We start from the raw sequence: 228,926 nt of genomic DNA, 5'->3' as shown, positions 1-228,926 counted from the left end.
GCCGGCAACACCAACGACCTGCGGGGCAAGCTCCTGCGGATCAAGGTGAACGCCGACGGCACGTACTCGATCCCGGCCGGCAACCTCTTCGCCCCCGGCACCGCGAAGACCCGCCCCGAGATCTACGCGATGGGCTTCCGCAACCCGTTCCGGATCAGCGTCGACAAGGCCACCGGCGTCGTCTACGTCGGCGACTACGGGCCGGACGCCGGCAGCACCAACTCCAACCGGGGCCCCTCCGGCCAGGTCGAGTTCAACCGGGTCACCGGCCCCGGCAACTACGGCTGGCCGTACTGCACCGGCACCAACACCACCGCCGAGACCTACAACGAGTGGAACTTCGCCACCAACTCCACCGGCCCCAAGTTCAACTGCACCGGCGGGCCGACCAACAACTCGTTCCGCAACACCGGCCTGACCACCCTCCCGCCGGCCAAGCCGTCCTGGATCAAGTACGGCGGCGACTCCGGCAGCCCGCCCGCGTTCGGCAGCGGCTCCGAGTCGCCGGCGGCCGGCCCGGTCTACCGGTTCGACGCCAACAACCCCTCGGCGACGAAGTTCCCGCAGTCCTTCGACGGGCAGTTCTTCGCCACCGAGTTCGGCCGGGGCTGGATCAAGCCGATCCACCTCAACACCGACGGGTCGCCCGGCACCATCGACAGCTTCCCCTGGGTCGGCAAGCAGGTGATGGACTCCGCGTTCGGCCCCGACGGGGCGTACTACGTGCTCGACTACGGCACCGGCTACTACAACGGCGACGCCAACTCGGCGCTGTACCGCTTCGACTACGTCGGCGTCGGCAACCGTGCGCCGGTCGCCCGCGCCGGCGCCGACCGGACCTCCGGGCCGGCCCCGCTGACCGTGAACTTCTCCTCCGCCGGGTCCGCCGACCCGGAGGGCGGGGCGCTGACCTACTCGTGGGCGTTCGGCGACGGCACCACCTCCACGGCGGCCAACCCGACGAAGACGTACACCACGGACGGGTCGTACACCGCGACGCTGACCGTGCGCGACCCGCAGGGCGCGACCGGCTCCAGCAGCGTCACGGTCAACGTCGGCAACACCGCCCCGACGGTCACCATCACCGGGCCGGCCAACGGCAGCCTGTTCTCCTTCGGTGACACCGTGCCGTTCAGCATCACCGTCACCGACCCCGAGGACGGCAGCATCGACTGCACCAAGGTCAAGATGACCTACGTGCTCGGCCACGACCAGCACGGCCACCAGATCGCCTCGCAGAACGGCTGCTCCGGCAACATCACCATCCCCGTCGACGGCGAGCACGACGACGCGGCGAACATCTTCGCCGTCTTCGACGCCGAGTACACCGACGCCGGCGGCCTGACCACCCACACCCAGCACATCCTCCAGCCCCGGCACCGGCAGGCCGAGCACTTCAAGACCTCGTCCGGCATCAGCACCTACGACAAGACCACCGCCGAGGGCGGCAAGACCGTGGGCGACATCCAGAACGGAGAGTGGATCGCCTTCGAGCCGTACCGGATCGCGAACGTCACCTCCTTCACCGCCCGGGTCTCCTCGGCCGGCGCGGGCGGCACCCTCCAGGTCCGCACCGGCTCGGCGACCGGCACGGTGCTCGGCTCGGTGACCGTCCCGGTGACCGGGTCGTGGGAGACCTTCACCACCGTCACCGGGTCGATCTCCAACCCGCCGACCGGCACCACCACGCTCTACCTCACCTTCGCCGGTGGCTCCGGGACGCTGTACGACGTCGACGCGTTCACCCTGAACACCGGCACCGTGACGCCGCCGACCGGCACCGGGCGGATCGTCGGGTTGGCCGGCAAGTGCCTGGACGTGCGCAACGGCTCCTCGACCGACGGCACGCAGGTGCAGTTGTTCACCTGCAACGGCGCCGCCGGCCAGCAGTGGACGGTGGGCACGGACAGCACGCTGCGGTCGCTGGGCAAGTGCCTCGACGTCAACGGCGGCGCTACGGCCGACGGGACGAAGGTGCAGCTCTGGTCGTGCAACGGCGGCAACGCCCAGCGGTGGGCGGCGCAGTCCGACGGCTCGCTGCGCAACACGCCGTCGGGCAAGTGCCTGGACGTCTCCGGCAACAACTCCGCCGACGGCACGGTCGTGCACCTGTGGACCTGCAACGGCGGGGCCAACCAGAAGTGGACCCTGCCCTAAGGCACCTCTGCGGTCTCCCTGCGGTCCCCCGCTCCCGGGCGGGGGACCGCACCGCCACCACACCCAGGAGAACGACATGCGAAGACTCCTCCGTCCCCTCCTCGGCGCGGCCACCGCCGCCCTGGCCGTGCTCGCCTGCACCACCCCGGCCACCCCGGCGTCGGCCGCCGACGCCCCGTACGACGTGCTGGTCTTCTCCAAGACCGCCGGCTTCCGGCACGACTCCATCGCCGTGGGCACCCAGGCCATCCGTGACCTCGGCGCGGCCAACAGCTTCACCGTCACCGCCACCGAGGACGCCGCCCAGTTCACCACCGCCAACCTGGCCCGCTTCGAGGCGGTGATCTTCCTCAACACCACCGGCGACGTGCTCAACGACAGCCAGCAGGCGGCGTTCGAGTCGTACATCGGGGCCGGCGGTGGCTACGTCGGCGTGCACGCCGCGGCCGACACCGAATACAACTGGCCGTTCTACGGCAACCTCGTCGGCGCGTGGTTCGCCTCCCACCCGGCCATCCAGCAGGCCCGGGTGAAGGTGGAGGACCGGGCGCACGCCGCCACCGCGCACCTCGGCCAGACCTGGACCCGCACCGACGAGTGGTACGACTTCCGCACCAACGCCCGCTCCACCGCGCACGTGCTGGCGAGCCTCGACGAGTCGTCGTACTCGGGCGGGGCGATGGGCGGCGACCACCCGCACGCCTGGTGCAAGACCTACAACGGCGGCCGGTCCTTCTACACCGGCGGCGGCCACAGCCAGTCGTCGTACTCCGAGGCGGCGTTCCGCGCCCACCTGCTCGGCGGCATCCGGTACGCGGCCGGGCGCACGAAGGCCGACTGCCGGCCCGAGACCGGCTACACCGCCCTCTACAACGGCTCCACGACCGGCTGGAGCCAGGCGGGGCCGGGCGGCTTCACCAACACCGACGCCACCCTTAGCTCCTCCGGCGGCCTCGGCCTGTACTGGTACAGCGCGAAGCAGTTCACCAACTACTCGCTGAAGCTGGACTGGCGGATCCCGGGAGACGACAACTCCGGGGTCTTCGTCGGCTTCCCCGCCTCCACCGACCCGAACTCGGCGATGACCAACGGGTACGAGGTGCAGATCGACGCCACCGACTCCGACGACCGCACCACCGGCTCGATCTACGGGGTCAAGTCCGCCGACCTGGCCGCCCGCGACGCCGCGCTCAACCCGCCGGGGGAGTGGAACACCTACGAGCTGCTGGTCGAGGGGGAGCGGCTCCAGGTGCTGCTCAACGGCGTGAAGATCAACGACTTCACCAACACCGACCCGGCCCGATCGCTCGCCGGCTACGTCGGCGTACAGAACCACGGCACCGGCGACGACGTGTCGTTCCGCAACATCCGGATCAAGGAGTTGGGCGGCACCAACCCGCCGACCCGCACCGGGCGGATCGTCGGGTTGGCCGGCAAGTGCCTGGACGTGCGCAACGGCTCGTCGGCCGACGGCACCCAGATCCAGCTGTTCACCTGCAACGGCGCCGCCGGCCAGCAGTGGACGGTGGGCACGGACAGCACGCTGCGGTCGCTGGGCAAGTGCCTGGACGTCAACGGCGGCTCCTCGGCCGACGGGGCGAAGGTGCAGCTCTGGTCGTGCAACGGCGGCGGCGCCCAGCGGTGGGCGGCGCAGTCCGACGGGAGCCTGCGCAACACGCAGTCGGGCAAGTGCCTGGACGTCTCCGGCAACAACTCGGCCGACGGCGCGGTCGTGCACCAGTGGTCCTGCCACGGCGGGGCCAACCAGAAGTGGACCCTGCCCAGCTAGGCATGTAAGGAAGGGCCCCTTGTTAACGCGTTCTGTTGCACAGGGGGCCCTTCCTAACCGCCGCAGGCGGTCATAGAGTGAGCGGCGGCGACCGTACCCGGTTGCCGGTGACCCGGCGGGAGGCGCAACCCGCTGGGCCCAGGCGCCCCTTCGCGCCCACCGGCACCGGCCACCGGCCGCCACGCACCAGCCCGGCCCCGCCCGGTCACCCTCGCCCGGTCACGCACACGGAATCCCCCATCATCACCACAGGGGAGTAGGACTCATGGCGCGACCCATCACGCTCTTCACCGGCCAGTGGGCCGATCTTCCGTTCGACGAGGTCTGCCGACTCGCCTCCGAGTGGGGCTACGACGGGCTGGAGATCGCCTGCTGGGGCGACCACTTCGAGGTCGACAAGGCCCTCGCCGACGACTCGTACGTCGAGCGGAAGCTCGCGACCCTGGCGAAGCACAACCTGAAGGTCTTCACGATCTCCAACCACCTGGTCGGCCAGGCCGTCTGCGACCACCCGATCGACGAGCGGCACCAGGGCATCCTGCCCGCCCGGATCTGGGGCGACGGCGAGCCCGAAGGGGTACGCCAGCGGGCCGCCGAGGAGATCAAGGACACCGCGCGGGCGGCGGCGAAGCTGGGTGTGGACACCGTCGTCGGGTTCACCGGCTCGTCGGTCTGGCACACCCTGGCGATGTTCCCGCCGGTGCCGCCGGAGATGATCGAGCGCGGCTACCAGGACTTCGCCGACCGGTGGAACCCGATCCTCGACGTCTTCGACGAGGTGGGGGTGCGCTTCGCCCACGAGGTCCACCCCAGCGAGATCGCCTACGACTACTACACCACGAAGCGGACGCTGGAGGCGATCGGTCACCGGCCCGCGTTCGGGCTGAACTGGGACCCGTCGCACTTCGTGTGGCAGGAGCTGGACCCGGTGAACTTCATCTTCGACTTCGCCGACCGGATCTACCACGTCGACTGCAAGGACGCGAAGGTCCGCACCGGCGACGGCCGGCGCGGCCGGCTGGCGTCCCACCTGCCCTGGGCCGACCTGCGCCGGGGCTGGGACTTCGTCTCCACCGGGCACGGCGACGTGCCGTGGGAGGACTCCTTCCGGGCGCTGAACGCGATCGGCTACTCCGGCCCCATCTCCATCGAGTGGGAGGACGCCGGGATGGACCGCCTGGTGGGCGCGCCCGAGGCGTTGCAGTTCGTCCGGCGGCTCGCCTTCGACGCCCCGTCGGCGGCCTTCGACGCGGCGTTCAGCAGCAAGGACTGACGCTCGGCAGCGCCGAGGACTGAGCCGGCCGCGCCGGCCGGGCCCCTGGGTCCGGCCGGCCGCGCCGGTCAGGACGCGACGTGGATGGCGGAGCCAACCGAGCCGGTCACGCCGCGCCGAAGACGTCGTCGCTGGCCAGGCGGGCCGCGCCCACCACCCCGGCGGTGTCGTCCAGGTCGGACAGCACGATCGGCAGGTTGCCGGTGGCCAGCGGCGGCGACCGCCGGTAGACCACCGATCGGATCTCGGCGAGCATGGTCGGCCCGAGGCCCACGGCCGTCCCGCCGATGATCACGATGCCGGGGTTGACGAAGTTGACCAGGCCGACCAGTACGCGGCCGAGCCGCCGGGCCGCGTCGCGGACCAGCGCCTGCGCGGCGGGGTCGCCGGCCACCGTCGCCCGGCCCACGTCCGCGACGGTGAGCGTGCCGGCCTCGGCGAGCCGGGCGGCGAGCGCCGGCGACCGGCCGTCCTCGACCGCCGCGCGCGCCTCCCGGACCAGGGCCGCGTCCGAGCAGTACGCCTCCAGACAACCCGTCTCGCCGCACGCGCAGGTCGGGCCGTCGTCGCCCTGCCGCAGGTGCGCGATGCCACCCGCGCCGCTGGTGGCCCCCCGGTGCAGCGCGCCGCCGAGCACCAGGCCGCAGCCGATGGCGGTGCCCAGCTTGACGTAGAGGAAGTCGTCGAAGGCGCGGCCGGTGCCGGCGTGCTGCTCGCCGAGCGCCATCACGTTGGCGTCGTTGTCGACCAGCACCGGGCAGCCCAGCTCGGCGGCGAGCGCGTCGCGGACGCCGTACCCGTGCCAGCCGGGCAGGGCCGGCGGGGAGATCGGGGACCCCTCGCGGAACGCGACCGGGGCGGGCAGGGCCACCCCCACCCCGGTCAGCCCGCCCAGGCCGAGGTTCGCCCGGACCTTGCCGAGCAGTTCGAGCGTACGGGCGATGGTCGCCTCCGGGCCGAGGCGGACGTCGACGGGCTCGCGGCGTCGGGCCAGGACGGACAGCTCGCCGTCGGTGACCGCGACGTCGATCTGCCGGGGACCGATCGTGACCCCGGCGAAGCGGACCGAGCCGGCGACGCGCAGCAGCGACGAGCGGCGGCCGCCCCGGGACGCGGCCGGGCCGGCGGTCTCCACCAGGCCCAGGGCGACCAGGCGGTCGACCTCTGCGACGAGCCGGGCCCGGGTGAGCCCCGCGGCGTCGCCGAGCTCGACCCGGGAACGCGGGCCGTCGTCGCGGAGCAACCGCAGCAGCCGGGCCTGGTCGGCATTGTCCGGGCCGTCGTACGTCATGTCGTGACCACCTCCGTCCGGAATCCTCCCTCGTCGTCCCCCGGCCGCGCCCGTCGAGGGCGACAACGAGTGCCAGGTCACCCCGGACGCGGGGCGGGGCCGCACCCGGTCGTCCCGGACGCGGCCCCCCTCGGGGTCGGATCGGCTCAGCCGCGCAGGCCCGACATGTGCCGGTGGCTGGTCCCGGCGTACTGGAGTGACCTGCGGAGGTCGTCGGCTGAGCCGGGCCGACGACCCGACTGCGGCCGGCGACGGCAAGCGGCGGGCCGGCCACCCGGAGGTGACCGGCCCGCCGTGAGCCGTGAGTCAGACGGTGCTGCCGTTGGTGCCCGTGCCGGACGGCTTCGTCGGCCGGGCCGAGCCGCCCGTGGCCGACCCGGACGCGCCGGTGCCCGACGCGCCGCCCGCCTTCGCGCCGACCGTCGCCGGAGTGCCCGCGAACGGCTTGTCGGCGGCGGTCAGCTCGTGCTTGCCGCTGTCGCCGCTGCCGTTGCTGCTGCCGCTCAGCTTCTCGCCGAGCCGCGACTGGCTGAGCTTGTCCCTGCCCTCGCTGTAGAGCCGGTTGGCCTGGGCCTGCGCGACGCCGGCCGCCTCCTGGACGGTCGGGTGGTCGAGCACCTTGCGGCCCCGGACGACCAGCTCCTCGTACTTCTCCCGGCCGGCGCGGGCGCCCAGGACGAATCCCGCAGCCAGCCCGCCAAGAAACATGATCTTTCCGCGCATGGCGGCTCCTTCCGTGCCTGACGCGCCGTCGCCTCCCCGGGGCGGACCCCGCTGGCGACGAGCATTTCGCGCCTAGTCCTCTGTCGGCAGCTAACTACCCATCCTCCACCGCGCTCATGCCTGGTTGTGCCCGGATGACGAATTGTCCGCCTGCCGGGAGCTTCGGACCCCCCCACCGCCAGCGTGCCCCGCGTCGGAACCCCCTGGACCAAACCCCGGGTGAATCCTGTACTCTTGTGCCGTCGCCGGGGGTGCCGGAGAGATCCGATCCGGGCGACGAGCGATCCCCCGTAGCTCAATTGGCAGAGCAGCCGGCTGTTAACCGGCAGGTTTTTGGTTCGAGTCCAAACGGGGGAGCAGACAACGAGGAGGCCCGCCGGCCCAGCCGGCGGGCCTCCTCGTATGCGCTTGACGCAAGGAAGGGCCCCCTCTTAACGCCTGCGGTAGAGCGGGGTTCCCCGCTCACCCCGTGGACCCGGCAGGCGGGCGCGGAGCCCGCGCGCCGCGTCAGGGCCGGCCGGGCGGGGGTATCGGGGCCGTTTCGGCCCGCCTGGGCGCACCCGGCCGGCAGGATGGTCGATGTCGACTTAGACTCCCGCTGCGTCGATCGCTGCGTCGATTCAAGAGGTGGGTGGGTGGGATGGCCGGAAGACGGGGCGGCACCGCCACGCTTGTCGCTGCGCTGGTCGTCATCGGCTGGCTGGTCGTCGGCGGGGTCGCCGGGCCCTACGCCGGGAAGCTGGGGGACGTCTCCACCAACGACAACGCCTCCTTCCTGCCCGCCGACGCCGAGGCCACCCGGGCGCAGGACCTGACCGCCCAGTTCGCCGACCAGCAGACCACCCCTGCGCTCGTCGTCTACGCGCGGACCACCGGCATCACCGACGCCGACCGGCAGCGGGCCGCCGCCGACGCCGCCCGGTTCGCCCAGGTCCCCGGCGTCGTCACACCGATCCCGCCACCCGTGCCCAGCCAGGACGGCCAGGCCCTCCAGGTGGTCGTGCCCATCGACGAGGCCGAAGGGGAGCGGATCGGGCAGGTCGTCGACGAGCTGCGCGCCATCGCCGGCGCCGACCGGGGCGGCCTCACCGTGGACGTCGCCGGGCCCGCCGGGCTGCTCGCCGACCTCATCGAGGTCTTCGGCGCCATCGACGGGCCGCTGCTGCTGGTCACCCTCAGCGTGGTGCTGGTCATCCTGCTGGTCGTCTACCGCAGCCCGGTGCTGTGGGTCTTCCCGCTGCTCGCCGCCGGCACCTCGTACGCCCTCGCGGCCGTCTTCGTCTACCTCCTCGCCGACCACGACGTCGTCAAGCTCAACGGCCAGGCGCAGGGCATCCTCACCGTCCTCGTCTTCGGCGCGGGCACCGACTACGCGCTGCTGCTCATCGCCCGCTACCGGGAGGAACTGCACCGGCACGAGCGTCCCTGGGCCGCCATGCGGGCCGCCTGGCGGGGCGCCGCCCCCGCGATCGTCGCCTCCGGCGGCACCGTCATCCTCAGCCTGCTCTGCCTGCTGCTGTCCAGCCTCAACTCCAACCGGGCGCTCGGCCCGATCGCCGCCATCGGCATCGCCGCCACCCTGCTGGTCATGCTGACCTTCCTGCCCGCCCTGCTGGTGCTCGGCGGGCGTTGGGCGTTCTGGCCGCGCCGCCCCGCCGTCGACCAGGCCGACCCGCAGACCGAGCACGGCCTCTGGAGCCGCGTCGCCGGCTTCGTCGCCCGCCGCGCCCGGGTCGTCTGGCTCACCACCGCCGCCGTGCTGGCCCTGCTCACCATCGGCCTCACCCAGCTCGGCGTCACCACCCTCGGCCAGACCGACCTGTTCACCCAGCGCACCGACTCCGTCGCCGGCCAGGACGTGATCGCCGCCCACTACCCGGCCGGCACCGGCAGCCCGGCCACCATCTTCACCAACCAGGCCAGCGCCCAGCAGGTCGCCGAGGTGGCCCAGCGCGTGCCCGGCGTCGCCGCCGTCCGCCCCGTCACCCAGGGCAGCCAGGCCGGCCCGCCCGACCCGAACGCCCCGCCGAAGGTGGTCGACGGCCGCGTCGAGTTCGAGGCCACCCTCGCCGACCCGCCCGACAGCAACGGCGCGGAGCGCACCATCCGCGACCTGCGCGAGGCCGTGCACGGCGTGCCCGGCTCGGACTCCGTCGTCGGCGGGTTCACCGCGATCAACGTGGACACCTCCGACGCGTCCGCCCGCGACCGCAACGTGATCATCCCCGTGGTGCTCCTGGTGATCGCCGTCATCCTGGCCCTGCTGCTGCGCGCCCTGCTCGCCCCGCTGCTGCTCATCGCGACCGTGGTGCTGTCGTTCCTCGCCACCCTCGGGCTGTGCGCGCTGATCTTCCGCCACCTGCTCGACTACCCGGGCGTCGACCAGTCGTTCCCGCTGTTCGCGTTCGTCTTCCTCGTCGCCCTCGGCATCGACTACAACATCTTCCTGATGAGCCGCGTCCGCGAGGAGTCGGTGCACCGGGGCACCCGCCCCGGCGTCCTCGCCGGCCTCGCCGTCACCGGCGGCGTCATCACCTCCGCCGGCATCGTGCTCGCCGCGACGTTCTCCGCGCTCGCCGTGCTGCCGCTGGTCGTCCTCGTCGAGCTGGGCGTCGCCGTCGCCGTCGGGGTCCTGCTCGACACCATCGTCGTCCGGTCGCTGCTGGTGCCCGCCCTGTCGTACGACATCGGGGCCCGGATCTGGTGGCCCGGCCGGCTCGGCCGCACGGACCGGAAGGCGCGCCATGCCCGCTGAACACGACGTCGTCATCGTCGGCGGCGGCCTCGCCGGGCTCGCCGCCGCCCGCCGGCTGCACCGCGCCGGCGTGTCCTGGCGGCTGCTGGAGGCCGGCGACCGGCTCGGCGGCCGGGTCGCCACCGACACGGTCGACGGGTACCTGATCGACCGGGGCTTCCAGGTGCTCAACACCGCGTACCCCCGGCTCGGCACGCTGCTCGACCTGGCCACCCTCGACCTGGGCTGGTTCACCCCCGGGGTGCTGGTCCGGCGCGGCGCGACCGTCGCCCGGCTGGTCCACCCGCTGCGCGAGCCGGCCGGGGCGGCGGGCACCGCGCGGGCCGGCGTCGGCTCGCTGCGCGACCGGCTCCGGTTCGCGGCGCTCGCCGCCGGCTGCGCCACCCTGCCGCCCGGCCGCCTGCTCGACGCCCCCGAGACCACCGCCGAGGCGGCGCTGCGCCGCGCCGGCCTCTCCAGCGCGATCATCGAGGAACTGCTGCGGCCCTTCCTGTCCGGCGTGCTCGTCGACCGGGCGCTGGAGACCTCCAGCCACGTGCTCGCGATGGTGCTGCGCTCGTTCGCCCGGGGGCGCGTCGGCGTGCCGGCGCAGGGGATGGGGGCGCTGCCCCGGGCCATCGCCGCGCCGCTGCCCGCCGACCTGGTCGAGCTGCGCACGCCCGTCACCGGGGTCGACCCCCACCGGGTACGCACCCAGGCCGGCGAGCTGCGCTGCCGCGCCGTGCTCGTCGCCGTCGACCCGCCCACCGCCGGCACGCTGCTGCCGGCCCTCGACCGGGTACGCATGCACGCCTACACCACCTACTACCACGCCACGGACACCCCGCCCCTGGACGAGCCGATCCTGCTCGTCGACGGCGACCGCCGGGAACTCGTCGCCAACACCGTCGTGCTGAGCCAGGCCGCGCCCACGTACGCGCCCGCCGGGCGGCACCTCGTCGCCACCTCCGTCGTCGGCCCGTCCGCGCCGCCCGAGCCGGTCGTCCGCGCCGAGCTGGCCCGTCTCTACGGCCGCCCCACGGCGGACTGGGAGCACCTGACCACCGTCGACGTCCCCGCCGCGCTGCCCGCCGCACCGCCGCCGCAGGGGCGGCTGCGCAAACCGGTGGCGCTCGGCGGCGGCCTCTTCGTCGCCGGGGACCACCGTGACAGCCCGTCCATCCAGGGCGCGCTGGCCAGCGGCTGGCGGGCAGCCGGGGCGGTGTTGGCCGAGCTGCGCGCGCCGGGCTGAGGCCGTCGCGGACCGCTGCGTGCTGTTATCCTCGCGTTGCCCATCGTGCTGGATCATCGATCCGTCGCCGACAGGTGGGGCCGTTTCGTGCTGGCCGGTGTTCGCCGGGCGGGTTACGATCCGGCGCGGTTGCGGGGCGGTAGCTCAGCGGGTTAGAGCAGGGGACTCATAATCCCTCGGTCACGGGTTCGAGTCCCGTCCGCCCCACCAGCCAAAACTCCGCCAATTGATCTAGAGCCCTTGCGCTTCTGGGGGCACCGTGGGGCCACCGCCCAGAGCAATGGCGTCCGCGGGCATGTTGCAGACGCACAGAAGCCCGGGCAGAACGAGCCCGCCCCGGCCCGTGGGGTGCGCCGATCAGCTCCGGCGGTCGCGAACCCCTGTGCCGAGGTTGGGGACGGTTCTGCGGTCTGTACGCACCGCTCGCGGCGATGACTGGGAGTGGCTTCTTGAATATCATCCGCGTCGGCGTTTCTCGGTGCCAGTACGGTCGTTGTAGGCGCGTGGGCGATCGGCGGAAGAGCGAGCATCAGCGGGCGCTTTGGTTGACGTGGACCGAGCCTGAGGTTGTCCAGATCGTGCCCGTGTCGCGCTGGCAGGCGGGCTGTGTTGTCAGTTTTCAGGGCTGTTGATATGGCACGGAACCATCGGTTCTGGTCTGGTGGGTACGACACTGTGGCCAACTGTCGGACCGGCGACGGTTTGGTCCTGCGGGTTGCCGACTTCCGGCACGATGCGGGGATGGTCCGGTCGTTCCCGCCCGGCAATGTGTTGTTCCGACTGGCACCGGTCGCCGCGTCATGACCGGGGATGCCGGCATGGATGCGCGGCTGCACATCCAGAACCAGGCGGTAGTCGACGGTACGGTCGGCGTCCTGATACAGGTCGGCGTGCTCAACGGAGAGTTCGTTGTGCAGGCCCCGGCTCCGGTGGAGCCCTTGGAGAAGGCTGCGGACGTGCTTGCCCAGAGTGTCTTCGCGCAGTGGCGGGAGGAGGCGAACACATGGGACCTGGCGGACCCGGCACCGCTGAAGGTCAGCTGGGCACAACGGTGGGACGTCGCGGACCATCCAGAGAAGGTCGGTGCCGGCGGCTCCGGACGTATCGACGGTGTGGAAACCGTAGCCGGGGCGTTCCTCGCCGGTGAGCAACGACGACTGGTCATCCTCGGCGTTGCAGGTGCGGGCAAGACCACCCTCGCTGTCCTTCTCGCCCTGGAGTTGCTGACTCGCCGGCTCAAAGACGGTGAGCGGCACGGCGTACCTCTGGTGCTGCCGTTGTCCGACTGGGACGCCGAACGCCACCATTTCCGAACTTGGCTGACTCAGCGGGTCACCGCAGATTATCCGGGCCTGCCGGCGGTGGAGGGACGCCATCCGGCCGCGCGGCTGGTCAGCGATCGCCGGCTGATTCCGATCCTGGAAGGACTGGACGAGTTGCCGCCGCACCGTCGGCGAGCGGTCCTGAGCAGTCTCAACCACGCGCTCGCGCCCGGGGATCCGGTGGTGCTGACCTCACGCAGTGCCGAATACGAGGCACTCTCGTCGTCTGGGTACCTCGTTGGCTCGGCGGCAGTGGTCGAGGCGCTGCCGGTGGCCGCCGAAGTGGGTGTCGAGTATTTGCGTCTCGCTACCCCGCCGGGCCTGGCTCACCGCTGGGAGCCAGTTTTCGCCGAGCTGCGGCGTCACCCGGCGGGGCCGCTCGCCGAGGCGCTCTCCACCCCGCTGATGGTCTGGCTCGCCCGGCGTACGTACCGGAATCCGCCGGCCGACCCCGGCGAGCTGCTCGACACCCGGCGGCTGCCGGACCGGGCCGCGATCGAGGACCACCTGCTGGACCAGATCGTGCCGACGGTCTTCGCCCCCACTCCGCCTGGGCCCGACCGGATGCATGCGCCGGGACAGTGGAACCCCGAGCGTGCCCACCGCTGGCTCGCTTTCCTTGCCGGGTACCTCACTCGGCGGCAGACCGTCGAGCTGGCCTGGTGGCGACTGCACACCGCGGCTCTGCCCCGGGTGCTCGGGCTGCCCGTGCTGGTCGTGTTGGGCATCGGGCTGGGTGCGATTGTCAACACGGTGATCGGCTGGCACGCGAGCACTGCTTCCCGGAGCGGTGAACTGTTCCTCGACACGCTCGGACCAGTGAACGCCTTGTTCGGCGGAATCGTCTTCGGCAGGGCGGTGCAGATGGCTACCCTGCTCTGGTTCGGACACCGGTTGTGGCAGCCCCGGAGGCGCGCCAATCCGTTCCGGCTTGGCGCGGCGCTGCGTTCGGCGGGCCGGGGTGTATCGCTGCGTCGGGCGTTGGGCGCTGGGACCGTCGTGGTCGTGCCCAGCGTCCTGCTCTCCCTATGGGTGCTGGGCGATTCCATGCGAGATGTTTTCGTGCTCGTGGTGATCTTGGGGTATGCCGCGCCGGCGGTCTTGATGGTGGTCTTTGCCGCGCCCTCAGACGCTGTGGACGCGCCGAGTCCGGACGCGCTACTGCGTGCCGAGCGTAGGTCCGTCGGGTTGACCGTCGGGATCGTTGCCCCGCTGATCGGGCTCGGGCAGGCTGCCCCGGACTGGGTGAGCGGGATCGGTCACCGGGGCTGGCCCGAGGTCCTCACCGGATGGTTCGGGGCGGCGGCGATTCTCGCGCTGCTCAGCCCTTGGAGTCGCTGGCAACTGTCCCGGTGCACTCTGGCCCTGGCCGGGTGCCTGCCGTGGTCGCTGCCAGAGTTCCTCCGGGATGCGCACCGCAACGGGCTGCTCCGGCGCAGTGGCGGCAGCTACCGGTTCCGCAATCTCCGACTGCAACAGCGGCTCGCCGCGACCCGCGGCAGGCCAGTGGTACCGCACCAGCGGCCCGCGCCGAGTTCGCGCCACGGCTCGATGGAGTCGCCCGGTCCGACCGCCGCGCCCGTCGGGCGGCCGCAGGCTGGGACCATGGTGCCGTCGCTCTCTGCGAACCGCAACTTCCGGGTACACGAGACACCGGGGGACTTTCGTGCCCAAGGCCGTGCCCGCCGATTCGTCATCGCCCACTGGCGGGCGTTGCCGATGTTCATCGGTGGCTGGGTGCTCCTCAACACCCTGACCGGGCGCTGGACTGACCCGGTTGCCTGGACTTGGGTGTTCGTCCTGGTCGGCGTGTGGATCCTGATCACGCTGGTGAGCTATCTGCTGCCCGGGAAGTGGGTGGGGCTGCGGATCACCGCTGACTTCGTCGAAAGCACGATGGGCCGAAAGCAGTCCCACCACCGGTGGGATGACGTCGAACAGATTGCAATCCGAAGGATCTTCCGGCGCGGTGTCGACAGCGGGTACTACGGGCTGCACGTACGGCTGCATCCGGGGGCGCCGCCGCCGTCGTCGTACTTCGCCGGTGCCGACGGATGGTGGCTGGTGCTCCCGATGGCAGTCAACCAGGCGGTGCCACCGGACGTCGCCGCCGCGCTGGCTCGGTACGCGGGCCGTCGATGGCAGCCACCGATTCCGCCCGGCTAGATCCCGGTACGGCGATTGCCGGCTAAGAAGGGAAATTTTCGATGCTGGACCCAGAGTTGATCGGAGTCATCACCGCGGCGGTCACCGCCACCGCCGCAGGGATAGGCACCGAGGCCGGTCGCCAGGCATGGGAGTCACTGGGGCGGTTGGTCCGACGCGACACCTCCGGGGCAGGGAGTGTCGAACGGTGGACGGCCGTTCCGACCTGTCGCGACGAGGTGGTCATGCTGGTCCAGCGACTGTGCGAGTTGGCCGCCGGCCATCCGACGTTCGCAGCCGATCTCGCGGAATGGGCGCGTGCTGCGAACTTCCTGCCGGGTTCGGTTCCAGCGACGGTGATCAACGAGGTCTCCGGTGGGGCCCGGGTTGGCACGGTAATTCAGGCCCATACGGTGAACGGCAGCATTTCCCTCGCCCCGGATCCGAGGCAGCACGCCGACTCGTGATGGTCGCGGCCAGAATCGACCGCCGCCCGATCGCCGCAGCCGGTAGTCCAGACGTGTCGAGTTGAGGTTGCGCGGCAACCGGTGTCACTCCTGGCGCATCTTGACCTTCATGCTGACGTCAATGTCTAGGTTGAGCGGCATGACGACGGCATCTGACATGAAGGGCCGCTACGCCCTCACTACGGGCGGGTCGAGCGGCATTGGCGCAGCGATCGCCGACGAGCTCGCCGGTCACAAGGCCAACCTGGTGCTGGTGGCCCACGACGCCGAGCAGCTGGAGAAGACCGCCGCCGCGCTGCCTAAGCGACACGGCATCGCTGTGCTGAGCGTCGCACTCGCCCTCGACGAACCCGGCGCTCCCCGCCGTCTGGTGGAGATCGTGCGCAGGGCGGGTGCCGACGTGGAGATGCTGGTCAACAAAGCCGCGCGAGCATGCGGGCGATGGTGGCGGACAGCGCCCCCGCGAGGTTGCGGCAACTGGTGGACCTCAATGTCGGCGCCCTGACCGAGCTGACCGCCCTCATGGTTGCCGCCATGGTCCACCGCGGGCGCGGCGCGGTCGTCAACACCGCCAGCCCGGGGCCTACACGCCGGCACCCGTCCTGGCCGCCTACGCGGCGTCGAAGGCCTACGTCCTCTCGTTCACACAGGCGCTGTGGGCCGAGACCAGAACCAGTGGCGTCAGGGTGGTGGCGGTGAGCCCCGGGCAGACACGGACGCCCATGAATCCGCGGCCGGACCGGGGGAAGCGTCAGCCCGCCCAGGTTGCCCGCACAGTGCTGGCGGCCCTGGAGGGGACTGGGCCCGCCGTGGTCGACGGGGGCCGTAACAGGGTGACAACCGCCCCGGTTCGCATGGTGCCCCCACGTTTCATGGCCACTCTCGCGTTGCGGTGATGACGCGGAGCCGTTGAGCGGGCGCACGCCTGGTCCCGGTCCTTGACAAACGGATTCGTCGGCTAGATCGAGCCGGCGGGAGTGACCGGTCGCGGCCCCGTCAGGTCGCCCGGGGAGGCGATGCCGGAGAGGTAGCTGTCCAGCATCGCCCGCCGCTGCGCGATCAGTTGTTCCTGGCGGGCCAGCCGGTCGCGGACCTGCCGGACCTGTTCGTACAGCGCGGAGCAGTCGCCCGTCGGGTGTTGGCCGCTGGAGCACGGGAGGATCTTCCGGATGACCTCCGACGGTAGCCCGGCGCTGTAGAGATCCTGGATGAAGGCGACCCGGAGCACCGCCTGCTCGCCGTACTCGCGGTATCCGTTGCCGAGACGGACGGCGGGCAGTAAGCCCTGCTCCTCGTAGTAGCGCAGCGCCCGGGTGCTCACGCCGGTGGCCTTGGCGAGTTCGCCGATCCGCATCCGGGATCCTCCGTTCGACCTTTACATTGAAGTCAACGTTAATTCGAGCGTCGTCCCGTGAGCAACACGGGAGGCGGTCACCTTCATGGTGACCAGACCTCGACACGTGGCGGTCGCCGAGGTTCGCATCCTGCCGACGGAGCAGCGGTGACCGGCGTCGGCCACGCCCTGGCCTCCCTCGTGGCCTGGCGGGGGCGTCTTACATGTCGTGCGCTGGTGGTGTGGCTGTCTTGGGGGTCTGGGGCGTCCGCTGGTCGACACTCTCCGGGGTTCGAGCATCAGCAACCTCAAGGAGCTGCGGCCGAGGTCCGGCCGCGACGTCGCTATCCGGCTTCTGTTCGTCTTCGATCCATGGTCGCAGGCGGTGCTGTTGGTCGCCGGCAACAAGGCCGGAGACTGGACGCGGTGGTACGAGAACGCGATCCCGATCGCCGAGGTCGCCTACGAGGGTTGGCTAGCCTTCGAGAGGAAGACGGAGGGAGGGCTGATGGTCGACTTCCATGGCTGGGACGACATCCGCGCCGAATTGCACGACGGGGACGACGACGCGCTCGACGCCGAACGCGCTCGCACCGAGGCGTGGGTCAGCGCGTTCCACCTCGCCGAGGAGCGCAAGCGTCTCGGTCTCACCCAGCGGCAGGTGGCCGAGCTGATGGGAGTCACGCCCGGTCGAGTGAGCCAGATCGAAAACGGCGACCTGGACGCCAACGAGGTGGCGACCCTCAGCCGGTACGCACGAGCGCTCGGTGCCCGGATGCGGATCATCTTCGACTACGGCAGCGATCTCCGTCAGATCGCCTGATCCCCGCGAGCCTCAGCTGACATCCCCTACGATGAGGCGAGTCGTTCGCATTGGTGACATCTCCGGCCCACTGCACTCGGTTTCAGCATGGCGGGGAGCCGTGGTCATCGCGATGAGTAGTCGGATTGGTCATGATTCTGACCGGTCGCTAAAGTGGTCGACATGGAGACCATTCCGATCACGGAAGCCAAGGCTCGGATCGCTGAACTCGCCGACCGGGTCGCGCGGGAGCATGATCACTTCACGATCACCCGTAACGGCCGGGCCGACGTGATGCTGATCTCGGTGGCCGAGTACGAGTCGATGCGGGAGACGTTGGACCTGCTGTCCGACGACGAGACCCTCGCGGACCTGCGCCAGTCGCGGGAGGATTTCGCGGCCGGCGACACGTTCTCGGTGGACGAGGTTCGTGCCGAGCTGGAGCGGCGTCGAAGCAGGGCGGCCTAATGCCTCCAGGAGGCAGGCGGTCCGACGACCACATCGACGAACCGCTCAGCCCGTACACGGTGATGTTCTCCCGTCAGGCTCGCCGCAACCTGCACGAGGACCTGCCGCTGGAGGTGGCGGTCGCGGCGACGGAGACCATCCAGCGGGCGATCGCGGTCAGCCCGCACCGGGTGGGCAAGCCTCTCGACGAACCCTTCGACGGCTTCCACTCCGCCCGGCGTGGCACCTACCGGATCGTCTACCAGATCAACGAGGCGAAACGAGTCGTGGAGATCCACTCGATCCGCCACCGGCGCGACGCCTACCGTTGATAGGACCCCTTTAGGGGCGGGTCTGACCGAGCCGCCTCCGAGCCGCCTCCGTGCCCCTGGCGGCATGACTCCTCAGCTGGGCTGACGGCGCTGCGAGCTGCCTGAGTTTGGTGGCAGCGATCACCGGCGATCGTGGCGGTGTGGTTCGCATGGTGGTGCCTCCGCCCCACCCGAAACAGATACCCCGGTCCCTCGCCGACCGGCGGCTGTTGATGCCGTTCGGCCGCCGCGACGTTCCGCCGCGACCGGTGTTGCCGCCAGCGCGCCAATCGTTCGAGGCCGTCCGCCTGTCGAGCATCGGGGTGGGGCGCGAGCCGACGAGTCGCGCCCAGGCCGACAGCGGTGCGCCCATTCCCAGCAGGGTGTCCCGCGCAGGGCCGGCGCGCACGCATCCGATCCTGCGCGCCAGGTCGGCAATTCTGATCCACCAAAGACTGTAATTTCGTGACAAACAGTAACCCGGTCCGCTCCGGGTGTCAGGTTTGCAGCGTTCAGATGGTGATAGGCGGCTACCGATCTCGACGCCAATCGTTTTACTGTCTGTGAGCACGGCATTGCAAAGGGGGAGAGGGGTCTTGTGCCACTCGCGCCCACGCTCGGCGTTCACGGAAGTTTCCCGCATGGTCGATGTCGGGCCGATGCCGCACCAAACCTGGGCCGCGTAAGAATCCCAGGCTCGCCAATGCCATTTCGTTGTTGATGCAAGCGTGTCCCCGAAAGGCGGCCGTACTCCGTCCCGTGCTGTCGTCATGTCGTGTCGAACCGGCTGTTCCGTGCGCGGAAACAGCCCGTCTCCACCGTGCCTCATGGTGTGCCAAGACGTAATGGACAGCCCGCTTGGGTTGAGCGGCCGACAAGACCTGCGATGGAGAGAGCGTGGACATTTCCTATGACTGCGACACCGCTCTGGCGTCGGCCGCGCCGAGGGCCCGTGCCATCTCGGCCGCGCGTGCCCTCGCACGGATCGCGGCCTACCCGACACTGGTCGTCGCCATGGTCGTGGTCGGCGTGGCCGCGCTGCGGTACGGGTGGAACCTCGGCGCCGTCAACTTCGCCTTTCTGGTCGGTTCGCTCACCTACTTCGCGATCCTTGAGCGCCTGATCCCGTACGAACCGGCCTGGCATCCGAGCCTGCGTGAATGGCGCTGGTACGGGACCTACTTTCTGCTCACGGTGCTCGGCGGCGGGCTGGCCCAGTTGCCGATCATGGCGTTGGTCGGGGTGGTCGCCGTGCCCCAGGGGTGGCTCCCGCTGTGGGCGGAGCTGCCGTTCGCGGTGCTGCTCGGCTCGCTGGCCAGCTATGTCATGCACCGGCTCGGGCACACCAACGCGTGGCTGTGGCGACTCCACGGGGTGCACCACGTGCCGGACAAGGTCAACGTCGGCAACAACGGCGTCAACCACATCTTCGACATCGTGCTCGCCCAGGGCGCGGTGCAGTTGGCGCTCGCCTTCGCCGGATTCTCCGAGCCGGCCGTGTTCGCCATCGGCTTGTTCGTCATCGTCCAGGGTTACTTCATCCACGCCAACATCGATGTGCGCATCGGTTGGCTGAACCATGTTTTCAGCAGCCCTGAGCAGCACCGTCTCCATCACAGCACGGACCTCGCCGAGGCCGGCAATTTCGGCTCCGATCTTTCCATCTGGGATCAGCTATTCGGCACCTTCACGTGGCGTTCGGGCCGCCGTCCGGCCGCGGTCGGGCTGCACGATCCCAAATCGTTTCCACCGACCGGTGAAATCGTCGCCAGCCTGTTGCACCCGTGGCGCTCCCGAGCCGGCGCCCGAGGTGCGCGTGGCTGACACCCCGCATGCGTGTCTTCCGTTCGTCCCGTCCGCGACCCAGAAGGACTCGACAATGACGTATTCCCGTGCTGCCGGTGCGCAAGAGCAGAACTCGTCGGGCGCCGGCGACTCGGAAAAGATCGCCATCATCGGTATCGGGTGTCGTATGCCCGGTGGCGCATCGGACTATCGGACCTTCTGGCAGAACGTCCTCGCCGGCAAGGACTGCATTACCGAAACGCCCGCGGATCGCTACGATATCGCCACGCTCGGTAGCCGGGACCGGGCCAAGCCGGGGCGGCTGGTCGGCGGTCGGGGCGGCTACATCGACGGAATCGCCGAATTCGACCCGGCCTTCTTCGGCATCAGCCCACGCGAGGCCGAACACATGGATCCGCAGCAGCGCAAGCTGCTGGAGGTCAGCTGGGAGGCGCTGGAGGACGGTGGGCAGAAGCCGGCGGAGCTGGCCGGACGGAACGTCGGGGTGTTCGTCGGCGCGTTCACCCTGGACTACAAGATCCTCCAGTTCTCGGACCTGAGCTTCGAGACCCTGGCGGCGCACACGGCGACCGGAACCATGATGACCATGGTGTCGAACCGCATCTCGTACTGCTTCGACTTCCGGGGCCCGAGCATGTCGATCGACACCGCGTGCAGTTCCTCCCTGGTCGCCGTGCACCTGGCCCGGCAGAGCCTGTTGCGCGGCGAGATCGACCTTGCGCTCGCCGGCGGGACACTGCTGCACCTGACCCCGCAGTACACCATCGCCGAGACGAAAGGCGGATTCCTGTCCCCGCAGGGCCGCTCGCGCACCTTCGACGCGTCGGCCGACGGGTACGTCCGGGCCGAGGGCGTCGGGGCGGTCGCGTTGAAGCGGCTGTCGGACGCGCTACGGGACGGCGATCCGATCCACGCGGTGATCATCGGCAGCGGCGTCAACCAGGACGGCCGCACCAACGGCATCACCGTGCCGAGCGCCGACGCCCAGGTCACCCTCATCGAGCGGGTGTGTGCCGAGGCCGGGATCGCCCCCGGCAGCCTCCAGTACGTGGAGGCGCACGGCACCTCCACCCCGGTGGGCGACCCCATCGAGGCCAACGCGCTGGGCCGGGCGCTGGCGATCGGCCGCCGGCCCGGGGAGACCTGCTACGTCGGGTCGGTGAAGACCAACATCGGGCACACCGAGTCGGCCGCCGGCGTCGCTGGCCTGATCAAGACCGCGATGTCCGTCAAGCACCGCGTCATCGCCCCGCACATCAATCTCGATCAGGTCAACTCGGAGATCGACCTGGCCTCCCTGCCGTTCGAGATCCCCACCGCGCCCACACCGTGGCCGCGGCACCGGGGGCCGGCCCGCGCCGGGGTCAACTCCTTCGGCTTCGGCGGCACCAACGCGCACGTGCTGATCGAGGAGGCACCACAACGGCCGACCCCGGCCGCGCCCCCGGCCGGCGCACCGGCGTACACGATCCTTCCCCTGACCGCGCGCGACCCCGCCGCCCTCCCGGAGCTCGCCGCAAGCATCCGCGAGGAACTGGCCGGGGCCGGCGGACCCGACGCCGTCGCGCTTGCCGATCTCGGTTACACGCTGGCCCGCCGTCGCCAGCACCACGAGCACCGCCTGTCCGTCGTGTATCCCACGGCGGCGGACGCGAGCCGGGCCTCGGTGGACGAGGCGCTGGGCGCCTACCTGCGCGGCGAGCCGCACCCACACGTGCTCACCGGCCACCGGCACGACGCGGCCGAGCGCGGGCTGGTCTGGGTGTTCACCGGCATGGGCCCGCAGTGGTGGGCGATGGGCCGCCAGCTCTACGCCGACGAGCCGGTGTACCGGGAGGCGGTCGACCGCTGCGACCGGGAGATCCGGCGGATCACCGGCTGGTCGTTGACCGACGAGCTGAACGCCGACGAGGCCGACTCGCGCATGGCCGAGACCTGGCTCGCGCAGCCGGCCAACTTCGCGGTCCAGGTCGGCCTGGCGGCCCTGTGGCGCAGCTACGGCGTACGTCCCGACGCGATCGTGGGGCACAGCACCGGTGAGGTCGCCGCCTTCTTCGAGGCCGGCGTCTACTCCCTCGAAGAGGCGGTCAGGATCGTCGTGCACCGCAGCCGGTTGCAGCAGAAGCTCGTCGGGACCGGCACCATGCTCGCGGTCGGGCTGACCGAGGCCGAGGCCGGGCAGCGGAGCCGGCGCTACGGCGGCCGGGTCTCCGTGGCCGCGGTCAACAGCCCCGGCGCGGTGACCCTCGCCGGTGACGAGAGCGCCCTCGCAGAGCTGGCCGCCGAGCTCGCCGCGGAACAGACGTTCGCCAAGTTCGTCGCGGTGCGCGTGCCGTACCACAGCGCCGCCATGGACATGATCAAGGACGAGCTGCTCACCTCGCTCCACGGCCTCGCCCCGCGCCCGACCCGGGTGCCCGTCTACCTCACCGGGCAGGACGGGGTGGCCCGCGGCCCCGAACTCGACGCCGACTACTGGTGGCGCAACGTCCGCGACAGCGTGCGGTTCCGTGGCGCGGTCGACCGGCTCGCCGACGACGGGTACCGCCTCTTTCTCGAGATCGGCCCGCACCCGGTCCTCGGCTACTCCATCCAGGAGTGCCTCGCCGGCAGGGGCCTGCAAGGTCGCACCCTGCCGTCGATCCGGCGCGGGGAGGACGAGCCGGCGCGCATGCTCCTGTCCCTCGCCGCCCTGCACAACCTCGGCGTGGAGATCGCCTGGGACGTCCTGCACCCGGCCGGAACGCCGGTGCCGCTGCCCCGCTACCCCTTCCGGCGCGACCGATACTGGGCGGAGCCGCGCCCCGTCGCGCAGGTCAGGCTCGGGCAGCGGGACCATCCGCTGCTCGGCCGGCGGTTGGCCAGCGCCGAACCCACCTGGGAGGTGCGGCTCGACACCGAGGACCTGCCGTACCTCGACGACCATCGCATCCAGGGAAACGCGGTGTTCCCGGCGGCCGGCTACCTCGAGATGGCGGCGCAGGCGGTCCGCGCGCTCACCGACGGCGGCGCGGCGACGCTGGCCGGCATCGAACTGCGCAAGGCCCTGTTCCTGTCCGCCAGCGAGTCCCGGACCGTGCAGCTGTCGGTGGCCGCCAACTCCGGCGAGTTCACCGTGGCCTCGATCGTCGCCGGCTCGTCCGAGCCTGCCGTGCACGCCACCGGCGCCCTGCTCGCCGGCCAACCCCGCCGGCGCGTCTCCCGGCTGGCCGTCGACGCGGTGACGCAACGCCTGGCACACCACCTCGACGGCGCGCGGTGTTACGCGGACCTCGCCGCCCTCGGCTACCACTACGGCCCGGCCTTCCGGGGGATCGAGCAGGTGTGGATCGGCCCGGGCGAGGCTCTGGCGCGGATCCGACCCCCGGCCGTGCTCGACGGCTCCGCCGCCGGCCACCACGTCCACCCGGTGCTGCTCGACGCCTGCTTCCAGACCCTGCTGACCCCGCAACTGCTCGACGCCGAAGATCCGGGCGACGGGCACACCGGCATCCGGCTGCCGCTGTCGATCGCGGAGGTCCGCCTCGACCCGGTCGGCGACCAGGCGCTGTGGGCACACGCGACGATCGTGCGGCGCGACGCCGACGAGCTGATTGGCGACATCGCGGTCTACGCCGACGACGGCACCCCGCTGGGCCACGTCGGAGGCTTCCGCGCCGCGGACGTGGAGAAGGCCACCGCCGCCGTCGGCGTCGGCACGATCGACAGCTGGCTCGCCGAGCTCCGGTGGGTGCGGCGGGAGCCGCTGGCCGACCCCGAGCCGCGACCCGGGAGCACCGACCTGGCCGGCGACCGGTGGCTGGTCCTCGCCGACCGGGACGGTCTGGCCGAGGAACTGGCCGATCTGGTGGCGGCCCGCGGTGGCCACTGCCACCTGGTACGGCCGGGACCCGGCTACCACCTCGACCGCGAGGGTGCGGGCTCGACCGTGCGGCCGGGCCACGCCGACGACATGCACCGCCTCCTCACCGAGTTGCGCGCGGCCGGCTCCGGACCGTCGCACGACGTCGTGCACCTGTGGGGCCTGGACCTGCCGCCGCTGGACCACGTCGCCGCCGGTGAGGTCGCCGGGCACACCAGCCTCGGCGTCTACTCCCTGGTGGCGCTCGCCCGGGCGCTACAGGCCCAGGGGACCGACGGCCGGCTGCACGTCGTCGCCAGGGGCACGCAGGCGGTGCGGGACACGGACCCGGTGCGGCCGCTGGGCGCGCCCGCCTGGGGCGTCTGCCGGGTGCTGCGCCACCAGGAACTGCTCAACCACCCGGGCAAGCTGGTCGACCTCGACCCGGCCGGCGGCCGGGACCGGGCCGCCCGACGGGCGGAGGCGGCGGCCCTGCTCCGGGAACTGGCCGTCGCCGACGAGGACGAGATCGCCCTGCGCGGCGACGGCCGGTTCACCAGCCGGTTGCGCCCGGCCGACGAGCTGACCCGCCCGCTGCCACTGCGCCTGCGCGCCGACGGCGCCTACCTGGTGACCGGCGCGTTCGGCGCGCTGGGCCGGCTGCTGTGCCGCACCCTCGTACGCCGGGGTGCCCGCCGGCTCGTCCTCCTCGGGCGCAGCCCGGTCCCGCCCCGGCAGCGGTGGGGCGAGCCGGGCTGGGACGACGCGACCCGCGACCGCATCGCCTTCCTCATGGAGTTGGAGATGCTCGGCTGCCAACCGGTCCTGGCCCGGCTCGACGTCACCGACGAGACCGCGATCACCGGCTGGCTGGCCGACTACCGCGCCAGCCAGGCACCGCCGATCCGGGGCGTGTTCCACCTCGCCGGCCAGGTCCGCGACACGCTGCTCGCCGACACCGACCGGGCGGCGTTCGACACCGCGTACGCCCCGAAGGTGCTCGGCGCCTACCTGCTGCACCGCCACCTGAGCGACGAGCCGCTGGAGCACTTCGTGCTGTTCGCCTCGATCGCCTCGCTGCTCACCACCGCCGGGCAGAGCAACTACGCCGCCGGCAACGCCTTCCTGGACGCGCTGGCGCAGCACCGCCGCGCCAGCGGGCTGCCGGCGCTGAGCCTGGACTGGGGGCCGTGGGCCACCGGCATGATCACCGAGCTCGGCCTGGTCCACCACTACCGGCACAGCCGCGGCATGAGCTCGCTGTCGCCGGAGGCGGGGATGGCGGTGCTCGAACGGGTGATCGGGCAGGACCGGGCGCAGTTGCTGGTGGCCACCATCGTGGACTGGCCGACCTTCCTGGCCTGGTACCCCTCCGTGCCGCCGCTGGTGGCCGACCTCGCCGTGACGGCGGCGCAGCCGCCGGACGCCGACCGCGACAGCTTCCTGGACGCGTTCCGCGCCGCCGACGCCGACCGGCGGCGGCTGCTGCTCGGAGAGCGGTTCACCGCGGTGGTGGCGGCCGTGCTCAGGGTGCCCCCGGAGCGGGTGGCCCCTTCGGCCAACGTCACCGCCCTGGGCCTGGACTCGCTGCTCGCGATGGAGCTGCGCGCCCGCGTCGCCGCCGAGATGCACGTGTCGCTGCCGGTGGTGGCGCTGCTCAGCGGCGCGCCGCTGGCCGACCTGATCGAGCAGGCGTACGAGGGACTGGTCGACCTGCTCGCCGCGGACACCGCCACGGGCGGCGCCGACGTGGAGGTGCACACCGACGAGCAGTGCTATCCGTTGACCCAGAACCAGCAGGCGCTGTGGTTCCTCAAGCAGCTCAACCCCGACGGCTTCGCCTACAACATCGGTGGCGCGGTCGAGGTGCGGGTCGAACTGGACCCGGAGTTGATGTTCGAGGCCGTCCGGGTCCTCGTCGCGCGCCATCCCAGCCTGCGTGCGAACTTCCTGCTCGAACAGGGCCGGCCGGTGCAGCGGATCCACCCGCAGGGCCGGGCGGACGTCGCCCTGTTCGACGTGCGCGACCAGGCGTGGGCCGACACCTACCAGACGATCATCCAGGAGTACCGACGCCCGTACGACCTCGAACGCGACCCGTTGGTGCGCTTCCGGCTGTTCCGGCTCGGCCCGCAGCGGTGGGTCATCATGAAGGCCGTCCACCACATCGTCTCGGACGCCATCTCCACCTTCACCTTCATCGAGGAACTGCTCGCCGTCTACGAGGGGCTGCGTCAGGGCAGACCCGCGCAGCTCCCTCCGGTGCCCGCCCGCTACCTGGACTTCCTCAACTGGCAGAACCGGTTCCTCGGCAGCCCGCAGGCCCGCAGGTCGCTCGACTACTGGCGGGCGCACCTGCCGGCTGAGGTGCCGATCCTCAACCTGCCCACCGACAAGCCACGTCCGGTGGTGCAGACCAACAACGGCGCGTCGGAGTTCTTCACCCTGGACCCGGGCCTGACCGCACGGGTGCACGCGATGGCCCGCGACCACAACGCGACAGTGTTCATGGTGCTGCTGTGCGCCTACTACGTCCTGCTGCACCGCTACTGCGGGCAGGACGACGTCATCGTGGGCAGCCCGGTGACCGGGCGGACGGAGGAGGAGTTCGCCTCGACCTACGGATACTTCGTCAACCCGTTGCCGCTGCGCGCGGACCTGTCCGGCGACCCCTCGATCGCCGATCTGCTGGCCCAGGTGCGCACCACGGTGCTCAACGGGCTGGACAACCAGGAGTACCCGTTCGTGCTGCTGGTGGAGCAGCTGGGCCTGCAACACGACCCGAGCCGCTCGGCGGTCTTCCAGGTGATGTTCATCCTGCTCACCCACAAGGTGGCGACCGAGAAGTACGGCTACCGGCTGGAGTACATCGAGCTGCCGGAGGAGGAGGGGCAGTTCGACCTGACCCTGTCGGTCTACGAGGACGAGGCCGACCATCAGTTCCACTGCGTCCTCAAGTACAACACCGACCTGTTCCTGCCGGAGACGGTGCGACGGATCGCGCGGCACTACGTCCAGCTGCTCGACACGATGACCCGGTCGGCGGCCGAGCAGCCGGTCCGCCGGCTGGAACTGCTCGGCACGGACGAGCGCGAACTCCTGCTCGACGACTGGAGCGGCGCACGGCGGCAGGCCCCGAGCGACACCCCGGTCCACGAGCTGGTCTCCAGGGTCGCCGCGCAGCGGCCGGACGCCGTCGCCGTCGTGGCGCCGGCCGGCTCCGGCGGCGCGGCCGCCACCCGCCGGCTCGACTACGCCACCCTGGAACGGCGCTCGCAGCAGCTCGCCCACCGGCTGCGCCACCTCGGTGTGCGCGACGGCGCGGTGGTCGCGCTCTGCCTGGACAAGTCCCCGGAGCTGGTCGTCGCGGTGCTCGCGGTGCTCCGGGCCGGCGGCGCCTACCTGCCGCTCGACGCCGACTATCCGCAGGAGCGGCTGGCGTACATGCTGCGCAACGCCGGGGCCGCCCTGGTGCTCGCCGACGGCGCGGCCCGCGACAGCCTCACCGAGGCGTCCGGTGCGGCTGCCCGGGTGCTCGACCTGCACGCGTTGCTGCGGGAGGCCGAGAACGAGCCCGCCGCCGCCCCCGACGTGCGCGTCAGCCCGGACGACCCCGCCTACGTCATCTACACCTCCGGTTCGACCGGTCTGCCGAAGGCCGTCCAGGTCACCCACCGCAACCTCGCCGCGGTGTACGGCGGCTGGCGGCAGGAGTACCGCCTCGACGAGGTGCGGGTGCACCTGCAGATGGCCAGCTTCGCGTTCGACGTGTTCGCCGGCGACCTCGTCCGCGCCCTCTGCTCCGGTGGCACCCTGGTCCTGGTCACCCGTGACCTGTTGTTCAACACCGACCGGCTGTACCGCACGATGGTCGGCGAACGCGTCGACTGCGGCGAGTTCGTCCCCGCCGTCGCCCGGGGGCTGCTCAGCTACTGCGAGCGGGAGGGGCGCCGGCTGGAGTTCATGCGCCTGTTGATCGTCGGCTCGGACGTCTGGACGGTCGAGGAGTACCAGCGCCTGGGCGCACTCGGCGGCCCGCACACCCGCGTGATCAACTCGTACGGCCTGAGCGAGGCGACCATCGACAGCACCTACTTCGAGGGCCCGCTGGACACCCTCGACCCCGGCCACGTCGTGCCGATCGGGCGGCCGTTCCCGAACAGCGCCGTCTACCTGCTCGACGAGCAGGGCGAACCGGTGCCGCCCGGTGTGCCCGGCGAGCTGTGGGTCGGTGGCCACGGCGTGGCGACCGGCTATGTCGGCGACGCCGAGCAGACCGGGCAGCGCTTCGTCACCCGGACGTTGAGCCGCCGGCCGGGTGCCGCCCCGGTGCGCCTCTACCGCACCGGGGACCTGGCCCGCTGGGGCGCCGGCGGCGTCCTGCACCTGCTCGGCCGGGCCGACACCCAGGTCAAGGTACGCGGACACCGGGTCGAGACCGGTGAGGTCGAGTCCTGTCTCAAGGCGCTGCCCAGCGTGGCGGAGGCGGTGGTGGTGGTCCGCCCGGACGCCGCGGGCGAGCCCGTCCTCTGCGCGTACTGCGTGCCGGCCGAGGGCGCGGTGCTGGACCGGCGGGAGCTGCGCAGCCACCTCGCCGACCACCTGCCCACGTTCATGATCCCGGCACACCTGGACCAACTGACGGCACTGCCGCTGACCCCCAACGGTAAGGTCGACCAGGCGGCGCTCCCGCCGCCCGGGCCCGACCCCGAGCAGGGGCGGTACGACCCGCCGGTGACGCTGTACGAGACCCGGATGGCCGAACACTGGCGGGCGCTGCTCGGCCTCGACGAGGTCGGGCTCCAGCAGGACTTCTTCGCGGTCGGGGGAAGCTCCATCAAGCTCGTCGAGCTGATCTACGGCCTCCAGGTCGAGTTCAACGTCGAGATCCCGGTCAGCCGCCTCTTCCAGATCACCACCCTGCACGGCATGTCGAAGACGCTGGAGCTCATCGTCACCGGCCGCCTCGCCGGCGGGCGGCCGTACCTGACGTTCAACCCGGCGGACCGACCGACGCTGTTCTGCTTCCCGCCGGCCGGCGGGCACGGCCTGGTCTACCGGCAGTTCGTCAGGCACCTGCCCGAGTACCACGTCGTGGGGTTCAACCACGTTCCCGGCGACGACAAGGTCGTCCGGTACGCGGACCTGGTCGACGAACTACAGCCGGACGGGGCCTGCCGGCTGCTCGGCTACTCGCTCGGCGGGAACGTCGCCTTCGAGGTGGCGAAGGAGCTCGAACGCCGGGGCCGGACGGTGCGGCACGTGATAATCGTCGACTCCTACCGCATCGGCGCGGAGTTCGAGTTCGGCCCGGAGCAGTTCGCGGCGTTCGAGCGGGAACTCGCCGAGCACCTGCGCCGGCACACCGGCTCGGAGATCGTCGCCCGGGAAACCCGGGAACAGGCCCGCGAGTACATCGGGTTCTGCGCCCGTACCCCGAACCTGGGCACCGTTGCGGCGCCGGTGACGGTGATCAGCGACCAGCACCGGGTGGAGTTCTACGCGGCGGGTGCGCACGGCAGCTGGTCCGGCGCGTCGCGCAGCCGGGACGGGCTGCTCGCCGGGTTCGGCACGCACGCCGAGATGTTCGACCAGGAGTACGTCTCCCGCAACGCCGGCCTGGTCCGTGACGTCCTCGCCGGCACCGACCACACCGCGACCCGCAACCCATCGCTCGCCCCGGTGGACTGACCATGGAGGAGACACCGACTATGCCAGGACCGAGCACCGCCAGGGAAACGATGATCATCATCGGTGGTGGTCTGGGTGGTCTCTCCACCGGCTGCTACGCCCAGATGAACGGCTACCGCACGCGGACGTTCGAGATGCACGAGCTGCCGGGCGGCTGCTGCACCGCCTGGGACCAGGGCGAGTTCACCTTCGACTGGTGCGTGAGCTGGCTGCTCGGCAGCGGGCCGGGCAACGACATGCACCAGATCTGGCTCGAACTCGGCGCGCTCCAGGGGAAGGAGATGCGCGACTTCGAGACGTTCAACATCGTGCGCGGCCGGGACGGGCGGACCGTCTACTTCTATTCCGATCCCGACCGGTTGCAGGAGCACCTGCTGTGGCACTCGCCCGCCGACGCGCGCCTCATCCGCGACTTCTGCGCCGGAATCCGCACCTTCAAGAAACTGCTCAACGCCTACCCGTTCCTCAAGCCGGTCGGCCTGATGCGGCCGTGGGAACGGTGGCGGATGCTCGCCGCCTTCCTGCCGCACTTCAACACCATCCGGAAGTCGATCACGACGCTGATGACCGACTACTCCGCCAGGTTCAAGGATCCGCTGCTGCGGGAGGCATTCAACTTCATCCTGTACGAGCGGCATGCCAGCTTCCCGGTGCTGCCGTTCTACTTCCAGCTCGCGGCGCACGCCGGGCGCACCGCCGGCGTGCCGCAGGGGGGGTCGCTGGGGTTGGCCCGCTCGATCGAGCAGCGCTACCTGCGCCTCGGCGGCGAGATCACGTACAACGCGAAGGTCGACGAGGTGCTGGTCGAGGACGACCGCGCCGTCGGCGTCCGGCTCAGCGACGGCAGTGAGCACCGCGCCGACATCGTCGTCGCCGCCTGCGACGGTCACACGACGGTCACCAGGCTCCTCGGCGGCCGCTACCTCAACGAGACCTACCGGCGTCTCTACACCGAGACCATCGACGAGCCCGGCCAGGTCTACCCCGGGTACGTCAGCGCGTTCTTCGGCCTCAACCGGCCCTATCCGGACGCCGACCCGTGCACCACCCACCTGCTGACCCCGCAGGAGGCGACGGACCTGGTCGGCGTCGGCGAACACCCCAGCATCAACGTGCAGTTCCGCAGTCGGCACTATCCCGAGCTCTCCCCGGCGCAGACCTCGATCGTGTTCGTCACCTTCTTCTCCGACACCGACGTCTGGCGGCAACTGGTGGAAGGACCGGAACAGGCCAGCCGGGTGCGCAAGGGCGAACTGCTGCACACCCTGCGGGTGCGGCGGGGCCGGGCGTACTACGCCGCGAAGCGACAGGTGCGCAACGCCCTGCTCGGCCTGCTGGACCAGCGCTACCCGGGATTCGCCGACGCGGTCGTCGCCCACGACATCGCGACGCCGCTGACCCAGATCCGCTACACCGCCAACTACGCCGGCTCGATCGCCGGCTGGCAGCCGTTCGTCGACGGCGGCGAGACGATGGAGAAGGAACTGGAGAAGCACGGCCCGGTGCTGCCCGGGTTGGCCAACTTCTACCTGGCCGGCGTCTGGACCACGATCGGCGGCCTCATCCGGGCCGCCGCCAGCGGCCGGCATGTCGTGCAGTTCATCTGCCGCGACGACGGCCGGCCCTTCACGGCCCACGTCGACGACGCGGCGCCGCCGCCCACGCAGGTGGTGGTGCCCGTGCCGGCCAAGTCCTCGCCGGCCTCCGCGGCCGAGGGGCACCCGTCCGTCCTCACCCGGCAAGGAGCCTGAGTTGAAGTTCGAGAAGTGGGTCGTGCGCGAGCATGTCGACGGCGTCCCGGACGCCGGCCGGATCTACGAGAAGGTGATCGAGGAGGCGCCGGTCGCGCTGGGCGACGACGAGATGCTGTTCCAGACCCGGTACGTCTCCGTCGACCCGTACCTGCACGGGCTCGCGCTGGAGACGCCGGTCGGGCAGCACATGGTCGGCGACTCGATCATGGAGGTGGTCGAGGCCGGGCCGGACGCCCGTTTCCAGGTGGGCGACCTGGTCCAGGGCTACGGCGGCTGGCGCAGCCACGTCGTCGGCACCGGCGGCGAGGTGCTGTGGCAGGGGGAGACGTTCCCGATGGTGTTCCCCGCCTACCGCAAGTTGAATCCGCAGCACTACGACGATGTGCTGCCGGTGACGACGGCGCTGGGGATCATGGGAGGGCCCGGCGTGACCGCGTGGGGCACGCTGGCGCACTTCATGACGGTCCGCCCGGGTGACACGGTGGTGATCAGCGGTGCCTCGGGCGCCATCGGGACGCTGGTCGGGCAGCTCGCCAAGCGGCTCGGCGCCCGCGTGGTGGGCAGCACCGCGTCCGTGGAGAAGGTCCCGTTCCTCACCGAACTCGGCTTCGACGCCGTGGTCGAGTACCGGCACGGTGACGAGCCGGGACGGGTGCGGGAGAAGCTGGTCGAGGCAGCCCCGGACGGCGTCGACAAGTACTTCGACAACCTGGGCGGCACGATCACCGACATGGTCTTCACGATGCTGAACGTGCACAGCCAGGTGGCTGTCTGCTGGCAGTGGTCCACCCAGGTGGGCCGCGAGCAGACCGGGCTGCGCCTCCTGCCGATGATCATGTATCCCCGGACGACCATCCGCGGCATCTTCGCCCACGAGTGGTTCACCGAGGAGAACCTGTCGAGGATGCGCGACGAGCTCGGCGGCATGATCCGTCGCGGGGAGCTGACCTACCAGCAGACCGTCCACCACGGCTTCGACGAGATACCCAACGCCTACCACAGCCTCTACCACGACCGGGGAGGAAACCGGGGCAAGGTCCTGGTCGCCGTGTAGCGGCAGGAATGTCGTCGGTGCCCGGCTGAACTGCCCGAACGCCGCAGGCCACGGCGGATGCCGTGGCCCTGCCGCCGACTGCGTATCCGGAGTGGTGGACGCGTGGGTCAGTCCTGGCCGGGGCTGGCTACGGGCAGCCCTGCCTCCTTGGCGCATTCGAGCAGTCGCCGGTCGTAGGTGACGAAGGCGATGAGTGCCGTTCCGGACTCGTTGGTCAGAAGCTGGGCGGTGGCCAGATGGATGGCGTCGAGGCTGCGCAGGGTCGGCTCGCCGAACGCGGCCGCGGTTGCGCGGATCGTGCTGTCGATCTCCAGTCGGAAGAGCCGTCCGACTGCCGCCGGCACGCCGATCAAGGCTTGCGGCGCCGACCGGCGCAACGCTCGGGGCACTTCCACCTCGACGAGCGCGGAGGAGACCAACGGCGCATCGTCGTGAGCGTTGAGCCAGGAGACAAGGTCGGCACTGAAGGCCTCCTGCCGGACCAACTTGACGACGGCGGCGGAATCGAGGTAGATCACCAGCGCTCCTCGTCGCGCATCGCGGCGAGCGTGGCGGCTACGTCCACATCCTCGTCGCCGAGCTTCGGTGGAAGCGGAACAGGGCCGCCGCCGGTCGGGGCGACGGCCCGCCCCGCAGCCACCAGCCTGGCTAGCGTCGACCGGTCGTCACCAACTGGAACAAGCCGGGCGATCGGATGCCCGCGGTCGGTGATCTCGACGGTCTCGCCGCCGCTCACCCGGGCCAGCACCTGGCTCGTGTTCTGGTTCAGCTCCCGGACACCGATGCGCTCCATGGGCAAAGTGTAGAACGAGATGTTCTACCTTTCCAGCTCCTGGCGTCAGCAGGGCGGTCTCGTTCGGGCGCGCCGGGACGAGCTCGTCCATCACACCTTGAGGACGTCCACGTCGTACAGCGCTATCGATGCGTCGCGGGTGGCCAGCGTCAGACCCTCGGTGATCGCCTGCGCCACCAGCATGCGGTCGAAGGGGTCGCGGTGGTGGGGCGGCAGGCGGCCGGCGGCGATGGCGTGGGCATGGGTCACCGGGAGCTCACGGAAGCCCATCTCCCTTACCCGCTCGGCGAGGTCAGGCGGCCCGACGAGCTTTCCCGCGCCCTGCTTGATGGTGATCTCCCACAAGGTGACGGGGGAGAGAAAGATGTCTGGGTCGTGGCGAAGCTGGTCGAGGAAATCGACGCCGAGGGTCGCATCACCGGTGATGGCCCAGAGCACGACGTGCGTGTCCAGCAGCAGGGTCATGCGCCGATGCCGAAGCCGGCGGCGATCTCGGCGTTGGTCTGGGGGGAGTCCCAGTCGCCGGAGAGGTCCACCTGTCCGGCGAGGGAGCCGACCGCGGTGCGGTTGGCCCGTCGTACGAGCGGCACCACCTTCGCCACCGGGGTGCCGGCCCGGTCGATGATGATCTCTTCGCCGCGTTCCACCCGTTCGATGATGCGTGACAGGTGGGTCTTGGCATCATGCATGTTGTAGTGCACGGCTTCAGCCGACATCATTCGACCTCCTCGTTTAGCTAACAACTTAGTCGACTCGACCCGATGGCGTCACCGGTGCACCAGATGGGCTGCGCAAACTCGTCGGTAGCGGGTCGCCGGCCGTGGAACTCGACCACTGCCGACGTGTCCTGGTCAGCCCGTCGGCTGGCCCACCGACCCTTGCCCAGGCGGACGGACCGCTTCTCGAACTCCTCGCGAAGTAGCGGGTGCCCGGCCGGTGAGCCTCGGTTCCCGGGTGTCGGCCGGCACGACCAGCGGCGCGCCGGTGACCGGGTCGGGGACGACCTGGTTCGGCATCCCGAAGACCTCGGTGACGAGTCCGCTGCCGACCGTCGTGGCGGGCGGGCCCTCGGCCACGATCCGGCCGTCGCGCATCGCGACGAGGTGGGTGGCGTACCGGGCGGCGTGGTTGAGGTCGTGCAGCACGGCCACGACGGTGCGGCCCTGGGTGACCAGGCGGTGCAGCACGTTGAGCACGTCGATCTGGTGGGCGACGTCCAGGTAGGTGGTGGGCTCGTCGAGCAGCACGAGCGGCGTCTCCTGGGCCAGCACCATGGCGATCCAGGCGCGTTGCCGCTGCCCGCCGGAGAGCTCGTCGGCCCGGCGGTCGGCCAGGTCGGTCGTGCCGGTCGAGTCCAGGGCCGCTTCGACGGCCGCCTCGTCGGCCCGGGAGAAGCGGCGGAGCACCCGCTGGTGGGCGTAGCGGCCCCGACCGACCAGCTCCCGGACGGTGATCCCCTCGGGCGCGGTCATGGTCTGCGGCAGCAGCGCGAGCCGGCGGGCGCGTTCCTTCGCCGGCAGGGCGACCAGGTCCGAGCCGTCCAGCAGGACCCGGCCCGCGGCGGGGCGGAGCAGCCCGGACAGCGCCCGCAGGAGCGTCGACTTGCCGCACGCGTTCGGGCCGATGAGCACGGTGAACGAGCCGTCCGGCACCGCGAACGACAGCTCCTCGCTGACGATCCGCTGGTCGTAGCGGAGGGTGACGCGTTCCGCGCGGAGGCGGGCGTTCAGTTGGTCGACCATCGGTTCCTCCTGAACTCGTGGACGAGCAGCCAGAGCAGGTACGCGCCGCCGAGGGTGACCGTGACGACCCCCACCGGCACGGTCAGCGGGATCACGTGCTGGGCGACCAGGTCGGCGCCGAGCAGCAGCGCCGCCCCCACCCCGGCGGTGGCGGCGAGCGGCAGGCCCGGTGCCCGGACGAGCCGGCGGGCGATCTGCGGGGCGGCCAGGGCCACGAAGGAGATCGGGCCGGCGACGGTGGTGACGGCGCTGACCAGGACGACCGCGACCAGGACGAGGGCGGCGCGGTCCCGGTCGACCGCGACCCCGCTGGCGGCGGCGACGTCGTCGCCCAGTTCGAGCTGGGCCAGGGCCGCCGCCCACAGGGGGGTGACCGCCAGCAGCGCCAGGACCACCCCGGCGGCGGGCCAGACCACCTCGGCGGTGGCGGTGTTGAGGGAGCCGGCGCCCCAGGCGGCGGCGAAGAGCGCCGTCTCCAGGTCGGCGCGGAGCAGCAGCCAGGTGTTGGTGGCGGCGAGCATCGAGGAGACCCCGACCCCGACGACGATGAACCGGAACCCGGAGAGGCCGTCGCGGTAGGCGAGCAGGTAGATCGCCAGGGCGGCCAGCAGGCCACCGGCGAGCGAGCCGAGCATCAGCAGGTGCCAGCCGCCGCCGAGCAGCAGCAGGGCGATCAGCATGCCGCAGAACGAGCCGTTGGCCAGGCCGATGATGTCCGGGCTGGCCAACGGGTTGCGGGTGATGGTCTGGAAGATCGCGCCGGCGACGCCGAGCGCCGCGCCGAAGGCGATGGCGGCGGCGACGCGGGGCAGCCGCCACTCCAGCACGACGGTGCGGGCCAGCCCGCCGGTCCGGCCGCCGAGCACGCCGAGGACCTCGTCGAAGCGGAGCGGGAAGTCGCCCAGCCAGAGGCCGACGACCGCCAGCGCGGCGACGACGAGCGCGGCGACGGCGCAGACGGCGGCCTCGCGTACGCCGACGGCCACGTGGGCGCGGTCGGTGCCGAGCACCAGCCGGCGGCGGTCGGCGGCGCGGCGGACCGGCCGGCTCCCGGCGCTCACAGCGCGGTGGCCCGTCGCCGCCGGGCCAGCGCGATCAGCACCGGCGCGCCCACGAACGCGGTGACGATGCCGACCGGCATCTCGCTGGGCAGGACGGCGATCCGGCCGAGCACGTCGGCGAGCAGCACCAGGATCCCGCCGGCCAGCACGGATCCGGCGAGGATCCGGCGCTGGTCGGTGCCGACGCCCCAGCGCACCAGGTGCGGCACCACGAGCCCGACGAACGAGATGGGGCCGGCGACGGCGCTCGCCCCACCGGCGAGCAGGGTCACCGCGCCCAGCACGAGCAGCCGGGTCCGGACGAGGCTGACGCCCTGCGCGGCGGCCAGGTCGGGGCCGAGCGCGAGCGCGTTGAGGCTGCGCGCCGCGACCAGCGCCGCGACCAGCCCGGCCACGATCAGCGGCAGCACCGGCAGCACCACGGCGGTGTCGCGTTCGAGCAGGCTGCCGGCGTTCCAGCCGCGCATCCGGTCGAAGGTGTCGGGGTGGGTGAGGGTGACCGCGGTGGTCAGCCCGGACAGCACCGCGCCCGCCGCCACGCCGGTCACCAGCAGCCGGGTGGGGGTGGCCCGCAGGTCGGCGGCGCCGCCGACGGCGTACACGGCGAGGGCGACCAGGAGCGCGCCCAGCAGGGCGAGCCACATGTAGCCGGCCGGCGAGGTGACCCCGAAGAAGGCGATGCCCACGGCGACGAACGCCGCGGCTCCGGCGTTGACGCCGAGGATGCCCGGTTCGGCGAGCGCGTTGCGGGTGAACGCCTGCATCAGGGCGCCCGCGAGCCCGAGCGCGGCGCCGACCAGCAGCCCGGCCAGGGTGCGCGGCAGGCGCTGCCCCCAGACGACGTACTGCGCGGCGTCGGTGCCGGCGCCCCGCAGCGCCGCCCAGACGTCCGACGGGGGCACCGGGTTCGCGCCCACGAAGATCGACAACACCAACGACCCGAGGAGTACGGCGACCGCGCCGGCCAGCCACCGCCGGGTGGTACGGCGACGCGCGGCACGGCCGTGGACCGGCCGTGCCGCGCGGGCGGATGCGGTGGTGGTCAACTCGACGCGGCGAGGATGCGTTCGAGGTCGTCGAGGACGGCCTGCCCGCCGACCGTGCCGACCCCGGTGATCCAGAAGGACTGGTCGACCAGGTGCAGGCGGGGGAAGGCGGCGGCGTTGGTGTCGACCGAGGCCGGGATGGTGCTGCGGTCGTTGACGTCGACGGTGGTGACGAAGACGTGGTCGGCCTTGGCCTCCAGCACCCGCTCGGGGGAGATGTCGACCGAGATGGAGTTCTCCCAGTCGCGCTGGGGGGTCTTGAAGCCGACGCACTCCAGCGTGCTGCCGGCGAACGAGGTGGGCCCGTACAGCGTGAGGACGCCGTCGCGGGGGCGGATGAGCTGCGCGGTCTTCCCGGCGGTGCCGAACTTCTTGGCGATCTCCGCGCACCGCTGCTGGTAGCCGGTGAGCAGCTTGCCGGCGGAGTCCGCGCCGCCGAGCGCGGTGGCGGTGAACGTCACGTTGTCCTGCCACGGGTCGGCCTGGGACGCCATGAAGACGGTCGGGGCGACGTCGGTGAGCTGGTCGTAGAGGGCGGAGTGGCGGGACTCGGTGCCGATGATCAGGTCGGGCTTGAGGGCCGCGATCTTCTGCACGTTGGGTTCCTGGACGGTGCCGACGGTGGTGATGCCGGCGGCCTTGTCCCCGAGGTACTTGGGCACGCCCGCGGCCTCGTTGAGCACGGCCGCGCCGACCGGGGTGATCTCCAGGGCGATGGCGGTGTCGAGCTGCACCGGTTCGAGGACGACGACCCGGGTCGGCGTGGCCGGCACGTCGGTCTTGCCGCGCGCGTGCTCGACGCTTCTGGTGTCGCCGACGCTGCCCGCCGGGTCGGAGTCGGCGGAGCCGCAGGCGGCCACGACGAGCGCCGTCGCCGAGGCGACCGTGAGGGCGAGGAGACGTCGGCGGGCTGTTCGAGGGGGTGTCGAGCGCATGGTGCAGGTTCCCGTCTGGTGACTTACGGTGATGTCAAAGTGGCAGGATTAGGTTAGCGTAACCTAATCTGCGATCTCCTTGCGGGTGGGGCGGTCGTGCCAGTACCCCTGCGTGTGGACCCGCTCGGGGGCGATGTGCGCCTCCGTGAAGAGCCGGCGAAGGTGCGCGATCCTGCTACTCTCCGTAGCTGCCCAGGCGTAGAAGCGGCTGCCCGCCCCGGCCGCCGCCGCGCCGTGCTCGGCCAGCCAGTCGCCCACCATGGCGGCCAGCGCCGTCCCGCCCCGGGCCCCGTCGCGCAGCCGGACCTCGACCGAGTGGTCGGCGGTCACGTCGTCGAGGGTGGCGGCGTCCGCCGCCGTGCCGGCCTCCAGCAGGACGGTCGCCCGCACCCCCGGCCCGAGGCTGGGCAGGATGCCCCGCACTGCCGGGTACGCCGTCTCGTCCGCCGCGATCAGCACCCGCGTCGCCGGCCCCGGCTCCCACTGCACGCCGTAGCCGGGCTGACCGGCCCGGACGTGCGGACCCGACAGGATCAGCCGGTCGCCCGGCCGGGCCCCCGCCGCCCATGTGCTCGCCGGGCCGTGCGGCTGGTGCAGGTAGAAGTCGAGGTCCAGCTCGCGCGCCGCCGGTCGGGCCCGGTACGCGGTGTAGCTGCGCAGCCAGGGCCGCTCGCGGTCGGGCGTGGACCGCCACTCGCGTCGCCAGCCCTGCTCGGGCAGCCCCGCCCGCAGCCCGGCCGGGTAGTCGCCGCCGACCGGCAGCATGATCTTGATGCGTTGGTCGCGCTGGTGCGGGGCCATGTCCCGCAGCCGGTCGTCGCCGAGCGTGACGCGGACGAATCCGGGCGACAGTCGCCGGGTCGCCGTCACGGTCGTCTCGAACAGGACGTTGGGCGAGTTGCGGAAGGTCGACATGCCGGCAAAGGTTAGCCTAACCTGACCAGCGGCTCATCGGGCTGGTGCTGCTTGGCGCCGCGTCCGGCTCCCGGGTGCGCCGCCGGCCTCACCGACCGGTGCCCAACTCGGCGCGGGCAGGACGGTGGTCTCAGGCGTTCGTGGCCTGCCAGGGGTCGATGACTCCGATCCCCGTATCGGCGAAGTCCTTGATGTTGCGGGTGGCGAGGGCGGCGGCTCGGGCTCGGCAGATGGCGGCGATCTGGGCGTCGAACCCGTCGATCGGGCGGCCGAGCCTTTCCCTGCCGGCGACCACGTCGGCGTAGGCGCCGGCTGCCGCGAGGTCGAAGGGCAGCACCTGTCGAGGGAAGGCGGCGAAGATCTCGTTGGCGGCTTGGTGCAGCGATTCCCGACGCTGGCCCTCGGGCAGCCGGGCGATGCCGTAGCGGATCTCGGCGACAGTGACGACCGTGGTGTGGAGGCCGGCGCCTGAACTCTGTCGGAGCCAGGTGAGCACCGCCGGCGCGGGCTCGGCCCGCATCAGTTCGGAGACGACGCTGGTGTCGAGAACGATCATCATTCGGGCAGGCTCGCCGCGCGGGGTGAGGTGGAACGCGACGGCAACTCCAGGTCGACGCCGCCCAGCCGGGCGAAGCGCTCGGCGAGTGCGCTGAACAGGTCGGTCGCTGGTGTGTCCTCGGCGACGGCTGCGGTGAGGATGTCCCGGATCTCGGCTTCCATGGACTTGCCGTGCTGCGCGGCGCGGATGCGCAGCTTCTCCCGCACCGCGTCGTCGAGATCTCTGATGCTGAGGGCCGCCATTGCCTGTCCTTCGATCAGGGTTATGAGAGCAATGCTAGCACCCGAGGCCAACGCCGAGCACGGCGGCCGGGGCGTCTGCTTCAAGGACCCGGCGGGCCACGCCATCGAGCTGATCACCCGCCCCTACCTCTAGCCGGTTCTGCGGCCGGGCGGCCCGTCCGCCGTCCGGCCGCCGGCCCGGGTGACCGGCGCCCCGGGCCAGCCGGTGACCTGCTCGCCGTCAGCCCACGAGGCGGCGTTCCCAGGCCCAGGCGGCGATCTCCACCCGGTTGCGGGCGTCCAGCTTCGCCTGCACGCTGCCGAGGTGCGTCTTGACCGTGCCGACGGAGATGAACAGCTTCGCGGCGATCTCCGCGTTGGTCGCGCCCCGCGCCACCAGCCGCACCACGTCCAGCTCCCGGGGCGACAGACCCGCCGGGTCGGGGCTCGCCGGCGCCGGCGGACTGAGCTGCCGCAGCAGTCGTACGGTGATCGACGGGCTGATCAGGGCCTCGCCGGAGACGGCGGCCCGGACCGCCTCCACCAGCAGGGCGGGGCCGGAGTCCTTCAGCAGGAACCCGCACGCGCCGTTGCGCAGCGCCGCGTGCACGTACTCGTCCAGGTCGAAGGTGGTCACCACGACCACCCGCACCGGGTCGACGACGCCGGGGCCGGCGAGCCGGCGCAGGGCGTCCAGCCCGTTCAGCCTCGGCATGCGGATGTCCAGCAGCACGACGTCGGGGCGCAGCCGGCGGGCCAGCTCGACCGCCTCGACGCCGTCGGCCGCCTCGCCGGCCAGCTCCATGTCCGGCTGCGCGTCGATGATCATCCCGAACCCGGTGCGCACCATCGCCTGGTCGTCGGCCACCAGCACCCGGATCACCGGCCGCCCTCCCCGCCCGCGGGCCCCCGAGCCGCCGGGCCGGAAAGGCCCCGCCCGGCAGGCGACCCGCCGCCCAGCGGCAGCGTCGCGTCGACCAGCCATCCGCCGTCGACGCCGGGACCCGCCCGCAGCCGGCCACCGAGCGCGCCCACCCGCTCGGTCAGCCCGGTCAGCCCGAACCCCGGCCGGCCGCCGCGCTGCCCCCGCCCGTCGTCGGCCACCCGCACCGACAACCACTGCGGCGTACGGCTGACCAGCACGTCCACCCGCCGTGCCCCGGTGGCGTGCCGCCGGACGTTCGTCAGCGCCTCCATCACCACCCGGTAGGCCGACGTGGTCACCTCGACCGGCAGGTCGCCGAGCGGCCCGTCGGCGTGCAGGCGGGCCGGGACCGGGCCGGCCGCGGTGAACGCCGCGACCAGCTCCGCGAGGTCGGCCGCCCCGGCCAGGGGCGTCACCGGGGCGTCCGCCGGCCCGCCCTGGCCGCGCAGCATCCCGATCATGCGGCGCATCGCCGTCATGGCCTCCGCGCCGGCCCGCTCGATCTGCTCCAGCGCGGCGACGGCCCGCTGCGGGTCCCGCTCGGCGACGTAGCGCGCGCCCTGGGCCTGCACCACGATCCCGGTGACGTGGTGGGCGACGAAGTCGTGCAGGTCCCGGGCGAACTCGGCGCGCTGCTCGGCGCGTACCGTCGCGAGCTGGCGCTCCCGGGCGGTCTCCGTGAGCCGCAGGTACATGCCGGCGGCGGCGGCCCCGGCCGCGAGCAACGCGTAGGCCATGCCGATGATCAGGTGGTCGGCGTCGACCTCGGCGCGCAGCGGCAGCGCGGCGGCGGCGAGGCCGGTCGCGGCCACGGCGGCCAGGGCGGGCAGCGGGGCGGCCCGCCGGGCCAGCACGAAGACCACCCCGAGCAGCCCGACCGACTCGGCCAGCCCCCACAGGTGGGCCGATTCCCGCACCGGCACCCGGCCGTCCAGGCCGTGGGTGCCGCGCAGGGTGGCGTACGCCACCGTCGTCGCCAGCGACCAGGCCGCCACCGCGCCGCCGGCCGCCGCCAGCCGGCGGGAGCCCTGCCGGTGGGCGGGCAGCCACACCGCCGCGGTGGCGACCGCCAGCGCGACCTGCGCCAGCGCGGCCGGCACGGCCAGGGTGCCGTCGACGGGGAAGATCCGGCCGCCGACGACGTCGACGAGGCCGAGCAGCGCCATGCCGGCCAGGGCGGCGGCCTGGCCGGCCCGCCGCCACCCGCCGCTGAGGGTTCCGGTCATCGCATCCCACCGTAGCCACCCGGCCGGGCCGGCGGATCTGCCGAAAGTCGGAGCCGGCGGGCGCGGACCCGACTCCGGACGGATGCGCCGCCGGCCCCCGTGCCGGGAGGCTCGGCGGCGTCCCGGTGACCGGCACCGGAGGTGGAGGAGACATGACGACGCACCATCCCGACCCCACGGCGGCCGTCGCGGCGGTCGACCTGGTCAAGGTGTACGGCAGGGGAGCCACGGCGGTACGCGCCCTCGACGGCGTGACGGTGGGCTTCCGGCGCGCCGCGTTCACGGCGATCATGGGCCCGTCCGGCTCCGGCAAGTCCACCCTCATGCACTGCCTGGCGGGCCTCGACCCGGCCACCTCCGGGCAGGTGCTGCTCGGCGGCACCGACCTCGGCCAGCAGTCCGACCGGGTGCTGACCCGGGTCCGCCGGGAGCGCATCGGGTTCGTCTTCCAGTCGTTCAACCTGCTGCCCCAGCTCACCGCCGCGCAGAACGTCACCCTGCCGCTCGACCTCGCCGGGCGCGGCGTCGACCGGGAGTTCCTCGACCACGTGGTGGACGCGCTCGGCATCGGCGACCGGCTGGCGCACCGCCCCAGCGAGCTGTCCGGGGGCCAGCAGCAGCGGGTCGCCCTCGCCCGGGCCCTGGTGTCCCGCCCCGAGGTCGTCTTCGCCGACGAGCCGACGGGCAACCTCGACTCCCGCGCCGGCGCCGAGGTGCTCGGCCTGCTGCGCGACTGTGTGCGTACCCTCGGGCAGACCGTCGTCATGGTGACCCACGACCCGGTCGCCGCCGCGTACGCCGACCGGGTGGTGCTGCTCGCGGACGGCCGGGTCGCCGGCGACCTGGCCGAGCCCGACCGGGGCGCGGTCACCGCCGCCCTGCACGGCCTGGCGGCGGCCCGGTGAGCCGGCGCGCCGTGCTGCTGCGCGCGCAGCTCGTCGAGGCGGCCCGCCGCCCCGCCCGGACGCTGCTGATGGGCCTGGCCGTGATCGTCGCGGCGTTCGTCGTGTTCGGCACCGTGCTGGCCTACCAGGTCACCGAGCGGACCGTGCTCGCCGGCTTCAGCGGCACCCCGGCGGCGGCCGACCTGGTCGTCACCGGCGGCGACGGCGTCTCCCTGCGCACGCTGGACGCGGCCCGCCGGCTGCCCGGCGTCGCCGAGGCGGTCGGCCGCACGGACGCCTTCCACGAGTTCGCCGACGACCGGGGCGCGGGCCTGTCCGTGTACGCCGACCCCGGTGTCGGGCCGCTCGCCACGGCCCGCGTCGTGCAGGGGCGGTACCCGGCCACGGCGGGCGAGCTGGCCGTCACCCGGCGCACCGTCGACCGGCTCGGGCTGGCCGTCGGCGGCACCGTGCGGCTCGCGGGGGCCGCGCCGGACCGGCCGGTCGGGCTGACCGTCGTCGGCGTGGTGGACGCGCCGGACGACTCGGGGGAGGCCGCCTACACCACGGACGCGTTCGCCGCCCGGCTCGGCGGCTCCGACCAGCTCCGGCAGGTCGAGGTGCGGCTCGCCCCCGGCGCCGACCCCGACGCCGTGTCCGCCGCGCTGACCCGCGCCGCGTCGGCTCCCGGTCCGTCGGCTCCCGGTCCGTCGGCTCCCGGTGCGTCGGCTCCCGGTGCGTCGGCAGGCCCGTCCGAGCGCGTCGGTGACGGCGTCGTCGTCCGTACCGGGGCGGAGGCCCGCCGCGCCGAGGCCGACGAGGTCAGCGGGCGTGTCCAGGACCTCTTCGCCCTCGTCACGATGTTCGTGGCGATCGCCGTCGTGGCGGCGGTGCTGGTCGCCACCTCCACGTTCCGGATCGTCTTCGCCCAGCGGATGCGGCAGCTCGCCCTGCTGCGCGCCGTCGGGGCGCCCCGCGCCGGCCTGTTCGGGGCGCTGGTCGTCGAGGGGGCGGGCACCGGCATCGTCGCGGGCCTGGCCGGCGTGCTGGCCGCGTACGGCGTCGGGCACGGGCTGCCGCCGGTGCTGCGGGCGTTCGGCCTCGCCGTGGCCTCGCCCGGCCACCCGATCGCGGCGGCGGTCGCCGTGGCGCTCGGCGCGGCCCTGGTCACGGCGCTGGCGGTGCTCGCCCCGGCGGTCACCGCCGCCCGGGTCGCCCCGCTGGAGGCGCTGCGCACCGCCAGCACCACGGCCGGCCGGCGCGGCATCGGCTGGGCGCGCGCCGGAGCCGGCGTCCTGCTCGCGTCCGGCGCGGTGCTGGCCGCCCTGCTGGTGGCGAGCCGGCTGCCCGGCCCCGACACGGAGAACTACGACCCGGCGGGGCCGCTGCTGGCGATCGTGGCGTCCGGCGCGCTCGCGTACGCCGCGCTGGTGGCCCTCGGCCCGCTGCTGGTGCGCCCGGTGCTTGCCGTCGTCGGCTGGCCGCTGCGCCGCCTCGGCCCGCTCGGCCGGCTGGCCGTCGGCGGGGTCGGCGGGGCGCCCCGCCGGGCGTCGGCCGTCAGCGTCGTCGTCGCGCTCGGGGTCACCCTGGTCGCGGGCGCGCTCGTCGGCAGCGCCTCGCTCGGGACGCTGCTCAAGCGGGAACTCGCCGGCATGGCGCCGGCCGACGTCGCCGTGACCGCCCGGGGCGACGGGCCGCTGCCGGCCGGGCTCGTGCAGCGGGTCCGGGGCATCGGCGAGCTGGACCGGGTGGTGCCGTACCGCAGCAGCCCCGACGTGCGCGTCGCCGGCGCGGAGGTCGACGGGCTCACCGCCACCGACCTGGACCTGCGCGCGCTGGCCACCTGGGCGGACTTCGGCGCGAGCGCCGGCCGGCTCACCGACGCCGGCCCCGGGCGGGTGGTGCTGCTGCGGTTCCTCGCCGACGAGGCGGGCGCGCGGCCGGGCGACGAGGTGACCGTCACCCGGGGCGACCGGTCGGTGCGGCTGCGGGTGGCCGCGACCATGGCGAACACCCCGGTCGGCGCGGGGCTGCTGGTCGACCCGGCGGACCTGGACCGCCTTGGTGTGCCGGCCGGCCCGACCGGACTGCTGGCCGACGTGGCGGGCGACGACGAGCAGGCCCGCACGGCGGCGGTGCGGGCCCTGCGCGCCGCCGGCGGTCAGCAGGTGGGCATCGTCGTGACCGCCGACGACCGCGACGAGCTGGACGGCCAGCTCGGCGCGCTGCTGGGGGTGCTGCTGGGGGTGCTGGGTCTGACCGTGGTCGTCGCCGTGGTCGGCGTCGGCACCACCACGGCGCTGTCCGTGGTGGAACGCACCCGGGAGTCCGGCCTGCTGCGGGCCGTCGGGATGTCGCGTCGCCGGCTCGGGGCGATGCTGACGGTCGAGGCGGGCCTGTACGGCGTCCTCGGCGCGGCCCTCGGACTGCTGCTGGCGTTGCCCTACTCGTGGCTGACCGTCGCGGCGCTGGGCCAGGACGCGCCCGTCGAGTTCCCGGCGGGGCAGCTCGCCGGGGTGGTGCTGGCCCTCGCGGTGGCGACGGCGCTCGCCGGGCTGCTGCCGGCGCGCCGGGCGGCCCGGGTGAGCCCGGTGGCCGCCCTGGGCGCGGGCGACTGACCCCACCGTCAGTAGGCGAGCTCGACCGGGCGGCCGAGCAGCTGGCTGCCGTTGTTGCCCAGCCAGCCCTCGGCCGCCGCCGCGTGCTGCGAGAACGTGTGGATGTCCCGGAACCGGCGCTGCACGGGCGAGGAGTCCCGTGCCGCGCCGCCCCCGGCCGCCCGGTAACAGGCGTCCACGGCGGCGGTGGCGATCTCGGTGACCCAGGGCAGGCTGGCCGAGATGCGCGGCTGCAACCCGGCGAGCGCGACCGGGCCGCCGTCGTGCGCCGCCCGGAACAGGTCGTCGGCCAGCGACCGCAGCAGCGCCCGGGCCGCCCGGACGTGCAGGTCGGCCCGGCCCAGCCGCTCCCGGAAGGCCGGCGAGTCGGCCAGCGGCTGCCGGGCGTAGAGCCGCCGTCGGTCGCCGTCGAGCAGGGCGACCGTGTCGTCCAGGGCGCCCTGGGCGATCCCGACGGCCACCGCGCCCAGGTGCAGGACGAACTGGGCCAGCGGCGCGACGAAGCCCGGCCCCGGCACGCACGGCACGCCGGCGAACAGGTCGAAGCTCCTCTCGACCGGGCAGTAGACCCAGTCGGCCCGCACGTCGTGACTGCCGGTGCCGCGCAGCCCGAGGGCGTGCCAGTTGTCCGCCACCGTCACCTGCCCGGCCGGCAACAGCATCGAGCGGACCTCCACCGGCTGGCCGGCCGGGCCGGGCAGCGGCTGACCGTCGCCGGTGAGCACGCAGTTGCCGAAGATCCAGTCGGCGTGCCGGGATCCGCTGGCGAACGCCCACCGCCCCGTAACCTGGAACCCGCCGTCGGCCAGCTCCGCCCGCCCCTGCGGGGCGAAGCCGCCGGCCACCACGACGTCGGGGCCGTGGGCGTACAGCTTGTCGAACTGGTCGCGGGGCAGCATCGCCAGCAGGTGCGGGGTCTCCGCGCCGATCATCACCGTCCAGCCCGTCGACCCGTCCGCGCGGGCCAGCGCCTCCAGCACCGTCAGCCCGGTGTGCGGGTCGGCGTCGTACCCGCCGTGGCTGCGCGGCACGAACATCCGGAAGCAGCCGGCGGCCCGCAGCCGGTCGAGCAGGTCGACGGGCAGCTCCCGGGCCGCCTCGATCTCCTCCGCCCGCCGGGCCAGCTCCGGGGCCAGCTCCCGCACGGCCCCGGTCAGGCGAATCCGGTCCTGGTCGTCCACTGCGGCCTCCTGCTCACCCCTGACCCGCGACGCCCCTGCGACGCCACGGTCCGCGACGTCGACGTCGACGCCCTCGGCACAGACGGTCCGTCGCCCGACGTCCCGGCGGGAAGGGACAGCGGTACCGGCGGTCCGGGCCCACGGCGCGCCGCGGAAGTTCCCGACCGGCCGGGACGGCACGCACCAGGCGCCCGGGACACCGGGACCGGCATGCTCGAACGGGCCGGGGCCGGGGCCGGGCCGTCGCCGGCAGCGCGCTCCGCCGGTCCGCCCGCCAGCCGCCAGATCCCGGAGGTTCCCGTGCCCGTCAGCGGCCACCCCGTCCCCGCCCGCCGGTGGACGACTGTCGCGGGACCGACAGCCGCCCTGGAGCAACGGGCCATCGGCAACCGACGATCCGGCTGACAGGATCACGTCATGCTGGCCGACCCGCCGCCGCGCGTCCGCCCCGTCCCGGGCACCGGCGACGACCACCGCCGCCCGGTCGCCGCCCGGGCCGTCGCCGTCGCCTGCGCGCTGCTGTTCACCGGCACCGCGCTGTGCTGGGCGCTGGCCCACCGCCCGTGGGGGCTGGCCCAGCTCTACTTCCTCGTCGACTTCACCGACTGCGCCGTCTACGGGGCGGTGGCCTGGCTGGTCCTGCTGCGCCGGGGGCACCCGGTCGCCTGGCTGCTGGCCGTGACCGGGATCGGCGGCGGGGTCTCCGCCCTGGGCGCCCAGTACGCCGACCTGCTCCGGGTGCACCCCGAGCTGCCCGAGCTCACCTGGCTCACCTCGGCCCGGCACTGGGGCTGGGCGCCGGGCATGCTGTCGCTGATCGTGGTGCTGCCGTGGCTGGTGCGGGAGGGGCGGCTGCCGACGCCGGCGCGGGCGGCGGTGACGACGGGCGCGGTGGTCGTGGCCGCCTTCGAACTGGGCCAGCTCACCTGGCCCGGCCCGGACGCCACCGGCTCCACGTCGCCGCTGCCGATCCGCAGCGCCGCCTGGGCGGCGCTGGTCGAGCTGGCACTGCCCGTGCTCGCCGCCCTGGTGCCGGTGCTCGGGCTGGTCGCCGCCGGTGGGCTGCTGTGGCGGCGACGGGTCGCGCCGACCACCGAACGGGTCGGGCTGGGCTGGCTCGCCGTGGGCACGGCGCTGCTCGCGGTCAGCTTCGCCCCGGTGGCGCTGCCCCCCGACCGGGCGCACCTGGTGCCGCCCTGGCTGCCGCCGACGGGCATGCTGGCCGCCCAGGCGTTCTTCCCGGCCGCCGTGCTGGCCGTCGTGCTGCGGCAGCGGCTGTGGGGGATCGAGATCGCCGTCCGCCGTACGCTGGTCTGGTTCCTGCTGACGTTCCTGCTGGTCGCCGCGTACGTCGTCGGGGTGACCACCCTGGACGCCCTGCTCCCGGCCAGCCGGGCGGTGCCCGGGGTGCTGGTCACGGCCCTCGTCGCCGCCGCCGTGCAGCCGGGCCGTTGGTGGGTGCAGCGGCGGGTGGACCGGCTCATCCACGGCGCCGCCGCCGAGCCGCTCGGGGTGGTGCGCGGCGTGGGGGACCGGATCAGCGCCAGCGAGGACCCGGCCGACGTGCTGACCGGGGTGGCGCGGAGCCTCACCGACTCGCTGCGGCTGGGCGCGTGCGGCATCGAGGTGGACGGGCCCGAGCCCTGCACCGCCCACTGCGCCTCGACCGGGCCGGTGGGCGAGCCGCTGGTGTTGCCGCTGCGGCGGGGCGAACGGGAGGTCGGGCGGCTCACCGCGTGGGCGCGGGCCGGCGAGCGGCTCGACGGGCGTACCCGATCGGCGCTGGTCGACCTGACGCCCGTGGTCGCCTCGGCGGCCAGCCTCGCGGCCACCAGCCGGGCGCTGGTGGCCTCGCGGTCCCGGCTGGCCGAGGCCCGCGACTCGGAACGCCGCAAGCTGCGCCGGGACCTGCACGACGGCCTCGGCCCCACCCTCGCCGGGGTGGCGCTCGGCCTCCAGGCGGCCCGCAACCTGCTCGGGGTCGACCCGGCCGCCGCCGGCCGGCTGCTGGACCGGCTGCGCGACGAGACGGACCAGGGCGTCGAGCAGGTCCGCGACCTGGCCCGCGGCCTGCTGCCGCCGGTCCTCGGCGAGCGCGGGCTGGCCCCCGCCCTGCACGAGCTGGCCGGGCGGTACGACGGCTCGGGGCTGGCCGTGCAGGTCGACGCCCCGCCGCTGCCGCTGCCCGAGCCGGTGGCCACCGCCGTGTACGGCATCGTCGCCGAGGCCGTCCGCAACGCCCAACGGCATTCGGGTGCGTCGGTCTGCACGGTGCTGGTCGAGCGCGACGCCGACGGGCTCGCCGTGCGGGTCGCCGACGCCGGGCGGGGCATCGGGGCGGGCATCGCGGCCGGGGTCGGCATGCTCTCGATGCGGGAGCGGGCCGAGGGGATCGGCGGGGTGTGCGCGGTCGGCCCGGGTCCGGACGGCGGGACGGTCGTCAGCGTGCACGTGCCCGCCGCCCGGCTCGCGCCGCCCCCGCCGCCCCTGGTCGGGCTCCCGGCCGGCGGTGTGCGGCCGGCAGGTGGTACGCCGCCGGTGGCCGCCGCGGTGGGCGGTGCGCGGCCGGTGGACGCTCCGCGCCTGGCGGGCGGTCGGCTGCCGGTGGACGCCGCGGTGGATGGTGCGCGGCCGGTGGGGGCCGCGTCGGGCGGGTCGGAGGTGACCGTTCGTGGGCGGTGACGAGGCGGCGATCCGGGTGGTGGTCGTCGACGACCATCCCGTGTTCCGGCTCGGCATGACGGCGCTGCTGGCGTCGACGCCGGGGCTGGAGGTCGTCGGCGAGGCCGCGGACGCCGACGGGGCCCGCCGGGTCGCCGACCTCACCCGCCCGGAGGTGATCATCATGGATCTCCACCTCGGCGGCGGCCGGTCCGGCGTGGAGGCCACCCGCGAGATCGTCGGCCGGCACCCGGGGACCGGGGTGCTGGTGGTGACGATGCTGGACGACGACGACTCCGTCTTCGCCGCGCTGCGCGCCGGGGCGCGGGGCTACCTGCTCAAGGGTGCCGCGCCGGGCGAGGTGGACCGCGCCGTCCGGGCGGTGGCCAACGGGGAGGTGCTGCTCGGGCCGGTGGTGGCGAGCCGGGCGATCGGCTTCCTGGCCGGGGGCCGGGCGAGCGGCCCGACGCCCTTCCCCGGGCTGACCGACCGGGAGCGCGAGGTGCTCGACCTGGTCGCGCAGGGGCTGAGCAACCTCGTCGTCGCCCGTCGGCTGACCCTGAGCCCGAAGACCGTCCGCAACCACCTGTCCAACGTGCTCGGCAAGCTCCAGGTCGCCGACCGCAGCCAGGCCATCCGGCGGGCCCGCGAGGCCGGCCTCGGCCAGCCCTGACCCGCGTGTGCGGGGCGTGAGAGGGGTCCCCTTCTCTACCGGAGGCGTTAACAGGGGGCCCTTCCTTGCGACTCCCTATGCTCGGGGGATGGAACTGCGGATCTTCACCGAACCCCAGCAGGGCGCCACCTACGACCAGCTCCTCGCCGTGGCCCGCTGCGCCGAGGACGCCGGCTACGGCGCGTTCTTCCGGTCCGACCACTACCTGAAGATGGGCTCGGTCAGCGGCGACCCCGGCCCCACCGACGCCTGGACCACGCTCGCCGGCCTGGCCCGGGACACCTCCCGGATCCGGCTGGGCACGCTGATGACGGCCGCCACCTTCCGGTTCCCCGGGCCCCTCGCGATCACCGTCGCGCAGGTCGACCAGATGAGCGGCGGGCGGGTGGAGCTGGGCATCGGCGCCGGCTGGTTCGCCGAGGAGCACAGCGCGTACGGCATCCCGTTCCCGCCGCTGGGGGAGCGGTTCGACCGGCTGGAGGAGCAGCTCGCCGTCATCACCGGGCTCTGGGAGACCCCGGCCGGTGAGACCTTCGACCACGCCGGGCGTTACTACCCGGTGCAGGGTTCGCCGGCCCTGCCGAAGCCGGTGCAGCAGCCGCGCCCGCCGATCCTGCTCGGCGGGAAGGGGGCGAAGCGCACGCCGCGCCTCGCGGCCCGGTACGCCGACGAGTTCAACCTGCCGTTCGTCTCGGTCGAGGAGACGGCCGCGCAGTTCGAGCGGGTCCGGACCGCGTGCGCGGAGATCGACCGGGACCCGGCCGGGATGAACTGGTCCAACGCCCTGGTGCTGTGCTGCGGGCGGGACGAGGCGGAGGTGCGGCGGCGGGCCGAGCGGATCGGGCGGGAGCCGGCCGAGCTGCGCGAGAACGGCCTCGCCGGCACCCCCGCCGAGGTCGTCGACACGATCGGCCGGTTCGCCGGGATCGGCAGCGGCCGGATCTACCTCCAGGTCCTCGACCTGGCCGACCTGGACCACGTCGAGCTGGTCGCCGCCGAGGTGATGCCCCAGCTCTAGCAGCCACCCGGCGGGGACCCAGCCACCCGCCGCGGGACCCAGCCACCCGCCGCGGGACCCGGCCCTCACCGGCGCGGGACCCGGCCCCCGGCGGGGAGCCGGCCGTCGGCGCGAGTTCGCCGGATCCGCTGACACCGGGGCCCCGCTGTTGGAACCTGCGAGGGGAGCTTCGGGCGGAGGTGGGGGCGCGTGGGCCGCAGGCAGGTCTGGCTGCTCGTCCTCACCGGCCTGTTCCCCACCGTCGAGGCCGTCGTGCTCGTGGCGATGGGTTTCGTGGCCGCCGAGGGGCTCGCGCCGCAGACCGGCGCGGTCTGGCCGTACGACACCTACCACGACCTGCGGTGGATGTTCGTCTACCACCAGTCGTGGCCGGAGTTCCTGACGACGTTCTGCCTGGTGGTGCTGGCCCGCACCGGTTATCACGTCCTCATGGTGCGGCTGGCGTGGCCGGACGGGATGCCGATGCCGTCGGTGCGCCGGATGCTGCGGCGGGCGTTCATCCTCGCCGTGGTGGTCACGGTCGTCGTCTCGCCGTGGGCGGTGATCTCGGTCGCCGCGTCGGTGGTGGCGCTGTCCTGGGTGCTGCTCGCGTCCCTGCTGCCGATGTTCCTGATCGCTCCGTTCATGCAGCGGGTGGCCATGGTCGACCCGTGGTGGGGCGGCCTGCCGTCGATCAGGCTGGTCGGCTGGTCGCTGCTGAACCTGGTGGCGCTCACGCTGGCCGGCGCGGTGGCGTGGAGCGTGCCGAGCTGGTGGACGGTGCTGGTGGCCGCAGTGGCGGGCGTGGTGAACGGGCTGCTGTGGATCCGGATCCTCCGGGCGGCCCTGCTCGCGCCGCCGCCGAGGTGGGCCCGGGTGCCCGTGACGCCGTTCGTGGTGCTGGTCGCGTTCGCCGTGCCGGTGCTGATCCCGCTGGCCGTGGACGCGGTGCCGGCGAGCCTGCGGGCCGAGCGGGTGCTGCTCGACCAGCCGCTGCCACCGGAGATCACCCAGGCGGTGGTGGTGCTGGCCGGCTACGGCTCCGCGTACGGGGGCGTGCGGCCGGACGACCCGAGGGTGGAGTGGTTCTCCTACCGGGGGCTGGGCCCCGACGGTGAGCCCCGGCCCTACGGGCCGACGGACACTACGATCTCGATGGCCGAGAGCGTGGAGCTGCTCGCCGCGCAGGTGGAGCGGCTGCACCGGCGTACCGGCCGGAAGGTGGCCCTGGTGGGGGAGAGCGAGGGGGCGCTCGTGGCCCGCACCTACCTCGCCCGGCGGCCCCATCCGGCGGTCGACGCGCTGGTCATGTTCAGCCCGCTGGTCGGGGCCGGCCGGGCCTACTATCCGCCGCCGGGCGCGCGCCGGGGGTGGGGCCTGGTCACCGGCTGGTACCTGCGGGCCCTCTTCGAACCCGTCCGCCTCACCGGCGGGCCCGGCAAGGGGCCGGACGAGCCGTTCATCCGGTCGCTGCTCGACGACGCGCCGTTCTACCGCAACCGGTTCATGTGCCCGGTGCCCGGCGTGCGGATGGTCGCCTTCCTGCCGTACACGACGGCCGCCGAGGCGCCGCCGGGCGACTACACCGGCATCCCGGTCTTCCAGACCGTGGGCGTGCACGGCGGCCTGCTCGACCGGACGCAGGTGCGGGACAACCTGGTCGCCTTCCTCGCGGGCACGCCGGTGCAGCGGACCCGGCCCGAGTACACGCTGATCCAGCGGCTCACCGCCGGCTGGCAGGCGCCGCCGCTGGACATCTCGGCCAATCCGGCGTGGGCGGACGTCCGGGAGCCGGATCCGGCGTTCACCGGCCGGGTCTGCGTGCCGGGCCGGTGACGGGCGGGGGCGTCCGGGCGGGTCTGCGTCCCGGGCCGGTGGCCCACAGGAGCGCCGGGGCGGGCCCGGCCGGTGGGGGCCGCGCGGGTCACAGCGGCGGCGGGCCGCACACCTTCCAGCCGCCGTCCTGCTTCTTGAGGTGGAACTGCACCTCCCTGCTCGGGTGGCCCGGGTAGGTGACCTCGGCGGTCACGACGTGCTGCGTGGGGGCGTCGCTGCTCCGCCGGACGGCGACGTCGGTGATGCGGAACCCGGTCGGTTCGACGATCACGCTGGCGGTGGCGTCCCAGTCCGCCCGGGACCGCCCGCGCTGTTCGGCCGCGCAGAGCAGGTCGTACGCCGTGCCGTTGTCGCCCCGCACGGCGGCGTCGAGGTACGCCTCGCCGGCGGCGCGCATGCCCGGCTCGTCCGCCTTGTCCTTGCGTTGGAGATAGAAGCCGCTGATCGGCGTGCCGCAGCAGACCAGCGCGACGACGACGAAGAGCGTGATCACGAATCCCCGGGTGGACATGTTCGCCTCGTCGGCCATGGCCGCGAGGATAGGGACGCCCGGCAACGCCCCGGCGTCGGGCGGCGTGGGCGGCGCGGGCGGCGCGGGCGGCGGTGGCGCTGCCCCTCAGCCCGTCGGGCGCGGGTCCCGGACGACGGTGTCGAGGCGGCCGTCGCGGTCGCTGTCCAGGTAGGTGATGTCCGGGACGCCGTCGCCGTCGAGGTCGAACTGCACCACGTCGGCGATGCCGTCGCCGTCGAGGTCGGTGACCACCTCGGTCGAGCCGTCGAGGTGGTGGGTGACGATCGAGTGCGACCCGACCGGCGGGCGCGGGGCCGGCCCCGGCGACGGCGCGGGCACCGGCCTCGGCGCGAACCCCGGGCCGGGCGACGGCGCGGGGCCGGGCGACGGCGCGGGGTACGCCCCGACGGCCGGGCCGGCCTGCGGATACGCCCCGAGCGGCGCGTCGGTCTGCGGGTCCGGGCCGACGCCGGTCGGGTCGATCTCCTCCTCGGACGGGTACACGTCGCCGCGCAGGGCGGGATCCGGGTAGCTGCTCATGGGCGTATGGTTCCCCGACGACGCCCCGGGCAACCAGTGCCCGGCCCGCCGGTGCCGCCCGGGTGTCGACCCGACGACGCCGAGTGACGGGAGAGGCCACGTGGACGCGAGCGACGGGAAGCCGGGCGGCGGCGGGCCGGACGACGCCGGGGTGCCGGAGCGCAACTGGGCCGGCAACGTCCGCTACGCGGCGGCGCGGCGGCACCGCCCGGCCGGGCTGGACGAGCTGCGCCGGCTGGTCGCCGGCAGTGACCGGATCCGGGCGGTCGGCTCGGGCCACTCGTTCAACCGGCTCGGCGACACCGCCGGTGACCTGGTGTCGTTGGCCGGGCTGCCGCAGACGGTCGAGGTCGACCGGGAGCGGGCGACGGTCACCGTCGCCGCCGCCATGCGCTATGGCGACCTGGCCACCCGGCTGCACGCCGCCGGCTTCGCGCTGCCGACGATGGCGTCGCTGCCGCACATCTCGGTGGCCGGCGCGGTGGCCACCGCCACCCACGGCTCGGGCGACGGGATCGGCAACCTGGCCACCGCCGTCTCGGCGCTGGAGCTGGTCACGGCCGACGGCGAGCTGCTGACCGTACGCCGGGACGAAGGCGGCGACCGGTTCGCCGGGATGGTGGTGGCGCTCGGCGCGCTGGGCGTGGTCACCCGGCTCACCCTGGACGTCGTGCCCGCCTTCGAGGTGCGCCAGTACGTCCGGCTCGGCCTGCCGCGCGCGGCGCTGGACGAGGCGTTCGCGTCGGCGTACAGCGTCAGCCTCTTCACCGACTGGCGCGGCGGGGGCGACGGCCGGATCGGCCAGGTGTGGCGCAAGCAGCTCGCCGACGCCCCACCGCCGCCGGCCGACTGGCTCGGCACCACGGCGGCGGCCGAACCCGTGCACCCGGTGCCGGGCATGCCGGCGCGCAACTGCACCGCCCAGCTCGGCGAGCCGGGGCCGTGGCACGAGCGGCTGCCGCACTTCCAGCTCGGCTTCACCCCGAGCAGCGGCGACGAGCTCCAGTCGGAGTATCACCTGCCGCGGGCGGCGGCGGCCGGGGCGCTGGCCGCGCTGGACCCGCTGGCGGACCGGATCGCCGCCGTGCTCCAGATCTGCGAGCTGCGTACGGTCGCCGCCGACGAGCTGTGGCTGAGCCCGCAGCACGGGCGCGACAGCCTTGCCGTGCACTTCACCTGGATCGGCGACGGCGACGCGGTGGCCCCCGTGCTCGCCGAGGTGGAACGGGCGCTCGCCCCGTTCACGCCCCGGCCGCACTGGGGCAAGGTGTTCACGGTCGAGCCGGCGGCGGTCGCCGCCGCGTACCCCCGGTTCGCCGACTTCGCGGCGCTGGCGCGCGAGCTGGACCCGGCGGGCAAGTTCCGCACCGACCTGCTGGACCGCTACCTGCCCCGCTGATCCCCGCCCCGCCCGTCGCCGGGCCGGCGGTCAGCTGCCGGGGTCGCCGGTCAGGTGGGCGAGGATCCGCCCGGTCTGGCCGCGCAGCAGGTGGCCGGTGTCGGGCAGCAGGACGACCGTGGCCCCGGGAACGAGGGTGGTGAGCCGTTCCCGGGTGGCGTGCGAGTCGAGCAGCCGGTCCCGGCCTCCCACGATCGCGAGGACCGGGGCCCGCAGCGCGCCGAGGGCAGCGGCGTCGAACCGGGGCAGCCGCTGCCGGCGGGGCCGGAAGTGCCGGTGGACGAGCAGCAGGTGGTCGACGAGCGCCTGCCCCGCCGGGGTGTCCGTGGGCAGCGGGGCGCCGAGCGCGAACCGCAGGGTGCGCCGCAGCCCCCAGGTGCCGAACGGCCGCAGCAGCAGCGCGGCGAGCACGAAGGACGTCCGCTGCCGGCCGAAGCCGCCGGGGGCGAGCAGCGCCAGGCGGGTGACCCGGGCGGGACGGCGGACGGCGTAGTCCACCGCCAGCCAACCCCCGAGCGACATGCCCACGATCGAGGTCGCCCCGACGCCGAGGGCGTCCAGCACGTCGTCGAGCCAGCGGGCGTACGCGTCGGAGCCCAGCGGGGGACGCGTCGGCGCGCTCAGGCCCGGCTCCCCGATCAGGTCGACGGCGTACACGCGGAAGTGCCGCGCCCAGGTCGCGACGTCGCCCAGCCAGGCGGTGGCCGTGGACGCCGAACCGTGCAGGAGCAGCAGGGGCGGGGCGTCCTCCGGCCCGCTGGCCAGCACGAAGGTCGGCCCCTCGGCGGTGTCGACCGTGCGTTGCAGGGCGGGCACGGGCCACCGCCGCAGCAGGTCGTGATAGTGGGCGTGCACGTGCTCCGCGCCGTGGGGCGAGTCCCAGACCACCTGAGGGGTGTTACTCATCATTCCCTAAATGTATCTTCCATGGGAATGATGGGGAACTTTGCATCCAGGATGATCCTCAGTGAGGCGTCGGCGTCGTCTGGTCGCGGAGGTTGCCGCGCTGCACCGCCCGGCTGATGTCGCTGGGCGAGACGATCCCGACCAGCCGCCCGCCGGCCACCACCAGCGCCCGGCCGTCGGCGCACTCGCTGAGCCGGGGCAGCAGGTCGGTGAGCTGCTCGTCCGGGTCGGCCAGCACGAGCTGGTCGGCCCGGCAGGCCACCTCGGCCAGCCTGGTCGCCGACCGCGCCTCGGCCGGGATGCCGCGTACCCGGTCGAGGGTGACCAGGCCGACCGGCCGCCCGTCGTCGGTCAGCGGCAGCGCCGAGTGCCGGTACGCGAAGAGGTAGTGGTCGACGAAGTCGGCCACGGTCATGTCGCCCGACGCGGTCTGCGGCTGCGGGGTCATCACGTCGGCGACCCGCACCCCGCGCAGCGCGCTGCCCACCCGGGCCTGCCGCTCCTCCATCCCGGCGGCCCCGATCAGGAACCAGCCGATCAGCGCCAGCCACAGCCCGCCGACCCCGGTCCCGCGCAGGAACTGCCACAGGCCCAGCCCGATCAGCAGCGCGCCGAGGACCCAGCCCGCGCGGGCCGCCACCACCGACGCCCGCGCCCGGTCGCCGGTGGCCTTCCACACGGCGGCCCGCAGCAGCCGGCCCCCGTCCAGCGGGGCGGCCGGCAGCACGTTGAAGACCGCCAGCAGGACGTTGATGCCGGCCAGCCAGGCCAGCGCGCCGAGCAGCAGCCCGTGCACCCCGGCCAGGGCGAGCAGCGCCGCGACGCCGCCGAAGAACACGCCGACGACCAGGCTGACCAGCGGCCCGACGCCGGCGATGCGCAGCTCCGCCCCCGGGTCGCGGGCCTCCCCGCGCAGCTCGGCGACCCCGCCGAACAGCCACAGGGTGATCCCGGAGACCTCCAGCCCGTTGCGCTTGGCGACCACGGCGTGCGACACCTCGTGGGCGAGCAGCCCGAGGAAGAACACCACCGCCGCGCTCAGCCCCGCGAGCACGTACGCCCAGGTCGGCCGGTCCGGGTACGACCGGGGGAACTGGCTGCCCGCCAGCCCCCAGGCGATCAGCGCGAAGATGACCAGGACGCTCCAGTTGACCCCGACGGGTACGCCCGCGATCCGGCCGATCCGGAAACTCGCCCTCATCTGCCCGTCATACCCCGCAAGACACCGCCCATGCCAGGGCCGACGGCCCCCTTGTCCGAATGCCGGCGGGGCGGTGCCCGGGTTGACCCGGCGGGGAATAGTGGCAAACGTGACGAGGCTGACGGACACCGACGACGACCCGTACCGCTGGCTGGAGGACCTGCACGGCCCGGACGCCGCCGGCTGGGTGCGCGACCGCAACGCCGAGACCATGGCCGCCCTCACCGGCGGCGACCGGTTCGCCGCCCTGCGGGCCGAGATCCGCGAGGTGCTCGACGCCGACGACCGCATCCCCTACCCGAGCTGGCGCGGCGACCACCTCTACTACAACTACTGGATCGACGCGGCCCACCCCCGGGGGATCTGGCGGCGCACCACCGGCGACGAGTACCGCCGGCCCGAGCCGCAGTGGGACGTCCTGCTCGACGTCGACGCGCTCGCCGCGCGGGAGGGCGAGAACTGGACCTGGCAGGGGGTGACGGTGCTGCGCCCCGGGCACGACCGCTGCCTGGTCAGCCTCTCCCGGGGCGGCTCCGACGCCACCGTCGTGCGCGAGTTCGACCTGGCCCGCCGGGCCTTCGTCGCCGACGGCTTCACCCTCGCCGAGGCCAAGAGCGACGTCGTCTGGGTCGACGCGGACCACATCCTCGTCGCCACCGACTTCGGCCCCGGCTCGCTCACCACCTCCGGCTACCCCCGCACGGTCCGCCGGTGGCGGCGGGGCACGCCACTGCCGTCCGCCGAGGTCGTCTTCGCCGGCCAGGTCGACGACGTCTCCGCGTACGCCTCGCACGACCACACGCCCGGCTTCGAGCGCACCTTCGTGGGCCGCCGCCTCGACTTCTTCCGCTCGGAGCCGTATCTGCTGACGCCCGCCGGGGAACTGGTGCGCATCGACGTGCCGGCCGACGCCCACTGGGACGTGCACCGGGAGTGGCTGCTGATCGGCCTGCGCTCGCCGTGGACGGTCGACGGGGTGACCCATCCCGCGGGCGCGCTGCTGGCGGCCCGGTTCGACGCGTTCCTCGCCGGCGGGCGGGAGCTGACGACGCTGTTCACCCCGGACGAGCGCACCGCGCTGAGCTACCACGCGTGGACCCGTGACCGCCTGATCCTGGCCACCCTCGCCGACGTGCGCAGCAGACTGGAGGTGCTCACCCCCGGCGTCCCCGGCGCTCCCGGCGCGGCGGAGGGCTGGCGGCGGGAGCCGCTCGCCGGCGTGCCGGAGTTCGCGCACACCCGGCTCGTGGACACCGACCCCGACGTCGGCGACGCGTACCTGCTGGCCTCCGAGGGGTTCCGGCAGCCGGCGACGCTGCGGCTCGGGCAGGTCGGCGGCCCCGTCGAGACCCTCAAGCGGGCACCGGCCTTCTTCGACGCCTCCCGCCTGACCGAACGCCAGCACTTCGCCACCTCCGCCGACGGGACCCGGGTGCCGTACTTCCTGGTCGGCGACCCCGACGCGGCCGGCGGGCCGACCCTGCTCACCGGGTACGGCGGCTTCGAGGTCCCCGAGCTGCCGCACTACAGCGGCATCATCGGCCGGGGCTGGCTGGCCCGGGGCGGCAGCTACGTGGTGGCGAACATCCGGGGCGGCGGCGAATACGGGCCCGCGTGGCACCGGGCCGCGCTGCGGGAGAACCGACCGAGGGCGTACGAGGACTTCGCGGCCGTCGCCGCCGACCTGGTGGCCCGGGGCATCACCACCCCGGGGCGCCTCGGCATGGAGGGCGGCAGCAACGGCGGCCTGCTGGCGGGCGTGATGCTGACCCGCTACCCGGAGCTGTTCGGCGCGGTCGTCGCGCACGTGCCGCTGCTGGACATGCGCCGCTACCACAAGCTGCTCGCCGGGGCGTCCTGGATGGCCGAGTACGGCGACCCCGACGACCCCGCCGACTGGGCCTACCTGCGCGAATACTCGCCCTACCACAACGTCGACGAGGACCGGGCGTACCCGCCGACGCTGCTGGTCACCTCCACCCGCGACGACCGGGTGCACCCCGGGCACGCCCGCAAGATGGCCGCCCGGCTGCGCGAACGCGGGCACGACGTGGCGTACTACGAGAACGTGGAGGGCGGGCACGGCGCGGCGGCGAACAACGCGCAACGGGCGTTCGTGTGGGCCCTGACCCTGGAGTTCCTCTGGCACCACCTGGCCGGGCCGGAGTAACGCCCCCTGCGGCTGCGCCCTTGTCTCTGCCGGTTGCCGCGGCTGCGCCACACCCGGGGTTTCGGCGTGACGGGCCGAGGGCGCTTCTTCCTGCCACTCGCGCTGATCTTGCACTTGAGGCCCCGCAGAAGGGCGCTTCACACCTTTTGCCGGGGCCCGAACTGCAAGATCAGCGCGAGCTGGGCGGGGCGGGAGGTGCCCCGCCGGTGTCTCCTGCGCGGGGGCGCGGCCGGCTCAGCCATGATCGTCTGCTGATTACCGAGACGACACGCCGCCGCACCTCTCCATAATCAGCAGACGATCATGGCTGCTGTCGCATGCCGCTGCCCTGTTGCTGCCTGTCCTGAGGAACGCGCCGCTATGCCGGAGGTGCTCCGACTGGAAACGGATCGGCACCGCGTGTGCGGGTCGGCTCGCGACGTCCACTCTGCGTCCAACACGCTCAGCTTCGACTGGATCGGGTAGGGCAACGCGAGCAGCGCGATCGACTCCGGGGCGGTGCCGGGACCAACGGCGAGATCTTGGACAACTGGCGTCCATCGATGACAGTAACCGTCCAAGATCTGTGCTGGCGGGAGATCTGCGGGGCGCTGGCGCGGCACCACACGGGCGATGCCCACGGGCCACCCCCGCGTACGCGGGGAGCAGACTTCTTGACTTGCGGCACTATAGATCAACTGCGCGGATCTCTTTCACTCTGTCAGATTGGGAAGGCCGCCGCTCTTGAGCCATTCCGCGAACTCTCGACGCTTCTCTCGGTCGACCGCCGACTTCAGGGCCGCGTTGATGGTGGCCTTTTTGGTGGTGGTGCCGAAGATCTTCGCTGCCTCGCCGAGCAGTTCGTCATCGACATCAACGATGGTTCTGGACACGGGCCTACTCTCGTCTCGGACGCCTTGCATGATGTCAACCTTTCTGGCCGTAGATGGCATGCGTTGGTGGGCGCGCTAGGCAAAGTAGACGACAGACTGCTTTCCGGTGTGGCGCCACGGTGACGTCGCCAGTTGGCGGCACGACGGCTCGGCCTTTAGGTGCGCGGCGGAGATCGGCTACAGCAACTGCTGAGTGCACGGAATGGGATAGAGCACTGATTCGGAAAGACCGACGGGACGAATCGCCTCCCACATGCGCGGGGAATGGTGCCCGAGCACCGAGTGCAGCAGGATGCCCCGGGGACCGCCCCCCTCCTGCGCGGGGAACAGATGCAGGTCGGGCTGACCCTGCTCGTGTCGGGGGATCACCCCCGCGTGCGCGGGGAACAGTCGCGGTAACCCCCGATCGTGCTGATCTTGTGCGGATCACCCCCGCGTGCGCGGGGAACAGCAGCCCTGAGCCGTCCAGTCGTGCCGCAGAACCGGATCACCCCCGCGTGCGCGGGGAACAGTGCATGCAGCGCCCACACAGGGATATCGATGGAGGATCACCCCCGCGTGCGCGGGGAACAGCCAGTGACCGGCCCCGACCCCCAACCGAACCCGGGTCACCCCCGCGTGCGCGGGGAACAGTGTCCGTACGTGGCCGGCAGGTCCGTGGCCCGGGGATCACCCCCGCGTGCGCGGGGAACAGGCCGGTGGGTCTGCCGGTGGGTCTGCCGGTGGGGGATCACCCCCGCGTGCGCGGGGAACAGGGGATGGACTGATCAGGAAAGGAATGCGCCATGGGATCACCCCCGCGTGCGCGGGGAACAGCATCGGACTACGCCCTCTAGATAGCTGAGAATCGGATCACCCCCGCGTGCGCGGGGAACAGACCGCCGTACACGATTCCCCTCACCGGATCAGGGGATCACCCCCGCGTGCGCGGGGAACAGTTGACGACATGACCGCCCCGCCGCAAACGCATGGGATCACCCCCGCGTGCGCGGGGAACAGCCCAGGTACAGACCTACGTGCGTCGCGGGATCGGGATCACCCCCGCGTGCGCGGGGAACAGCTGTTGACCAGTTTGATGAGTGCTCTGTAACACGGATCACCCCCGCGTGCGCGGGGAACAGTACGGGGATCTCGGTCCCGACAGAAAGAAGCGAGGATCACCCCCGCGTGCGCGGGGAACAGTGCGCAGTGGCATTACTCCGATGTATGGGTCACGGATCACCCCCGCGTGCGCGGGGAACAGGTCGGGAGTGGCGACTGGACGATAACGGTGCCAGGATCACCCCCGCGTGCGCGGGGAACAGAAGTAGACATCCGGTGCCCAATACTCCCGTTCGGGATCACCCCCGCGTGCGCGGGGAACAGCGGGCCCGCAGGCTGGAGCAGGTGGAACTGCAGGGATCACCCCCGCGTGCGCGGGGAACAGCCATCCTCGGCCCCGGCGTTGTGCCCCAGGTAGGGATCACCCCCGCGTGCGCGGGGAACAGCTTATGACACTTCGTACACATGCGGTAGGGAAGGGATCACCCCCGCGTGCGCGGGGAACAGGTGGATCGGCTGCGTCGCGCCCAGGCTGCCGTGGGATCACCCCCGCGTGCGCGGGGAACAGGACGACGATGTAGGCGTGGGTGATCCACCCGGCGGGATCACCCCCGCGTGCGCGGGGAACAGACGAACGTTCCGCCGAGGATGTGCTGCACCTTCGGATCACCCCCGCGTGCGCGGGGAACAGCACGTCTCACCGCGCCGGTTGTGGTGGAAGCAGGGATCACCCCCGCGTGCGCGGGGAACAGGGGGTGCCGGACCACAGAAACTCGCGGACCTCGGGATCACCCCCGCGTGCGCGGGGAACAGGCGCTCGCGATGCGCCGGTTCCAGATCACGTACGGATCACCCCCGCGTGCGCGGGGAACAGGCCAGATCGATCGTGGTCCGCGTGGTCTTCGCCGGATCACCCCCTCGTGCGCGGGGAACAGCAGGTGGCCACATCCTGCCACTTACTCACCCGAGGATCACCCCCGCGTGCGCGGGGAACAGTTGCGCGCTGGCAAGATAGTGCCGGAGAGCATGGGATCACCCCCGCGTGCGCGGGGAACAGACTTGGGTTTATGGCGTGTTTCGTGGGACTGAGGGATCACCCCCGCGTGCGCGGGGAACAGGCTTCTTGACCTGCGGCGCTATAGATCAACTTTGCCAGTTTCATTCACTTTGCTTGTCAAGATCACCTCGTTCGTGGTGCTGTTGGCTCTCTTGTTCGGTCAAGTGCAGCGCATGCGCCGGACGCCGTTGCTGGCTCGGGTGGGGTGGCGGCAGGACTCGCGAGGGCTCGGTCGTTGGTTACTCGCGGCCGGGCCGTTCGGCTTTGACTGCTTCGATGAATGCGGCCCAGGGAACCTGTTCGAAGATCAATACCGGGCCACCCGCGTCCTTGCTGTCGCGAAGGCCGACCTTGCCTGACAGTTCCGCGACTTCCACGCAGTCGCCAGAGCCGTTGCTGCGGGTGCTCTTACGCCAGGTCGCCGAGGCCTGGTTGATCTCTTCCACCCGCGCCGTCCTCTCACAGCCCGTCGATCGCCTCCTGGATCAGGTCGCGCGACTCCCGAGCGCCGGCCGCCGTAGCGACCAGATGTTCGAAGACGCGGCTGTACTCCCTGACCTGATGGCCTTCGAGATAGAGGCTACCCGCACGGGTTTCGACATAGACGACCCCGGGATCGGCCGGCTCGGGGAAGCCCAGCAGGCTGAAGGCACTGCCCATCGACCCGTATTCGCCGGCAGCGAAGGTCAGGATCTGGATGGTTCGACCAGGGCGATCGGCCTCGTCGGCCAGCCGCTGTAGCTGCGCCTTGAACGCTTCGGACCCGCCGACCGGCCGCCGCAGGGTCGACTCGTCCAGTACCACCCAGAGGTCCGGTGGCGTGTCCGTGGTTTGTCGGCGGAGGCGCAGTTCCACCCGCCGGTCCACCTCCTCGCTGTTGGCGTCCGGGTGTTCGGCTCGGATGACAGCGCGGGCGTAGTCGGCGGTCTGGAGCAGGCCCGGAATCAACTGAGGCTGGAAGGCGCGGATCTCCGACGCCTCGGCTTCGAGTCCGACGTAGACCTCGAACCAGTCGGGCAGCACGTCGTCGTATGCCTGCCACCAGCCGCGCTTGCGGGCGTCTCGGGCGACCTGGACGAGGGCGTCGACCTCCTCGCCCTCGACCCCGTACAGCTCAAGGAGACCGCGGGCGACCGGCGGCATCACCGAGACCTGCGCGTTCTCGATCCTGCTCAGGGCGGACTTCGAGATGCCGATCTCCTTTGCCGCCTGGTCGGCGGTCATGCCGGTCTGCTCGCGGAGACGGCGAAGGGCGGCGGCCAGGCGACGCCGACGAACGGTCGGGCTTCCAGTCATGTCGAGCATTGTGGACCAGATCGAACCCGGTGCGCAATGATACTGACCCTAATCGGGAGTTGCGTAAAGGGACTGGGTCGGTGCACGATCAGTGAGGTCATCAACCTCCTGAGTGACGATCTGGTCGTCCTCAATCGGCGGTGGCCATGAGTGCCCTGCTGTCGTACCCGCTGATCGAAGGCTGCGGTGGCAGGTGCCGGATGGGTCCGCCGGTGCGCGGCGGGCCGGCGGACCCATCCCTCCACAGGTCAATCTCGACGAGAGGCAGGTCCTGTCATGCGCGTCTTCCTCTTCCTCTTCCGCCGGGCCCGGCCGCGTCGCCGGCCGCCGGCCCACGGCACGGCCGGGCGTCAGCCGGCGGTGGGTCGCCGGCTGCTGCCCTGGCAGGTGCGCGAGTGGCGGTTCCGGCCGGCCCGGTTCGGTCGGCGTGGGCTCGACCCGCAGGAGGTACGGGGGTTCCTGGAGCGGGTCGCCGTCGAGCTGGCCGCCGCGCACGAGGCGCTCGCGCAGAGTCGCCGGGAGACCAGTCAGGCCAAGCTCGCGCTGTGCCGGTTGCGCGCCGAGGCGTCGCCCGCCCGCAACGAGCGGGGGTGGGGCCGGTGAGCGAGCGTTTCGTCATCCACCTGCCGGTGGTCGCCAACGACCTGCTCTCGGCTCAGCGGCTGGCCCGGGTGGTGGCGCACTGGACGTACGTGTTGCCGCAGACCGAGCCCGGGGGCGCGACCGTCTCCCGCGAGGACGACCAGAACGTACGACACTGGGTCTTCTGCGACCGGATCATGGACGGTGGCCGGCGGTGCCTGCTGCGGCCGGACCACGACGGCGCGTGTTCTCGCAGGCCCCGGCGGCGGTGAGCGGTTGGTGGTGAGCGGGTGTCGGCTGCGGGCGGGCCGGGGACGGGGCCGGTGTCACGCTGTCGGAGGCGGGGTGGGCAGGGCGTCCACGACCAGCACGACGCTGCCGGGCCGGACCTCGGCGAGCAGTTGGCGCTGGCCGCTGCGGGTCAGCCTGATGCAGCCGTTGGTGACGTCCTCGCCGAGGGTGTCGTCGTCCTGCCAGGCGTGCAGGCCGATGTGCGCGCCGGCCAGGCCCGGTGGGATGGCGTCCGGGTCGTCGGGGATCGCGCCGAGGGCGAAGACGTCGACGCCGCCGTACACGGGCTCGGGTGGGGGTGTGCGGCCGAGGACGAAGGTGCGGCCCAGCGGGGTCTCCTGGCCGCGCATGCCGAGGCTGACCGGCCACGATCGCACGGCGTGTCCGTCGCGGAACCAGGTTAGCCGGTGCGGCCGGCGCTCCACGACGATCTGGTCGCGCAGCGGCACGGTGGCCCAGTCGCCGTCGGGCGGCAGCCAGGCGATCCGCCGGGTGGCCGAGGGCAGCAGCACGGCCGTCCAGCCGGTGCGGCGCTCGACGATCGGCACGGTCACCTCGACGCCGTTGATGGTGGAGGCGAAGAAGGCCAGCGGCCGGCCGCCGGGCGCGTCGTAGGCGGCGACCTTGCGGGTCGGCGTCAGCCCCTCCGTGAGCGGGGTGGCGTCGGATGGGCTCGGGTCGGCGGGGAAGCCGGCGGGCGCCGGGTCGTAGGTCACGACCGGCAGGGTGGCCGGCGCGGGCGCGGCGGTGGGCACCGGCTCGCCGGTGGGCGCGGCCGCCGTGGCGGGCGCGGTGGGGGCGGCGGGCGGCGGGGACACCCGGGCCGGCTCCGGGGTGAGCGTCCGGGCCGTGACCAGGCCGGTCGCCAGAAGCAGGGGTACGCCGAGCGCGGCGGCCAGCCAGCCCAGCCCCCACCGCGACACAATCCGGTCAAACAGCACAAAACGTACTGTAGGCGTTGGTGGGCGGTGGCGGGGCGTGATTGCAGGGGCCCCCTCCTATACAGAAAGCGTTAAGAAGGGGCCCTTCCTTGCACCTCGGCGCGCCGTGGGCGGCGCGTTCAGCTCAGCTCAGCTCAGCTCAGCTTGGCGGCGGTGTGGATGGCTATCGCGTCGTGGGCCGGGACGTTCGCCGTGAACCAGCCGTTCGCGTCCACCGTGATCACCGGGCCGCTGCACGTACCGCCCGTGAAGTCGCCGTGGATCACGTCGCAGTACCGGCCGGCGGGCAGCCCCGTGTAGTACGAGCGCCCCGTGACCGCCGCGTCCTCGTCGTTCATCGTGAGGTAGCCCTTGCCGGCGCGGCTGAACGCGATGTGGTTGTTGCCGTTGTCGTACCAGTTGGCGACGCCCGCGCCCTGGGTGGCGTTGGCGAAGCCGACCATGTTGGCGACGACCCGCCAGCGGTGCTCGCACTCCCAGCCCGCGTAGCAGGTGGTGTTCAGGGTCTTGTTGGCGGCGTCGGAGGGCGGGCCGGCGTCCCGGTCGCTGAAGGTGTAGCTGGACATGACCGTGGGGGAGCCGTACGGCCAGGCCAGCATGAAGGCGTTGGCCAGGGCGTAGATGCCCCGGTCGCGGTAGGTGAGCACCCCGCCGACGTCGCGCTGGGTGTCGTGGTTGTCGACGAAGACCGCCGCCGAGCCGCTGGGCAGGTGGCCCCACCCCTCGCCGAAGTTCTTCAGGTACGCGAGCTTCTCGTTGCGGAACACCCGGGCGAGGTCCTTGCCGTAGCGGAACTCGTGCACGTCGCCGTTGCCGGTGTACTCGGTCGGCTGGATCGGCTCGCCCGCGCCGTAGATGACCTCCTGCACGAGGTACGCCGAGCGGGACAGCTTGCCCTTGATGGCGGCGATGTCGGCGGCCGGCATGTGCTTGCTGGCGTCGAGGCGGAACCCGTCGACGCCGAGGGAGAGCAGGTCGTTGAGGTACCCGGCGATCCTCGACCGGACGTAGTCGGACTCGGTGGCGAGGTCCGACAGGTTGACCAGCTCGCAGTTCTGCACCTCGTACCGGTCGTTGTAGTTGGCGATGTCGTCGCCGCCGTTGCGCCCGCAGTGGTGGAAGTCCTGCGTCTGGTAGATCCCGGGGTAGTCGTAGTGGCCGTAGGGGGAGCCGGCCCAGCCGGTGCCGCCGGCGTCCTGGCCGGACATGTGGTTGACGACGGCGTCGACGATCACCTTCACGCCGGCGGCGTGGCAGGTGTTCACCATGGACTGGAACTGCGCCCGGGTGCCCTTGCGGGACTCGATGCGGTAGCTGACCGGCTGGTACGCCAGCCACCACTGGTTGCCCCGGACGTGCTCCTGGGGCGGGGAGACCTGCACGTAGCCGTAGCCGGCCGGGCCGAGCACGGTCGTGCACTCGCTGGCCACCGACGGCCAGTTCCACTCGAACAGGTTGGCGATGACCTTCTTCGTGCCGGACGGGGCGGCGGCGGCCGGGGGCGCCGCCACGGCGGTCGGTGCGAGCAGGCCGGCGATCACGCCCAGGGCGAGGACCGCCGAGCGGCATCGACGTCGATGCATCGGGGACTCCTGACGGGGGTCGGGGAGGGGCGGACTGCTGCTTGCCGGCATCTTGCAGTCGGGATTGAAATTTTCGGAAAGGTTACAAGCGCGTTGCGGCGGGTGTCAACGGATGGACGGGCGTCGCTGCGCGGGGTGCCCTACACGCAGCCCACGGCGGAACGGTTCGACGGCGCCACGGAAAAAGCCCGGGAAAATTCACGACCCGGCTGATCCGTTGAACCCGGTGCTCCGTACTCGATGGGGGAGCAGGGTCGGCCGGTGGGGGCGCCGCCGCTACACGATCGAGGAGCAGATGGCTCGGGCACAGCAGAACACCAAGGCCACGACCGTCCGTACCACGAGCAGCAGCCGCGGGGTGCGGACCAGGTCCAAGACCTCCATCGCACTGATGGCCGGGTCGGCGCTCGCGATCGTCTGGGCCGGCATCGAGCTGGCCGGCGCCGGCACGGCGATGTACGCCTACGGCTTCTTCTTCACCGAGTTCTTCGCCGGCGTCGTCGCCCTGGTGTCGCTCAGCCTCACCGTGATGATGGGCCTGCTCGCCACCGACCGGCTCGTGCTGCGCATCCCGCACCGGGTGCTGTTGCAGTCGGCGCACCGGGCCACCGGCATCCTCGGCGTCGCCGGGCTGGTGTTCCACGTCATCACCAAGATCGCCATCGGCCGGGCCGGGCCCACCGACGCCCTCGTGCCGTTCATCGGGGGGCGGGGGCTCTACGTCGGGCTCGGCACGGTGGCGTCGTTCCTCATGGTCAGCGTGCTGTGGACCGGCATCATCCGGGCCCGGTTCGTCGGTGTCGGCCCCAAGTGGTTCTGGCGGGGGCTGCACTCGATGGCGTACCTGGCCTGGCCGTTCGCCCTGTTCCACGGCCTGAACGCGGGCCGGCCGGCGGCGTCCTGGGTGACCCTGAGCTACTTCGCCTGCGTGCTGCTCGTGGTGCTGGCGCTGATGGTCCGGCTCTCCGTGCACCTCGGCAAGCGCAGCCGCGAGCAGCACCAGGCCGCCGCCCTGAACAAGGCGATGGCCGGCAAGTCCACCGACGACGGCAAGACGACCACGCTGCTGCTCAGCAAGATCGGCCGCAAGCGCGACGACGCCGAGGAGAAGCGCGAGAACCGCGCCGGGCGCGCCCGCGTCGCCGGCGGCTGGGCGGAGACCACCGCCACCACCGGCTCCTGGGCGATGCCGACCGGCACCGCCCGCGGGCGACGCGACCCCGAGCGGTTCACCGTGCCGGTGGTGCCCGAGCCGGGCACCCTGCGCGAGCCGGTACGGCCCACCCGCCGCCGCGACGAGGAACTGGACGCCCCGGCCCGGCGCGGCGAGCGCGAGCTGGAGCCCATCTCCCGACGTACCGCCGAGCCGGCCCCCGACCGGTCGAGCCGGCGGCGGCGCGACGCGGACGCCCCCGTCTCCGCCCCCCGCCGCTCGCGCTCCGAGGAGGACGTCGCCCCGGTCTCCAGTCCCCGCCGCTCCCGCCGCGACGAGGACGTGGCCCCGGTGTCGGGCGGCCGCCGGGCGCGCTACGACGAGGACGTCGCACCCGTGTCCGGTGGCCGGCGCTCCCGCTACGACGAGGACGCGGCCCCGGTGTCGGGCGGCCGCCGGGCGCGCTACGACGAGGACGTCGCACCCGTGTCGGGCGGCCGGCGCTCCCGCTACGACGAGGACGTCGCCCCGGTGTCGTCCGGCCGGCGCTCGCGCCGCGACGACGACCTCGTCGCCCGCTACTCCTCGCCGCCGCAGCGCGCCGAAGAGCCCGAGGAGCCGTGGGACAGCCCGCGCCGCTGGGAGTCCTCGACGCCCGTCTCCGCCGAACCGATCTCCGCGACCCCGCGCAGCGGGTCCGGCCGGCACAGCGTCGACGACGAGCTCCCGGAGGAGCCCGACTACTGGCGGCCCCCGGCCCGGTTCGTCGCCGAGGACCTGCCGCCCATGGACGACACCCCGACCCTGGTCGACCTGGCCTCCCGGCGCGCGCTGCGGGCCGCCGGGGATGGCCGGCCCGGCCGCCGCAAGCGGGACCGGGACCGGGACCGCGACCGGGCCAACGCCGACGCCGTCGACGGCGCGTACTGGGCCGGGCTGCGGGGTGAGGCGAAGTGATGCGCACGACGGTGCCCCCCGTGGCGTGCGTCGGCGAGCCCCGGCTCACCGCCGGCTTCGCCGAGTTCGGCCGCCTCGACCTGATGGCCCACGAGGAGGTACACGGCCCCATCGGGCCGATGGAGCCGGCGAACCTGCTCCGGCTCGCCGAGGCCATCCAGCTCAAGGGCAAGGGCGGGGCGGGGTTCCCGTTCGCCCGCAAGCTGCGCGCCGTGCTGGAGTCCTGCGAGCGGCAGGACGCCTCCGCCATCGTCGTGGTCAACGCCACCGAGGGCGAGCCGGCGAGCTGGAAGGACAAGGTGCTGCTCACCCGGGCCCCGCACCTCATCCTCGACGGCGCGGCCCTGGTCGCGTACGCGCTGGACGCCGACGAGATCGTCATCGGCGTCGCCGACGACGACGTGGGCCGGCCGTCGCTGACCGAGGCGCTCCAGGAACGCCGGATGCCGGTGCCCACCAGCATCGTCACCGTGCCGCACCGGTTCATCTCCGGCGAGGGCGGCGCGCTCGTCAACGGCATCAACGGGCTGCCGCACATCCCGCCGGGCACCAAGAAGCGCTCCAGCGACTCCGGCGTCGGCGGCCTGCCCACCCTGCTGTCCAACGCCGAGACGTACGCGCAGCTCGCCGTCGCCGCCCGGCTCGGCCCGTACGAGTACGCGGCGCTCGGCACCGACGACGAGCCCGGCACCGTGCTGCTCACGGTGACCGGCGCGGCCAAGCGGCCCGCCGTCGTCGAGTGCGCGGCCGGCACCCCCCTGCGCGACATCCTCGAACTGTGCGAGGTGCCCGACGGGCCGGGCATCCTCATGGGCGGGTACCACGGCAAGTGGATCACCGCCGCGGCCGCGCAGCGGGCCGAGGTGTCCCGCAAGGGCCTCACCGCCGTCGGCGGCACCCTCGGCGCGGGCATCATCGTGCCGCTGGCCCGCGACACCTGCCCCCTCGGCGAGGCCGCCCAGGTGGTCCGCTACCTGGCCGGCGAGTCCGCCGGGCAGTGCGGCCCCTGCAAGATGGGCCTGCCCGACCTGGCCCGCGCCGTCGACCTGGCCGTCTCCGGCAGCGCCCCCGTCGAGATCGTCCGCGCCGCCGCCGGGGACGTGAAGGGTCGCGGCGCGTGCAGCCACCCCGACGGCACCGCCCGGTTCGCCCTCTCCGCCATGGAGGTCTTCGCCGACGACCTGAAGCTGCACACCACGGGCGAGGGGTGCGGCAAGCGGACCAAGGGCGTCATGGGCCTGCCCGGCGCACCCGACGCCGACCCGAGGAAGCTGACCCTGGACTGGTCCCGGTGCGACGGTCACGGGCTCTGCGCCCACGTCGTGCCCGACTTCATCCGGCTCGACGGCAACGGCTACCCCGCCTTCCCCACCACCCCCGTGCCGACCTGGCTGCGGGAGGGCGCCATGAAGGCCGTCAAGGTGTGCCCCGAACTCGCGCTGCGGCTGGTCAAGGCCGAGTAGCGCACCCCGGGACCGGCGGAGACCGGAGCGCCGCCGTGGTGCCCCGCCCCGCGCGGCCCGCTACCGAAGGGAGACGCGGATGCGATTGTTCCGCCGGCCGTCGCGCCGCCGGGCCGCCCCGGGTGGACGGTCGCCCCGCCGACGGCGGGCCGGCACAGCCGCCGCGCTGGTCGCCGCCCTGTCCGCCGCCCTGCTGGGCGCGGCGTCCTGCGCCGTCGACCCCCCGGGATCGCCGGTCGACGCGGCCGCCGCCGCGCCCGCCGACGCCGGCGACCCCACGGCGACCCCGGCCGGCACGACCACCGGCGCGCCGCCGACGCCGGCCGCCCCGACCCGGGTGCCGGAGAGCCTCCGGTTCACCGGCACCACCCTCGACGGCAAGCCCTTCGCCGCCGCCGACCTGGCCGGCGGGCCGGTGGTGCTGTGGTTCTGGGCCCCCTGGTGCGCCACCTGCGCCAGTCAGGCGTGGACGGTCGCCGAGATCGCCCCGCAGTACCGCGACCGGGTGCCGATCGTCGGCGTCGCCGGCCTCGGCCAGCGCACCGCGATGCGGGACTTCGTGACCGAGTTCGAGCTGGGCGGCACCCTCCAGCTCGACGACCGGGCCGGGACGCTGTGGCGGCGCTTCGAGGTCGTCGAGCAGAGCACGTTCCTGATCATCGACCGGGACGGGAAGGTGATCCACCAGGGCTTCCTCGACGGGGAGGACCTCACCCGCCGGGTCGCCGCCCTGGCCGCCCAGGCCGGCTGATGGCCGCCCCGCTCCTGCCGCCGGTCGGCCTGGCCGTCCCGCTGTTGGCCGTCCCGCTGCTAACCGTCCCGCTGTTGGCCGTTCCGCTGCTGCCCGCCCCGGCCGCCTGATGGACGCCCCGGTGCTGCTGGCGCTGACCGCCGGGATGCTCGGCGCGGTCAACCCGTGCGGGTTCGCGATGCTGCCCGCGTACCTGTCGATCCTGGTGGCCGGGCCCGGCGACGGACGGGGCGCCGTCGGTCGGGCGCTCACCGCCGCCGCCGGCCTCACCTGCGGGTACGTGCTGGTCTTCGGCGCATTCGGGCTGGCCTTCGCGCCGCTGGCCGGCTGGCTGCGCCCCCGGCTGCCCTGGCTCACCGTCACCCTCGGCGTGGGGCTGGTGCTGCTCGGCTTATGGCTGCTCGCCGGGCGGCGGCTGCCCACCCCGCGCCCGCTGACCCGAGCGCCCCGGCTGACCCGCACGCTGCCGTCGACGGTGCTGTTCGGTGCGGCGTACGCGCTGGCGTCGCTGACCTGCTCCATCGCCCCGTTCCTGGCGATCGTGGCGACCAGCCTCCAGGCCGGCTCGACGCCGCGCGGGCTGGCGCTGTTCGTCGCGTACGCCCTCGGGATGGGCCTCGTGGTGGCCGTGGCCGCCCTCGGCGTGGCGCTGCTGCGCGACCGGGTGGTCGCCCGGCTGCGCGGGGCCGGCCGGTGGGTGCCCCGGCTCAGCGGCCTGGTGCTGCTGGCCGCCGGCGGCTACGTCGCCTGGTACGGCTGGTACGAGGTGCGGCTCGCCGAGGGCCGGCACGACGCGTTCGGCGACCCGGTGGTGGTCGCCGCGGCCCGCGTCCAGCAGGCCCTCGTCGGCGCGCTGGACGCGGCCGGCCCCGCCCTGCTGGCCGCCGCCCTGCTCGCCCTCGCTGCGCTCGGGCTGGTAAGGAAGGGCCCCCTGTTAACGCATTCTGTAGAGCAGGGGCCCCTTCTTAACGCCTCCGGCAGGGCACGGGGTCGTAACGAAAGCGGCGGGGGCCGGGTTACCCCGACCCCCGCCGACAGTGTGCCGGTCAGCGACCCGGAGTGAGCCGGTCCGTGCCCACCCGGTCGCGGAGCACCTCCGGCACCAGCACCGAGCCGTCGGTCTGCTGGAACTGCTCCAGGATCGCCGGGAACAGCCGGCTGGTGGCCAGCGCCGAGCCGTTGAGGGTGTGCACGAAGCGGGTCTGCTTGCCGCCCGCCTCGCGGTACCGGATGGCGGCCCGGCGGGCCTGGTAGTCGCCGGCCCAGGACACCGACGACACCTCCTTGTACTTGCCGGTGCTCGGCATCCACACCTCGATGTCGAGGGTCTTCTTCATCGAGGCGCTGGCGTCGCCGGCCGACAGCAGGCTGGTCTGGTGGTGCAGGCCCAGCCGGGCGACCAGGCCCTCCACGTGGGCGACCATCTGCTCCAGCGCGGCGGCGGCCTGCTCGGGCAGCGTGAACTGGAAGATCTCCACCTTGTTGAACTGGTGGCCCCGCACGGTGCCGCGCTCGTCGGAGTGCGAACCGGCCGCCTCCCGCCGGTAGCACGGGGTGTACGCGAACCGCTTCAGCGGCAGGGTCGCCGTGTCCAGGATCTCGTCCTGGTAGGCCCCAAGGATCGCCGTCTCCGCCGTGGGCAGCAGGAACTGCCCGCGCGGGGCGGACTCCCGGTCGAGGTGGTAGACGTCGTCGTAGAACTTGGGGAACTGGCCGGCGGCGAAGCCGGCGGTGTCCAGCAGCAGGTGCGGCGGGAGCAGGAAGTCGTAGCCGGCCGCGACGTTCTGGTCGATCAACCAGTTGAGCAGCGCCCACTCCAGCCGGGCCCCCACGCCCGTGTACATCCAGAAGCCGGAGCCGCCGAGCTTGACGCCCCGCTCGTGGTCGACCAGGCCCAGCAGGCGGCTCAGCTCGACGTGGTCCCGCACCTTCTCGATCGCCGGCGGCTCGCCGAACGTGCGGACGACCCGGTTGGCCTCCTTGCCGCCGGGGACGACGTCGTCGGCGGGCAGGTTCGGCAGCTCGCTCATCCGCTCGCGCAGCCGGGACTGCACCTCGTCGAGCTGGGACTCCAACTCGGCGAGCTGCTTGCGCTCGGCCTCCGGGGCGACGCTCTCCGGCGCGGTGCCGGCCCGCTTCGCCGCCGCGTACGCCCGCGCCTCCGCCTTGCGGCGCTGCCGCTCGGCGTCGATCTCCGTGATGAGGGCGCGGCGCTCCTGGTCGAGCCGCTGGATCTCGTCCAGCGCCCGGTTGACCTCGGCGGGATCCAGTCGCTTCGCCAGCGCGGTCGCCACCGCCTCGCGATCCTTCCGGATCAACTCCATGTCGAGCATGCGCTCCGTACGCCTCCGTCCGGGAATCTCAGGTGGGAACCCACCGATGCTACCGTCGCCGCCTCCCACGCCCGGCCCCGGCTGTGAGCCCACCGGCCGGGGCCGTCGCGCCGCGATGCGGTCTCGCCATGTCGGCGACATCGTGGGGTTCCCTGGTGCGGGACGCCGCGATGTCGCCGACATGGCGCGCCGACACCGACGCGGCGCGGCCCGCGCGGCACCGGCGCGGCGCGGGCGCGGCGTCGGCTCAGAGCCGGATCGGCATCAGGATCGAGTACGCGTCCGCGTCGTCCGGGCGGCGCACCGCCAGCGGGGTGATCGGCCCGTCCAGTTCCAGCAGGAGCTGCCCCCGGTCGCCCGCGTCGAGGGCGTCGAGCAGGTAGCGCCCGTTGACGCCGAACCGCACCGCGTCCGGCGCGGCGTCGGCCGGCGCCGCGTCGTCGAGGACCCGCAGGCCGCCCGCGTCGTCCAGGCCCAGCACGGTCACCGGCACGTCGACGCCCTCGTGCCGCAGCACCCGCGCCGGCGGGCGGCCGGCGACCTGCGCGCGCAGCGCCGGCACGTCCACCGTGATCCGGTACGCGGGCACGCGCGTGCCCAGCAGCCGCTGGTAGTCGGGGAACTCGTCGGGCAGGGCGGCCCCGCCGACCTCCCGGCCGGCCACGGCGACGGTGAGGCCGGCCCCGTCCAGGCGCAGGTGGGCGTCGGCCCCGCCGTCGACGCCCGACAGCTCGCGGACGCCGTCACCGGTGCCGCCCGGCACCGTGCCCCCGTCGCCGGTGCCGCCCAGCGGCGCGCGCCCGTCGCCGGCGCTGCTCGGCACCGCGCCCCCGTCGCCGGTGCCGCCCAGCAGCTCGCGGACGGCGTCGACGAGGGCCACCGGGGCGAGGAGCCGCCGGATCGGCCCGTCGACCGTGCCGGGGACCCGGGCCACCGCCATCCGGTGCCGGTCGGTGGCCACCAGGCGTACGCCGTCGGCGGCGACGTCGAACAGGACGCCGGAGAGCACCGGCAGCTCCGGGTCGGTGCCGGCCGCGAAGCGTACCGCGTCGATCGCGGCGGCGAGGTCGGCGCGGGACAGGACGAGACGGGTGGTCATGGGGTGCTCCTCGTGGTCGATCAGGGCTCGGACCCGGGAGAGCTCGCGGCGGGCGTCGGTGAGGCCGTCCTCCAGCCGGCGCAGGTGCGCGTCGAGCAGCCGGCCCACCACGGCCGGCTCGGCCCGGTGCCGTACGGCGGCGGCGATCTCCGCCAGCGGCATCCCGACCCGGCGCAGCCCGGCCACCAGCCGGGCCGGCACGACCTGCTCGTCGGCGTACCAGCGGTAACCGGTCACCGGGTCGACCAGCGCGGGCACCAGCACCCCGGAGCGGTCGTAGAACCGCAGGGCGCTGACGGTCAGGCCGCTGGCGCGGGCCAGCTCGCCGATGCTGCGCAGTTCGCTCTCCACGCCGAGGATCCTGTGCCCTCCACCAGGTCGAGGGTCAAGCCGCGCCCACGCCGCCCCTGCCGCTCGTCGGGCGGCGATGTTTGCAGGGGACCCTTCCTATACCGAAAGCGTTAACAGGGGGCCCCTCCTTGCACCTCCAGCGTGCGGAAGGTGAGGCCGGCGGCGGTGAGGCGGCGCAGCAGCGCGTCGCCCATCGCGGTCACCGGGGTCACCTGGCCCGCGACCGGCGGCAGGTCGTCGTCGAGGGCCAGGCAGAGGGCGGACTCGGCGAGCATCTTCGCCGTCTCGTCGTACCCGGGGTCGCCGCCGGCCACCTCGGTGACCACCCGCCGGCCCCCGGCGGAGCCGACGAAGCGCACCCGGAACCACGACTTCGCCCGCTGCTCGGCGCTGGGCCCCTGCCCGGAGGCGAGCCGGCCGAGCAGCCAGCGCCGGGCCGGGGGCACCTTCACCAGCCCGGTCAGCCCGGCGAGCCCGACCGCGCCGACGACGATCGTGGGCAGCCGCCGCACGGCGGCGAAGTGCCGGTAGCGGAAGTCCGGCCCGTACTCCGGCCGGGCCGCCGCCGACCGGCGGACCACCTGCGGGTCGATGGTCGGCAGCGGCACCGCCCACATGCCCAGCTCCGCCGACCGGCCGACCCTGCCGGCCACCGCCCGGACCCGGCGGCCCGGCGGGCGCGGCTCGACGGCCCGCCGCTCCCGCGCCGCCCGGCCCGCCTCGGCTGCCCGGGAGAACGCGGTGAGCGCCGAATGGTACGTGCCGGCGGAGAACCGGCCGCCCGCCCGGACGAACCCGTCCACGGTGACCGGCCCGTCGGCCGGCAGTTGCCTGACCGTGTACCAGACGCCCAGGTCGTGCGGGACCGAGTCGAAGCCGCAGGCGTGCACGAGGCGGGCCCCGGTGCGGACGGCCTCGGCGTGGTGCCGCACGTACGTGGTGTCGACGAACTCCGGCTCGCCGGTGATGTCGACGTAGTCGGTGCCGGCCCGCGCGCACGCGGCGACCAGCGGCTCCCCGTGCCGCACGTACGGCCCGACGGTGCTGGCCACGACGCGGGCGTCCCCGGCGACCCGGCGCAGCGTCTCCGGGTCGCCGGCGTCGGCGGTGAGCAACGGCAGCCCGGCCAGGGCCGGGTCGATGCCGGCGAGCCGGTCCCGGACGGCCGACAGCTTGGCCGGGTTACGGCCGGCCAGCGCCCAGCGCAGCCCCGGCGGCGCGTGCCGGGCGAGGTACTCGGCGGTGAGCCCGCCGGTGAACCCGGTCGCCCCGAACAGCACGACGTCGTACGCCCGATCCTCACGCATCCCGCGAGTCTGCCACCGTCGGCGAGCCCCCGGCACGACGACGGCCGCGCAGAGCGGTCAGGCCGCGCAGAGCGGTCAGGGCGCTCAGGCCGCGCAGAGCGCTCAGGGCGTGAAGACCGTGCGCAGGCAGCCGTCGGCGCGGGTGCGGAACAGGTCGTAGCCGAGCGCGCCCTGCTCCAGGGGCAGGTGGTGGGTGGCCAGGTGCCCCGTGTGGATCTCGCCGCGCGCCATCCGGTCCAGCAGCATCGGGATCCAGCGCTGCCCGTGCTGCCGGGCGGCGCGCACGGTCAGCCCCTTCTGCATCACCGCGCCGAGCGGGAACGTGTCGACGAACCCGGTGAACGTGCCGAGCACCACCACCGTGCCGCCCTTGCGGCAGGCGTGCACCGCCTCGCGTACCGCGATGGGCCGGTCGGGGGCGGCGCCGGGCCACGCGGCGGCGAACCGCTCGGCCAGCGACCGGGGCTCGACGCCGTCCCAGGCCATGCCGACGGCCTCCACGCACACGTCGGGGCCCCGACCGCCGCTGCGTTCCCGCAGCTCGGCCGGGACGTCGACGCTCAGGTAGTCGAGGGTCTCCGCGCCGAGGTGCCGCTGCGCCAGGCTCAGCCGCTGCGGGTAGCGGTCGATCACCACCACCCGGTCCGCGCCGCGCAGCAGGGCCGCCTGCGCGGCCATCTGGCCCACGGCGCCCGCGCCCCAGACCGCCACCACGTCGCCCGGGGACACCTCGCCCAGCTCGGCGGCGAGCCAGCCGGCCGGCACCGCGTCCGAGGCGAAGACCGCCCGGTCGTCGTCCACCGGCTCCGGCACCGGGAACGCCCCGACGTCGGCGTACGGCACCCGGACGTACTCGGCGTGACTGCCGGCGAAGCCCCCGGCCGACCGGGGCTGGCCGTAGCAGCCGCCGGTGGGCTGCCCCCACGCCGCCTCGGCGGCCGCCGGCCCGGTGCTGCCGTTGTCGCAGCAGGCGAAGAGGCCCTGCCGGCAGTACCAGCAGTTTCCGCAGGCCACGGCCGCGCAGACCACCACCCGGTCGCCGATGCGGTGCCGCCTAACCCCGGGGCCGACCTCCACCACGTCGCCGAGGAACTCGTGCCCGAGCACGTCGCCGACGGACAGCGCCGCCGCCCGCCCGGCGAGCAGCGGCAGGTCCGCCCCGCAGGTGGCGCTGCGCCGCACCCGGACGATGGCGTCGGCGGAGTTGCGCAGCTCGGGGTCGGGCACCTGGCGCACCGCGAGACCGTCCGCGCCGAGCCAGCACAGCGCCCTCATCCGGGCACCGCCGGGTCGCCGCCGGGCCCCACCGGGCCGGGCCCGGCCGCCCCGGGCCATCCGGTCCCGGGCCCGGCCGGGGCGGACTGCGCCGGTCGGGGTCCCTCCACCGGGGAACGGTCCGCGCGCAGCAGCTCACCGGTCTCGGCGAGCTGCTTGGCCTGGCGCAGCGCCTCACGGACCAGCGGCGCGGGGTCGCCGCCGACGAGGTGGGCGGCCAGCCCGGTGACCGGCACGCCGCGCACCGGCCGGGCCGCCAGCTCGGTGCCGCGCCCGCCGGGCGCGGGCCCCTGCGCCACCTCCACCGCGCCGTCGAGCCGGCGCAGCGGCTCCGGCCACCGGCCGCCGGGCAGGACCCGCTCCGGCGGCCGGTCGATCGTGACCACCTGCCAGCCGTCGCGCGGGCCGGCCTCGCGCGGTCGGCCGCCCCGGAACGGCGCGCGCAGCACCCGCGCCACCGTCACCCCGGCGACCGCGCCGGCCACCACCCCGGCGGTACGGGCCAGCGCCCGACCGCCCCGCCTGCCCCGTCCCATCCGTCCCACCCGCCTCTCCGCTGCGGCCGCCGACGGGCTCGCCCCGCCGGTCGGCCGTCGGCACGGCGGGACCCGCGCGGCCGACGGCCGGTGCCCCCAGCCTCGGCGGCGGTCGGGTGAACCGGGATCGCCCCGAAGGGGTGAACCGGCCGGGGCCGGGTAACCGCCCGCCGCACGAGCCGGGGAGGGACGCGTGGCGTGGGGGTGCCGCATGACGCAGCACGAGGTGGACGGCGCGACCGTGGCTGCCGACCCCGGGCCGGTGGGGCCGCTGCTGGCGTCCCGGCTCACGCCGGCCCCGCCGCCCGAGCCGGTGCTGGTCCGGCCCCGCCTGCTGCGCCGGCTGGACGAGGGCGTCGCCGGGGCGCTCACCCTGGTCACCGCGCCCGCCGGCTGGGGCAAGACCACGCTGCTCGGGTCGTGGGCCCGGACCGTCGAGCCGGCACCGGCGTGGGTGTCGGTCGAGGCGGGCGACCCGGGGGCGCGGCTGTGGGCGTACCTGACGGCCGCCCTGCACCCGCACGCGCCCGCCGGTGACCCGGCCCGGCCCGACCGGCTGGAGCTGCTGGCCGCCGCGCTCGCCGCCCGGGACCGCCCGGTGCTGCTGGTCCTCGACGACGTGCACCGGGTCGCCGACCCGGCGGCGCTGACCGGCCTGGAGTTCCTGCTCCGCCACGCCGGGGGGCGGCTGCGGGTGGTGGCCGGGGCCCGCACCGACCCGCCGGCGGGGCTGCACCGGCTGCGGCTCGCCGGTGAGCTGACCACGGTGGGCCCCGCCGAGCTGGCCTTCACCGACGACGAGGTGGCCGACCTGCTCGTCGCGCACGGCGTGCTCCTGCCGGCCGCGGCGGTGCCCCGGCTGCGCGCGCGTACCGGCGGCTGGGCGGCCGGGCTGCGGCTGGCCGTGCTGGCCGCGCGGGACCGGCCGGACCCGGTGCGCTGGCTGGAGCAGTTCGGCGGCGACGAGCCGGACGTGGCCGGCTACCTGCGCGCGGAGGTGCTCGACCCGCTCGACGCCGCGGCCCGGGACGCGCTGCGCCGCAGCACGGTGGCCGACGCCGTCAGCGCCGACCTGGTCGACGCGTTGACCGGCCGCCGCGACGCCGGGCGGGCGCTGACCGCGCTGGCCGCGGCCGGCGGCTTCGTGGACCGCGACGACAGCCGGCCGCCCTGGTACCGCTGCCATCCCCTGCTGGCCGACCTGCTCCGCGCCGAGCTGGGCGAGCTGACCGACGAGGAGCGCCGGGACCTGCACCGGCGGGCGGCCGACTGGTACGCCGGGCACGCCCGCCCCGCCGAGGCGCTGCGGCACGCCCTCGCCGCCGGGCGCTGGGACGCGGCCACCGAGCTGCTGGTCACCGGCTGGCCGGACCTCGTGCCGTACGACCGTGAGGGCGCGGGCGGGCCCGTCCCCGCCGCGCCCCCGGAGGCCGCCGTCCGGCGGGACCCCGAGCTGGCGCTGGCCGCCGCCGCCGAGCGGGCCCACGCGGGCGACGCCGACGCCGCCGCCGCGCAGCTGCGCCGGGCCGCCGGGCACGCGCGGTCGCTGCCCGTGCCGCGCCGGGACCGGTTCCGTCGGCTGGCCGTCGCCCTGGAGGTCACCCTCGCCCGGTTGGCCGGCGACCACGACGAGGTACGCCGGGGGGCGGCGCGCCTGCTCGCCACGCGTACCCCCGAGGGGTCGGCGGACGACCCGCGCACCGGCGCGGCCGACGACGCCGACGTGCGGGCGACGGCCGGGGCGGCCCTCGGCCTGGTGGCGCTCTCCGGCGGCGACCTGCGGGGCGCGGCGGCCGAGTTCGACGCCGCGCTCGCGGCGGCCCGGGCGGCCGGTCGGGCACGCACCGAGCTGCTCTGCGCGAGCCGCTCCGCCCTGCTGCACGCGGCCCTCGGCGAGCTGCGGGCCGCCGAGCGGGCCGCCGGGGAGGCGCTGGCGATGCCGCCCGGTCAGGGCTGGTCCTGCCGCACCGACTGCGCGTACGCCCACCTGGCGCTGGCCGTCGTCGCGCTGCACCGGGACCGGCCCGACGACGCGGAGGCGCACCTGGCGCTGGCCGGCCCGGCCGCCGACGAGCCGGCGGCGGCGGCGCTCGCCGCGCTGTGCCGGGCGACGCTGCTGCGCGACCGGGGCGACCCGGCCGCCGGCCGACGCCTGCTGGCGGCGGCCCGGGACGCCCTCGCCCCACCGACGACCGGCGACGGCCCCGCGGGGGAGCTGGCGGCCTGGCTGCTGGCCGCCGAGGCGGACCTGCGGTCCGCCCACGGCGACGCCGACGCCGCCCGGGAGCTGCTGGCCGGCGCGCCGCCCCGGCCGGGCGGCCCGGCCGGGGCGGCCGCCGTGGCCCTGGCCCGGGTCGAGCTGCGCGCCGGCGACCCGGCCGCCGCCGCCCGCGCCCTGCCGCGCTGGGACGGCCCGGACGCCGCCGCCTGGCCGCTGCCGGTGCGCCTCGACGCCGGCCTGCTCGACGCGGCGCTCGCCGCACGGGCCGGGGACGCCCGACGGGCCGGGCGGACGCTGGAGCGGGTCCTGGAGCTGGCGGCCGACGAGGGGTTCCGCCGGCCGTTCACCCGGGCCGAGCCCGGGGTGCGGGACCTGCTCGCGGCGCACCTCGACTCCGGCACGGCCCACTGGCCGACGGTGAGCGACCTGGTCCACGCGGCGCAGGAGCCGCCCGCGCGGCCGGGCCCCGCGCCGGAGCCGGCGTCGGACCGGGCGCTCGACGAGCCGCTCACCGAGCGGGAGCTGACCATCCTGCGCTACCTCCAGAGCATCCTGTCCAACGTGGAGATCGCCGCCGAGCTGTCCCTGTCGGTGAACACCGTCAAGACGCACGTGCGCAACATCTACCGCAAGCTGGACGCCACCCGCCGCCGGGAGGCCGTCCGCCGTGCCCGGGAGCTGCGCCTGATCTGACGGCCCGCCCGTGCCGCTCCCCGGGCCGCGCGGTTAGGAAGGGGCCCTTCCTATGCAGAGAGCGTTAACAAGGGGCCCTTCCTTGCAGTGATGATGGTCGACAAGACGGCGGGCGGTCCGGCACGATCTGGGGCGGCGTTGACCGTCGGGAGCGGGGAGCAGGCGATGGGTGAGGTTGGCGAGGCGGCACCGGTCGACGTCACCGGGCCGCCGGCGGCCGTCGGTCGGGGGCGGGCGGTGGCCGGACGGCTCGCCCGGTTCGCCCGGCACGAGTGGACCCTCGCGGTGCTCGGCTCGCTGCTGCTGGCCGTGGTGCTGACCTGGCCGACGGTGCGCGACCTGACCGGCACCATCCCGCAGGACGTCGGCGACCCGACGTTGCAGGCGTGGCAGGTCGCCTGGGGCGGGCACGCGGTGCTCACCAACCCGACGCAGCTCTGGCACTCGAACACGTTCTGGCCGGAGCCGTACACGTACGCGTACTCGGACACGCTGCTCGGCTACGCCCCGTTCGGCTTCTTCGGCGAGGGGTCGGTCGCCGCCGTGGCCCGCTACAACCTGCTGTACGTGCTGGTGCACGCGCTCGCCTTCGTCGGCGCGTACGCGCTGTCGCGGCAGCTCGGCGCGGGCCGGGCGGGCGCGGCGGTGGCCGGGGCGTCCTTCGCGTACGCGCCGTGGAAGCTGGCCCAGGCCGGGCACCTGCACGTGCTCAGCATCGGCGGGATCGCCCTGGCGCTGGCCATGCTGGCCCGGGGCCACGGCTGGTCGTTGCGGCACGGCTACCGCCCCGAGCGGGCGCGCCCCGGCTGGGCGGTGGCCGGCTGGGCGGTCGCCGCCTGGCAGGTCAGCCTCGGCTTCGGCATCGGCCTGCCCTTCGCGTACGCGCTGGCGCTGCTCTGCCTCGGCGCGGCCGGCGGGTACGGCTGGTCGTGGTGGCGGCACCGGCGGCGGCCGGCGTTCGGCCGCCGGCTGCTGGTGGCGGACCTGGCCGGCGGCGTGTTCTTCGCCGGGGTGACCCTGCTGATGGCCGCGCCCTACTTCGAGGTGGTGGCCCGGCACCCGGACGGCCGGCGCACGGTCGAGCAGATCGCGATGTTCTCCCCGCCGCTGCGCGGCTTCCTCACCGCGCCGCCGGAGTCGTGGCTGTGGGGGGAGCGGCACGAGACGGCGCGGGCCTCGCTGACCTTCGCCGGGGAGATGACGCTGCTGCCCGGGATGGTGCTGATCGGGCTCGCCGCCGCCGGGCTGTTCGTGTCGGCCTGGCGGGTGCGGCACCGGGTGGCGCTGGCCGTCGGGGCGCTGGTGACCGTGGCGCTGGCCGCCGGCACCACGCTGGGCGGGGACGGCGACCCGGGGTACGTCACGCTGGTGGAGCACGTGCCGGGCTGGGACGGGGTGCGCACCCCGGGCCGCCTGGTGCTGTGGACGACGCTGCTGCTGGGCGTGCTGGCCGCCGGGGCGCTGACCGTGGGCGACACCGATTCGGAGCCGGGCGCGGCGGAGGCGGGGCGGCCGGGCGGCGGGTGGCGGCGCTGGGGGCGGCTGGTGCTGGTGCTGCCGGTGCTGCTGGTGCTCGCCGAGGGCGTCAACCGGACGCCGCACGTGCCGGCCCCGGTCGCGCCGGCGGCGATGCACGGGCTGCGTGGGCCGGCGCTGGTGCTGCCCAGCGACGGCATCCGGGAGTTCCACGTGATGCTCTGGTCCACCGACGGCTTCCCGAAGATCGTCAACGGGCTGGCGTCGTTCGTCCCGGCCAAGCAGCAGGAGATCCGGGCGGCGAGCACGGGCTTCCCGGACGCCGCGTCGGTGGCGTACCTGCGGGGCGTCGGGGTGCGCACGGTGGTGGTGCTGCCGGCCTACACGGCGGGCACCCCGTGGCAGGGCGCGGAGACCCGGCCGGTGGACGGGCTGGGCGTGCGGCGCGAGGCCGTGGGCGACGGGTACGTCTACCACCTCGACTGAGACTGGCACGTCTCCCACCTCGACTGATCGGCCGTCGCCGGCCCGCCGGCCGGGCGAGTTTGTTGGGAGTGCTTCCTAACTCGGCCCGGTAGAGGTTACCGTGAATGCCTTCCTCGGCAGCGGGAGCCGCGCGCGCCGGTGGGAAGCCCGGGCAGGCTTCCCGCGCCCCGACGTCGGGCCTGGGCACGGTCGTCCGTCGACCGCCGACGTCGTGCTCGTCCCACCATCACGGGCATCCCCGAGAGGAAACCGCAGATGCGGAGAGGTCTTGTCGGCGCGGTCACCACCGTGCTGGCCGCCGCCACGGCAGTCGTGGCCGTTCAGTTCACCGTCGCCCCGTCCACCGAGGCGGTCGCGGCCGCCTCGGAGCCGTACTCCTTCAAGAACGTACGTATCGACGGTGGCGGCTTCGTCCCCGGCGTCGTCTTCAACCCCACCGAGAAGAACCTGATCTACGCCCGCACCGACATCGGCGGCCTGTACCGCTGGGAGCAGGCCAGCCAGTCCTGGACGCCGCTGCTGGACTGGGTCGGCGCGGACAAGTGGGGCTACAACGGCGTGGTCAGCGTCGCCACCGACCCGGTGCAGACCAACCGGGTGTACGCCGCCGTCGGCATGTACACCAACGACTGGGACCCGAACAACGGCGCGATCCTGCGCTCGTCGGACAAGGGCGCGACCTGGCAGGCCACCGAGCTGCCGTTCAAGAACGGCGGCAACATGCCCGGCCGGGGCATGGGTGAGCGCCTCGCCGTCGACCCGAACAAGAACAGCACGATCTACTACGGCGCCGAGGGCGGCAACGGCCTCTGGCGCAGCACCGACTACGGCGCGACCTGGGCCAAGGTCGCCAACTTCCCCAACGTCGGCAACTACAAGGCCGACCCGAACGACACCACCGGCTACCAGAGCCAGAACCAGGGCCTGACCTGGGTGTCGTTCGACAAGAGCACGGGCACGGCCGGCAACGCCACCCAGACGATCTACGTCGGCGTGGCCGACAAGGCCAACCCGGTCTACCGCAGCACCAACGGCGGCGCCACCTGGGAGCGGATCCCCGGCCAGCCGACCGGCTACCTCGCCCACAAGGGCGTCGTGGACCCGGTGGGCGGCTACCTCTACATCGCCACCAGCGACACCGGCGGCCCGTACGACGGGGCCAAGGGCGACGTGTGGAAGTTCAACCGGGCCACCGGCGCGTGGACGCAGATCAGCCCGATCCCGTCGTCCAGCTCCGACGCGTACTTCGGCTACTCCGGCCTGACCATCGACCGGCAGAAGCCGAACACCCTGATGGTGGCCACCCAGATCTCCTGGTGGCCGGACGCGATCTTCTGGCGCAGCACCGACGGGGGCGCGACCTGGTCCCGGATCTGGGAGTTCACCAGCTACCCGGACCGCAGCAAGAAGTACACCATGGACATCTCCTCGGTGCCGTGGCTGACCTTCGGCACCAACCCGGCCCCGCCGGAGGAGACGCCGAAGCTGGGCTGGATGAACGAGTCGGTCGAGATCGACCCGCACGACTCCAACCGGTTCATGTACGGCACCGGCGCGACCATCTACGGCAGCACCGACCTGACCAAGTGGGACACCGGCGGCCAGCTCACCATCAAGCCGATGGTCAAGGGCCTGGAGGAGACCGCCGTGCTCGACCTGATCAGCCCGCCCACCGGGGCCCCGCTGGTCAGCGCGCTCGGCGACCTCGGCGGCTTCCGGCACACCGACCTCGACGCGGTGCCGGCGAAGATCTTCAGCCAGCCGGTCTTCACCAGCACCACCAGCATCGACTACGCCGAGGCCAACCCGGCGACGATGGTGCGGGCCGGCAACTTCACCGACGCCGACCGCCCCAACGACAGCCACGTCGCGTTCTCCACCGACGGCGGGGCCAACTGGTTCCAGGGCAGCGAGCCGGGCGGGATCAACAACGGCGGCACCGTCGCCGCGTCCGCCGACGGCAGCCAGTTCGTCTGGTCGCCGGGCGACGCCGGCCAGCAGGTCGTCCGCTCGGTGGGCTTCGGCAACTCGTGGACCGCGGCGACCGGGATCCCGGCCAACGCCGTCGTCGAGTCCGACCGGGTCAACAAGAACAAGTTCTACGGCTTCTCCGGCGGCAGGTTCTACGTCAGCACCAACGGCGGGGCGAGCTTCACCGCGTCGGCGGCCACCGGGCTGCCGAGCACCGGAAACGTGAAGTTCAAGGCCGTCCCCGGCAAGGAGGGCGACATCTGGCTGGCCGGCGAGGGCGGGCTGTGGCGCTCGACCGACTCCGGGGCCACCTTCGCCAAGCAGGCCGGCGTGTCGTCGGCGGTGAACGTGGGCTTCGGCAAGGCGGCCCCCGGGCAGACGTACCCGGCGCTGTTCGTCTTCGGCACCGTCGACGGGCAGGCCGGCCTGTTCCGGTCGGACAACACCGGCGCGGCCTGGGTCCGGATCAACGACGACAAGCACCAGTACGGCAACGCGGGCGAGGCCCTGACCGGCGACCCGCGCGTCTACGGGCGGGCCTACCTGGGCACCAACGGGCGGGGCATCATCGTCGCCGACCGGCTCGGCGGGGCGACCACCCCGCCGGCGACGACGCCCCCGGTCACGACCCCGCCGGCGACCACCCCGCCCGCGACGACCCCGCCGGCCACCACGCCCCCGGCCACCACGCCTCCGGTCACGACGCCTCCGGCGACCCCGACGGGCACGCCCGTTCCGGCCGGGGCCTGCTCGGCGACGTACAAGGTGACGACCTCCTGGTCCGGTGGCTTCCAGGGCGAGGTGACCGTGAAGAACAACAGCGGCTCGCCGAAGAGCTTCTGGGGAGTGGTCTGGAACTTCCCCGGCGGCCAGCAGATCACCCAGCTCTGGGGCGGCACCTACACCCAGACCGGGGCGCAGGTCGTGGTGCGGGACGCGGGCTGGAACGGGGCGCTGCCGGTCGGCGGCAGCACCACCTTCGGCTTCGTCGCCAGCGGGACCGGGGCCAACTCGACCCCGGCGATCCTGACCTGCACGGCCAACTGACCGCACACTGACCGCCCCGCGCGGTCCCGAGACGCCGGGCCGGCCTCCCCGCACGGAGGCCGGCCCGGTGCATGTCTCGAAGGGGCTCGGGTATTCGCCGGGCGGCTCAGCCGTCCAGGCCGACCGGGGAGTTGGGCCGGTCGACGTCGACGAACTCGATCTCCTCGACGTCGCGCTCGCCCCGCCGCCCGGCGGCCCGCGCCGCCGAACCGGCGGCCCAGCCGATCGCCGCCCCGGCCAGGGCGGCCCCGACCAGCAGCGCCCAGGGCAGGGCGGGCCGGCGACCGGCGAGCGCGTCGAAGGCCCGCACCGCCCGGCGGCGCGCCTCGTCGGCCGCGGAGCCGACCAGGTCGCCCGCGTCGTCGGCGAGGCCCGAGCCGCTGCGCCGGGCGGAGCGGGCGGTGTCGCGCACGCTGTCCCCGGCGGAGACGACGGCGGAGGCCAGGTGCTGCCAGGCCTGGTCCGCGATCCGCTCCGGCTTGCTGCGGCGCTCCAGCAGGTTGGTTCCGAACATCGTGCTACCTCCTCGGGTGCCGAAGCTTGCGGCCACTTCGGACTGCGGCGTGGGACCGGTGGGCGGCCGACGCGCCGGGCACTGTCCCGGCGCGGTCCGCCCACCGGGGCAGTGCCCCGCCCGACGCCGCCGCAAACCCCGGCGCGTCGGCCGTGCCCTCAGCGTACGGACACCACCGCCGCGCCCCGGGCGAAGTCGTCGTCGTCATCGTCATCGTCGTCGTCCCCGGCGCCGCCGAAGCCGCAGGCCAGCATGAGTGCGAGCAGCGCGCCGACGCCGGCCAGGCCGGCCAGTCTCCGGATCATGGGGGTGGTTCCTTCCGTGCTGCGGGTGTGGACGCCGCCGATGCTAGGCGGGGCGGGCAACGGCGGCGGGTCCGGCCGGTGACGGAAGGTGGTCACACGCCCGGGGTGCGGGGTGCGCGCAAAGGTCAGGGGAGACCGCTACCCTGGGTCGGCGACACCGGCCCCGGGCCGGTCGTCCGGCAAACAGGATCTGAAAAGTCCGGATAAGGGCAGCGTGTTTTGCCCTGATCCACGAATTGCTCATCCCGAGGGGTGGCGACCGAGGCCATCGGAGGAATACTCTCGGTCGCGGCCCGCGTACTGATGAGGCGCCCGTCAACGGGCGAGTGGAGGTGCTCGCGTGAGCCTGTCGATCGTGAAGTCGGTTCTTTCCGGTGGTGTCATCGAAATCGCCCCGCGCGGTGAGATCGACGTCGACACCGCGTACGAGGTGCGTGAAGCCATCGCCGAGGTGCTCACCAAGGGGCGGCCCGCCCGCATCGAGCTGAACATGCGTCTCGTCACCTTCATCGACTCCGTCGGCATCAGCGCGATGGTGGCCGGCTTCCAGACCGCCGAGGTCAGCGGGGTGAAGCTGGTCGTCACCGAGCCGAGCCGGTTCGTGCACCGGCAGCTCTGGGTGACCGGCCTGCTCGGCCTCTTCGGCGCCCCGGAGCCCTACCTCGCGGGCACGGCCACCCCCGAGGTGCTGCCGGGCGCCTGACGCGGCCGCCGGCGCAGGTCCACGTGCCGGGGCGTTCGGCCCTTCCCCCACGCCCCCGGGTGGGGGACGATCGACGGATGCCCCGGCGCGAGAGCTTCCAGTACTCGGTCCAGGCCCGCTGCCCGCGGGCGGAGGCGGTGGCGCTGCTCAGTGACCCCGCCCGGCAGACCGAGCTGCATCCGTTGATCACGCGGGTGCGCCGGCTGCCGCCCCGGCCGGGCGCCCTGGCCAGCTACGCGATCACCGACCAGCTCGCCGCCGGGCCGGTGCGCTTCGGGGTGACATACCACGCGGACGTGCTGACGGTGACCGACGACGAGATCGTCACGGTGGCCCGGCAGCGGCCGGCCACGACGGTGCGTAACCACACCCGGCTGCGCGACGAGCCGGACGGCCTCCTCCGCGTCGACGTGGAGATCACCCTGGCCGCGCCGACGCCGCTGTTCGCGTACGCCTTCCGGCAGGCCCGCTCGGCGCACCTCGGGCTGGCCCGCCGGCTCGGCGAGGTGCTCGGCCGGGCGGCGTAGCGCCCGGCGACCCGCCCCCGGTGGGGGAGGGCCGCCGTGGCGCGGTGGCTCAGATCACCGACAGGTGCACGTGGTTGGTGTGGTCGCTGGACGGGTCCCCGTTTCCGCCGCTGTACGCCTTCCAGCCGCTGCTGGGCAGCCAGATTTGCTTGAACCAGATCACGTAGAGCACGGCGAGCCGGTCGGCGTTGCGCACGAAGTACGCCGCCAGGTTGTTGCCGTAGGTGCGGTCCCCGCCGCTGGCCACGCCGCCGAAGCCGCCCTTCTGCGCGGCGAAGTCGCAGGCCCGGCCCTTCGGGTGCTCGCCGGAGCCGCCGGGCCGGTAGCAGGAGACGTACCGGGTGAAGCCGGCGGCCTTGGCCTGGTTGAGCGCGTGCAGGGTGCGCGGGGTGATGCAGCCGTTGGCCGGGGTGGGGTCGTTGACGCTGCACGACTCCGCCGGCCAGGAGCCGTCGGAGTTGCGCTTCGCGGGGGTGGCGTTCGCGCTGGAGGTGCCGCCCGGGCTGGACCCGCCGCTGCTGCTGCTGGCCTTGTCGTTGGCCACGGTGAGGGCCCGCTCGGCCTGCTCCTTGCGCTTGCCCATCAGCGCGACCTGCTTGCGCTGCTCGCGGATCTCGCCGTCGAGGGCCTGCCGGGTCTTCGTCGCCTCGTCCCGGGTGGTCAGCAGCTCGCGCAGCGCGCGGTCCTCGTTCGCGGCGATCGTGTCGAGCGCGGCGGCCCGGTCGAGGAACCCCTCGGGGGAGCTGCTGTCGAGCAGCACCGAGGCGGCGGTGAGCCGGCCCTTCTTGTACGCCACCCCGGCGATCTCGCCGACCTTGGCGCCCCGGGTGACCAGCTCGGCCTCGACCGTCTTGAGCTGGCCGCCGAGCTGCTGCTGCCGCTTCACCGAGCGGTCGAGGGCGGTCTTGGCCTCCAGGTAGCCCTTGCTGGCCGCCTCGAGCTGGGCGCGCAGGGCGGGCGTGCCGCCCTCCTCGTCGTCACCGGGCGCGGCGAGCAGGCCGACCGGCGGCGCGGCCCCGGCCGGCGTCACCGGCGCGACCCCGAGGCCGACGGCGAGCGTCAGCGCCAGCGCCGCCGCCACCCGGGCGGCGATCCTTCCTACAGGTGCCACTACTGGCATGTGCGTGTCCTTCCGTCAGCCGCCGACCGGGTTAGCTGACGGGTTCGGGACGGAAGATCCCTACCGCTGGAGCGGATGCACCCCACACACATGGTTCCCCGGCTCGCCCACGGGCGATTAGGCGGCGGCCACCACAGGCGCCGGAGGGCGCCGCCCGGCGGTGGCCGGGGCTGAGCCTACCGGTGCAGATGGGGCCAGCGCTGCCTCCGTGACGGAGGGTACGCGGATGAAACCTGTCAAGTCGGCTATTCGGCCGCGAATGTCGCAAAAATTGCTGGATTCCCGTCTCACCAGCCGGCCGGGCCGCAGCCGTCGCGGGCCGCTCCGGGCTCGACCTGCAACGTGGCGTGCTCGATGTGGAAGTCCTCGTGCAGGGCGGTGCGGGCGGCGGTCAGCACCGCGCCGACCTCCGCGCCGGGCGCCATGGTCAGGTGGGCCGAGGCGACCTCCATGCCGGAGGTCAGCGTCCAGACGTGCAGGTCGTGCACCTCGACCACGCCGGGCACGGCGGCCAGCCGGTCGTGCACGGCGGTCACCTGGAGGTGCTCCGGCGCGGCCTGCACCAGGATGCGCACCGCGGCCCGCCCGAGCCGCCAGGTGCGGGGCAGGATGAACACGCCGATCGCGACGGCCACCGCCGGGTCCGCCCACCACCAGCCGGTCGCCATGATCAGCACCGCCGCGCCGATCACGCCGACCGACCCGAGCAGGTCGCCCAGCACCTCCAGGTACGCCCCGCGCATGTTGATGCTCTCCTTCGCCCCGCTGCGCAGCAGGGCGAACGCGGCGACGTTGGCGAGCAGGCCCAGCACCGCCACCACGAGCATCGGGCCGGTGGTCACCTCGGGCGGGTCGCCGAAACGGCGGACGGCCTCGACGAGGACGTAGACGGCGACGCCGCTGAGCAGCAGGGCGTTGCCGAGCGCGGCGAGCACCTCCAGCCGGTAGAGCCCGAAGGTGCGCTGCGGGTCGGCGGTGGCCCGGCGGGTGGCGGTGATCGCGGCGAGCGCCATGCCGATGCCGAGCACGTCGGTGAACATGTGCCCGGCGTCGGAGAGCAGCGCCAGCGAGCCGGTGCCGAGCGCGGTCGCCGCCTCGACGATCATCAGCGCGGCGAGCAGCGCGAACGCCGCCCAGAGCCGCCCCGAGTGGCGGTCCGCCACGTTCGCCGCCCCGTGGTGGTGGTCATGCCCTGCGCCCACGCCCGCGCCCTCCGTCCGTGATCCCCGCCCGGCCCAATCTATGCTCACATCGCAATATGTGCAAGTGATCGACAGCGGTCCGGCCCGGGAACGGCCGGGGCGGGCGGTCAGCCCGTCGGGTCGATCGTGACGAGGCGCTGGGTCGCCCGGGACAGCGCCACGTACAGCGTCCGCACGCCCGAGCCCGGATCGGCCCGGATCTCGCCCGGGGCGACCAGCACCACCCCGTCGTACTCCATGCCCTTGGCCTGGAGGCTGGTCACCACCTGCAGGCGCGGCGCGGCCCGGCCCGCCAGCCAGCCCGCGACCTCGTCGCGGCGCGGCACCGGCGTGATCACCCCGACCGTGCCCTCCACCTCGCCGAGCAGCTCGCCGACCGCCGCGACGGTCGCCGCCGCCAGCCCGGCCGCCGGCACGGTCAGCTCGACCGGGGCCACGCCGGTCGACCGCACCGCCCGGGGCAGCGCCAGGTCCGGGTAGAGCCGGCGGATCTCCGCCGCCGCCACCGCGAAGATCTCCGCCGAGTTGCGGTAGTTGGTGGTCAGCTCGAACTCGTGCCGCCGCCGCCGGCCCAGCGCCGCGTCCCGCGCCCGGGTCAGCTCCTGCGGGTCCCCCGTCCACGCGGTCTGCGCCGGGTCGCCCACCACCGTCCAGGACGCCAGCCGGCCGCGCCGACCGATCATCCGCCACTGCATCGGCGACACGTCCTGCGCCTCGTCGACCACCACGTGCGCGAAGTCGCGGTAGTCCTCCGGCCGCTCCCGGGCCGCCTCCCGCGCCGCCCGCTGCCGGTCGGCGTGCGTGCTCAGCTCGCGGACGCCCCCGGCGAGCTGGAACGGGTCGCGCTTCGCCCGCTTCGGCTGCACCGGCTTGCCCAGCAGCGCGTCCAGCTCGTCGAGCAGGGCGACGTCGGCGATCGTGAGCCCCTCGGCGTCCAGCGACCGGTACGCCTCGACGAGCAGGCCGACCTCCGCCCGGGACAGGACCCCGGCGGCGTACCGCCGCAGCCGGTCGGGGCGGGCCAGCCAGCCCAGCACGTGCCGGGGGTGCAGCCGCGGCCACCACGCCTTGAGGAACTCGCGGAACTCGGGCCGCTCGGCGATCTCGTCCTCGAACGCGCGCTGCTCCGGCAGCCGGCCGATGCCCAGCCGCCGGGCCTGCGCCCACAGCGCCGCGAACACCCCGTCGAAGCCCGCCCGGCGCGACTCGTTGCGGCGGGCGCCCCGGCCCAGCGCCCGGTCCCGGATGCCGTCGAGCTCCCGGCGGTCGAGCCGCAGCAGCTCACCCCGGTAGAGCAGGCGCAGCTCGCCCGGCCCACCCGGCACCGCGTCCCGCACCGCCCGCTCCAGCACCCGGCGCATCCGCAGCGACCCCTTCACCGCCGCCACCTCCGGCGGGTCGGTGCGCGTCGCGCCCATCCCCGGGAACAGCGACCCCAGCGAGCGCAGCGTCGCCGTCTCCTCGCCCAGCGACGGCAGCACCGAGGCGATGTACTCCACGAACACCGCCGACGGGCCCACCACCAGGATGCCGCCGCCCGCGTAGCGGCTGCGGTCGGAATAGAGCAGGTACGCCGCCCGGTGCAGGGCCACCGCCGTCTTGCCCGTGCCCGGCCCGCCCGAGACGATCGTGACCCCGGAGGCGGGGGAGCGGATCGCCTCGTCCTGCTCGCGCTGGATCGTGGCCACGATGTCGCGCATCCCCCGGCCGGTGGCCCGGGACAGGGTCGCCAGCAGCCCGCCGTCGCCCACCACCGCCATGTCCGGCGGGGCCGCCGCCGGGTCCAGCAGGTCGTCCTCGATCCGGGTCACCCGCTCCGCCGACGAGGAGATCGTGCGCCGCCGCACCACGCCCAGCGGCTGGGCCGGCGTCGCCTGGTAGAAGGCGGCGGCGGCCGGGGCCCGCCAGTCCACCACCAGGGTCTCGGCGTCCTCGCCGCGCACCCCGAGCCGCCCCACGTGCAGCACCTGCCCCTCCCGCAGGTCCAGCCGGCCGAAGACCAGCCCCTCGTGCTCGGCGTCGAGCACGTGCCGGCGCTGGGCGGCGTGGAAAACCATCGCGTCCCGCTCGACGAGCGCCCCGAAGTTGCCCACCCGGGCCAGGCGGTAGCCGTCCTTCTCGGCCTGCGCGGCGAAGCGGCGCAGCTCGGCGAGGCGGGCGTACACCCGGTCGAGGTGCCGCTGCTCGGCGGCGATCTCCTGCTCCAGGGTCGTGCGGTCGGTCAACGTACGGGCTCCTCGCAGACGGCGGCATCGGCCGCGCCAGGGGCGCGGCGGCGCGCCGGGGTGACCGGGTGAGGGTACGGCCAGCAGCCGACGGGTTCGCGGGGCCATGCCGCCGCCGCGATCCACCCCACGTCCGGGGCGACCGGCGCGGGTCCCCCGGTCAGCGCCACCGCGGCCCCGCTCAGGCCCCGTCGGGGCCCCGGTCAGCGCGGCGCGGACGCTTCCGGCACGCCCGCCAGGACCCGGCCCAGCACCCCGGTCAGGGCGGCGTTCACCTGCTCGGGCCGCTCCATCATCAGCATGTGCCCCGCGCCCGGGCAGACCGTCAGCTCCGTCGCCGGCAGGGCCGCCGCGATCGACTCCGCGCACGGCGGCGGGGTGAGCCGGTCCCGGTCGCCGACCAGCGCCGCCGCCGGCAGGTGGGCCAGCGCGGCGAGGGTGTCCAGCCGGTGCTGGGCCCCGATCGACGCCCGGAACCCGCCGATCGAGCGCAGCGTGGCCCGGGCCACCGCCGAGGTGACCAGCCGGATGTCGGTCGGGTCGCAGCGGTCGCCGAAGAGCATCCAGCGGATGCTGGGCCGCAGGGCGCGCAGCAGCGCCCGGGGCGGCCGCCACGCGCCGCAGCGGGCCAGCACCCCCGCGCCGGTGGTCTCGGCCAGCCGGATCAGCCGGGCGATGCGGGGGGAGAGGCCGTACACGGTGTGGGTGTGCCCCTCGGCGGTGGTCGAGACGAACACCAGCCCCGCCGCGCGGGCGGCGAAGTGGCCGGGGTGCCGGTGCGCGTACTCCATGATCGTCATGCCGCCCATCGAGTGCCCGACCAGCACCACCGGCCCGGCCGGCGCGACGGCGTCGAGCACGGCGGCCAGGTCGTCGCCGAGCTGGGCCAGGGTGGCGGTACGCAGCGCCATGCAGCCGGACCGGCCGTGCCCCCGGGCGTCGTAGGTGACCACCCGGACCCGGTCGCCGAACCGCTCGCGCAGCTCGGCGAGCTGCCGGTGCCAGCTGCGCCCGTCCAGCGTCCAGCCGTGCAGCAGGACGGCGGTGACCTCGGCGTCGACCGGCCCGGACGCCTCCACGTGCAGGCGCACGTCGTCCGCGAGCCGCACCTCGACGTGTTCCGGCATCGCCGCCTCCCCTCGGGCCGCCACGGAAACTTCACCGCCGGGTGACCCAGCAGTAACAAACCGACTACCCGCCATGACACCACGCCAACCCTGTGCAAGGAAGGGCCCCTTCTTAACGCCTGCGGTAGAGAAGGGTCCCCTTCTCACCCCCCCCGCAGCCCGGAGGGGCGCGGGGCAGGGGCGCAGACGGCGAACCGCCCGCCGGGTGGCCCGGCGGGCGGTTCGGGGTGGCGCAGGTGAAGCGGGTGTCGCGCAGGTGAAGCGGTCGAGCGGGTGTCGCGGGCGGGCTCAGCCGCCGAAGACACCGGCCTCGGCGAGGCGCTTCTCGGTGGCGTCCCAGCCGTGGTCGGGGTGGGCGGCCGCGAGGCTGTTCAGCTCGGCCCGGATCTTGGCGGCGTGGCCGGCGGCGGCCAGCACCCGGATCTCCTCGACGAAGGCGTCGGAGTCGGTGCGCAGGTGCGCGGTCTTGCCGTTGGTCAGGTTCCGCACGTAGGCGTGCTTGCCGCCGTTGAGCGGGATCAGGTACTTGAACTCGCCCAGCACGCTGAGGGCCCCACCCTGGCCAGCCTGGCCGGCCCGGACTGACGCGCGCGCGGTCTTAGAGGTGTTGCTCGCCACGGAGGTACTCCTTGGAGACGTACGGGAGGACGGGAACGTCCGGGGGCTGTGACGGGTGACGCCCGGGAAGAGCCTCGCCCCGCCGAAGATGTGCGCGGCACAAGCCGCCGAGAGAACTGTACACGACCACGATGCCTGGCTGGTCACCGCGACTGTCGCCAGGTCACAACCGAGGCCGCCGGCCCGGCATTCCGGCCGGGGGCGGGGAACGGCGGCGCCCGTCGCGCCCGATCCGCGGCGGCGGATTTTCCGATTCCCTGGCGCACCATCCGTCCCACCAGTCATCATGTGTTCCAACAGCCACTCGGGTGTCGAGGTCGTAGGGGAAGACGCACCTCGCTCTCCGGGAGGTCACCGTGCCAACGCGTGGCGTCGTATACGTCCACTCGACCCCGCTCGCCGTGTGCTCACACGTCGAGTGGGCGATCGCGCGCGTCCTTGCCGCGCCGGTCAACCTGCAGTGGACGGCCCAGCCCGTCGATCCCGGCGCCCGCCGGGCCGAGTGCGGGTGGACCGGTCGCCCGGGGACGGGCGCCGAGCTGGCTGCTGCCCTCCGGCAGTGGCCCATGATCCGTTTCGAGGTGACCGAGGAACCAAGCACAGGCGTCGACGGCGAACGCTTCATGTACGTTCCGGGGCGGGGCCTGTTCCGGGCGACCGTCGGCGCGGCCGGCGACATCCAGCTCGGCGAGGACCGGCTGCGCGGCATCATGGCCGCCGCCCGGGCACCCGAGGCCCTCGCGCACGCGCTCGACAAGGCGCTCGGCACCGCCTGGGACGCCGAGCTGGAGCCCTACCGGTACGCGGGCGACGGCGCGCCGGTGACGCTGCTCACCCGGGTCGGCTGAGCGCCGCCCCACGCGCGTCCACCCGGAGGCGGCCGCCCGTCCCCGGTCCCCGGCGCGGTGACTTGACCGGGCCGAGTTGCCCCGATAAGGGGTGAACTGGTGGGATGGACCGCGTGTCGAACTCCCCGCGACGTGCCGGCGTCGCGCTCGCCGTCCTGACCGCCGTGCTGCTCACCGGGTGCACGGGGGAGCCGGACCGGCCCCGCCCCGCCCCGTCGGCCAGCCCCGCCGCGGCCGACCCGACCCCGTCGGGCGCGCCGACGCCGACGGCCGCCGACCCGGCCGCCCGCGCCGCCGACCTGGTCGCCACCCTCGCCGACGAGGACCTGGTCGGCCAGGTCCTGATGCCCTACGCGTACGGCGACAACGCCACGAAGGTCTCCACCGGCTCCGCCGCCGGCAACCGGGCCCTCGCCGGGGTGGACACCCCGGCCGAGATGGTGGCGAAGTACCGGCTGGGCGGGCTGATCCTGGTCGGCTTCAGCGCCGACGACCCGACCTCCGGCAACCAGGAGACCACCAACGTCGACAACCCGCAGCAGGTCCGCGAGCTGACCACCGGCCTGCGCGACGCCGCCGGGAAGCTGCCCGCCGGCGCGGCCCCGCTGCTGATCGGCACCGACCAGGAGTACGGGGTGGTCACCCGGATCACCGACGGGGTCACCCTGCTGCCCAGCCCGCTGGCCGCCGGGGCGGCCGGGGACCCGGCGCTGACCGAGGCCGCCTGGCGGGCCGCCGGTCAGGAGCTGGCCGCGATGGGGATCAACCTCGACTTCGCCCCCGTCGCCGACGTGCTGGTCACCCGGAGCACGGTGATCGGCTCCCGGTCGTTCGGCGCGGACCCGAAGCGCGCCTCGGCCCAGGTGGCCGGCGCGGTGCGCGGGTTGCAGGGCGCCGGGGTGGCGGCCAGCGTCAAGCACTTCCCGGGCCACGGCCTGAGCGCCGCCGACTCCCACGAGGAGCTGCCGGTGATCGGCCAGAGCCGCAAGGTCCTCGACGCCACGGCGTTCCCGCCGTTCTCCGCCGGCATCGACGCCGGGGCCCTCGCCGTGATGTCCGCCCACCTCGACGTCACCGCCGTCGACCCGGGCACCCCGGCGACGTTCTCCCACAAGCTGCTCACCGGCGTGCTGCGCGGCCAGCTCGGCTTCAAGGGCGTGGTGATCACCGACGGCATGAACATGGCCCCCGCCAAGCGCTGGTCGCCGGGGGAGGCGGCGGTGCGGGCGCTCAAGGCCGGCAACGACCTGATCCTGATGCCGCCCAACGTCACCCAGGCGTACGACGGGCTGCTCGCCGCCCTGCGCGACGGCTCGCTGCCCCGGGCCCGGCTGGTCGAGGCGGTGACCCGGGTGCTGACCATGAAGTTCACCGTGGCCGGCACGCCCGCCCCGGCGATGTCCACCCTGAACGACGCGGAGCACCGCCAGGCCGCCGAGGCGCTCGCCGCCGGCGCGGTCACCGTGCTGCGCGGCTCCTGCACGAAGGGGGTCGCCGGCCCCGTCACGGTCACCTCCTCCGGCGGCCGGGAGAAGACCCGCGACCTGCTGACGCAGGCGCTCACCGCCGCCGGGGTGCAGGTGGTGCCGAGCGGCGGCACCCGGGTGCACCTCGTCGGGTACGGCGACGGCAGCGGCGACCTCGCCGCCGACGCGGCGGTGACCGTGGCGATGGACACCCCGTACGTGCTGGCGAAGGCGAAGTCGCCGACGCTGCTGGCCACGTACTCCTCCAGCGCCGCGTCGATGACCGCCCTGGCGAACGTGCTCGCCGGCCGGGCCCGACCGACCGGCCGGGCCCCGGTGCCGGTGCCGGGGCTGCCCGCGACGACCTGCGGAAACTGACCACCGGCGGCGGTTGGCGGTCGGCGCGCACGGGCCTTGCGGGCCGGGCCCGGCTGGTAGCGTGCGGCTGTCCGAGCGCCGCAGACGAGACGGAGGCGAGCCCCGTGACGCCACCGGAGCCGGCGCTGTCGGTCGTGGTGCCGATGTTCAACGAGGAGAGCGTGCTGCCGCTGTTCGCCCCGCGGCTGCGGGCCGTCCTCGACGCGCTCGGCGAGCCGTACGAGGTGCTGGTGGTCGACGACGGCAGCACCGACGGCACCCCCGCCGGCCTGGCCGGGCTGCGCGCCCGCTGGCCGCAACAGCGGCCACCAGGCGGCCCTGGTCGCCGGGGTGCTGCGGGCCCGGGGCCGGTGGGTGGTCAGCCTCGACGCCGACCTCCAGGACCCGCCCGAGACCGTCGCCGAGATGCTGCGCCGGGCCCGCGCCGACGACCTCGACATCGTCTACGGGGTACGCGCCGACCGCAGCCGCGACACCCGCTTCAAGCGGTGGACCGCCGCCGGCTACTACCGCCTGATGCGCCGCCTGGTCGGCAAGCAGGTGCCCGCGCAGGCCGGCGACTTCCGGCTGCTCAGCCGGGCGGCCGTGGAGGCCCTGCGCGAGCTGCCCGAGCGCAGCCCCGTGCTGCGGCTGGTGGTGCCCTGGCTCGGCTTCCCCAGCGGGGAGGTCACCTACCAGCGCGAGGAGCGGGCCGCCGGCCGCACGAAGTACCCGCTGTCCCGGATGGCGGGGCTGGCCGCCGAGAGCGTCACCAGCTTCTCCGCCGCGCCGCTGCGCGTGGCCACCTGGCTGGGGCTGGTCGGGGTGGCCGTGTGCGGGGTGCTGGTGGTGGTCGCCGTCGCCGCCTGGCTGGCCGGCTCGACGGTCACCGGCTGGCCCTCGCTCTACGTGGCGATCCTCTTCCTCGGCGCGGTGCAGCTGCTCTGCCTCGGCCTGCTCGGCGAGTACGTGGCCCGGATCTACACGGCCGTGCAGGGCCGCCCCGCGTACTTCGTGGCCAGCGACACCGCCGGGCCCGGCGCGGCCGACGCCGCCGGTCCGGCGGCCGGCGACGCGGCCGAGCTGGCCGACAGCCTCCGGTGACCGCGCTCGCCACCGGCGGCGCCGACCCGACCGGCCCCCGCCGCCGCGCCGCCGCCACGCCGGGCCCCGCGACCGCCGACGCCGCACCCGCCCCGGCCACGCGGGCCGGCGGCGACGGGCCAGCCCGGCGTCCCGCCGCCCTGCGGTACGCCCCGGCCGTCGCCGGCTACGCCGTCGTCGTCGCCGCGCTGCTGGCCACCGGCACCCCCGTGGCCGACCTGACCCGCTGGACCGGGTACGTGCTGCTGGCCGTGCTGCTGCCGGGAACGCTGGTGTTCCGCGCGCTGCGCCGCCGCCCGCACACCCTCGTCGAGGACGTGGCGTTCGGCGCGGCCGTCGGCCTGGTGCTGGAGCTGGCCGGGTGGGCGGCGTTCACCGCCGCCGGCCTGCCCCACCTGCTGTGGCTGTGGCCCCTGGCGGTGCTCGGGCCGTTCGCCGTCGTGCCCCGGCTGCGCCGGCACTGGCGGGCCACCGGGCACACCCCGGTGCCGACGGGCTGGGCCTGGGCCCTCGCCGGGGTGGTCGCCGGCTTCACTTTCTACCTCTACGAGTCGTTCCTGCGGGTCAACCCGGTGCTGCCCACCGACGAGGGGCAGGCGCAATACATCGACCTCGCGTTCCAGCTCTCCCTGGCCGGGGCGGCCACCCACCAGGTGCCGCTGGACGTGCCGCAGGTCGCCGAGGAGCCCCTGCACTACCACTGGTTCGGGTTCGCCCACTTCGCGGCGGCCAGCCTGGTCAGCGGTGTGGACCTGCCGACGGTGTTCTTCCGGTTGGGCGTGCCGACGCTCTGCGCGCTGGCGGCCGTGCTGGCGGCGGTGGTCGGCTGGCGGGTCACCGGCCGGCCGTACGCGGGGGTGGCCGCCGCCGCGCTGATGTTCACCGTCGGCGAGTTCGGCTACGAGAACGGGATCCGCCAGCTCTTCGGCACCCAGGCCACGTTCATCGTGTGGGGCAGCCCGTCGATGACGTACAGCTGGGTGTTGCTCCTGCCGCTGGTGGCGGCGCTCGGCGAGCTGGTCGGGCGGGCCCGGGGCTCGACGGCGCCGGCGTTGGGGCGCGGCGCGTGGGTGCTCGCGGCGCTGTTCCTGGCCGCGTCGACCGGGGCGAAGGCCAGCTCGGTGCCGGTGGTGCTGGCGGCGCTGGCGTTCACCGCGGCGGTGTCGCTGGCGTTCCGGCGCACCCTGCCCCGGGCGGTGCTGGCGGCGGCCGGGCTGGCGCTGGCCGCGCAGCTGTTCGCCACCGCCGTGCTGTTCGCGTTCGAGAGCCACGGGGTGACCGTCGACCCGTTCTCGGGGCTGCGACCGTACGTTCCGACGGGTCGGCCGGCGGCGACGACCGCGCTGCTGTGGGTGGCGGTGTCCGTCGCGTTCCTGCTCAACCTCCAGCTCCGGCTGGCCGGGGCGGTGGCGCTGCTGCGGCTGCGCCGCTGGCGGCTGGAGCCGGTGCAGGTGTTCCTGCTCGGCGGCGCGCTCGCCGGCCCGGCGATCTACCTGCTGGTGGGGCACCCGGGCAGCAGCAACCAGTACTTCACCCGGGCCGGCTTCGCGTTCGGGGTGATCCTGTCGGCGTGGGGCTGGGCCGAGCTGGTCGACTCCGCCGCGCTGGGCGCGCGGGGCCGGGCGCTGCTCGGCGCCGGCGCGGCCGGGCTCGCCGTGCTGCTCACCGCCGTCCAGCTCTGGCGTCCGGCGGCGTCGCCGTCGACCCCGTCGTACGCGCCGGTGCTGCCGCTGCTGACCTGGGCGGCGGCGCTGGCGGCGGTGGCGCTGCTGGTCGGGCTGTGCTGGCCGGCGCTGGTCGGCCGCTGGCCGGGGCTCGCCGGCCGGGGCGGGGCGGTGCTGCTCACGGCCGCCCTGTTCGCGGGCGCGCCGGGGCTGGTGCTGGACGCCGCCGCCGCGCGCCGGTTCCCCAACGGCGGGGCGTACCCGGTGGAGCGGATGCCGGCGACCCGGGTGGCGGCGGCCCGCTACGTGCAGGAGCACAGCGCACCCGGCGACGTGGTGGCCACCAACGCGCACTGCCGGGCGGTGGTCAACGGCTGGTGCGACGCCCGGTCGTTCTGGGTCAGCGCCTACACGCAGCGCTCGGTGCTGGTGGAGGGGTGGGCGTTCGCGCCCCGGATGGTGGGCCTGCCCGGCGGCCCGTACGCCCCGTTCTGGGACGCCGGACGGCTGCGCGCCAACGACGCCGCGTTCACCGCCCCCACCGCCGACGGGCTGGCCGACCTGCGCGACACGTACGGGGTGCGCTGGCTGCTGGTGGACCGGCGGGTCGCGCCGGAGTCCCCGGCGCTGGCCACGCTCGCCGACCTGCGCTACACGAACGCCCGGACGGCGGTCTACCGCCTCCGCTGAGGCGCGCGCCCCCCGGCCCAGGTGTTAGGAGGGGCCCCTTGTACAACAGAATGCGTTAACAAGGGGCCCCTCCTTTCACCAGGGTCAGCGCAGCGGGAGGCTACGGGCCACGGCCGCGCCGTGCGACTCGTACGCGGCCAGCAGGGCGGTCGGCCGGCCCGAGGCGACCGGCACGACGACCGTCACCGACCGGTTCGCCTTCAGCTCGACCGTCCGGTCACCGAGGGCGGCGGAGCCGTCCCAGGCGTACAGGTAGGCCGTGCCGGACCGGTCGGCGCGCAGGGTGACCTTCACCCCGCCGGGGACCCGGCGCTGGTCGGTCAGCCGCAGCGCCTTCTCGGGCAGCCGCGCCACGGCGGCCGGGGCCACCCCGTCGACCGCCGACTGGGCGATGGTCTGCGGGCTGTGCACGCTGCGCGCGGCGGTGTCCGGGAAGACCGGGGCGCTGGGCTGCCGCGCCGCCGGGGTGTAGCCGGGCAGGGTCGCCAGGCCGTAGCGGTACGGGTCGGCCCGCACGCCGGTGAACGTGGACCAGCCCAGCCGGGACTGGGAGCTGAGGTCCTGGGTGTCCGAGTCGTAGACGAGGACGTTGAAGCCCATCCGCTCCGGGTCCACCGCGTCGGGCAGCACCGCGAACGGGATGCTGGCCTCGATGGTGTAGCCGGCGTACGGGCTGGTCACCTTGCTGACCACGGTCATGCCCGGCGCGGTCGTCGCCCCCGGGCCCTGCCGGTTGTCGGCGTCGCGCTGCCAGCACGGCGGGTCGCCGCCCGCCGGGTCGTCGGTGACGGGGAAGATGCCGGCCTTGAACACCGTGGAGGTGTCGGTCGAGTTCCCCAACGGGTCGACGATGATCTCGACGCTGTCGGTGCGCCGCTGCCGCTTGCAGTCCTGCGGCACGACCTTGCGGCCGAGCACGTCGTCGGTGACCTGGACGAACACCTTCAGGGCGTCGGCGGTCCAGGCGATGCGGCCCTTCGCGGAGGCGTCCTGCGGCGTGGTGGCCTGCCCCTCCCAGATGCGGGAGAAGTCCAGCTCCTCGCCGGGGTACTCGCCGGCCGAGGCCACCCCGTCGACGGCGTGGTCGTGGCCGGCCTGCGGGACCTCGGTGGTCGGCACGATCTCCAGCGCGCCGGTCTCGACGGTGCTGCCGGCGGCGCTGGTGGTGGTGATGGTGATGCCGTAGTCGCCGTCCGTGCCGCCCTCGTTGGCGGTGGGCAGGGTGGCGTCGGTGTTGGTGACGGTGAAGGTGACCGCCCCGGTCGCGCCGGGGGCCAGGCGGGTGTAGCTCTTGGTCGCCGCGTCGGCGGTGAAGCCGGCGGGCAGGCCGAGGGTGACGGTGCCGCTGCGGGTGGCCTTGCCGTGGTTGCGCAGGTCGACGCGGACCGCGCGGCTCTTGCCGGAGCCGATGGTGAGCACCGGCTTGATCAGCGTGTCGAGCTGCGGGTACCCGCCCTCGCCGGCCCACTCGCGGAACACGCCCACCTCGGGCAGCGGCTCCAGGGTGCCGCGCACGTCGGCGACGACCCGCACGGCCCGGTCGGTGCGCCCGACGCCCTGGCGGGTGGTCAGGGTCGCGCCGACGAGCTGCTGCTGGTTGGTGTCGGCGTCGGCGGGGACGGTGACGGTGAAGGTCGCGGTCCGTTCCTTGCCCGCCGGTACGCTGCCGCGCAGCGCGCCGGCGCCCTTGGCGGTCCAGCCCTGCGGCAGCCGCAGGTCGATCCGCGGCGCGGCCAGTGCCCGGTCCCGGGGCGCTCGCACGTGCGCGGTGACCTTGGCGGTCTCGCCGGGGGCGAGGTCGAACCGGTCGGTGGTGAGGTACAGCTCGGTGCCCCGGGGCAGCCCGCCGGCCGCGTTCGGCAGCACGGAGCCGCGCAGGATCGCCTCGGGTGAGGTGTCCGCCGGGTCGTACGGGACGCGGCTGTCGACCAGGGTGTAGAAGTCGCAGCGCATCTTCGTCGGGTCGGTGGGGGCGGCGGCGGTGCCGGCCCAGCCCTGGGTGACGTACTCCCGGCGGGCGTCGACCTCGATCTCGGCCCAGGTCTTGCCGGTGGCGCTCGGCGTGCCCTCCCAGACCCCGAAGACCTGGTCGGTGGGGACGGTCGGCACGAAGCTCGACGCGCACTCGGGCCCGGCGGCCGAGGTGCCGGTGCCGCCCGTACGCAGGAACTTCGCGGCCCGGAACGGCTTGAGGCCCTCCTTGCGGAGCTGCTCGGGGAACGCCTTCGGGTCGGCGGCGGCGTGGAACGCCTCGGCGGCGAACCGGGCGGCCTGCTGGTGGTTGCCGTGGTTGCCCGGGGTCGGCGAGGGGTTCATGGTCATGACGATCTCGGGCCGGGTCTGCCGGATCACCCGGACGATCTGGCCGAGCGTGTCGTCGTGCCCCCAGATCTGCTCGGACAGCGGCGCGGACGCCGTGTACCAGAAGTCGACCCGGTCGAGGTTGTAGAGGTTCTCCACCCCGGCCCGGCCGATCGCGGTGCGCTCCTCGCGTTCGCGGATGATGCCGAGCGGGGGGCCCTCTTCGAGGCCGACGGCGTTGCCGCCGCCTTCGCCTCGGGTGATGGTGACGACGCCGGCCTTGGCGCCGTGCTTCTCCTTCCACTGCCCGAGGGTGGCGAGGCTGCCGGCCTCGTCGTCGGGGTGGGCGCTGACGAAGAGGACGTCGAGGTCGACGGCGTCGCCCGCCCGGCCGCCGTGGCGGTCGGCGGCTGCGTCGGCGGGGGAGGCGAGGGCGGCGGCGGGCACCCCGGACAGGGCCAGGGCGAGCGCCGTGGGTAGCAGGAACGCCTTGATGCGCATGCGGATCCTTCCGGAACTGTCCCGGGTCCGGGCAGCGGCCATCGCCGTCGGACGCGGGGCGTCGACGCGGGGTCGCCGGTCGGGCGGCGGGACGGTGGGGCGGAGACGGTGGCCACCGGCGGTGCCGGGCCACGGTGGGCGGCGGCGGGGAACATCGCGGTACGGCGGCGGCGGGTCGCCGTCACCGGGGTCACGGCGGCGGCGGTTTGCCGTCACCGGCGGTACGGCAGCGGCGCGGACTCGGTCACCGGGTACAGCGGCGACGCGGGTGTCCGTACACACTGGAAGGCCTTCGCCCGGTGACGCTAGGGACCGGCGCGGCGGCCCGTCAATGCTTTGCAAGGTCTTTCTTCCTTTGCGGAAGAAATTAATCCAGGTCGGTCCACCTCTCCCGGCCGTCCGGCCGCCGCGCGCCCGCGATCGGACACCGGCGCCGAAGCGGGACGTTTCCCCTGTTCGTGAGGGTGGCTCGGGCGGGCCGAGACGTTTTTGTTACTTGACTCGATAGTTCGTTCGCCGTAGGAAGGAAGTGTGACTGACGTGGTGACGCCACCAACGAGCCCGGTGAGCCGGGAGCGGTCGAAGGAGATCAAGCGGTTGTCCGTGATCTCCACCGCCCGCCAGGTGCGGGTGCTCTCCCGCGCCGAGCTGACCGAGCTCACCGGCCTGAGCCCCGCCACGCTCACCCCCCTCGTGCGCGAGCTGATCGCCGAGGGCTACCTCATCGAGCGGGGGCCCGGGGCGTCCCGCGCCGGCCGCCCCCGGGCGATGCTGGAGTTCAACCCGCGCGCCGAGCTGGTCGCCGCCGTCTCCCTGGAGCCGTCCCGGCTGAGCTGCGAGATCGCCGACAGCGACGGCACGGTCGTCGCCCACCGCACCGTCCGCCTCGCCGGCGACATCATCGACACCATCTGCCGGTCGGTGCCCGAGCTGGCCGGCGACGGCCTGCCGGCGCTGCGCGGGGTCGCCATCGCCGCGCCCGGCGTCTCCTCCGGCGGGGCCGTCCGGCTCGCCCCCTCGGTCGGCCTCGTGGAGGGCCGGCCGATAGGGGAGGCGGTGCAGCGGCACCTCGGCGTGCCGGTGGTGGTCGACAACGACGTCAACCTCATGGCGGCCGGCGAGCACGCGGCCGGCGCGGGCAGCGACGTCGCCGACCTGCTGCTGCTGCACGTCGCCGACGGCATCGGCGCGGGGCTGGTGCTCGACGGCCAGGTCCGCCGGGGCGCGGGCGGGGCGGCCGGCGAGGTCGGCTTCCTGCCGCTGGACCCGGCCGACCGGGGGCACGACGGGATCGGCCCGTTCGAGGCCCGCTGGTCGGAGAACGCCGTCGCCGAGCGGATGGTGGCCCTGGCCCCCGGCCGGCGGCCCGACGCCCCGGTGGCCGCCCTGGTCGAGCTGGCGCGCGCCGACGGCCGCGCCGCCGCGTACCTCGACGAGGTGCTGACCGCGTGGTCCCGGCTGATCGTCTCCTGCGTCTGCGTCATCGACCCCGGCCGGGTGCTGCTCAGCGGCGCGGCCGCCCAGCTCGACGACCCGGCCGTCGACCGGCTCCAGGCCCTGGTCGCCGCCGCCGCGCCGAGCACCACCGAGGTACGCCGGGCCGTGCTCGGCGACCGGGCCGTGCTGCACGGCGCGGTCAGCTACGCCCTCTCCGCGGCGGCCACCGGGCTGCCCACCCTGCTTCCCACCCCCTAGCTCCGCCCGACCCGAACCCCTCGGAGGTACCCCATGAGACGTCGCCTTCTCCTCGTCGGTGCGCTGGCCACAGTCCTCGCCGCAGGCACCGCCTGCGGCGGCGGTGGCGACGACGCGTCCGGCGACGCGGGCGCCGAGAAGCTCACCATCTACACGGCCCGCGACAAGAAGGTCTCCACGTTCGTGGTGGACCAGTTCACCGCCAAGTACCCCGAGTACAAGGGCAAGGTGGAGATCCTCAACCTGGGCGCGCAGGAGATCCTGGAGCGGGTCCGGGCCGAGAAGGCCAACCCGCAGGCCGACGTCTGGTGGGGCGGCACCCAGCAGGGGCTCTCCGCGGGCGCGTCCGAGGACCTGCTGACCGGCTGGCAGCCGGCGTTCGCCGCCAAGATGGACGCGAAGTACAAGGACGCCGAGGGCCGCTGGTTCGGGGAGATCCTGCTGCCCGAGGTCATCATGTACAACAACAAGGCGCTCACCCCGGAGCAGGCCCCGAAGGACTGGGACGACCTGCTGAAGCCGGAGTGGAAGGACAAGATCGTCATCCGTGACGTCGCCGCGTCCGGCACCATGCGGTCGATCTACGCGGCGATGATCATGCGGCAGTCGCCGGACGGCAGCAACCCGCAGCCCGGCTACGACTGGCTGAAGAAGCTGGACGCCAACACCGGCTCGTACGCGGCCAACCCCGCCGACCTCTACCTCAAGCTCTCCCGCCAGCAGGGCGTGCTCAGCGCCTGGAACCTCCAGGACATCCTGCTCCAGGCCAACCAGTCGAACATGCCGTTCGGCTACGTGATGCCGGCCTCCGGCGCCCCGGTGCTCGTCGACGGCATCGCCGCCGTCAAGGGCGGCAACACCACCGGCGCGCAGAAGTTCATGGAGTTCCTCTTCGACGACGCGCTCCGCGCCGACCTGGCCAAGGACTACTACCAGATCCCGGCCGTGGAGATCGCCGAGAAGCCGCAGTGGCTGGCCGAGCTCAACCTCAAGCCGCTGGACGTCAACTGGGACGTGATCGGCAAGAACGAGACCGAGTGGATCAACCACTGGAACAGCCAGATCAAGAACAAGGGCTGACCACGGCGGCACCGGGGCGGGCTTGCTGCGCCCTGGGCCCTGCCCAGCGGGGGTGAGAAGGGGGCCCTTCTCTACCGCAGGCGTTAACAGGGGGCCCTTCCTTGCACAGTGCCCGCCCCGGGACCACCCAGTCACCACAGGAGAGGACGCCATGATCGATGTCACGCTGGAGTCGGTGAGCAAGCGCTTCGCGCGCGGCGGCGACACCGCCGCCGTGGCCGACGTCGACATCACCATCGCCGCCGGGGAGTTCTTCACCCTGCTCGGCCCGAGCGGCTGCGGCAAGACCACCACCCTGCGCATGGTGGCCGGGTTCTACTTCCCCACCTCCGGCCGGATCCGGTTCGGCACGGAGGACGTCACCCGGCGTCCGCCGAACAAGCGCGACACCGGCATGGTGTTCCAGAACTACGCGCTCTTCCCGCACCTGTCCGTCGCGCAGAACGTCGCGTACGGGCTGAAGATCCGCAAGGTCGGCCGCGCCGAGTCGAAGCGGCGCGTCGAGGAGGCCCTCGGCCAGGTGCACCTCGCCGGGTACGGCGACCGGCGCATCGACGAGCTCTCCGGCGGCCAGCAGCAGCGGGTGGCCCTGGCCCGCGCCCTGGTGATCCGGCCGAAGACGCTGCTGCTCGACGAGCCGCTGTCCAACCTCGACGCGAAGCTGCGCGAGGAGACCCGCACGGAGATCCGCCGCATCCAGCAGGAGGCCGGCACCACCGGCATCTACGTCACCCACGACCAGGCCGAGGCGATGGCCATGTCGGACCGGATCGCGGTCATGCAGGCGGGCCGGGTGCAGCAGATCGGCGCGCCGCAGGAGATCTACCACCGCCCGGCGACCAGCTTCGTCGCCCGGTTCATCGGGCGCAGCAACGTGCTCACCCTGCCGGTGCAGGGGGCCACGGAGCGGACCGTGACGGTGGGGCTGCCCGGCGGCGGCGAGATCGACGTGCCGGCCCCGGCCGACCACGGGCTGCGCCAGGGCGAGACCGCCCAGGTGTCGGTGCGCCCCGAGCACATCGGCCTCACCTCCACGGAGCCGGGCGCGCTGCCCGGCCGGATCATCGAGCTGGAGTTCACCGGGATGGCCACCAACCTGGTGGTCGACACCGCCGGCGAGCGCATGCAGGTGGCCGCCGTCGACGTGCCGGCCGGCATCGCCGTCGGCGACCAGGTCGGGCTGCGGCTCAACCGGGACCGGATGTGGGTGGTGCGTCCGTGACCACCATCCCCGCCGCCCCGGGCCCGGCCACCGTCGCCCCGGTCACCAAGGAGCCGACGCCGCCGCCGGGACCGCGCCGCCGGCTGGCCGACCGGTTCGCCGGGGGCACCGGCTCCCGCTGGTTCCCCTACGTGCTGGTCTTCCCGCTCGCGCTGGTCCTCTTCGGGTACGTCGTGCAGCCCATGTTCGCCACCTTCGCCGAGAGTGTCGGCGTGGACGGGGTGGAGAACTACGGCAGCTTCCTCACCGGCGGCGGGGTGGCCCGGTCGTCGCTGGTCACCTCGCTGATCATCTCGGCGGCCAGCGTGCTGCTCTGCGGGATCGTCGGCGTGGCGATGGCGTTCCTGCTCAAGCGCTTCTCGTTTCCCGGCCGCAAGCTGATCGAGGCGATCATCCTGGTGCCGGCGGCCCTGCCGCCGCTGATCGGGGCGATCTCGTTCCAGCTCCTCTACAGCGAGACCGGCATCCTGCCGCGCGGCCTGCAACAGCTCTTCGGCGCGGAGAACCCGGTGCTGCCGTTCAGCGGCATCGCCGGGGTGCTGGTGGTGCACACGTTCACCATGTACCCGTACTTCTACCTCTCCGCGTCCGCCGCCCTCGGCGGGATGGACCCGTCGGTGGAGGAGGCCGCGTACAACCTGGGCGCCGGGCGGGTGCGGGTGTGGCGCACCGTGCTGCTGCCGATGCTCACCCCGGCGCTGGTGTCGGCGTCGCTGCTGGTGTTCATGACGTCGCTGGCGTCGTACACCGCCCCGCTGCTGTTCGGGGTGGACCAGACGATGACCATGCAGATCTACATCAACCGCACCAACGGCGACCTGCCGATGGCGTCGACCTACGCGTCGGTGCTCGGCGTCGTCTCGGTGCTGTTCCTGCTCGGCATGCGCTGGTACGAGGGGCGGCGCAGCTACCGCTCCCAGTCCAAGGGCGTCGCCGCCCACCGGCGGGAGATCACCAACCCGCTCGGCCGGTGGCTCGCCCTGGCCGCGTCCCTGCTGGCCACGGCCGTGCTGCTCGCGCCGGTGGCGACGATCGCCCTGGTGGCGTTCTCCCGGGACGGCTCGTGGACCACCGAGGTGATCCCGGCGCGGTACACGACGCAGAACTTCGTCACGATCTTCGCGGAGCCGAGGGCGTTCCAGCCGATCCTCAACTCGCTCAAGATGAGCCTCATCGCCACCGTCGCCTGCGTCGTGGTCGGCGTGCTCATCGCGTACGCGGTGCGCCGGCTGGACTTCCGCGGCCGGGGCCTGCTGGACGTGGCGGTCATGCTGGCCTGGGCGCTGCCCGGCACGGTGGTGGCGATCAACCTGATCTCGGCGTTCAGCACCGGCAACGCGTTCAGCTTCGGGCAGGTGCTCATCGGCACCTTCTGGATCATGCCGCTGGCGTACTTCGTGCGGTTCCTGCCGCTGGTGTTCCGCTCCAGCTCGGCCGCCCTGGCGCAGCTCGACCCGTCGCTGGAGGAGGCCGCCCGCAACCTCGGGGCGTCCTGGTGGCGGGCGTTCCGCACGGTCACCCTGCGGCTGATGCTGCCGGGCGTGCTGGCCGGCGCGCTGCTCGCCTTCGTGCACGGGGTCGGCGAGTTCGTCGCCTCGGTGCTCATCTACACCTCGGAGACCGCGCCCATCTCCGTGGAGATCAACAACCGGATGTACTCGTTCGAGGTCGGCACCGCCGCCGCGTACGGCATGCTCCAGGTGGTCCTGATCTTCGTGGTGATGGTGGTCTCCGGCCGCCTGGAGGGCGGCCGGCGCTCGACCCGGGAGGCGGCGCGATGGACGGCGTGACGACACCGGCCGGCGGCCACGTGGCCGAGTGGCTCGCCCGCGGCGGGCTGGTCCCGGTCGCCCGGGTCCCCGGCGGGGAGCTGGCGGCGGTCGCCGCCGCGGCCGACTTCGCGGTGCTGCCGGTCGGCGCGGTCGAGTGGCACGGCCCGCACCTGCCGCTGGGCACCGACCTGATCCTCGCCGAGGGCTTCGCCGCCGAGAGCGCGCGGGCCTCCGCAGACGGCGCGGCCCCGTCCGGCGGCGGGACCCCGGACGGGGCCGCGCCCCCGGCGGCGGGCCCGCGCGGGGTGCTCTTCCCCGCCGTCGCGTACGCCGCCTGCCCCGGCCAGACCCGGCCGTGGCCCGGCACCGTGGCGATCCGGCCGGAGATCGCCGTCGGCTACCTCGCCGACGTGATCGAGGGCATCGTGGCGGCCGGCTTCCCCCGGCTGCTGATCGTCAATGGGCACGACGCCAACATGTCCACCGTCCGGGCCGCGATGGAGTGGGTGTCCGGCCGGCGTACGGCGAGCCTGCTGCTGGTCAACTGGTTCCAGCTCGTCACCCCCGCCGAGACCACCGAGCTGTACGGGCCGCAGGTCTCCCGCGGCCACGGCGGCGCGTACGAGACGTCCGGGGTGCTCGGGTTCGACCCCGGCGCGGTCCGGCTCGGCGCGGTCGACGACCTCCCGCCGAAGCCGAAGCTGCCGGTGACCCACCCGTACGTGCTGGTGGAGTCCCGGCCCGACCCGTGGCAGGGCTGGTCCGGGCACATCTCGCTGGCCGACGAGCCCGCCGGCCGGCGGGTGCGCGAGCTGGCCGGGACGCGGCTGCGGGAGGTCGTCGCCGCCTGGGTGGCCGCCGCCCCGCCCGCCCCGCCCACCGCCGACCCGCTGCCGGATTCACCGCCCGGCGAGGGGGCGGCGTCGTGACCGTCGACCGGGGACTCGACATCGTCGACTTCCACCTGCACTTCCGCATCGCCGCCGACCCGACGATCCAGGCGTGCGAGCACGCCGCCGGGATGCACCCCGGCGGCGAGCACGAGCGGGCCGTCCGCGCCGCCGGCTCCGCCCCGTACGCGGCGAAGTGGCGGCGGGCGTGGGCCTTCGCCGACCCGGAGCCCCCGGCGCAGCGCTGGGAGGACGAGGCGGACCGGTGGGCCGAGGAGCTGCGCCGGGTGAACGTGCGGCGGGCCGTGTTCGTCACCGGCGGCGGCAACGACACCGTCGCCGACGTCGTCGACCGCCACCCCGACCTGCTGCTCGGCCTCGCCCACCACGACCCCTACTCCCCGGGGGCCGCCGCCGAGCTGGAGCGCGCCGTCACCGAACGCGGCCTGCGCGGGCTGAAGCTGTTCGCCCCGCTGCTGCGCGGCCCCCTCGACCACGCCGACCTCGACCCGCTCTGGGCCACCGCCCAGCGCCTCGGCGTGCCCGTGCTGATCCACATCGGGCACTACGGCAGCGCGGGCGGGCTGAGCTTCGGCCGGCACGGCGGCCCCGACGAGCTGGCCCGGATGGCCCGGCGCTTCCCCGAGCTGGCCGTGGTGGTGCCGCACTTCGGCGTCCAGCACGTGCAGGACCTCCTCTTCGCCGCCTGGGGCTGCCCGAACATCCACGTCGACACGTCCGGCTCCAACCAGTGGGTGCGCTGGATGCCCTACAAGCTGACGCTGGAGGACCTGTTCCGGCGCTGCTACGAGACCATCGGCCCGCACCGCATCGTCTACGGCAGCGACTCGTCGTGGTTCCCGCGCGGCTACGTCACCCGCTACCTCGACGACCAGCTCCGCGTCTGCCACGAGCTGGGCCTGCCCGACGACCACCTGCGCGCGATCTTCGCCGGCAACGCCGAGCGCCTGCTCGGCCTGGACCCCACGACCGGCTGACGTCCCGGGCGCGGCGAACGGCGTCGCGCCCGGCCCACGTTCGCGCCCGGCACCGGAAGGAAGCAGAGACCCCGATGAGCACACCCGCGCTGACCACCTACCAGCGGCACCACCTGCGGCCCACGTACGACCACCACGTCGGGCGGCTCTTCCCGGCGATGGTGCGGGCCAGCCAGGCGCACGTGGTGATGCTGACCGAGCAGGGGCTGATCCCCGCCGAGCGGGGCGCCCGGCTGTTGCGCGGGCTGGCGGAGCTGCGCGCCGACACCAGCGCCGCGCCGCCGTTCGACGGCACCTTCGAGGACACGTACTACCTGCTGGAGAAGCGGCTGGCCGCCGCGTGCGGCGTGCCGGCGTCCGAGCTGGACGTGCAGATGGCCCGCAGCCGCAACGACCTCGACGCCGGGGTGTTCCGGATCCTGCTGCGCGACCAGCTCGTCGGCGTCCTCGACCGGGTGCTCGCCACCGGGGCCACCGCCCTGGCCGCCGCCGACCGGTACGCCGACGTGGTGATCACCGGGTACACCCACCGTCGGCCCGCCCAGCCCACCACGATCGGCCACGCCCTCGCCGGCTACGCCGAGGCCCTCGCCGGCGAGGCCGCCGCGTACGCCGACCTGATCGACGCGCTCAACGTCTCGCCGCTGGGCTCCTGCGCGTTCGCCGGCACCGACCTGGACATCGACCCGGCCCGGGTGGCCGAGCTGCTCGGCTTCGCCGGCCTGGTCACCAACTCGTACGAGGCGGTGGCCGGCGCCGACCACCTGGTGCGGGTCGGCACGCTCAACGCGCAGGCCCTCGCCACCGGGGCGCGGCTGGCCCGCACCCTGATGGACTGGCTGAGCTGGCGCTGGGTGACCACCCCCGGCGACTTCACCCAGGGCAGCAGCATCATGCCGCAGAAGCGCAACCCGGTGGTGCTGGAACACCTCGTCTCGTACGCCGGGGCCACCGCCGCCGACGCCGCGAGCGTGCTCAACAACGTCGGCGCGGCCTGGTGGGAGGACTCCAACAACGCCACCACCGACGTGCAGGTGCGGCTCTGGGAGAGCAACGACCGCACCGACCGGTTCTTCGCCCTGCTCGGCGGCTTCCTCGCCGAGATCGAGCCGCTGGAGCCCCCGTCGGCGGAGGAGATCGTCGCCTCCGGGGCCACCACCACCGCCGCCGCGGACGCGCTGACCCGGCACGGCGTGCCGTTCCGCGCGGCCCACTCCGTCGTCGGCCGGCTGGTCCGCGCCGGCGCGCCCGACACCTGGACCGCCGAGGGGGTCCGGGCGGCGGCGCAGGGCGTCACCGACCGGCTCGACGACGACGCGGTCGCCGACCTGCTCGCCGCCGCCGTCCGCCCCGAGCTGGTGCTCGACCGGGCGCAGGTCGACGGCCCCGGCCGGTGCGCCGTCCGCAACCAGGTGGCCACGCTGCGGGTGGCATTCGACGCCGTCGCCGGCCGGCTCGCCGCCGTACGGGCCCGGCTCGCCGCCGCCGCCGAGGCGCTCGACGCCGTCGCCGCCGAACGGGCCGCCCGGTGAGCGCGCGCGCCACCACGACCGAGGGGACCGGCCCGTGAACCTGCGGCTGGACGGCCCCGCCACCCCGCCCGCCCCGCTGACCGGCGACGCGGAGGTGACCGACGGTGCGCGGGTGACCGGCGACGACGGCGTGCTGCTCGGCATCGACTTCGGCGGCACCAAGATGGCCGTCGGGGTCGCCGACGCGGCGGGCCGGCTGCTGGCCCGCGAGCGGGTGCCCACGTACGCCGAACGGGGTGCCCCGCAGGCCCTGGACCGCGCCCTGGAGTTGGCCGCGAAGCTGGTGGGGCAGGCCGGCGGGCCGCTCGCGGCGGCGGGCGTCGCCTCGCCCGGGGTGGTCCGGCCCGACGGCATCGACCTGGCCCCGAACGTGCCCGGCTGGGACCGGCTGCGGCTGGCCGACGCGGTGCGCGACCGGCTCGGCGCGCCCGTCGTCGCCGTCGACAACGACCTGAACGCCGCCGCCCTGGCCGAGCTGCGCCTCGGCGCGCTCCGCGACGCCGACCCCGGCCTGGTCGTCGGCATCGGCACCGGCGTCGCGGCGGCGCTCACCGTGCGCGGGGCCGTGCTGCCCGGCCACCACGGGGCGGCCGGTGAGATCGGGTACGCCGTGGCCGGCGGCCCCTGGCCCGGCACCATGCTGGAGCTGGACTTCTCCGGCCGGGCGCTGGACCGGCTCGCCGACGACCTCGGCGTGCCCGGGTCGGCCGCCGGGCTGGCCGCCGCCGCCGCCTCGCCCGGCCCGGCCCGGGACGCGCTGACCGCCCGCGTCGACGAGCTGGCCCGCCACCTGGTCACCTGCTGCCTGCTGGTCGACCCGCAGCGGGTGGTGCTGGTCGGCGGGGTGGCCGGCAGCGACCTGATCCGTGGCCTGCTCGTCGAGCGGCTCGCCGCCGTGCTGCCGTACCGGCCGGAGGTGGTGCTCTCCGGCTTCGCCGACGACGCCGCGCTGCTCGGCGCGGTCGTGCTGGCCCGCGAGGCGGTCCCGGTGATCCCGGGGAGCCCGGTGGCCCCGGGGAGCCCGGTGGCCCCGGGGAGCCCGGCGGCTCCTGCGGTCCCGGCGGCTCCTGAGGTCCCGGGGAGCCCGGCGGCCCCAGCGGCCCCTTCGGTCCCGGGGAACCCGGCGGTCCCGAAGGCCCCGACGGCCCCGGCGGTCAGTTGACCTGGAGCGTCCGCGTCGCCAGCTGGTAGGCCGGGAACATGGCCTCGAACTCGTCGGTGTCCATCCCGCCGAGGGTCAGCAGCACCGGCCCGCCGGCCGGGGTGTCCGCCACCAGCGCCCGCTGCCGGTTCGGGCCGCTGAACTCGCTGCGTTGCAGGAACGTCGCCTCCGTCAGCTCCAGCGGGCCGCCCGGCACCCGCCGGTACTCGATCTCGCTGACCCGGCCGTAGTCGGCGAGGAACCCCTCCAGCGTGGCGCGGCCGTCCCCGGTGGACCCGTCGGCCGCCCACACCCGCAGGAAGCCCACACTGCCGGCGGGCTTCGCGTCGACCTCGCAGCGCAGCCGGGCCCCGCCCAGCGTGATCGTGGCCTCCTCCGCCACCGCCTCGGGGGTCCACCCGGCCGGCAGCGAGAACGTGACCGGCAGCTCGCACGGGCTGCCCGGCGCGCCGACGGTGACGCCGGCCTCGGCGGGGGCCACCTCGTCGTACCAGGGCGGGCCCGTCACCACCGGCGACGGGCCGCCGCCCGCCGCCGCCCGCGTCCCGTCGTCGGCGCAGCCCGCCGCCGACACCGTGCAGAGGACGGCCAGCAGGGCCGCCCCGATCCGTCGCAACACCGCTCGCACATCCCCGTGGTCGTCCACACCGCCCGGTCCACCCCGGACGGGCCGATGGATGGTAACGGTGGGTGGTCAGGCTGGTCGGTGGCGGGGCGGTGCGCGTGACGGTCAGTCGTCGGCGGGGCGGTGTGGTGCGGTCAGGCGGTGGCGGTGTGGTGCGGCCTGGAGGTGTGGCGTGGTCGGCGGCCTGGCGGTGTGGTCGGCGGTCAGTCGGTGGCGGGGCGGTGGGCGCGCAGCATCAGCGACACCCCCGGCAGCGCCCGCACCGGCAGGTGCCGCTCGGCGGTGACGACAGCCCGCAACCCCAGGTTGACCAGCGGGTTCAGCTCGTTCAAGTCGCTGCCGGTGGACGAGCGCCGCCGCCACGCCGCGACCGGGCGCAGCAGCACGTTCCAGCTCCACAACTCGTCGACGACCAGCCCGGCCTTCTCCACCACGGCCCGTAGCGACGCCCGGTCGTAGCGGCGGACGTGGCCGACCGCAACGTCGTGCGCCGACCACAGCGCCATGTCGGCCGGCACGGCGATCAGCGCCACGCCCCCGGGCCGCAGCGTGCGGCGGATCTCGGCGGCGGCCAGGTGGTCCTCGTCGAAGTGCTCCAGGATGTCGAACGCGGTGACCAGGCCCAGGCTCGCCGACGGCAGCGGCAGATGCCGGGCGTCGGCCCGGATCACGTCGAGCCCGCGTTCCCGGGCCACCCCGGCGCCCTCCGCGCTGTATTCCAGCGCCACCGGCCGCCAACCGTGCGCCCGCAGCACCCGCGTGTTGCCGCCGCCCGCCGCGCCGACGTCGAGCGCCCGCCCGGGGACGTGGCCGGCGGCGGCCAGCCGGCGCAGCGCCCGGGCCAGCAGGACCCGCCGCTCCCGGTACCACCAGTGGGTGTCCTCCAGAGCGGCGAGCTTGCGGATCTCGGTCGCTTCCACGGCATGCTCCTAGCGCGATCTCGGCGAACCTCACCCTAGACGAGCACCCCCGACCCCAGCACCCAACGCCCCGGCCCCGCCCCGCCCCCGCCCCGCCCCGCCCCGCCCCCCGCCCCGTGCCCGCCCGCCCCGCCCCCGCCCGCCCCGTGCCCGCCCGCCGCTCGCGCCGATCTTGCACTTTGGGCCCCATGGATGGGCGTTTCGCCCCATTGGTCGGGGCCGCAACTGCAAGATCGGCGCGGGGAGGCGCCCCGCCCGTCGGCCAGCGTCTCCTTCCCGGGGGGGGGGGGGGGGGGGGGGCGTCCGGTGCGGCGCGGCTGGGGCGGGGCGAGGCAGGGGAAGGGTGCCGTGATCGTCTGTCGTTTTCGGAGACGACACGCCGCCGGCCGTATCCGTAGTCAGCAGATGATCGTGGTCGGTGGTGGGGGATCCTGCCCGTTCTGTTGCCCTGGGTGTCCTGGAGTGGCGTGTCGTGTCGGAGGTGCTCCGGTTGGGGCGGATCGGGTTCGTGTGTTTGGGTCGACTCCCGCCTGCCGGTCTGTGCCGACCTGCCTCGGGCGGGTCGGTCGGGGCGGCAACGCGAGCGGCGCGTTCGCTTTCGGGGCATGCCGGGGCGCTGCGGTGCCGGGCGCTTCTGGGCGGGGCAGCGGCTGGACCCGTTCGGGGCGGTGCCGGTGCAGTCGCCGAACGTCGCAGGACTGGCCCGCCGGCCAACCGGATAGCCGGAGAGCCGGCCAACCGGATAGCCGGAGAGATCGTAGGACAACTGACGTCGATCGGAGGGGCCGTTTCGCTCCAGAATCTCCCAATCTCGCTCGCGATCTTGCAGCTGCGATCCCCCGGATGGGGGGTGTTGTCCCCCTTTGGGGCCGTGGCTGTGGGGTGCGCCGGGCCGGCGCCGCCTCAACCGTGGCGACGGGCCCAGCGTAGGAAGCGGCGGAACAGCTCGCTGGGCGGCGGCGGGTCTTCCGGGTGCAGCGCCCGCAGGTCCTCGGCGGCGTCGAACATCCGCCAGGCCAGGAACAGGCACAGCCCGACGCGGTCCCCGGCGTAGGCGGCCAGCAGGTCGTCGCGGGCCTGCGGGCAGGGCCACGGGGCCAGGCACGCCCGGCACAGCCACAGCGGGCGCAGGGGTGGGTGCGGCCGGCGTCGGTCGCCGTCGCGTCGGTGCTCTGCCACGCGCCTGCCTCCTCGTCGGTGGGGGAGGGCCGCCCCGCAAGGGGGGTGCGGGGCGGCCCGCGCTGGCCCGGCCGCCGGGCATCGCCTCCACCAGCCGGACCGCGTGGTTCCACCCTGGACCGGGGCGGGCCGGACAAACAGGACTGCCGGGGGTACGGTGCACAGCGTGATCGATGCGGAACCTTCAGTGAGGAGCGGTGAGGAGTGGGCGCATATCTCGCCCTGGTGCTGAAGCACGAGCGGGGCAAGCGGGGGCTGACCCAGGACCAGGTCGCCGAGGCGGTGCACGTCTCCGGCTCGCTGATCGCGATGTTCGAGACGGGGCGGCGCGTCCCGCAGCCCGACACGGCCCGCCGGCTCGACGAGCTGCTGGGCGCCGGCGACCTGATCGCCCGGATGGCCGTCGAGGCGCGCCGGGACGCCCAGCCCGGCTGGTTCCGCCCGTGGGCGGAGGTGGAGCGGGAGGCCACCTCGCTGCGCTGCTTCCAGGCGACGATCGTCCCGGGGCTGCTCCAGACCGAGGCGTACGCCCGCGCGGCCCTCGCCAGCGGCCTGTTCGTGCCCGAAAAGGTGGAGGAGCACGTCGCCTTCCGGCTGGAGCGGCAGGCGTTGCTCGACCGCAAGGAGCCGCCGCTGACCACGTTCGTCGTCGACGAGGCGGCGCTGCGTCGGGGCGAGCCGGCGGTGCTCAAGGAGCAGCTCCTGCACCTCGCCGAGGTCGCGCTGCGACCCCGGGTGCTGATACATGTCGTGCCCCGTGACGCGGGCCCCTACCTCGGCCAGTCCGGCCCGTTCACGCTCGCCGAGGCGGCCGGCGGCGAGCACCTGGCGTTCCTGGAGGACCAGTTGGAGGGGCGGGTGCTGGCCGACCCGAAGCGGGTTTCCGCGCTGGCGCGGGCGTGGGAAGCTGTCCGTGCGGTCGCCCTGCCGCGCGACCGGTCGAGAGACCTGATCCTGAAGCAGGTGAACGAGCTGTGAGCACCCACCACCCCCGCTGGCGCACCGCCACCCGCAGCAACACCAACGGCGGCGAGTGTGTCGAGGTCGCCGACAACCTGCCGGGCGTCGTGCTGGTGCGCGACTCCAAGGCCCGCGACGGCGGCACCCTCACCTTCGCCCCGCCGGCCTGGCGGGCCTTCGTCGCCGACCTCCGCACCCCCGCCTGACCGCACCCCAGCCCCCTTCTGACCGCACCCCAGCCCCCTTCTGACCGCACCCCAGCCCCCTTCTGACCGCACCCGAGCCCCCTTCTGCGGCCCCTTCCTCCGGCAGTGCCGCCCGGGCACGACGCGTGCACCGCCGCGGCGCGACGCGTGCGCCGCCGTAGCCGAAATCGGATGCGCGGTGGCGGCGGGGGTGGGAGGGTGCCGGGCGTGGCAGAGGCGCAGGGATTCGCGTACGCCGAACGGGCGGACGGCACGGTGGTGATCACGCACCATGGGCGGGTCGCCGGGACGCTGCGGGGCGGCCGGGCGGCGCAGTTCCTCGCCGAGGTCGACGACGACCCGCAGCTGGTGATGGCCAGGTGGACGGGCAACTACCGCCGGGGCAACGAGCGCCAGGCGCGCCGGCACCCCCGCAACCGCCCCTAGCGCTCCCGACCGCGCCCCGGATGTGGAGCCGGTGCCGCCGTGCACCCGGTCACGGTCGGGTGCACGGCGGCGGGGCTCAGAACCGGGGCGGGGTGGGGCTGGTCGGGGTGAGGACGCCGCCGGCCCGCGTACGGACGGCGTGCGCCGCAGCCGCCGCGTTGCGCACGATCGTGCCGGCGTCGTGGCTGACCATCTCCCGGTTCCGCTTCACGATCCGGCCGTCGATCAGCACGGTGTCGATGTTGGCCGGGGTGGCCGACCGCACGACGGTCGACTCCAGGTCGCCGATCGGGGCGATGTTCAGGTCGTCCGCCCGGATCAGGACGATGTCGGCCCGCTTGCCGGGGGTGATCGACCCGGTCACCGCCTGTAGGCCGAGCGCCTTCGCGCCGTTGATCGTGGCCATCTCGATCGCCTGCCGGAACACCACCGGCGGCAGGTCGGCGGTGTCCGTGCCCACCCACGGGATGCCCAGGTTCCAGGCTACGTTCATCGACTCGAACATGTTGATCGGGGCGAGCGAGCTGGCGTCGAACGACAGCGAGACGGTGACCCCGGCGGCCAGCATCCGCAGCAGCTGCCCGTGGAACCCACCGGCGGTGCCGAGGCGCAGTTCGGAGTGGACGGAGAAGCTGACCGGCGCGTTCGTGCGTACCATCGCCTGCCGGTCCGCCTCGTCGAACGGCAGCGCGTGGCAGAGCAGGAAGTCCGGGCCGAGGAAGCCCATCTTCTCCAGGTCGGCGGCGTGCACCGCCGTGGTCGGTCCCTGCCCGGAGTGCACCGAGATCGGCAGCTTCCGCTTGCTGACCTCCGCCATCTCCGCCAGGAACGTCGGCAGCTGGCCGGGCCCGCGCAGGTTCACCCCGAGGTGCACCAGGCCGTCGAACGGCGACTTCTTGCCGAACCACGTGGCCGAGACCCGGTCGATGTCCGCGAAGTCGATCGGCTGGGTGGCCGGTTGGCCGTCCCGGTGACCGTACGAGTAGCGCGCCCGTACGAGGCCGTCGGCGTGGGCGTGCAGCTCCGCGTCGGCGTACTCCGGTCCGCGTACGTTGTGCGACCAGTTGTTGACGGTGGTGATGCCCGCGCTCGCGCACTCGACGAGGCCGAGCAGCACGCTGTGGTAGAAATCGTCCGGCTGATACGCGGCGACGGTTGCCGACTTCGCCGCGAAGTATTCGAATCCGGTGGAGACGAAATTGCGACCGAGGGCGCTCCACATGTGATAGTGGGTTTCGACGAAACCGGGCATCGCAATCATTTTCGACGCGTCGATGACCCGCGCGCCGCGTGCCTTCAGGTTCGGGCCGACCTGGACGATCCGCCCGTCACGCACCTCGATGTCGGCCTTGGCCTGGTTGCCGATGGCCGGGTCGACGGAGACCAGCGCGGCACCCTTGATCAGGTAGTGCCCGCGTTGCGGGCGTCGGCCGGGCTTCCCGCTGGGGGCGTGCGGGCCGGGGGAGGCGGCGACGGCCGGAGCGCCGAACGCGAGCGGGGCGATGGCGGCGGCACCGGCGGCAGCGAGCAGCGCGCGGCGGCCGACCGAATGCGCGGGAACGGGCCGTCCGCAGTCGTCGACAATTGTCGCTGTGTGGTCGTCGCCGTTTTCCGGCGTCGACAGTGGATCTTTTGTGGGGGGCATGCGGGAAAGCTAGGTAGCACCGATTTCCCGCTCATTGCCGGCTGGCTAGCATCGCGTGAACCCGCTGGTCGTGACCGCATGCCGGGAAGACCGCCGCCGACCGGGACGCAGCGACGCGACCCCGCTGCCGACCGTCACCCCGGGGCGGGGCGTTAAGAAGGGCCCCCTGCTATGCGGAAAGCGTTAACAGGGGGCCCTTCCTTGCGCCTCAGGGGCGGGTGAAGACCAGGGCCACGTTGTGGCCGCCGAAGCCGAACGCGTTGTTCAGCGCGGCGGGGATCTCCAGGTGCCGTGCCTTGTGCGCGGCCACGTCCATGTCCAGCCCGGCGTCCGGGTCGTCCAGGTTGATCGTCGGCGGGACGACGCCGTCGCGGATCGACAGGATGGTGGCGATGGACTCCAGCGCGCCGGCCGCGCCGAGCAGGTGACCGGTCATCGACTTGGTGGCGGTGAGCACCGGGTGGTCGCCGAGCGCGGCGCGCAGCGCGCCGATCTCCAGCATGTCGCCGACCGGCGTCGAGGTGGCGTGCGCGTTGACGTGCACGATGTCCTCACGGGCGATGTCGGCGTCCGCGATGGCCTTCTTGATCGCGCGGATCGCGCCCTCGCCCTCCGCGTGCGGCTGCACGATGTCGTACGCGTCGGAGGTGATCCCCGCGCCGGCCAGCCGCGCGTACACCCGGGCGCCCCGGGCGGCGGCGTGTTCGGCGCGTTCCAGGACCAGCACGCCCGCCCCCTCGCCGAGGACGAAGCCGTCGCGGCCGGTGTCCCACGGGCGGGAGGCCCGCTCGGGCTCGTCGTTGCGGGTGGACATGGCCCGCATCGAGGCGAACCCGGCGATCGGCAGCGCGTGGATGACCGCTTCGGTGCCGCCGGCCACCACCACGTCGGCCCGGCCGGAGCGGATGATGTCCAGCCCGAGGGCGATGGCCTCCGCGCCGGTGGCGCAGGCGCTCGCCACCGTGTGCACGCCGGCCTTCGCGCCCAGCTCCAGCCCCACCCAGGCGGCGGGGCCGTTCGGCATCAGCATCGGGATGGTGTGCGGGGACACCCGGCGGGGGCCGGACGCCTCCAGGATGTCGTCCTGGGCGAGCAGGGTGGTGGCCCCGCCGATGCCGGAGCCTACGCTGACGGCCAGCCGCTCCCCGTCCAGCCCGGAGCCGGCGAGGCCCGCGTCCGCCCAGGCCTGCCGGGCGGCGATGATCGCGATGGCCTCGGAGCGGTCGAGCCGGCGCATCTTCACCCTGTCCAGCACCTCGGACGGGTCGACGGCGAGCTGCGCGGCGATGCGCACCGGGAGCTGCGCCGCCCACTCCTGGGTGAGCGGACCCACCCCGGAGCGGCCGGCGAGCATGGCGTCCCAGGTCGATGCGACGTCCCCGCCCAACGGGGTGGTCGCGCCGAGCCCTGTGACGACGACGTCGGAACGACTCATGTCAGGACTGCGCCTCGATGTAGCTGACGGCGTCGCCCACGGTCTTCAGGTTCTGCACCTCGTTGTCGGGGATCTTGACGCCGAACTTCTCCTCGGCGGCGACCACGACCTCCACCATCGAGAGCGAGTCGACGTCGAGGTCGTCGGTGAAGGACTTGCCCTCGGCCACGTCGTCCGGGTTCACCCCGGCGACCTCTTCGAGGATCTCGGCGAGGCCGGAGGTGATCTCGTCACGGGTCATGGTTGGTGCGTTCCTCTCCTGGGTGTGGAATCGCCGGCGGCGCGCGCCGCGCGGCGTGCGAACGGCCCCGCTGGGGGCCGGACGTCTCAGGGGCAGCGGACGACCTGACCGGCGTAGGTCAGGCCGCCGCCGAAGCCGAAGAGCAGCACCGGGGCGCCCGAGGGCACCTCCCGCCGCTCGATGAGCTTGGACAGGGCCAGCGGCACGCTCGCCGCCGAGGTGTTGCCGGACTCGACGATGTCCTTCGCGATGATCGCGTCGGGGATGCCGAGCCGCTTGGCGATGCCGTCGATGATCCGGGAGTTGGCCTGGTGCGGCACGAAAGCGGCCAGCTCGGACGGGGCGACCCCGGCCCGCTCGCAGGCCTGGAGGGCCAGCGGGGCCAGCGCCGTGGTGGCCCAGCGGAAGACCGTCTGGCCCTCCTGCTTCACGTACGGCCGCCAGCCCTCGATGCGTACGGCGTCGCTCTTGTCCGGCACCGAGCCCCAGACGACCGGGCCGACCCCGGCCGGCTCGCCCTCGGCGGTGGCGGTGACCACCGCGGCGCCGGCGCCGTCGCCGAAGATGATGCAGGTGGAGCGGTCGGTCCAGTCGGTGAAGTCGGAGAGCTTCTCCGCGCCGATGACGATCGCGTTGCGCGACGCCCCGGCCCGGATGGCGTGGTCGACGGTGCCCAGCGCGTACGCGAAGCCCGAGCACGCGGTGTTGATGTCGTACGCGCCGGGCGCGGTGATGCCGAGCTTGGCGGCGACCCGGCAGGCGACGTTCGGGCTGCGGTCGATGGACGTGCAGGTGGCGACGACGACGAGGTCGATGTCGGCGGCGGTGAGGCCGGAGTTGGCCAGCGCCTTGCCGGCGGCGGCCGCCGCCATGTCGGACACCGTCTCGTCGCCGGCGATGCGGCGGCTGGCGATGCCGACGCGGTCCCTGATCCACTCGTCGTTGGTCTCGACGAACTGCGCGATGTCGTCGTTGGTGACGATCCGGGAGGGCTGGTAGTGCCCCAGGGCGAGAATCCGGCTACCTGTCATGAGTGACCCCCGATCCGGGCGAGCGGTTGACCCGGGGCGACCGGGGCGTCGTGGTGGGCGAGCCACTCGGTGAGCGGCCCGCCGTCGTGCGCGGTCACCTCGACCGGGCCTCGCCCGGTGACGACGTGGCCGATGACCTGGCCGACCTTGAGCGCCTGGCCCTCGGTCAGCCCCCGCGTGGGCTGGAAGACGCCCGGCGCGGGGGCCGTCACGACCCGGAACCGGGCGGTCGGCGCGGGGCGGGCGGCCGAGCCGTGCCGGGCGATCAGGTCGCGGGCGGCGGGCAGGTCGGCCGGCGTCTTCAGGGTGACGATCTCGGGCAGCGAGTCGGCGAGCTCCCGCTTGATCAGGCCGGCCAGGGTGCCGGCCGGCGGCAGCTCGACGACCCCGGTCACGCCGAGGTCGGCCAGGGTGCGCATGCACAGGTCCCACCGCACGGGCGAGGTGACCTGGCGGACCAGCCGCTGCACCAGCTCCGGGCCGTGGTCGACGACCGTGCCGTCGAGGTTGGACAGCAGGATCCGGGCCGGGCGGGCCGGGGTGATCCCGGCGGCCACGCCGGCCAGGGCGACCTCGGCGGGGGCCATGTAGGGGGTGTGGAACGCGCCGGCCACCTTCAGCCGGACGACCCGGGCCTTCGTGGGCGGCTCGGCGACGAGCGCGTCGATGCCGGCGGTCGACCCGGCGGCGACGATCTGGCCGGCCCCGTTGCGGTTGGCCGCGTGCAGCCCGTGCCGGTCGAGGGTGGCGAGCACCTCGTCGGTGTCGCCGCCCAGCACGGCGGCCATGCCGGTCGGCTCGATCGCGCAGGCGGCGGCCATCTCGCGGCCGCGCACCCCGGCGAGGGTGATCGCGGTCTCGGCCGGCAGGACCCCGGCCAGCGCCGCCGCGCCCAGCTCGCCGACGCTGTGCCCGGCCGCGAGGGTGACGTCGTGCAGCGGCAGGTGCTCGGCGGCGAGCAGGGCCGCGGCGACCAGCAGCGGCTGGGTCCGGGCGGTGTCCTGGATCTCCTCCGCGCCGGCCGAGGTGCCCAGGTGGATCAGGTCGACGCCGGCCAGCGCCGACCACCAGCGCAGCCGTGCCTCGGCGCCGGTCAGGTCGAGCCACGGTGTGAGGAAGCCGGGTTTCTGCGAACCCTGCCCCGGTGAGAGTACGGCGAGCACGCCTATGACTCTTCCGGATACTCGCCAGTCACGGTGTTACCGGCCGCAACCAAACCGCACTAGAACCTTTGGAGGAACCCTACAGAAATAGGTGACCGTGATCATCTCTTTGCGGGGATTTGCCGGTTTTGTGGTGTTATGGGGGGAGGTGTCACGACGGGCACCACCGGGTCGAGCCGCCCCACGGTCAGCGCCACCTGCAACGCGAACGCGTCCCGGGGGATCAGCGGCGACAGCCCCGTCACGTCGGCGATCCGCCGCAGCCGGTAGCGCACCGTGTTGGGGTGCACGAACAGGGCCCGCGCCGCGCTCTCCAACGTGCCGCCGGCCGCGAAGAAGGCGTCCAGGGTCTCCAGCAGCTCGCCGCCCGCCCGGGCCAGCGTCGCGTACACGTCGTGGCGCAGCCGGCGGCGGGCCTCGGCGTCCCCGGCGAGGGCCCGCTCGGGCAGCAGGTCACCGGCCGGCACCGGGCGCGGCGCGGTCGGCCAGGCGGGAGCCGCCCGGTAGCCGGCGAGCGCGGCGCGGGCCGAGTCCGTCGCCTCGTCGAGGCTCGGCACCGCCGGCCCGACCACCACCGGCCCCTCCCCGAACGCGGGCAGCAGCTTCCCCGTCGCCGCCATCGGGTCGGCCGCGCCGCCGAGCACGATCACCAGCCGGTCGCCGTGCACCCCGCCGATCACCTCGACGCCGACGCGCCGGGCCAGCCGGTGGACCGTGTGCAGCACCGCGGCCACCTCGCCGCCCGGGGACCGGCCCACCGCCACCGCCACCGGCGGCGCGTCCGACCAGCCCAGCGCCGCGCCCCGGCTGGCCAGCACGTCCGGGGAGTCCCCGCGCAGCAGCGCGTCGACCAGCAGGGCCTGCAACCGGGCGTCCCAGGAGCCGCGCGACTCGGCGGCCCGCGCGTAGACCCGGGCGGCGGCGAAGGCGATCTCCCGGGAGAAGCGCAGCACCGCCTCCCGCAACTGCTGCTCCTCGCCCTCGGCGGCGAGGGTGCCCACCTGCTCCTCGACCACGTCGATCGTCACCTTGATCAACGCCACGGTCTGCTGGAGGCTGATCGAGCGGGCCAGGGCCAGCGGGGCGGTCGCGAAGACCTCGTCGGAGACCTCCTGGGTGCTGTCCGCCGTGCCGCCGCCGTCGCGCAGCCACTGCACCAGCGACCGCGCGCCGGCCTGGGCCACCAGCATCACCCAGGACCGCTGGTCGGCCGGGAGCGCCCGGAACCAGGGCAGCGTCTCGTCCATCCGGGCCACGCTGGCGGTGGCCAGGGCCCCCGCCGCCCGCTCGATGCGGCGCAGCGTGGCCGACAGCTCGATCCCGCCCGGCTCGCTCACCCCACCAGCCTTGCAGAGAAGGAGGGGCACCCTGTCAACGCCCCCGGTAGCGAGGGGTGCCCCGCTCACCCCGCGCCACCCGGCGGCGGCAGCGGGGTCGGCCCCGGCGGCGGGGTCGGCGGCGGGATGATGGGCGGCGGGGGCAGGGCGAGCTCCTGGGCCAGGATCGCCGCCTGTACGCGGCTGCGCAGGTCGAGCTTCGCCAGGACCCGGCTGACGTGGGTCTTCGCGGTGCTCTCCGCCATCGCCAGCCGGTCGGCGAGCTGCTGGTTGGACAGGCCCAGCCCGAGGCAGGCCAGCACGTCGCGTTCCCGCGCGGTGAGCGTGGCGACCGCGTCCCGGGTGGCGGCCGGCGGCCCCGGCGCGGTGGCGGCGAACGCGCTGATCAGCCGCCGGGTCACCGCCGGGGCGATGATCCCCTCGCCCCGGGCCACGGTGCGCACGGCGTCGACCAGGGCGTCGGCGTCGGTGTCCTTCAGCAGGAAGCCGGCCGCGCCGGCGCGCAGCGCGCCGAAGACGTACTCGTCGAGGTCGAAGGTGGTGAGCACGAGCACGTCGGCGAGCCCGCCGGCGACGATCTCCCGGGTGGCGGAGATGCCGTCGAGCCGCGGCATCCGGACGTCCAGCACGGCGACGTCGGGGCGCAGGTCGGCGCAGAGTCGCACCGCCTCCTCGCCGTCGGCGGCCTCGCCGGCCACCTCGACGCCGGGCGCGGCGGCCAGGATCAGCGCCAGCCCGGCCCGCACCGCCGGCTGGTCGTCGGCGAGCACCACCCGCACCGGGTCCGCCGCGCCGCCCCGCCCGTCGGCACGCCCGTCGGCACCCACCGGCCCCGCCGGGTCCGTCCCGTCCGCCGCCCGCCCGGGGCTGGTCCGGCCGGTCACGCCGGCTCCCCGGTGGGCAGCCGCGCCCGGACCTGCCACCGCCCGTCCGCCGGGCCCGCCGTGAAACCGCCGCCCAGCAGCACCGCGCGCTCGCGCATCCCGACCAGCCCGGCGCCCGCGCCGGGCGCCGCCGCGCCGCCCGCCCGCAGCGGATTCGTCACGGCCACCACCACCTCCGTCGGCCCGTACGTCACGACCAGCTCCGCCTCGCCCGCGCCGTGCTTGAGCGCGTTGGTCAGCGACTCCTGCACGATCCGGTACGCCGCCAGGTCCACCCCCACCGGCAGCGGACGCGCCCCGCCGGTCACCTCGGTCCGCACGTCCAGCCCGGCGGAGCGCATCCGGCCCACGAGCCGGTCCAGCTCGGCGAGGCGTACCCGGGTGGCCTCCTCGGCCGCCTCCCCGGCGTCGCCCGGGGCGGGCCCGTCGCCCGTCGTGGGCTCCCGCAGCAGCCCGATGAGCTGCCGCATCTCCGCCAGGCCCCGCACGCTGTTCTCCCGGATGACCCGCAGCGACGAGGCCACCTGCTCCCGGTCCAGCCCGGGGACGGAGAGCGCGGCGGTGGCGTGGATGGCCACCGCGCTGAGGTGGTTGGCGACCACGTCGTGCAGCTCCCGGGCCATCCGGGACCGCTCGGCGTGGACCGCCTCGCGCCGGTCCAGCTCGGCGAGCCGGGCGGTCTGCTCGGCCCGGGCCCGTTCCTCCGCAGCCCGCGCCCGCTCCGCCGCCGCCTGGTCCCGGTACTGCCGCACGCTGATCCCGGTCAGCACCGGCACGAGGCCGACCAGCACCACCGGCACGCCCAGCGCGACCCCGCGCCAGTGACCGAACACCAGCACCCCGCCGACGGCGGCGAGCAGGCTCAGCGCCACGGTGACCCGCAGGAGCCAGCGCCGCAGCCGGGGCGGGCCGTACACGCAGGAGTCGTAGAGCACCTGCGTGTAGATCAGCGCGGTGCCGAGGGTGGTGCCGAGGGCGACGTCGACGCCGAGCGCCGCCGTGCCGAGGGCCAGCCCCGTGCGGGTGGCCACCCGCCGCAGGGCCACCGCCGCCGACACGGCCACCAGCGACGGCAGGAAGGCCACCGCGGGCACGCCGGGCCGCGGGGTGATCGCCAGGTGCGAGCCGAGGCCGAGCAGCGCCAGCCCGCCCGCGAGGGCCACGCCGGCCAGTGCCAGGTCCCGGCCCGTGGCGCCGGGCCGGAGCCAGGGCGGCAGTCGCATTCCCCGATCCCACCACACCCGCCGCCGCACCGGCTCCGACCAGGGCACGAGGCCGTGTCCCCCGAAGGAGGTACGCCCCGACGCGGTCCCTCGTTCGGCGTACCCGGATCTCGTCGCCCGGGTCGAGGGCGGGGCACGCGGCAGGCGGCATGCTGGAGGCCACGGACAGAGGAGGTCGTCGTGCTGGTCGCGGTCATCGTCGGGTGCGAGATCGGGTTCTGGGTGCTGCTGGTGGCGGGGCTCGTGGCCCGCTACCCGCTGCGCCGCCCCCGCCTCGGCGCGGCCCTGCTGCTCTGCGTACCCCTGGTCGACCTGGCGCTGCTCGCGGCGGCCGCGCTGGACCTGCGGCGCGGGGGCACCGCGGACGTCACGCACGGCCTGGCCGCCGCCTACCTCGGGTTCTCGGTCGCCTTCGGCCACTCGATGATCCGCTGGGCCGACCAGCGCTTCGCCCACCGGTTCGCCGGCGGGCCGCCCCCGGTCCGGCCGCCGCGCCACGGCTGGGCCCGCGCCCGGTACGAGTGGCGGGAGTGGGCCAAGGGCCTGCTCGGCTGGGCCGTGGCCTGCGCGCTGCTCGTGGCGGGGATCGCCTTCGTCGGTGACGCCGAACGCACCCGCGCCCTGTGGGACTTCGCCCGCACGCTCACCGTCGCCCTGTTGATCTGGCTGGTCGCGTTCCCGGTCTGGGCGACGATCTTTCCGAGCCGCCCCCGCCGCTGAGGTGGGGTACGCGCCGCACGACGCGTCCGCCCGCCCCAGTACGGTGACAGGGCACGCGGGCCAGGGACCGGCCGGCGGGCGAGGAAGAGCGTGAGGAGACCGCCGATGGCGCACGGGGAGGCCGAGCCGGGCTGCGCCCAGGGGGAGTCCGGCAGGCCGGGCCACCACGAGCCGGCGGCGAAGCATCTGCGCCGGCTCACCGGGACGCCCCATCCTGCCGAGCCGGCCTGCGGCCGGGCCGCGGAGCCGAGTTACGGCCGGGCCGCGGAGGCACCCTACGGCCGGGCCGCGGAGCCGACCTGCGGCCGGGGCGCCGCGCCGGTCGACGAGGACGCCCCGGTGCCGCGCCAGCGTGCCGCCGAGCCGCCCGCCGACGACGAGTCGGGCCGCGCCGGGGCCTGCCGCAGCGACCTGCCGGGCTGGGCCGGCGCGCACCGGCACGGCCCGGTCCGCCCCCGGCACCGGGCCCTGCGCCGGGAACGCCCGCCGCGCCGCTGGTGCTGACGGCACGCCGCCGCTGCTGAGACCTCGCCGATGGTGCCGAGGGCACGCCGGCCCCGCGCCGAGTGGCACGGGGCCGGGCCCGTCAGCGGGTGCGGCGGCGGATCAGCAGCGCGATCCCGGCCAGCCCGAGGGTGATCACCAGCATCACACCGACGTTGAGCAGCAGCAGCCGCTGCAACTCGGCGAGCGCCTCGTCGATGTCGCCGGCCGGGTTGATCGAGTCGTCGGGCAGCACCCGCTCGCCGCCCCCGACGCCGCCACTGACCGTGTCGAGCTGCCGCTCCAGCGGCACCCCGACCGTACGCAGCGTCTCGGACATGCTGAGCCGGCCGAGGAACCAGCCGGCCTTGTCCTTGCGGGCCGGGTCCGGCTGCTTCGCCGGCCGGTAGACCCGGGGGCCGCCCTTGGCCAGCGGATAGAGGTCGTAGGTCTGGGTGGCGATCTCCCCGACCAGCACCACCACCGTGAACTTCGGCCCGAGGTCGGCGGCCTTCGGCCCGTTGGCGGCCCCGGTGCGGCCCAGCCAGCTCACCTGGTCGACGACCGCGACCACCTCGACGGGGTGGGTGGTGGCCCGCAGCCGCAGCGGCTCGGCCAGGCCCACGCCGGTGATGTCCACCCCGGCCGGCAGGGTCTTCCTGGGCACCTTGCGGGCCAGCGCCGTGCTGGCGGCGGCGGCCGCGTCGGCCAGCGCCGCGCCCGTCGTCGCCTGGCCCGTCGCCGCCGGACCCGTGGCCGTGCCGGCCGCCCGGGCCGGCCCCGCCAGCGTCGTGACCAGTGCCGTCACCAGCAGCGCTCCCGCCGCCGCCCGGCACGACCGCCGTACCTGTCGGACCATCGCCGCCTCCTCGCCCCGTTCGATTTGGATGGCTTCGCTGCAGGTCACGCGTTGGTCGGTCGATGGCGGTGACCATGCCCACAGGGCGGGGCGCCCACCTGAAAGACTGCGCAGAACGTCGATCGGTTGCAGCTGTTGGATCGGGAATTGGAACTATCTGCGATCTCGGCTCGACTAATCAGGCAGCCGTAGATCAGCGGGCGGATAGTACCTTTACGGAGGTGTACATGGGGGGCAGGTTCCCACGCGTGGCGCGTACCTGGTTGGTCGTGCTCGGCGTGGCGCTCGGTGTGTCGCTCGTGCTCCCGGCCGCGCCGGCCGCCGCGCACAACTCGCTGACCGGCAGCAACCCGGCCAACGGCGCGCGGATCGCCACCGCGCCGGAGCGGGTCGAGCTCCGTTTCCTGGCGAAACCCGACCCGGGTACGACGAAGATCACAATCACCGGGCCGGACAACGTGGACGCCCTCGACGGTGAGCCGACCTTCTCCGGGACGCGGGTGCGCATCCCGTTCGCGCCCGGCAAGGCCGGCCTCTACATCGTCGGCTACCAGCTCGGCTCCGCCGACGGCCACCCGATCAAGGGCGAGGTGCGGTTCACCCTCACCACCGGCACCCCGGCCGAGCCCTCGTCGCCGTCGGCCGCCGCGCCCGAGCCCGTGCCGCCGTCGGACGCGCCGTCGGCCGCCGCGCCGTCGTCGGCCGCCCCGGCCACGGACGGCGGCGGCAGCGCCGTGCCGGCCGCCAGCGAGTCGACCGACGGGGGCCCGCCCGGCTGGCTCTGGGCGCTGGGCGGCGGCGTGCTGCTGCTCGTCGCCGCCGCCGTCGGGTTCACCGTGCGCCGCCGCCGCGCCGGCACCTGAGCGCCGGCGCGCACGACGCGTAGGGGCCCGCCGGTTCGCCGGCGGGCCCCACGGCCGCGTACCCGATCAGTCAGGCGTCGCGTGCCCCGATCAGGGCAGGCGCAGGCGGGCGGCGCGCAACCGGGCGAGGGTGCGCTCGCGGCCCAGGACCTCCAGCGACTCGAACAGCGGCAGCCCGACGGTGCGGCCGGTGACCGCCACCCGGACGGGCGCCTGGGCCTTGCCGAGCTTGAGGCCGCGCTCCGCGCCGACCGCCTCCAGCGTCGCCTTCAGCGACTCGGCGTCCCACGACGCGAGCCCGTCGTACGCGGCGATCGCCGCGTCGAGCAGCTCGGCCGCGCCCTCCTTCATGGCCTTCGCCCACGCCGCCTCGTCGACGACCGGCGAGGCGAGGAAGAGGAAGTCGACGTTCGGCACGATCTCGCTGAGCACCGCGATGCGGGTCTGCGCCAGCGGGGCCACGGCGGCGAACGCGGCCTCGTCGAACTCCTCCGGCTGCCACGGCGGCGGCGCGACGGTGTCGGTGCCGGTCAGCCACGGCCGGCACGCGGCCACGAACTCGTCGACCGGCAACGCCCGGATGTAGTCGCCGTTGAACGCGCGCAGCTTCTTCTCGTCGAAGAACGCGGGGGAGGGGTTGACCTCCTCCAGCCGGAACTCCTCCTCGATCACGGACCAGGGCACGATCTCCCGGTCGCCCGACGGCGCCCAGCCCAGCAGCATCAGGTAGTTGCGCATCGCGGCGGCGAGGTAGCCCTCGTCCCGGTACGCCTCCAGGGCGACCTTGTCCCGCCGCTTGGACAGCTTCTGCCGCTTCTCGTTGACCACCACCGGCACGTGCGCCCAGACCGGCGGCTTGACGCCCAGCGCGTCCCACAGGAGCTGCTGCTTGGGCGTGTTGGGCAGGTGCTCCTCGGCGCGGATCACGTGGGTGATCCCCATGGTCATGTCGTCGACCACGTTGGCCAGCAGGAACACCGGCGACCCGTCGCCCCGGGCGATGACGAAGTCCTCGATCAGCCTGTTCTCGAACGTCGGCTCGCCCCGGATCAGGTCGACCACCACCGTCTCGCCGGTGTCCGGGGTGCGGAAGCGCAGCGCGCGCCCCTCGCCGGCCGCCAGGCCCCGGTCGCGGCAGAAGCCGTCGTAGCCGGTGTACTGCGAGCCGGTGCGCGCCTGCACGGCCTCGCGGGTGCAGTCGCAGTAGTACGCCCGGCCGCCCTCGTGCAGCCGCTGCGCGGCGGCCCGGTGCTCGGCGGCGTACGAGGACTGGAAGTACGGGCCCTCGTAGCTGCCCCGGGCGATGCCGATCCAGTCCAGCGCCGACAGGATGCCCTCGGTCCACTCGGGCCTGTTGCGCGCGGCGTCGGTGTCCTCGACGCGGAGCACGAACACCCCGCCCTGCTGCCTGGCGTAGATCCAGTTCTGTAGGGCCGAGCGGGCGCCGCCGACGTGGAACATTCCGGTCGGAGAGGGGGCGAAGCGTACACGTACCGTCACGTCCCCAGCCTACGGCCGCCGGGAAGAGGTTTAAGGAGGGGCCCCTTGTTAACGCTTTCTGTATGGGAAGGGCCCCCTGCAATCAGACCCGCGCCCGCAGCACCCCGCCAGCGTCGTCACGCCACGCCACGGATCCTGACGACGAGGGCGCTGCCGAGGACGGTGACCACCGCGGTGACCGCGTACAGGGTCGGGTAGCCGCCCAGGTGCACCACGACCGGGGCGGACAGCGCGGGGCCGAGCACCTGCGGCGCGGAGTTCGCGATGTTGATCACCCCGAGGTCCTTGGCCCGGTTCGTGGCCGCCGGCAGCACCTCGGTGATCAGCGCCGCGTCCACCGACAGGTAGACGCCGTAGCCCGCGCCGAGCAGCACCGCCGCGACCATCGCCATCGGCCAGACCGGCGCGACGGCCAGCAGCAGCGCGGCCACGGCCATCACCAGCCCGGAGACGATCACGTAGATCTTGCGCCGGCCGGAGCGGTCGGAGAGCCGGCCGGAGACCACGGCGGTGAGGATCATCCCGAGCGTGTAGAGCAGGATCAGCACCAGCAGCCCGCCCTCGGGGTCGGGGTAGCGCACCCCGTCGGCGAGGAAGTACAGCAGGTACAGGGTGCCCAGCGCGTTGCCGAGCTGCACCAGGAACCGGGTGAGCCAGGCCCAGGCGAAGTCCGGGTGCCGGCGCGGGCTGATCCACATCGAGGCGAGCAGCGCGCCCACCCGCAGCGGCGGCCGGTGCGTCCGGGGCAGCGGGTCGTCGGCGGTGAGCAGCGCGAACGGCAGCGCCAGCAGCAGCACGGCCAGCGCGACGGCGGCGTAGCCGGCGGCGTTGCCGGTGACCACGGCCGTCACCAGCACCGCGCCCAGCACCAGGCCGAGCGACTGCGGGATGCCCACCCAGCCGGAGACGCCGCCGCGCTGGAGCACCGGCACCCGGTCGGGGATGCCGGCGGTGAGGCTGGCCAGCATCGCGTTGAAGCAGACCTGGGCGGCGACCCAGCCGACCGCCACCCCGGCGATGGTGTCCTGCCGGGCCAGCAGCACCAGGGCGAGCGCGCCGAGCACCGCCCCGCCGGCCGTCCAGACGTGCCGGCGGCCCAGCTCCCGGCCGCCCAGCCGCAGGCAGGTGCGGTCCGACAGGGCCCCGGCGAGCGGGTTGGCCAGCACCGCGGCGAGCGCGCCGAGGCCGGTGACCACGGCGAACATGGCCTCCTTGTCGCCCGGGGCGATCCGCTCGATCTGCTGGGGCAGCAGCACCTGGATCGGGGTGAAGAAGGCCATCCAGACGCCGAGGTTCGCCGCGAAGATCAGCGCGATCCAGCTCCGCCGGACCGGGACGGTCGGCTCGGCGAGCGCGGCGGGCAGGGCCGCCGGCGTCGGGTCGACGGTGGTCACGGCGCTACTCCGCGTCGGCTGTGGCGCGGCGGGCGGCGGGCGCGGCGACGCCGGGGGTCGTGGCGGCCGGGCCGGGCCGGATCGCGGTGTCGCGCAGCCAGGCGTACGACGACTTCGGCGTGCGCGCCCCCGTGCCGAAGTCGACGTGCACGAGGCCGAACCGCTTGGTGAAGCCCTCCGCCCACTCCCAGTTGTCCAGCAGCGACCAGACGAAGTAGCCCGTGACGTCCACGCCGTCGTCGATCGCGGCCCGCAGGGCGCGCAGGTGGGCGTCGAGGTAGGCGATCCGGTCCGGGTCGTGGACCCGGCCCTCGGCATCGGGTACGTCGTCGTAGGCGCAGCCGTTCTCGGTGACCTGGATCGGGGGCAGCCGGTCGCCGTACCGGTCGCGCAGGCCGGTGAGCAGCTCGCGCAGCCCGTCGGGGGCGACCGGCCAGCCGAACGCGGTGCGCGGGTACCCGGCGAGTTCCACCAGCTCGAACGGCAGCGGCGAGCCGGGCTCGGGCGCGCGTACCCCCGAGGGGTTGTAGTAGTTGACGCCGAGCACGTCGAGGGGCGCGGCGATGACGGCCAGGTCGTCGCCGCGCACGAGCCCCGGGTCGAGGTCGAGCAGGTCGGGGTAGCCGAGGCCGAGCAGCGGGTCGGTGAACAGCCGGTTGTGCAGCGCGTCGTACGCGGCGGCGGCGGCCAGGTCGGCTTCGGTGTCGCCGGCCGGGCGCACCGGCGAGTAGTTGTTGGCGATGGCGACCGGGCCGGCGGTGCGGGCGCGCAGCGCGGCGACTGCCAGCCCGTGCCCGAGGAGCTGGTGGTGGGCCGCCGGGAACGCGTCGAACAGCAGCGTCTGGCCGGGGGCGTGCTCGCCGGTGCCGTAGCCGAGGCTCATGTGGATGAACGGCTCGTTGAGGGTGATCCACAGCTTCACCCGGTCGCCGAGGCAGGCGGCGACCAGGTCGGCGTACTCGGCGAACCGGGCGGCGGTGTCCCGGTGCAGCCAGCCCCCGGCGTCCTGGAGGGGCTGCGGCAGGTCCCAGTGGTAGAGGGTGGCGACCGGGTCGATCCCGGCGGCGACCAGGTCGTCCACGAGCCGGTCGTAGAAGTCGAGGCCGGCGGCGTTGGCGGGCCCGGACCCGCCGGGCTGGACCCGGGGCCAGGCCACCGAGAAGCGGTACGCCGACACCCCGAGCCCGGCCATCAGCGCGACGTCCTCGGCGTGCCGGTGCCAGTGGTCGCAGGCGACGTCGCCGGTGCTGCCGTCGGCGATCAGCCCGGGGGTGTGCGCGAAGGTGTCCCAGATGGAGGGCCCCCGGCCGGCGGCGGTCGCCCCGCCTTCGATCTGGTAGGCGGAGGTAGAGACTCCCCAGCGGAATCCGGCCGGGAACTCGGGCAGCGGCTCGGTGGTCATGCGCTCTCCAGGCGGCAGGGGCCGGCGGCGTCCGCGGGCGCGGGACGCGCGACGTCCGACGTTCGTGCGGCCGTCCGGCCAGACGAACGTGAAACGTGTTCGGACTCTAGGCCGCGGCGGGAGTTTGCGCCATAGGTCGATTGCGATCGGGGCGCAAGGGTTTTCGGCGTGTCTTTTCCAAAGTTGTCCGGTTGCGTCCGATTTAGCGCATAGAGTGCCGAATATCGCGGATGTCCTCAGTGGGGGAAAGAACGAAATGATCCTCGTCGAACGCAGTGCGCACGTGATGGCGCCGGTGGAAGCGGTCTGGGAAGTCGTGCAGCGGGCCGAGCAGTTGCCGGCCTGGCTGGCGGGAGTTCGCGCGGCGGAGGTCCTCTCGGGGGAGGGCTTCGGCCGGCGGCAACTGGTCCAGGCCGGGCGCGGGTCGGCGCACGAGGCCGAGGTGATCGCCTACCAGGAGCCGACCCTGATCGGCTGGCGGGAACGCGCCAAGGGCGCCGGTGCCCGGGCCGAGGCCCGCACCGAGATCTACGTCCAGCTCACCGCGGACGAGGAGGAGGGCGGGACCATCGTGCGGCTCATCGTCGTACGCTGGCCCGCCGGCCCGGTCAAGGCCGCCCTCCTCCGGCTCGGTCTGCGGCGGGTCGGCGCCGACCTGGAGGACTCGCTGGCCCGGCTGACCGACCTGGCCGCCGTCGGCTGAGCGGGGCCCGTCTCACGGCGCCATCCGCGACGGCGGTGGCCCGGCGCGTCCCCACCAGGAACGCCCGGACCACCGCCGTCACGCCATCCGGGGCGGACCCGGGATACGCAGAGAGGGGCCCGGTGCGCGGTGCGCACCGGGCCCCTCGGCGGTGTCCGTGGGCTAGCTGTCGCCGCCGGTCTCGCCGACCGGCGCCGCGTTCACGTCGTCGATGGCGTACTTCTTCGCCGCCTCGGCCGGGGTCGACGCCGGCACCGTGCCGCGCAGGGCGAGCTGCCGCAGCGTCGCGACCGTCACCGACTCGGCGTCGACGTGGAAGTGCCGGCGCAGCGCGTGCCGGGTGTCGGACATGCCGAACCCGTCGGTGCCGAGCGAGGTGTAGTCACCCGGTACCCAGCGGGCGATCAGGTCCGGAACGGCGCGCATCCAGTCGCTGACCGCGACCTTCGGCCCGTCGGCGTCGGCCAGCTTCCGCTGGATGTACGGCACCCGCTGCTCCGCGCCCGGGTTGAGCAGGTTGTGCTCCTCGCACTCCACCGCGTCGCGGCGCAGCTCCGTCCAGGAGGTCACCGACCACACGTCGGCGGCCACCCCCCAGTCCTGGGCGAGGAGCTGCTGCGCCTTGAGCGCCCACTGCATGCCCGTGCCGGAGGCCAGGATGTTGGCCCGCGGCCCGTCGCCGTCGACCTTCGGCGCGGGGGAGTAGCGGTAGATGCCCTTGAGCAGCCCCTCGACGTCCACGTCGGCCGGCTCGGCCGGCTGGTGGATCGGCTCGTTGTAGATGGTCAGGTAGTAGAAGATGTTCTCCGGCTGCTCGCCGTACATCCGGTGCAGGCCGTTCTCCATGATGTGCGCCAGCTCGAACGCGAACGCCGCGTCGTAGGCCACCACCGCCGGGTTGGTGGCGGCGAGCAGCAGCGAGTGGCCGTCCTCGTGCTGGAGGCCCTCGCCGTTGAGCGTGGTGCGCCCGGCGGTCGCGCCGAGCACGAAGCCCCGCGCCATCTGGTCGGCCGCCGCCCAGAACCCGTCGCCGGTGCGCTGGAAGCCGAACATCGAGTAGAAGATGTAGAGCGGGATCATCGGCTCGCCGTGCGTGGCGTACGCGGTGCCGGCGGCGGTGAACGAGGCCACCGAGCCCGCCTCGTTGATCCCCTCGTGCAGGATCTGCCCGGTCGTGGCCTCCTTGTACGACAGGAACAGCTCCCGGTCGACCGAGGTGTAGCGCTGGCCGTGCGGCGAGTAGATCTTCTGCGTCGGGAACAGCGAGTCCATGCCGAACGTGCGGGCCTCGTCCGGGATGATCGGCACCCAGCGCTTGCCGAACTCCTTGTCCTTCATGATGTCCTTGAGCAGGCGGACGAAGGCCATCGTGGTGGCCACCTTCTGCTTGCCCGAACCGCGCTTGACGTCGGAGAACCGCTCGCTGCCCGGGATCGCCAGCGCCCTGCCGGCCCTCCGCCGCGACGGCAGGTAGCCGCCGAGCTGCTCCCGCCGCTCCCGCAGGTAGGCGATCTCCTCGGACTTCTCGCCCGGCGTGAAGTACGGCGGGAGGTAGGGGTTCTCCTCCAGCGTCTTGTCCGAGATGTCCAGGTAGAGCCGGTCGCGGAACAGCTTCAGGTCGTCCAGCGTCAGCTTCTTCATCTGGTGCGTGGCGTTGCGGCCCTCGAAGTGCGAGCCGAGCGTCCAGCCCTTGATCGTCTTGGCCAGGATCACCGTCGGCTGGCCGGTGTGCTCCATCGCCGCCTTGTAGGCCGCGTAGAGCTTGCGGTAGTCGTGCCCGCCCCGCTTGAGGTTCCAGATCTCGTCGTCGGTGAGCCCCTCGACCATCTTGCGGGTGCGCGCGTCGCGGCCGAAGAAGTGCTCCCGCACGTACGCCCCGGACTCCGCCTTGTAGGTCTGGTAGTCACCGTCGGGCGTGCTGTTCATCAGGTTGACCAGCGCGCCGTCGGTGTCGGCGGCGAGCAGCGGGTCCCACTCCCGGCCCCAGACCACCTTGATGACGTTCCAGCCGGCGCCCCGGAAGAACGCCTCCAGCTCCTGCATGATCTTGCCGTTGCCCCGGACCGGCCCGTCGAGCCGCTGGAGGTTGCAGTTGATCACGAAGGTGAGGTTGTCCAGCTCCTCGCGGGCGGCCACGCCGATCGCGCCGAGCGACTCGACCTCGTCCATCTCGCCGTCGCCGAGGAACGCCCACACGTGCTGCTGCGAGGTGTCCTTGATGCCCCGGTGGTGCAGGTAGCGGTTGAACCGGGCCTGGTAGATCGCATTCAGCGGGCCGAGGCCCATCGAGACGGTCGGGAACTCCCAGAAGTCCGGCATCAGCCGCGGGTGCGGGTACGACGGCAGCCCGCCGCCCGGGTGGGACAGCTCCTGGCGGAACCCGTCGAGCTGGTTCTCGCTCAGCCGCCCCTCCAGGAACGCCCGCGCGTACATGCCCGGCGAGGCGTGGCCCTGGTAGAAGATGTGGTCACCGCCGCCCGGGTGCTCCTTGCCCCGGAAGAAGTGGTTGAAGCCCACCTCGTAGAGCGACGCGGAGCTGGCGAACGTCGAGATGTGCCCGCCGACGCCGATCTCGGGGCGCTGCGCGCGGTGCACCAGCATCGCCGCGTTCCACCGGATGTACGCCCGGATCCGCCGCTCGATGTGCTCGTCACCCGGGAACCACGGCTCGCGCTCCGGCGGGATGGTGTTGATGTAGTCGGTGGTCGTCAGCGACGGCACCCCGACCTGGCGCTCCCGCGCGCGCTCCAGCAGGCGCAGCATCACGTACCGGGCGCGTTTGGTTCCGCGCTCGTCGATGACACCGTCCAGCGACTCGACCCATTCGCCGGTCTCTTCGGGGTCGATGTCCGGAAGCTGGCTCGGCAGACCGGCGGTGATCACCGGGCGCTTGCGTTCCGTGGCCACAGGCGTTCCCTCGGTTGTGTGTGGGATAGGTCTCTAGATGTTCATCCTGCCTTCTACCGACGGTTTTCGTCACGTCTGGCTCCCCCAGACGCGACGCTCAACACAGGTACCGGCCGGTAACTTCTGGTGGTTTGCGCTCGCCCCCTACCGTCGACCCATGACGATGCTGCGAGCCGTGGCGAGCGCACTCGTGCTGGCCGGAGCGCTCACCCTCCTGCTGTCGGTGCTCGGCCTCGCCGGCGGCCGACTGGACGCCGCCCCCGTGGGCCTGTTCGGCCTGGCCCTGCTCGCCGTGGGCCTGGTGCTGCTCAACCGCGCCGGCGGCCGGGGCGCCCGCTACGGCTACGCCACCACCGCCGGCGACCCCGCCGCCTCGTACGGCTCCGGCGCGTACGACGCGGGCGCCGGCCAGCCCGGCGCCGACTTCCACACCGGCGACGCCGGCGCCGGCTGGTCCGGCGACCCGGGGCCAGGCTGACGCGGGCGCTGCCGGCTCCCCGGCTGACGAGGGCCCGGCTGGCGCGGGCCCGCCGACACGACCGGCCCCGGCTGACAGACCCGGGTCCCGGCGGCAGAATGCGGCGTATGCGCACCGAGGTGATCACCGTCCAGACCGGCTCCCGACCGACCGTCCGGGACATCACCGCCGAGGCGGAACGGTTCGTCTCCGGCGCCGGCGACGGCCTGCTGCACGTCTTCGTGCCGCACGCCACCGCCGGCCTCGCCGTCATCGAGACCGGGGCCGGCTCCGACGACGACCTGCTCCGGGCGCTGGACGACGTGCTGCCCACCGACGACCGCTGGCGGCACCGGCACGGCTCGCGCGGCCACGGGCGCGACCACGTGCTGCCCGGCCTCGTCGCCCCGTACGCGACCCTGCCGGTGATCGACGGGCGGCTCGCGCTCGGCACCTGGCAGTCCATCTGCCTGGTCGACACCAACGGCGACAACCCCACCCGCAAGGTCCGCTTCTCGTTCCTCCCGGGCTGACCGCCTCCGGCCCGCGCGAGGTCCCCACCGCCGCCCGGGGCCCGCTCAGGGCCGCAGGGTCTCCGCCTCCACCGTCTGCCGGCCCAGGTCCACCCCGGCCCCCGGTACGGTGCGCGCGCCCGGCGCCGGCGGCCGGTCGTACGTCTGGTGCAGGCCCGGCACCCGGTCCTCGATCACGAACGTCGCCCGGGTGTAGGCCGGCGCGTCCGGCCGGCTCACGTACGGCACCACGTCGAAGTCGGCCGCCAGCTGCGCCGGGGTGATCGTCGTGCGGACGTACCCCCGGAGGTTGTTCTGGAAGCGCAGGTGCGGGTTGAACGCGAACCACGGGTGGGAGCCCGTCGGCGAGTCCGCGCCGTCGCCGGTCGACGTGACCGAGGAGCAGACCAGCTCGCTGCCGACGGTGCGCGACGTGGGGTCGGCGTAGTCGAGCTTGAGGTCGCTGGCCCAGTGGGCGTGCACGTCGCCGGTGAGCACCACCGGATTGCGCACCCCGGCGGCCAGCCAGCCCCGGGTGATCCGGTCCCGGGAGGCCACGTACCCGTCCCAGGCGTCCATGCTGGTGACCGTGAGCGGCCCCGAGTTGTTGTCCCGCTGCGCGAAGAAGACCTGCTGGCCGAGGACGTCCCAGCGCGCGTCGGACCGGCGGAACCCGTCGAGCAGCCACGCCTCCTGCTCCGCGCCCGTGATCGACCGGGCCTCCTCGGCCGCCGCGGCGCACTCCCTGTACCCGTCGCCGCACGCCTGGTCGTCGCGGTACTGCCGGGTGTCGAGCATGTGGAACGTGGCCAGCCGGCCCCAGCGCACCCGCCGGTACAGCTGCATGTCGATGCCGCGCGGCAGGGAGGTCCGCCGCAGCGGCATGTTCTCGTAGTACGCCTGGAACGCCGCCGCCCGCCGGGCGAGGAAGTCCGGGTCGGGGGCCTCCGGCACCTCGTCGGCCCAGTTGTTCTCCACCTCGTGGTCGTCGAAGACCACCACCCACGGGGCCACCGCGTGCGCCGCCTGGAGGTCCGCGTCGGTCTTGTACTGGGCGTGCCGCTGCCGGTAGTTCGCCAGCGTCCGGGTCTCCGGGCCCTCGTGGTCGCGCGGGTTCCCGCCCGGCACCGTGTAGGTGCCCTTCTCGTACTCGTACTGGTAGTCGCCCAGGTGCAGGATCAGCTCCGGCTCGGTCTCGGCCAGCCGCCGGTACGCGGTGAAGTACCCGTGCTCGTACTGCGAGCAGGAGACGAAGCCCATCGCCAGGGCCGACGGCAGGCTCTCCGGGGCCGGGGCGGTGCGGGTGCGCCCCACCGCGGACGCGTACCCCTCGGCCCGGAACCGGTAGAAGTACTCCCGGCCCGGCAGCAGCCCGCCCAGCTCCACGTGCACGCTGTGCGCCGCCTCAGGGCGGGCCTGCGCCACGCCCCGGCGTACCACGTGCCGCATCCCCTCGTCGGCGGCGACCTCCCAGGTCACCGCCACCGGCCGCGACGGCATGCCGCCGAGGCCGTCCTCCGCGAGGGGCTGCGGGGCCAGCCGCGTCCACAGCACGAAACCCTCGTGGTCGGGGTCGCCCGAGGCCACCCCGAGGGTGAACGGGTCCTGCCGCAGCGGGCGGGCGGCCGCCGCGCCGGCCGCCACGGGCAGCCCGGCCAGCGCGCCGGCCGCGCCGACCGCCGCGCCGGAGAGCAGGATCGTACGTCGGGACAGTGTCACGGTTTCCTCCCCAGAGTCCGTGTTGTTCGACTCCGGGGAGCGTCGCGTCCGCCGATGGCCGCCAGGTGAAAGGAAGGGCCCCTTGTTATCGCCTTTTGTCGAACAAGGGACCCCTGTTAACACCCGCCAGGCGGGCATGCCCGCGCGGGCCGGGCGGGCCGGGCGGGCCGGGCGGGCGCGGGCCGGGCGGCGCGGCGGCTGCCGCGAAAGCGGGGGTGAGAAGGGAACCCTTCTCTACCGTAGGCGTTAACAAGGGGCCCTTCCTTCCCCCAAAGTGGTGGAGGTGGTCAACAGTTGGGGCGGCGTACGATTGCGCCATGGCGCAGCGCATCCCCACCGAGGCGACGCCGCACGCGGATGCCCGCGCCGACCTGGCCGGGGACGCCGTGCGCCGGATTTTGCACGTCGCCTCGGCCCTCCGGCACCGGCAGGACGCCGGGGTTGCCGGGCTGGGCCTCACGCCGGCCGTCGCCCGGGCGCTGCACGTGCTGGACCCGGACCGCCCGCTGCCGGCCCGCGACCTGGCCGAGCGGCTGCGCTGCGACCGCTCCAACGTCACCGCCCTGGTCGACAAGCTGGAGCAGGCGGGCCTCGTGGAGCGCCGGGCCGACCCGACCGACCGGCGGCAGAAGACCCTCGTGGTCACCGGGGACGGCCGGCGGGTGCGCGACCGCGTCCAGCGGGTGATGTCGGACTCCCGACTGCTCGACGGGCTCACCGACGCCGAGCTGGCCACCCTGCGCGAGCTGGTGTGGAAGGTCGCCGACGGCGGCTGCCCCGAGGAGCATGCCGTGCGCTGACGCGCCGCCGGGGCCGGTGGCGGCGGTGACCGGTCCCGGGCGGACCGTGTCTGAGTGGGCGACCGGCCGCCGCGTCGGTAATGCTGTCGGACGTGACCACCCCGCAAGATCTCGATGACCGGTTCCGGGAGGCCCTCGCCGGGCTCGCCGCCGCGCCCCGGCGACGTGATCCGGCCGAGCCGGTCCACGACGACGCGCCGCTGACCGGGGCGCAGTTGCTGGACCTCTTCGACGCCCAGGTCACCAGCCGGCAGTTGGACCTCGCCGGGCGGTGGCTGCGCAGCTTCGGCGAGGGCTTCTACACGATCGGCTCCGCCGGCCACGAGGGCAACGCCGCGGTGGCCGCCGCGCTGCGTCCCGGCGATCCGGCCCTGCTGCACTACCGTTCGGGCGCGTTCTACTGCCTGCGCGCCGCCCAGGCCGCCGGGGAGGTCGCCTTCCCGGTGCCGGAGGAGGAGGCCGCCGCACCGGCGTCCGGGGCGGAGCCCACGCCGTCGGAGCCCGGGGCCGGGATGCCCGGGGCCATGGGGCCCGTGGTCGGGACGCCCGAGCTCGGGGCCCCGCCGCCCGGGGCGCAGGGAGCGCCGTCCGATGCCGGGGCCCCGCCGCCCGGGGCGCAGGGAGCGCCGTCCGGCACCGGGACCACGTCGCCCGGGGCCGAGCCCGAGGCGGTGGCGGAGGCCGGGGCGGTGGCGGAGGCCGGGGCGGTGGCGGAGGCCCGGGCCGGTGCGGCCGGCGGCCCGGCACCGGGCCGCGACCACCCGGCCGACGGGGACGACGCGGCCGTCGGGCAGGACGCGTCCGCCGGCGACGACGCGTCCGCCGGCGACGACGCGACCGTCCGGGAGGACGCGTACGCCGGGGCGGCCCGGGACGTGCTGCGCGGGATGGTCGCCTCGGCGCGGGAGCCGATCGCCGGGGGCCGGCACAAGGTCTTCGGCCGGGCCGACCTCGCGATCGTCCCGACCACCTCCACCATCGCCTCGCACCTGCCCCGGGCGGTCGGCGCGGGGCTGGCCCTGGAACGGCTGCGCCGCCGCGACCCGGCCGGGCGGCGGGCCGGGGCCGACCCGCTCGGCGACGTCGGGCAGCCGCCCCGCTCGCCGTGGCCGCCGGACGCCATCGTGGTCTGCTCGTTCGGCGACGCCTCGGTCAACCACGCCAGCGCCACCGCCGCGTTCAACACCGCCGGCTGGTACGACCACACCGGCCTGCGCATCCCGGTGCTGTTCGTGTGCGAGGACAACGGCCTCGGCATCAGCGTCCGGTCCCCGAAGGGCTGGGTGGAGGCGACCCTGCGGTCCAAGCCGGGCATCCGCTACTTCTCCGCCGACGGCACCGATCCGGTGCAGACGTACGCGGCGGCGGTGGAGGCGGCCGGCTGGGTGCGCCGGCACCGGCGGCCGGCGGTGCTGCACCTGAGCACCGTACGGCTGATGGGGCACGCCGGCGCGGACGCCGAGACGGCGTACCGCAGCGCCGGCGAGATCGCCGCGGACCTGGACCGGGACCCGGTGCTGGCCACCGCCCGGCTGCTGGTGGCGGCGGGCGTCGCCACGACCGACGAGCTGCTGGCCCGCTACGACGAGCGCGGCTGGCAGGTGCGCCGGATCGCGGAGGAGGTGCTCGGCGAACCGAAGCTCGCCTCCGCGGCCGAGGTGGTCGCGGAGCTCGCGCCCCGCCGTCCGGCCCGGGTGGCCCGCGCGGTCGCCGACGCGGCGGTCCGGGCCGGCGGACCCGGCGCGGCGGTCCGCGCGGACACGTTCGGCGGCCGGCTGCCCGAGGCGGCCGGCCCGCTCACCCTGGCGCAGAGCATCAACGCCGCCCTCGCCGACGGCATGCTCGACCACCCCGGCATGGTCGTCTTCGGCGAGGACGTCGCAGCCAGGGGCGGGGTGTACGGGGTGACGAAGGGGCTGCGGGACCGCTACGGCGCGGCCCGGGTCTTCGACACGCTGCTCGACGAGACGTCGATCCTCGGGCTCGGGCTGGGCGCGGGGCTGGCCGGGCTGCTGCCGGTCCCGGAGATCCAGTACCTGGCGTACCTGCACAACGCCGAGGACCAGTTGCGCGGCGAGGCGGCGACCATGCGGTTCTTCTCCTCGGGGGCGTTCCGCAACCCGATGGTGGTGCGGGTGCCGGGGCTGGCGTACCAGGAGGGCTTCGGCGGGCACTTCCACAACGACAACTCCCTGGCCGTGCTGCGGGACGTGCCGGGGCTGGTGGTCGCGGTGCCGGCGCGGGCGGACGACGCCGCCGCGATGGTGCGTACCTGCCTGGCGAGCGCGGCGGTCGACGGCAGCGTCTGCGTGCTGGTGGAGCCGATCGCGCTCTACCACACCCGCGACCTCTACGCCGAAGGTGACGGCGAGTGGTTGGCCGACTACGCCGGGCCGGGTGGGTGGGCCGCCGGCCACGCGCCGGTCGGCCGGGCCCGGGTGTACGGCGTCGGCTCCGCCGAGGACGTCACGATCGTCACTTTCGGTAACGGGGTGCCGATGTCGCTGCGCGCCGCCGCCACCCTCGCCGACGAGGGGGTCGGCAGCCGCGTCGTCGACCTGCGCTGGCTCGCCCCGCTGCCGGTCGCCGACCTCGTCCGGGAGGCGTCGGTGACCGGCCGGGTGCTGGTCGTGGACGAGACGCGCCGCTCCGGCGGGGTCGGCGAGGGGGTGCTCGCGGCGCTGGTCGACGGCGGATATGTCGGTGCGGCGCGCCGGGTGGCCGCAATCGACTCGTTTGTACCATTAGGTCCGGCAATGCGTGCCGTGCTGGTCACCGAGGATGCCATCACCCAGGGTGCCCGTACGCTGCTGGCACGGTAAATTCCGTTCCACCCGGTGCGCCACTTGCGCGGGGGGCTGCAAGTGTGTGGACTTTGCCTGACGGCGTCGCCGCGACGCCGCGAGCAGGGACGAGATGAGGAGGCACGCGACAGTGAGCGCGACCGCTGGTCAGGCCGCCGACGGGGTACGCAGCCTGGCGGACCGGTTCGGTATCGAGCCGGGGATGGTCGTCATGGAGATGGGGTACGACGAGGACGTCGACCAGGATCTCCGGGACGCCCTGACCGACCGCTGTGGAGAGCTGGTCGACGAGGACACCGACGAGGTGGTCGACGCGGTGCTGGTCTGGTACCGAGACGGCGACGGTGACCTCTTCGAGCTGCTCGTCGACGCCCTCGGCCCGCTGGCCGACAACGGCGTCGTGTGGCTGCTGACCCCCAAGGCCGGGCGGGAGGGCCACGTCGAGCCGAGCGAGATCGCGGAGTCCGCGCCCACCGCCGGCCTGCAACAGACGTCCACGGTCAACGCCGGCCGGGACTGGAGCGGCGCCCGCCTCGTGCTGCGCCGGGGGGCCAAGGGCAAGAAGTAGCCGAACCTGCCCCGGCCGTGGGGCCGGCCACACTCCGTGGCCCCGGCCCTCGGGTGTGGCAGGCTGATGCCACCTCCAGAATCGACCCAAGGAGCTCGCATGCCGATCGAGGTTGGCGCCGAGGCGCCGGACTTCGTGCTCAAGGACCAGAACAACCAGGAGGTCCGGCTGTCGGACTTCCGCGGCAAGCGCACCGTGCTGCTGGTCTTCTACCCGCTCGCCTTCACCGGCATCTGCCAGGGCGAGCTGTGCGAGGTGCGGGACAACCTCAACGAGTACGTCAACGACGACGTCCAGGTGCTCACCGTGAGCGTGGACTCGGTCTACGCCCACAAGATCTGGGCCGAGAAGGAGGGCTACCAGTTCCCGCTGCTGGCCGACTTCTGGCCGCACGGCGCGATCGCCCAGGCGTACGGCGTCTTCAACGACGTCGCCGGCATCGCCAACCGCGGCACGTTCGTGATCGACAAGGCCGGCGTCGTCCGGTTCGCCGAGATGAACATGCCGGGCGAGGCGCGCGACCAGCAGGGCTGGCGCAAGGCGCTGGCGGACGCCGTCGCCGCCTGATCCCACCACGGGCACACCGACGCGGCGGGCCGGAACCGGCAGGGTAAGCTTGCCGGACTCCGGCCCGCCGCGCGGGCGTTCGGGGCGCGTAGCTCAGTGGGAGAGCACTCGCCTTACAAGCGAGGGGTCGCAGGTTCGAAACCTGCCGCGCCCACCCATCACCACCGGCGCGGGAACGCTTCCGAAGATCGAGAACCCGGCCGCCGGCAGTGACTACCGGAAGGTGACGTCACTCCTGTTGACCTTGCAGTTGGCGTCGTTCCAGCCCTCACCGAGGTAGCTGGGTTCGCTGCCCTTGGGCACGCCCTTGTACTTGCCGCAGATGGTGGCCGAGCCGATGACGACCACGCGGGTGATCGTCGCGGTGTCGTTCCAGTTGCTGTTGATGCCGGCGAGCATGTCGATGTCGTCGACGAGGACGTTGTCGATGCGCACGTGGCGGGTGTACGAGGTGGTGCAGTTGCCGCAGCCGCGGTACAGCTTGCCGGACCCCTTGAGGTAGAAGCCGGAGATGTTGACCGTGCCGTTGCCGTTGTGCTGGAAGGTCTTGTCGCTGCCGCTGCGCGCGCCGCCGCCGATGACGTAGGAGGTGCCGCCGTTGGTCTGCTTGAAGGTGGCGGCGTCCTCGCCGATGTCGTTCCACCACACGTTGCGCAGCGTGCAGGTGCCCTCGCAGTGCACGCCGTCGCCGGCGGGCGAACCGAGGATGACGTTCTGCAACGTGCCGCCGTTGGCGATCTTGAACATCGGGTCCTGCGACTCGCCCTGCCCACCGTCACCGATGCAGCAGTAGGTCTTCATCCCGCCGTCGAAGGTGCCGGAGACGTTGACCGTGCCCGAGATGCTCACCGAGCCGGCCGACGACGGCCACGCGCCGGTCGGCGTGCCGGGGTTGCTGGTCGGGCCGGACGTCGGACCGCTGGTGGGGCTGGTGGTGGGGCTGGTGGTCGGGGTCGATCCGCCGCTGGCGTACGTCTCGAACTCGGCGATCCGCGGGGCGCCGGACGCGCTGGTGATGACGAAGGAGATCTTCTTCAGCGACGTCGCGGAGAAGTTGACGGTGCCCGGGGCGCTGCTGCCGCTGGCCAGGACGGCGCCCGTGTCGTGGTTCGTGAGCTGCCAGCCGCTGATCGCGCCGCCGCCCGAGGCCTGCACGATGACGGCCGAGGACACCGTGGTGGCGCCGCCCCACTTGACCGAGATCGTGCCGGTCGAGCCGCTCGGCGACCAGAATGTGCTGGTGTTGCCGTCGATGACGTTGCCGTAGCTGGTGCCGCTGGCCTTGCTGGAGCCGTCGGCGCCGGCGCCGATGCTCAGGTTCGTGGCGGCCGAGGCGTGCGGGATCTGCAGCGCCAGCGCGGCGACGGCACCTGCGACCGCAGTGGCACCGCCGGCCAGCCATCGGGTAGCGACTTTGCGTCTCATCTGATCCGCCCTTCAATCATGAACACTCTGTTACGGAAAGCGCTTTCCGGTAACCATAGGGCCTTATCGATGGTGCGGCAAGATGGCGGCAGCAGGGCTGAACGGCGCGAGCCGAGGCCGGCCGGCGGCGGGCCGCCGGCCGGCCCGCCGCGCCTCGGCTCAGCTGCTGGGCCGCCCCTCAGCCTCCCCGGCGTCGCCGAGCAGTCCGCGCAGGACGCCGCGCACGGTCGCCTCGAACAGGTCGCGCTGTGCCGGCGGCGCCTGCGGCGCGGCGAGGGCGGCGGCCAGGTGGGGGAACGCCGCCGGGTCGATCCCGTCGAGGCGGGCCGGCGGGCCGGCGGCTTCGCTGCGGGCGAACAGCGACACCACGCCGGTCGTCATGGCGATCGCCTCGAACTTGGTGGTGGTCGCGGCCGGCACCGGCCGCAGGACGGCCAGGCAGTGATCGAAGAAGGCCAGGCTCTCCGGGCCGAGGGCGGTCGGCCGGGGCAGGATCTCCACCAGCCACCGGTGCCTGCGGTACAGCTCCAGTTGCCGGCGGGCGATGCGCAGCATCGCGTCCAGCCAGTCGCCGGTGGCCTCCGGGTAGGGGCGCAGCTCGCCCGCCGCCCGGTCGGCCATCAGGTCGAGCAGGTCGTCGCGGGAGGTCAGGTAGCGGTAGAGCGATCCCGCGCCGGTGTCGAGCGCGGTGGCGACGGCCCGCATCGAGACCGCGCCGAGGCCGTCGGTGTCCGCCATCGCGATCGCCGCGGCCACGATCTCGTCCCGGGTGTGCGTCGGCGCCGGGCCCCGGGTGCCCCGGGCCGGGCGGGACCAGATCGACGGCCGCACTGGTTCGGCGGATGAGGTCACCGCTACACTCTAAACTGCGAACGACGTTCGCGGTTTAGGGGAGGGTGACGTGGAACAGAGTTGGACCGTGCAACGGGTGCCCGCAGCCGACGGGGCCGAGATCGTGCTCCACTCCACCGGCGTCGGGCCGGGCATCGTCGTCGTGCACGGCGGCGGTGTCACCATCGAGATCTACCGACGGCTGGCCGCCCGGCTGGCCGACCGCTTCACCGTGCACCTCTACAACCGCCGGGGCCGGGCCGACGCGGCCGCCCGCGCCGAGCCCTACGACGGCGAGCAGGACATCGACGACCTCGCGGCGCTACTGACCCACACCGGGGCCCGCAACGTCATCGGCCACAGCGGCGGCGGCTTCATCGCCCTGCGCGCCGCCGCGCGGCGGCTGCCGATCGCCCGGCTCGCCCTCTACGACGCGGCGGTGCAGGTCGACGGCCTCTTCCCGGCCGCGTGGCTGCCGGCCGCGCGGGACGCCGCGCGGGCCGGCGACCTCGCCCGCGCGATGGCCCTCACCGGCGCCGGCCTCAACACCCAGTCGGCCACGTCGCGCCTGCCGCTGGGCCTCCAGGTCACCATGTGCCGGCTGTTCATCCGCACGCCCATCGGGCGCACCATGGCCGAGCTGCTGCCCACCACCCTCGACGAGACCACGCTGATCTTCCGCCACGACGGCCCGCCGGAGCAGTGGGCCGGCGTCGACGCCGAGGTGCTGCTGGCCTGCGGCGGGGCCGGGCCGCCCTACTACCGGCCGACCAACGAGGCCCTGGCGGGGGCCCTGCCGCACGCCCGCACCCTGGTGGTGCCGCGCGCGGGTCACGACGCGCTCAACCGCGCCCCGCGCCACCTGGTCGACGCGCTCGCCGAGTTCTTCACCGCCCCGGTCGCCTCGGAGCGGGCCGGGTCGTGACGACCGTCGTCGCGGTCAGCGGCCCCGCTGGCGGACCTTGATGCTGTCGAGGTCCGTCGCCACCGACGTGAGGTCGCGATGGCCCGCGCCCAGCCCGCGGACGGCGGCTGCGGCGAGGGCCTCCGCCCGGCCGGTCACCACGTCCTCGGCGTCGTCGGCCGTGGCCCGGACGACGCAGCGGAAGGTGAACCCGAGGAGGGCACGCTCGTAGGTCACCGTGCCCTCCTCGGTGAACCGCGCCGCGAACACGTCGTGCTCGTCGGCCCGGGCGAGCAGCGCGGCCCGCTGCCCGGCGTCGAGCGGCGCGAACCTGCCGCGCACGATGACCTGGTACGTCTTGTCCGTCATGTTGTGCTGCTCCCCGGTTGGTGGACGAAGTCACGACGCCGTCGGACGGCGGGTCCACCCGTCATCGTGCCGCGCCCACGGCGTACGGCAAGCGGTTTACCTGCCCGCCGCCACGACGGCGCGGGCCGCCGGGGGTGACCGGCGGCCCGCCGCGGGCGGGTCAGTTCGCGCAGACCGCGTACGCGCGCACCTTCCAGTTGCTGCTGAACCCGTTCTCGTCCTCCATGGCCCGGACGGTCACCGTGGTCGAGGAGGTGGCCCGCATCTCGGTCAGGCGCACCTGGCCCTCGCCGCCGACGATCTCGCCGCCCACCCCGTGCACGCGCGTGCCGGCCGGGCAGGTGGCCACCACCGACTGGACGGAGGCGGAACTGTAGGCGCTGTCGTCGACGACGCGCTGCTCGCCGGGGAGCGGGTCGGCGCAGATGGCGGTGGCGTCGAGCCACCAGGTGCCGGCGAAGCCGGTGTCGTCCTCGGCGCCGGCGACCACGACGCTGCTCTGCTGGATGCGCAGGTCCTCCAGGATCACCTCGCTGTTCGACGCCCCGACGACCGCGCCGCCGACCCCGATGGCGTGCTTGCCGGCGGGGCAGGACTTCTCGAACCAGTTGCTCGTGCCGAGGCTGGGCGCGGAGCTGCCGGAGACGGTGACCAGGCCGCTGGGGGCCGGGGCGCACACCGCGCTGGCGGTGACCGACCAGTCGCCGGCGACGCCGTTGCCGTCCTCGCGGCCGGTCACCGAGAACGCGCCGCCGCCGACCAGCGGACGCATGATGTCCATGCCGACCTGCCCGAGGCCGGAGCCGGTGACCGCGCCGCCGCCCCCGATGACGGTGGTGCCCGCCGGGCAGGTGGCGGCCTGCGACTTCGCGACGGAGTTGCTCGGGCCGGTGGTCGTCTTGAGGCTCAGGCCGGGCACCGCCGCCACGGGCCCGGTGAGGGCCAACTGGCCGAGCACGAGCGCGCTCAGCGTCGCCCCGCCCACGGCGGCCGTGCGACGCGTCCAGCGGCTCCGGTTCGATCCTTCTCGCATGTGTCTGACCCCTTGTCGGGAAAGCTCGGCGCGGCGGGTGACCGGCCGAGGGTTGGCGCGTTGACACCGGTGGGAGACACGAGGGGCCGGGACGCCAACAGAAAACCGCGGAGAAGTTTTCCGGGCCGGCCGGCGTACCGCCGGGGTCGGACCGGGAGCGGGAGGGGCGGACGGAGCCGGAGGTGGCCGGGGTGAGCTACGCGGAGGTCAACGGCCTGCGGCTGTGGCACGAGGTGCGCGGCTCGGGCCGCCCGCTGGTGCTGCTGCACGGGGGTTACGGCACGGCGGAGTCGTTCGGCCCGATCCTGCCGGCGTTCGCCGGCCGGCGGCGGGTGGTGACGGTGGACCTCCAGGGGCACGGCCGCACCGCCGACGTGGACCGTCCTTTGCGGTTCGAGACGATGGCCGACGACGTCACCGCGCTGATCCGCCACCTGGGCCTCGGCGAGGCCGACGTGCTGGGCTACTCGCTGGGCGGCGGGGTGGCGCTGCGCATGGCGATCCAGCATCCCGCGCTGGTGCGCCGCCTCGTGGTGGTCTCCGCGCCGTGCCGCAGCGGGGGATGGTATCCGGAGGTGCTGGCCGCGATGGCGGCCCAGGACGCGGCGACGGGGGAGCGGATGCGGGGCACCCCGCCGCACGAGCTGTACGCCCGGGTCGCCCCCCGCCCGCAGGACTGGCCGGCGCTGTGGGCGAAGACGGGGGAGCTGCTGCGCCGCGGCTACGACTGGTCGGCGCAGGTCGCCGCCCTGGCGAAGCCGACCCTGCTGGTCTTCGCCGACGCCGACTCGGTCCCGACCGGCCACGTGGCGGAGTTCTTCGGGCTGCTCGGCGGCGGCCACCGGGACGCCGGCTGGGACGGCAGCGGTCGCCCCGCGTCGCGGCTGGCCGTCCTGCCGGGCCTGACCCACTACGAGATGCTCGACTCGCCCGCGCTGCCCGCCGCCGTGCTGCCGTTCCTCACCGCCCCGGTGCGCCCTCCGCAGTGACGCCCGCCCGCTCCGATGCCGCCGGGTCCGCCGCGCCGGCTGCCGCCGACGACGGGGCCGGCTCGGCGGCGTAGTGCAGGAGGACCAGGCCGCTGTCGAACGACCGCGTGCCGGTCAGCGTGAACCGGTGCGCCGCGAAGCCCCGGGCGGCCAGCGGGATGCCGCTGCCGGCCACGATCGGGTGCAGCTTGACGACGAGCTCGTCCACTTCGGGCAGGAGTTGCCCGGCGAGGTCCCCGCCGCCGCAGAGCCAGATGTCGCCCCCGGGTCGCCCCTTCAGCTCGCGGACGAAGGCCACCGGGTCGCCGGCGACGACCTCCGGCCCGGTGCCGGCCGACGGGGGCAGCGACCGGGAGAAGACGTACTGCCGCAGGTGGGCGTACGGGCTGGTGATGCCGACGCGCAGCGCCGGATCGTAGGTGGCACGCCCCATCAGCACCGCGTCGAAGCGGCCGGTGGGCCGGTCGATGCCGAGCTGCGGGTGGCTGAACGTGGGGAAGGTCTGCGGCCATCCGGCGGTGAGGTGGGCGGCCACGTCCGGCTCCAGGGGGAGGAAGTCGTAGGACCCGTCGGGGGCCGCGATGAAGCCGTCGAGGGTGCTGGCCACGTAGTACACGAGCTTGCGCAAGGGGACTCCCATCAACCACTACTTTTGTCGTGGTTGGAAAGTACTACACCTGTCGTGGTTGTTGCTAGGGTGTCCGGCATGGCCCGGAACCCGCAACGACGCGCCCTGCTCGCCGACGCCGGGCTGCGCGTGCTCGCCGCCGCCGGAGCGCGGGGCCTCACCCACCGCGCCGTCGACGCCGAGGCGGGCGTGCCCACCGGCACCGCCTCCAACTACTTCCCCACCCGCGACGCGCTGCTCGGCGCGCTCGGCGAGCGGGTCTTCGAGCGGTACGCCCCCGACGAGGCCGTCCTCGCCCGGCTCGCCGCCCGCGAGCCCTCGGTCGACCTCACCACCGACTACGTCCGCTACATCGTCGAGCGCACCACCCGCGAGCCGTACGTCACCCGGGCGCTGATCGAGCTGCGGCTGGAGGCGGCCCGCCACCCCGAGCTGGGCCGGGGCCTGGCCGAGGTGCTCCGCCGGGGGTACGCCGACGACGTCGCGTTCCACGCCGCCGCCGGATTACCGGGTGGCGCGTTCGAGATCGCCCTGCTCCACTATGCGGTGGACGGGTTGCTGCTCGACCTGCTCACCACGTCGATCGACGCCGGCTTCGACGTCGACGAGGTGGTCTCCGCCCTGGTGTCCCGCCTCGTCGGCGGCGCCGCCCCGCGAGCCGGGGCCGCCGGCGACTGACGGCGGCCCGCCCGGGCGCGGCGGGCGGCGCGCCCCCGGCCGTCCCGAGGAACCCGAAGGAGTCGCGTGTCGCTCACCCTCGCCCCGATGACCGACGACCAGCTCGCCCGCCTGCGGGTCGGGCTCGAACAGTCGTACGCCGAGAACCTCGCCGAGGCCCGGGGCCTGTCGCCGGAGGCGGCCCGGGCCGAGTCGCTGGCCCAGATCGGCCGGCTGCTGCCCGCCGGGGTGGCCAGCCCGGGCGTCCTGCTGCGGGTGGCCCTGGTCGACGGCGAGGAGGTCGGCTGGATCTGGCTCACCCTGCCCGACGCCGACCGGCCGACGATGGCCTGGATCCACAACATCGAGGTGCAGCCCGCGCACCGGGGGCGAGGGCACGCGCGGCGGATGATCCGGCTCGCCGAGGCCGAACTCGCCCGGCTCGGCGTCGACCGGCTCGGGCTGAACGTGTTCGGGCACAACACCGTGGCGATCCAGCTCTACGACAGCCTCGGCTTCCGGGTCGCCGCCCAGCAGATGGTCAAGCCGCTGCCGCCGCCGGGCTGACCGCCCCCGCCGCCCCGACCCGGGACGTGTGCCCCCGCGAACAGCGGGAAACCCACCCGGAACGCGCATCCTGCGGGGAGGAGCGAGGCCAATGAGGGACCGCACCGCACCGACGATCGGCGTGCTGGGCTCGTACGGCGGTCGCAACCTCGGCGACGAGGCGATCCTGAGCGGCCTGCTGGCCGACCTGCGCTCGCACGAGCCCGACGCGCGGATCATCGTCTTCTCCCGCAATCCGGCACACACCGCCCGGGCCCACCCGGACGTCGAGGCGGTGCCGTGGGAGGGGGTCAGCCGGGTCGACTCGGCCGAGGTGCTGGCCGAGCTGGACCTGCTGATCCTCGGCGGCGGCGGCATCCTCTACGACCGGGAGGCGCGCCGCTACCTGCGGGTCGTGCGGGTCGCCCAGGAACGGGGGCTGCCCCTGCTCACGTACGCGGTCGGGGTGGGGCCGCTCAGCGACGGGGTGGACACCGGCATGGTGCGGGAGACCCTGGCCGGCGCCACCGAGGTCACCGTGCGGGACCAGGAGTCCCGGATGGTGCTGGAGGAGGCCGGGCTGCTCAACCCGATCACGGTGACCGCCGACCCCGCGTTCCTGCTGGAGCCGGAGGACTTCCCCGCGCACCTGCTGCGCGAGGAGGGCGTGCCGAACGGCAAGCGGCTGGTGGGGCTCAGCGTGCGGGAGCCGGGCCGGGCCGCCGAGCGGCTCGACGTCGACGGCTACCACCGGCTGATCGCCCAGATCGCCGACTTCCTCATCCACCGGATCGACGCCCACGTGCTCTTCGTGCCGATGGAACGCGACGACATCCGGCACTCGCACGGCGTGATGTCGCACATGACGGCCGCCGACCGGGGCCGCATCCTGCACGGCGACTACTCGCCCCGGCAGGTGCTGGGGCTGATGCGGCACTTCGACCTCGCCGTCGGCATGCGACTGCACTTCCTGATCTTCTCGGCGATGGTCGGCACCCCGTTCCTGCCCCTGCCGTACGCCGGGAAGGTCTTCGACCTCGCCCAGCGGCTCGGCGTGCCCGCGCTACGCGGCGTGGAACGCGAGGTCGAGGGGCCGCTGCTGGCCGAGGTCGACCGCCTGTGGGACGAGCGGCAGGCGCGCGCCGCGGAGACCGCCCGCCGGGTGGCGGAGGTCTGCGAGCAGGCCCGGGGCACCTCCCAGGTCACGGGCGCGGTGCTGGAGAGCCTGCGCTCGCGGACCCTGACCCGCGCCGGGGCGGCCTGACCCGAGTCGCGTGACCTGACGGTGCGGCTGGCCGGGCCGGCCCGCCGCGACGTCGTCGCAGGGGTGGCCGGCGGGTCAGACGGCCGGCCCCCGCCACCGGTAGAGCCACCCCGGGTCCCCGCCGACGGTCGACTCCAACTCGTAGATCTCGGCCTCGGCCAGCCCGTGCCCGCCGAGGTGGTGGTGGGTCAGCGGCGGCCGGCCGTTGCTGTCCAGCTCCACCCGGACCGTCTGCCCGTCGGCGCTGCCGCCGGCCAGGGGGATCTCTACCGTTGCTGCCATGGGCCCATCCTGCCCCGGCCGCAGCGCCGTCACCCGGAGATCTTGGTGATTCCGGGCCCCTCCGGGGGCCAGTTTCTTCCAAGATCCACGCTGAGCGGGGCCCGCCGCGCGGGGCAGCGCGACCAGAATCGGACACGTAGGGTGCGGGGATGGCGGAGATCAAGATCGATCCGACCCTCGGCCCCGTGTTGGCGCGCACCGGCGACGAGCGCGCGGTGCTCGAATCCTTCCTCGACTTCCACCGGGGCATCGTGCTGCGCAAGGTGGCCGGGCTCTCCGACGCCGACGCCCGTCGCCGGCTGGTGCCCTCCCGCACCACCCTCGCCGGCCTGGTGAAGCACCTGACGCTGGTGGAGCGGAACTGGTTCCCGGCCCTGCTCGCCCCCGGGCCGGGCGACGTCCACGTCACCGGCGAGGCGGATGCGGCGGACAGCTTCACCCTCGACGGGTCCGACACCATCGAGTCCCTGGTGGCCGGCTACGAGCGGGCGTGCGCCCGGTCCCGGGAGGTCGCGGCGCGCTTCGACCTCGACCACATGGTGCCGCAGCCGCAGCTCGGCGAGGTCTCCCTGCGCTGGATCCTGACGCACATGATCGAGGAGACGGCCCGGCACGCCGGGCACGCCGACATCCTGCGCGAGCTGACCGACGGCTCCACCGGCGCGATCTGACCACCGGCGGCCCGGGTGAACGGCCGGTGGCAGGTGTTCACCCCGGCCCGGTGCCCCGGTGGCCCCGTCGGGCCCGGCTATCCTCGGGGGTCGTCGGCGGAGGGGGAGCGGTGCTGGTCGTCCACGGGGCGTGGCTGCCCGGCGCGGGGCTCGTCGTCTGGGCGGAGGACAGCGCCCTGCCCCCGCAGGCGCCCCGCCGGCCGGGCCGGGCCCCCCGCGAGCGCCCCCACCCGTTCGCCGCCGACCACGCGGCCCTCGCCGCCGCCCTGGCGAGCGCCGGGCCGCAGACCGGCACCCCCTCGGCCCGCCCGGCGAGCGCCGGGCCGCAGCGCCCGGGGTCGCCGAGCACACCGCCACAGGGCACGGGACCCCAGGCCCCGGCTCCCGCCGAGACCGGGTCGGTGCTGCTGCGCCTGCCCACCCGGGCCGGCTCGCCGGCCGACTCCCCGGAACTGGTCCGCCCGGCCGTCGCCGAACCGGTCCGGGGGCCGGTCACCCTCGCCGGCTGGCGCGCTCCCGCCCTCCGGTACGCCCCGGCGGACGCGCTCGCGCTGCTGCGCGCTGCCGGTGACCGGGCCGGGGTGCCCGGCGCGACGCTGCGGCACCTCGCGGAGCTGGCCGGGTTCGCCGTCGACCTGGTCCGCCGGGGCCGGGTCCTGCCCGGCGTGGCCGGAGCATCCGAGCCCCGACCGACCGCCTTCCGCCCACTCGCCGGTGCTCCCGCCGCGGCGCGCGCCGCCCGCCCCGGTCGCGCCGGCGCGGCGGGGGCTCGGGCGGTGTGGCGGCCCCTGCTCACCGGCGCCGACGCCGCCTGGGCCCGGTCGCTCGCCCTGGCCCTGCCCCCGGCCGGGCGGGCCGCTGCCGCCGACGTGCCGGCCGGGGAACTGGTCGCCGACGCCCTCGACGCGCTCACCGACGCCGCCGCGCGGGCGGCGCTGACCCGGACCGTGCTGACCCAGGGCGGCCGCCGGAGCGGCGCGGTGCCGGCCTGGCTGGCGGCGCTCACCGCGCCGGACGGCGGGTTCACCGCCGAGCGGGCCGCCCTCGACGCGCTCGCCGCCGAGCTGGACGACTGGCAGCGGGACGCGGCCGGCGGCGCGGTCCGGGCCAGCTTCCGCCTGGTGGAGCCGGCCGTCGACCCGGTCGCCGACGCCCTGGCCGCCGCGCTGGACCCGACCGCTGTCACCGCCACCCCCGTCGTCACCACCGCTGCCACCGCCGGCGACGACGCCGGTGGTCCGGGCGGCGGCGCGGAGACCGGCTCCGACGCCGGGCGCTGGCGGGTGGAGTTCGGGCTCCAGGCCGCCGACGAGCCGGGACTGGTCGTGGACGCCGGGGACGTCTGGCGGTCCCCGCGCACCCCGCCCGGCCTCGCCGGCCGGCTCGACTCGCCACAGGAGACCCTGCTCGCGGAGCTGGGCCGGGCCAGCCGGCTCTGGCCCGAGCTGGACACCGCCCTGCGTACGGCGACGCCGGAGGCGCTGGAACTGGACGTCGAGGGCGCGCACCGGTTCCTGCGCGAGGGCGCGCCGGTGCTGCACGCCGCCGGGTTCGGGGTGCTGCTGCCCGGCTGGTGGCGGCGGCCGTCGGCGCGGCTGGGCGCGCGGCTGCAGGCGCGCAGCCGTACCGCCCCCGGCACGGTCGCCGCCGCCGACGGCGGGTTCGGGCTGGACGCCCTGGTCGACTACCGGTGGGAGGTGTCCCTCGGCGACGAGCCGATCTCCGCCGAGGAGCTGGCCGCGCTGGCGGAGCTGAAGACCCCGCTGGTGCGGCTGCGCGGGCGCTGGGTCGAGCTGGACCCGGGACGGCTGGCCGCCGGGCTGCGGCTGCTGCGTTCGGCGGGCGAGCTGTCGGTGGCCGACCTGCTGCGGCTCGGGCTGGCCGAGGCCGACTCCGCCGACACGCTGCCGGTGCTGGAGGTCGTCGCCGACGGCGCGCTGGGCGACCTGCTCGCCGGGCAGGCCGAGCGCCGCCTCGTCCCGCTGGACCCGCCGCCGACCTTCGCCGGGACGCTGCGGCCGTACCAGCGGCGCGGGCTGGCCTGGCTGGCGTTCCTCCAGTCGCTCGGCCTGGGCGGGGTGCTCGCCGACGACATGGGGCTGGGCAAGACGGTGCAGCTGCTCGCGTTGCTCGCCGGGGACCCGCCGGACGCCGGCCCGACCCTGCTGGTCTGTCCGATGTCGCTGGTCGGCAACTGGCAGCGGGAGGCCGCCCGGTTCACCCCGAAGCTGCGCGTACACGTGCATCACGGTGCCGAGCGGGCGCGGGGCGACGACTTCGCCGCGGCCGTGCACGCGGCGGACCTGGTCCTCACCACCTACTCGGTGGCCGCCCGCGACGCGGTCGACCTCGCCGGCATCGACTGGCACCGGGTCGTCGTCGACGAGGCCCAGGCGATCAAGAACGCCTCGACCCGGCAGGCGGAGGCCGTGCGGGCGCTGCCGGCCCGGCACCGGATCGCGGTCACCGGCACGCCGGTGGAGAACCGGCTCGCCGACCTGTGGTCCATCATGCAGTTCGCCAACCCCGGCCTGCTCGGCCCGGCCGCCAGCTTCCGCAAGGCGTACGCCGAACCGATCGAGCGGCACGGCGACGCCGACGCCGCCGAGCGGCTGCGCCGGATGACCGGCCCGTTCGTGCTGCGTCGGCTCAAGACCGACTCCGCCATCATCTCCGACCTGCCCGAGAAGCTGGAGATGGAGGTGCTGTGCAACCTCACCGCCGAGCAGGCGGCGCTCTACCGGGCGGTGGTGGACGACATGCTGGCCCGCATCGAGTCCACCGACGGCATCGAGCGGCGCGGCCTGGTGCTGGCGGCGATGACCCGGCTCAAGCAGGTCTGCAACCATCCCGCCCAGCTCCTGCACGACGGCTCCGCCCTGCCCGGCCGCTCCGGCAAGCTGGCCCGGCTGGAGGAGATCCTCGACGAGGTGCTCGCGGCGGGGGAGAAGGCCCTGCTGTTCACCCAGTACGCCGAGTTCGGCGGGATGCTGCGCGGGCACCTGTCGGCCCGGTTCGGCCGCGAGGTGCTCTTCCTGCACGGCGGGGTCGGCAAGGCCGACCGGGACGCGATGGTGACCCGGTTCCAGTCCGACGCGGGGCCGCCGCTGTTCGTGCTCTCCCTCAAGGCCGGCGGCACCGGGCTCACCCTCACCGCCGCCAACCACGTCGTGCACGTCGACCGGTGGTGGAACCCGGCGGTGGAGGACCAGGCCACCGACCGGGCGTTCCGCATCGGCCAGCGGCGGCGGGTGCAGGTCCGCAAGTTCGTCTGCGCCGGCACCGTGGAGGAGAAGGTCGCCGCGATGATCGCCGAGAAGCGGAGCCTCGCCGCGTCCGTGGTGGGCACCGGCGAGCAGTGGGTCACCGAGCTGTCCACCGAGCGGCTGCGCGAGCTGTTCGCCCTGGAGTCCGGGGCGGTGGTCGAGTGACCGGCCCGTTCGCCGACTACGGCAGGCCCCGCCGCGTCGAGGGCGGGCTGCGCGCCCGCAGCACCCGGGGCGCGATCGGCCGGTCCTGGTGGTCGCGCCGGTTCCTGGAGGTGCTGGAGTCGTTCGCGCTGGGCACCCGGCTCACCCGGGGCCGGTCGTACGCGCGGGCGGGCCAGGTGCTCGACCTCCACGTCGCCCCCGGCGTGGTGACCGCCCGGGTGCAGGGCTCGCGTCCCCGGCCCTACCAGGTGCGGATCGCGGTGGAGCCGTTCCCGGCGGCGCGGTGGGAACGGCTGGAGGCGGCGCTCGCGGCGCAGGCGTTCTTCAGCGCCCGGCTGCTCGCCGGCGACCTGCCGGCCGAGCTGGAGGAGGTGTTCGCGGCCACCGGCGCGCCCCTGTTCCCGGCCGGCGTCGACGAGCTGGACCAGCACTGCTCCTGCCCCGACCACGCGGTGCCGTGCAAGCACCTGGCCGCGACGTTCTACCTGCTCGCGGAGGCGTTCGACGCGGACCCGTTCGAGCTGCTGCACTGGCGGGGCCGCCGCCGCGCCGACCTGTTGGACCGGCTGCGGGCCCTGCGCGCCGCCGCCGGCCCAGGACGGGACGACTCCAACCCGGGGCGGGACGACGGCAGCGGCGGGACCGCCGCGCCGGCGTCCACCGGGGACGGCCGGGACGCGGCGCGCACGCCCGGCGACCAGGGCGCGCCGTCCACGGGCGACGGTCGGGCCGTGCCGGCCGTCGGCGCCGCGCGGGCGCTCGCCCCGCTGCCCGCCGCGCCGCTCGCCGACGCGGTCGACCGGTTCTGGGTCGCGCCGGTGCCGCTGCCGGACCGGCCGCCGAGTCTGGCGGCCGCGCCGGACCTGCTGCTGCGGCAGCTCGGCGCACCGGCGGCCGGGCTCGGCGGCCCCGGCCTGACCGAACGGCTGGGCCGGGCGTACCGGGAGTTCGGCCGGTTCCGCCCGGAGGCCGACCGCCCGGAGGCCGACCGCCCGGAGGCCGCCGACGAGGGGGCGGCTACCACCAGCGGCGGCGGAACCGCCACATGACGGCGGCGTTGGCCAGCAGCACCGCCGCGAAGATCGCCCCGGCCGGTCGGCCGGCCAGGACGGTCGCCGCCGGCAGCGAGGCCCACAGCACGACGGTCAACAGCATCAGGTACCGGCCGCGACGGGCCCGGGCCCGATGGTCCAGGCGGGCGAAGAACTCCGGGTCGCTCTCCCGGAGCTGACGGGTGATCTGTTCGAACCTGCGCTGATCCTCTTTGCTGAGCATGGCGGTGCCTTCCCCTCACGCGTTCAGCGGTTCGGCGGCATACCCGCTGTGGTGGCGGCTCACGCGCTCCTGCTGCTGCTACTTTCGGCGGAGCGGGTGCGCCGCCGGCCCGCGCGGCACCTGAGCGCCCGCTTATCCCCGACTTAAGTTTCCCTGTGGCAAGCAACGGCGTGGCCGGCCGGCCGGTCGGGCCGAAATGTCGTGGCCAGGGCCGGCGGGTTCGCTTCCGCCCTGCTGGGGACGCCGGCGGCGGCAGGGCCCGGACCGGATCGCCCGGCGTCGGCGTTGAGCGCCGTCTTAAGTGCCCTCCGCGGCCCTTCCGCAGCGTCTTGAAGCCGTCTCCCCCCGTCGTTAACTTCCTGGGAACTCCTTGGGCAACAGTCGCCGCACCCGCCCCACCCCCGGGCTGGGCCTCCGGCGCTTGACGAAAACGGGATTGGTACATGGCCGACCAGAACGTGCCACCGCGCCGACCGCGGGACGACCGCGCCTGGGACGGGCGACAGCACCCCAGCCCGGACGCCTACCGCGAGCACGGACCATCCACCGCCTACGGACCCACCGGCCACCAGCCGGGCCAGCTCCCGTACCACCAGGCCCCGTACCCCGGCCGCCCGCAGCCCGCGTACCCGACGGTCGCCGCGGCGGACCACGACGCGGCCCGCCGGGGCCCGCGCTGGGTGGGCCCCGACGGCCTCGGCGGGCCCGCGCGCCCCGACGGCCCCGGACTGCCCAACCTGGACGACGACGGCGACCCCGGCCGCCGGGTGGGCCGCCGCCGCGCCCTCGCCGCGCTCGGCGGCACCGCCGCCGTGGTGGCCGGCGGCGCGGCCCTGGCGATGACCCCGCAGGTACGCGGCCTGCTCGACCTCGGCGACGCCCCGATCGGCGACGCCACCGGCACCACCGTCACCGACGGCAGCTCCGTGCGCCCCGGCGGCCAGCAGCCCAGCACCGTGCGCACCTACACGGAGCAGAACGAGAGCTACATGGGCTCCCGGGCCGGCGCGGCGCTGAAGCGGAACACGCCCACCGGTGGCCGCACCTTCTCCGGCCCGGCCGCCGCCGCCGAGGCGACCGAGGTGACGGTCAAGACGGTGCTCGCCAAGGACCCGGTGCGACACCTGGCCAGCCGGGCCACCTTCGGCGCCACCCCGAAGCTGCTCGCCGACATCAAGCGGATGGGCATCGACGCGTGGGTCCGCCAGCAGCTCGAACCCGAGAAGATCGCGCCCAGCGCCGCCGAGCTGAAGCTGTCCGAACTGCCCACCCTCAAGCTCAGCCCGCAGCAGCTGCGCGACCAGCGCGACGCGCTCAACGAGCGGGGCGCGCAGCCGGAACGCGAGCTGGTCGACGCCACCATCGCCCGGCAGATCTGGTCGGAGCGCCAGCTCTTCGAGGTGATGGTCGACTTCTGGAACGACTTCCTGCACGTCGCCGCCGACTTCGACGGCGGCGAGATCTACCGGGCGTCCTTCGACACCGACGTCGTGCGCAAGCACGCGCTGGGCAGCTACCCGGAGATGCTGGTCGCCGCGAACAGGCACCCCGCGCTGCTGCTCTACCTCAACCAGAACGACTCGCGCGCCGACGCGGTCAACGAGAACCTGGCCCGGGAGAACCTGGAGCTGTACTCCGTCGGCGTCGACGGCGGCTACACCGAGAAGGACGTGCGGCAGGCCGCCCTGCTCCAGACCGGCCGGGGCGTCAACGACGGGCAGTACGTGTTCCGCCCCGAGCGGCACTACCTGGGCAAGGTGAAGATCCTCGGCTTCAGCCACGCCAACGACTCCGACGACCCGAAGAAGGCCGACGCGGCCATCGACGCGTACATCGCGTACATCGCGCTGCACCCGTCGACCGCGAAGTACGTGGCGCAGAGCCTCGCCACCCGGTTCGTCTCGGACACCCCGCCGAAGTCCCTCGTGGACCGGCTCGCCAGGACGTACGCGGCGAACAAGGGCATGATCAAGCCGATGCTGATGACGCTGTTCAGCTCCTCGGAGTTCTGGGCGTCGGTCGGCCAGAAGGTGCGCCGCCCGATGGAGTACCTCGTCGCCACGTACCGCAGCCTCGGCGTGTCCCCGCAGGCGTCGCCGGCCTTCCAGCAGGGCGACAACCGGCGCACCGCGTTCGCGCAGGGGCTGCGGCAGGTCCAGGACAAGATGCGCGAGCTGGGCCAGTATCCGATGGGCCAGCCCACCCCGGACGGCTACCCCGACGTCTACGTCGCCTGGACCTCCGCCGGCACCATGGTCAACGGCTGGAACGAGGCCGGCGAGCTGCTCGGCGGCCGGCGCACCCAGTTCACCTACACCCCGCCGGAGAAGCTGGTCGCGAAGCCGCCGGCCACCGCCGGGGCGTACGTGGACGCGCTGGCCCAGCGCCTCGTGCACCAGAAGCTCAGCGCCCGGGAACGGGAGCTGATCCTCGACGTGGCCGGCGTCTCGGCGGGCACCCGGGTCGACGCCACGTTCGACGGGGCCGTCGCCGCCGTCGCGCGGGCGATCCTCGCGTCCCCCCAGCACCACCTGCGGTGAGGCACCCGATGGAGAAGCCGACGAGGCACCCGATGGAGAAGACCGTGCACCCGTTCCCCCTGCACCCCGAATGCCCCGACGTGCGCCGCCTGGCCGACGACCCGGCCGAGGCGCTGCTGCGGGCCGAGGCCGACATCGTCGCCGCCGAGAACGCCGCCGAGGCCGACCGCTACCGCCGGCTGGAGGCGCTGGAGGAGGCCCAGCAGGACGGCCGGGGCGTCACCCGACGCACCTTCGTCGCCGGGGCCGCCGCCACCGCGACCGCCCTGGCCACCGCCCAGTTCGTCACCACCTCCGCCTCGTTCGCGGCGACGAAGACCGGCACCCTGATCCACGTCTTCCTCTACGGCGGGCTGGACGGGCTGAGCCTGGTCGCCCCGGCCGACGACCCGGTGCTCGCCAAGGCCCGACCCGACCTGCTGCTCGGCGACGACTCCCTGGCCCTGGGCCGCGGCTTCAAGCTGACCAGCGCGTTCGCCCCGCTGGAGAAGTGGCTCAAGGCCGGGCAGCTCGGCTTCGTGCCGGCGGTCTCCGACGAGCGGCTGTCCCGCAGCCACTTCCAGGCCGCCGACGCCTGCAACCTCGGCGGGCTGCCCAACGAGACGGGCGGCCGGGGCTGGCTGGACAGCCTCGTCGACAACCTCGGCAAGGGCACCGCGTTCCGCAGCGTGGGCATCGGCAGCACCCTGCCCCGGTCGCTGGTCGGCACCAACGGCGCGCTGGCCATCAACAGCGTCGGCTCGCTGCGGCTCAACGGCGACGAGAAGTACCGGGCGGCCACCGAGAAGGCGATCCGGGGCCTGTTCACCGGGATCAACCACCCCGTCCAGGAGGCGGTGCAGGACGGCCTCGGCGCGCTGGCCACCGCGCAGCAGCTCGCGGCGAAGCCCTACCAGCCGGCCGAGGGCGTGAAGTACGAGGGCGTCGGCTACGCGTTCGGGCAGCTCGCCCAGCTCATCAAGGGCGGGGCCAACGTCCGGGTCGCCACCGTCGGGATGGGCGGCTACGACACCCACGAGAACCAGGGCACCCGCCCCGGCGGGCAGCTGCACCGCCGCCTCGGCGAGCTGGCCGCCGCGCTGGCCGCGTTCTTCACCGACCTCGGCGACGCCGCCGCCGACGTCACGGTCATGGTGTCCAGCGAGTTCGGCCGCCGGGTCGCCTCCAATGGCGGCGGCACCGACCACGGGCACGGCGGCGTGGTCACCGTCCTGTCCGGCCGCAAGCTCGCCGGCTCGCTGCTGGGCGCGTGGAACGGCCTGAGCGACCTCGACTCCGGCGACGTGCCCGAGTACAACAACATGTTCGACGTGTACGGCTCCGTGGCGCAGGGCCGGTTCGGTCTCACCACCGCCGAGGTCGACAAGATCTTCCCCCGGCAGAAGTTCAGCCCCATGAAGCTGTACGCGTGACCCACCCGCAGACCCACACCGCCGGCCGCCGTACGGGCAACCCCGCCCCGCACGGCGGCCGGTCGGCTGCGCCCGTACCCCCGGCTGCGGTGCCCCGGCGCGGGCCCGGCGGCCGGCGGGCGCTGGTGGGCCTGTTCTGGGCGGGCCTGGTCGCCGCCGTGCTGCCGTGGTGGCTGGACACCCCCGCCGGCTCCCTGGACACCACCGCCGCCGCGCTGACCGCCGCCGGCCGGATCACCGGCCTCGTGGCCGGCTACCTGCTGCTGGTGCAGGTGCTGATGACGACCCGCCTCGGCGTGTTCGAGCGGTCGGCCGGCCCGGAACGGATCTCCCGCTGGCACCGGGACGTCGGCGCGACCCTGCTGGTCACGGTGCTGGCCCACCTGTCGCTGATCGTGGTCGGCTACGCCGCCGAGGGCGGCCGGTCGGTGCCCGGCCAGGCCGGCGAGCTGCTGGCCGACTACGAGGACATGGTGGGCGCGTTCGCCGCGGCCGGCATCCTGGTGCTGCTCGGCCTCACCGGGGTCCGCGCGCTGCGCCGGGCGCTGCCCTACGAGCTGTGGTACCACCTGCACCTGGCCAGCTACCTCGCCGTCGTGCTCGGGTTCGGCCACCAGTTCAGCAACGGCGCGCAGCTCTTTCCGCCCGGGCCGGTGCGCACCGGCTGGATCGCCGCGTACGCGCTGGTGGCCGCCGCCCTGATCGGGGGCCGGGTGGTCGCCCCGCTGCGATTCAACCTGCGGCACCGGCTGCGGGTGGCCGACGTCGTCGCGGAGAGCCGCGACACGGTGTCGATCTACCTGACGGGCCGGCGGCTGCACCGGCTCGACCTGCTCGGCGGGCAGTTCCTGCGCTGGCGGTTCCTCGCGCCGGGCTGCTGGTGGCAGTCGCACCCGTTCTCCGTCTCCGCCGCCGCGAACGGCCGCTGGCTGCGGCTGACCGTCAAGGTGGTCGGCGCGCACACCGCCGACCTGCGCGAGCTGGCGCAGGGCACCCGGGTGTGGGCGCAGGGCCCGGCGGGCACCTTCACCGCCGCCCACCGCCGCCGGGAGCGGGCCCTGCTGATCGCCGGCGGCAGCGGCATCGCCCCGCTGCGGGCCATGCTGGAGGAGCTGCCGCCGGGCGCGGCCCTGATCTACCGGGCCCGCACCCCCGACGACGTGCTGCTCCAGCGGGAGCTGGACTGGCTCGCCCAGGAACGCGGCACCGACGTCTGGTACGTCGTCGGCTCCCGCGACGACCCCGGCCCCCGGCAGGTGCTCAGCGCCCAGGGGCTGCGCGAGCTGGTGCCCGACGTGGCCCGCCGCGACGTCTACCTGTGCGGGCCGCCCGGCCTGGTCGCGCAGGCGGTCCGCGCGCTGCGGGCGGCCGGCGTGCCCCGCCGCCAGGTCCACCGCGCCACCTTCGAGCTGTAGTCCTTCGCCGAGAGGTCCCCCGCCATGCGTCGCGCGCTCCTCGCGATCACCGGCCTCGCCGCCGGCACCACCGCCCTGGTGGTGCTCAAGGGTTCCCCGGGCGTCGGCCAGGCCGCCCACGAGCCGCCGGCCGTCGCCGCCCCGTCGGGCGGGGCCACCCCGCCGGCCGGCACCGCCACCCTCGGCGCGAAGCCCCGCGCCCGCGCCACCACCCCGGCCGCCACCCGCACCCCGTCGGCCCGCGCCACCACGGCCCGGCCCACCTCGGCCCCGCGCGCCACCACCGCCGCGCCGCGCGCGACGACCCGCCGGGTCACCGGGCCGGTCGTCGAGAACGAGTACGGCAACGTGCAGGTGCAGATCGTCGTCTCCGGCACCCGGATCGTCGACGCCGTGGCCCTGGAGCTGCCGCAGGAGACCGCGCAGTCCGACCGGCGCAGCGAGCAGGTCGACGGCCGCTACAGCGGCCCCTCGGGGCAGGTCGTGCAGCGGCAGAGCGCCGAGGTGGACACGGTCTCCGGGGCGACCGCCACCAGCGAGTCCTACCGGCGGTCGCTCCAGGCCGCCATCGACCGGGCCCGCTGAGGTGGCGGCGGCACCGACCCGGCCGGGCCTGCGCCGGGTCGAGCAGATCATGGGTACGGCGATCAGCCTCGACCTCGCCGACGACCTGCCCGCCGGGCGGCTGCACGAGCTGGCCGAGGAGACGTTCGCCTGGCTGCGGGAGGTCGACGCCCGGTTCAGCACCTACCGGGCCGACAGCGAGCTGCGCCGCTTCGACCGGGGCGAGGTGCTGCTGTCGGAGGCGTCGCCGGACCTGCGGGCCGTCCTGGGCCGCTGCGCCGACCTGTGGGGCGACACCGACGGCTTCTTCGACGCGTACGCGACCGGCGCGCTGGACCCGTCCGGCTACGTGAAGGGCTGGGCGGCGCAGGTCGCCTCCGACCGGCTGCTCGCCGCCGGCGCGCCGAACCACTGCGTGAACGCGGGCGGCGACGTGCGGGCGCGAGGACTGTCGGCGGGCGGCCGGCCGTGGCGGATCGGCGTGCGGCACCCGTGGGACGAGACCTCGACGTGCCTGGTGCTCACCGGCACCGACCTGGCGATCGCCACCTCCGGGGTGTACGAGCGCGGCCACCACGTGCTCGACCCGCGCCGGGGTGCCCCGGCCACCGGCCTGCGTTCGGTCACCGTGGTCGGCGCGGATCTCGGCGTCGCCGACGCGTACGCCACGGCGGCGGTGGCGATGGGCGTGGCCGGCATCGGCTGGCTGGACCGCCTGGCGGGCCACGAGCACGCGATCGTCACCGACGACGCCCGCCTCCTGCACTCGCCCCGCCTCCCGACCCTCCCACCCCTCCCCACGGCTCCCTGACCGCCCATGCCTCCGCGATCTTGCAGTTGCGGCCCCCGACGCGTGGCATTTCTCCCACCTTGTCGGGGCCCAAAGTGCAAGATCGCGGGGGTGAACGCGGGCGCCGGCGGGGGCGGGGTCAGCTGGTGGGGCGGCGGGTGCCGGCCGGGTGGGAGCCCAGCGGGCGGGGGCGGCCCGGGCGCGAGCCCGGCGGACGGGTGGGCGGCCAGCGCCGTGGCCGGCGGTGGTGCGGCGGCGGTTCCGCCCCGTCGGGTCGGCGCGCCGCGTCATCCCTGGACATCAGACCCCCGATCGGGGCGCTGTCGCGCCCTCGCCCGGGTCAACGACGCCCGTGGCGGCCGGGACGCTGCCCGCCCGGCGTCCGCTCCCCGACAGCAACCGTCCCCGGCCGCCCGCCGAGGGCGCGTGGTGTCCGCCGCCTACCGAGGGCGTCACGCGTCGGTCGCCTGTCGGCGGCGGGCTGCGGCGGTCGCCTGCCGGCCGTGGCCCTCACCAGCCGCGCCGGGGCAGCGGCAGGTGACCGGGGAGCAGTTCGGCCGGCAGCGCCACGCCGGTGGCCCGCAGGGCGTCGACCAGCACGTTCTGCATGAGGTAGGAGTCCGGAAGCTGCCAGCGCGCCTGCTCCGGGGCGACCGCCCAGCGGACCGGGCCCTCCGGCAGCCGGGTCGGCGGGGCGGCGATCCACGAGCCGACGCCGTGCCGGACCACGTGGAAGCAGTGTTCCAGCTCGGGCCGGAGCGGGTCGCCCGGGCGGACCAGGAACATCCAGCGCCCGGTGGGGGTGACCAGCACCGGCCCCCGGACCCCGAGGCCGGCCGGGTGTGTCCCGACGGAGTCGAGCACGTGCCGCCCGAGGTGGGCCGGCACCTCCAGGACGTCGAAGGCGCGCCCGGTGGGCAGCAGCACCCCGTGCGGGCGGCTGCGCCACCAGGTCGCCACCCGGGCCGGGTCGGCCGTGGCGGCCCGCTCCCACTCCTGGAGGGCGGGGTGGCAGCCGACGGTGGGGCAGCCGGCCCGGCCGCACACGAAGCGACTGCGGGCCAGACACGCGCCGGGAGTCACCTCCCAGCCGTGCGCGGCGTAGCGGACGGCGACCCTCCGCAGCCGGACCCGTTCCAGCGGCGACAGCTGTGCGACCCGTGGGCCGACGTTCCCCCACATTCGTTCGTACTCCCTCCGCCGGGCATCCCTAGGTGCCAGGTCACATGTCGAGCGCCGTCACTGCCGTAGACCGCCGTCGTTGACCTGACGGAACAGTTGGTGCAAGTTGCACGAAAGCTATGAGGGTCACCCGTACGGCCGACGTACAGGCTGTGCGACCAGCGAAAACCTGAGGACGAACGGACTGCCGCGCCACCCGCGCAGGCGGCCGCCGGTGGCCGGTCGGCCCCCGGCAGGGGAGGGACGGGGAGATGGACGAGTTACCCATTGGCCGGCGGGTGGCCTACTGGCGCGGGCGGCGCAAGCTGTCCCAACAGGTCTTCGCCGACCGGCTCGGCAAGTCCAAGAGCTGGGTGGACAAGGTCGAGCGCGGGGTGCGCCGGCTCGACAAGTTCTCCGTCCTCTACGAGATCGCCTACATCCTCGAAGTCGACGTGCAGCTGCTGCTGGGCAAGGACCCGGAGCGGCGGGCCGACGCCCTCAACTGCATCGACCAGGTCGAGGTCCAGGAGATCCGGGCCGCCCTGGAGCGGTACGACTCGATGAGCGCCTACTTCGACGCGGCCCCTTACCCGCCGCCCCTGGTGGACATGCGCAAGGCGGTCAACCACGCCTGGCTCACCTACCAGTACGGCCGCTACGGGATGCTGACCCGGGCGCTGCCGAAGCTGCTGCGCGACGCCCAGGCCGCCGACGCCGGCCACGACGGCGACCACTCCCGGGAGGCGGCGCACCTGCTCGGCCAGGTCTACCAGATCGCCTCCTCGGTGCTGCGCAAGCTCGGCGAGTGCGACCTCGCCTGGTTGGCCGCCGACCGGTCGATGGCCGTCGCCCAGCGGGCCGACGACCCGCTGCTGGCCGGCATCGCCACCACCCGGGTCTGCAACGCGATGGTCGCGATGGGCCGCCCCCGTCCCGCGCTGGAGCTCAACCTCACCATCGCCAACCGGCTCGCCCCCGGTGGGGGCAACGACACCGACCCGGGGCGGCTCTCCGTCTACGGGCTGCTGCTGTTGCAGGGCGCGATGGCCGCCGCGCGGCTCGGCGACTCCGCCACCGTCGACGACCTGATCAACGGCGCCCACGAGGCGGCCCTGCTGCTGGGCAGCGACCAGAACCACTACTGGACGTCGTTCGGCCCGACCAACGTGGAGCTGCACCGGGCCGCCGCCGCCGTGGAGCTGGGCGACGGGGGGCGGGCGGTGGAGGTCCACCAGCAGCGCATCGCCGAGCCGGCGTTCAACACCCTGCTGCCCGAGCGCCGCGCCCACCACCTGCTCGACCTGGCCCGGGGCTTCGCCCAGATCGGCGACGTGGCCAACGCCGGGGAGATGCTGCTGCGCGGCGACCGGCTCGCCCCCTCGGAGATCCGCTGCCGTCCCATCGCCCACGAGGTGATGTCGGACGTCCTGCGTCGCACAAGGGGTGCGCCGCCTTCGCTGATCGCGGAGTTGGCTGAGCACATGGGAGTGGGAGTATGAGCGCGGCGGGGGTCGGGATCACCGATCCGCACCGCAGCAGCGAGCGCCGCGAGGTGCTCTACGTCATCGCCTGCGGGTCGCCGCTGGCCAGCCACGTCGGCCGGCTCGTGGAACTGGCCCAGCAGGACGGCTGGGACGTGTGCGTGGTCACCACGCCGGACGGCGCGAAGTTCGTCGACCGGCCGGCGCTGGCCCGCCAGACCGGTCATCCGGTCCGCAGCCGCTACAAGGACCCGGGCGACCCGGACGTGCTGCCCCCGGCCGACGCGATGGTCGTCTGCCCGGCGACGTCCAACACGGTCAACAAGTGGGCGGCCGGGATCACCGACACCCTCGCCCTCGGCCTGCTGGTCGAGGGGCAGGGCAAGGGGGTGCCGATCGTGGCGGTGCCGTTCACCAACGTCGCGATGGCCGGGCACCCGGCCTTCCGGGCCAGCCTGGCCCGGCTGGCCGAGTGGGGGGTCGACGTCGTCTTCGGCGACCACGTCGTCCCGCTGCACCCGCCCGGCACCGGCGAGCACCACCTGCACGCGTTCCCCTGGGCCGCCGTCCTGGCTGCCGTGCGCGGCCTGCGCTGCCCGGTGAGCCCGGCCGCCTGAGCCCGGCCGAGAAGCAGGGGCCCCTTGTCAGCGGATTCCGTCGGCCGAGGGGCCCCTGCCCACCGCCGAGGCCGTGACGCGCGGCCGACGCCGGTAAGCTGGCCCGCCGTGAGCACAACCGCGACACCGCCGCCGCCGACGACCGTGGCCGACGTGGTGGCGGCACTCGCGCGCCGCTACCCGACCAGCTGGGCCGAGGAGTGGGACCGGGTGGGGTTGGTGCTCGGCGAGCCCACCGCCCCGGTGCGCCGGGTGGCCTGCGTGGTCGACGTGGTCCCCGAGACGGTCGCCGAGGCCCTCGCCGCCGGCGCCGACATGATCGTGGCCCACCATCCGCTGCTGCTGCGCGGGGTCTCCTCCGTCGCCCCGACGACGTTCAAGGGGCGCATCGTCCACGACCTGATCAAGGCCGACGTGGCGTTGTACGTCGCGCACACCAACGCCGACGTGGCCGACCCGGGCGTCTCCGACTCCCTCGCGGCCCGCTTCGGGCTGACCGGCCTGCGCCCGCTGCACCCGCCGGCCCCCGGCTCCCCGGCCGCCGGCGCGGGGCGGGGCATCGGCCGCATCGGCGAGCTGCCCCGGCCCATGACCCTCGCCGAGCTGACCCGGCACGCCGCCGCCGTGCTCCCCGTCACCGCCTGGGGCGTTCGCGCCGCCGGCGATCCCGGGCGTATGGTTCGTACCCTCGCGGTCAGCGGCGGCTCGGGGGACGCGTTCCTCGGCGCGGCGACCGCGGCCGGCGTCGACGCCTACCTGACCTCCGACCTGCGCCACCACCCCGCCGGCGAGCACCTCGCCGCCGGCGGCCCCGCCCTGCTGGACGCCGCCCACTGGGCGACCGAGCGACCCTGGCTCGACGACCTGGCCGCCGCCCTGCGGGCCGAGCTGGGCGTCGAGACCGTCGTGTCCGACCTGGACACCGACCCGTGGACGGTGCACGCCGCCGCCCCCACGGCTGCCGGCCCGGCAGCCACCCGCACCGTGCCCGGCGGCGCCGCCCCGGGACCCGCCGCCGACCCCGCCCCCGCCGCGGACGACAAGGAGCCCCGACGTGAAGGCTGACCCGAAGGTCCAGCGCCGCCTGCTCGACCTCCAGGCGATCGACACCACCCTCGCCCAGCTCGCCCACCGCCGCCGCACCCTGCCCGAGCTGGCCGAGCTGGAGGCCCTCGCCCGGGAGCTGTCCGCGCTGGAGGACGAGCGGGTCCGCGCCCAGGTCGCCGTCGACGACCTGGACCGCGACATCGCCCGCATCGAGAAGGACGTCGACCAGGTCCGGGCCCGCAAGAGCAAGGACGAGGCGCGGCTGGCCGCCGGCAGCGGCCCGGCCCGGGAGCTGGAGGCGCTCCAGCACGAGCTGGTCTCGCTCAACCGCCGGCAGAGCGACCTGGAGGACGCCGAGCTGGAGCTGATGGAGCAGCGGGAGACCGCCCAGGGCGTACTCGACGGGATCGAACGGCGGGCGGCCGAGGCGCGCGAGCGGCGGGCGGCGGCCGAGCAGCGGCGCGACGACGCCCTCGCCGAGATCGCCAAGGAGGAGGAGTTCAAGCGGCAGTCCCGCCAGCCCCTCGCCGGTGACCTCCCGGCGGACCTGGTCACCCTCTACGACAAGATCCGCGCCGACACGGGGCTCGGCGCGGCCCTGCTCACCGGCGGGCGCTGCGGCGGCTGCCGGCTGGAGCTCTACGGCGCGGACATGGCCCGCATCCGCAGGGCCGCGCCGGACGACGTGGTGCGCTGCGAGGAGTGCCGCCGCATCATGGTCCGCACCAACGAGTCGGGGCTGTAGCTCCGATGGCGGTGCGCGCGGTCGTCGTCGAGGCCGACGGCGGGTCCCGGGGCAACCCCGGCCCGGCCGGCTACGGCGCGGTGGTCCGGGACGCGGCCAGCGGCGAGGTGCTCGCCGAACGCTCCGCGGCGATCGGCACGGCCACCAACAACGTCGCCGAATACCGGGGGCTGATCGCCGGCCTGGAGGCCGCCGCCGAGCTGGGCGCGGTCGAGGTCGACGCCCGGATGGACTCCAAGCTGGTGGTCGAGCAGATGTGCGGCCGCTGGCAGATCAAGCACCCGGGGCTGCGCCCGCTGGCCGCGCAGGCCGCGGCGCTGGTCGGCCGGTTCGCGGCGGTGCGCTTCCAGTGGATCCCCCGGGAGCGCAACCGGCACGCCGACGCCCTGGCCAACGCCGCGATGGACGCGGCGGCCACCGGCGGGAAGGCCCGGAAGGCCGACGCGGGCGGGGCGGCCCGGCCCGCCGCCGAGCCGCCCCGCGAGGTCGCCGCACCCGACTCGCCCGCCCGCGCCCTCGCCCGGGAGGCCGCCGCCCGCGCCGCCACGAAGCGGGCCGGCACCGACCCGGCGACCGCCCCCGCCTCCTGGGAGCCGCGCCCCAGCGACACCGCGACCCGGCTGATCCTGGTGCGGCACGGCGAGACCGAGTTCACCGAGCAGCGCCGCTACTCCGGCCGCGGCGACGTGCCGCTGTCCGCCCGGGGCCGCGCCCAGGTGCGGGCCACGGCCGCCCGGGTGGCCGCCCTCGCCCCGGCCGTCGCGGCCGTGGTCAGCTCGCCGTTGTCCCGGTGTACGGCCACCGCGCGGGCGATCGCCGGGGCGCTGCGCGAGCCCGTGCCGGTACGCACCGACGACGACCTGATCGAGTGCGACTTCGGGGCGTGGGAGGGGCGCACCTTCGCCGAGGTGCGCGCCGGCTGGCAGGGCGAGCTGGACGCGTGGCTCGCCTCGACCCGGGTCGCCCCGCCCGACGGGGAGTCGTTCACCGAGGTCGCCGCCCGGGTGACCCGGGCCACGGACGCGCTGGTCGGGGCGTACCCCGGGGAGACCGTGGTGGTGGTCTCGCACGTCTCGCCGATCAAGCTGGTGCTGCGCGAGGCCCTCGCCGCCGACGACGCGTTCCTGCACCGGCTCTACCTCGACGCGGCCGGCATCTCGGTGCTCGACCGGTGGCCCGACGGCGGCGTCGCGGTGCGCTCGGTCAACGACACCGCCCACCTCGCCGCGCTCTGACCCACCGCTCACCGGCGGCCGCCCGACGGGACGGCCGCCGGTCTCGTCTGCCCGCGACCGGAGAGACATCGACGGACATGCCGTTCGGCGCACCCGGCGGCCCGCTCGGCGCACCGTCCCACGCCGGTCGAACGTGACGCCCGTCACCACGTCGTAACGTCCGGCCGTCATGGGGAGACGAGACCACCGGAGGTGTGTCGTATGACCGCATCCGAACCGGAGGAACCCGGCTCGGCGTCGTCCAGGGCGAAGGACCACAGCCCCTGGAACTGGTTGCTGTTCGTCCCGATCGTGGTGCCGCTGATCCCGGTGTTCTTCAACGCCGACGCGCCGCGCGTGTTCGGGTTCCCGCGCTTCTACTGGCTGCAACTGGCCTACATCCTGCTCGGCGTGACCACCACCACGCTGGTCTACCGGCTGACCAGGAAGCGGGGTGGTCACTGATGTGGCGCGACCATCTGACCGAGATCATCGTCTTCACGGTGCTGTTCCTGCTGGTCAGCGTCATGGGTTTCGTGGCGGCCCGGTGGCGGGCGCCGAGGGACATGGCCCACCTCGACGAGTGGGGGCTGGGCGGGCGCAGCTTCGGCGGCTGGATCACCTGGTTCCTCGTCGGCGGTGACCTCTACACGGCGTACACGTTCGTGGCGGTGCCGGCGCTGGTGTTCGGCGCGGGCGCGATGGGCTTCTTCGCGGTGCCGTACACGATCGTGATCTACCCGATGGTGTTCCTGGTGCTGTGCCGGCTCTGGTCGGTGTCGCACCGGCACGGCTTCGTCACCCCCGCCGACTTCGTCCGCAGCCGGTTCGACTCGCCGGTGCTGGCGCTGGTCGTCGCGGTCACCGGCATCGTCGCCACCATGCCGTACATCGCGCTGCAACTCGTCGGCATCGAGGCGGTGCTCAAGACCATGGGGGTGACCGGCGAGAGCGCCCTCGCGCGGCACCTGCCGATCATCATCGCGTTCGCGATCCTGGCCGCCTACACCTACCAGTCGGGGCTGCGCGCGCCCGCGCTGATCGCGTTCGTCAAGGACACGCTGATCTACGTGGTGATCCTGGTGGCGGTGCTCTGGCTGCCGCAGAAGCTGGGCGGCTGGGGCTCGATCTTCGACGCCGCCGAGGCGAAGTTCCAGGCCACGGCGCAGAACCCCAACGACGGGATCCTGCTCAACGCCAACAACCAGCTCCAGTACGTCACCCTGGCGTTCGGCTCGGCGCTGGCGCTGTTCCTCTACCCGCACAGCATCACCGGCGTGCTGGCCAGCCGGAACCGGGACGTGATCAAGCGGAACATGTCGGCGCTGCCCGCGTACAGCCTGGTCCTCGGGTTGATCGCGCTGCTCGGCTACATGGCCATCGCGGCGGGGGTGAAGCCGCTGCCCGGGTCGACGCCCGGCAGCGCGGACGCGAACACGGTCGTGCCGGTGCTGTTCGACCAGCAGTTCCCCGACTGGTTCGCCGGGGTCGCGTACGCGGCCATCGGCATCGGGGCGCTGGTGCCGGCGGCGATCATGTCGATCGCGGCGGCGAACCTGTTCACCCGCAACATCTACAAGGAGTACCTGAAGCGGGACGCCAGCCCGGCCCAGGAGGCGAACGTCTCGAAGATCACCTCGCTGGTGGTGAAGGTCGGCGCGGTGGCCTGCATCGTCTTCCTCGACCCGCAGTTCTCCATCGACCTCCAGCTCATCGGCGGCGTGATCATCCTCCAGACGCTGCCGGCGGTGGCGCTGGGCCTCTACACCCGCTGGTTCCACCGGGGCGCGCTGATCGCCGGCTGGGCGGCCGGCATGGGGCTGGGCATGTGGATGCTCTACCAGATCCCCAACCCGGCGACGAAGCGCGCCCACTTCGGCGGCTCGGCGTTCCCGCTGAGCGACTTCGGCTTCGACACCAAGAAGACGATCTACGTGGGGATCGTGGCGGTGCTGGTGAACCTGCTGGTCGCCGCCCTGGTGACCCTGGCCCTGCGGGCGGCGAAGGTGGACGCGGGCCGCGACGGCACCACGCCGGACGACTACTTCGCCGACGAGGGCGACCCGCGCGTCACCCCGGGCCCGGCCCGCGACGCCGACGCCGCCCCTGTGGGGTAAGGAAGGGCCCCCTGTTAACGCATTCTGTTGTACAGGGGGCCCTTCCTAACAAGCCTGCCGCCAGGCGCGCGCCCGGCGCGGCGGGAGGGCGCGGACGCCCGGCGGCGGTGCGTGCCCGGCGGTGGGGCGTGCCCGGCGGCGGGGCGCGCTTGGCGGCGGCGGTCAGCGGCGGGTGCGGGCCCTGGTCTCCAGCGCCTCGTTGAGCCGGCGCAGCAGGTCGGCCAGGGTGTCGCGGTCGGCCGGGGCCCAGTCGGCGAGGACGTCGCCGTAGAGCCGGGTGCGGGCCGCCCGGACGGCGGCCATGCGGTGCAGCCCGGCCGGGGTGGGGGAGACGACGGTGCCCCGGCCGTCGCTCGGGTCGGGGGCGCGGGCGATCAGCCCGTCGCGCTGCATGGCGGAGACCTGCCGGGTGACCGTGGAGCCGTCCAGGTTGAGCCGGGCGGCGAGCGCCGAGACGTTCTGCGGGCCGGCGCTGTCGAGGTGCCGCAGGATCACGTACGCCGCGCGGTCCAGCACCCGGTGCTCGGCCGTGCCGGTGGCGCGCCGGGTCGCCTCGCCGAGTCGCATGAGGAGCGCCACCTCGGTCTCGATCCGCCCGAGTGTGACCTCTTCCGCAGTGCCTTCCGCAGTGCCGTCCTCGCTCATAGCTGTAGGATACAAGAAAACTAACTGTACGATACAGCTATCCGGGAGGCGGAGTGGACCGGCGCAACGAACCCCACCGCAGTGCCATCTACGCCACCACCCTGGTGGCCTTCCTCGCCATCGCCGGCATCGCCGTCGTCGACCCCATCCTGCCCGCCATCGGCGAGGCCATCGGCGTCACCGCCTGGCAGGTCGAGCTGCTGTTCACCGCGTACATCGCGGTCATGGCCCTGGGCATGATCCCCGCGACCCTGGCCAGCGGCCGGTTCGGCTTCAAGCCCGTGCTGATCACCGGCGTCTCCGTGGTCGGCCTGGCCGCCATCGGCGCCTCGTTCAGCAACGACATCGTGCAACTGTCGGTGCTGCGCGGCGTGTGGGGGCTGGGCAACGCCATGTTCTTCGCCACCGCCATGGTGGTGCTGGTCAACCTCGCCAACGATCGCGAATGGGTGGTCGGCCTCTTCGAGACCGCGCTCGGCCTCGGCTTCGCCGTCGGCCCGCTGCTCGGCGGCCTGCTCGGCGAGGTGAGCTGGCGGCTGCCGTTCTTCGTCTGCGGCATCTTCATGGTCCTCGCGCTCGCCGTCGCGTCCCGCCGGCTCCGCGAGCCGGCAAACCCCCAACCTCCGGTACGCCTCGGCGCGATCTTCGCCACCTACCGCCGGCCCGCGTTCGTGGCCCTGTGCGCCGTCACCGCCGCCTACAACTTCGTCTTCTTCGTCGTGCTCGGCTACACGCCGCTCTTCCTCGGCCTCGACGTCATCCCGCTGGGCCTCGCGTTCACCGGCTGGGGCCTCGGCCTCGCCGCCGGCATCCTCGTGGTCGGCCACCGGCTCGCCCACCGCATCGGCGCGGTGCAGACCGTCGGCGTGGCCGTCGCCGGCCTGCTGGCCTGCATGGTGCTGTTCGCCACCTCGACCGGCACCGCCATGTCGCTGGTCGTGCTCGTCGTCGCCGGCCTGTTCATGGGCCTTGCCAACGCCAACCTCACCGACCTGGCCCTCGGCCTCGGCGCCGCCGACCGCCGGGTCGCCACCGGCGCGTTCAACCTGGTCCGCTGGGGCGCCGCCGCGCCCGCCCCGATCATCTCCGGCAAGCTCGCCGAGCACGGGCTCGCCCTGCCCTTCTGGGTCGGCCTCGGCGTCCTCGCCGCCGGCGCGCTGGTCTACCTCGCCACCGCACACCGGATGGCCGCCGGCCACGGCGAACGGGTGCTCTGGGCCCGCTGGAACCGGGCCGCCGCCCGCAACGAACACGCCCCGGAGGAGCCGGTCGGCGAGGCGTACTGAGCCTGTGGCGAGCCGGCCGGGGCGGCTCGGCGCACGTCGATCCGGGCAGGTCGGCTCAGCGCACCGCGCGCCACAGCAGGTACAGGCCGATGGCCGTGCCGAACGCCACGATCAGCGTCTTCAGCACCACCGGCGGCAGCCGGCGCACCAGCCGCGCGCCGACGTACCCGCCGACCAGGGTCGCCGGGGCCACCACCCCGACGGCCGCCCAGTTCACCGGGCCGAACAGCGCGAACACCACAAGCGTGGTCAGCCCGACCGTCGCCGAGAGCAGGTTCTTCACCGCCGACACCCGGGCCAGCGTCGCGTCCAGCACCAGCGCCAGACCGGCCACCAGCATCACCCCCAGGGCCGCGCCGAAATAGCCGCCGTACACCGCGCCGACCGCGACCATGGCCTGCACGGTGACGGTACGGCGGCGCGGCCCCAGCTCGGCCGGGTGCCCGACGAGGCGGCGCAGCGGATCCTGGAACGCGAGCACGGCGGTGGCCCCGAGCACCAGGAACGGCACCACCAGCTCGAACGCCCGCGCCGGGGTGCCCAGCAACAGCAGGCACCCGACGATCGTGCCCACCACCGTGGTCGGCAGCAGCGCCCACAGCGCCCGGCCGCGCGGCAGGTCCGTGCGGCTGCCCGCCACGCTCGCCACGTACCCGGGGAACACCGCCACGGAATTGCTCACGTTCGCCGGCACCGGCGGAAGGCCCGCCGCGATCATGGCCGGGAAGGTGATCAGCGAGCCGCCGCCGGCCACCGCGTTGACCGTGCCCGCGGCGAGACCGGCGGTGACCAGCAGCGCGGCGTCGGAGAGTTCCACGCCGCCGAGGCTAGCCCGCCCGGCCGCCCCGCCCCGCCCGGCCCTGCCCCGTCCCCCCTCGCCCCGCCCGGCCGGTCCAGCCCCGTGCGGCCTCGCCCCGCCCCGCTCTCCTTGATCATCTGCATGTCGGCGACATGGCGGTATCCGGAGCGCTGGGATCCCGCCATGTCGCCGACATGGTGTCGGCGGCCAGCCCGGAAGGCCGCGAAATGGGCGCGGGGGTGTGGTCGTTAGGATGGGTGCGCGACGGACGAGTCGACCGGGCGGTCGCGTCGGCGGGCCAGGTGCCCGTCGCCGAGGAACGTCCGGACTCCACAGGGCAGGGTGGTTGCTAACGGCAACCCGGGGCGACCCGCGGGACAGTGCCACAGAGAACAGACCGCCGGCCCCCAACGGGGACGGTAAGGGTGAAACGGTGGGGTAAGAGCCCACCAGCATCCCGGGTGACCGGGATGGCTCGGTAAACCCCACCCGGAGCAAGGCCAAAATGGGCCGTCACCGCAAGAGGACGGCCTGCGCAGACGCCTGAGGGCTGCCCGCCCGATGTCTGCGGGTAGGCCGCTGGAGCCTGCCGGCGACGGCAGGCCTAGATGGATGGCCGCCGCTGGCGCGCAACCCCGCGAGGGGTACGCGCCGGGCACAGAATCCGGCGTACAGGTCGACTCGTCCGTCGCCCACCAGCTCAGCGCCGCGATCAGGGCTCTGAGCTGGTCGTTTATCTGGTGCCGTTGGTTGACCTTGGTCATCGTTGGGCGGCGTCTGACGGCCTGGCCACGGCCTGAGACGGCCTGGAGACGGCCTGAGTGTGGGCTCAGTGAACCTCGCTTTGGCCGGTGCCCTGGCTCATCCTGAGGGCCTTGCGGCGGCGTGGCCGGGCTCTGCGCGGTGCCGCCGGCTGCTTGTGGGCGGTCGGGCACGTCCTGGCGGTGGAGCTGCTGGGGTGACCCGGGTACCCGGTGGCAAGCCAGTCCCGGGTTTGGACTGGCGCGGCAGCCGGAAGCCCCGACCACGCGACCAGGCCGACCCGCTGGCTTCCGTAGCGGCCTGCGTGGTCCCATCCGTGAATGGGGTGGGACGAGTGCGTGCCGGAGCTGCTAGCGCATCTGGGGGAGATGGGCCTGGTCGGGATCGTCAAGATTGACGGGGAACGGGAGCGCACGCCCTGGACCGTGGTGATCTCGGGCAGGCGGCTCGACGGTGCGTCGATCAGGGTCGACGGCAACAGCCTCGATTACTGCCTGCGCCATGCGATCACCGCGCTTCGCGAGCGCTTCCCGGACGAACTTGCACTGGGCTGAGTCTTGCTCCGGCCTGGGGGCGGTGTCCCGGCGGCTGTCGGTGGCTCACCGCCCCGGTGCCGTAGGCGTCCGGGGCGGCTTGCCGCCGGCCGGGCTCGCCGCCCCGCACCGCGCGGAGCGCGGTGCCTTGATCAAAGACAGAGCAATTCAGCAACAGGACGTTAGGTGGCTATGTCCCGTCACGGGACATGCTTGACAGTCGCGTCCCACCAGATGCTTGACATGATCATGAGTTGGCTTCTTCATCGCGTGGTGTTTGCGGGCATCGCGTGGTGGGAGGCCGGGATTGGCGCTGGTGGAGTTGTCGATCGTCGAGCAGAGGTATCGGGCGGTGTTGTCGGTGCGGGCCGGGGATCCGGTGGTGGAGGTGGCAGCCCGGGTCGGGGTGTCCCGTCAGACGGTTCACACGTGGCTTGCGCGTTATGCCGAGTCGGGGTTGGCGGGGTTGGAGGACCGGTCCCGTCGGCCGCAGGGGTGTGCTCATCAGGCGTCGCCGGAGGTGGAGGCGTTGGTGTGTGAGCTGCGTCGGCATCATCCGCGGTGGGGCGCCCGGCGGATCGCGTTCGAGCTAGGGCGGCATGGCTGTCCGGAGCCGGTGCCGTCGCGGATGACGGTGTATCGGGTCCTGGTCCGCCACGGGTTGATCGAGCCGGTGCCTCGCCGTCGGGGGCGCAAGGACTACCGCCGGTGGGAACGGGCTCGGCCGATGGAGCTGTGGCAGATGGACATCGTCGGTGGGGTGTTCCTCGCTGACGGCAGCGAGGCGAAGGTCGTCACGGGGGTGGATGACCATTCCCGGTTCTGCGTCATCGCCCAGGTCGTGCGTAGGGCGACCGGCCGGGCGGTGTGTTTGGCCTTCGCCGAGGGGCTGCGACGGTTCGGGGTGCCTGAGGAAGTCCTGACCGACAACGGCAAGCAGTTCACCGACCGGTTCGGCAAGGGCGGGGAGGTGCTGTTCGACCGGATCTGCCGGGAGAACGGGATCATCCACCGGCTGACCCAGCCGGCGTCGCCGACCACGACGGGAAAGGTGGAACGGTTCCATCAGACCCTGCGCCGGGAACTCCTCGACGACGTGCCGGTCTGGCCGGACCTGGACACCGCTCAGGCCGCGATCGACGTGTTCCGCGACGAGTACAACACCGACCGGCCCCACCAGTCTCTGGACATGGCCTTCCCCGCCGACCGGTTCACCCCCGCTGGGGAGCAGGTGGTGACGGTGAAGCTACCGGCCCGACTCACCCAGCCGGTCGACCAGACCCTCATCGCACCACCCCTGCCCGTCCCGGTTCCGGCGCCGGTGGTGGCGGGGGCGGTGGAGTTCGAGCGGGTCGTTCCCGCCTCGGGGAACATGCAGATCTGCGGGAAGCAGTTCTGGCTCGGCCCCGCCCGCTCCGGGGTGACGGTGACGTTCTGGGCCGACACCGACGTCATCCACCTCATGATCGCCGGCACCCGGATCAAGTCCGTGCGGTCGCATCTGTCTGTCAACGACCTGGCCGCCCTGCACCGTGCCGGTGGCCGACCTGCCGGGCCGCCACCCCTGCCACCCGCGCCGGCAGGCCAGGTGCGCGGACCGGTGGAAGTAGATCGGACCATCGGCGCCAACGGCTGTGTGTCGCTGGGACAACACCTGGTCCTGGCCGCCGAGATCCTCGCCGGCCGGCGGGTCGGGGTCCGGGTCGAGGAACACACCCTGGCCTTCTTCGACCTGGACACCCGCGAACTGCTACGCACCCGCCCCAACCCACTGACCCCCGCCGAGGTGGCCCGACTACGCAGCGCCCGCCCCGCCGGCCCACCACCACAACCAGCCACCGGACCGGTCCGGGTCCAGCGGCGGGCCTCCAACAGCGGCGTGGTCATGGTCGTCGGCCAGAAGATCGCCCTCGGCCGGGTCCACGCCCACAAGACCCTCACCATCGACGTCACCGACACCGAGCTGGCCATCCACTGCGACGACGGCACCCGCACCATCCGCCGCACCACCGACCAGCCCGTCACCCGGATCAAAGCCCACCGACCCCGCAAGGTCACCCTCAATGTCTAGACCAACCGTCAAGCATGAGCTGGGACGAATCCGTCAAGCATCAGGTGGGACTAGACAGACGTTAGGTGGCTAGGACCGCTTCGCATCACACGCGATGCTGGATGTGTAAGCATGCACGAGTAAGCGTCACACCGCCTAGCTGTGGGATCATGCTGGACCAGAGATGATCGGCGTGAGCCTCTTGACGCTCCAGCTAGGATCTCGTCGTGGGCATCAACCAAACTCCATCCCTTGAGTCCTGGGCCACCACCTTCGTGGAGAGAGGCCGGCAGCGATGATTAAGCTACCGGTGCTCGAAGAGCTCACAATCAAGGAGTATGGGCTTTACCCCGGCACATCGAAACACCCTGGCGTCCGCGTAACGTTTAAACCTGGATTGACCCTTGTCCTAGGGGCAAATGGCCTCGGTAAAACAACGCTCGTGACGATCATGTATCGTATGCTCACCGGTGGACACGAATTGCCCAACATGGTCGCCGGGAGAGAATTCGGAAACCGGACCCCGGAAGCCCGTTCCTTATCTCGGATTGACCGTCGGGTTTTTGCTGATCGCGTGATCGACGATGCTGCGGGGGCAACGGCGGCCCTAACATTCAGGCTCGGCAGATCCTCTTTCCGTGTCTCACGTAGCCTCCATGACCTGAGCATTCGGAGCTTCACGATTGACGATGAGGAACAGGACGCTTCGGATACTGCATATCAAGCCGCGATTCAGGATCATGCGAATGTGCCCTCGTTTGGCGATATGATATTCCTTCTCCGGCATCTTACCTTTTACTTCGAAGATCGCCGCGCGCTCGTCTGGGATGCTTCTGCGCAGCGTCAACTTCTTCGCCTGCTCTTTTTGGACCGTGAGACGGCGAAGCAGCAGGCATCAAAGGAGCGCGAAATCTTCACGCTCGACAGTAGCGTACGAAACCTTCAGTACGCAATTGGGCGTGAGGAAAAGCGGGCGGCCCGAACGGAGAAAGTGATCGGCAGCGCGGACGAGGTCCGGCAGAAACTCCAACTGTTGCAGGGCATACAGGAAGATGAGCTTGAGCAGCTTGCCGAATTGGAGGAGGCTCTAGCAATCGTCGAAGCCCGGCGACAGCAGGCGCGCGTTAACGCCTTGACTGCGGAGCAGGCCCAAGAGTCTGCGCTTCGTGCAGTCGAGCGTCAACAGCTTTCAATGATCCGAAACTCCTTTCCCTCGGCATCTGAGACCGCAAGGTATCTGGTGGGTCACATAGTTGCCAACCAAAGTTGCCTCGTCTGCCAATCGGACGTGCCCGGCTTTGCCGCTGATCTGCAAGCGCGCGTTCTTGAGCGTCGGTGTGTGGTTTGCAATTCGAACATCACCGAGAGGACGGTGCCGCGCCAAAGGACGAATCGTACGCTTACGAAGGCGCTGAAAGACCTTGAGGCCGCCGAGACCCAAGCGACTGCTGCTGTGGGTGAACGGGACGCGTCAGAAGCAGAATACGATGCCCGCGTATCGATCATTGCAGAGTTGACCGCTAGGACCGCTAACCGAGCCGTCGACATAGATAACCTGATTAAACGTCTTCCCCCGTCGGACAAGGCTGTTCATGAGCATCGAACCTACCTGTCCACGATGCGTGCAGGGCTCGCGGCAGACCGGCAGAAGCTAGAGTCTCTACGCGACGAATTCGGTATGTTCGCCGCCCGCATCAACCGGGATATCGCGTCTCGTAAGGAAGAAATAAAGCGAGCCTTCCGGTCATTCGCTACAGACTTCCTCTTGGAAGGATGTGAGCTGGTCTGGGCGCCGCGAAAGGGTCGGCTCGGGGAGACTGGCGGGCTAGTGGACTTTCCGGCCTTCGAGTTAGAAATGACTGGTACGGACTATCACTCGGCGGTTCGAAGAAGCGGTCCTCAGCAGGTTTCGGAAAGTCAGCGAGAGTTTATTGACCTCGCCTTTCGCATGGCCCTAATGCAGGTTGCTACTGAAGGTGGCACCACAATGGTAATAGACGCGCCCGAGTCGTCGCTTGATGCAGTCTTCGTCGCTAGGGCGGCTGACGTGCTGACTAGGTACGGCGAGCCTTCGTCGGGTAATCGCCTTCTAATTACCTCGAACCTTGTAGAGGGTGACCTTATACCGGCGCTGCTTAGAAATGCTGGTATTCAGTCATCACGGGATGAGCGGGTGGTCGATCTTCTCGCAATTGCCACCCCGACAGCCGCCACCGAGCAATTGCATGAGCAATACCAGGAAGTCCGGACGCGGATCTTCGCGCGAGCAAGGGCTCCCCGTGACTAGGCGACTTCTATCTGCTGAGATGCAGCAGATAGAGCGACAACTTCGGCTCATCGCAATTTTCGACGCGGCTGAAGAAGTAGGGCTTTACCCAGTTGATGTGCGAACCCTCCATACTCTCGCATACCTGGCTGATGCGTTAGCGCCGGTTTGGCACTTGCCTATTCTTGACGGGCAGGTTTTGAAGCGCCGAACCTACCCCTTCTTCCCTGCGTTGCAGCACGACTTAGACCTGTTGGTTGGCTTGGGAGTGGTCCAAGTCGATAGCTTTGCTTATGAAGAAGACTGGGAAGACGGTTGGCGTCTAAGTGCGGGCTACTTTCTAAATCGGAGCTTTGCTGATCGCATTATTGACGAAATCAATCAACACCATCTGGCCGAGCGGAGCCACGCATTCGTTCGTGAAGTTGTCTATGCGGCATCTGCGATCGGAGTAGAGGGAATCGAGCAGGTTGGCATCGCGGATGCCGCCTATTCCAATCCCGTAGTGGACGTTGGTGGCGTCGTCGACATTGATGGCGAGCAGGGAGTTAATGCCACTGCAAAAACGGCGCTGCGCTTCAAGGCTTTGACCCGGGAGCAAACGAATCTATCGGATGCTGAGACAGTTCACCTCTACGTCCGTCACTTGTATTCTAGGATGAATGTTGCCTAGTGCATACGAAGCCGACTTCGCACCGGAGCGGCTGCTTCAGACCGCTCAGGCCTATTCGGGTATCGGAAACGACGCTAATCAGCCTGCCAACGTTCGCTTCGTAAGAGGTGTGGTCCGCCTGCTGAGAACGCGGGTTGATCGCGTCGGTTCCCTTGGGAATGAGCCATCGGTATTTGTGCTATGCCCTACGCTGCCGCCCGCTCTCAAGGACTTGCAGACGAGCAGGCACCGGATGATTGACAATGGCCTGACGCCGCTACAGGGTCGACTGTGGTTTGTAGGGCCGGTAGTAGCATCAGGGCGGTCGACTGTACTGTCATTCGAGCAGGACGACGACATTTTTAAGCAGGTGGCGGACGACTATGAGCTTGGCACCGTCCCTGCCGTAATTCACGACCCTCGTACGAGTCCGGGCGAGATTCGGTTTTTTCCGCTAGGCCTTGACGAGCCGGATGAGCGGATCATTATCTCGTTGCCGAGAGCGCCAGTCACGCTCGAGGACGTGATTAAGGTGATTGACAGGGTCCATGCCACGAAGCTCGTGACTCCGGACGCACAGAGTGAGACCGCAAAGCTCTGGCATAAGCCTGTAAAATTTATCCCAATAGAACGCGCCGAGCTAACAATCCAGATGTACTTAGAAACGGCGCTGAACGTGGCCTTCCCGCACTGCGCAATTCGTCCTGAGCAGCCCCAGATAAGTGGACGGCTTGATCTGGAAATCGAGGGGGCGGACCCATTTGACAGTGAAAACTTCGTCCGGCATGTCTTACTCGAACTGAAGGTTCTTCGAAGCTTTCGAAGTGGCGGAACGTCAGTGTCTCAAAACGAGATCAACAAATGGATCGAGGAAGGCGTTGACCAAGCCTCAGCATATGCAGTTGAAAGGGGAGCCCGAGCGACGGCCCTCTGCTGCTTCGATATGCGTAAGCAGAACGTGGGTGACGCATGCTTCGCTCACGTAGTTGACAAGGCTGGCCAACTTGGCGTCGCGCTGCAGGTGTGGTACCTGTTTGCGTCGGCAAAGGCGTACAGGGCACATCTCTCAGCGGCATCCGCTGGAGAGTCGGCATGAGCTGACAACCGTAGCGCGTCCAGGTCGATTCGCCCCATGCGGACCGTCAGATGGTGCGCTCTAGCACGAGTAGCGATTCAGCCAGGTCCGGGCGCCAGCCTTGCTGCACTGATGAACGCATCTGCCGGAAAGCTGAATTCTGTTTTGTTGACCATCCACGGGTGGGAAGCAGCTCCGATAGAATCTTGGCCACAGGAACAGAGACTCCCGCGTAGCTGCTGTCTCCGACTACAATCCAGCATTGACCTTTTGAGGTCAAATTGGTGTGTACTCGGGACAGTACCGCTAAAAGGTCCGAGAAATATGAGCCCACCATGGCAGGGATCCACCGGTTCCAGAGACGGTCCTTAGCTTCGTCAAGCTGAGCGAGCGCCCGATCAAGCGTGATGGAGCCCTGCGGTGGTTCTGCGTACTCTCTCGATAACTGTACGTGGGAGCTGATGGTGGAAGTGCGGAGGGAGCGGTTGTCGTCGCTTCCACGGAGATACCCAAGCATCCAGAGCTCAAGATTGTACACGTCAGTGTAGTCGAAAGAGTTTGGATAGGGTGGGGAGAAGACCGAAATTTCGAAACTCTCGTCTAAATCGACCATCCGTGCGTCGGACCGGATTACTTTGGCTGTTACTTCCGGCCGTTGACTGAATGATTGGATATCGCGGATCGCATTTTCCGTGCGCCTTGCGAACTCGGTCTCTACCCGGTCGGGGTTACAGGGTGACTGCTTCCAGTTTCGGCGATAGCGGCGGCCTTTGCCGCTGATGGTCGCGTTGCTGACCTCGGTGAGAAAGCCGCCTACGATGATTCGAAAGAGGCGGGAGACGTCCGGCTCCGGAACTTCTTCGATCGCTGCAAGTAGGTTCGCCAGCCGCTGGGCGACGTCTCGGTTGTACAGCCAACGTTCGCCCATCCCCGGCTGTATGAAAGTCCGGGGAACGTGAGCGAAGTACGTCTCGTAGTCTACTGTGGTTGAGCGTGCTCGCCGGCGTACCTCTGCTAGGCGGTCAACGAGGTTGTCGAGATTGTAGCGATGGAGTTTTGCGCCAATAACGTCGACAAAGAACGGATTGATTTCCACCGTAGTCGACTCAATGCCTAGCATCTGGCAAGCTAGGCCTGTCGTGCCGCTTCCGCCGAACGGGTCTAAGCAGCGCTTTATGTCGAGCCCGGAGCGCTCGAAGGCATGCGCCAGTAGTTCGGGCGGGAAGGCTTCCTTGAACCGATGCCATGTCTGAAAGGCGAGGGGTGCGGCTCCGTCGTTGCTGCCGAAGGATAAGATCTTCCGGTTGCCGATCCATCTCTTGAAGTCCTCGGTCAAGACTGGGTCGGTCACTGAAGACTTCCTCCCGCTGCTCGGCGCGGCAACCTCTCGGCCAACATGGACGGTAGGTGGCCTGGATCTCCGGGCCGTGAGCCTAGCGGCGGCCCACCGGCGTCGCGCGGCGGCATGCCACGAGTGGACATGGTGGCACATTCCGGCGGCGATTGGGAGTTGGGGTGGGGCGTTTGTGACCGCGTGGCCATCGACCTCGATGAAGAGGAGCGCAGGCCATGGTTGCCTTGTGCGGAGCTGGCGGGCTGCTCGGATGTGCCTGGCTAGGTTTCGGACGCCAGTTGTCGTGCACTTGTAGGCCAGCAACCCCCGGGGCCAAGGTCTTTGGCGTCCTAAGGCGGCTCTGCTGTCCGCACTAGCCGCCGAGCACCAAGCGTGGCGGCTCGCAGGTCACGGAGGCAGTGGGTGACGCGTGTTCAAGCGGCGGGTGCGGCCCCTGGCCTGCCTCATCGAGGCTGTATCTCAAAGGTGCGGTGGCAGCGCTAATGCTCGGAACGGGGTACTCGATAGGCTCGGACGACCTCGTCCACCACGCCGCCTGCCCAGGTAACTCTCTGTTGTACTAGGAGGGTCGTTCCCACCTCGACAGCGAAAAGGGCTGCGAGCTCCGGGTCGGCGTCGACCTGCCGCTGTCGTGTCTCAGAGTCGGAGCCCTCCTCTTGCTCGGCCTCGTGTTGTAGGGGACTTGCGTGGGTGCCGCGGCCGTGTTCAGTCCTGACTAATCGAGCTTCCCGTAGAGCTGCTATGGCTTGACGAATCGTGCCGCGGCTCGCCCGAAACTCGGCGGCGAGCGCGCTCTCACTCGGCAAGAGGGCGCCCGGCGGGATGACGCCGTTCTCGATGCGCCGCCTCAGTTCGTCAGCGATGGTGCGGTAGCGGGGTTGTCCGTAGTGCGGGGTGGGCACCTGCTCACCGTACCTGGCACTTGTCTTACCAAGTGTCAAGCAAGAGACCCGTTTCGACGTGTAGACAACTCGTCCAGTTGTAGGTACGTTTCCATCTGTGCGGCCAGGGTGACGACTCGTGTCAGGGGTGGTCGGGTCGGCCCTGGTCGCACTTGAAGCGCGGCGTCCTGTCGGACCGGTTGCGGTAGCCGCGCACAAGTTGGCTCGGCGATACCCGACCCGTCTGTGTCGGACGGTGCGCCGTGCCTTCATCCGGGCCGGTGGCTGGCCATCTCCTTCCATGGCTGGCCACCGGCCCCTCCTACCTCTGGAGGTGCGATGTCCGGCTCACACCGTCGGCGCGGCTGGTTCTCGTCCTGGTGGTCACGAACGCGTACGCCGATCCGGCCCGCCAGCAGCAACGCTCCGTCGCGTCCGCGCCCGGCCCCGGTTCCGCCGTCGCCGTGGTGGTCGGTAGCTCCGACGCGGGAGGTGCCCGTGCTGCCGTACGCGCCGCTGATGACCCTTGCTCAGGCGACGCGGGGCAACGGCGGGCGGTGTCCGCGATGAGGCACCCGATCAGGCCCCTCGGGGTGACGGGCCACCCTGAGTGGTGTGCCCCTGACCGTTGCGGCTACCTGGTGCCGCCGGTGATGGCGCACATGGCCCGCCGCCATCGCGGCCCGATGCACCGCGTCGGCGACTCCCGTGCGGCCGGGGTCGTCGCCACCTATCTCATCGCTGCGGATGGGCTCGGGCCGATGGTGGGGGTTCACGCGACGTGCCGGGCGGGCAACACCTGGGCGGAGTTGACGTTGCCGCAGGCGGCCGAGCTGGTCGAGCACCTGAGCGGGTTGCTGGAGCAGGCCGCCGGCGACCAAGGGGCCGACGATGAGTGAGCCCGTACCCGTGGCGGATGCCCCGCGATCGTCGGCTGCGCCGGTCGTGTGCCCGGTGTGGTGTCGGGGCTGCGGGCCGAACGCCCCGATGCATCGGGGGCTTCTCGCAACGATCGGGCGGGAGCGGACCGGCTGGGTGAGCGTGCAACTGCTCGTCGACCGGTTCGCCCGTCGGGACCTGGCCGTCAAGCTCGACGCGACCCGCTACGGCGCGACTCAAACCGTGCTGCTGACGGCCGCCCAGGTGGACCGGCTCATCGAGGAACTGACCCACGCCCGGCAGGCCATGCGGGCGGCGGCCGAACCGCGCGAGCAGGCGGGGGAGACGCGGTGAACGCCGGCAGCCGTCGGGGCGTACCTGTTCCTCGGACTCCGGGTCCGCGTCGGACGCTGTCGTCGCGGACGGCGGTGGCGGTGCCTCCGGTTCCTGAGCGGCCGTCTGGGGGGACCACCTGGCAGACGTTGGAACGTCTAGGGGGTACGGTGACCGGTGTGCATGGTCGGGACTGGCGCCCTCGCTACCTGCAACTCGCCGAAGAGTTGCGGGCGAAGATCGTGAGCGGTGAACTGGCCCCCGGCACGCTCATGCCCAGCGAAACCGAGCTGGCCGACACCTCCGGGCTGTCCCGCACGAGCGTGCGCAACGCCATCCGCCAGTTGCGGGAATGGGGCTTAGTCCGGGCCGAGCAGGGGCGCGGCACCTACGTGCGGGCACCCCGCCAACGGGTACGCCGTCGCAACACCGAGCGGTACCAGTGGGAGAAGGATCGGGTCCTGCTCGACGAGGCCGAGCGGTTGAAGACCGGCGCGACCGAGCACGACACCGGCCTGACCGTCGACGACCTCAAGTTCCACGCCGAGTACACCCGCGTTGACGCCGATGCCGACATGGCGGCGGCCCTTCAGGTCGAGGCGGGCACGCCGCTGCTGCGCCGCGTGTACTGGACGTCGTCGCGGCACGAGAACGCGCCGCTGACCGTGTCGTACTCCTATCTGCCGTACGACCTGGTGGCCGCGAACCCCGACCTGCTCGACGAGAGCAAGGAACCGTGGCCGGGCGGGACGCAACACCAGCTCTACACCCTCGGCATCGAGCTGGACCGCATCGACGACGAGATCCGCGCCCGGCCGCCGTCGCCGGACGAGGCCGAATTGCTGGACATCGACCCGGGCGTCTCCGTGCTCACCGTGCGCAAGACCTCCATCGACACCACCGGCCGCATCGTCGAAGTCGCCGACGTGGTGATGCCGGGCGACCGGACAGAGCTTGTCTACTCCCACAAACTCCAGCGGTGGAAAACGTGACGCAGCTCGTCTCGGTCATCACCCCGGTCCACGCGCCCAGCATCGAGTACCTTGCGGGCGCGTACGAGTCGCTGGCCAAGCAGGACATGCCCCCGGGGTGGGACTGGCAATGGCTCGTCCAGGAAGACGGGCAGACCGGTGCCCTCGTCGACGCGCTGCCCGATGACCCCCGGATCAGCCTCGGCACCGGGCGTCCCGGCGGGCCTGGCGTCGCCCGCACCCTCGCGCTTTCCCGGGTTTCCGGGCAGCTCATCAAAGTCTTGGACGCCGACGACCAGTTGACCCCCGGGGCGCTGGCCCGGGACATCGCCGCGTTCGACGCGCACCCGCAGATCGGCTGGACCACCTCGCGGGTACTCGACCTGCTCCCCGACGGATTAACCGCCGGATGGGACAAAGACCCGGCCGGCGGCGTCATCGACCGCGGTGCGGTCCTGGCCTTCTGGCAAGCCAACGACTACCGGGCCTCGGTACATCCGGCGACGCTGTGCCTGCGCCGGGATCTCGTCTTCGCCCTCGGCGGCTGGATGGCCCTGCCCGCCTCCGAGGACACCGGCCTTCTCCTCGCCGCCAACGCGGTCAGCGAGGGCTACTTCACCCGGGAGTACGGCCTGCTCTACCGCAAGTGGCCCGGCCAGGTCACCAGCCAGGCCGCGCACCGGGAACCCGCCGAGTATCAGGCGCGCATGAGGATCATCGAGGCCAGAGCCCACGCCCTGGCCTCGATGGTCCCGAACGGTTTCGACTTCGGCGGCAGCGCTACGGCGTAGCTTCGTGCCCTGGCATCCCGTGGGTACGCCGACGCTCCTTCATCTCCGCCTCGTAGATGTGCCGCCGACCACCGGCCAACTTCTCCCGCGCGTCCCGCTCGATCTCCTGGAACGCCGCGTAGTAGCCGTCGTCGAACTCCTCCACGATCTGGAACGTCCACCTGCCAGGTAGCACGTTGCGCCCCAACAGCTCGTGCTCGACCCGGTCGGCCACCTCGTCATGCCCGGCCTCGCGAAGCAACTTCACGACTCGGTCAAGGGTGAGATCCGCACCGCCCACGAGCTGGTGCGCCGAGTACAGGTGACCCCGGACGCGGTGGATCGTCTCCAGCGCTTTGCTCAGCTCTCCCAGCGCCTCGACGGTCTCATCGCTAATCCCGGCAGGGCGTGAGTGACCGTCTGTCTTGTCGTTCTCCATCCGTTATTCCTACCCGCTTTCCGAATGCCCAACCGGCAGCTAGAGCCTCTAGAGAGCCCCTTGCGCTGCCGGCCACAAGCTGATGACTAGCACCACTACAAAGACGAGGACAACTACGGGTGCGGCGAATGAAACGTTGATCGAAAGCACAGACCTCTCCCTCGCGTGGACTACCGCTTGCATCGCACCTGCGACGCCGATGAAGGTACTGCCAAAGGCGGTCCGTTCGCAAGCTTTAGATAATATTGATGACTATCATTAAGTAGCGAATTCCTGGAACCGTCGCTCGCTGCGCTACTTCGACTCAGTCGAAAATCGATACCCTAGGGTATTGCATTTATCTGGAGCTGGAGTAGTGGCCGCGCTCAACGAAAGGCCGCTATCGCCCTATTTGACCCGGTTGAACGGCACATCTAAGCCAGGTTGTTGACTTGTCTGCCAAGTGCCGTCTACCTTGGAGTCTCAACTTGGCAGACATGCCAACAATCTGGAGGTTGAGCGATGGCTCTGCGTGGCGGTGCGAGGTTCGCCGTGCGTTGTGAGGACGTGTTCCCGGCGGGGTGCGCCTTGGTCCCCGAGTCCCTGGGTGAGGTCGAGGACTACGACGAGAAGACCGGGCGGCGTAGTCCGGCGAAGGACAAGCTGACCGGCCAGCGGGTGTGGCAGGTGCGCGTGATGGACCTGGACCCGGAGCTTGGTAAGCGCTCCCGGGAGACGACGGTCAAGATCTCGGTGGATCACCAGCCGGTGCCGCCGACGGGTGCGCCGTTCGAGGCGGTGGAGTTTGAGGGCATGACGGTGACGCCGTACGTGTCGAACACCGGTCGGATGGCGTACTCGCTGCGGGCGACTGGGATGCGCGCCCCGGCGGGCGTGGCCGGCAAGCAGAAGGCGGCGGCGTAGCCGTATCGGGTGGGGGCGGGGCTGTCAGGTCTTGGCGGACGGCAGCCCCGCCCCCTGTGTCTCTTCCCCCTGCTCTGTCGAGAGAGGTAGTGACGTGTCCAAGCGTAGGCGTTCGCCTGCCCCGGCTCAGCCTCGGTGCGGCGTGTGTCAGTCCCGGTTCGACCCGGCCGGCGGGGCGGCTGACCGCTGCCCGCTCTGCGTCGGGCAGCTCGTTCTCCCGTTCCCTCCGGTCCGGGACGCGGCGGGCCGGTTCGTGTCCCTGCGGGGTGCACAGTGATGCGCCGGCCGCTCGGTGAGGTGATCCTGACGTCGGCCGGGGATCTGCTGGTGATCCGGCCGAAGCGGTTCGTCTTGCCGATGTGGTTGGTCGTGCTTGGCGTGGTGCTGCGCTGGCTGGCCCGGTTCTGCTGGTGGTGCCTGCGTCACCCGGTCGCCGTCGGCCTGGCCGTGGCCGCGGTTGTCCTCTACGCCGAGCATGGCTTGCCGGGCGTGGTGGTGCCGTTGGTGCTGTCCTCGGCGGTGTCGGCGCTGTGGCGGTGGCGCGATGAGGCGTCCTGGTGGCGGTGGTGCGCGGGCCCGTTGCTCGGCCGCTTCCGGCAGGTCTTCGTGTACCGGCGGGCGTGGCACGAGGCCATGACCCTGTGCGGCCTCGCCGAGTCCTACGACCATCGGCCGGTCCTGCCGGAGTTGCTGCGGGTGCGGTCGGATCAGGCGCTCGACGTGCTGACCGTGCGCATGGTGCGGGGGCAGACCCCGGCCGACTTCCAGAAGGTGACGGCGAACCTCGCGTACGCCTTCGGCCGGCGGCACGCCCGGGTCTACTCCGAGCGGCCCGACGCCCCGCCGACCCGTACCGGCTACTGGGCGTTGGTGCTGGGCTGGGTGGACCGGGTGCGGTTCCGGGACCGCCCAACGCTGGTGTACCTGGTGCTCGTCCGCACGGACGCGCTGCGGCCGGTCGTGCCGCCGTTCGACGCCCCGCCGGTGCCGGACTTGACCGCGTTGCCGCTGGCTCGGCGGGAGGATCTGGGGACCTGGTCGTTGTGCCTGCTCGCCACGCACGTCCTGATCGGCGGGGCCACCCGTTCCGGCAAGGGTTCGGTGTTGTGGTCGCTGGTGCGGGCGCTGGCCGGCGGCATCACCTCCGGCCTGGTCCGGCTGTGGGTGATCGATCCCAAGGGCGGGATGGAGTTCGCCATGGGCCGGCCCCTGTTCGCCCGGTTCGCCGGCACCTCGTTCGAGGCCATGGCTGATCTTCTCGACGAGGCCGTGGCGGTGATGCGGGAGCGTCAGACCCGGCTCGCCGGAACCGTGCGGGTCCACACCCCGACCGAAGCCGACCCCCTGGTCGTGGTCGTCATCGACGAAATGGCCGCCCTCACCGCGTACCTGCAAGATGTCGACCTGCGTAGGCGGATCGCGTCGTCGCTGGGGCTGCTGCTGTCGCAGGGGGCCGGGGTCGGCGTCCTGGTCGTGGCTGCGTTGCAGGACCCGCGCAAGGAGGTGCTGCCGTTCCGGGACCTGTTCCCTACCCGCATCGCGCTCGGCCTGACCGAGGCGGCGCAGGTGGACATGGTCCTCGGCGACGGTGCCCGCAACCGGGGCGCCCTGGCCGATCAGATGCCGCGATGGGCCAAGGGCGTCGGGTACGTGATCCTCGACGGCACCCCCGAACCCCTGCGCGTCCGCTTCTCCTACGTCACCGACGACGACATCCGCGACCTCGCCCGCCGGTATCCGGCCTCGGCTGACGCGGCGGACATCCTCGCCCAGGTCCGGCGGGAGTCGACCCCGGAACCGGTGCGCCCGCCGCTGCCCCGCAAGCCGTCCGGGCCGCTGCTGCCCGACGCCCTGCGCAACCTCCTCGACCCGGACAACGGGAGTGATCCGCGGTGACCGCCACGCCGAACGGACGCCGGTTCTACCGGCTGCGCACCCCCGACCCGACTACCGCCGTCTCCGTCCGCGTCGACCCGGAACGGCCCGACCCGTACCCGGTCCACCTGGCCGTCGGCGCGGGCCGGCGACGGATGTCCCTGACCCCGGACGAGGCGTGGGCGCTGTGGCGCTGCCTCTCCGAAGCCGTCGCCACCCTCGGCACCCCACCCGACTACATCCGCACCGACATCCGACCGGCCCGGAGGTAACCGCCATGACCACCCTCGCCCGCATCGTCAACCGGCTCCGGCGTCCGCTGCGCATCCGCCTCGTCGGCCCCGCCGACCAGACCGCCGCCGCCCTGCGCGGCCTGGCGCACATGGTCAGCCGCCGCCCCGACATGGCCGACCGGCGCATCCGCATCGACCTCACCATCCGCGAGAAGCCGTTGCAGGAGTGGCGATGACCGAGCGCACCGAAACCGCCGTACGCCTGGTCATCCTGCTCGCCATCGGCACCATGGCCGGCGCAGCCGCCTTCACCCACGTCCACGACCTGTCCGTCACCCACGGCCAACCCGACTGGATCGGCTGGGCCAACGCCGTAGCCGTCGAACTCATGGCCATCTACCTCGGCCTCGAACTCCGCGCCCGCCGCCGCGCCCGCCGCCCGGTCGGCCTGGTCGCCTCACTGCTGGTGGCGTTCGCGCTGCTGTCCCTCGCCGCCCAGGTCGCCGAAGCCGAACCGTCCGTATGGGGCTGGACCATGGCCGCCGTACCATCCCTGGCGTTCCTCGCCCTGGTCAAGGTCATCCTGTCCAACACCCCCGCCCTGCCACCGGCACCCGAACCCGACCAACCCCCGGTCGACTGGGACGAGGCACCCGAGCAGACCCCCGCCGACCCGGAACCGGAGCGTCCGGCCGACCCCGTGCCGCCGGCTGTCCCGGCACCGGCCGCCGTCTCCGCCCCGGCGGTGATCCTGCCCCCGCGTGGCGTCGTCCAGTCGAACCGGCCGCACGTCGTCGGGATCATCCGATGACGGCCGCCCCCGCCGCCGAGTGGCTAACGGAACTCGTGCACGACCTCGATCAGCCCGACGATGTACGCGTTGAACTCGTCCAGCTCCTCGGCCGGCACCCACAACTCAAGGATGGTCTTGCCGCCGGCCTGGCGGACCGGGTAGCGGCTCAGAAACTCCGACTCCACCCGGAAGCGGGTGACGTAGCCGACGCCGGACGCGGGCACGTTCCAGTCCCGGGCGATCATGACCGCGTAGTCCTCGTTCAAGACCGGGTAAAAGATCGGCTGATCCGGAAGGCGCGGCGGCCACTTGCGCCACCCCGACTCGCGGACAAGATCCAGCTCTTGCGGCCCGGTCGGTCGCCACAGCACCGTCGTTCCGTCATCGCTGTTCATGTCGACCTCGCCGCTCAGGTTCAGGGTGAGCCCGGACAGTACCGACCGACCCGCGACCGACACCACCGCATTCGCCCCACTCCGGGGGCGGGCCAATGACCGCTCCCACGCTGCCCGGCCTCGAACCGGTCGCCCCGACCCCGGCTGCCGCTCCCCGGCCGGGGTCGCGGGCGGCCCGCATGGCGCTACCCCGCTCCGTCGACGTGCTCAAGCAGATCGCCATCGAGTACGGCGTCTGCGTGCGCCCCTTGGCCATGCGCCGCACCGACCTCGACACCGGCCTGACCGAAGTCATCGACCTGCCCTGCGGCGCGACCCGCGAGGACAAGTGCCCGCCGTGCGCGAAGAAGAACCGCCGGCTGCGGCAGGCCCAGATCCGCGAGGGCTGGCACCGCGACGACGAACCCCTACCCGGCCCGCAACCCGCCACCGAAGCGCAGAAGTCGCTGATCCTGTTCCGCGCGTACCTGGAGTTCTCCCGCGACGAGGCATCACGCGCCGCCCAGTGGGACCAGGTCGAAGACCTCGACGAGGCCATCCGCGAGGTAGAGGAAGCCATCGCCGCAGAGGGCCTGCGCGGGCGCGTCGGCCCACCCCACACCAGCACCGACGACGACCAGGGCGACGACGACACCGGCCGCCGCCGCAAGCGCTCCACGAAACGGCGGCAGGACGCCCCGGAACTGCCCCGGCGCAAGGTCGAAGCGCGCACCGTCGGCAAGACTTACACCGCCCCCGACGGCTCCACCTACCGGCCGTCGATGTGGCTCACCCTCACCCTCGACTCGTACGGACCGGTCCGCCCCGACGGCACCCCCGTCAACCCCGACCGCTACGACTACCGCCGCGCCGCCTGGGACGCCGTCCACTTCCCCCGCCTGCTCGACCGGTTCTGGCAGAACCTACGCCGCTGCGAGGGCTGGAACGTCCAGTACGCCGGCTGCGTCGAACCCCAACGCCGACTCGCCCCACACGCACACTTCGCCATCCGGGGCACCATCGCCCGCGACACCCTGCGCACCGTCGCCGCCGCCACCTACCACCAAGTCTGGTGGCCGCCCGTCGACGTCCAGCGGTACACCGCCGACCGACCCCCGGTCTGGGACGAACAAGCGGCGGCGTGGGTCGACCCGGACACCCGCCACCCGCTGACCACCTGGAACGAAGCCCTCGACGCCATCGACGACAACCCCGACGCCGAACCCGTACACCTCGTCCGCTTCGGCACCCAGGTCGACGCACGCGGCGTCATGCCCGGCACCGAAGACGCCGAACGGACCATCCGGTACGTCACGAAGTACATCACCAAGCACACCGGCGACTGCCACAAGGCAACCACCGACCGGCAACGCGCCCACCTCGACCGGCTCTGGCGCGCACTGCGCGTCACCCCCTGCACCGACCGGTGCGCCAACTGGCTGCTCTACGGCGTCCAACCCCGCAAGGCGACTGCCAAGCTCAAGCCGGGCCGCTGCAAGGGCAAGGTCCACCAACGCGACACCCTCGGCATCGGCGGCCGACGCATCCTCATCTCCCGCGACTGGTCCGGCAAGACCCTCGCCGACCACAAACACGACGTGCGCGCCTGGGTGCGCGCCCTGCTCGGCGTCACCACCGACAGCGCCACCGCCGACAGCACCACCGAAAGCAGCACGGCCGACGACCCCGGGCAGCTCGTCGACGACCAGGGCGCCACCGCCGAACGGGTCCGGCACGCCTGGGAACTCGCCCGACCCGACGACGCCGACGTCGGCCCACTGTCCTACCGACTCATGCGCTCGATCAGCGAACGCGCCCGCTGGCGCACCGAACTACTCGCCGCGAAGGACCGGGCGGCGCAGCGACCAGAGGACGGATCGACGAACGCGCAAGACAGCACGACGGGGGAGGGGCTTTGATGGCGAGCGAAGGGCTCTGGACGGTCCAGGACGTGTCGGTGTACCTCCGGGTCCCACCGGAAACGCTGTACCGCTGGCGCAAGGTCAAGTACGGTCCGCCGGCAGCTCGGGTCGGCCGGCACCTGCGGTACGAGCCGGAAGCGGTCCGGGCGTGGGTACGTGAGCAGGCGGCAGCCTGATGGGACACGTCGAAGATCGCTGGTACAAGGTGATCCGTCACCCCGGCGGCCGAAAGGAGCGGGTCAAGTCGGCCCTGTTCGGCAAGGGGATGCGCTACCGGGTGCGGTACATCGGCCCCGACGGCCGGGAACGTAGCCAGTCCTTCCCGGACCGGGCCAAGCGCGAAGCTGACGCCTTCCTCGTCTCCACCGAAACGGACAAGCTCCGGGGTTCCTACGTCGACCCGGTTGCCGGTCGGATGACCTTCGCCGAGTACGCCGAGAGTTGGTTGCGGACCCGAGCCTTCGACGAGTCGACCCGGGAGAGCACGGAGTTTCGGGTACGCAAGCACCTGCTGCCGTTCTTCGGCTCTCGGCAACTGGCGTCGATCAAGCCGGGGCACATCCGGGAGTGGGACGCGGCGATGGTCGGCAAGCTGGCTCCGGCGACCCGCTCCGTCGTCTTCGCGCACCTGCGGACGATCCTCGGGGCGGCGGTCGACGACGAACGGATCGCGAAGAACCCGTGTTCGGCAAAGTCGGTCAAGCCTCCGCGCCCGGTTCAGCGTCGAGTGGTGCCGTGGCGGTACGAACAGGTTTCGGCAATCCGCGGTGGCCTTGCTCAGCGGTATCGGCCGATGGTCGACCTCGGCGCGGGGTGTGGGCTACGGCAGGGGGAGATCCTTGGGCTCGGGGTCGACGACATCGACTTTGATGCTGGCTGGGTACACATCTCGCGTCAGGTGAAGCTTGTCCGGGCCCGGTTGGTCTTCGGGCTGCCCAAGAATGACCGTGACCGCCGGGTGCCGCTGCCCGACTCCGTCGCCCTGGTCCTGCGGCAGCACGTCGACGACTTCGCTCCGGTGTCGCTCACCCTGCCGTGGGAGAACCCGGCCAGCGATGAGCGGGTGACGGTGCCGCTGCTGTTCACGACCACCCGACGCGGTGCGATCAATCGGCACACCTTCGACGGCAAGAGCTGGCGACCGGCTGTCGTGGCGGCCGGGATCACGCCGACCCGGGCGACCGGGATGCACGCGCTTCGCCACTTCTACGCCTCGTCGCTGCTCGACGCTGGGGAGAGCATCAAGGCCCTCGCGTCCTACCTCGGGCACGCTGACCCCGGCTTCACTCTCCGGGTCTACACGCACCTGATGCCGGCCAGCGAGGAGCGCACCCGGAACGCCATCGACGACCTCTATCGCAAGACGGTCAATCCGTGACCATTGCCCAGCTCCCTTCGCCGGAGTGGCGCGGCGTGAGTGTGGTTCGCATGAGGTACACAGTCGATTGAAGCGGCGTCGTCGGCGGGAAGACGGCTTGCCCGCGAAGGTCTTCGGGAAGGTTCGATGAATGGGTGAGCGCGGAGAGTCCACTCGATATGCGTACTGGTCTAATCGGCGAGTTCGTACTATTGCGGATGAAGAGGCGATTAGTATCGCCACTCGGTGGCGCTCGAAGTTTGTGCTTAGTCTCCCCTTTTTGCCTGTCGAGTGGGAGCTTGGGCGGGAGCCGCGTTCGCTATATAAGAACGAGATTGCGGAGAGAATTGAGCGTTCGATCGGGAGCCTTGCTGTTGAGGACTTCGTCACGCCTCCACCGGTTCGGTACGCGAAAGGGGTTGGGCGAGCCGAGTTCTCCCACTTCGTGACCTATGAGGAAGATCGGATCGTCATCGGTGTGCGCTCTACCGCGTCGGATGGCACTCGCGTCTTCGTATGCCTCTTCGGTAGCAAAGACAACGTTGCCGGGTTTATGGGGCCGAATGATCCTGTGGCAGAAGGCTGGAGTTCTTCTGCCATGTTCTCGATCAGCAAGTGGCTCGCGACTAGGTGCGCCGAGAATGACTCGCTGTGGGATGACCCACAGTCAATTTCTGTGGAAGCTATGAAGATCGCATTCGAGCAGGGGTTTACGAGGGAGTCCCGCGAGAGCCCCGACCAACCGTGGAAGCGTGGATATGCGTTCGGCGATGCTTCCGACTCGGAATGGTTTGCAGAGATCTACAGCGACGTGGTTCTTGATCAGGAGAGGTGGGACCTGGACCAGCCCGTAGACCGGATCCTCGTCGGTGCGCCCGTGTGGGTGAGAACTCCTCGGGCTGCTGCGCGGAGATATATCGACTACCGGAGGGACATGAACGTCCGGCGCTACCGGTGACCATGGTTGCCCGTGTCGTCACCGAGTAGTCGGCGGTCTACGGCTCCCTGACGGCCTGGCGACGGCCTGCAACGGTTGTCGCCAGGCCCCACCCCAGGTCAGATGGCATATCGCCTTCATAACCCGGCGTACAGGTCGACTCGTCCGTCGCCCACCAGCTCAGCGCCTCGATTGGGGCTCCGAGCTGGTGCTTTGTTGGGTTCTCCGTGTTCCGTGGCCGCTGTTGTTGCGAGGAGTGCGCAGCAACCTGACGGCTGCCTCCAACACGTACAACTCCCTCCGGGCCACGGCTTGGCCCCTCTCGTTCAACTGGTAGCCGTCGAGCCAGATCCAGCCGGCGTACGTGTGCAGTTCGGTGCGGACCTTGATGAGGCGGAAGAAGATCGGCCGTACGAACTGAGGGCTTGCCGCCCGGTTCAGGTGCAGCACGTCACCGGCCTTCACGTCGGCTCTTCCGGTCCCGCCACGCGCGCAGGGTCTCGCCGGCCGCCGCCAGGCGCGGGCATCCGTCGTCGGAGCACTTCGAGCAGACGGAACGGTGGTGGAAGTCGACGACGTAGCCGGCCATCAGGACGGCGAACGGGGGCTCTGGCTGCCGCCGGGGGGTCGGCACCGTTCAGCTCTGGTCGAGCCGCTTGATGGCCTGCGCCGGACGCCCAGCGCCGACCCTGGCCATCAGCGGCCACCGCTGTGGTGTTGGGGCAGCGGCGCGGCCGATCCGCGCGTGCGCCCCCTGGCCGTTCCTGGTCGGGGTCGGCTCGCCGGCCACGTAGTCCACTGCTTGGCCGGTGCGCTGGAACCACTTGAATCTAGTCATGCGACAAGGGTAATCGACTAGTGCTCCAAACAACTAGTCCTCTATCAACGTGACACACGCCTAGTCGGCGCATGCCTAGCGTCAGCGACATGGGTAGGAGGCTGCGGTTGGTGGGTTCGGGGGAGATCCGGACCATGCTCGGCGGCGTCTCGCGGCAGCGCGTCTACCAGATCACCAGCCGGCGCGACTTCCCCGAGCCGGTGGCGACGCTCCAGATGGGCAACGTCTGGCTCGCCGAGGACGTCGAGGCGTGGATCGCCGCCAAGCGCGGGGACCTGGACTGACTCCCGTCGAGGAAGGGAGTGTGGGCGCTCAGGCGACCGTGTCGGAGTAGACCTCGACGTCGTAGAGCAACTGCACGTTACGCCGGCCGTTCGTGATGCCGACGAAGACCGGTTCGCCGGCCGGGGTGCGGCCCTGCCGCCACACCGCGTCCCGCGCCGCCTCCCGTGACTCGTGGTGGGTCTTGCCCTCCTGGTGCAGTTGCAGGATGCGTCGGGCGGTGACCCGGTCGCTGTCGAGGTGGACCCGCAGCAGAGGCACGACCCCACTCCCCTCGCCGATCATCGAAGCAACTTACCAACGTTAAGTTGCCTGTCCACCGTACTAGAATGAACTCCATGACCACCACGCCCCCGCCGGTCTGGCTGCGCGCGGAGCCGGCGCGCGCCCGGCGGAAGCCGCCGCTGACCCTCGACCGCATCGTGGGCGCGGCGGTGACCCTGCTCGACGCCGACGGCATCGAGGGCCTGACGATGCGCCGCCTCGCCCACCGGCTCGACGTGACGGCCACCGCGTTGTACTGGCACGTCAAGACGAAGGACGACGTCCTGGACCTGGCCGTCGACGGGGTCTTCGGCGACGTGCCGGTCCCCGAGGTGACCGACGACTGGCGACAGGACGTCCTCGTCCTCGTCCGCGCCTGGCGCGCCGCGATGCTGCGCCATCCCTGGGCGCCGGGGCTGATCGGGCGGCCGATGCTCGGGCCCAACGTCCTGGCCCGCACCGAGTTCCTCCAGGCGGCGCTGGTGCGCGGCGGCTGTGGGGGGCTCCGGCTCGCGGTGGCCACGCGGATGCTGGCCAACTACGTCATCGGCGCGTCGCTCACGGAGGCCACCTGGCGGCAGCACGCGGACCCCGGGGTGAGGGCCGCCGCCCGCCAGCACGTCGCCGCGAGCGCCGACGCCTATCCGACCCTCCACGCCTCCGGCCATCTGGACGACACCCGGTGGGACGACGACCTGCTGTTCGAGGAGAGCCTCGACGGCATTCTCCGGGCGGCGGCACGCGCGGGCACAGCGGGTCGACCGGGCCGGGCGGGGGCATCGGACTGACGGGGCCGGGCGGCGGCACGCGCGGGGGCACCGGGCTGACCGGGCCGGGCGGCCGTCAGGCGGGGGAGAGGGCGGTCACCAGCTCGGCCATGCTGTCGATGGTGGCGTCCGCCGTGGCGAGCCGGGCGCGTTTGCCGGGCTTGTTGGCGTACCCGATGGCGGCGACCCCGGCGGCGTGGGCGGCCTCGACGTCGGTGGCCGAGTCGCCGACCAGGACGCAGTCCGCCGGTTCGGCGTCCCACTCCCGCAGGGCCGCGAGCACCGGGTACGGGTCGGGCTTCATCCGCCCCGGCGCGCCCTCGGGGCGGCCGACGACCGGGTGCACGTACGAAGTGAGTCCGCGGGCGTCCAGGTAGGCGCGGACGCACGCGGCGGAGTTGTTCGACACCACGGCGACCCGGCGGCCGGCGCGGTGGGCGGCGACGATGGCCTCCCTGCCGTACGGGGTCGGCGCGGCGGTGCGGGCCGCGGTGACCTCCGCGCGGGTCAGCGCCTCGTCGACCAGCCGGACGACGGCGGGGCGGCCGAGCGTGGCGGTGAAGCGCAGCACGGCGAGCGGGTCGGGCTCGTGCCGGATCCCGGGCGGCAGGGGCACGCCCCGGCCGGCGAGCAGCCGGCGCAGCTCGTCGGCGACGGCCGACGCGGGGTGTCGGGCGAAGACGGCGCACACGGGCCCGTCGAAGTCGAGCAGGAGCACGCGGGCGCGGCCGACGAGGGAGGCGAGAACGGCGGTCACGGCCCGGCGGCCCCGTCGGGCTGCGCCGGGCCGGGCCGGGCCGCTGCGGGGGCGGTCCGGTCCTGGCCCGCAGGTTGCAGGGCGACGACCGCCGCGAGGATGAGCGCGCCGCCGAGCAGCGCCGGCGCGGTGAGCCGCTCACCCAGGAGCAGTGCCGCCAGGAGGGCGGCGGAGAGCGGCTCGACGAGGGTGGCCACCGTGGCGGCCGCCCCGGACGTCGTCCGCAGCCCGGCGTAGAGCAGGCCGTACGCCAGGGCCATCGTCGCGACCCCGAGGTAGGCCAGCAGGGCGAGCGAGGCGGGGTCTGCCGTGAGCACCGGCTCGCCCGCGGCGAGGGCGATCCCGAGCCAGGGGAGCAGGGCCAGCGTCCCGGCGGCGGTGGCGCACGTGGTCAGGGCCACGGAGTCGACCCGCTGGGCCAGGGTGTGCCCGAGCAGCGTCGTCGCCGCGTACGTGGCCCCGGACGCGACGGCGAGGACGATCCCGAGCCCCGGCCGGCCGCCGGGGGCGGGTGAGCCGTGTCCGGCGGTCGCGCTGATCAGCACCAGCCCGGTGAGCGCCGCCGCCAGCACGGCCACCTCGCGCAGCGACGGGCGGGACCGGGCGGCGGCGTGCTCCCAGGCGGCGGTCAGGACCGGTGCCAGCCCGAGCGAGACGACGGTCGAGACGCTCACGCCGACCAGCAGGACGGAGCCGAAGTAGAGGGCCTGGTAGAGGGCGGTGCCGACGCCGACCACGACGGCCAGCACCGGGTGGGTGCGCAGCGTCGCGAGCACGACGCCCAACCGGCGGGTCACCGCGGCGAAGCCGACCAGGGCGACGGCGGCCAGCGCCATCCGCCATGCGCTGACCGTCATCGCGCCGAGGCCGTCGCGGTTGTGCAGCACGGTGACCACAAGCCCGCCGGTGCCCCACAGGACGCCGGCCGCGCAGACCTGGAGCAGCCCGATTCGGGTACGTCGGTGCGTGGCCCCCGCTGTCGTCGTCACGGCACCAACCTATGCGGCGCGGGAAGCCCGTTCGATCCGATTACGCCGCCGTGGTGCCATCCATGGCGGCACCGCTGTGCCAAGTTGGCTTGTTCGTGTGCCATAGATGTGCCATAGTGATGCCATGGACCTGACCTCCTACGTGAGCAACCTCGGGCGCGAGTTCGCCACCCTCGCCGAGGCCGGCGGCGATGAGTCGCGGTTGCTGGTCGAGCGCCTGACCGGGCCGCTGGAATCGGCGATCCGGATGACCCTGCTGGAGGCGCTGTCGGCCGCCGCCGACGAGATCACCCGGGACCTGGCCCCGGGTTCGGTGGAGCTGCGTCTGCGCGGGCGCGACCCCGACTTCGTCGTCACCCCGCCGCCCGCCGAGCCGCTCCAGCCCGCCGCGGCAGGCGTCGCGGCGGCGGGTGGCGGCACACCGGACGCCGTCCCGCCGATCGCCGAGGACGGCCCCGCCGCGCGGATCAACGTGCGCCTGCCCGAGCAGCTCAAGGCCGCGATCGAGGAGGCGGCGGCGCGGGAGGGCCGCTCGGTCAACGCCTGGCTGGTCCGCGCCGCCACCGCCGCCCTGCAACGGCCCGACCACGACCAGCGCCCCGAGCCCCGCGACAGCGGCAGGCGCGCCCGGCAGAGCTTCACCGGCTGGGTGCGCTGACCGCACCCGCCCCACGCCGCCCCGGGCGGCACCACGCCACGCCAGCCCGGGCGGCACCCGCCCCACGCCGCCCCGGGTAGCGGCACGGCACGCCGCACCGGGCGGCACCACCCTCATGCCGGGCCGCACCGCGCAGCACGCCGGGCGCGCCGCCCCGGCCGCACGTCCCCGACCTGCGGGGACGACCCACCCACCCACGATGTGGAGACGACCATGCCTACTTTCGAGACCCCCGAACCGATCTCCGTCACGCTGGAGCTCGGCGTGGCCCACGTGCGGGTCGCCGCGAGCGACCGGACCGACACCGTCGTCGAGGTCCGGCCCAGCGACGAGACCGACGAGTCCGACGTGCAGGCCGCCGCGCAGGTCCGGGTCGACTACGCCAACAGCGCGCTCCAGGTCACCGGCCCGAAGCGCACGTTCGACTTCTCCAAGAAGAGCAGGTCGGTGGAGGTCTCCATCGAACTGCCCAGCGGCTCCCCGCTCTCCGCCCACCTGGTGATGGGCGACGTCCGCTGCGCCGGCCGGCTCGGCGAGTGCCGGATCAGGACCACCGGCGACGTCCGGGTCGAACGGGCCGGCCCGCTGCGCCTGCACACGGGGATCGGTCACGTCACCGTCGACGCCGTCGCGGGCGACGCCGAGGTCTCCACCGGCTCCGGCAGGGTCGAGCTCGGCGAGGTCGAGGGGGCCGCGACGGTCAAGAACTCCAACGGCGACACCAGCATCGACGCGGCCACCGGCGACGCCCGGGTGCGCGCGGCCAACGGCGACATCCACGTCGAGCGGGCCGGTGCCGGCGTCGACGCGAAGACGTCCAACGGCAGCATCCGGCTCGGCGAGGTGGTCCGCGGCGCGATCGTGCTCGGCACCGCCGCCGGGAACCTGGACGTCGGCATCGCCGAGGGCACCGCCGCCTGGCTGGAGGTCAACACCGGGTACGGGCACGTGCGCAACCTGCTGGAGAACACCGGCCGGCCCGGCGGGACCGAACAGACCGTCGAGGTCCGCGCCGCCACCTCCTACGGCGACATCACCATCCACCGCTCCTGACCCCCTTTCGGCCCGAGGAGAGAACAACCATGTCCAGTACGCGAACCCGGCCGGCGATCGCCGCGACCGGCCTGCGGAAGTCGTTCGGCGACCAGGTCGTACTCGACGGTGTCGACCTGTCCGTGCCGGCCGGCACGGTCTTCGCGCTGCTCGGCGCGAACGGCGCGGGGAAGACCACCACCGTGCGGATCCTGTCCACCCTGCTCGTGGCCGACGCCGGTGACGTCCGGGTCGCCGGGCACGACCTGGCCCGTGAACCCGGCGCGGTGCGCGCCGCGATCGGGGTCACCGGCCAGTTCTCCGCCGTGGACAACCTGCTCACCGGCGAGGAGAACCTGCTGCTGATGGCGGACCTGCACCACCTGCCCCGGGCCGAGGGCCGGCGGCTCGCCGCCCGGCTGCTCGCCCGGTTCGACCTGACCGACGCGGCCCGCAGGCCGGCGTCGACCTACTCCGGTGGCATGCGGCGGCGGCTCGACCTGGCGATGACCCTGGTCGGCAGCCCGCGAGTGATCTTCCTCGACGAGCCGACGACCGGGCTGGACCCGCGCAGCCGCCGCACCATGTGGCAGCTCGTCCGGGAGCTGGTGGCCGGCGGCGTCACCATCTTCCTCACCACGCAGTACCTGGAGGAGGCCGACGAGCTGGCCGACCGGATCGCGGTCCTCGACCGGGGCCGGGTGGTCGCCGAGGGCACGGCGGAGGAACTCAAGCGCCGCATCCCCGGCGGGCACGTCCGCCTGCGGTTCACCGACGAGCAGAGCCTCGACGCGGCCCGGCGCGTGCTCGGCCCGGTCCCGCGGGACGGCGACGCGCTGGCCCTGCGGGTGCCCGGCGACGGCAGCCTGCGTTCGCTGAGGACCCTGATCGGCCGGCTCGACGACCAGGCCGTCCAGGTCGACGAGCTGTCCGTGCACACCCCCGACCTCGACGACGTCTTCCTCGCCCTCACCGGCGGCCCCACCGACGAGAAGGTGACCACCCGATGACCACCCCCGCCCTCACCGGCCCCGCCCCGGCGGCCCTCCGCCTGCACCCGCTGCGCGACTCGGCGACGATGCTGCGCCGCAGCCTCCGGCGCATGCTGCGCTACCCGTCGATGACCGTGACGCTCGTCGCGATGCCCGTCGTCTTCCTGCTGCTGTTCGTCTACGTGTTCGGCGGCACGCTGGGCGCCGGGCTCGGCGGGGCGGTGCCCGGTGGCGCGGCCGGCGGGCGGGCCGCGTACGCCAACTACGTGGCCCCCGCGATCATCCTGATGACCGTGACGGCGGCGGTCCAGGGGACGGCGATCACCATCGCCATGGACCTGACCGAGGGGATCGTCGCCCGGTTCCGCACGATGCACATCGCCCGTGTCTCCGTGCTGACCGGACACGTCCTGGGCAGCATGATCCAGGCGGCGTTCAGCGTGGCGGTGGTGACCGGGGTGGCCCTGCTGGTCGGCTTCCGGCCCGCCGCCGGGCCGGGCGGGTGGCTGGCCGCGGCCGGCTTCCTGGCGGCGGTGGCCTTCGCGCTGGTCTGGTTGGCCGTCGCGCTCGGCCAGGTGAGCGGGAGCGTCGAGACCGCCAGCAACCTGCCCATGCCGTTGGTCCTGCTGCCCTTCCTCGGCAGCGGGTTCGTCCCCACCGACTCCATGCCGGCCGGGCTGCGCTGGTTCGCCGAGCACCAGCCGTTCACGCCGATCATCGAGACGCTGCGCGGCCTGCTGATGGACGAGCCGGTCGGCGGCGACGCGTGGGTGGCGCTCGCCTGGTGCGCGGCCATCGCGCTGGGCGGCTACCTCTGGTCCAGGCGGCTGTTCAACCGGGAGCCCGCGCGCTGACGGTGGAGTTCCCGGTGCGCCCATCGGACACCCCGATCAGCCCGCCTGGCGCGTAAAATCCAACTACTTCGATACGTTGGGTTGGTCTGCTCGGCGGGCCTGATGGGAGTGACGGTGCGGAACCTGCTGGCCCAGTTGCTGGGCATCGCGACCGCCATCTCGCTGGTCGCCGTCGGCGGCACCGCGCCGGTCCCCGAGAGGGCGGCCGACGTGCGGGGCGCGCCGACGGCGGCGGACTCGCCGGACGATCTGACCGGCGACATCGACTTCTCAGTGCCGAGCGGCACGTTCCAGGGCGGGCTCTCCGTCTCGCTGGGCACGAGCGTGGCCGGCGCCGAGATCCGCTACACGACCGACGGGACGCTCCCCGGGCCGGACTCCCGCCGGTACGACGACACGCCCCTGCTGCTCTCCGGCACCACCCAGCTGCGGGCGCGGCCGTTCGCCGACGGCACGCCGGCCGGCGATCCCGGCACGGCGCTCTACCTGGCCCGGGCCACGGACGTGAGCCTCGACCTGCCGATCCTGGCGATCGACGGGTACGGGCAGGGAAAGCCGGGCCGGGACTACGTCGACGCGGCGGCCCTGCTCTTCGAGCCGACCGGGGGATACGCGTCGCTCTCGGCGACGCCGACCCTCGCCACCCGGATCGGCTACCACCTGCGCGGCACGTCGAGTTCCCTGTTCGACAAGGCCCCGTACCGGGTCGAGTTCCGGGACAACGAGGACGACGACGCCGACTACCCGGTGCTGGGGATGCCCGCGGAGTCCGACTGGGTGCTGCGGGGCCCGTACACCGACAAGGCGCTGATCCGGGAGGCGTTGACCTTCGACCTGGCCCGCCAGCTGGGGTACCAGGCGCCCCGGTACGCCTTCGTCGAGTTCTATCTCAACGTCGCGGACCGGCCGTTGGGCGCCGAGGACTACCAGGGCGTCTACATGATCGTGGAGACCATCAAGAACGCGAAGAACCGGCTCGACCTGAAGGAGCTCGATCCCGACGACGTCACCCTCCCGGCCATCTCCGGCGGGTACATCTTCAAGTTCGAGTGGCTGACGGCCGAGGAGCCGACCCTGGAGTGCGTGGGGCGGCCCGCGACCTGCTGGCACTACCTGGAGGTGGTCGACCCGTCGCCGCTGCAACCGGAGCAGCAGGCCTGGCTCACCGGCCACCTCCAGCAGTTCAACGACCTGATGCAGACCCGAAGCTTCGCCGACCCGACGACGGGCTATCCCGCCTGGATCGACGTCGGATCGTTCGTCGACTCGCTGATCCTCAACGAGTTGACCCGCAACTTCGACGCCTACGCCCGCAGCTCCTACTTCTACAAGGACCGGGGCGGCAAGATCACCGCCGGGCCGCTGTGGGACCTCGACATCACCTACGGCGTCGGTGGCGGGGACAACCTGGAGACGGCCGGCTGGCAGTACGAGCAGCCGCGCTGGCCGAAGCCCAACAACTGGATCAACCGGCTGGTCACGGACCCCGCGTTCGTCGGGTTGGTCCGGGCCCGCTGGGCCGAGCTGCGCCGGGGCCCGCTCTCCGGTGCGCAGCTCGACGCCCGGTTCGCCGCCATCACGGCCCCGCTGGTCAATGCCGCCGAACGGAACTTCCAGCGGTGGCCGAACCTGACCACCGAGAAGATCGGGCCCATCGTCACCCCGACCGCCGACACCTGGCAGGGGCAGGTCCGGTACCTGCGGGACTGGATGACCGAGCGGATGGCGTGGCTGGATTCGTCCGCCGGCTGGGGCGGGGCCGCCGCAGCCGGCGGGTGAGCACCACCCAGCCGTGATCATGTCGGCGAGACGGGGGCATCCGGCTGGTCGGGACACCCCCATCTCGCCGACATCGCGAACCGGACCCGGCCCGCCGGGCCAGGCCGGACCGCGGCCAGTCCAGGTCAGGCCGGACCGGGGTCAGTCCGTCGCGTCGACCGTGCGGGGCCGGTCGTCCTCCGCCGGACGCGGGGCGACGACGTGCACCGACACCCCCGCGTTGCGGTTGTGCGTCTCGATCCAGGTGTCCAGCGCGGTGCGGCAGGCGTGGTCGACGTGCCGCAGCCCGCGCAGGTCCAGCCGGACGGTCCGGTCGGCCGGCAGATCGTTGAGCGTGGTGAGGATGGTGGGCAACCGCAGGAAGGTGGCGTTCCCGGTGATCGCGACCTCGACCGGCCCCGGGCCGGCGTCGCCCGCGGCGGCGTCGCGCCCGGTGTGGCCGCCCGCGGCCGGGTCGGCCACGGTGGCGTCCCGCTCTGCAGGGTCGCCCGCCACCGGAACGTCGCGCACGGTGACCCGGACGTGCGAGATCTCCCACGCGGTCTTCACCACGGCCAGGCCGAGGCCGACGAGCACGCCGGTGAACATGTCGGTGGTGAGGATGGCCAGGGCCGTCACCGCCAGCACCACCGCCTCGCCCCGGTGCTGCCGCCACAGCTCCGGCAGCGCGCGCAGCGGCAGCAGCTTGACCCCGGCGTGCACGAGCACGGCGGCGAGCGCGGGCAGCGGCATCAGCCCGATCAGGCCGGGCGCGGCGGCGGCGAACAGCAGCAGCCACAGCCCGTGCAGCACCCGGGACGCCTTCGTCCGCGCGCCGGCCCGCACGTTGGCGGAGCTGCGGACGATGACGGCGGTCATCGGCAGGGCGCCGAGCAGGCCGCAGATCGTGTTGCCGGTGCCCTGCGCCACGAGTTCCCGGTCGAAGTCGGTGCGGGGGCCCCGGTGCAGCCGGTCGACGGCCGCCGCGCTGAACAGGCTCTCCGCCGAGGCGACCAGGGTGAACGTGGCGATCGTGGCCAGCACCCCGACGTCCGCGAGGGTGCCCCAGTGCCCCAGCGACGGCTGCATCGCCGCGAGCAGCCCCTCGACCTCGATGGTGTCGACGGGCAGCCCGAGCGCGGCGGTCACCCCGGCCGCCGCCACGACGGCGACGAGCGCGCCGGGGACCGTCCGCAGCCGACCGGGCAGCCTGTCCCAGCCCACCATCACGGCGATGGTGGCCACGCCCACGGCGAGCGAGACCCGCGCCTGCGCGGACGTGACGACCTCGCCCACCAGCCCCGGCAGGCCGGTGAACTTGCCCGGCCCGGTGTGTGGCGCGGCGACGCCGGCCAGGACGTAGAGCTGCCCGGCGATGAGCAGCAGGCCGATGCCGGCGAGCATGCCCTGCACCACCGACACGGTGATGGCGCGGAACCAGCGGCCGAGCCGCAGCAGCCCCAGGCCGACCTGGAGCAGCCCGGCGACCAGGACGATCGTGCCGAGGCCGGCGAGGCCGTAGCGGTCCACGGCCTCGGCGACCAGCACGGTCAGGCCGGCGGCGGGGCCGCTGACCTGCATGCTGCTGCCGGGCATGAACCCCACGACGAGGCCGCCGACGATGCCGGTGACCAGGCCGAGTTCGGCCGGCACACCGGAGGCGACGGCGATGCCCACGCAGAGCGGGAGGGCGACGAGGAAGACGACGACGGAGGCGGACAGGTCGGCGCGCAGGGTGCGCCAGGGCAGGGCGGGAGGCGACATCGTTCACATCCGGGGAAGGCGGGGCGAGCGGGCGACGGGTCGGCCGCCGACGCCGGCCGCCGGCTGGCCGCACCGCCGGCGGGGCCGGGGGTACGGGTGTCGGCGGCGCGGTGGCCGGCGGGTGACCGCGTGGTGGTCGGGGTACGCGAAGGTGCCCGACGGGCCGGGGGGACGTCCGCGCCGCCCGCCGGCCGTACGCCGCCCGCGACGGCGGGCGGTCCGGTTTTCCGGCTGGCGTCGCTCAGCAGCGCAGGACGCGCAGCCGGATCGGGTCGGGTCCGGCGTCGGCGGTGGCGGGGCGACCGTCGGCGGTGCTGCCCCGGCGCACGGCGGCCTCGGGCAGGGCCGACCCGGCCTGCGGCCCGGGGTCGCGTCGGTCGGTGCCCTGGCTGCCCCGGCCGGACCGGCTGACCGAGCCGCACGCCTTCCCGTCGAAGCGGGGCACGACGGTGGGGTCCGGCGGCTGGTCGGTGTGCGCGGCGAGCGTGGTCACGAGGCGGTACGCCTCCAGGGCGACCCGCCCGGACCGTCCGGTGCGCGGCGGCACGCCGGCCCGGGGGGCCGCCGCGGACCGGGCGGTCGCGCGGACCGGGGTGCCGGGGTCGGCGGCCGACGCGGCGGCGACGGTGGCCGGGGCGGTGACGGTGGCCGGGGCGACGGCGGGGTGCGGCGCGACGGCGACGGCGACGGCGTCGAGCGGGGCGCGGCAGGCGAGGCCGACGTGCAACAGGAGCGCGCAGACGAGCAGCGGGGCGAGGCGAACGGCGGTGCCGGGTCTGCGCTGCACCGCTCACCCCCAGGCCGGTACGCGTACACGCACGCCGCGTGCCACCACACCGTAGAGCCTCCGACCCGTGTTGCCGGTTACGCCCCTTTTAACGGAATGATGCGTACGGTGGGCGGCTGGCCGGGCCCGGATGCGGTGCGGCCCCGGAGCGACGGGCGCTCCGGGGCCGACCTGGGGCGAGGGGGATCAGCTGGTGGGGGAGACGTACAGCAGGCGGTTCGGGGAACCGGTGCCGGGGCTGGTGACCACGCCGGCGGTGGCCGTGCTGGTCAGGTACGAGGCGACCTGGGCCGGGGTCCAGGTCGGGTTGTTGGACAGGACGCGGGCGGCGGCGCCGGCCACGTGCGGCGAGGCCATCGAGGTGCCGCTGATGGTGTTGGTCGCCGTGTTGCTGCTGTACCAGGCCGAGAGGACGTCCACGCCCGGGGCGAAGATGTCCAGGCAGGTGCCGAAGTTGGAGAAGCTGGCGCGCGCGTCGTTGCTCTGCGTCGCCCCGACGGTGATCGCCGTGGGGACGGCGGCCGGCGAGGAGGTGCAGGCGTTGGCGTTGGAGTTGCCGGCGGCCACCGCGTAGGTGACCCCGTCGGCGATGGAGTTCGCCACGGCGGTGTCCAGCGACGAGTTCGCCCCGCCGCCGAGGCTCATGTTCGCCACCGCCGGCTGGCCGGCCTGGTGGTTGGAGGTCACCCAGTTGACGCCGCCGATGACGCCGGCGTTGGTGCCCCGGCCCCGGCAGTTGAGCACCCGGACGGCGACGAGCTTGACGTCCTTGGCCACGCCGTACGTGGTGCCGCCGACGGTGCCGGAGACGTGGGTGCCGTGGCCGTTGCAGTCGGCGGCCGGCAGCGCGTTGTCGACCGCGTCGTACCCGTCGACGGCCTGGCCGCCGAAGTCGTTGTGGTTGACGTTGATGCCGGTGTCGATGATGTACGCCGTCACGCCGGTGCCGGCGCTGGTGTAGTTGTACGACTTGCTCAGCGGCAGGGCGGCCTGGTCGGTGCGGTCCAGCCCCCACGGCGGGTTCGCCTGGGTGGTCTGGAGGCTGACCTCGTGGTTCTGCTCGACCCAGGCGACGGCCGGGTGCGCCGCGAGGCGCTTCGCGGCGGCCTCGGAGAGCCGCACCTCGAAGCCGTTGAGCGCCGCGCCGTACACCTGGGCGACGCTGCCGCCGAACTGCTTGGCGAGGCTGCCGGCGGAGCTGGCGACGGCGGCGGCCCGGGTGCCGGCCTTCCCGCCGACGGCGCTGTCCTTCAGGACCACGATGTAGCTGGAGGGAACGGCGGTGGCGCCACCGGCGTGGCGGATCTCGCCGGTCGCGGGCGCCGCGGACACCGGGCTGCCGATCATGGTGGCGGCCAGCGCCGAAGCAGTCAGCACGCCGAGGGTGGCGGCCTTGCGGTGGAGCGTCATCTATCGGTCTCCTCTGTCGTCGACCGCGTCGACCTGCGGGTACGCGGTCTGAGATCGTGAGGACAGGCTATCGAGAGATCCACAGCGAGCTATATATCGAATGGGTCATAGCATCGTGTTATCTCGTCGCGCACGGCCCGCTGGAACGCCCGGGCCGCCGCGCCGCCGGGTGGTCGGCCGCCGCGCCGCGCCGCGATCGCCCGCTCGATCAGGCCCGCCGCCGGGTGCCCCTGCCCGACCAGCCGCCGCCCCGCCGCCACCTTCGGCAGCCAGCCGCCGTCGCGGCAGCGCACCAGCGCGCGGCACGCGCCGAGCACCGCGTCCTCGGTGCCGGCCGCCGGCTCGTCGCCGGGCGGGGTCGGCAGCGCGAGCCACCAGGTCAGCGCGTCCACCAGCAGCCGGCGCAGGTCGGCCGGCGTCAGGTCGGCGAACGCCTCCCCGGCCGGCGGCCCGAGCAGGGCCAGGCCGCCGGCGTGCAGGATGCTGCGGTCCAGCCCGTACCAGAACCGGCCGTCGGCGGCCGCCCGCTCGTCGCCGGACCAGGTCACCCGGGGCGGCATCCGGGCGCCCGTGTTCAGCTCCACCTCGAAGCCCGGCTCCGGGGTGCCCGACCGGGCCACGTCCCGGCGGTAGACGACCAGCTCCAACCCGCGCGCCGGGCAGGGCAGCGCCTCGTGCCGCAGCCGGGCGACCAGCTCCCGCTTGCGCCCGGCGGGCAGGGGCCGCGCGCACAGCAGCGCCACGTCCACGTCGCTGCGCCCCGGCTGGTACGCGCCCAGCGCCACCGACCCGGCCACGTACGCGCCGACGAGGTCGTCGCCGAGCGCCTCGCCGGCCGCGGCGACCAGCTCCGTCAGGTAGCGCGCCACCTCGATGTCCACCGTCGCATTGTGGCGTCCCGGCCGATCAGGGGCGGTCCCGCTCCAGCAGGGCGGCGAGCCGCGCGGCGGTCGACGGCGCGTGCAGGTGCAGCCGGGCCACGTTGATGCTGTCCTGCCCCACGACGGCGAGCAGCGCCTGCCGGCTGACGGCGTAGACGCTCAGGTAGCCGCCGTCGTTGCGGACGGTGGACTGCTGGAACTCGCCCTGGCTCAGCCGCAGCCCCACCTGCCGGCCCAGGCCGTACGTGGTCGCGGCGAGCGCGGCCAGGTCGTTCGGGTCGACGTCGGTCTGCATGTTGTGGGTGATGAGCAGGCCGTCCACCCCGCCGAGGACGCAGCCGTGCACGCCGGGGATCTGCACCCGCAGGTCGGCCAGCTCCTGCCCGATCGCCGCGTACGGCAGCGCGGGGTCGCCCGCCAGCGAGGGCGGGAACGCCCGGGGCGTCGGTGGTTCCCCCGGCTGCCGCGCGGTGCGCCGGGGCAGGACGGTTCCGGTGCTGTCGACCACGCTCACAGCTCCAGGCTCTCCTCGATGACGCGGAGCTGGTGCCGGGCCATCGCCAGGTTGGCCCGGCTCTTGCTCACCATCAGGTAGAGGAACAGGCCCTTGCCCGTCCGGCTGGTGACCGGCCGGATCAGGTGGTACTGCGAACCGAGGGTGATGAGGATGTCCTCGATCTCGTCGTTCAGGTTCAGCATCTCGATCGTGCGCAGCTTGGCGCGGACCACGTCCGTGTTGCCGGCGGCGGCGATCGTCAGGTCGATCTCCCCGGTGCCGCCGGCCACGCCGAGCGTCATCCCGCTGTTGTAGTCGACCAGCGCGGCGCCGATCGCGCCATCGATGTTCATCGCACTCTTGAGCGCGACGTCAAGATTCGCCACGGTGTCGTCCCCCAGGTCGGGCGGCGGGCGTCGCCTCGGCGTTGCCGAGGGTCACCCGTCGGTGACGGGGGCGCCGCGCCGCGCAGAAGGTTTCGCAGAGGCTTGCACACGGCGCGGCGGGGCGCACCCGCGAGCGGACGTATCGACCTGAGCGGAGGTGTGCGCCGTCCGCCAGTCCCGTAAATGGGACCCGGCGACGGATGGCACGTTATCGTCCAGGCTGATATGAAGCCCCCCAGGCTGGGTGGTAGGGGACGGGACCGTTCTTACCGACCGGCGCGCGGGTTGCGCCGCGCCGCTGGGCCCGCGCCGGTCCGCCCGGCGACGGGTTCCGCCGTTTCGGCCCGGCGGCCGGTCAGCACGTCTACTGTGGAAGACGTCGGCGACCATTTGCCTGAACCGGTGGCGGCCGGGCGGTGCGCGGTGCACAGTGATCCCATGAGCGACAGCGGAAGTGGTGGGCACTACTACTGGTGCACCCGACACCACCGGGTCGAGACCGAGGCCGACGTCTGCGCGGCGCGGCACGTGCTCGGGCCGTACGCCTCGGCGGCCGACGCGGAGAACGCCCTGCAACAGGTGCGGGAGCGCAACGACGCGTGGGACGCCGAGGACGCCCGTTGGGCCGGGGAGGACAGATAAACGGCGCGGGACGGCCCGCGTCGAGGAACTCCGTGCCCCGAGAGGAGGCACGCGAGAGCATGTCCCCAAGGAGGGAACCACGATGGCCGAAGCACAAAAGGCCACCACCCGCCCGGCCGCCCAACGTACGACCGCGAAGAAGACCGCCGCGGCCGGACGGGCCACGGGCACGACCCGGGCCGCCGGCACGGCGACCCGGCGACCGACCGTGACCAAGGCGTCCCCGAACGCCTCCGGCGCCGGGGCCGGCCGGGTCCCGGCGAAGAAGGCGGTCGCGAAGAAGGCCGCCGCGACGAAGGTGGCGGCCAGCAGGACCCCGGTCGGCAGCAGGACCACGGCGAAGAAGGCGCCCGCCACGCGGACGTCGGCGAAGAAGGCCCCGGCCGCCAAGAGCACGACGGCGGCGAAGAAGGCGTCCGCGACGGCGGCGAAGCGCACGGCCACCGCCGCGAAGCGGACCGGCGCGACGGCGGCGAAGAAGGCCCCCGCGAAGAAGACCACCGCCGCCCGCAAGGTCACCTCCACCGCGCGGAAGACCACCGCCACGGTCCGGGGCACGGGCGCGGCGGCGAAGAAGACCGGCACGGCGGCGGCGAAGCGAACGACGACGGCGGCGAAGAAGGCGCCCGCGACGGCGGCGAAGCGCACGGCCACCGCCGCGAAGAAGACCACGGCCGCCAAGAAGGCCCCGGCGACGAAGCGGACCACGGCGGCGAAGAAGGCCCCCGCGACGAAGCGGACCACGGCGGCCAAGCGGACCACGGCCGCGAAGAAGGCCCCGGCGGCGAAGAAGACCACGGCCCGGAAGACCACGGCGGCGGCCCGGTCCACCGGCGCCACCCGCACGGCCACCGCCAGGAAGGCGCCGGCGAAGAAGCCGACGTCCACCCGCACCCCCTGACCCGCGGGCGGGTGGGGGTGCCAGGATTGGGCCGTGCTGATCCGACGCGTCCTCGCGCCCCGCATCGACTTCGGCGCGCTGCGCCGCGAGCTGGAACTGCCCGACCGGTTCCCGCCCGCGGCGCAGCGTGAGGCCGAGGCGGCGGCCGCCGCGCCGCCCCGGCCCGCCGTCGACCGCACCGACGTCCCGTTCGTCACCGTCGACCCGGCCACCTCGCGGGACCTCGACCAGGCGATGCACCTCGCCCGCCGCCCCGGTGGCGGCTTCCGGGTCCGGTACGCCATCGCCGACGTCGCCGCCCACGTGCGCCCCGGCGGCACGCTGGAGGAGGAGACCTGGCGGCGCGGGCAGACCGTCTACCTGCCCGACGGCAACGTCCCCCTGCACCCCGAGACGCTCAGCGAGGGGGCGGCCAGCCTGCTGCCCGACCAGGACCGGGCGGCCGTGCTGTGGACGATCGACCTCGACCCCGACGGCGGCACGGTCGCCGTCGCGCTGGAACGCGCCCTGGTGCGCAGCCGCGCCAAGCTGGACTACGTCGGCGTCCAGGCCGCCGCCGACGCCGGCCGGCTGCCCGAGCCGATCGCCCTGCTCCCCGAGCTCGGCGCGCTGCTCACGGCGCGCGGCCTGCGCCGGGGCGCGGTCAACCTGCCGCTGCCCGAGCAGGACGTCGAATCCGACGGCGACGGGTGGCGGCTGGTGCTGCGCGGCCCGGCGCCGATGGAGGAGCACAACGCGCAGATCTCCCTGCTCACCGGGATGGCCGCCGCCGACATCATGCTGGCCGGCGGAGTCGGCCTGCTGCGCACGATGCCGCCGCCGAGGCCGGAGGCGGTGGCCCGGCTGCGCACCGCCGCCGCCCCGCTGGGCGTGCGCTGGCCGGACGGCGTCGGCGTCGGCGAGCTGCTCGCCGGGCTGGACGCCGCGGAGCCCCGGGCCGCCGCGTTCGTCGACCAGGCCGCCGAGCTGATGCGCGGCGCCGCGTACACCGCGTTCGACGGCGCGCTGCCCGAGCAGCCGGCGCACGGCGGGGTCGCCGCCGCGTACGCCCACGTCACGGCCCCACTGCGGCGGCTGGCCGACCGGTACGCCACCGAGGTCTGCCTGGCCCTGCACGCCGACCGGCCGGTGCCCGACTGGGCCCGCGCGGCGCTGCCCAGGCTGCCGCAGGTGATGGCCGCGACCGACCGGACGGCCGGCGCGGCCACCCGGGGCGCGGTCGAGCTGGCCGAGGCGGTGCTGCTGGCGCACCGGGTCGGCGAGAGCTTCGACGCGGCGGTGCTGGACGTCGACGAGCCGCGGCCGGGCCGGCAGCCCGGCGGCACGGTGGCGCTGGACGCCCCGCCGGTGCGGGCCCGCTGCACGGGCGTGCTGCCGCTGGGCGAGCGGGTCCGGGTCCGGCTGGTCACCGCCGACCCGGCCACCCGGAAGGTCCTCTTCGCGCTGGCCTGACAGCCGTCGCGCGCCGGTGGGCCGCGTGGGGCCGGCGGGTCGGGCCGCGCGCGGCGCCCGCAGCGGCCCGGCGGGCCTTCGTGCCGTGCCCGACGCCGCTGCCGGCCCGCCTCGTTTGCGAGGATGGGGCCATGGCATACGACGCGAGCACGCTGCCCGACGTGTCCGGGCTGACCGTCGGCATCATCGGCGGCACCGGCGACCAGGGCCGGGGCCTGGCCTACCGGTTCGCCCGCGCCGGGCAGTCCGTGCTGATCGGCTCCCGGTCGGCCGAGCGGGCCGCCGAGGCCGCCGCCGAGATCGCCGCCCTGCGGGGCGTGCCCGCCGAGGCTGAGGTCGTGGGCGCGGGCAACGACGAGGTCGCCCGCCGCAGCGACGTGGTCGTGATCGCGGTGCCGTGGGACGGGCACGCCGCCACCGTCGCCGCCCTGGCCGGGCCGCTCGCCGGCAAGATCGTCGTCGACTGCGTCAACCCGCTCGGCTTCGACCGGCAGGGCCCGTACGCGCTGACCGTCGCCGAGGGCAGCGCCGTCCAGCAGGCCGCCGCCCTGCTGCCCGACTCGCGGGTCTGCGCGGCGTTCAACCACGTCAGCGCCCCGCTGCTGGCCGACCCGGAGGTCGACCGGATCGACCTCGACGTGCTGATCTGCACCGAGGACCGCGAGCTGGTGGACGTCGTCGGCGCGCTCGCCGCCCGGATCCCCGGGATGCGGGGCATCTACGCCGGCCGGCTGCGCAACGCCCACCAGATCGAGGCGTTCACGGCCAACCTGATCGCCATCAACAAGCGTTACCGGGCCCACGCCGGGCTCCGCGTCACCGACCTCTGAGCGACGCCCCGCCCCGGGCCCGGCGGCTCCGGTCGGTCGTGGCGGGTCGGGCCGGTCGCTGCGGGTCGGGCCGCGCGATGTCGGCGACCTGGCGGTATCCCAACCGTCCGGATACCGCCAGGTCGCCGACGTGGGGGTCGATCACCATCGGGCTGCCGCGCCGGGGGCGGCACACAGCGGCGGTGGAAGGCCGCCGGCGGACCCGGTCCGGCGCGCGGGTCAGAGGTTCGGGTCGACGCCGACCTTCTTGCAGGCGGCGTTGGCCTTCGCGCCGGCCTTCTCCAGGGCGGCGCTGTCCTCGGCGGCGGCCTCGACGTCCGCGGCGTTCGCGATCCTGCGGGCCTCCGCGCCGACCGCGGCCAGCGCGACGGCGACCTCGCTGCCGGAGCCGCCCGTCGCGGGCGCCACCTCCGACATCTCGGTGAACGCCTTCTTCATCGCCGCCGCCGGGTCCCCGCCGTCCACGACGGCCTTCATCAGCGCCTTCTTCGAGTCGTCCGCGACTTTCTTCGCGGTCTCGCAGAGCTTCTTGTCGGCGGCCGGGTCGGCGGAGGCGGGGGCGGCGGCCGTCGGGGAGGCCGCACCGGTGGTCGGGGCGGCGGCGGTGCTAGCAGTGGCGGCGGCCGAGGTGGGCGCGGCCGTCGGGGCCGGCTCCTCCCCGCCGCACGCCGCGAGCGCCAGCACGGAAACGCAGGTCAGGACAACCGTTGAGATACGAACATGATCCACGAGCGGGTACCTTACCGTTGCGTCCGCTGGCCGGACGCCCGCGTCACCGCGGCCGGCTGCCGCCGCCGTCGGCGCGGGCCGCCGGGCGCCGCGGTGGACGACGTGGGGCACGCCGCCCGCCGCAGCGCCGGAGGCGTCAGAAGGTGTGCTCGGCGGCCGGGAACTCGCCGCCCCGGACCTCGTCGGCGAACCGCCGGGTCGCCTCGGTCAACGCCCCGGCCAGGTCGGCGTAGCGCTTCACGAACCGGGGGGCCCGCCCCGTGCGCAGCCCGGCCATGTCCTGCCAGACCAGCACCTGCGCGTCGGTGTCCGGCCCGGCCCCGATGCCGACCGTCGGGATCGTCAGCTCACCGGTGATGCGCTTGGCCACCTCGCCCGGCACCATCTCCAGTACCACCGCGAACGCGCCCGCCTCGGCCACCGCGAGGGCGTCGGCGAACACCTCGTCGGCCGCGTCGCCGCGCCCCTGCACCCGGTACCCGCCGAGGGTGTGCTCGCTCTGCGGGGTGAAGCCGACGTGCGCCATCACCGGGATGCCGGCCCCGACGATCGCGGCGACCTGGTCGGCGCAGCGCCGGCCGCCCTCCAGCTTCACCGCGTGGCAGCCGCCCTCCTTCATGAACCGCACGGCGGTGCGCAGCGCCTGCGTCGGCCCCTCCTCGTACGAGCCGAACGGCAGGTCGCCGACGACCAGCGCCTGCCTCGTCGCCCGCACCACGGCGCGGACCAGCGGCAGCAGCTCCTCGGTGGTCACCGGCAGCGTCGTCTCGTAGCCGAAGACGTTGTTCGCCGCCGAGTCGCCGACCAGCAGCGCCGGGATCCCGGCGGCGTCGAAGATCGACGCGGTGTACTGGTCGTACGAGGTGAGCATCGACCATTTCTCGCCGCGTTCCTTGGCGGCGAGCAGGTCGCGGGTGCGCACCCGCCGGGTGGCCGGGCCGCCGTAGAGGGCGGTCACCTCGGTCGGGGTGGACTCCACCATGACTGTCTCCTTCCTCGAGGCCGCGCGCGCGGTCCCCGGGTCCGTCGCAAGCGTCGCACCGCGCGAGGGTCGACGGCAGGAGGCAGTGGAGGATTTCACTCCCCGGCGGGACCGGGCGCGCCCCCGCCGCCCGGCGGCGCCCCCGGCCCCGGCCGGGCTCAGCCGTCCTCGCGCCAGCGGTTGGTGATCGGCAGCCGCCGGTCCCGCCCGAACGCCTTCATCGAGATCTTCGTGCCGGGCGCGGACTGCCGCCGCTTGTACTCCGCGGTGTCCACCATCCGCAGCACCCGGTCGACGACCGCCGGGTCGTGCCCGGACTCGACGAGCCCCGTGCGGCCCAGGTCGCCGTCGACGTATCCGATCAGGATCGGGTCGAGCACGTCGTAGTCCGGCAGCGTGTCGCTGTCGAGCTGGCCGGGGCTCAGCTCGGCGCTCGGCGGCTTGCCGATCGAGTTCTCCGGGATCGGCGGGGTCTCGCCCCGGCGGGCGGCATCGGCGTTGCGCCACTTCGCCAGCCGCCAGATCAGCGTCTTCCACACGTCCTTGACCGGGTTGAAGCCGCCGACCGAGTCGCCGTAGAGAGTGGAGTAGCCCACCGCCAGCTCGCTCTTGTTGCCGGTGGTGAGGACCAGGTGGCCCTCCTGGTTCGACAGCGCCATCAGGATCACCCCGCGCACCCGGGCCTGGAGGTTCTCCACCGTCACCCCGGACAGCGACAGGTTCGCCAGGAACGTGTCCACCATCGGCTGGATCGGCTCGACCCGGTAGTCCAGGCCGGTGCGCTTGGCCAGGTCCTCCGCGTCGGCCCGGGAGTGTTCCGACGAGTGCCGGCTGGGCAGCGAGACGCCGACCACCCGGTCCGGGCCGAGCGCGTCGACCGCGAGGGCCGCCACCACCGCCGAGTCGATGCCGCCGGAGAGCCCCAGCACCACCGACGGGAAGCGGTTCTTGTCGACGTAGTCGCGCAGGCCCAGCACCAGCGCCTGCCACACCTCCGCCTCGTCGGCCACCGGCTCGATGATCCCGCCCACCGCCGCCGCGCCGCCGGGCGCCGGCGGGACGTCGCCGACGGCGGCCCGCACGATCCGCATGCCCGCGGCCAGCTCGCCGCCGGCCGGCGCGGCCCCGCCGGCCAGGGCCGTGTCGCCGCCGGACCCCTCGGCCGCCGGCAGCTCGACGTCGTGCACGAGCAGGTGTTCGACGAACTGGGGGGCGCGGGCCAGCAGCGTCCCGTCCGCGCCGACGATCAGCGAGTCGCCCTCGAAGACCAGCTCGTCCTGGCCGCCGACCATGTTGACGTACGCCACGGCGGCCCCCGCCTCGGCGGCCCGGCGGCGCACCAGCGGCAGCCGGATGTCGTCCTTGTTCAGCTCGTACGGCGAGCCGTTGATCGTGACGACCAGGCCGACGCCGGCCTGCCGGGCCGCCGCGAACGGGCCCCCGGCCTGCCACATGTCCTCGCAGATGGTCAGGGCGACGTCCACCCCGCCGACGCGGACCACCGTCAGCGCGTCGCCCGGGACGAAGTAGCGGTCCTCGTCGAACACCCCGTAGTTGGGCAGGTGGTGCTTGAAGTAGGTGGCCACCACCTCGCCGCCGTGCAGCACCGCGGCGGCGTTGCGGGCCCCCCGGCCCGGCTCGGCGTCGGAGCTGACCTGCGGCGGACCGTCGGCGTCGAGGTAGCCGACCACCACCGGCACCCCGCCGAGGCCGTCGGCGGCCAGGTCGGCGGCGAGGCGGCGCAGCGCCGCCCGCGACGCGGCGACGAAGGACCGGCGGAACACCAGGTCCTCGACCGGGTACCCGGTGAGCACCATCTCCGGGAACAGGACGAGCTGGGCGCCGGCGTCGGCGGCGGTGCGGGTCCACCGGCGGACCAGGCCGGCGTTGCCGGCGAGGTCGCCGACGCTCGGGTTGACCTGGGACAGGGCGAGACGCAGGGTGGGCATGTCCACATCTTGCCCCAGCCGGGCGGCGGCGGCACCGGGGCGGCGCGGAGACGGCGGCCACTCGTGCGGGGGCGCCGGTCGGGCCGGTCCGCCAGGGGGCGGGACACGACAGGACGTGGTCCAGGTCGGTCGCGTAACGTCTGCGTAAAGGAGCCGGTGGAGACTGGGCGGCCAGGCCCCACCGGTGGTGGAGACAGTGGCACGAGGGGTGGAAGTGGACCGTCAGCAGGAGTTCGTCCTCCGTACGCTGGAAGAGCGGGACATCCGGTTCGTCCGGCTGTGGTTCACCGACGTGCTGGGCACGCTCAAGAGCGTGTCGGTGGCCCCCGCCGAGCTGGAGGCCGCGTTCGAGGAGGGCATCGGGTTCGACGGCTCGGCGATCGAGGGCTTCGCCCGGGTCTTCGAGTCCGACATGGTGGCCATGCCCGACCCGACCACCTTCCAGGTGTTCCCCTTCGAGGGTGGCGTCAGCGGCGAGAGCGCCAGGATGTTCTGCGACATCCTGCTGCCCGACGGCGGCCCGTCCTGGGCCGACCCCCGGCACGTGCTGCGCCGGATGCTGTCCAAGGCCGCCGAGAAGGGCTTCACCTTCTACACCCACCCCGAGATCGAGTTCTTCCTGCTGGAGAACGGCCCGCAGGACGGCTCGGTGCCGACCCCCGTCGACACGGGCGGCTACTTCGAGCACACCACTCACGCGGTGGCGCGGGACTTCCGCCGCCAGGCCGTGCTGGCCCTGGAGCGGATCGGCATCTCGGTGGAGTTCAGCCACCACGAGGTCGCCCCCGGCCAGCAGGAGATCGACCTGCGGTACGCCGACGCGCTGACCACCGCCGACAACATCATGACCTTCCGGCACGTGGTCAAGGAGGTCGCGCTCTCCACCGGCGTGCAGGCCAGCTTCATGCCGAAGCCGTTCACCGACCAGCCGGGCAGCGGGATGCACACCCACCTGTCGCTGTTCGAGGGCGAGCGCAACGCGTTCCACGACGGCGGCGACCCGATGAAGCTGTCGAAGGTGGCGAAGTCGTTCATCGCCGGGCTGCTCACCCACGCCCGGGAATACACGGCGGTCACCAACCAGTGGGTCAACTCCTACAAGCGGCTGTTCCCGCAGGCGCTGCCCGACCGGATCACCGAGAGCCCCGCGTACGTCTGCTGGGGTCACCTCAACCGGTCGGCGCTGGTCCGCGTCCCGGCCTACGGCAAGCCGAACTCGGCCCGGGTGGAGGTCCGCTCGCTGGACTCGGCGACGAACCCCTACCTGGCGTTCGCGGTGCTGCTCGGCGCCGGCCTCAAGGGCATCGAGGAGGGCTACGAGCTGCCCCCGGGCGCCGAGGACGACGTCTGGTCGCTGAGCAGCGCCGAGCGCAAGGCGATGGGCTACGAGGCGCTGCCGGAGAACCTGGCCGAGGCGATCGACGTGATGGCCGGCTCCGAGCTGGTCGCCGAGGTGCTCGGCGAGCACGTCTTCGACTTCTTCCTGCGCAACAAGCGGTCCGAGTGGGAGCAGTACCGCCGCGAGGTCACCCCCTACGAGCGGCAGCGCTACCTGTCGCTCTAGCGGCGCCGGCCGGCGCGGGCTGTCGGGGAGTTGCGGCGGGCCGCTATCGTCTCGATCACCGCGCCGGCACCCCCGCCGGGCGGCCGGTGGTGGTGGGAGGCAGTCGGTGCTGGAGGACCTGCTCAGCGGAGCATGGCAGAGCGTCGTGTTCGGGGTCGTCGGGGTGGGGCTGATGGCGGCCGGCTTCGGCCTGGTCGACCTGCTCACCCCCGGCAGGTTGCGGGAGCTGATCTGGGTGCGGCGCAACGGCAACGCGGCGCTGCTGCTCGCCGCGAACCAGCTCGGCATCGCCGGCATCGTGTTCACCGCGATCCTGACCAGCTACAGCGACTTCGCCAAGGGCCTGGCGTCCACGGTCGTCTTCGGGCTGATCGGCCTGCTGATCATGGCGTTGGCGTTCTTCGTGCTCGACATGCTGACCCCCGGCCGGCTCGGCGAGATCATCTGCTCCGACGAGCCGCACCCGGCGGCCCGGGTCAGCGCCGCCACCCACTTCGGGGCCGCGCTGATCGTCTGCGCCTGCATCGCCTGAGCCCGCCTGTCACACCCGGCGGCTAGGTTCGCCGGGTGAACCGCACGGACCGCCTCTACGCCCTGGTGGAGGAGCTGCGGGCGGTGTCGCCCCGGCCACGCAGCGCCCGCTGGCTCGCCGGCCGCTTCGAGGTCAGCTCCCGCACCATCGAGCGCGACATCGCCGCGTTGCAGCAGGCCGGGGTGCCGATCTGGGCCGAGCCGGGCCGCACCGGCGGTTACGTGGTCGACCGCGCGCACACCCTGCCGCCGGTGAACCTCACCGCCGTCGAGGCGGTGGCGATGGCCGTCGCGCTGCACCGCCTCGACGGCGGCCCGTTCGCCGAGGCCGGCGCGACGGCCCTGCGCAAGCTGCTCGCCGTCCTGCCGCCGGCCGACGCCGCCGAGGCCCGCCGGCTCGCCGGGCGGGTGCACCTGGTCGGCGGCGGGCCCGCCGCGCCCGTCCCGGCCGCCGTCGCCGGGGCGGTCACCGCCGCCCGGGTCCTGCGCATCGGGTACGCCGACCGGGCCGGCGTCGCCACCGAGCGGGTCGTCGAGCCGCTGGGCTTCCTCGGCAACCCCTGGCACTGGTATCTGCTGGCCTGGTGCCGGCTGCGCGACGGCCCGCGCGCATTCCGCCTCGACCGGATCTCCTCGGTGACCGTGCTGGCCGAGCCGGTGACCCGGGAGCTGCGCCCCGACGTGCTGGACATCCCGCGCCAGGTCGTCCGTCAGCTCACCCTCGCCTGAACCGCGCCGCCGGCCCTCGCCCGATCCGCGCCGGAAACACCGACAGGACGCTGTCGCGGCGCGGGGCGAGGCTGGGTCCCGCGACGCCGGTCGACCGGCCGGCGCGACCTACGGGAGGCAGTCCATGACCAAGACCAACGCGATCACCTGGTTCGAGATCGGCACCGACCGGCCGGACGAGGCCGAGCGCTTCTACGGCGAGCTGTTCGGCTGGGAGTTCGCCGAGCAGGGCGCGCCGGGCCGGTCGTACCGGGTGACCGGCGGCGGGGCGGGCGGCGAGGGGATCGGCGGGGCGATCCGCGCCTCCGACGGCAGCACGCCGAACTACGCGATCTTCTACGCGCAGGTGGCGGACGTGGCCGACGCCGTGAAGCGGGCGGAGACGGCCGGCGGCCGGGTGCTGGTGCCCACGTTCACCGCGCCGAGCGGGCTCACCTTCGCCCACCTGCTCGACCCGTCGGGCAACCACTTCGGGGTGTTCACGCCGCCGGCGGGGCGGTGACCGGGGGGGCGAGCACACCGGCGGGGCGGGACCGGAGACTCCGGCCCCGCCCCGCCGGCGGAGAGGGCGAATCAGGTGCGCGGCGTCACTCGCCGGCCGGGCCGCCGTGGCCCCGGCCCCAGCCGCCGGGGAAGCCGCCCCCGCCGGGGAAGACGCCGGCCTCGACGGCCTTCGTGATCGCGTCGGCCTGCTCCTGGGTCAGCTTGCCGTCCTTGACGGCCTGGGCCAGCCGCTCCTTCAGCGCGGCCTGCCGCTCGGCGGCGTCGGGGCGCTCGCCCCGCTCGCCCCGCTCGCCGCGCTCGCCCAGCCCCGGACGGTCGGCCTTGTGCTGCTCCCGGACCTTCTCCAGGGCGGCGGTCACCTTGTCGGTGGAGACGCCCAGCTCCTTGGCGAGCGCCTCGGCGAACTCCGACTGCCGCTCGGCCCGCTTCTCCTGCCGATCGGTGTGCTCGCTGCTGCTGGCGCCCGGCGACGAGGTGCCCTCCTCGGCGAACGCGATGGTCGGCGCCGCGATCCCCACGCCGAGCACGCCGGCCGCCGCGAGGCCGGCCAGCACGTGCTTCTTCGACATCTTGCGGGACATCCTGTGTCCTCCAGACTCGTTCGGATGCGATGACGTCACCGAGAGTGACCGGTCTGGCTGGGGCGGAGCCGTGGCGACCCTGTCAGCGAGCTGAAAATCGGGCATTCAGGGGCGGACAAACCGGTTGCCGGGGGACAACGGGCACGGCAGGGTGGCCCGGAACCACACAGAGAGGCGGGTGCCCCGTGCCACAGCCCACCATCCGCGAGACCGTCCTGCCCGACCCGGACTGCGGGCCGTACGGGATCGCCGCCGGGCCCGACGGCGCGCTCTGGGTGACGCTGGTCCGCTCCGGCGGGATCGCCCGGGTGAGCGCCGACGGCGCGGTGCGGGTCCACCACCCCGGCGACCCGGCGAGCCGGCCCCTCGTCGTCACCGCCGGCCCCGACGGCGCCCTCTGGTACGCGGGGATGAGCAACGACACCGTCGGCCGGGTCGACGTCGACGGCACCCACACGGCGTACCCGCTGCCGGTCGTCGGCGGGTTCCCGTCGATGATCACGGCGGGGCCCGACGAGGCGCTGTGGTTCACCCTCCACCAGGCCAACGCCGTCGGCCGGATCGCCCCCGACGGCGAGGTGACCCTGCATCCGCTGCCCACCGCCGCCGGCCCGGTCGGCATCACCCTCGGCGTCGACGGGGCGCTGTGGTTCGTCGAGATCGCCGCCGGGCAGCTCGGCCGGATCACCACCGACGGGCGGATCGAGGAGTTCCCGCTGCCCGACCGCGCCGCCCGCCCGCACGCGATCGTCGCCGACCCGGCCGGCGGCTGCTGGTTCACCGAGTGGGCGGCCAACCGCATCGGCCACGTCACCGCCGGTGGCCACGTCGACGGTTACGACCTGCCCACCCCCGGCTCGGAGCCGCACGGCCTGGCGGTCCTGCCCGACGGCACGGTCCACGCCGCCCTGGAGTCGGGCGCGATCGCCCACCTCACCCCGGCCTAGCCGACGACCCCCGCTCACCGCGATCTTGCAGTTCGGGCCCCCGGGACGGGTGGTTCGTGCCCTTTGCCCGGGCCGAAAGTGCAAGATCGCGTGGAAGGGGTCAGCGGACGGCGGGGGCGGCGGTCAGGGTGCCGGCGGTGGCGTCGAGGGTCGCCTCGGTGCCGACGGGGATCGTGAGCTGGCCGTGGCCGTGGCCGATCGGCAGGCCGCCGAGGACCGGCACACCGAGGTCGCCGAGGCGGTCGGTCAGCACGTCGACGACGCCTGTGTCCCAGCCGTCCGCGCAGTCGGTGAACTGGCCGACGGCCACCCCGGCCAGGCCGTCCAGCGCCCCGGCCCGGCGCAGCTGGGTGAGCATCCGGTCGACCTTGTACGGGGGCTCCTGCACGTCCTCGACCAGCAGGACCGCCCCCGTCAGGTCCGGCATGTCGGCGGTGCCGAGGGTGGCGGCTAGCAGGCACAGGTTGCCGCCGAGCAGCGTGCCCGTGGCGCGACCGGGCACCCGTACCCCGAAGGTCTCCTCGCCGGGGACGGCGGCGACGGTGACCGGCGCGGTGGTCATCAGCGCGGCGTGCAGCGACTCGGCGGAGCGCAGCGGGGTGCGCTCGTCCCGCCAGGCCGCCCCGGGGCCGTGCACGCCGGCCAGCCGCGCGCCCCGCCACAGGGCGAGCTGCAACGCGGTGATGTCGGAGAAGCCCGCCACCACCTTCGGGTCCCGGCGCACCGCAGCCATGTCCAGGGCGTCCACGATGCGCTGCGCGCCGTAGCCGCCCCGGGTGCAGATCACCCCGCGCACCTGCGGGTCGGCGAACGCGGCGTTCAGGTCGGCGGCGCGCAGCTCGTCCGCGCCGGCCAGAAAACCCCGCCGGGCGTACGCGTTGGGGGCGGGCACCGGCCGCAGCCCCCAGCCGGTGAGCAGCTCCACGCCCCGGGCCACCCGCTCGGGTCGGGTCGGCCCGGACGGCGACACCAGCAGCACCGTGTCGCCGGGGCGCAGGGCCGGTGGGCGCAGCACGGCGGCTGGGCGCGGCGCGGCGTCGTCGGCGGTCACAGCCGCAGAGCCTAGCCGCCGGCCGGCTCCCCGCAGCGGGCACTCCTGAGCGGGACCGGACGCGCCCGGCGCGCGGGCCGAGGCGTTCCGGGCGGCGGTCGACGTACCCGATAGCCTCGACGGCGTGGGAACCGCGCTGGTGATCGAGAACGACCCGACCGACGACCCCCGCCGCCTGGGGGAGTGGCTGGTGGAGGGGGGCCTGGAGCTGCGCGTGCTGCGCCCGCACGCCGGCGACGACCTCCCCGACGACCTGGACGGGCACGTCGCGCTGGTGGTGCTCGGCGGCGACCAGCACGCCTACCCGACACCCGACGGCGCCCCCGGCGCACCCTGGTTCCCGAAACTGGAGGGGCTGCTGCGCAAGGCCGTCCGGCACCGGGTGCCCACCCTCGGCGTCTGCCTCGGCGCGCAGCTGCTCGCCACCGCCCACGCCGGCCTGGTCGAGCGCAGCCCGTCCGGGCCCGAGGTCGGCCCGGCCGTCGTCGGCCGCCGGGACGCCGCCGAGACCGACCCGCTGTTCCGGTACGTGCCGCTGATCCCCGACGTGCTCCAGTGGCACACCGACGAGATCACCGAGCTGCCGCACGGGGCGACCCTGCTGGCCGCGTCCACCCGCTACCCGCACCAGGCGTTCCGGCTCGGCGACCGGGCCTGGGGCCTCCAGTTCCACGTCGAGTGCGACACCGCGATGATCGCCGACTGGGCGACCGGCTCCGCCCTGCTCGACGAGCTGGGCTACGACCCCGAGCTGGTGGTCGCCGCCTGTGACCGGGTGATGGCCGACGTCGAGGAGGTGTGGCAGCCGTTCGCGATCCGGTTCGCCGCCCTCGCCCTCGGCGAGCTGGGCGACGACAGCGTCCGGCGTCCGCTGCCGCTGCTGGGGCACTGAGGCGATGATGAGCAGACCCGCGCGGGGCCGGCTCGCCCGCTACGGCTTCGGCACCGACGACGGCTCCCGCGCCGCCGACCTGCTCGGCCCGGCCGGGCTCGGCCTGTGGCACCCGCAGGAGCAGGAGCCGGTCGACGACCGGGCCGCCGAGCTGCTGGCGGCGCTGTCCCGGGCCGCCGACCCCGACCTGGCCCTGCGCCAGCTGCACCGCCTCGTCGAGACCGAGCGCCGCACCACCGGAGGCGTCGCCGAAACCACCGGGGGCGACGGTGACCGGGCCGCCGGCTCGGCCGTGCTGGACGCCCTGCACGCCGACCCGGGGCTGCGCCGGCGGCTCGTCGCCGTGCTCGGCGCGTCCTCGGCCCTCGGCGATCACCTGGTGGCCAACCCGCGGCAGTGGCCGGTGCTCGCCACGGCCCCCGACGGGCTCGCCCCCGCCGCCGAGGGCCGGCTCGACCTGGCCGCCGCCGCCCGCGTCACCCCGTCCACCCAGCCGGTGGCGGTGCTGCGGCAGGCGTACCGGCTGGCCCTGCTGCGCATCGCGGCGGCCGACCTGACCGGCGGCCGGGCCCTGGAGCAGACCATGGCCGCGCTGTCCGCGCTGGCCGACGCCACCCTCGCGGCGGCGTACGACATCGCGGTGGGCGAGCTGCCCGAGGGGACCGCCGTGCCCCGCCTCGGCGTGGTGGCGATGGGCAAGTGCGGCGGCGGCGAGCTCAACTACGTCTCCGACGTCGACGTGATCTTCGTCTGCGCCGAGGACGACGAGCTGCCGGCGGCCACCACGATCGCCACCCGGCTGATCCACGTCTGCGGGCTGGTCGCCTGGCCGGTCGACGCGGCGCTGCGCCCGGAGGGCAACCGGGGGCCGCTGGTGCGCACCCTCGCCAGCCACCTGGCCTACTACCGGCGCTGGGCGCGCACCTGGGAGTTCCAGGCGCTGCTGAAGGCCCGCCCGGCGGCCGGCGACCTGGCGCTGTGCCAGGAGTGGATCGACCAGCTCGCCCCGCTGGTGTGGACCGCCGCCGAGCGTCCCGAGGCCGTCGACGACGTCCGGTCGATGCGCCGGAAGATCATCGACAACATCCCGCCGAAGG

Annotated in this window: 200 protein-coding genes, 3 tRNA genes, 1 other RNA gene, 5 pseudogenes, 1 CRISPR repeat array and 1 riboswitch (2 of these 211 only partly in view); of the genes and pseudogenes, 123 read left to right on the top strand and 86 right to left on the bottom strand. The window is 73.6% G+C overall.

Annotated elements, in window-relative coordinates; genetic code table 11:
* The 3 genes from O7628_RS04845 to O7628_RS04835 all read left to right on the top strand — a co-directional run.
* Nucleotides 1-2,157 carry the 3' portion of a lectin gene (locus tag O7628_RS04845; RefSeq protein ID WP_278128658.1) on the top strand. Its footprint begins 717 nt before the window's first position, so 2,157 of the gene's 2,874 nt are visible here — the last part of the coding sequence; the start codon falls outside the window, past its left edge; the stop codon is at nucleotides 2,155-2,157.
* Nucleotides 2,158-2,233: 76 nt separating this feature from the next.
* Complete coding sequence (locus O7628_RS04840; RefSeq protein WP_278128656.1) at nucleotides 2,234-3,946, top strand: ThuA domain-containing protein; 1,713 nt, start codon at nucleotides 2,234-2,236, stop codon at nucleotides 3,944-3,946.
* Between the two features lie 265 nt (nucleotides 3,947-4,211).
* Nucleotides 4,212-5,219, top strand: a complete 1,008-nt coding sequence (locus O7628_RS04835) for a sugar phosphate isomerase/epimerase family protein (RefSeq protein ID WP_178066056.1) — start codon at nucleotides 4,212-4,214, stop codon at nucleotides 5,217-5,219.
* Nucleotides 5,220-5,325: 106 nt separating this feature from the next.
* On the opposite strand, the gene O7628_RS04830 is transcribed toward O7628_RS04835, so the two are convergent.
* Complete coding sequence (locus O7628_RS04830; RefSeq protein ID WP_278128652.1) at nucleotides 5,326-6,510, bottom strand: ROK family transcriptional regulator; 1,185 nt, start codon at nucleotides 6,508-6,510, stop codon at nucleotides 5,326-5,328.
* 306 nt (nucleotides 6,511-6,816) lie between these two features.
* Nucleotides 6,817-7,233 (bottom strand): hypothetical protein, encoded by a 417-nt coding sequence (locus tag O7628_RS04825; RefSeq protein ID WP_178066054.1) that lies wholly within the window; start codon nucleotides 7,231-7,233, stop codon nucleotides 6,817-6,819.
* A 284-nt stretch (nucleotides 7,234-7,517) separates the two neighbouring features.
* Between O7628_RS04825 and O7628_RS04820 the strand changes: the two genes are divergently transcribed.
* From O7628_RS04820 to O7628_RS04790, 7 genes are all read left to right on the top strand, one after another.
* Nucleotides 7,518-7,590: transfer RNA gene (locus O7628_RS04820), tRNA-Asn, on the top strand.
* 283 nt (nucleotides 7,591-7,873) lie between these two features.
* Nucleotides 7,874-9,988 carry an MMPL family transporter gene (locus tag O7628_RS04815; protein WP_278128649.1) on the top strand — a complete coding sequence of 705 codons (2,115 nt, stop codon included), beginning with the start codon at nucleotides 7,874-7,876 and terminating at the stop codon, nucleotides 9,986-9,988.
* Nucleotides 9,978-11,219: an NAD(P)/FAD-dependent oxidoreductase gene (locus O7628_RS04810; protein ID WP_278128647.1), complete on the top strand. Its 1,242-nt coding sequence runs from the start codon at nucleotides 9,978-9,980 to the stop codon at nucleotides 11,217-11,219. The genes O7628_RS04815 and O7628_RS04810 overlap by 11 nt, the downstream gene beginning before the upstream one ends.
* A 133-nt stretch (nucleotides 11,220-11,352) precedes the next feature.
* Nucleotides 11,353-11,429, top strand: a tRNA-Ile gene (locus O7628_RS04805).
* A 608-nt stretch (nucleotides 11,430-12,037) separates the two neighbouring features.
* Nucleotides 12,038-14,707 (top strand): NACHT domain-containing protein, encoded by a 2,670-nt coding sequence (locus O7628_RS04800; RefSeq protein WP_278128645.1) that lies wholly within the window; start codon nucleotides 12,038-12,040, stop codon nucleotides 14,705-14,707.
* A 41-nt stretch (nucleotides 14,708-14,748) separates the two neighbouring features.
* Complete coding sequence (locus O7628_RS04795) at nucleotides 14,749-15,153, top strand: hypothetical protein (protein WP_278128643.1); 405 nt, start codon at nucleotides 14,749-14,751, stop codon at nucleotides 15,151-15,153.
* A gap of 139 nt (nucleotides 15,154-15,292) precedes the next feature.
* The gene (locus O7628_RS04790) at nucleotides 15,293-15,658 is read left to right on the top strand and encodes an SDR family NAD(P)-dependent oxidoreductase (protein WP_278128641.1); all 366 of its coding nucleotides are present in this window, start codon (nucleotides 15,293-15,295) and stop codon (nucleotides 15,656-15,658) included.
* Between the two features lie 453 nt (nucleotides 15,659-16,111).
* Here the strand turns inward: O7628_RS04790 and O7628_RS04785 are convergent, their stop codons facing one another.
* Nucleotides 16,112-16,507 (bottom strand): MerR family transcriptional regulator, encoded by a 396-nt coding sequence (locus O7628_RS04785; protein ID WP_278128640.1) that lies wholly within the window; start codon nucleotides 16,505-16,507, stop codon nucleotides 16,112-16,114.
* A gap of 235 nt (nucleotides 16,508-16,742) precedes the next feature.
* Between O7628_RS04785 and O7628_RS04780 the strand changes: the two are divergent.
* From O7628_RS04780 to O7628_RS04745, 8 genes and pseudogenes are all read left to right on the top strand, one after another.
* Nucleotides 16,743-16,964: pseudogene (locus tag O7628_RS04780) on the top strand (type II toxin-antitoxin system RelE/ParE family toxin); the annotation flags it as partial.
* A gap of 30 nt (nucleotides 16,965-16,994) precedes the next feature.
* Entirely contained in the window at nucleotides 16,995-17,309 is a 315-nt protein-coding gene (locus tag O7628_RS04775) for a helix-turn-helix transcriptional regulator (RefSeq protein ID WP_278136214.1), read from the top strand.
* Between the two features lie 162 nt (nucleotides 17,310-17,471).
* Entirely contained in the window at nucleotides 17,472-17,756 is a 285-nt protein-coding gene (locus O7628_RS04770; protein WP_077938803.1) for a type II toxin-antitoxin system Phd/YefM family antitoxin, read from the top strand.
* A 62-nt stretch (nucleotides 17,757-17,818) separates the two neighbouring features.
* Complete coding sequence (locus O7628_RS04765; protein ID WP_278136213.1) at nucleotides 17,819-18,067, top strand: type II toxin-antitoxin system RelE/ParE family toxin; 249 nt, start codon at nucleotides 17,819-17,821, stop codon at nucleotides 18,065-18,067.
* A gap of 876 nt (nucleotides 18,068-18,943) precedes the next feature.
* Nucleotides 18,944-19,870: a sterol desaturase family protein gene (locus O7628_RS04760; RefSeq protein ID WP_278128636.1), complete on the top strand. Its 927-nt coding sequence runs from the start codon at nucleotides 18,944-18,946 to the stop codon at nucleotides 19,868-19,870.
* Between the two features lie 55 nt (nucleotides 19,871-19,925).
* Complete coding sequence (locus tag O7628_RS04755) at nucleotides 19,926-29,384, top strand: non-ribosomal peptide synthetase/type I polyketide synthase (protein ID WP_278128634.1); 9,459 nt, start codon at nucleotides 19,926-19,928, stop codon at nucleotides 29,382-29,384.
* A 20-nt stretch (nucleotides 29,385-29,404) separates the two neighbouring features.
* Nucleotides 29,405-31,135, top strand: coding sequence for an NAD(P)/FAD-dependent oxidoreductase (locus tag O7628_RS04750; protein WP_278128633.1), 1,731 nt, complete (start codon nucleotides 29,405-29,407; stop codon nucleotides 31,133-31,135).
* Between the two features lies 1 nt (nucleotide 31,136).
* On the top strand, nucleotides 31,137-32,192 hold the full coding sequence (locus tag O7628_RS04745) for an NADP-dependent oxidoreductase (protein WP_278128632.1): 1,056 nt from the start codon (nucleotides 31,137-31,139) through the stop codon (nucleotides 32,190-32,192).
* Nucleotides 32,193-32,299: 107 nt separating this feature from the next.
* Here the strand turns inward: O7628_RS04745 and O7628_RS04740 are convergent, their stop codons facing one another.
* From O7628_RS04740 to O7628_RS04680, 13 genes are all read right to left on the bottom strand, one after another.
* Nucleotides 32,300-32,710 (bottom strand): type II toxin-antitoxin system VapC family toxin, encoded by a 411-nt coding sequence (locus tag O7628_RS04740; protein ID WP_278128630.1) that lies wholly within the window; start codon nucleotides 32,708-32,710, stop codon nucleotides 32,300-32,302.
* Nucleotides 32,707-32,985 (bottom strand): type II toxin-antitoxin system prevent-host-death family antitoxin, encoded by a 279-nt coding sequence (locus O7628_RS04735; protein WP_278128629.1) that lies wholly within the window; start codon nucleotides 32,983-32,985, stop codon nucleotides 32,707-32,709. Before O7628_RS04735 ends, O7628_RS04740 begins: the two co-directional genes overlap by 4 nt.
* Nucleotides 32,986-33,075: 90 nt before the next feature.
* A complete protein-coding gene (locus O7628_RS04730; protein WP_278128627.1) occupies nucleotides 33,076-33,450 on the bottom strand; it encodes a type II toxin-antitoxin system VapC family toxin in 375 nt (124 codons plus the stop codon).
* The gene (locus O7628_RS04725; RefSeq protein ID WP_278136212.1) at nucleotides 33,447-33,701 is read right to left on the bottom strand and encodes a type II toxin-antitoxin system prevent-host-death family antitoxin; all 255 of its coding nucleotides are present in this window, start codon (nucleotides 33,699-33,701) and stop codon (nucleotides 33,447-33,449) included. The genes O7628_RS04730 and O7628_RS04725 overlap by 4 nt, the downstream gene beginning before the upstream one ends.
* A gap of 135 nt (nucleotides 33,702-33,836) precedes the next feature.
* Nucleotides 33,837-34,715, bottom strand: a complete 879-nt coding sequence (locus tag O7628_RS04720) for an ABC transporter ATP-binding protein (RefSeq protein WP_278136211.1) — start codon at nucleotides 34,713-34,715, stop codon at nucleotides 33,837-33,839.
* Nucleotides 34,712-35,788 carry an iron chelate uptake ABC transporter family permease subunit gene (locus O7628_RS04715; RefSeq protein ID WP_278128625.1) on the bottom strand — a complete coding sequence of 359 codons (1,077 nt, stop codon included), beginning with the start codon at nucleotides 35,786-35,788 and terminating at the stop codon, nucleotides 34,712-34,714. Before O7628_RS04715 ends, O7628_RS04720 begins: the two co-directional genes overlap by 4 nt.
* Entirely contained in the window at nucleotides 35,785-36,834 is a 1,050-nt protein-coding gene (locus O7628_RS04710) for an iron chelate uptake ABC transporter family permease subunit (RefSeq protein ID WP_278128623.1), read from the bottom strand. Before O7628_RS04710 ends, O7628_RS04715 begins: the two co-directional genes overlap by 4 nt.
* Nucleotides 36,831-37,769, bottom strand: a complete 939-nt coding sequence (locus O7628_RS04705; RefSeq protein ID WP_278128622.1) for an iron-siderophore ABC transporter substrate-binding protein — start codon at nucleotides 37,767-37,769, stop codon at nucleotides 36,831-36,833. The genes O7628_RS04710 and O7628_RS04705 overlap by 4 nt, the downstream gene beginning before the upstream one ends.
* 63 nt (nucleotides 37,770-37,832) lie before the next feature.
* A complete protein-coding gene (locus tag O7628_RS04700) occupies nucleotides 37,833-38,684 on the bottom strand; it encodes a siderophore-interacting protein (RefSeq protein WP_278128621.1) in 852 nt (283 codons plus the stop codon).
* Between the two features lie 130 nt (nucleotides 38,685-38,814).
* Nucleotides 38,815-39,243 carry a type II toxin-antitoxin system VapC family toxin gene (locus O7628_RS04695; protein WP_278128619.1) on the bottom strand — a complete coding sequence of 143 codons (429 nt, stop codon included), beginning with the start codon at nucleotides 39,241-39,243 and terminating at the stop codon, nucleotides 38,815-38,817.
* Nucleotides 39,240-39,485, bottom strand: a complete 246-nt coding sequence (locus O7628_RS04690) for an Arc family DNA-binding protein (RefSeq protein ID WP_074474644.1) — start codon at nucleotides 39,483-39,485, stop codon at nucleotides 39,240-39,242. Before O7628_RS04690 ends, O7628_RS04695 begins: the two co-directional genes overlap by 4 nt.
* A gap of 220 nt (nucleotides 39,486-39,705) precedes the next feature.
* A complete protein-coding gene (locus tag O7628_RS04685; protein WP_278128616.1) occupies nucleotides 39,706-40,347 on the bottom strand; it encodes a response regulator transcription factor in 642 nt (213 codons plus the stop codon).
* Nucleotides 40,344-41,615: a histidine kinase gene (locus O7628_RS04680; protein ID WP_278128615.1), complete on the bottom strand. Its 1,272-nt coding sequence runs from the start codon at nucleotides 41,613-41,615 to the stop codon at nucleotides 40,344-40,346. Before O7628_RS04680 ends, O7628_RS04685 begins: the two co-directional genes overlap by 4 nt.
* A 152-nt stretch (nucleotides 41,616-41,767) precedes the next feature.
* On the opposite strand from O7628_RS04680, the gene O7628_RS04675 reads away from it, so the two are divergent.
* Both O7628_RS04675 and O7628_RS04670 read left to right on the top strand, forming a co-directional pair.
* Entirely contained in the window at nucleotides 41,768-42,520 is a 753-nt protein-coding gene (locus O7628_RS04675) for an ABC transporter ATP-binding protein (RefSeq protein ID WP_278128614.1), read from the top strand.
* Entirely contained in the window at nucleotides 42,517-45,117 is a 2,601-nt protein-coding gene (locus O7628_RS04670; protein WP_278128612.1) for an ABC transporter permease, read from the top strand. The genes O7628_RS04675 and O7628_RS04670 overlap by 4 nt, the downstream gene beginning before the upstream one ends.
* A gap of 8 nt (nucleotides 45,118-45,125) precedes the next feature.
* Here O7628_RS04670 and O7628_RS04665 read toward each other — a convergent pair whose 3' ends face one another.
* Nucleotides 45,126-46,298 (bottom strand): acyl-CoA dehydrogenase family protein, encoded by a 1,173-nt coding sequence (locus O7628_RS04665; protein WP_278128610.1) that lies wholly within the window; start codon nucleotides 46,296-46,298, stop codon nucleotides 45,126-45,128.
* A gap of 417 nt (nucleotides 46,299-46,715) precedes the next feature.
* Here O7628_RS04665 and O7628_RS04660 point away from each other — a divergent pair, with 417 nt between their 5' ends.
* The 4 genes from O7628_RS04660 (at nucleotide 46,716) to O7628_RS04645 (ending at nucleotide 52,465) form a co-directional block, all read left to right on the top strand.
* Nucleotides 46,716-48,980: a histidine kinase gene (locus O7628_RS04660; protein ID WP_278128609.1), complete on the top strand. Its 2,265-nt coding sequence runs from the start codon at nucleotides 46,716-46,718 to the stop codon at nucleotides 48,978-48,980.
* Nucleotides 48,970-49,632 (top strand): response regulator transcription factor, encoded by a 663-nt coding sequence (locus O7628_RS04655; protein WP_278128608.1) that lies wholly within the window; start codon nucleotides 48,970-48,972, stop codon nucleotides 49,630-49,632. Before O7628_RS04660 ends, O7628_RS04655 begins: the two co-directional genes overlap by 11 nt.
* 88 nt (nucleotides 49,633-49,720) lie before the next feature.
* On the top strand, nucleotides 49,721-50,650 hold the full coding sequence (locus O7628_RS04650) for an LLM class F420-dependent oxidoreductase (RefSeq protein ID WP_278128606.1): 930 nt from the start codon (nucleotides 49,721-49,723) through the stop codon (nucleotides 50,648-50,650).
* A 189-nt stretch (nucleotides 50,651-50,839) separates the two neighbouring features.
* Nucleotides 50,840-52,465 (top strand): hypothetical protein, encoded by a 1,626-nt coding sequence (locus O7628_RS04645; RefSeq protein ID WP_278128604.1) that lies wholly within the window; start codon nucleotides 50,840-50,842, stop codon nucleotides 52,463-52,465.
* A gap of 88 nt (nucleotides 52,466-52,553) precedes the next feature.
* Here the strand turns inward: O7628_RS04645 and O7628_RS04640 are convergent, their stop codons facing one another.
* Both O7628_RS04640 and O7628_RS04635 read right to left on the bottom strand, forming a co-directional pair.
* Complete coding sequence (locus O7628_RS04640) at nucleotides 52,554-52,994, bottom strand: hypothetical protein (RefSeq protein WP_278128602.1); 441 nt, start codon at nucleotides 52,992-52,994, stop codon at nucleotides 52,554-52,556.
* An 87-nt stretch (nucleotides 52,995-53,081) separates the two neighbouring features.
* Entirely contained in the window at nucleotides 53,082-53,516 is a 435-nt protein-coding gene (locus tag O7628_RS04635) for a hypothetical protein (protein WP_278128600.1), read from the bottom strand.
* Between the two features lie 151 nt (nucleotides 53,517-53,667).
* On the opposite strand from O7628_RS04635, the gene O7628_RS04630 reads away from it, so the two are divergent.
* Nucleotides 53,668-54,915 (top strand): D-arabinono-1,4-lactone oxidase, encoded by a 1,248-nt coding sequence (locus O7628_RS04630; protein ID WP_278136210.1) that lies wholly within the window; start codon nucleotides 53,668-53,670, stop codon nucleotides 54,913-54,915.
* A gap of 30 nt (nucleotides 54,916-54,945) precedes the next feature.
* On the opposite strand, the gene O7628_RS04625 is transcribed toward O7628_RS04630, so the two are convergent.
* Both O7628_RS04625 and O7628_RS04620 read right to left on the bottom strand, forming a co-directional pair.
* Nucleotides 54,946-55,821 (bottom strand): alpha/beta fold hydrolase, encoded by an 876-nt coding sequence (locus O7628_RS04625; RefSeq protein WP_278128598.1) that lies wholly within the window; start codon nucleotides 55,819-55,821, stop codon nucleotides 54,946-54,948.
* A gap of 58 nt (nucleotides 55,822-55,879) precedes the next feature.
* A complete protein-coding gene (locus tag O7628_RS04620; RefSeq protein WP_278128596.1) occupies nucleotides 55,880-57,022 on the bottom strand; it encodes a site-2 protease family protein in 1,143 nt (380 codons plus the stop codon).
* A gap of 109 nt (nucleotides 57,023-57,131) precedes the next feature.
* On the opposite strand from O7628_RS04620, the gene O7628_RS04615 reads away from it, so the two are divergent.
* A complete protein-coding gene (locus tag O7628_RS04615) occupies nucleotides 57,132-59,192 on the top strand; it encodes a prolyl oligopeptidase family serine peptidase (RefSeq protein ID WP_278128594.1) in 2,061 nt (686 codons plus the stop codon).
* Between the two features lie 692 nt (nucleotides 59,193-59,884).
* Here the strand turns inward: O7628_RS04615 and O7628_RS04610 are convergent.
* From O7628_RS04610 to O7628_RS04600, 3 genes are all read right to left on the bottom strand, one after another.
* Nucleotides 59,885-60,064 carry a type II toxin-antitoxin system VapB family antitoxin gene (locus O7628_RS04610; RefSeq protein WP_278128592.1) on the bottom strand — a complete coding sequence of 60 codons (180 nt, stop codon included), beginning with the start codon at nucleotides 60,062-60,064 and terminating at the stop codon, nucleotides 59,885-59,887.
* 240 nt (nucleotides 60,065-60,304) lie between these two features.
* Nucleotides 60,305-62,223: direct repeats of the CRISPR family, unit length 25 nt; unit sequence TCACCCCCGCGTGCGCGGGGAACAG.
* A 178-nt stretch (nucleotides 62,224-62,401) separates the two neighbouring features.
* On the bottom strand, nucleotides 62,402-62,608 hold the full coding sequence (locus O7628_RS04605) for a DUF397 domain-containing protein (RefSeq protein WP_278128590.1): 207 nt from the start codon (nucleotides 62,606-62,608) through the stop codon (nucleotides 62,402-62,404).
* A gap of 13 nt (nucleotides 62,609-62,621) precedes the next feature.
* Nucleotides 62,622-63,458, bottom strand: a complete 837-nt coding sequence (locus O7628_RS04600) for a helix-turn-helix transcriptional regulator (RefSeq protein ID WP_278128588.1) — start codon at nucleotides 63,456-63,458, stop codon at nucleotides 62,622-62,624.
* 276 nt (nucleotides 63,459-63,734) lie between these two features.
* Here O7628_RS04600 and O7628_RS04595 point away from each other — a divergent pair, with 276 nt between their 5' ends.
* Both O7628_RS04595 and O7628_RS04590 read left to right on the top strand, forming a co-directional pair.
* Nucleotides 63,735-64,061, top strand: coding sequence for a DivIVA domain-containing protein (locus O7628_RS04595; RefSeq protein WP_278128586.1), 327 nt, complete (start codon nucleotides 63,735-63,737; stop codon nucleotides 64,059-64,061).
* Entirely contained in the window at nucleotides 64,058-64,312 is a 255-nt protein-coding gene (locus O7628_RS04590; protein ID WP_278128584.1) for a hypothetical protein, read from the top strand. Before O7628_RS04595 ends, O7628_RS04590 begins: the two co-directional genes overlap by 4 nt.
* 54 nt (nucleotides 64,313-64,366) lie before the next feature.
* Here O7628_RS04590 and O7628_RS04585 read toward each other — a convergent pair whose 3' ends face one another.
* Both O7628_RS04585 and O7628_RS04580 read right to left on the bottom strand, forming a co-directional pair.
* Nucleotides 64,367-65,272, bottom strand: coding sequence for a L,D-transpeptidase (locus O7628_RS04585; protein ID WP_278128582.1), 906 nt, complete (start codon nucleotides 65,270-65,272; stop codon nucleotides 64,367-64,369).
* Nucleotides 65,273-65,406: 134 nt separating this feature from the next.
* Nucleotides 65,407-66,855, bottom strand: coding sequence for an alpha-amylase family glycosyl hydrolase (locus tag O7628_RS04580; protein WP_278128580.1), 1,449 nt, complete (start codon nucleotides 66,853-66,855; stop codon nucleotides 65,407-65,409).
* Nucleotides 66,856-67,150: 295 nt separating this feature from the next.
* Here O7628_RS04580 and O7628_RS04575 point away from each other — a divergent pair, with 295 nt between their 5' ends.
* The 4 genes from O7628_RS04575 to O7628_RS04560 all read left to right on the top strand — a co-directional run bounded on the left by O7628_RS04575 (nucleotide 67,151) and on the right by O7628_RS04560 (nucleotide 72,242).
* Nucleotides 67,151-68,965, top strand: coding sequence for a hypothetical protein (locus O7628_RS04575; protein WP_278128578.1), 1,815 nt, complete (start codon nucleotides 67,151-67,153; stop codon nucleotides 68,963-68,965).
* Nucleotides 68,962-70,428, top strand: a complete 1,467-nt coding sequence (locus O7628_RS04570) for an NADH-quinone oxidoreductase subunit NuoF family protein (RefSeq protein WP_278128576.1) — start codon at nucleotides 68,962-68,964, stop codon at nucleotides 70,426-70,428. Before O7628_RS04575 ends, O7628_RS04570 begins: the two co-directional genes overlap by 4 nt.
* 79 nt (nucleotides 70,429-70,507) lie before the next feature.
* Entirely contained in the window at nucleotides 70,508-71,179 is a 672-nt protein-coding gene (locus O7628_RS04565) for a redoxin domain-containing protein (RefSeq protein ID WP_278128573.1), read from the top strand.
* A gap of 109 nt (nucleotides 71,180-71,288) precedes the next feature.
* The gene (locus O7628_RS04560; protein WP_278128571.1) at nucleotides 71,289-72,242 is read left to right on the top strand and encodes a cytochrome c biogenesis protein CcdA; all 954 of its coding nucleotides are present in this window, start codon (nucleotides 71,289-71,291) and stop codon (nucleotides 72,240-72,242) included.
* On the opposite strand, the gene serS is transcribed toward O7628_RS04560, so the two are convergent.
* The 5 genes and pseudogenes from serS to O7628_RS04535 all read right to left on the bottom strand — a co-directional run.
* Nucleotides 72,226-73,512 carry a serine--tRNA ligase gene (gene serS / locus O7628_RS04555; protein WP_278128569.1) on the bottom strand — a complete coding sequence of 429 codons (1,287 nt, stop codon included), beginning with the start codon at nucleotides 73,510-73,512 and terminating at the stop codon, nucleotides 72,226-72,228. The genes O7628_RS04560 and serS overlap by 17 nt on opposite strands.
* 247 nt (nucleotides 73,513-73,759) lie before the next feature.
* Nucleotides 73,760-74,950 (bottom strand): MerR family transcriptional regulator, encoded by a 1,191-nt coding sequence (locus tag O7628_RS04550; RefSeq protein ID WP_278136209.1) that lies wholly within the window; start codon nucleotides 74,948-74,950, stop codon nucleotides 73,760-73,762.
* Nucleotides 74,951-75,072: 122 nt separating this feature from the next.
* The gene (locus O7628_RS04545; protein ID WP_278128567.1) at nucleotides 75,073-76,269 is read right to left on the bottom strand and encodes a saccharopine dehydrogenase NADP-binding domain-containing protein; all 1,197 of its coding nucleotides are present in this window, start codon (nucleotides 76,267-76,269) and stop codon (nucleotides 75,073-75,075) included.
* Nucleotides 76,270-76,371: 102 nt separating this feature from the next.
* The gene (locus O7628_RS04540; protein ID WP_278128565.1) at nucleotides 76,372-77,544 is read right to left on the bottom strand and encodes a zinc-dependent alcohol dehydrogenase; all 1,173 of its coding nucleotides are present in this window, start codon (nucleotides 77,542-77,544) and stop codon (nucleotides 76,372-76,374) included.
* A 113-nt stretch (nucleotides 77,545-77,657) separates the two neighbouring features.
* Nucleotides 77,658-78,050: pseudogene (locus O7628_RS04535) on the bottom strand (hypothetical protein); the annotation flags it as partial.
* A gap of 241 nt (nucleotides 78,051-78,291) precedes the next feature.
* On the opposite strand from O7628_RS04535, the gene O7628_RS04530 reads away from it, so the two are divergent.
* From O7628_RS04530 to O7628_RS04520, 3 genes are all read left to right on the top strand, one after another.
* On the top strand, nucleotides 78,292-80,994 hold the full coding sequence (locus O7628_RS04530; RefSeq protein WP_278128563.1) for a LuxR family transcriptional regulator: 2,703 nt from the start codon (nucleotides 78,292-78,294) through the stop codon (nucleotides 80,992-80,994).
* A gap of 165 nt (nucleotides 80,995-81,159) precedes the next feature.
* Nucleotides 81,160-82,956, top strand: coding sequence for a hypothetical protein (locus O7628_RS04525; RefSeq protein WP_278128561.1), 1,797 nt, complete (start codon nucleotides 81,160-81,162; stop codon nucleotides 82,954-82,956).
* A gap of 255 nt (nucleotides 82,957-83,211) precedes the next feature.
* The gene (locus O7628_RS04520) at nucleotides 83,212-85,974 is read left to right on the top strand and encodes a cellulose binding domain-containing protein (RefSeq protein WP_278128558.1); all 2,763 of its coding nucleotides are present in this window, start codon (nucleotides 83,212-83,214) and stop codon (nucleotides 85,972-85,974) included.
* 106 nt (nucleotides 85,975-86,080) lie between these two features.
* Here O7628_RS04520 and O7628_RS04515 read toward each other — a convergent pair whose 3' ends face one another.
* Together O7628_RS04515 and O7628_RS04510 are read right to left on the bottom strand one after the other, a co-directional pair.
* On the bottom strand, nucleotides 86,081-86,488 hold the full coding sequence (locus O7628_RS04515; RefSeq protein ID WP_074474671.1) for a hypothetical protein: 408 nt from the start codon (nucleotides 86,486-86,488) through the stop codon (nucleotides 86,081-86,083).
* 158 nt (nucleotides 86,489-86,646) lie between these two features.
* Entirely contained in the window at nucleotides 86,647-86,793 is a 147-nt protein-coding gene (locus O7628_RS04510) for a hypothetical protein (protein WP_165878219.1), read from the bottom strand.
* A 340-nt stretch (nucleotides 86,794-87,133) separates the two neighbouring features.
* Between O7628_RS04510 and O7628_RS04505 the strand changes: the two genes are divergently transcribed.
* Both O7628_RS04505 and O7628_RS04500 read left to right on the top strand, forming a co-directional pair.
* On the top strand, nucleotides 87,134-87,496 hold the full coding sequence (locus O7628_RS04505) for an STAS domain-containing protein (protein ID WP_043966924.1): 363 nt from the start codon (nucleotides 87,134-87,136) through the stop codon (nucleotides 87,494-87,496).
* A gap of 77 nt (nucleotides 87,497-87,573) precedes the next feature.
* Nucleotides 87,574-88,023 (top strand): SRPBCC family protein, encoded by a 450-nt coding sequence (locus tag O7628_RS04500; protein ID WP_278128553.1) that lies wholly within the window; start codon nucleotides 87,574-87,576, stop codon nucleotides 88,021-88,023.
* A gap of 49 nt (nucleotides 88,024-88,072) precedes the next feature.
* Here the strand turns inward: O7628_RS04500 and O7628_RS04495 are convergent, their stop codons facing one another.
* From O7628_RS04495 to O7628_RS04475, 5 genes are all read right to left on the bottom strand, one after another.
* The gene (locus tag O7628_RS04495; RefSeq protein ID WP_278128552.1) at nucleotides 88,073-89,143 is read right to left on the bottom strand and encodes a hypothetical protein; all 1,071 of its coding nucleotides are present in this window, start codon (nucleotides 89,141-89,143) and stop codon (nucleotides 88,073-88,075) included.
* 4 nt (nucleotides 89,144-89,147) lie between these two features.
* Nucleotides 89,148-89,277: riboswitch (cyclic di-AMP (ydaO/yuaA leader) on the bottom strand.
* Between the two features lie 153 nt (nucleotides 89,278-89,430).
* Nucleotides 89,431-90,345 (bottom strand): cation diffusion facilitator family transporter, encoded by a 915-nt coding sequence (locus O7628_RS04490; protein ID WP_278128551.1) that lies wholly within the window; start codon nucleotides 90,343-90,345, stop codon nucleotides 89,431-89,433.
* Nucleotides 90,346-90,452: 107 nt separating this feature from the next.
* The gene (locus O7628_RS04485; protein ID WP_278128549.1) at nucleotides 90,453-92,570 is read right to left on the bottom strand and encodes an AAA family ATPase; all 2,118 of its coding nucleotides are present in this window, start codon (nucleotides 92,568-92,570) and stop codon (nucleotides 90,453-90,455) included.
* A 203-nt stretch (nucleotides 92,571-92,773) separates the two neighbouring features.
* Nucleotides 92,774-93,697 (bottom strand): alpha/beta hydrolase, encoded by a 924-nt coding sequence (locus O7628_RS04480; protein WP_278128547.1) that lies wholly within the window; start codon nucleotides 93,695-93,697, stop codon nucleotides 92,774-92,776.
* A 288-nt stretch (nucleotides 93,698-93,985) separates the two neighbouring features.
* A complete protein-coding gene (locus O7628_RS04475; RefSeq protein ID WP_074474676.1) occupies nucleotides 93,986-94,315 on the bottom strand; it encodes a hypothetical protein in 330 nt (109 codons plus the stop codon).
* 356 nt (nucleotides 94,316-94,671) lie between these two features.
* Here O7628_RS04475 and O7628_RS04470 point away from each other — a divergent pair, with 356 nt between their 5' ends.
* The 5 genes and pseudogenes from O7628_RS04470 to O7628_RS04450 all read left to right on the top strand — a co-directional run bounded on the left by O7628_RS04470 (nucleotide 94,672) and on the right by O7628_RS04450 (nucleotide 100,444).
* Nucleotides 94,672-95,163: a DUF3145 domain-containing protein gene (locus O7628_RS04470; protein ID WP_278128544.1), complete on the top strand. Its 492-nt coding sequence runs from the start codon at nucleotides 94,672-94,674 to the stop codon at nucleotides 95,161-95,163.
* A gap of 104 nt (nucleotides 95,164-95,267) precedes the next feature.
* Nucleotides 95,268-97,007 carry a glycoside hydrolase family 3 N-terminal domain-containing protein gene (locus O7628_RS04465; protein WP_278128543.1) on the top strand — a complete coding sequence of 580 codons (1,740 nt, stop codon included), beginning with the start codon at nucleotides 95,268-95,270 and terminating at the stop codon, nucleotides 97,005-97,007.
* A gap of 143 nt (nucleotides 97,008-97,150) precedes the next feature.
* Nucleotides 97,151-97,234 (top strand): annotated as a pseudogene (locus O7628_RS04460) (hypothetical protein); the annotation flags it as partial.
* A 103-nt stretch (nucleotides 97,235-97,337) separates the two neighbouring features.
* The gene (locus O7628_RS04455; RefSeq protein ID WP_278136208.1) at nucleotides 97,338-98,090 is read left to right on the top strand and encodes a glycosyltransferase; all 753 of its coding nucleotides are present in this window, start codon (nucleotides 97,338-97,340) and stop codon (nucleotides 98,088-98,090) included.
* On the top strand, nucleotides 98,087-100,444 hold the full coding sequence (locus O7628_RS04450) for a hypothetical protein (protein ID WP_278136459.1): 2,358 nt from the start codon (nucleotides 98,087-98,089) through the stop codon (nucleotides 100,442-100,444). Before O7628_RS04455 ends, O7628_RS04450 begins: the two co-directional genes overlap by 4 nt.
* A gap of 84 nt (nucleotides 100,445-100,528) precedes the next feature.
* On the opposite strand, the gene O7628_RS04445 is transcribed toward O7628_RS04450, so the two are convergent.
* The gene (locus tag O7628_RS04445) at nucleotides 100,529-103,246 is read right to left on the bottom strand and encodes a PIG-L family deacetylase (protein ID WP_278128542.1); all 2,718 of its coding nucleotides are present in this window, start codon (nucleotides 103,244-103,246) and stop codon (nucleotides 100,529-100,531) included.
* 531 nt (nucleotides 103,247-103,777) lie between these two features.
* On the opposite strand from O7628_RS04445, the gene O7628_RS04440 reads away from it, so the two are divergent.
* From O7628_RS04440 to O7628_RS04405, 8 genes are all read left to right on the top strand, one after another.
* Nucleotides 103,778-104,941 (top strand): ROK family protein, encoded by a 1,164-nt coding sequence (locus O7628_RS04440; RefSeq protein WP_278128540.1) that lies wholly within the window; start codon nucleotides 103,778-103,780, stop codon nucleotides 104,939-104,941.
* Nucleotides 104,942-104,974: 33 nt separating this feature from the next.
* Nucleotides 104,975-106,021, top strand: a complete 1,047-nt coding sequence (locus tag O7628_RS04435) for an extracellular solute-binding protein (protein ID WP_278128538.1) — start codon at nucleotides 104,975-104,977, stop codon at nucleotides 106,019-106,021.
* Nucleotides 106,022-106,172: 151 nt separating this feature from the next.
* Nucleotides 106,173-107,243, top strand: coding sequence for an ABC transporter ATP-binding protein (locus O7628_RS04430; RefSeq protein ID WP_278128536.1), 1,071 nt, complete (start codon nucleotides 106,173-106,175; stop codon nucleotides 107,241-107,243).
* Entirely contained in the window at nucleotides 107,240-109,033 is a 1,794-nt protein-coding gene (locus O7628_RS04425; protein ID WP_278128535.1) for an iron ABC transporter permease, read from the top strand. The genes O7628_RS04430 and O7628_RS04425 overlap by 4 nt, the downstream gene beginning before the upstream one ends.
* Entirely contained in the window at nucleotides 109,021-109,944 is a 924-nt protein-coding gene (locus O7628_RS04420) for a creatininase family protein (protein ID WP_278128533.1), read from the top strand. The genes O7628_RS04425 and O7628_RS04420 overlap by 13 nt, the downstream gene beginning before the upstream one ends.
* Nucleotides 109,941-110,903, top strand: a complete 963-nt coding sequence (locus tag O7628_RS04415) for an amidohydrolase family protein (protein ID WP_278128532.1) — start codon at nucleotides 109,941-109,943, stop codon at nucleotides 110,901-110,903. The genes O7628_RS04420 and O7628_RS04415 overlap by 4 nt, the downstream gene beginning before the upstream one ends.
* Nucleotides 110,904-110,977: 74 nt before the next feature.
* Nucleotides 110,978-112,435 carry a lyase family protein gene (locus O7628_RS04410; protein ID WP_278128531.1) on the top strand — a complete coding sequence of 486 codons (1,458 nt, stop codon included), beginning with the start codon at nucleotides 110,978-110,980 and terminating at the stop codon, nucleotides 112,433-112,435.
* A 34-nt stretch (nucleotides 112,436-112,469) separates the two neighbouring features.
* Entirely contained in the window at nucleotides 112,470-113,597 is a 1,128-nt protein-coding gene (locus O7628_RS04405) for an ROK family protein (protein ID WP_278128530.1), read from the top strand.
* Here O7628_RS04405 and O7628_RS04400 read toward each other — a convergent pair.
* From O7628_RS04400 to O7628_RS04390, 3 genes are all read right to left on the bottom strand, one after another.
* Entirely contained in the window at nucleotides 113,590-114,216 is a 627-nt protein-coding gene (locus O7628_RS04400; RefSeq protein WP_278128528.1) for a lipoprotein, read from the bottom strand. The genes O7628_RS04405 and O7628_RS04400 overlap by 8 nt on opposite strands.
* 209 nt (nucleotides 114,217-114,425) lie before the next feature.
* The gene (locus O7628_RS04395; RefSeq protein WP_278128526.1) at nucleotides 114,426-115,142 is read right to left on the bottom strand and encodes a class I SAM-dependent methyltransferase; all 717 of its coding nucleotides are present in this window, start codon (nucleotides 115,140-115,142) and stop codon (nucleotides 114,426-114,428) included.
* A 903-nt stretch (nucleotides 115,143-116,045) separates the two neighbouring features.
* The gene (locus O7628_RS04390) at nucleotides 116,046-116,321 is read right to left on the bottom strand and encodes a hypothetical protein (protein ID WP_278128524.1); all 276 of its coding nucleotides are present in this window, start codon (nucleotides 116,319-116,321) and stop codon (nucleotides 116,046-116,048) included.
* 204 nt (nucleotides 116,322-116,525) lie between these two features.
* Between O7628_RS04390 and O7628_RS04385 the strand changes: the two genes are divergently transcribed.
* The 3 genes from O7628_RS04385 (at nucleotide 116,526) to O7628_RS04375 (ending at nucleotide 117,913) form a co-directional block, all read left to right on the top strand.
* On the top strand, nucleotides 116,526-117,299 hold the full coding sequence (locus tag O7628_RS04385; protein ID WP_278128522.1) for a helix-turn-helix transcriptional regulator: 774 nt from the start codon (nucleotides 116,526-116,528) through the stop codon (nucleotides 117,297-117,299).
* Complete coding sequence (locus O7628_RS04380; protein WP_278128520.1) at nucleotides 117,296-117,487, top strand: DUF397 domain-containing protein; 192 nt, start codon at nucleotides 117,296-117,298, stop codon at nucleotides 117,485-117,487. The genes O7628_RS04385 and O7628_RS04380 overlap by 4 nt, the downstream gene beginning before the upstream one ends.
* 207 nt (nucleotides 117,488-117,694) lie before the next feature.
* Nucleotides 117,695-117,913, top strand: coding sequence for a hypothetical protein (locus O7628_RS04375; protein WP_043969263.1), 219 nt, complete (start codon nucleotides 117,695-117,697; stop codon nucleotides 117,911-117,913).
* Between the two features lie 76 nt (nucleotides 117,914-117,989).
* On the opposite strand, the gene O7628_RS04370 is transcribed toward O7628_RS04375, so the two are convergent.
* The 8 genes from O7628_RS04370 to O7628_RS04335 form a co-directional block, all read right to left on the bottom strand.
* Complete coding sequence (locus O7628_RS04370) at nucleotides 117,990-119,558, bottom strand: amidohydrolase family protein (RefSeq protein ID WP_278128517.1); 1,569 nt, start codon at nucleotides 119,556-119,558, stop codon at nucleotides 117,990-117,992.
* A gap of 208 nt (nucleotides 119,559-119,766) precedes the next feature.
* Nucleotides 119,767-120,993, bottom strand: coding sequence for a beta-ketoacyl-ACP synthase II (gene fabF / locus O7628_RS04365; protein ID WP_178065997.1), 1,227 nt, complete (start codon nucleotides 120,991-120,993; stop codon nucleotides 119,767-119,769).
* A 1-nt stretch (nucleotide 120,994) separates the two neighbouring features.
* Nucleotides 120,995-121,234: an acyl carrier protein gene (locus tag O7628_RS04360; protein ID WP_074474691.1), complete on the bottom strand. Its 240-nt coding sequence runs from the start codon at nucleotides 121,232-121,234 to the stop codon at nucleotides 120,995-120,997.
* 86 nt (nucleotides 121,235-121,320) lie between these two features.
* Complete coding sequence (locus tag O7628_RS04355; protein WP_043966966.1) at nucleotides 121,321-122,265, bottom strand: beta-ketoacyl-ACP synthase III; 945 nt, start codon at nucleotides 122,263-122,265, stop codon at nucleotides 121,321-121,323.
* A complete protein-coding gene (locus O7628_RS04350; protein WP_278128511.1) occupies nucleotides 122,262-123,428 on the bottom strand; it encodes an acyltransferase domain-containing protein in 1,167 nt (388 codons plus the stop codon). Before O7628_RS04350 ends, O7628_RS04355 begins: the two co-directional genes overlap by 4 nt.
* Before the next feature lie 101 nt (nucleotides 123,429-123,529).
* On the bottom strand, nucleotides 123,530-124,834 hold the full coding sequence (locus O7628_RS04345) for a helix-turn-helix domain-containing protein (RefSeq protein WP_278128509.1): 1,305 nt from the start codon (nucleotides 124,832-124,834) through the stop codon (nucleotides 123,530-123,532).
* Entirely contained in the window at nucleotides 124,831-125,544 is a 714-nt protein-coding gene (locus tag O7628_RS04340) for a response regulator transcription factor (protein WP_278136207.1), read from the bottom strand. The genes O7628_RS04345 and O7628_RS04340 overlap by 4 nt, the downstream gene beginning before the upstream one ends.
* Nucleotides 125,545-125,645: 101 nt before the next feature.
* On the bottom strand, nucleotides 125,646-126,872 hold the full coding sequence (locus tag O7628_RS04335; RefSeq protein ID WP_278128507.1) for a histidine kinase: 1,227 nt from the start codon (nucleotides 126,870-126,872) through the stop codon (nucleotides 125,646-125,648).
* A 180-nt stretch (nucleotides 126,873-127,052) separates the two neighbouring features.
* On the opposite strand from O7628_RS04335, the gene O7628_RS04330 reads away from it, so the two are divergent.
* Nucleotides 127,053-127,592, top strand: a complete 540-nt coding sequence (locus O7628_RS04330; RefSeq protein WP_278128505.1) for a hypothetical protein — start codon at nucleotides 127,053-127,055, stop codon at nucleotides 127,590-127,592.
* A gap of 105 nt (nucleotides 127,593-127,697) precedes the next feature.
* Nucleotides 127,698-128,096 carry a hypothetical protein gene (locus O7628_RS04325; protein WP_278128503.1) on the top strand — a complete coding sequence of 133 codons (399 nt, stop codon included), beginning with the start codon at nucleotides 127,698-127,700 and terminating at the stop codon, nucleotides 128,094-128,096.
* Between the two features lie 82 nt (nucleotides 128,097-128,178).
* Here the strand turns inward: O7628_RS04325 and O7628_RS04320 are convergent, their stop codons facing one another.
* Nucleotides 128,179-128,934: a hypothetical protein gene (locus O7628_RS04320; protein ID WP_278128502.1), complete on the bottom strand. Its 756-nt coding sequence runs from the start codon at nucleotides 128,932-128,934 to the stop codon at nucleotides 128,179-128,181.
* Nucleotides 128,935-129,182: 248 nt separating this feature from the next.
* Here O7628_RS04320 and O7628_RS04315 point away from each other — a divergent pair, with 248 nt between their 5' ends.
* The gene (locus O7628_RS04315) at nucleotides 129,183-129,797 is read left to right on the top strand and encodes a copper resistance CopC family protein (protein ID WP_278128501.1); all 615 of its coding nucleotides are present in this window, start codon (nucleotides 129,183-129,185) and stop codon (nucleotides 129,795-129,797) included.
* 90 nt (nucleotides 129,798-129,887) lie between these two features.
* Here O7628_RS04315 and gltX read toward each other — a convergent pair whose 3' ends face one another.
* The 3 genes from gltX to O7628_RS04300 all read right to left on the bottom strand — a co-directional run bounded on the left by gltX (nucleotide 129,888) and on the right by O7628_RS04300 (nucleotide 134,093).
* Nucleotides 129,888-131,297: a glutamate--tRNA ligase gene (gene gltX / locus O7628_RS04310; protein WP_278128500.1), complete on the bottom strand. Its 1,410-nt coding sequence runs from the start codon at nucleotides 131,295-131,297 to the stop codon at nucleotides 129,888-129,890.
* Nucleotides 131,298-131,413: 116 nt separating this feature from the next.
* The gene (locus O7628_RS04305) at nucleotides 131,414-132,691 is read right to left on the bottom strand and encodes an MFS transporter (RefSeq protein ID WP_278128498.1); all 1,278 of its coding nucleotides are present in this window, start codon (nucleotides 132,689-132,691) and stop codon (nucleotides 131,414-131,416) included.
* Between the two features lie 4 nt (nucleotides 132,692-132,695).
* Complete coding sequence (locus O7628_RS04300; protein ID WP_278128497.1) at nucleotides 132,696-134,093, bottom strand: GH1 family beta-glucosidase; 1,398 nt, start codon at nucleotides 134,091-134,093, stop codon at nucleotides 132,696-132,698.
* Nucleotides 134,094-134,349: 256 nt separating this feature from the next.
* Here O7628_RS04300 and O7628_RS04295 point away from each other — a divergent pair, with 256 nt between their 5' ends.
* Entirely contained in the window at nucleotides 134,350-134,796 is a 447-nt protein-coding gene (locus tag O7628_RS04295; RefSeq protein WP_007072337.1) for an SRPBCC family protein, read from the top strand.
* Between the two features lie 162 nt (nucleotides 134,797-134,958).
* Here the strand turns inward: O7628_RS04295 and aceE are convergent, their stop codons facing one another.
* Nucleotides 134,959-137,703, bottom strand: a complete 2,745-nt coding sequence (gene aceE, locus O7628_RS04290; protein WP_347405146.1) for a pyruvate dehydrogenase (acetyl-transferring), homodimeric type — start codon at nucleotides 137,701-137,703, stop codon at nucleotides 134,959-134,961.
* A gap of 157 nt (nucleotides 137,704-137,860) precedes the next feature.
* Between aceE and O7628_RS04285 the strand changes: the two genes are divergently transcribed.
* Together O7628_RS04285 and O7628_RS04280 are read left to right on the top strand one after the other, a co-directional pair.
* Nucleotides 137,861-138,181, top strand: a complete 321-nt coding sequence (locus O7628_RS04285) for a hypothetical protein (protein ID WP_278128496.1) — start codon at nucleotides 137,861-137,863, stop codon at nucleotides 138,179-138,181.
* 107 nt (nucleotides 138,182-138,288) lie between these two features.
* Nucleotides 138,289-138,693: a secondary thiamine-phosphate synthase enzyme YjbQ gene (locus O7628_RS04280; RefSeq protein ID WP_278128495.1), complete on the top strand. Its 405-nt coding sequence runs from the start codon at nucleotides 138,289-138,291 to the stop codon at nucleotides 138,691-138,693.
* Nucleotides 138,694-138,738: 45 nt separating this feature from the next.
* On the opposite strand, the gene O7628_RS04275 is transcribed toward O7628_RS04280, so the two are convergent.
* A complete protein-coding gene (locus tag O7628_RS04275; protein WP_278128493.1) occupies nucleotides 138,739-140,391 on the bottom strand; it encodes an alkaline phosphatase D family protein in 1,653 nt (550 codons plus the stop codon).
* A gap of 317 nt (nucleotides 140,392-140,708) precedes the next feature.
* Here O7628_RS04275 and O7628_RS04270 point away from each other — a divergent pair, with 317 nt between their 5' ends.
* The 6 genes and pseudogenes from O7628_RS04270 to O7628_RS04250 all read left to right on the top strand — a co-directional run bounded on the left by O7628_RS04270 (nucleotide 140,709) and on the right by O7628_RS04250 (nucleotide 145,284).
* Nucleotides 140,709-141,191 carry a MarR family transcriptional regulator gene (locus O7628_RS04270; RefSeq protein WP_278128490.1) on the top strand — a complete coding sequence of 161 codons (483 nt, stop codon included), beginning with the start codon at nucleotides 140,709-140,711 and terminating at the stop codon, nucleotides 141,189-141,191.
* An 80-nt stretch (nucleotides 141,192-141,271) separates the two neighbouring features.
* A pseudogene (locus O7628_RS32645) lies at nucleotides 141,272-141,610 on the top strand (transketolase); the annotation flags it as partial.
* A gap of 435 nt (nucleotides 141,611-142,045) precedes the next feature.
* Nucleotides 142,046-144,013, top strand: a pseudogene (locus O7628_RS04265) (thiamine pyrophosphate-dependent enzyme); the annotation flags it as partial.
* A gap of 112 nt (nucleotides 144,014-144,125) precedes the next feature.
* Entirely contained in the window at nucleotides 144,126-144,563 is a 438-nt protein-coding gene (locus O7628_RS04260; protein ID WP_074474706.1) for a DUF3052 domain-containing protein, read from the top strand.
* Nucleotides 144,564-144,662: 99 nt separating this feature from the next.
* Nucleotides 144,663-145,130: a peroxiredoxin gene (locus O7628_RS04255; RefSeq protein WP_278128486.1), complete on the top strand. Its 468-nt coding sequence runs from the start codon at nucleotides 144,663-144,665 to the stop codon at nucleotides 145,128-145,130.
* An 82-nt stretch (nucleotides 145,131-145,212) separates the two neighbouring features.
* A tRNA-Val gene (locus O7628_RS04250) sits at nucleotides 145,213-145,284 on the top strand.
* Nucleotides 145,285-145,343: 59 nt separating this feature from the next.
* Here the strand turns inward: O7628_RS04250 and O7628_RS04245 are convergent.
* Entirely contained in the window at nucleotides 145,344-146,555 is a 1,212-nt protein-coding gene (locus tag O7628_RS04245; RefSeq protein WP_278128485.1) for a pectate lyase, read from the bottom strand.
* Between the two features lie 159 nt (nucleotides 146,556-146,714).
* Entirely contained in the window at nucleotides 146,715-147,407 is a 693-nt protein-coding gene (locus tag O7628_RS04240) for a TetR/AcrR family transcriptional regulator (RefSeq protein ID WP_278128483.1), read from the bottom strand.
* 49 nt (nucleotides 147,408-147,456) lie between these two features.
* Here O7628_RS04240 and O7628_RS04235 point away from each other — a divergent pair, with 49 nt between their 5' ends.
* A complete protein-coding gene (locus O7628_RS04235; RefSeq protein WP_278128481.1) occupies nucleotides 147,457-148,311 on the top strand; it encodes an alpha/beta hydrolase in 855 nt (284 codons plus the stop codon).
* Nucleotides 148,312-148,326: 15 nt separating this feature from the next.
* Here O7628_RS04235 and O7628_RS04230 read toward each other — a convergent pair whose 3' ends face one another.
* Nucleotides 148,327-148,659, bottom strand: a complete 333-nt coding sequence (locus tag O7628_RS04230) for a DUF6204 family protein (protein ID WP_278128479.1) — start codon at nucleotides 148,657-148,659, stop codon at nucleotides 148,327-148,329.
* 160 nt (nucleotides 148,660-148,819) lie between these two features.
* The gene (locus O7628_RS04225) at nucleotides 148,820-149,692 is read right to left on the bottom strand and encodes a hypothetical protein (RefSeq protein WP_278128478.1); all 873 of its coding nucleotides are present in this window, start codon (nucleotides 149,690-149,692) and stop codon (nucleotides 148,820-148,822) included.
* Between the two features lie 191 nt (nucleotides 149,693-149,883).
* Between O7628_RS04225 and O7628_RS04220 the strand changes: the two genes are divergently transcribed.
* Nucleotides 149,884-150,681: an alpha/beta hydrolase gene (locus O7628_RS04220; protein WP_278128477.1), complete on the top strand. Its 798-nt coding sequence runs from the start codon at nucleotides 149,884-149,886 to the stop codon at nucleotides 150,679-150,681.
* Here the strand turns inward: O7628_RS04220 and O7628_RS04215 are convergent.
* On the bottom strand, nucleotides 150,653-151,321 hold the full coding sequence (locus tag O7628_RS04215) for a dihydrofolate reductase family protein (RefSeq protein WP_278128475.1): 669 nt from the start codon (nucleotides 151,319-151,321) through the stop codon (nucleotides 150,653-150,655). The two genes, O7628_RS04220 and O7628_RS04215, sit on opposite strands and share 29 nt — an antisense overlap.
* 66 nt (nucleotides 151,322-151,387) lie before the next feature.
* Between O7628_RS04215 and O7628_RS04210 the strand changes: the two genes are divergently transcribed.
* From O7628_RS04210 to O7628_RS04200, 3 genes are all read left to right on the top strand, one after another.
* Nucleotides 151,388-151,987 carry a TetR/AcrR family transcriptional regulator gene (locus O7628_RS04210; protein WP_278128473.1) on the top strand — a complete coding sequence of 200 codons (600 nt, stop codon included), beginning with the start codon at nucleotides 151,388-151,390 and terminating at the stop codon, nucleotides 151,985-151,987.
* 66 nt (nucleotides 151,988-152,053) lie between these two features.
* The gene (locus tag O7628_RS04205; RefSeq protein ID WP_278128471.1) at nucleotides 152,054-152,533 is read left to right on the top strand and encodes a GNAT family N-acetyltransferase; all 480 of its coding nucleotides are present in this window, start codon (nucleotides 152,054-152,056) and stop codon (nucleotides 152,531-152,533) included.
* Between the two features lie 91 nt (nucleotides 152,534-152,624).
* Nucleotides 152,625-153,776 (top strand): polysaccharide pyruvyl transferase family protein, encoded by a 1,152-nt coding sequence (locus O7628_RS04200; protein WP_278128469.1) that lies wholly within the window; start codon nucleotides 152,625-152,627, stop codon nucleotides 153,774-153,776.
* Between the two features lie 75 nt (nucleotides 153,777-153,851).
* On the opposite strand, the gene O7628_RS04195 is transcribed toward O7628_RS04200, so the two are convergent.
* Nucleotides 153,852-154,058, bottom strand: a complete 207-nt coding sequence (locus O7628_RS04195) for a hypothetical protein (RefSeq protein WP_074474715.1) — start codon at nucleotides 154,056-154,058, stop codon at nucleotides 153,852-153,854.
* A 149-nt stretch (nucleotides 154,059-154,207) separates the two neighbouring features.
* Between O7628_RS04195 and O7628_RS04190 the strand changes: the two genes are divergently transcribed.
* The 3 genes from O7628_RS04190 to O7628_RS04180 all read left to right on the top strand — a co-directional run bounded on the left by O7628_RS04190 (nucleotide 154,208) and on the right by O7628_RS04180 (nucleotide 159,209).
* Nucleotides 154,208-154,729, top strand: a complete 522-nt coding sequence (locus O7628_RS04190) for a DinB family protein (protein ID WP_278128468.1) — start codon at nucleotides 154,208-154,210, stop codon at nucleotides 154,727-154,729.
* Nucleotides 154,730-154,839: 110 nt separating this feature from the next.
* The gene (locus O7628_RS04185) at nucleotides 154,840-158,160 is read left to right on the top strand and encodes an SNF2-related protein (RefSeq protein WP_278128466.1); all 3,321 of its coding nucleotides are present in this window, start codon (nucleotides 154,840-154,842) and stop codon (nucleotides 158,158-158,160) included.
* Nucleotides 158,157-159,209, top strand: coding sequence for an SWIM zinc finger family protein (locus tag O7628_RS04180; RefSeq protein ID WP_278128464.1), 1,053 nt, complete (start codon nucleotides 158,157-158,159; stop codon nucleotides 159,207-159,209). The genes O7628_RS04185 and O7628_RS04180 overlap by 4 nt, the downstream gene beginning before the upstream one ends.
* Here the strand turns inward: O7628_RS04180 and O7628_RS04175 are convergent.
* Nucleotides 159,178-159,435 carry a DUF3040 domain-containing protein gene (locus O7628_RS04175; RefSeq protein WP_043967006.1) on the bottom strand — a complete coding sequence of 86 codons (258 nt, stop codon included), beginning with the start codon at nucleotides 159,433-159,435 and terminating at the stop codon, nucleotides 159,178-159,180. The genes O7628_RS04180 and O7628_RS04175 overlap by 32 nt on opposite strands.
* A 443-nt stretch (nucleotides 159,436-159,878) precedes the next feature.
* Here O7628_RS04175 and O7628_RS04170 point away from each other — a divergent pair, with 443 nt between their 5' ends.
* Genes O7628_RS04170 through O7628_RS04150 form a run of 5 tightly spaced genes read left to right on the top strand, consistent with a single transcriptional unit; the run spans nucleotide 159,879 to nucleotide 166,177 of the window.
* Nucleotides 159,879-161,975 (top strand): DUF1800 domain-containing protein, encoded by a 2,097-nt coding sequence (locus O7628_RS04170; RefSeq protein ID WP_278128462.1) that lies wholly within the window; start codon nucleotides 159,879-159,881, stop codon nucleotides 161,973-161,975.
* Between the two features lie 32 nt (nucleotides 161,976-162,007).
* Nucleotides 162,008-163,387: a DUF1501 domain-containing protein gene (locus O7628_RS04165; protein WP_278128460.1), complete on the top strand. Its 1,380-nt coding sequence runs from the start codon at nucleotides 162,008-162,010 to the stop codon at nucleotides 163,385-163,387.
* The gene (locus tag O7628_RS04160; RefSeq protein WP_278128459.1) at nucleotides 163,384-164,802 is read left to right on the top strand and encodes a ferric reductase-like transmembrane domain-containing protein; all 1,419 of its coding nucleotides are present in this window, start codon (nucleotides 163,384-163,386) and stop codon (nucleotides 164,800-164,802) included. Before O7628_RS04165 ends, O7628_RS04160 begins: the two co-directional genes overlap by 4 nt.
* A gap of 24 nt (nucleotides 164,803-164,826) precedes the next feature.
* On the top strand, nucleotides 164,827-165,387 hold the full coding sequence (locus O7628_RS04155) for an FMN-binding protein (protein ID WP_278128458.1): 561 nt from the start codon (nucleotides 164,827-164,829) through the stop codon (nucleotides 165,385-165,387).
* A gap of 49 nt (nucleotides 165,388-165,436) precedes the next feature.
* Complete coding sequence (locus O7628_RS04150; protein ID WP_278136205.1) at nucleotides 165,437-166,177, top strand: FAD:protein FMN transferase; 741 nt, start codon at nucleotides 165,437-165,439, stop codon at nucleotides 166,175-166,177.
* Nucleotides 166,178-166,666: 489 nt separating this feature from the next.
* Here O7628_RS04150 and O7628_RS04145 read toward each other — a convergent pair whose 3' ends face one another.
* A complete protein-coding gene (locus tag O7628_RS04145; protein ID WP_074474722.1) occupies nucleotides 166,667-167,338 on the bottom strand; it encodes a bifunctional DNA primase/polymerase in 672 nt (223 codons plus the stop codon).
* A gap of 251 nt (nucleotides 167,339-167,589) precedes the next feature.
* On the opposite strand from O7628_RS04145, the gene O7628_RS04140 reads away from it, so the two are divergent.
* The 7 genes from O7628_RS04140 to O7628_RS04110 all read left to right on the top strand — a co-directional run bounded on the left by O7628_RS04140 (nucleotide 167,590) and on the right by O7628_RS04110 (nucleotide 174,541).
* Complete coding sequence (locus O7628_RS04140; RefSeq protein WP_074474723.1) at nucleotides 167,590-168,819, top strand: helix-turn-helix domain-containing protein; 1,230 nt, start codon at nucleotides 167,590-167,592, stop codon at nucleotides 168,817-168,819.
* The gene (locus tag O7628_RS04135) at nucleotides 168,816-169,418 is read left to right on the top strand and encodes a flavoprotein (RefSeq protein ID WP_278128454.1); all 603 of its coding nucleotides are present in this window, start codon (nucleotides 168,816-168,818) and stop codon (nucleotides 169,416-169,418) included. The genes O7628_RS04140 and O7628_RS04135 overlap by 4 nt, the downstream gene beginning before the upstream one ends.
* Before the next feature lie 108 nt (nucleotides 169,419-169,526).
* On the top strand, nucleotides 169,527-170,483 hold the full coding sequence (locus O7628_RS04130; protein ID WP_178065964.1) for a Nif3-like dinuclear metal center hexameric protein: 957 nt from the start codon (nucleotides 169,527-169,529) through the stop codon (nucleotides 170,481-170,483).
* The gene (locus O7628_RS04125; RefSeq protein WP_074474726.1) at nucleotides 170,473-171,210 is read left to right on the top strand and encodes a C4-type zinc ribbon domain-containing protein; all 738 of its coding nucleotides are present in this window, start codon (nucleotides 170,473-170,475) and stop codon (nucleotides 171,208-171,210) included. The genes O7628_RS04130 and O7628_RS04125 overlap by 11 nt, the downstream gene beginning before the upstream one ends.
* Before the next feature lie 5 nt (nucleotides 171,211-171,215).
* Nucleotides 171,216-172,445, top strand: a complete 1,230-nt coding sequence (locus O7628_RS04120) for a bifunctional RNase H/acid phosphatase (protein WP_278128452.1) — start codon at nucleotides 171,216-171,218, stop codon at nucleotides 172,443-172,445.
* A gap of 201 nt (nucleotides 172,446-172,646) precedes the next feature.
* Entirely contained in the window at nucleotides 172,647-172,889 is a 243-nt protein-coding gene (locus tag O7628_RS04115; protein WP_278128451.1) for a DUF3311 domain-containing protein, read from the top strand.
* Nucleotides 172,889-174,541, top strand: coding sequence for a sodium:solute symporter (locus O7628_RS04110; RefSeq protein WP_278128449.1), 1,653 nt, complete (start codon nucleotides 172,889-172,891; stop codon nucleotides 174,539-174,541). The genes O7628_RS04115 and O7628_RS04110 overlap by 1 nt, the downstream gene beginning before the upstream one ends.
* A 162-nt stretch (nucleotides 174,542-174,703) precedes the next feature.
* On the opposite strand, the gene O7628_RS04105 is transcribed toward O7628_RS04110, so the two are convergent.
* Nucleotides 174,704-175,186 carry a MarR family transcriptional regulator gene (locus O7628_RS04105; RefSeq protein ID WP_278128447.1) on the bottom strand — a complete coding sequence of 161 codons (483 nt, stop codon included), beginning with the start codon at nucleotides 175,184-175,186 and terminating at the stop codon, nucleotides 174,704-174,706.
* Nucleotides 175,187-175,239: 53 nt separating this feature from the next.
* Between O7628_RS04105 and O7628_RS04100 the strand changes: the two genes are divergently transcribed.
* Nucleotides 175,240-176,472, top strand: coding sequence for an MFS transporter (locus O7628_RS04100; RefSeq protein WP_278128445.1), 1,233 nt, complete (start codon nucleotides 175,240-175,242; stop codon nucleotides 176,470-176,472).
* Between the two features lie 55 nt (nucleotides 176,473-176,527).
* Here O7628_RS04100 and O7628_RS04095 read toward each other — a convergent pair whose 3' ends face one another.
* On the bottom strand, nucleotides 176,528-177,289 hold the full coding sequence (locus tag O7628_RS04095) for a sulfite exporter TauE/SafE family protein (protein ID WP_278128444.1): 762 nt from the start codon (nucleotides 177,287-177,289) through the stop codon (nucleotides 176,528-176,530).
* Nucleotides 177,290-177,540: 251 nt separating this feature from the next.
* Here O7628_RS04095 and rnpB point away from each other — a divergent pair.
* From rnpB to O7628_RS04065, 6 genes are all read left to right on the top strand, one after another.
* Nucleotides 177,541-177,959: RNase P RNA component class A (gene rnpB, locus O7628_RS04090), an RNA gene on the top strand.
* Between the two features lie 412 nt (nucleotides 177,960-178,371).
* A complete protein-coding gene (locus tag O7628_RS04085) occupies nucleotides 178,372-178,587 on the top strand; it encodes a hypothetical protein (RefSeq protein ID WP_278128443.1) in 216 nt (71 codons plus the stop codon).
* A 295-nt stretch (nucleotides 178,588-178,882) separates the two neighbouring features.
* Complete coding sequence (locus tag O7628_RS04080) at nucleotides 178,883-180,637, top strand: IS481 family transposase (protein ID WP_278128442.1); 1,755 nt, start codon at nucleotides 178,883-178,885, stop codon at nucleotides 180,635-180,637.
* 289 nt (nucleotides 180,638-180,926) lie between these two features.
* A complete protein-coding gene (locus O7628_RS04075; protein WP_278128440.1) occupies nucleotides 180,927-182,903 on the top strand; it encodes an ATP-binding protein in 1,977 nt (658 codons plus the stop codon).
* A 19-nt stretch (nucleotides 182,904-182,922) separates the two neighbouring features.
* Nucleotides 182,923-183,555, top strand: a complete 633-nt coding sequence (locus O7628_RS04070; RefSeq protein ID WP_278128438.1) for a hypothetical protein — start codon at nucleotides 182,923-182,925, stop codon at nucleotides 183,553-183,555.
* Nucleotides 183,556-183,904: 349 nt separating this feature from the next.
* On the top strand, nucleotides 183,905-184,630 hold the full coding sequence (locus O7628_RS04065) for a hypothetical protein (protein ID WP_278128437.1): 726 nt from the start codon (nucleotides 183,905-183,907) through the stop codon (nucleotides 184,628-184,630).
* A 46-nt stretch (nucleotides 184,631-184,676) separates the two neighbouring features.
* Here O7628_RS04065 and O7628_RS04060 read toward each other — a convergent pair whose 3' ends face one another.
* Together O7628_RS04060 and O7628_RS04055 are read right to left on the bottom strand one after the other, a co-directional pair.
* Entirely contained in the window at nucleotides 184,677-185,960 is a 1,284-nt protein-coding gene (locus tag O7628_RS04060; protein ID WP_278128435.1) for a DNA methyltransferase, read from the bottom strand.
* 482 nt (nucleotides 185,961-186,442) lie between these two features.
* Nucleotides 186,443-187,117: a GntR family transcriptional regulator gene (locus O7628_RS04055; protein WP_278136204.1), complete on the bottom strand. Its 675-nt coding sequence runs from the start codon at nucleotides 187,115-187,117 to the stop codon at nucleotides 186,443-186,445.
* 380 nt (nucleotides 187,118-187,497) lie between these two features.
* Between O7628_RS04055 and O7628_RS04050 the strand changes: the two genes are divergently transcribed.
* The 4 genes from O7628_RS04050 (at nucleotide 187,498) to O7628_RS04035 (ending at nucleotide 189,818) form a co-directional block, all read left to right on the top strand.
* Nucleotides 187,498-187,743 (top strand): hypothetical protein, encoded by a 246-nt coding sequence (locus O7628_RS04050; protein ID WP_278136203.1) that lies wholly within the window; start codon nucleotides 187,498-187,500, stop codon nucleotides 187,741-187,743.
* A gap of 136 nt (nucleotides 187,744-187,879) precedes the next feature.
* Nucleotides 187,880-188,077, top strand: a complete 198-nt coding sequence (locus tag O7628_RS04045) for a precorrin-4 C11-methyltransferase (protein ID WP_278128433.1) — start codon at nucleotides 187,880-187,882, stop codon at nucleotides 188,075-188,077.
* 149 nt (nucleotides 188,078-188,226) lie between these two features.
* On the top strand, nucleotides 188,227-189,048 hold the full coding sequence (locus O7628_RS04040) for a GntR family transcriptional regulator (protein ID WP_278128432.1): 822 nt from the start codon (nucleotides 188,227-188,229) through the stop codon (nucleotides 189,046-189,048).
* Nucleotides 189,036-189,818, top strand: a complete 783-nt coding sequence (locus O7628_RS04035) for a glycosyltransferase (protein ID WP_278128431.1) — start codon at nucleotides 189,036-189,038, stop codon at nucleotides 189,816-189,818. The genes O7628_RS04040 and O7628_RS04035 overlap by 13 nt, the downstream gene beginning before the upstream one ends.
* Here O7628_RS04035 and O7628_RS04030 read toward each other — a convergent pair.
* A complete protein-coding gene (locus O7628_RS04030; protein ID WP_278128429.1) occupies nucleotides 189,808-190,236 on the bottom strand; it encodes a hypothetical protein in 429 nt (142 codons plus the stop codon). The two genes, O7628_RS04035 and O7628_RS04030, sit on opposite strands and share 11 nt — an antisense overlap.
* A gap of 501 nt (nucleotides 190,237-190,737) precedes the next feature.
* Here O7628_RS04030 and O7628_RS04025 point away from each other — a divergent pair.
* The 5 genes from O7628_RS04025 (at nucleotide 190,738) to O7628_RS04005 (ending at nucleotide 194,058) form a co-directional block, all read left to right on the top strand.
* Nucleotides 190,738-191,139: a transcriptional regulator gene (locus tag O7628_RS04025; protein WP_278128428.1), complete on the top strand. Its 402-nt coding sequence runs from the start codon at nucleotides 190,738-190,740 to the stop codon at nucleotides 191,137-191,139.
* 276 nt (nucleotides 191,140-191,415) lie between these two features.
* A complete protein-coding gene (locus O7628_RS04020; protein WP_278128426.1) occupies nucleotides 191,416-193,035 on the top strand; it encodes an FtsK/SpoIIIE domain-containing protein in 1,620 nt (539 codons plus the stop codon).
* Nucleotides 193,032-193,286, top strand: coding sequence for a hypothetical protein (locus O7628_RS04015; RefSeq protein WP_278128425.1), 255 nt, complete (start codon nucleotides 193,032-193,034; stop codon nucleotides 193,284-193,286). Before O7628_RS04020 ends, O7628_RS04015 begins: the two co-directional genes overlap by 4 nt.
* 5 nt (nucleotides 193,287-193,291) lie before the next feature.
* Nucleotides 193,292-193,483 (top strand): hypothetical protein, encoded by a 192-nt coding sequence (locus O7628_RS04010; protein ID WP_278128423.1) that lies wholly within the window; start codon nucleotides 193,292-193,294, stop codon nucleotides 193,481-193,483.
* A complete protein-coding gene (locus tag O7628_RS04005) occupies nucleotides 193,480-194,058 on the top strand; it encodes a DUF2637 domain-containing protein (protein WP_278128422.1) in 579 nt (192 codons plus the stop codon). Before O7628_RS04010 ends, O7628_RS04005 begins: the two co-directional genes overlap by 4 nt.
* Before the next feature lie 23 nt (nucleotides 194,059-194,081).
* Here the strand turns inward: O7628_RS04005 and O7628_RS04000 are convergent, their stop codons facing one another.
* Nucleotides 194,082-194,435, bottom strand: a complete 354-nt coding sequence (locus O7628_RS04000) for a hypothetical protein (protein WP_278136202.1) — start codon at nucleotides 194,433-194,435, stop codon at nucleotides 194,082-194,084.
* Nucleotides 194,436-194,530: 95 nt separating this feature from the next.
* On the opposite strand from O7628_RS04000, the gene O7628_RS03995 reads away from it, so the two are divergent.
* From O7628_RS03995 to O7628_RS03980, 4 genes are all read left to right on the top strand, one after another.
* Nucleotides 194,531-196,333, top strand: a complete 1,803-nt coding sequence (locus O7628_RS03995) for a replication initiator (protein ID WP_278128421.1) — start codon at nucleotides 194,531-194,533, stop codon at nucleotides 196,331-196,333.
* Complete coding sequence (locus O7628_RS03990) at nucleotides 196,333-196,512, top strand: helix-turn-helix domain-containing protein (protein WP_074474743.1); 180 nt, start codon at nucleotides 196,333-196,335, stop codon at nucleotides 196,510-196,512. The genes O7628_RS03995 and O7628_RS03990 overlap by 1 nt, the downstream gene beginning before the upstream one ends.
* Nucleotides 196,512-197,714: a site-specific integrase gene (locus O7628_RS03985; RefSeq protein WP_278128418.1), complete on the top strand. Its 1,203-nt coding sequence runs from the start codon at nucleotides 196,512-196,514 to the stop codon at nucleotides 197,712-197,714. Before O7628_RS03990 ends, O7628_RS03985 begins: the two co-directional genes overlap by 1 nt.
* 259 nt (nucleotides 197,715-197,973) lie before the next feature.
* Nucleotides 197,974-198,651: a hypothetical protein gene (locus O7628_RS03980; protein ID WP_278128416.1), complete on the top strand. Its 678-nt coding sequence runs from the start codon at nucleotides 197,974-197,976 to the stop codon at nucleotides 198,649-198,651.
* A gap of 159 nt (nucleotides 198,652-198,810) precedes the next feature.
* On the opposite strand, the gene O7628_RS03975 is transcribed toward O7628_RS03980, so the two are convergent.
* Together O7628_RS03975 and O7628_RS03970 are read right to left on the bottom strand one after the other, a co-directional pair.
* On the bottom strand, nucleotides 198,811-199,095 hold the full coding sequence (locus O7628_RS03975) for a hypothetical protein (protein WP_278128415.1): 285 nt from the start codon (nucleotides 199,093-199,095) through the stop codon (nucleotides 198,811-198,813).
* Nucleotides 199,096-199,267: 172 nt separating this feature from the next.
* Nucleotides 199,268-199,468 carry a hypothetical protein gene (locus tag O7628_RS03970; protein WP_278128414.1) on the bottom strand — a complete coding sequence of 67 codons (201 nt, stop codon included), beginning with the start codon at nucleotides 199,466-199,468 and terminating at the stop codon, nucleotides 199,268-199,270.
* A gap of 71 nt (nucleotides 199,469-199,539) precedes the next feature.
* Between O7628_RS03970 and O7628_RS03965 the strand changes: the two genes are divergently transcribed.
* On the top strand, nucleotides 199,540-199,752 hold the full coding sequence (locus tag O7628_RS03965) for a DNA-binding protein (protein ID WP_278128413.1): 213 nt from the start codon (nucleotides 199,540-199,542) through the stop codon (nucleotides 199,750-199,752).
* Between the two features lie 28 nt (nucleotides 199,753-199,780).
* Here O7628_RS03965 and O7628_RS03960 read toward each other — a convergent pair whose 3' ends face one another.
* Nucleotides 199,781-200,011, bottom strand: coding sequence for a hypothetical protein (locus O7628_RS03960; RefSeq protein ID WP_278128411.1), 231 nt, complete (start codon nucleotides 200,009-200,011; stop codon nucleotides 199,781-199,783).
* Between the two features lie 77 nt (nucleotides 200,012-200,088).
* Here O7628_RS03960 and O7628_RS03955 point away from each other — a divergent pair, with 77 nt between their 5' ends.
* Nucleotides 200,089-200,802: a TetR/AcrR family transcriptional regulator C-terminal domain-containing protein gene (locus O7628_RS03955; RefSeq protein ID WP_278128409.1), complete on the top strand. Its 714-nt coding sequence runs from the start codon at nucleotides 200,089-200,091 to the stop codon at nucleotides 200,800-200,802.
* Between the two features lie 55 nt (nucleotides 200,803-200,857).
* On the opposite strand, the gene O7628_RS03950 is transcribed toward O7628_RS03955, so the two are convergent.
* Nucleotides 200,858-201,538 carry an HAD family hydrolase gene (locus O7628_RS03950; RefSeq protein ID WP_278128407.1) on the bottom strand — a complete coding sequence of 227 codons (681 nt, stop codon included), beginning with the start codon at nucleotides 201,536-201,538 and terminating at the stop codon, nucleotides 200,858-200,860.
* On the bottom strand, nucleotides 201,535-202,527 hold the full coding sequence (locus O7628_RS03945; RefSeq protein ID WP_278128406.1) for an EamA family transporter: 993 nt from the start codon (nucleotides 202,525-202,527) through the stop codon (nucleotides 201,535-201,537). The genes O7628_RS03950 and O7628_RS03945 overlap by 4 nt, the downstream gene beginning before the upstream one ends.
* A gap of 124 nt (nucleotides 202,528-202,651) precedes the next feature.
* Here O7628_RS03945 and O7628_RS03940 point away from each other — a divergent pair, with 124 nt between their 5' ends.
* From O7628_RS03940 to O7628_RS03920, 5 genes are all read left to right on the top strand, one after another.
* Complete coding sequence (locus O7628_RS03940) at nucleotides 202,652-203,185, top strand: YlcI/YnfO family protein (RefSeq protein ID WP_278128404.1); 534 nt, start codon at nucleotides 202,652-202,654, stop codon at nucleotides 203,183-203,185.
* Nucleotides 203,186-203,398: 213 nt separating this feature from the next.
* On the top strand, nucleotides 203,399-204,238 hold the full coding sequence (locus tag O7628_RS03935; protein ID WP_278128403.1) for a DUF4097 family beta strand repeat-containing protein: 840 nt from the start codon (nucleotides 203,399-203,401) through the stop codon (nucleotides 204,236-204,238).
* Between the two features lie 29 nt (nucleotides 204,239-204,267).
* The gene (locus tag O7628_RS03930) at nucleotides 204,268-205,227 is read left to right on the top strand and encodes an ATP-binding cassette domain-containing protein (protein ID WP_278128401.1); all 960 of its coding nucleotides are present in this window, start codon (nucleotides 204,268-204,270) and stop codon (nucleotides 205,225-205,227) included.
* Nucleotides 205,224-206,063 carry an ABC transporter permease gene (locus O7628_RS03925; protein WP_278128399.1) on the top strand — a complete coding sequence of 280 codons (840 nt, stop codon included), beginning with the start codon at nucleotides 205,224-205,226 and terminating at the stop codon, nucleotides 206,061-206,063. Before O7628_RS03930 ends, O7628_RS03925 begins: the two co-directional genes overlap by 4 nt.
* Nucleotides 206,064-206,177: 114 nt before the next feature.
* The gene (locus O7628_RS03920) at nucleotides 206,178-207,842 is read left to right on the top strand and encodes a CotH kinase family protein (RefSeq protein ID WP_278128397.1); all 1,665 of its coding nucleotides are present in this window, start codon (nucleotides 206,178-206,180) and stop codon (nucleotides 207,840-207,842) included.
* 141 nt (nucleotides 207,843-207,983) lie between these two features.
* On the opposite strand, the gene O7628_RS03915 is transcribed toward O7628_RS03920, so the two are convergent.
* The 6 genes from O7628_RS03915 to O7628_RS03890 form a co-directional block, all read right to left on the bottom strand.
* Nucleotides 207,984-209,585 carry a SulP family inorganic anion transporter gene (locus tag O7628_RS03915; RefSeq protein WP_278128396.1) on the bottom strand — a complete coding sequence of 534 codons (1,602 nt, stop codon included), beginning with the start codon at nucleotides 209,583-209,585 and terminating at the stop codon, nucleotides 207,984-207,986.
* A gap of 241 nt (nucleotides 209,586-209,826) precedes the next feature.
* Nucleotides 209,827-210,372: a hypothetical protein gene (locus O7628_RS03910; protein WP_278128394.1), complete on the bottom strand. Its 546-nt coding sequence runs from the start codon at nucleotides 210,370-210,372 to the stop codon at nucleotides 209,827-209,829.
* Nucleotides 210,373-210,558: 186 nt separating this feature from the next.
* Nucleotides 210,559-211,782: a S8 family peptidase gene (locus O7628_RS03905; protein ID WP_278128393.1), complete on the bottom strand. Its 1,224-nt coding sequence runs from the start codon at nucleotides 211,780-211,782 to the stop codon at nucleotides 210,559-210,561.
* Nucleotides 211,783-211,871: 89 nt separating this feature from the next.
* On the bottom strand, nucleotides 211,872-212,663 hold the full coding sequence (locus tag O7628_RS03900; RefSeq protein ID WP_278128392.1) for a nucleotidyltransferase domain-containing protein: 792 nt from the start codon (nucleotides 212,661-212,663) through the stop codon (nucleotides 211,872-211,874).
* A gap of 25 nt (nucleotides 212,664-212,688) precedes the next feature.
* The gene (locus tag O7628_RS03895; protein ID WP_278128391.1) at nucleotides 212,689-213,177 is read right to left on the bottom strand and encodes a roadblock/LC7 domain-containing protein; all 489 of its coding nucleotides are present in this window, start codon (nucleotides 213,175-213,177) and stop codon (nucleotides 212,689-212,691) included.
* Nucleotides 213,174-213,545: a hypothetical protein gene (locus tag O7628_RS03890; RefSeq protein ID WP_074474762.1), complete on the bottom strand. Its 372-nt coding sequence runs from the start codon at nucleotides 213,543-213,545 to the stop codon at nucleotides 213,174-213,176. Before O7628_RS03890 ends, O7628_RS03895 begins: the two co-directional genes overlap by 4 nt.
* A gap of 438 nt (nucleotides 213,546-213,983) precedes the next feature.
* Between O7628_RS03890 and O7628_RS03885 the strand changes: the two genes are divergently transcribed.
* The 4 genes from O7628_RS03885 to npdG all read left to right on the top strand — a co-directional run bounded on the left by O7628_RS03885 (nucleotide 213,984) and on the right by npdG (nucleotide 217,370).
* Complete coding sequence (locus tag O7628_RS03885) at nucleotides 213,984-214,187, top strand: hypothetical protein (RefSeq protein WP_036372683.1); 204 nt, start codon at nucleotides 213,984-213,986, stop codon at nucleotides 214,185-214,187.
* An 82-nt stretch (nucleotides 214,188-214,269) separates the two neighbouring features.
* Complete coding sequence (locus O7628_RS03880) at nucleotides 214,270-215,088, top strand: histone (protein ID WP_278128387.1); 819 nt, start codon at nucleotides 214,270-214,272, stop codon at nucleotides 215,086-215,088.
* Between the two features lie 33 nt (nucleotides 215,089-215,121).
* Nucleotides 215,122-216,540, top strand: coding sequence for an RNB domain-containing ribonuclease (locus O7628_RS03875; protein WP_278128386.1), 1,419 nt, complete (start codon nucleotides 215,122-215,124; stop codon nucleotides 216,538-216,540).
* Nucleotides 216,541-216,671: 131 nt separating this feature from the next.
* The gene (npdG, locus tag O7628_RS03870) at nucleotides 216,672-217,370 is read left to right on the top strand and encodes an NADPH-dependent F420 reductase (protein WP_278128385.1); all 699 of its coding nucleotides are present in this window, start codon (nucleotides 216,672-216,674) and stop codon (nucleotides 217,368-217,370) included.
* Nucleotides 217,371-217,589: 219 nt separating this feature from the next.
* Here npdG and O7628_RS03865 read toward each other — a convergent pair whose 3' ends face one another.
* The 3 genes from O7628_RS03865 to O7628_RS03855 all read right to left on the bottom strand — a co-directional run bounded on the left by O7628_RS03865 (nucleotide 217,590) and on the right by O7628_RS03855 (nucleotide 221,030).
* Nucleotides 217,590-218,054: a hypothetical protein gene (locus tag O7628_RS03865; protein ID WP_278128384.1), complete on the bottom strand. Its 465-nt coding sequence runs from the start codon at nucleotides 218,052-218,054 to the stop codon at nucleotides 217,590-217,592.
* 181 nt (nucleotides 218,055-218,235) lie between these two features.
* A complete protein-coding gene (panB, locus tag O7628_RS03860; RefSeq protein ID WP_278128382.1) occupies nucleotides 218,236-219,081 on the bottom strand; it encodes a 3-methyl-2-oxobutanoate hydroxymethyltransferase in 846 nt (281 codons plus the stop codon).
* A 158-nt stretch (nucleotides 219,082-219,239) separates the two neighbouring features.
* Nucleotides 219,240-221,030 carry an NAD+ synthase gene (locus O7628_RS03855; RefSeq protein ID WP_278128380.1) on the bottom strand — a complete coding sequence of 597 codons (1,791 nt, stop codon included), beginning with the start codon at nucleotides 221,028-221,030 and terminating at the stop codon, nucleotides 219,240-219,242.
* 214 nt (nucleotides 221,031-221,244) lie between these two features.
* Here O7628_RS03855 and glnA point away from each other — a divergent pair, with 214 nt between their 5' ends.
* The 4 genes from glnA (at nucleotide 221,245) to O7628_RS03835 (ending at nucleotide 224,356) form a co-directional block, all read left to right on the top strand.
* The gene (glnA, locus tag O7628_RS03850) at nucleotides 221,245-222,594 is read left to right on the top strand and encodes a type I glutamate--ammonia ligase (protein WP_074474770.1); all 1,350 of its coding nucleotides are present in this window, start codon (nucleotides 221,245-221,247) and stop codon (nucleotides 222,592-222,594) included.
* 106 nt (nucleotides 222,595-222,700) lie between these two features.
* On the top strand, nucleotides 222,701-223,126 hold the full coding sequence (locus O7628_RS03845; RefSeq protein ID WP_074474771.1) for a DUF350 domain-containing protein: 426 nt from the start codon (nucleotides 222,701-222,703) through the stop codon (nucleotides 223,124-223,126).
* 35 nt (nucleotides 223,127-223,161) lie between these two features.
* The gene (locus O7628_RS03840) at nucleotides 223,162-223,854 is read left to right on the top strand and encodes a WYL domain-containing protein (protein WP_278128377.1); all 693 of its coding nucleotides are present in this window, start codon (nucleotides 223,162-223,164) and stop codon (nucleotides 223,852-223,854) included.
* Nucleotides 223,855-223,978: 124 nt separating this feature from the next.
* A complete protein-coding gene (locus O7628_RS03835; protein WP_278128375.1) occupies nucleotides 223,979-224,356 on the top strand; it encodes a VOC family protein in 378 nt (125 codons plus the stop codon).
* An 85-nt stretch (nucleotides 224,357-224,441) separates the two neighbouring features.
* On the opposite strand, the gene O7628_RS03830 is transcribed toward O7628_RS03835, so the two are convergent.
* Complete coding sequence (locus tag O7628_RS03830) at nucleotides 224,442-224,939, bottom strand: hypothetical protein (RefSeq protein WP_278128372.1); 498 nt, start codon at nucleotides 224,937-224,939, stop codon at nucleotides 224,442-224,444.
* 185 nt (nucleotides 224,940-225,124) lie between these two features.
* Here O7628_RS03830 and O7628_RS03825 point away from each other — a divergent pair, with 185 nt between their 5' ends.
* Nucleotides 225,125-225,886 (top strand): virginiamycin B lyase, encoded by a 762-nt coding sequence (locus O7628_RS03825; RefSeq protein WP_278128370.1) that lies wholly within the window; start codon nucleotides 225,125-225,127, stop codon nucleotides 225,884-225,886.
* 100 nt (nucleotides 225,887-225,986) lie between these two features.
* On the opposite strand, the gene O7628_RS03820 is transcribed toward O7628_RS03825, so the two are convergent.
* Nucleotides 225,987-226,937, bottom strand: a complete 951-nt coding sequence (locus O7628_RS03820; protein WP_278128368.1) for an LD-carboxypeptidase — start codon at nucleotides 226,935-226,937, stop codon at nucleotides 225,987-225,989.
* A 124-nt stretch (nucleotides 226,938-227,061) separates the two neighbouring features.
* Here O7628_RS03820 and O7628_RS03815 point away from each other — a divergent pair, with 124 nt between their 5' ends.
* Together O7628_RS03815 and O7628_RS03810 are read left to right on the top strand one after the other, a co-directional pair.
* Nucleotides 227,062-227,829 (top strand): type 1 glutamine amidotransferase, encoded by a 768-nt coding sequence (locus O7628_RS03815; protein ID WP_278128366.1) that lies wholly within the window; start codon nucleotides 227,062-227,064, stop codon nucleotides 227,827-227,829.
* A 7-nt stretch (nucleotides 227,830-227,836) separates the two neighbouring features.
* A protein-coding gene (locus O7628_RS03810; protein ID WP_278128365.1) for a bifunctional [glutamine synthetase] adenylyltransferase/[glutamine synthetase]-adenylyl-L-tyrosine phosphorylase crosses the window boundary here: on the top strand, nucleotides 227,837-228,926 show its start. Its footprint extends 2,027 nt past the window's final position; the window shows 1,090 of its 3,117 coding nt (coding positions 1-1,090); it begins with the start codon at nucleotides 227,837-227,839; its stop codon lies beyond the right edge, outside the window.

The organism is Micromonospora sp. WMMD956 (assembly GCF_029626125.1).
Taxonomy (GTDB): domain Bacteria; phylum Actinomycetota; class Actinomycetes; order Mycobacteriales; family Micromonosporaceae; genus Micromonospora; species Micromonospora carbonacea.
Note: the sequence above shows the minus strand (reverse complement) of the source record. Positions and strands in the feature narration are given on the sequence as shown.

Coding starts and splice junctions, on each gene's coding strand:
- O7628_RS04840 (WP_278128656.1), top strand. CDS start 2,234: ATGCGAAGACTCCTCCGTCCCCTCCTCGGCGCGGCCACCGCCGCCCTG.
- O7628_RS04835 (WP_178066056.1), top strand. CDS start 4,212: ATGGCGCGACCCATCACGCTCTTCACCGGCCAGTGGGCCGATCTTCCG.
- O7628_RS04830 (WP_278128652.1), bottom strand. CDS start 6,510: ATGACGTACGACGGCCCGGACAATGCCGACCAGGCCCGGCTGCTGCGG.
- O7628_RS04825 (WP_178066054.1), bottom strand. CDS start 7,233: ATGCGCGGAAAGATCATGTTTCTTGGCGGGCTGGCTGCGGGATTCGTC.
- O7628_RS04815 (WP_278128649.1), top strand. CDS start 7,874: ATGGCCGGAAGACGGGGCGGCACCGCCACGCTTGTCGCTGCGCTGGTC.
- O7628_RS04810 (WP_278128647.1), top strand. CDS start 9,978: ATGCCCGCTGAACACGACGTCGTCATCGTCGGCGGCGGCCTCGCCGGG.
- O7628_RS04800 (WP_278128645.1), top strand. CDS start 12,038: ATGGATGCGCGGCTGCACATCCAGAACCAGGCGGTAGTCGACGGTACG.
- O7628_RS04795 (WP_278128643.1), top strand. CDS start 14,749: ATGCTGGACCCAGAGTTGATCGGAGTCATCACCGCGGCGGTCACCGCC.
- O7628_RS04790 (WP_278128641.1), top strand. CDS start 15,293: ATGACGACGGCATCTGACATGAAGGGCCGCTACGCCCTCACTACGGGC.
- O7628_RS04785 (WP_278128640.1), bottom strand. CDS start 16,507: ATGCGGATCGGCGAACTCGCCAAGGCCACCGGCGTGAGCACCCGGGCG.
- O7628_RS04775 (WP_278136214.1), top strand. CDS start 16,995: ATGGTCGACTTCCATGGCTGGGACGACATCCGCGCCGAATTGCACGAC.
- O7628_RS04770 (WP_077938803.1), top strand. CDS start 17,472: ATGGAGACCATTCCGATCACGGAAGCCAAGGCTCGGATCGCTGAACTC.
- O7628_RS04765 (WP_278136213.1), top strand. CDS start 17,819: ATGTTCTCCCGTCAGGCTCGCCGCAACCTGCACGAGGACCTGCCGCTG.
- O7628_RS04755 (WP_278128634.1), top strand. CDS start 19,926: ATGACGTATTCCCGTGCTGCCGGTGCGCAAGAGCAGAACTCGTCGGGC.
- O7628_RS04750 (WP_278128633.1), top strand. CDS start 29,405: ATGCCAGGACCGAGCACCGCCAGGGAAACGATGATCATCATCGGTGGT.
- O7628_RS04735 (WP_278128629.1), bottom strand. CDS start 32,985: ATGGAGCGCATCGGTGTCCGGGAGCTGAACCAGAACACGAGCCAGGTG.
- O7628_RS04730 (WP_278128627.1), bottom strand. CDS start 33,450: ATGACCCTGCTGCTGGACACGCACGTCGTGCTCTGGGCCATCACCGGT.
- O7628_RS04725 (WP_278136212.1), bottom strand. CDS start 33,701: ATGTCGGCTGAAGCCGTGCACTACAACATGCATGATGCCAAGACCCAC.
- O7628_RS04705 (WP_278128622.1), bottom strand. CDS start 37,769: ATGCGCTCGACACCCCCTCGAACAGCCCGCCGACGTCTCCTCGCCCTC.
- O7628_RS04700 (WP_278128621.1), bottom strand. CDS start 38,684: ATGTCGACCTTCCGCAACTCGCCCAACGTCCTGTTCGAGACGACCGTG.
- O7628_RS04695 (WP_278128619.1), bottom strand. CDS start 39,243: ATGATGATCGTTCTCGACACCAGCGTCGTCTCCGAACTGATGCGGGCC.
- O7628_RS04690 (WP_074474644.1), bottom strand. CDS start 39,485: ATGGCGGCCCTCAGCATCAGAGATCTCGACGACGCGGTGCGGGAGAAG.
- O7628_RS04680 (WP_278128615.1), bottom strand. CDS start 41,615: ATGACCGGAACCCTCAGCGGCGGGTGGCGGCGGGCCGGCCAGGCCGCC.
- O7628_RS04675 (WP_278128614.1), top strand. CDS start 41,768: ATGACGACGCACCATCCCGACCCCACGGCGGCCGTCGCGGCGGTCGAC.
- O7628_RS04660 (WP_278128609.1), top strand. CDS start 46,716: ATGCTGGCCGACCCGCCGCCGCGCGTCCGCCCCGTCCCGGGCACCGGC.
- O7628_RS04650 (WP_278128606.1), top strand. CDS start 49,721: ATGGAACTGCGGATCTTCACCGAACCCCAGCAGGGCGCCACCTACGAC.
- O7628_RS04640 (WP_278128602.1), bottom strand. CDS start 52,994: ATGGCCGACGAGGCGAACATGTCCACCCGGGGATTCGTGATCACGCTC.
- O7628_RS04635 (WP_278128600.1), bottom strand. CDS start 53,516: ATGAGCAGCTACCCGGATCCCGCCCTGCGCGGCGACGTGTACCCGTCC.
- O7628_RS04625 (WP_278128598.1), bottom strand. CDS start 55,821: ATGAGTAACACCCCTCAGGTGGTCTGGGACTCGCCCCACGGCGCGGAG.
- O7628_RS04620 (WP_278128596.1), bottom strand. CDS start 57,022: ATGAGGGCGAGTTTCCGGATCGGCCGGATCGCGGGCGTACCCGTCGGG.
- O7628_RS04600 (WP_278128588.1), bottom strand. CDS start 63,458: ATGACTGGAAGCCCGACCGTTCGTCGGCGTCGCCTGGCCGCCGCCCTT.
- O7628_RS04595 (WP_278128586.1), top strand. CDS start 63,735: ATGCGCGTCTTCCTCTTCCTCTTCCGCCGGGCCCGGCCGCGTCGCCGG.
- O7628_RS04580 (WP_278128580.1), bottom strand. CDS start 66,855: ATGCATCGACGTCGATGCCGCTCGGCGGTCCTCGCCCTGGGCGTGATC.
- O7628_RS04575 (WP_278128578.1), top strand. CDS start 67,151: ATGGCTCGGGCACAGCAGAACACCAAGGCCACGACCGTCCGTACCACG.
- O7628_RS04565 (WP_278128573.1), top strand. CDS start 70,508: ATGCGATTGTTCCGCCGGCCGTCGCGCCGCCGGGCCGCCCCGGGTGGA.
- O7628_RS04560 (WP_278128571.1), top strand. CDS start 71,289: ATGGACGCCCCGGTGCTGCTGGCGCTGACCGCCGGGATGCTCGGCGCG.
- serS (WP_278128569.1), bottom strand. CDS start 73,512: ATGCTCGACATGGAGTTGATCCGGAAGGATCGCGAGGCGGTGGCGACC.
- O7628_RS04545 (WP_278128567.1), bottom strand. CDS start 76,269: ATGCGTGAGGATCGGGCGTACGACGTCGTGCTGTTCGGGGCGACCGGG.
- O7628_RS04540 (WP_278128565.1), bottom strand. CDS start 77,544: ATGAGGGCGCTGTGCTGGCTCGGCGCGGACGGTCTCGCGGTGCGCCAG.
- O7628_RS04530 (WP_278128563.1), top strand. CDS start 78,292: ATGACGCAGCACGAGGTGGACGGCGCGACCGTGGCTGCCGACCCCGGG.
- O7628_RS04525 (WP_278128561.1), top strand. CDS start 81,160: ATGGGTGAGGTTGGCGAGGCGGCACCGGTCGACGTCACCGGGCCGCCG.
- O7628_RS04520 (WP_278128558.1), top strand. CDS start 83,212: ATGCGGAGAGGTCTTGTCGGCGCGGTCACCACCGTGCTGGCCGCCGCC.
- O7628_RS04515 (WP_074474671.1), bottom strand. CDS start 86,488: ATGTTCGGAACCAACCTGCTGGAGCGCCGCAGCAAGCCGGAGCGGATC.
- O7628_RS04510 (WP_165878219.1), bottom strand. CDS start 86,793: ATGATCCGGAGACTGGCCGGCCTGGCCGGCGTCGGCGCGCTGCTCGCA.
- O7628_RS04500 (WP_278128553.1), top strand. CDS start 87,574: ATGCCCCGGCGCGAGAGCTTCCAGTACTCGGTCCAGGCCCGCTGCCCG.
- O7628_RS04495 (WP_278128552.1), bottom strand. CDS start 89,143: ATGCCAGTAGTGGCACCTGTAGGAAGGATCGCCGCCCGGGTGGCGGCG.
- O7628_RS04480 (WP_278128547.1), bottom strand. CDS start 93,697: ATGCCGGAACACGTCGAGGTGCGGCTCGCGGACGACGTGCGCCTGCAC.
- O7628_RS04465 (WP_278128543.1), top strand. CDS start 95,268: ATGGACCGCGTGTCGAACTCCCCGCGACGTGCCGGCGTCGCGCTCGCC.
- O7628_RS04445 (WP_278128542.1), bottom strand. CDS start 103,246: ATGCGCATCAAGGCGTTCCTGCTACCCACGGCGCTCGCCCTGGCCCTG.
- O7628_RS04435 (WP_278128538.1), top strand. CDS start 104,975: ATGAGACGTCGCCTTCTCCTCGTCGGTGCGCTGGCCACAGTCCTCGCC.
- O7628_RS04430 (WP_278128536.1), top strand. CDS start 106,173: ATGATCGATGTCACGCTGGAGTCGGTGAGCAAGCGCTTCGCGCGCGGC.
- O7628_RS04420 (WP_278128533.1), top strand. CDS start 109,021: ATGGACGGCGTGACGACACCGGCCGGCGGCCACGTGGCCGAGTGGCTC.
- O7628_RS04410 (WP_278128531.1), top strand. CDS start 110,978: ATGAGCACACCCGCGCTGACCACCTACCAGCGGCACCACCTGCGGCCC.
- O7628_RS04370 (WP_278128517.1), bottom strand. CDS start 119,558: ATGCCCCCCACAAAAGATCCACTGTCGACGCCGGAAAACGGCGACGAC.
- fabF (WP_178065997.1), bottom strand. CDS start 120,993: ATGAGTCGTTCCGACGTCGTCGTCACAGGGCTCGGCGCGACCACCCCG.
- O7628_RS04360 (WP_074474691.1), bottom strand. CDS start 121,234: ATGACCCGTGACGAGATCACCTCCGGCCTCGCCGAGATCCTCGAAGAG.
- O7628_RS04355 (WP_043966966.1), bottom strand. CDS start 122,265: ATGACAGGTAGCCGGATTCTCGCCCTGGGGCACTACCAGCCCTCCCGG.
- O7628_RS04335 (WP_278128507.1), bottom strand. CDS start 126,872: ATGCGACTGCCGCCCTGGCTCCGGCCCGGCGCCACGGGCCGGGACCTG.
- O7628_RS04325 (WP_278128503.1), top strand. CDS start 127,698: ATGGCGCACGGGGAGGCCGAGCCGGGCTGCGCCCAGGGGGAGTCCGGC.
- O7628_RS04320 (WP_278128502.1), bottom strand. CDS start 128,934: ATGGTCCGACAGGTACGGCGGTCGTGCCGGGCGGCGGCGGGAGCGCTG.
- O7628_RS04300 (WP_278128497.1), bottom strand. CDS start 134,093: ATGACCACCGAGCCGCTGCCCGAGTTCCCGGCCGGATTCCGCTGGGGA.
- O7628_RS04295 (WP_007072337.1), top strand. CDS start 134,350: ATGATCCTCGTCGAACGCAGTGCGCACGTGATGGCGCCGGTGGAAGCG.
- O7628_RS04285 (WP_278128496.1), top strand. CDS start 137,861: ATGACGATGCTGCGAGCCGTGGCGAGCGCACTCGTGCTGGCCGGAGCG.
- O7628_RS04280 (WP_278128495.1), top strand. CDS start 138,289: ATGCGCACCGAGGTGATCACCGTCCAGACCGGCTCCCGACCGACCGTC.
- O7628_RS04270 (WP_278128490.1), top strand. CDS start 140,709: ATGGCGCAGCGCATCCCCACCGAGGCGACGCCGCACGCGGATGCCCGC.
- O7628_RS04255 (WP_278128486.1), top strand. CDS start 144,663: ATGCCGATCGAGGTTGGCGCCGAGGCGCCGGACTTCGTGCTCAAGGAC.
- O7628_RS04245 (WP_278128485.1), bottom strand. CDS start 146,555: ATGAGACGCAAAGTCGCTACCCGATGGCTGGCCGGCGGTGCCACTGCG.
- O7628_RS04230 (WP_278128479.1), bottom strand. CDS start 148,659: ATGACGGACAAGACGTACCAGGTCATCGTGCGCGGCAGGTTCGCGCCG.
- O7628_RS04225 (WP_278128478.1), bottom strand. CDS start 149,692: ATGCGAGAAGGATCGAACCGGAGCCGCTGGACGCGTCGCACGGCCGCC.
- O7628_RS04215 (WP_278128475.1), bottom strand. CDS start 151,321: ATGGGAGTCCCCTTGCGCAAGCTCGTGTACTACGTGGCCAGCACCCTC.
- O7628_RS04210 (WP_278128473.1), top strand. CDS start 151,388: ATGGCCCGGAACCCGCAACGACGCGCCCTGCTCGCCGACGCCGGGCTG.
- O7628_RS04200 (WP_278128469.1), top strand. CDS start 152,625: ATGAGGGACCGCACCGCACCGACGATCGGCGTGCTGGGCTCGTACGGC.
- O7628_RS04195 (WP_074474715.1), bottom strand. CDS start 154,058: ATGGCAGCAACGGTAGAGATCCCCCTGGCCGGCGGCAGCGCCGACGGG.
- O7628_RS04190 (WP_278128468.1), top strand. CDS start 154,208: ATGGCGGAGATCAAGATCGATCCGACCCTCGGCCCCGTGTTGGCGCGC.
- O7628_RS04175 (WP_043967006.1), bottom strand. CDS start 159,435: ATGCTCAGCAAAGAGGATCAGCGCAGGTTCGAACAGATCACCCGTCAG.
- O7628_RS04170 (WP_278128462.1), top strand. CDS start 159,879: ATGGCCGACCAGAACGTGCCACCGCGCCGACCGCGGGACGACCGCGCC.
- O7628_RS04165 (WP_278128460.1), top strand. CDS start 162,008: ATGGAGAAGACCGTGCACCCGTTCCCCCTGCACCCCGAATGCCCCGAC.
- O7628_RS04155 (WP_278128458.1), top strand. CDS start 164,827: ATGCGTCGCGCGCTCCTCGCGATCACCGGCCTCGCCGCCGGCACCACC.
- O7628_RS04150 (WP_278136205.1), top strand. CDS start 165,437: ATGGGTACGGCGATCAGCCTCGACCTCGCCGACGACCTGCCCGCCGGG.
- O7628_RS04145 (WP_074474722.1), bottom strand. CDS start 167,338: ATGTGGGGGAACGTCGGCCCACGGGTCGCACAGCTGTCGCCGCTGGAA.
- O7628_RS04140 (WP_074474723.1), top strand. CDS start 167,590: ATGGACGAGTTACCCATTGGCCGGCGGGTGGCCTACTGGCGCGGGCGG.
- O7628_RS04135 (WP_278128454.1), top strand. CDS start 168,816: ATGAGCGCGGCGGGGGTCGGGATCACCGATCCGCACCGCAGCAGCGAG.
- O7628_RS04120 (WP_278128452.1), top strand. CDS start 171,216: ATGGCGGTGCGCGCGGTCGTCGTCGAGGCCGACGGCGGGTCCCGGGGC.
- O7628_RS04115 (WP_278128451.1), top strand. CDS start 172,647: ATGACCGCATCCGAACCGGAGGAACCCGGCTCGGCGTCGTCCAGGGCG.
- O7628_RS04110 (WP_278128449.1), top strand. CDS start 172,889: ATGTGGCGCGACCATCTGACCGAGATCATCGTCTTCACGGTGCTGTTC.
- O7628_RS04105 (WP_278128447.1), bottom strand. CDS start 175,186: ATGAGCGAGGACGGCACTGCGGAAGGCACTGCGGAAGAGGTCACACTC.
- O7628_RS04070 (WP_278128438.1), top strand. CDS start 182,923: ATGCAGCAGATAGAGCGACAACTTCGGCTCATCGCAATTTTCGACGCG.
- O7628_RS04055 (WP_278136204.1), bottom strand. CDS start 187,117: ATGAAGGCACGGCGCACCGTCCGACACAGACGGGTCGGGTATCGCCGA.
- O7628_RS04050 (WP_278136203.1), top strand. CDS start 187,498: ATGGCGCACATGGCCCGCCGCCATCGCGGCCCGATGCACCGCGTCGGC.
- O7628_RS04030 (WP_278128429.1), bottom strand. CDS start 190,236: ATGGAGAACGACAAGACAGACGGTCACTCACGCCCTGCCGGGATTAGC.
- O7628_RS04025 (WP_278128428.1), top strand. CDS start 190,738: ATGGCTCTGCGTGGCGGTGCGAGGTTCGCCGTGCGTTGTGAGGACGTG.
- O7628_RS04020 (WP_278128426.1), top strand. CDS start 191,416: ATGCGCCGGCCGCTCGGTGAGGTGATCCTGACGTCGGCCGGGGATCTG.
- O7628_RS04010 (WP_278128423.1), top strand. CDS start 193,292: ATGACCACCCTCGCCCGCATCGTCAACCGGCTCCGGCGTCCGCTGCGC.
- O7628_RS04005 (WP_278128422.1), top strand. CDS start 193,480: ATGACCGAGCGCACCGAAACCGCCGTACGCCTGGTCATCCTGCTCGCC.
- O7628_RS04000 (WP_278136202.1), bottom strand. CDS start 194,435: ATGAACAGCGATGACGGAACGACGGTGCTGTGGCGACCGACCGGGCCG.
- O7628_RS03995 (WP_278128421.1), top strand. CDS start 194,531: ATGACCGCTCCCACGCTGCCCGGCCTCGAACCGGTCGCCCCGACCCCG.
- O7628_RS03990 (WP_074474743.1), top strand. CDS start 196,333: ATGGCGAGCGAAGGGCTCTGGACGGTCCAGGACGTGTCGGTGTACCTC.
- O7628_RS03985 (WP_278128418.1), top strand. CDS start 196,512: ATGGGACACGTCGAAGATCGCTGGTACAAGGTGATCCGTCACCCCGGC.
- O7628_RS03970 (WP_278128414.1), bottom strand. CDS start 199,468: ATGACTAGATTCAAGTGGTTCCAGCGCACCGGCCAAGCAGTGGACTAC.
- O7628_RS03965 (WP_278128413.1), top strand. CDS start 199,540: ATGCCTAGCGTCAGCGACATGGGTAGGAGGCTGCGGTTGGTGGGTTCG.
- O7628_RS03955 (WP_278128409.1), top strand. CDS start 200,089: ATGACCACCACGCCCCCGCCGGTCTGGCTGCGCGCGGAGCCGGCGCGC.
- O7628_RS03940 (WP_278128404.1), top strand. CDS start 202,652: ATGGACCTGACCTCCTACGTGAGCAACCTCGGGCGCGAGTTCGCCACC.
- O7628_RS03935 (WP_278128403.1), top strand. CDS start 203,399: ATGCCTACTTTCGAGACCCCCGAACCGATCTCCGTCACGCTGGAGCTC.
- O7628_RS03930 (WP_278128401.1), top strand. CDS start 204,268: ATGTCCAGTACGCGAACCCGGCCGGCGATCGCCGCGACCGGCCTGCGG.
- O7628_RS03925 (WP_278128399.1), top strand. CDS start 205,224: ATGACCACCCCCGCCCTCACCGGCCCCGCCCCGGCGGCCCTCCGCCTG.
- O7628_RS03915 (WP_278128396.1), bottom strand. CDS start 209,585: ATGTCGCCTCCCGCCCTGCCCTGGCGCACCCTGCGCGCCGACCTGTCC.
- O7628_RS03905 (WP_278128393.1), bottom strand. CDS start 211,782: ATGACGCTCCACCGCAAGGCCGCCACCCTCGGCGTGCTGACTGCTTCG.
- O7628_RS03885 (WP_036372683.1), top strand. CDS start 213,984: ATGAGCGACAGCGGAAGTGGTGGGCACTACTACTGGTGCACCCGACAC.
- O7628_RS03880 (WP_278128387.1), top strand. CDS start 214,270: ATGGCCGAAGCACAAAAGGCCACCACCCGCCCGGCCGCCCAACGTACG.
- npdG (WP_278128385.1), top strand. CDS start 216,672: ATGGCATACGACGCGAGCACGCTGCCCGACGTGTCCGGGCTGACCGTC.
- panB (WP_278128382.1), bottom strand. CDS start 219,081: ATGGTGGAGTCCACCCCGACCGAGGTGACCGCCCTCTACGGCGGCCCG.
- O7628_RS03855 (WP_278128380.1), bottom strand. CDS start 221,030: ATGCCCACCCTGCGTCTCGCCCTGTCCCAGGTCAACCCGAGCGTCGGC.
- O7628_RS03835 (WP_278128375.1), top strand. CDS start 223,979: ATGACCAAGACCAACGCGATCACCTGGTTCGAGATCGGCACCGACCGG.
- O7628_RS03830 (WP_278128372.1), bottom strand. CDS start 224,939: ATGTCCCGCAAGATGTCGAAGAAGCACGTGCTGGCCGGCCTCGCGGCG.